Source organism: Pseudomonas sp. S09G 359 (assembly GCF_002843605.1).
GTDB lineage: Bacteria > Pseudomonadota > Gammaproteobacteria > Pseudomonadales > Pseudomonadaceae > Aquipseudomonas.
The window spans coordinates 4080148-4306671 of record NZ_CP025263.1 but is presented as its reverse complement, the minus strand read 5'-3'; the positions used below and the strand labels follow the sequence as shown (position 1 = coordinate 4306671).

At 60.9% G+C, this 226524-nt stretch carries 212 protein-coding genes, 1 tRNA gene and 8 pseudogenes (2 of these 221 cut by a window edge); 125 read left to right on the top strand and 96 right to left on the bottom strand.

All coding sequences use genetic code 11. From position 1 onward, the window contains the following. Positions 1–148 (top strand): annotated as a pseudogene (locus CXQ82_RS19550) (RHS repeat-associated core domain-containing protein) (it extends 4520 nt beyond the left edge of the window). Next, the gene (locus CXQ82_RS19545; RefSeq protein ID WP_101271864.1) at positions 145–459 is read left to right on the top strand and encodes a contact-dependent growth inhibition system immunity protein; all 315 of its coding nucleotides are present in this window, start codon (positions 145–147) and stop codon (positions 457–459) included. The pseudogene CXQ82_RS19550 and the gene CXQ82_RS19545 overlap by 4 nt, the downstream one beginning before the upstream one ends. 345 nt (positions 460–804) lie before the next feature. Here CXQ82_RS19545 and phnX read toward each other — a convergent pair whose 3' ends face one another. Next, positions 805–1632 carry a phosphonoacetaldehyde hydrolase gene (gene phnX, locus CXQ82_RS19535; protein ID WP_101271862.1) on the bottom strand — a complete coding sequence of 276 codons (828 nt, stop codon included), beginning with the start codon at positions 1630–1632 and terminating at the stop codon, positions 805–807. Positions 1633–1660: 28 nt separating this feature from the next. Further along, positions 1661–2770, bottom strand: a complete 1110-nt coding sequence (locus CXQ82_RS19530; protein WP_101271861.1) for a 2-aminoethylphosphonate--pyruvate transaminase — start codon at positions 2768–2770, stop codon at positions 1661–1663. A 113-nt stretch (positions 2771–2883) separates the two neighbouring features. Here CXQ82_RS19530 and CXQ82_RS19525 point away from each other — a divergent pair, with 113 nt between their 5' ends. After that, positions 2884–3738, top strand: a complete 855-nt coding sequence (locus CXQ82_RS19525) for a LysR substrate-binding domain-containing protein (RefSeq protein WP_101271860.1) — start codon at positions 2884–2886, stop codon at positions 3736–3738. On the opposite strand, the gene CXQ82_RS19520 is transcribed toward CXQ82_RS19525, so the two are convergent. Further along, positions 3714–4604, bottom strand: coding sequence for a LysR substrate-binding domain-containing protein (locus tag CXQ82_RS19520; RefSeq protein ID WP_101271859.1), 891 nt, complete (start codon positions 4602–4604; stop codon positions 3714–3716). The genes CXQ82_RS19525 and CXQ82_RS19520 overlap by 25 nt on opposite strands. A 256-nt stretch (positions 4605–4860) precedes the next feature. Between CXQ82_RS19520 and CXQ82_RS19515 the strand changes: the two genes are divergently transcribed. Beyond that, positions 4861–6186, top strand: a complete 1326-nt coding sequence (locus CXQ82_RS19515; RefSeq protein WP_101271858.1) for an MFS transporter — start codon at positions 4861–4863, stop codon at positions 6184–6186. A gap of 109 nt (positions 6187–6295) precedes the next feature. Further along, entirely contained in the window at positions 6296–7003 is a 708-nt protein-coding gene (locus CXQ82_RS19510) for a YebC/PmpR family DNA-binding transcriptional regulator (RefSeq protein WP_027606258.1), read from the top strand. A gap of 123 nt (positions 7004–7126) precedes the next feature. Here the strand turns inward: CXQ82_RS19510 and CXQ82_RS19505 are convergent, their stop codons facing one another. Further along, complete coding sequence (locus tag CXQ82_RS19505) at positions 7127–8425, bottom strand: protein kinase (RefSeq protein ID WP_101271857.1); 1299 nt, start codon at positions 8423–8425, stop codon at positions 7127–7129. Between the two features lie 54 nt (positions 8426–8479). Further along, a complete protein-coding gene (gene zapE / locus CXQ82_RS19500) occupies positions 8480–9562 on the bottom strand; it encodes a cell division protein ZapE (RefSeq protein ID WP_371917367.1) in 1083 nt (360 codons plus the stop codon). 221 nt (positions 9563–9783) lie between these two features. Between zapE and CXQ82_RS19495 the strand changes: the two genes are divergently transcribed. The 8 genes from CXQ82_RS19495 to CXQ82_RS19460 all read left to right on the top strand — a co-directional run bounded on the left by CXQ82_RS19495 (position 9784) and on the right by CXQ82_RS19460 (position 16559). After that, the gene (locus CXQ82_RS19495; protein WP_101271855.1) at positions 9784–10047 is read left to right on the top strand and encodes a hypothetical protein; all 264 of its coding nucleotides are present in this window, start codon (positions 9784–9786) and stop codon (positions 10045–10047) included. A gap of 104 nt (positions 10048–10151) precedes the next feature. Beyond that, positions 10152–10676: a spore coat U domain-containing protein gene (locus tag CXQ82_RS19490; RefSeq protein WP_101271854.1), complete on the top strand. Its 525-nt coding sequence runs from the start codon at positions 10152–10154 to the stop codon at positions 10674–10676. Positions 10677–10777: 101 nt separating this feature from the next. Beyond that, positions 10778–11302, top strand: coding sequence for a spore coat U domain-containing protein (locus CXQ82_RS19485; protein WP_101271853.1), 525 nt, complete (start codon positions 10778–10780; stop codon positions 11300–11302). A gap of 19 nt (positions 11303–11321) precedes the next feature. Continuing rightward, the gene (locus CXQ82_RS19480; RefSeq protein ID WP_101271852.1) at positions 11322–11858 is read left to right on the top strand and encodes a spore coat U domain-containing protein; all 537 of its coding nucleotides are present in this window, start codon (positions 11322–11324) and stop codon (positions 11856–11858) included. A 5-nt stretch (positions 11859–11863) separates the two neighbouring features. After that, positions 11864–12364: a spore coat U domain-containing protein gene (locus CXQ82_RS19475; RefSeq protein ID WP_101271851.1), complete on the top strand. Its 501-nt coding sequence runs from the start codon at positions 11864–11866 to the stop codon at positions 12362–12364. A 78-nt stretch (positions 12365–12442) separates the two neighbouring features. Further along, positions 12443–13189 (top strand): molecular chaperone, encoded by a 747-nt coding sequence (locus CXQ82_RS19470; protein WP_241088941.1) that lies wholly within the window; start codon positions 12443–12445, stop codon positions 13187–13189. Between the two features lie 72 nt (positions 13190–13261). Then, the gene (locus CXQ82_RS19465; RefSeq protein WP_101271849.1) at positions 13262–15571 is read left to right on the top strand and encodes a fimbria/pilus outer membrane usher protein; all 2310 of its coding nucleotides are present in this window, start codon (positions 13262–13264) and stop codon (positions 15569–15571) included. A gap of 22 nt (positions 15572–15593) precedes the next feature. Then, a complete protein-coding gene (locus tag CXQ82_RS19460) occupies positions 15594–16559 on the top strand; it encodes a spore coat U domain-containing protein (protein ID WP_101273832.1) in 966 nt (321 codons plus the stop codon). Here CXQ82_RS19460 and CXQ82_RS19455 read toward each other — a convergent pair. Then, positions 16556–17293 (bottom strand): anti-sigma factor, encoded by a 738-nt coding sequence (locus CXQ82_RS19455; RefSeq protein WP_101271848.1) that lies wholly within the window; start codon positions 17291–17293, stop codon positions 16556–16558. The genes CXQ82_RS19460 and CXQ82_RS19455 overlap by 4 nt on opposite strands. Beyond that, positions 17290–17796 (bottom strand): RNA polymerase sigma factor, encoded by a 507-nt coding sequence (locus tag CXQ82_RS19450; RefSeq protein ID WP_101271847.1) that lies wholly within the window; start codon positions 17794–17796, stop codon positions 17290–17292. The genes CXQ82_RS19455 and CXQ82_RS19450 overlap by 4 nt, the downstream gene beginning before the upstream one ends. Positions 17797–17962: 166 nt before the next feature. Between CXQ82_RS19450 and CXQ82_RS19445 the strand changes: the two genes are divergently transcribed. Together CXQ82_RS19445 and CXQ82_RS19440 are read left to right on the top strand one after the other, a co-directional pair. Then, positions 17963–19045 (top strand): catalase family peroxidase, encoded by a 1083-nt coding sequence (locus tag CXQ82_RS19445; protein WP_101271846.1) that lies wholly within the window; start codon positions 17963–17965, stop codon positions 19043–19045. Beyond that, positions 19042–19581 (top strand): cytochrome b, encoded by a 540-nt coding sequence (locus CXQ82_RS19440; protein ID WP_101271845.1) that lies wholly within the window; start codon positions 19042–19044, stop codon positions 19579–19581. The genes CXQ82_RS19445 and CXQ82_RS19440 overlap by 4 nt, the downstream gene beginning before the upstream one ends. A 196-nt stretch (positions 19582–19777) precedes the next feature. On the opposite strand, the gene CXQ82_RS19435 is transcribed toward CXQ82_RS19440, so the two are convergent. Beyond that, positions 19778–20929 (bottom strand): M14-type cytosolic carboxypeptidase, encoded by a 1152-nt coding sequence (locus CXQ82_RS19435; RefSeq protein WP_101271844.1) that lies wholly within the window; start codon positions 20927–20929, stop codon positions 19778–19780. Positions 20930–21396: 467 nt separating this feature from the next. Further along, positions 21397–21747: a DUF6124 family protein gene (locus CXQ82_RS19430; protein ID WP_101271843.1), complete on the bottom strand. Its 351-nt coding sequence runs from the start codon at positions 21745–21747 to the stop codon at positions 21397–21399. Between the two features lie 130 nt (positions 21748–21877). Between CXQ82_RS19430 and CXQ82_RS19425 the strand changes: the two genes are divergently transcribed. Next, the gene (locus tag CXQ82_RS19425; RefSeq protein ID WP_101271842.1) at positions 21878–22513 is read left to right on the top strand and encodes a LexA family transcriptional regulator; all 636 of its coding nucleotides are present in this window, start codon (positions 21878–21880) and stop codon (positions 22511–22513) included. Here CXQ82_RS19425 and CXQ82_RS19420 read toward each other — a convergent pair. Genes CXQ82_RS19420 through CXQ82_RS19405 form a run of 4 tightly spaced genes read right to left on the bottom strand, consistent with a single transcriptional unit; the run spans position 22510 to position 28037 of the window. Then, positions 22510–24435: an acetyl/propionyl/methylcrotonyl-CoA carboxylase subunit alpha gene (locus CXQ82_RS19420; protein ID WP_101271841.1), complete on the bottom strand. Its 1926-nt coding sequence runs from the start codon at positions 24433–24435 to the stop codon at positions 22510–22512. The genes CXQ82_RS19425 and CXQ82_RS19420 overlap by 4 nt on opposite strands. After that, positions 24432–25238, bottom strand: a complete 807-nt coding sequence (locus tag CXQ82_RS19415) for a gamma-carboxygeranoyl-CoA hydratase (protein ID WP_101271840.1) — start codon at positions 25236–25238, stop codon at positions 24432–24434. Before CXQ82_RS19415 ends, CXQ82_RS19420 begins: the two co-directional genes overlap by 4 nt. 15 nt (positions 25239–25253) lie before the next feature. Beyond that, positions 25254–26861 carry a carboxyl transferase domain-containing protein gene (locus CXQ82_RS19410; protein WP_101271839.1) on the bottom strand — a complete coding sequence of 536 codons (1608 nt, stop codon included), beginning with the start codon at positions 26859–26861 and terminating at the stop codon, positions 25254–25256. A 12-nt stretch (positions 26862–26873) separates the two neighbouring features. After that, on the bottom strand, positions 26874–28037 hold the full coding sequence (locus tag CXQ82_RS19405) for an isovaleryl-CoA dehydrogenase (protein WP_101271838.1): 1164 nt from the start codon (positions 28035–28037) through the stop codon (positions 26874–26876). Between the two features lie 150 nt (positions 28038–28187). Between CXQ82_RS19405 and CXQ82_RS19400 the strand changes: the two genes are divergently transcribed. After that, complete coding sequence (locus CXQ82_RS19400; RefSeq protein WP_101271837.1) at positions 28188–29825, top strand: AMP-binding protein; 1638 nt, start codon at positions 28188–28190, stop codon at positions 29823–29825. Between the two features lie 659 nt (positions 29826–30484). On the opposite strand, the gene CXQ82_RS19395 is transcribed toward CXQ82_RS19400, so the two are convergent. From CXQ82_RS19395 to CXQ82_RS19385, 3 genes are all read right to left on the bottom strand, one after another. Further along, on the bottom strand, positions 30485–31399 hold the full coding sequence (locus CXQ82_RS19395; RefSeq protein WP_101271836.1) for a hydroxymethylglutaryl-CoA lyase: 915 nt from the start codon (positions 31397–31399) through the stop codon (positions 30485–30487). A 16-nt stretch (positions 31400–31415) separates the two neighbouring features. Then, on the bottom strand, positions 31416–31808 hold the full coding sequence (locus CXQ82_RS19390; RefSeq protein WP_101271835.1) for a MerR family DNA-binding transcriptional regulator: 393 nt from the start codon (positions 31806–31808) through the stop codon (positions 31416–31418). Positions 31809–32300: 492 nt separating this feature from the next. Then, positions 32301–33236 carry a LysR family transcriptional regulator gene (locus tag CXQ82_RS19385; RefSeq protein WP_101271834.1) on the bottom strand — a complete coding sequence of 312 codons (936 nt, stop codon included), beginning with the start codon at positions 33234–33236 and terminating at the stop codon, positions 32301–32303. Positions 33237–33387: 151 nt separating this feature from the next. Between CXQ82_RS19385 and CXQ82_RS19380 the strand changes: the two genes are divergently transcribed. Then, positions 33388–34617, top strand: a complete 1230-nt coding sequence (locus CXQ82_RS19380) for an acyl-CoA dehydrogenase (RefSeq protein WP_021492800.1) — start codon at positions 33388–33390, stop codon at positions 34615–34617. Between the two features lie 146 nt (positions 34618–34763). Here CXQ82_RS19380 and CXQ82_RS19375 read toward each other — a convergent pair whose 3' ends face one another. After that, entirely contained in the window at positions 34764–36095 is a 1332-nt protein-coding gene (locus CXQ82_RS19375; RefSeq protein WP_101271833.1) for a substrate-binding domain-containing protein, read from the bottom strand. A gap of 198 nt (positions 36096–36293) precedes the next feature. Further along, the gene (xthA, locus tag CXQ82_RS19370) at positions 36294–37106 is read right to left on the bottom strand and encodes an exodeoxyribonuclease III (protein WP_101271832.1); all 813 of its coding nucleotides are present in this window, start codon (positions 37104–37106) and stop codon (positions 36294–36296) included. A gap of 169 nt (positions 37107–37275) precedes the next feature. Between xthA and CXQ82_RS19365 the strand changes: the two genes are divergently transcribed. From CXQ82_RS19365 to CXQ82_RS19335, 7 genes are all read left to right on the top strand, one after another. Next, entirely contained in the window at positions 37276–37926 is a 651-nt protein-coding gene (locus tag CXQ82_RS19365) for an N-acetyltransferase (RefSeq protein ID WP_101271831.1), read from the top strand. 64 nt (positions 37927–37990) lie between these two features. Then, on the top strand, positions 37991–39718 hold the full coding sequence (locus CXQ82_RS19360) for an autotransporter assembly complex family protein (RefSeq protein WP_101271830.1): 1728 nt from the start codon (positions 37991–37993) through the stop codon (positions 39716–39718). Continuing rightward, positions 39718–43389 carry a translocation/assembly module TamB domain-containing protein gene (locus CXQ82_RS19355; protein WP_101271829.1) on the top strand — a complete coding sequence of 1224 codons (3672 nt, stop codon included), beginning with the start codon at positions 39718–39720 and terminating at the stop codon, positions 43387–43389. Before CXQ82_RS19360 ends, CXQ82_RS19355 begins: the two co-directional genes overlap by 1 nt. A 218-nt stretch (positions 43390–43607) precedes the next feature. Continuing rightward, positions 43608–44081: a MarR family winged helix-turn-helix transcriptional regulator gene (locus CXQ82_RS19350; RefSeq protein WP_101271828.1), complete on the top strand. Its 474-nt coding sequence runs from the start codon at positions 43608–43610 to the stop codon at positions 44079–44081. Continuing rightward, positions 44078–45529 (top strand): efflux transporter outer membrane subunit, encoded by a 1452-nt coding sequence (locus tag CXQ82_RS19345; RefSeq protein WP_101271827.1) that lies wholly within the window; start codon positions 44078–44080, stop codon positions 45527–45529. Before CXQ82_RS19350 ends, CXQ82_RS19345 begins: the two co-directional genes overlap by 4 nt. A gap of 15 nt (positions 45530–45544) precedes the next feature. Continuing rightward, positions 45545–46744 (top strand): efflux RND transporter periplasmic adaptor subunit, encoded by a 1200-nt coding sequence (locus CXQ82_RS19340; RefSeq protein WP_101271826.1) that lies wholly within the window; start codon positions 45545–45547, stop codon positions 46742–46744. Next, complete coding sequence (locus tag CXQ82_RS19335) at positions 46744–48273, top strand: DHA2 family efflux MFS transporter permease subunit (protein ID WP_101271825.1); 1530 nt, start codon at positions 46744–46746, stop codon at positions 48271–48273. Before CXQ82_RS19340 ends, CXQ82_RS19335 begins: the two co-directional genes overlap by 1 nt. 136 nt (positions 48274–48409) lie before the next feature. On the opposite strand, the pseudogene CXQ82_RS19330 reads toward CXQ82_RS19335, so the two are convergent. The 3 genes and pseudogenes from CXQ82_RS19330 to CXQ82_RS19320 all read right to left on the bottom strand — a co-directional run. Next, positions 48410–48678, bottom strand: a pseudogene (locus CXQ82_RS19330) (UDP-2,3-diacylglucosamine diphosphatase); the annotation flags it as partial. 182 nt (positions 48679–48860) lie between these two features. Continuing rightward, the gene (gene lpxH, locus CXQ82_RS19325; protein WP_101271824.1) at positions 48861–49610 is read right to left on the bottom strand and encodes a UDP-2,3-diacylglucosamine diphosphatase; all 750 of its coding nucleotides are present in this window, start codon (positions 49608–49610) and stop codon (positions 48861–48863) included. After that, complete coding sequence (locus tag CXQ82_RS19320; RefSeq protein WP_101271823.1) at positions 49607–50110, bottom strand: peptidylprolyl isomerase; 504 nt, start codon at positions 50108–50110, stop codon at positions 49607–49609. Before CXQ82_RS19320 ends, lpxH begins: the two co-directional genes overlap by 4 nt. A gap of 259 nt (positions 50111–50369) precedes the next feature. Here CXQ82_RS19320 and CXQ82_RS19315 point away from each other — a divergent pair, with 259 nt between their 5' ends. Together CXQ82_RS19315 and cysS are read left to right on the top strand one after the other, a co-directional pair. Next, positions 50370–52070 carry a glutamine--tRNA ligase/YqeY domain fusion protein gene (locus CXQ82_RS19315; protein ID WP_101271822.1) on the top strand — a complete coding sequence of 567 codons (1701 nt, stop codon included), beginning with the start codon at positions 50370–50372 and terminating at the stop codon, positions 52068–52070. Positions 52071–52091: 21 nt separating this feature from the next. Then, complete coding sequence (gene cysS / locus CXQ82_RS19310; protein WP_101271821.1) at positions 52092–53480, top strand: cysteine--tRNA ligase; 1389 nt, start codon at positions 52092–52094, stop codon at positions 53478–53480. A 1643-nt stretch (positions 53481–55123) separates the two neighbouring features. Here cysS and CXQ82_RS19300 read toward each other — a convergent pair. Beyond that, a complete protein-coding gene (locus CXQ82_RS19300) occupies positions 55124–55642 on the bottom strand; it encodes a dihydrofolate reductase (RefSeq protein ID WP_101271819.1) in 519 nt (172 codons plus the stop codon). A gap of 24 nt (positions 55643–55666) precedes the next feature. Then, a complete protein-coding gene (locus CXQ82_RS19295) occupies positions 55667–56263 on the bottom strand; it encodes a dihydrofolate reductase family protein (RefSeq protein WP_101271818.1) in 597 nt (198 codons plus the stop codon). 186 nt (positions 56264–56449) lie between these two features. Between CXQ82_RS19295 and lepB the strand changes: the two genes are divergently transcribed. Further along, positions 56450–57118: a signal peptidase I gene (gene lepB / locus CXQ82_RS19290; RefSeq protein WP_101271817.1), complete on the top strand. Its 669-nt coding sequence runs from the start codon at positions 56450–56452 to the stop codon at positions 57116–57118. Positions 57119–57133: 15 nt separating this feature from the next. Here lepB and CXQ82_RS19285 read toward each other — a convergent pair whose 3' ends face one another. The 7 genes from CXQ82_RS19285 to CXQ82_RS19250 form a co-directional block, all read right to left on the bottom strand. Then, positions 57134–57472, bottom strand: coding sequence for a Na+/H+ antiporter subunit G (locus CXQ82_RS19285; RefSeq protein ID WP_028616866.1), 339 nt, complete (start codon positions 57470–57472; stop codon positions 57134–57136). Continuing rightward, positions 57469–57747 carry a K+/H+ antiporter subunit F gene (locus CXQ82_RS19280; protein WP_003211751.1) on the bottom strand — a complete coding sequence of 93 codons (279 nt, stop codon included), beginning with the start codon at positions 57745–57747 and terminating at the stop codon, positions 57469–57471. The genes CXQ82_RS19285 and CXQ82_RS19280 overlap by 4 nt, the downstream gene beginning before the upstream one ends. Then, entirely contained in the window at positions 57744–58232 is a 489-nt protein-coding gene (locus CXQ82_RS19275) for a Na+/H+ antiporter subunit E (RefSeq protein WP_101271816.1), read from the bottom strand. The genes CXQ82_RS19280 and CXQ82_RS19275 overlap by 4 nt, the downstream gene beginning before the upstream one ends. Continuing rightward, positions 58229–59911 carry a monovalent cation/H+ antiporter subunit D gene (locus CXQ82_RS19270; RefSeq protein ID WP_101271815.1) on the bottom strand — a complete coding sequence of 561 codons (1683 nt, stop codon included), beginning with the start codon at positions 59909–59911 and terminating at the stop codon, positions 58229–58231. The genes CXQ82_RS19275 and CXQ82_RS19270 overlap by 4 nt, the downstream gene beginning before the upstream one ends. Then, positions 59908–60252, bottom strand: coding sequence for a Na+/H+ antiporter subunit C (locus CXQ82_RS19265; protein ID WP_003192163.1), 345 nt, complete (start codon positions 60250–60252; stop codon positions 59908–59910). The genes CXQ82_RS19270 and CXQ82_RS19265 overlap by 4 nt, the downstream gene beginning before the upstream one ends. Continuing rightward, complete coding sequence (locus CXQ82_RS19260) at positions 60252–63173, bottom strand: monovalent cation/H+ antiporter subunit A (RefSeq protein ID WP_101271813.1); 2922 nt, start codon at positions 63171–63173, stop codon at positions 60252–60254. Before CXQ82_RS19260 ends, CXQ82_RS19265 begins: the two co-directional genes overlap by 1 nt. A gap of 244 nt (positions 63174–63417) precedes the next feature. Beyond that, positions 63418–64347, bottom strand: coding sequence for a DMT family transporter (locus tag CXQ82_RS19250; RefSeq protein ID WP_101271809.1), 930 nt, complete (start codon positions 64345–64347; stop codon positions 63418–63420). Between the two features lie 92 nt (positions 64348–64439). Here CXQ82_RS19250 and CXQ82_RS19245 point away from each other — a divergent pair, with 92 nt between their 5' ends. From CXQ82_RS19245 to CXQ82_RS19195, 11 genes are all read left to right on the top strand, one after another. Further along, on the top strand, positions 64440–65003 hold the full coding sequence (locus CXQ82_RS19245) for a helix-turn-helix domain-containing protein (RefSeq protein ID WP_101271807.1): 564 nt from the start codon (positions 64440–64442) through the stop codon (positions 65001–65003). 154 nt (positions 65004–65157) lie between these two features. After that, positions 65158–66354, top strand: a complete 1197-nt coding sequence (locus CXQ82_RS19240) for an SfnB family sulfur acquisition oxidoreductase (RefSeq protein WP_101271805.1) — start codon at positions 65158–65160, stop codon at positions 66352–66354. A 12-nt stretch (positions 66355–66366) separates the two neighbouring features. Further along, on the top strand, positions 66367–66693 hold the full coding sequence (locus CXQ82_RS19235) for an acyl-CoA dehydrogenase (protein WP_101271803.1): 327 nt from the start codon (positions 66367–66369) through the stop codon (positions 66691–66693). Beyond that, positions 66693–68126 carry an LLM class flavin-dependent oxidoreductase gene (locus CXQ82_RS19230; RefSeq protein ID WP_101271801.1) on the top strand — a complete coding sequence of 478 codons (1434 nt, stop codon included), beginning with the start codon at positions 66693–66695 and terminating at the stop codon, positions 68124–68126. Before CXQ82_RS19235 ends, CXQ82_RS19230 begins: the two co-directional genes overlap by 1 nt. A 528-nt stretch (positions 68127–68654) precedes the next feature. Next, positions 68655–69551 (top strand): AMP-binding protein, encoded by an 897-nt coding sequence (locus CXQ82_RS19225; protein WP_101271799.1) that lies wholly within the window; start codon positions 68655–68657, stop codon positions 69549–69551. After that, a complete protein-coding gene (locus tag CXQ82_RS19220; protein WP_101271797.1) occupies positions 69548–70318 on the top strand; it encodes an ABC transporter ATP-binding protein in 771 nt (256 codons plus the stop codon). The genes CXQ82_RS19225 and CXQ82_RS19220 overlap by 4 nt, the downstream gene beginning before the upstream one ends. Then, a complete protein-coding gene (locus CXQ82_RS19215; protein ID WP_101271794.1) occupies positions 70318–71199 on the top strand; it encodes a branched-chain amino acid ABC transporter permease in 882 nt (293 codons plus the stop codon). The genes CXQ82_RS19220 and CXQ82_RS19215 overlap by 1 nt, the downstream gene beginning before the upstream one ends. Before the next feature lie 4 nt (positions 71200–71203). Then, positions 71204–72253 (top strand): branched-chain amino acid ABC transporter permease, encoded by a 1050-nt coding sequence (locus tag CXQ82_RS19210; RefSeq protein WP_101271792.1) that lies wholly within the window; start codon positions 71204–71206, stop codon positions 72251–72253. A 21-nt stretch (positions 72254–72274) separates the two neighbouring features. Then, the gene (locus tag CXQ82_RS19205) at positions 72275–73615 is read left to right on the top strand and encodes an ABC transporter substrate-binding protein (protein WP_101271790.1); all 1341 of its coding nucleotides are present in this window, start codon (positions 72275–72277) and stop codon (positions 73613–73615) included. A 3-nt stretch (positions 73616–73618) separates the two neighbouring features. Beyond that, positions 73619–74386: an ABC transporter ATP-binding protein gene (locus tag CXQ82_RS19200; protein ID WP_101271788.1), complete on the top strand. Its 768-nt coding sequence runs from the start codon at positions 73619–73621 to the stop codon at positions 74384–74386. Positions 74387–74398: 12 nt separating this feature from the next. After that, positions 74399–75793 (top strand): FAD/NAD(P)-binding protein, encoded by a 1395-nt coding sequence (locus CXQ82_RS19195; RefSeq protein ID WP_101271786.1) that lies wholly within the window; start codon positions 74399–74401, stop codon positions 75791–75793. Between the two features lie 102 nt (positions 75794–75895). Here the strand turns inward: CXQ82_RS19195 and CXQ82_RS19190 are convergent, their stop codons facing one another. From CXQ82_RS19190 to CXQ82_RS19175, 4 genes are read right to left on the bottom strand one after another with little or no spacing between them, the layout of a single operon-like run. Then, a complete protein-coding gene (locus tag CXQ82_RS19190; RefSeq protein WP_101271784.1) occupies positions 75896–77137 on the bottom strand; it encodes an efflux RND transporter periplasmic adaptor subunit in 1242 nt (413 codons plus the stop codon). After that, positions 77127–78605, bottom strand: a complete 1479-nt coding sequence (locus tag CXQ82_RS19185; RefSeq protein ID WP_101271782.1) for a TolC family protein — start codon at positions 78603–78605, stop codon at positions 77127–77129. The genes CXQ82_RS19190 and CXQ82_RS19185 overlap by 11 nt, the downstream gene beginning before the upstream one ends. Further along, the gene (locus CXQ82_RS19180) at positions 78598–79797 is read right to left on the bottom strand and encodes an ABC transporter permease (protein WP_101271780.1); all 1200 of its coding nucleotides are present in this window, start codon (positions 79795–79797) and stop codon (positions 78598–78600) included. Before CXQ82_RS19180 ends, CXQ82_RS19185 begins: the two co-directional genes overlap by 8 nt. Beyond that, positions 79794–80501, bottom strand: a complete 708-nt coding sequence (locus CXQ82_RS19175) for an ABC transporter ATP-binding protein (protein ID WP_101271778.1) — start codon at positions 80499–80501, stop codon at positions 79794–79796. Before CXQ82_RS19175 ends, CXQ82_RS19180 begins: the two co-directional genes overlap by 4 nt. 356 nt (positions 80502–80857) lie before the next feature. On the opposite strand from CXQ82_RS19175, the gene CXQ82_RS19170 reads away from it, so the two are divergent. Beyond that, complete coding sequence (locus tag CXQ82_RS19170; RefSeq protein WP_101271776.1) at positions 80858–81616, top strand: TetR/AcrR family transcriptional regulator; 759 nt, start codon at positions 80858–80860, stop codon at positions 81614–81616. Between the two features lie 146 nt (positions 81617–81762). Here the strand turns inward: CXQ82_RS19170 and CXQ82_RS19165 are convergent, their stop codons facing one another. Next, a complete protein-coding gene (locus CXQ82_RS19165) occupies positions 81763–82824 on the bottom strand; it encodes an FUSC family protein (RefSeq protein WP_101271774.1) in 1062 nt (353 codons plus the stop codon). 152 nt (positions 82825–82976) lie between these two features. After that, complete coding sequence (locus tag CXQ82_RS19160; RefSeq protein ID WP_101271772.1) at positions 82977–84593, bottom strand: NADP-dependent glyceraldehyde-3-phosphate dehydrogenase; 1617 nt, start codon at positions 84591–84593, stop codon at positions 82977–82979. 138 nt (positions 84594–84731) lie between these two features. Here CXQ82_RS19160 and CXQ82_RS19155 point away from each other — a divergent pair, with 138 nt between their 5' ends. From CXQ82_RS19155 to CXQ82_RS19110, 10 genes are all read left to right on the top strand, one after another. Continuing rightward, positions 84732–85592: a Dyp-type peroxidase gene (locus CXQ82_RS19155; protein ID WP_101271770.1), complete on the top strand. Its 861-nt coding sequence runs from the start codon at positions 84732–84734 to the stop codon at positions 85590–85592. A gap of 254 nt (positions 85593–85846) precedes the next feature. Next, the gene (locus CXQ82_RS19150) at positions 85847–86119 is read left to right on the top strand and encodes a DUF2282 domain-containing protein (protein ID WP_101271768.1); all 273 of its coding nucleotides are present in this window, start codon (positions 85847–85849) and stop codon (positions 86117–86119) included. Next, a complete protein-coding gene (locus CXQ82_RS19145) occupies positions 86116–86529 on the top strand; it encodes a DoxX family protein (protein WP_101271766.1) in 414 nt (137 codons plus the stop codon). The genes CXQ82_RS19150 and CXQ82_RS19145 overlap by 4 nt, the downstream gene beginning before the upstream one ends. Before the next feature lie 12 nt (positions 86530–86541). Next, a complete protein-coding gene (locus tag CXQ82_RS19140; RefSeq protein ID WP_101271764.1) occupies positions 86542–87315 on the top strand; it encodes an alpha/beta fold hydrolase in 774 nt (257 codons plus the stop codon). A gap of 27 nt (positions 87316–87342) precedes the next feature. Continuing rightward, entirely contained in the window at positions 87343–87615 is a 273-nt protein-coding gene (locus CXQ82_RS19135; protein ID WP_101271761.1) for a hypothetical protein, read from the top strand. A gap of 54 nt (positions 87616–87669) precedes the next feature. Then, entirely contained in the window at positions 87670–88494 is an 825-nt protein-coding gene (locus CXQ82_RS19130; protein ID WP_101271759.1) for a DUF692 domain-containing protein, read from the top strand. Then, a complete protein-coding gene (locus CXQ82_RS19125; protein ID WP_101271757.1) occupies positions 88491–89240 on the top strand; it encodes a DNA-binding domain-containing protein in 750 nt (249 codons plus the stop codon). The genes CXQ82_RS19130 and CXQ82_RS19125 overlap by 4 nt, the downstream gene beginning before the upstream one ends. Beyond that, complete coding sequence (locus tag CXQ82_RS19120) at positions 89233–89685, top strand: alpha/beta fold hydrolase (protein WP_101271755.1); 453 nt, start codon at positions 89233–89235, stop codon at positions 89683–89685. The genes CXQ82_RS19125 and CXQ82_RS19120 overlap by 8 nt, the downstream gene beginning before the upstream one ends. An 87-nt stretch (positions 89686–89772) precedes the next feature. Next, the gene (locus CXQ82_RS19115) at positions 89773–91137 is read left to right on the top strand and encodes an MFS transporter (protein ID WP_101271753.1); all 1365 of its coding nucleotides are present in this window, start codon (positions 89773–89775) and stop codon (positions 91135–91137) included. A 66-nt stretch (positions 91138–91203) separates the two neighbouring features. Further along, positions 91204–92337: an MFS transporter gene (locus tag CXQ82_RS19110; RefSeq protein WP_101271751.1), complete on the top strand. Its 1134-nt coding sequence runs from the start codon at positions 91204–91206 to the stop codon at positions 92335–92337. A gap of 1 nt (position 92338) precedes the next feature. Here CXQ82_RS19110 and CXQ82_RS19105 read toward each other — a convergent pair whose 3' ends face one another. Then, entirely contained in the window at positions 92339–92860 is a 522-nt protein-coding gene (locus CXQ82_RS19105) for a DUF3087 family protein (RefSeq protein WP_101271749.1), read from the bottom strand. A 113-nt stretch (positions 92861–92973) separates the two neighbouring features. Between CXQ82_RS19105 and CXQ82_RS19100 the strand changes: the two genes are divergently transcribed. Both CXQ82_RS19100 and CXQ82_RS19095 read left to right on the top strand, forming a co-directional pair. After that, entirely contained in the window at positions 92974–93153 is a 180-nt protein-coding gene (locus CXQ82_RS19100; RefSeq protein WP_101271747.1) for a hypothetical protein, read from the top strand. A gap of 12 nt (positions 93154–93165) precedes the next feature. Further along, the gene (locus CXQ82_RS19095; protein WP_101271745.1) at positions 93166–93363 is read left to right on the top strand and encodes a DUF6021 family protein; all 198 of its coding nucleotides are present in this window, start codon (positions 93166–93168) and stop codon (positions 93361–93363) included. A gap of 31 nt (positions 93364–93394) precedes the next feature. On the opposite strand, the gene CXQ82_RS19090 is transcribed toward CXQ82_RS19095, so the two are convergent. Further along, entirely contained in the window at positions 93395–93631 is a 237-nt protein-coding gene (locus tag CXQ82_RS19090; protein ID WP_101271743.1) for a DUF6555 family protein, read from the bottom strand. 120 nt (positions 93632–93751) lie between these two features. Here CXQ82_RS19090 and CXQ82_RS19085 point away from each other — a divergent pair, with 120 nt between their 5' ends. Together CXQ82_RS19085 and CXQ82_RS19080 are read left to right on the top strand one after the other, a co-directional pair. Beyond that, positions 93752–94579: an arylamine N-acetyltransferase gene (locus CXQ82_RS19085; protein WP_101271741.1), complete on the top strand. Its 828-nt coding sequence runs from the start codon at positions 93752–93754 to the stop codon at positions 94577–94579. A 133-nt stretch (positions 94580–94712) separates the two neighbouring features. Further along, a complete protein-coding gene (locus tag CXQ82_RS19080) occupies positions 94713–95465 on the top strand; it encodes an outer membrane beta-barrel protein (RefSeq protein ID WP_101271739.1) in 753 nt (250 codons plus the stop codon). Positions 95466–97092: 1627 nt separating this feature from the next. Here the strand turns inward: CXQ82_RS19080 and nuoN are convergent. The 22 genes from nuoN to CXQ82_RS18970 form a co-directional block, all read right to left on the bottom strand. After that, complete coding sequence (gene nuoN / locus CXQ82_RS19075) at positions 97093–98556, bottom strand: NADH-quinone oxidoreductase subunit NuoN (RefSeq protein ID WP_101271737.1); 1464 nt, start codon at positions 98554–98556, stop codon at positions 97093–97095. A gap of 7 nt (positions 98557–98563) precedes the next feature. Next, positions 98564–100096, bottom strand: coding sequence for an NADH-quinone oxidoreductase subunit M (gene nuoM / locus CXQ82_RS19070; RefSeq protein WP_003232072.1), 1533 nt, complete (start codon positions 100094–100096; stop codon positions 98564–98566). A gap of 40 nt (positions 100097–100136) precedes the next feature. Next, positions 100137–101990 carry an NADH-quinone oxidoreductase subunit L gene (gene nuoL, locus CXQ82_RS19065; protein ID WP_101271735.1) on the bottom strand — a complete coding sequence of 618 codons (1854 nt, stop codon included), beginning with the start codon at positions 101988–101990 and terminating at the stop codon, positions 100137–100139. Further along, positions 101987–102295: an NADH-quinone oxidoreductase subunit NuoK gene (gene nuoK, locus CXQ82_RS19060; protein ID WP_003174727.1), complete on the bottom strand. Its 309-nt coding sequence runs from the start codon at positions 102293–102295 to the stop codon at positions 101987–101989. The genes nuoL and nuoK overlap by 4 nt, the downstream gene beginning before the upstream one ends. A gap of 2 nt (positions 102296–102297) precedes the next feature. After that, positions 102298–102801, bottom strand: coding sequence for an NADH-quinone oxidoreductase subunit J (gene nuoJ / locus CXQ82_RS19055; RefSeq protein WP_057721781.1), 504 nt, complete (start codon positions 102799–102801; stop codon positions 102298–102300). A gap of 9 nt (positions 102802–102810) precedes the next feature. After that, positions 102811–103359: an NADH-quinone oxidoreductase subunit NuoI gene (gene nuoI / locus CXQ82_RS19050; RefSeq protein WP_003174725.1), complete on the bottom strand. Its 549-nt coding sequence runs from the start codon at positions 103357–103359 to the stop codon at positions 102811–102813. Between the two features lie 11 nt (positions 103360–103370). Next, positions 103371–104378 carry an NADH-quinone oxidoreductase subunit NuoH gene (nuoH, locus tag CXQ82_RS19045; RefSeq protein WP_017137518.1) on the bottom strand — a complete coding sequence of 336 codons (1008 nt, stop codon included), beginning with the start codon at positions 104376–104378 and terminating at the stop codon, positions 103371–103373. Beyond that, entirely contained in the window at positions 104375–107089 is a 2715-nt protein-coding gene (gene nuoG / locus CXQ82_RS19040) for an NADH-quinone oxidoreductase subunit NuoG (RefSeq protein ID WP_101271733.1), read from the bottom strand. The genes nuoH and nuoG overlap by 4 nt, the downstream gene beginning before the upstream one ends. 135 nt (positions 107090–107224) lie before the next feature. Further along, positions 107225–108580, bottom strand: coding sequence for an NADH-quinone oxidoreductase subunit NuoF (gene nuoF, locus CXQ82_RS19035; RefSeq protein WP_101271731.1), 1356 nt, complete (start codon positions 108578–108580; stop codon positions 107225–107227). Continuing rightward, the gene (gene nuoE / locus CXQ82_RS19030) at positions 108577–109074 is read right to left on the bottom strand and encodes an NADH-quinone oxidoreductase subunit NuoE (protein ID WP_003174721.1); all 498 of its coding nucleotides are present in this window, start codon (positions 109072–109074) and stop codon (positions 108577–108579) included. Before nuoE ends, nuoF begins: the two co-directional genes overlap by 4 nt. A 2-nt stretch (positions 109075–109076) precedes the next feature. After that, the gene (gene nuoC, locus CXQ82_RS19025; protein ID WP_101271729.1) at positions 109077–110861 is read right to left on the bottom strand and encodes an NADH-quinone oxidoreductase subunit C/D; all 1785 of its coding nucleotides are present in this window, start codon (positions 110859–110861) and stop codon (positions 109077–109079) included. 72 nt (positions 110862–110933) lie between these two features. Then, the gene (locus CXQ82_RS19020; protein WP_003174719.1) at positions 110934–111608 is read right to left on the bottom strand and encodes an NADH-quinone oxidoreductase subunit B family protein; all 675 of its coding nucleotides are present in this window, start codon (positions 111606–111608) and stop codon (positions 110934–110936) included. A gap of 10 nt (positions 111609–111618) precedes the next feature. Next, on the bottom strand, positions 111619–112032 hold the full coding sequence (locus CXQ82_RS19015) for an NADH-quinone oxidoreductase subunit A (protein WP_003219575.1): 414 nt from the start codon (positions 112030–112032) through the stop codon (positions 111619–111621). Positions 112033–113072: 1040 nt separating this feature from the next. After that, on the bottom strand, positions 113073–114398 hold the full coding sequence (gene aceA / locus CXQ82_RS19010; protein WP_025858968.1) for an isocitrate lyase: 1326 nt from the start codon (positions 114396–114398) through the stop codon (positions 113073–113075). A 494-nt stretch (positions 114399–114892) separates the two neighbouring features. After that, entirely contained in the window at positions 114893–115630 is a 738-nt protein-coding gene (locus CXQ82_RS19005; protein ID WP_101271727.1) for a secretin N-terminal domain-containing protein, read from the bottom strand. Positions 115631–115848: 218 nt separating this feature from the next. Beyond that, the gene (locus tag CXQ82_RS19000) at positions 115849–116271 is read right to left on the bottom strand and encodes a GNAT family N-acetyltransferase (protein WP_101271725.1); all 423 of its coding nucleotides are present in this window, start codon (positions 116269–116271) and stop codon (positions 115849–115851) included. After that, the gene (locus CXQ82_RS18995; protein ID WP_101271723.1) at positions 116264–117430 is read right to left on the bottom strand and encodes a cupin domain-containing protein; all 1167 of its coding nucleotides are present in this window, start codon (positions 117428–117430) and stop codon (positions 116264–116266) included. Before CXQ82_RS18995 ends, CXQ82_RS19000 begins: the two co-directional genes overlap by 8 nt. Before the next feature lie 84 nt (positions 117431–117514). Beyond that, positions 117515–118885, bottom strand: a complete 1371-nt coding sequence (gene purB, locus CXQ82_RS18990) for an adenylosuccinate lyase (RefSeq protein ID WP_101271721.1) — start codon at positions 118883–118885, stop codon at positions 117515–117517. Between the two features lie 124 nt (positions 118886–119009). Continuing rightward, positions 119010–119633 (bottom strand): high frequency lysogenization protein HflD, encoded by a 624-nt coding sequence (gene hflD / locus CXQ82_RS18985; protein ID WP_101271719.1) that lies wholly within the window; start codon positions 119631–119633, stop codon positions 119010–119012. Then, positions 119630–120754, bottom strand: coding sequence for a tRNA 2-thiouridine(34) synthase MnmA (gene mnmA, locus CXQ82_RS18980; protein ID WP_101271716.1), 1125 nt, complete (start codon positions 120752–120754; stop codon positions 119630–119632). The genes hflD and mnmA overlap by 4 nt, the downstream gene beginning before the upstream one ends. Before the next feature lie 59 nt (positions 120755–120813). After that, positions 120814–121260: an NUDIX hydrolase gene (locus CXQ82_RS18975; RefSeq protein ID WP_101271714.1), complete on the bottom strand. Its 447-nt coding sequence runs from the start codon at positions 121258–121260 to the stop codon at positions 120814–120816. A 225-nt stretch (positions 121261–121485) separates the two neighbouring features. Then, positions 121486–123711 (bottom strand): NADP-dependent isocitrate dehydrogenase, encoded by a 2226-nt coding sequence (locus tag CXQ82_RS18970; RefSeq protein ID WP_101271712.1) that lies wholly within the window; start codon positions 123709–123711, stop codon positions 121486–121488. A 494-nt stretch (positions 123712–124205) separates the two neighbouring features. Here CXQ82_RS18970 and icd point away from each other — a divergent pair, with 494 nt between their 5' ends. After that, on the top strand, positions 124206–125462 hold the full coding sequence (icd, locus tag CXQ82_RS18965; protein WP_101271710.1) for an NADP-dependent isocitrate dehydrogenase: 1257 nt from the start codon (positions 124206–124208) through the stop codon (positions 125460–125462). 72 nt (positions 125463–125534) lie between these two features. Here the strand turns inward: icd and cspD are convergent, their stop codons facing one another. Further along, complete coding sequence (gene cspD, locus CXQ82_RS18960) at positions 125535–125801, bottom strand: cold shock domain-containing protein CspD (protein WP_101273831.1); 267 nt, start codon at positions 125799–125801, stop codon at positions 125535–125537. Between the two features lie 225 nt (positions 125802–126026). On the opposite strand from cspD, the gene clpS reads away from it, so the two are divergent. Both clpS and clpA read left to right on the top strand, forming a co-directional pair. Then, the gene (gene clpS, locus CXQ82_RS18955) at positions 126027–126395 is read left to right on the top strand and encodes an ATP-dependent Clp protease adapter ClpS (RefSeq protein WP_101271708.1); all 369 of its coding nucleotides are present in this window, start codon (positions 126027–126029) and stop codon (positions 126393–126395) included. Between the two features lie 29 nt (positions 126396–126424). Then, the gene (gene clpA / locus CXQ82_RS18950) at positions 126425–128695 is read left to right on the top strand and encodes an ATP-dependent Clp protease ATP-binding subunit ClpA (RefSeq protein ID WP_101271706.1); all 2271 of its coding nucleotides are present in this window, start codon (positions 126425–126427) and stop codon (positions 128693–128695) included. A gap of 599 nt (positions 128696–129294) precedes the next feature. On the opposite strand, the gene infA is transcribed toward clpA, so the two are convergent. The 3 genes from infA to aat form a co-directional block, all read right to left on the bottom strand. Beyond that, positions 129295–129513 (bottom strand): translation initiation factor IF-1, encoded by a 219-nt coding sequence (infA, locus tag CXQ82_RS18945; RefSeq protein ID WP_002553999.1) that lies wholly within the window; start codon positions 129511–129513, stop codon positions 129295–129297. Positions 129514–129613: 100 nt separating this feature from the next. Beyond that, complete coding sequence (locus CXQ82_RS18940) at positions 129614–130321, bottom strand: arginyltransferase (RefSeq protein WP_101271704.1); 708 nt, start codon at positions 130319–130321, stop codon at positions 129614–129616. Positions 130322–130376: 55 nt separating this feature from the next. Continuing rightward, positions 130377–131057 (bottom strand): leucyl/phenylalanyl-tRNA--protein transferase, encoded by a 681-nt coding sequence (gene aat, locus CXQ82_RS18935; protein WP_101271702.1) that lies wholly within the window; start codon positions 131055–131057, stop codon positions 130377–130379. Positions 131058–131553: 496 nt separating this feature from the next. Here aat and CXQ82_RS18930 point away from each other — a divergent pair, with 496 nt between their 5' ends. The 9 genes and pseudogenes from CXQ82_RS18930 to CXQ82_RS32005 form a co-directional block, all read left to right on the top strand. Next, positions 131554–133962 carry a DNA translocase FtsK gene (locus CXQ82_RS18930; protein ID WP_101271700.1) on the top strand — a complete coding sequence of 803 codons (2409 nt, stop codon included), beginning with the start codon at positions 131554–131556 and terminating at the stop codon, positions 133960–133962. A 53-nt stretch (positions 133963–134015) separates the two neighbouring features. Then, a complete protein-coding gene (gene lolA, locus CXQ82_RS18925) occupies positions 134016–134639 on the top strand; it encodes an outer membrane lipoprotein chaperone LolA (protein WP_016975527.1) in 624 nt (207 codons plus the stop codon). A gap of 27 nt (positions 134640–134666) precedes the next feature. Then, the gene (locus CXQ82_RS18920) at positions 134667–135989 is read left to right on the top strand and encodes a replication-associated recombination protein A (protein WP_101271698.1); all 1323 of its coding nucleotides are present in this window, start codon (positions 134667–134669) and stop codon (positions 135987–135989) included. Next, on the top strand, positions 135989–136363 hold the full coding sequence (crcB, locus tag CXQ82_RS18915; RefSeq protein WP_101271696.1) for a fluoride efflux transporter CrcB: 375 nt from the start codon (positions 135989–135991) through the stop codon (positions 136361–136363). Before CXQ82_RS18920 ends, crcB begins: the two co-directional genes overlap by 1 nt. A gap of 16 nt (positions 136364–136379) precedes the next feature. After that, positions 136380–137660 carry a serine--tRNA ligase gene (serS, locus tag CXQ82_RS18910; protein WP_101271694.1) on the top strand — a complete coding sequence of 427 codons (1281 nt, stop codon included), beginning with the start codon at positions 136380–136382 and terminating at the stop codon, positions 137658–137660. Continuing rightward, positions 137661–139055 (top strand): siroheme synthase CysG, encoded by a 1395-nt coding sequence (cysG, locus tag CXQ82_RS18905; RefSeq protein WP_101271692.1) that lies wholly within the window; start codon positions 137661–137663, stop codon positions 139053–139055. A 284-nt stretch (positions 139056–139339) separates the two neighbouring features. Then, a pseudogene (locus tag CXQ82_RS32015) lies at positions 139340–139429 on the top strand (hypothetical protein); the annotation flags it as partial. 284 nt (positions 139430–139713) lie between these two features. Then, a pseudogene (locus CXQ82_RS32010) lies at positions 139714–139803 on the top strand (hypothetical protein); the annotation flags it as partial. Positions 139804–140087: 284 nt separating this feature from the next. Then, positions 140088–140177, top strand: a pseudogene (locus CXQ82_RS32005) (hypothetical protein); the annotation flags it as partial. Between the two features lie 146 nt (positions 140178–140323). Here the strand turns inward: CXQ82_RS32005 and CXQ82_RS18885 are convergent. The 6 genes from CXQ82_RS18885 to tusD all read right to left on the bottom strand — a co-directional run bounded on the left by CXQ82_RS18885 (position 140324) and on the right by tusD (position 143766). Continuing rightward, positions 140324–141325 (bottom strand): glutathione S-transferase family protein, encoded by a 1002-nt coding sequence (locus CXQ82_RS18885; protein WP_101271684.1) that lies wholly within the window; start codon positions 141323–141325, stop codon positions 140324–140326. A gap of 88 nt (positions 141326–141413) precedes the next feature. Further along, positions 141414–142415, bottom strand: coding sequence for a glycosyl transferase family protein (locus CXQ82_RS18880; protein ID WP_101271682.1), 1002 nt, complete (start codon positions 142413–142415; stop codon positions 141414–141416). Then, positions 142412–142747, bottom strand: coding sequence for a TusE/DsrC/DsvC family sulfur relay protein (locus CXQ82_RS18875; RefSeq protein ID WP_101271680.1), 336 nt, complete (start codon positions 142745–142747; stop codon positions 142412–142414). Before CXQ82_RS18875 ends, CXQ82_RS18880 begins: the two co-directional genes overlap by 4 nt. After that, positions 142744–143022 (bottom strand): sulfurtransferase complex subunit TusB, encoded by a 279-nt coding sequence (tusB, locus tag CXQ82_RS18870; protein ID WP_101271677.1) that lies wholly within the window; start codon positions 143020–143022, stop codon positions 142744–142746. The genes CXQ82_RS18875 and tusB overlap by 4 nt, the downstream gene beginning before the upstream one ends. Further along, positions 143022–143372, bottom strand: coding sequence for a sulfurtransferase complex subunit TusC (gene tusC / locus CXQ82_RS18865; RefSeq protein WP_101271675.1), 351 nt, complete (start codon positions 143370–143372; stop codon positions 143022–143024). The genes tusB and tusC overlap by 1 nt, the downstream gene beginning before the upstream one ends. 1 nt (position 143373) lies before the next feature. Next, positions 143374–143766, bottom strand: coding sequence for a sulfurtransferase complex subunit TusD (gene tusD, locus CXQ82_RS18860; protein WP_101271673.1), 393 nt, complete (start codon positions 143764–143766; stop codon positions 143374–143376). Between the two features lie 157 nt (positions 143767–143923). Here tusD and CXQ82_RS18855 point away from each other — a divergent pair, with 157 nt between their 5' ends. Continuing rightward, positions 143924–145087 (top strand): CaiB/BaiF CoA-transferase family protein, encoded by a 1164-nt coding sequence (locus tag CXQ82_RS18855; RefSeq protein ID WP_101271671.1) that lies wholly within the window; start codon positions 143924–143926, stop codon positions 145085–145087. A 20-nt stretch (positions 145088–145107) separates the two neighbouring features. Here CXQ82_RS18855 and CXQ82_RS18850 read toward each other — a convergent pair whose 3' ends face one another. Both CXQ82_RS18850 and CXQ82_RS18845 read right to left on the bottom strand, forming a co-directional pair. Further along, positions 145108–145602 carry a SprT family zinc-dependent metalloprotease gene (locus CXQ82_RS18850; RefSeq protein WP_010209629.1) on the bottom strand — a complete coding sequence of 165 codons (495 nt, stop codon included), beginning with the start codon at positions 145600–145602 and terminating at the stop codon, positions 145108–145110. Between the two features lie 128 nt (positions 145603–145730). Then, positions 145731–146333: a Yip1 family protein gene (locus CXQ82_RS18845; RefSeq protein WP_101271669.1), complete on the bottom strand. Its 603-nt coding sequence runs from the start codon at positions 146331–146333 to the stop codon at positions 145731–145733. Between the two features lie 364 nt (positions 146334–146697). Between CXQ82_RS18845 and ttcA the strand changes: the two genes are divergently transcribed. Continuing rightward, positions 146698–147522: a tRNA 2-thiocytidine(32) synthetase TtcA gene (gene ttcA, locus CXQ82_RS18840; protein WP_101271667.1), complete on the top strand. Its 825-nt coding sequence runs from the start codon at positions 146698–146700 to the stop codon at positions 147520–147522. A gap of 67 nt (positions 147523–147589) precedes the next feature. Further along, positions 147590–148261, top strand: a complete 672-nt coding sequence (locus CXQ82_RS18835) for a DNA-3-methyladenine glycosylase I (RefSeq protein WP_101271664.1) — start codon at positions 147590–147592, stop codon at positions 148259–148261. A gap of 228 nt (positions 148262–148489) precedes the next feature. Here the strand turns inward: CXQ82_RS18835 and CXQ82_RS18825 are convergent, their stop codons facing one another. From CXQ82_RS18825 to arsC, 3 genes are read right to left on the bottom strand one after another with little or no spacing between them, the layout of a single operon-like run. Continuing rightward, positions 148490–148894: a DUF2069 domain-containing protein gene (locus tag CXQ82_RS18825; RefSeq protein ID WP_101271660.1), complete on the bottom strand. Its 405-nt coding sequence runs from the start codon at positions 148892–148894 to the stop codon at positions 148490–148492. Continuing rightward, positions 148878–149492 carry an NAD(P)H:quinone oxidoreductase gene (gene wrbA, locus CXQ82_RS18820; RefSeq protein WP_101271658.1) on the bottom strand — a complete coding sequence of 205 codons (615 nt, stop codon included), beginning with the start codon at positions 149490–149492 and terminating at the stop codon, positions 148878–148880. Before wrbA ends, CXQ82_RS18825 begins: the two co-directional genes overlap by 17 nt. After that, positions 149489–149842: an arsenate reductase (glutaredoxin) gene (arsC, locus tag CXQ82_RS18815; protein ID WP_101271656.1), complete on the bottom strand. Its 354-nt coding sequence runs from the start codon at positions 149840–149842 to the stop codon at positions 149489–149491. The genes wrbA and arsC overlap by 4 nt, the downstream gene beginning before the upstream one ends. Positions 149843–149957: 115 nt before the next feature. Here arsC and CXQ82_RS18810 point away from each other — a divergent pair, with 115 nt between their 5' ends. After that, entirely contained in the window at positions 149958–150419 is a 462-nt protein-coding gene (locus CXQ82_RS18810) for a TlpA disulfide reductase family protein (RefSeq protein ID WP_101271653.1), read from the top strand. Between the two features lie 155 nt (positions 150420–150574). Here the strand turns inward: CXQ82_RS18810 and CXQ82_RS18805 are convergent, their stop codons facing one another. From CXQ82_RS18805 to CXQ82_RS18790, 4 genes are all read right to left on the bottom strand, one after another. Further along, on the bottom strand, positions 150575–150979 hold the full coding sequence (locus CXQ82_RS18805) for an META domain-containing protein (RefSeq protein ID WP_101271651.1): 405 nt from the start codon (positions 150977–150979) through the stop codon (positions 150575–150577). Continuing rightward, positions 150976–151416, bottom strand: coding sequence for a hypothetical protein (locus CXQ82_RS18800; RefSeq protein WP_101271649.1), 441 nt, complete (start codon positions 151414–151416; stop codon positions 150976–150978). The genes CXQ82_RS18805 and CXQ82_RS18800 overlap by 4 nt, the downstream gene beginning before the upstream one ends. A gap of 71 nt (positions 151417–151487) precedes the next feature. After that, entirely contained in the window at positions 151488–152477 is a 990-nt protein-coding gene (locus CXQ82_RS18795) for a 2-hydroxyacid dehydrogenase (protein WP_101271647.1), read from the bottom strand. 157 nt (positions 152478–152634) lie between these two features. Next, positions 152635–155388, bottom strand: coding sequence for a response regulator (locus tag CXQ82_RS18790; protein WP_101271645.1), 2754 nt, complete (start codon positions 155386–155388; stop codon positions 152635–152637). Positions 155389–155594: 206 nt separating this feature from the next. Here CXQ82_RS18790 and CXQ82_RS18785 point away from each other — a divergent pair, with 206 nt between their 5' ends. Beyond that, a complete protein-coding gene (locus tag CXQ82_RS18785; protein ID WP_101271643.1) occupies positions 155595–156323 on the top strand; it encodes a response regulator transcription factor in 729 nt (242 codons plus the stop codon). After that, entirely contained in the window at positions 156310–157680 is a 1371-nt protein-coding gene (locus tag CXQ82_RS18780; protein ID WP_101271641.1) for a sensor histidine kinase, read from the top strand. The genes CXQ82_RS18785 and CXQ82_RS18780 overlap by 14 nt, the downstream gene beginning before the upstream one ends. Before the next feature lie 3 nt (positions 157681–157683). Here the strand turns inward: CXQ82_RS18780 and CXQ82_RS18775 are convergent, their stop codons facing one another. Continuing rightward, positions 157684–158199: a DUF2062 domain-containing protein gene (locus CXQ82_RS18775; protein ID WP_101271639.1), complete on the bottom strand. Its 516-nt coding sequence runs from the start codon at positions 158197–158199 to the stop codon at positions 157684–157686. 135 nt (positions 158200–158334) lie between these two features. Between CXQ82_RS18775 and CXQ82_RS18770 the strand changes: the two genes are divergently transcribed. From CXQ82_RS18770 to murB, 8 genes are all read left to right on the top strand, one after another. Beyond that, on the top strand, positions 158335–160560 hold the full coding sequence (locus CXQ82_RS18770; RefSeq protein WP_101271637.1) for a DNA internalization-related competence protein ComEC/Rec2: 2226 nt from the start codon (positions 158335–158337) through the stop codon (positions 160558–160560). A gap of 76 nt (positions 160561–160636) precedes the next feature. After that, complete coding sequence (locus CXQ82_RS18765) at positions 160637–161272, top strand: MotA/TolQ/ExbB proton channel family protein (protein ID WP_048728452.1); 636 nt, start codon at positions 160637–160639, stop codon at positions 161270–161272. Continuing rightward, complete coding sequence (locus CXQ82_RS18760) at positions 161269–161697, top strand: biopolymer transporter ExbD (RefSeq protein ID WP_101271635.1); 429 nt, start codon at positions 161269–161271, stop codon at positions 161695–161697. The genes CXQ82_RS18765 and CXQ82_RS18760 overlap by 4 nt, the downstream gene beginning before the upstream one ends. Further along, positions 161697–162707 carry a tetraacyldisaccharide 4'-kinase gene (lpxK, locus tag CXQ82_RS18755; protein ID WP_101271633.1) on the top strand — a complete coding sequence of 337 codons (1011 nt, stop codon included), beginning with the start codon at positions 161697–161699 and terminating at the stop codon, positions 162705–162707. The genes CXQ82_RS18760 and lpxK overlap by 1 nt, the downstream gene beginning before the upstream one ends. A gap of 23 nt (positions 162708–162730) precedes the next feature. Next, the gene (locus CXQ82_RS18750) at positions 162731–162916 is read left to right on the top strand and encodes a Trm112 family protein (protein ID WP_003174668.1); all 186 of its coding nucleotides are present in this window, start codon (positions 162731–162733) and stop codon (positions 162914–162916) included. After that, positions 162913–163677: a 3-deoxy-manno-octulosonate cytidylyltransferase gene (gene kdsB / locus CXQ82_RS18745; RefSeq protein ID WP_101271631.1), complete on the top strand. Its 765-nt coding sequence runs from the start codon at positions 162913–162915 to the stop codon at positions 163675–163677. The genes CXQ82_RS18750 and kdsB overlap by 4 nt, the downstream gene beginning before the upstream one ends. Beyond that, complete coding sequence (locus tag CXQ82_RS18740) at positions 163677–164141, top strand: low molecular weight protein-tyrosine-phosphatase (protein ID WP_101273830.1); 465 nt, start codon at positions 163677–163679, stop codon at positions 164139–164141. The genes kdsB and CXQ82_RS18740 overlap by 1 nt, the downstream gene beginning before the upstream one ends. Further along, positions 164138–165157, top strand: coding sequence for a UDP-N-acetylmuramate dehydrogenase (murB, locus tag CXQ82_RS18735; protein ID WP_101271629.1), 1020 nt, complete (start codon positions 164138–164140; stop codon positions 165155–165157). Before CXQ82_RS18740 ends, murB begins: the two co-directional genes overlap by 4 nt. 76 nt (positions 165158–165233) lie before the next feature. Here the strand turns inward: murB and CXQ82_RS18730 are convergent, their stop codons facing one another. Then, entirely contained in the window at positions 165234–165905 is a 672-nt protein-coding gene (locus CXQ82_RS18730; RefSeq protein ID WP_003174664.1) for a Bax inhibitor-1/YccA family protein, read from the bottom strand. Positions 165906–166057: 152 nt separating this feature from the next. On the opposite strand from CXQ82_RS18730, the gene CXQ82_RS18725 reads away from it, so the two are divergent. After that, a tRNA-Ser gene (locus CXQ82_RS18725) sits at positions 166058–166148 on the top strand. Positions 166149–166276: 128 nt separating this feature from the next. Here CXQ82_RS18725 and CXQ82_RS18720 read toward each other — a convergent pair. Next, positions 166277–167079 (bottom strand): annotated as a pseudogene (locus CXQ82_RS18720) (tyrosine-type recombinase/integrase); the annotation flags it as partial. 222 nt (positions 167080–167301) lie between these two features. Further along, positions 167302–167502 (bottom strand): hypothetical protein, encoded by a 201-nt coding sequence (locus tag CXQ82_RS18715; RefSeq protein ID WP_101271626.1) that lies wholly within the window; start codon positions 167500–167502, stop codon positions 167302–167304. Between the two features lie 244 nt (positions 167503–167746). Between CXQ82_RS18715 and CXQ82_RS18710 the strand changes: the two genes are divergently transcribed. After that, a complete protein-coding gene (locus tag CXQ82_RS18710; RefSeq protein WP_101271624.1) occupies positions 167747–168139 on the top strand; it encodes a hypothetical protein in 393 nt (130 codons plus the stop codon). Positions 168140–168215: 76 nt separating this feature from the next. Here the strand turns inward: CXQ82_RS18710 and CXQ82_RS32000 are convergent, their stop codons facing one another. Then, positions 168216–168608: a hypothetical protein gene (locus CXQ82_RS32000; RefSeq protein WP_371917325.1), complete on the bottom strand. Its 393-nt coding sequence runs from the start codon at positions 168606–168608 to the stop codon at positions 168216–168218. 97 nt (positions 168609–168705) lie between these two features. Beyond that, positions 168706–169866 (bottom strand): annotated as a pseudogene (locus tag CXQ82_RS18705) (DNA cytosine methyltransferase); the annotation flags it as partial. A gap of 86 nt (positions 169867–169952) precedes the next feature. On the opposite strand from CXQ82_RS18705, the gene CXQ82_RS18700 reads away from it, so the two are divergent. Together CXQ82_RS18700 and CXQ82_RS18695 are read left to right on the top strand one after the other, a co-directional pair. Continuing rightward, entirely contained in the window at positions 169953–170567 is a 615-nt protein-coding gene (locus tag CXQ82_RS18700; RefSeq protein WP_101271622.1) for a hypothetical protein, read from the top strand. 445 nt (positions 170568–171012) lie between these two features. Beyond that, on the top strand, positions 171013–171582 hold the full coding sequence (locus tag CXQ82_RS18695; protein ID WP_218274436.1) for a DUF4145 domain-containing protein: 570 nt from the start codon (positions 171013–171015) through the stop codon (positions 171580–171582). A 104-nt stretch (positions 171583–171686) separates the two neighbouring features. Here CXQ82_RS18695 and CXQ82_RS18690 read toward each other — a convergent pair whose 3' ends face one another. Together CXQ82_RS18690 and CXQ82_RS18680 are read right to left on the bottom strand one after the other, a co-directional pair. Beyond that, complete coding sequence (locus tag CXQ82_RS18690; RefSeq protein ID WP_371917324.1) at positions 171687–171905, bottom strand: hypothetical protein; 219 nt, start codon at positions 171903–171905, stop codon at positions 171687–171689. Positions 171906–172191: 286 nt separating this feature from the next. Next, positions 172192–174012 carry a hypothetical protein gene (locus tag CXQ82_RS18680; RefSeq protein ID WP_101271620.1) on the bottom strand — a complete coding sequence of 607 codons (1821 nt, stop codon included), beginning with the start codon at positions 174010–174012 and terminating at the stop codon, positions 172192–172194. Between the two features lie 286 nt (positions 174013–174298). On the opposite strand from CXQ82_RS18680, the gene CXQ82_RS31310 reads away from it, so the two are divergent. The 6 genes and pseudogenes from CXQ82_RS31310 to CXQ82_RS18645 all read left to right on the top strand — a co-directional run bounded on the left by CXQ82_RS31310 (position 174299) and on the right by CXQ82_RS18645 (position 178380). Beyond that, the gene (locus tag CXQ82_RS31310; protein ID WP_157832202.1) at positions 174299–174571 is read left to right on the top strand and encodes a phage holin family protein; all 273 of its coding nucleotides are present in this window, start codon (positions 174299–174301) and stop codon (positions 174569–174571) included. Continuing rightward, positions 174469–174900, top strand: a pseudogene (locus CXQ82_RS18670) (phage tail tape measure protein); the annotation flags it as partial. The gene CXQ82_RS31310 and the pseudogene CXQ82_RS18670, both read left to right, overlap by 103 nt. 147 nt (positions 174901–175047) lie before the next feature. After that, positions 175048–175278, top strand: a complete 231-nt coding sequence (locus CXQ82_RS18665) for a hypothetical protein (protein WP_101271618.1) — start codon at positions 175048–175050, stop codon at positions 175276–175278. A 134-nt stretch (positions 175279–175412) separates the two neighbouring features. Continuing rightward, positions 175413–176459, top strand: a complete 1047-nt coding sequence (locus CXQ82_RS18660) for a GGDEF domain-containing protein (protein WP_101271615.1) — start codon at positions 175413–175415, stop codon at positions 176457–176459. Between the two features lie 266 nt (positions 176460–176725). Then, the gene (locus CXQ82_RS18655) at positions 176726–176974 is read left to right on the top strand and encodes a CsbD family protein (RefSeq protein ID WP_101271613.1); all 249 of its coding nucleotides are present in this window, start codon (positions 176726–176728) and stop codon (positions 176972–176974) included. Positions 176975–177390: 416 nt separating this feature from the next. Next, a complete protein-coding gene (locus CXQ82_RS18645; protein WP_101271611.1) occupies positions 177391–178380 on the top strand; it encodes a tetratricopeptide repeat protein in 990 nt (329 codons plus the stop codon). Between the two features lie 10 nt (positions 178381–178390). Here the strand turns inward: CXQ82_RS18645 and CXQ82_RS18640 are convergent, their stop codons facing one another. After that, complete coding sequence (locus CXQ82_RS18640) at positions 178391–179740, bottom strand: MFS transporter (RefSeq protein ID WP_101271608.1); 1350 nt, start codon at positions 179738–179740, stop codon at positions 178391–178393. A gap of 144 nt (positions 179741–179884) precedes the next feature. After that, positions 179885–180826, bottom strand: coding sequence for a DMT family transporter (locus CXQ82_RS18635; RefSeq protein ID WP_101271606.1), 942 nt, complete (start codon positions 180824–180826; stop codon positions 179885–179887). A 354-nt stretch (positions 180827–181180) separates the two neighbouring features. Between CXQ82_RS18635 and CXQ82_RS18630 the strand changes: the two genes are divergently transcribed. The 4 genes from CXQ82_RS18630 (at position 181181) to CXQ82_RS18610 (ending at position 183982) form a co-directional block, all read left to right on the top strand. Further along, positions 181181–181549 (top strand): hypothetical protein, encoded by a 369-nt coding sequence (locus CXQ82_RS18630; protein WP_101271604.1) that lies wholly within the window; start codon positions 181181–181183, stop codon positions 181547–181549. 501 nt (positions 181550–182050) lie between these two features. Further along, positions 182051–182764 (top strand): hypothetical protein, encoded by a 714-nt coding sequence (locus CXQ82_RS18620; protein WP_371917366.1) that lies wholly within the window; start codon positions 182051–182053, stop codon positions 182762–182764. A gap of 134 nt (positions 182765–182898) precedes the next feature. Beyond that, positions 182899–183156: a hypothetical protein gene (locus CXQ82_RS18615; RefSeq protein WP_101271598.1), complete on the top strand. Its 258-nt coding sequence runs from the start codon at positions 182899–182901 to the stop codon at positions 183154–183156. Between the two features lie 322 nt (positions 183157–183478). Continuing rightward, complete coding sequence (locus CXQ82_RS18610) at positions 183479–183982, top strand: hypothetical protein (protein ID WP_177409918.1); 504 nt, start codon at positions 183479–183481, stop codon at positions 183980–183982. A 50-nt stretch (positions 183983–184032) separates the two neighbouring features. Here the strand turns inward: CXQ82_RS18610 and CXQ82_RS18605 are convergent, their stop codons facing one another. Both CXQ82_RS18605 and CXQ82_RS31470 read right to left on the bottom strand, forming a co-directional pair. Then, positions 184033–184659 (bottom strand): helix-turn-helix domain-containing protein, encoded by a 627-nt coding sequence (locus tag CXQ82_RS18605; RefSeq protein ID WP_101271596.1) that lies wholly within the window; start codon positions 184657–184659, stop codon positions 184033–184035. 5 nt (positions 184660–184664) lie between these two features. Then, a complete protein-coding gene (locus CXQ82_RS31470; protein ID WP_164444973.1) occupies positions 184665–184823 on the bottom strand; it encodes a hypothetical protein in 159 nt (52 codons plus the stop codon). 240 nt (positions 184824–185063) lie between these two features. On the opposite strand from CXQ82_RS31470, the gene CXQ82_RS18600 reads away from it, so the two are divergent. The 3 genes from CXQ82_RS18600 (at position 185064) to CXQ82_RS18590 (ending at position 188961) form a co-directional block, all read left to right on the top strand. Next, positions 185064–187175, top strand: a complete 2112-nt coding sequence (locus CXQ82_RS18600) for a TonB-dependent receptor domain-containing protein (RefSeq protein WP_101271594.1) — start codon at positions 185064–185066, stop codon at positions 187173–187175. Between the two features lie 314 nt (positions 187176–187489). Next, positions 187490–188032, top strand: a complete 543-nt coding sequence (locus CXQ82_RS18595) for a sigma-70 family RNA polymerase sigma factor (RefSeq protein WP_101271592.1) — start codon at positions 187490–187492, stop codon at positions 188030–188032. Next, a complete protein-coding gene (locus tag CXQ82_RS18590) occupies positions 188029–188961 on the top strand; it encodes a FecR family protein (RefSeq protein ID WP_101271590.1) in 933 nt (310 codons plus the stop codon). Before CXQ82_RS18595 ends, CXQ82_RS18590 begins: the two co-directional genes overlap by 4 nt. Here CXQ82_RS18590 and CXQ82_RS18585 read toward each other — a convergent pair. Further along, the gene (locus CXQ82_RS18585; protein ID WP_101271588.1) at positions 188958–190775 is read right to left on the bottom strand and encodes a sigma-54-dependent Fis family transcriptional regulator; all 1818 of its coding nucleotides are present in this window, start codon (positions 190773–190775) and stop codon (positions 188958–188960) included. The two genes, CXQ82_RS18590 and CXQ82_RS18585, sit on opposite strands and share 4 nt — an antisense overlap. Before the next feature lie 366 nt (positions 190776–191141). On the opposite strand from CXQ82_RS18585, the gene CXQ82_RS18580 reads away from it, so the two are divergent. The 6 genes from CXQ82_RS18580 to CXQ82_RS18555 are packed head-to-tail and all read left to right on the top strand — an operon-like array spanning position 191142 to position 197065. Beyond that, positions 191142–192236, top strand: coding sequence for an ABC transporter ATP-binding protein (locus CXQ82_RS18580; protein ID WP_101271585.1), 1095 nt, complete (start codon positions 191142–191144; stop codon positions 192234–192236). Then, entirely contained in the window at positions 192236–193333 is a 1098-nt protein-coding gene (locus CXQ82_RS18575) for an ABC transporter ATP-binding protein (protein ID WP_101271583.1), read from the top strand. The genes CXQ82_RS18580 and CXQ82_RS18575 overlap by 1 nt, the downstream gene beginning before the upstream one ends. After that, positions 193330–194196 (top strand): carbohydrate ABC transporter permease, encoded by an 867-nt coding sequence (locus tag CXQ82_RS18570; protein ID WP_017527241.1) that lies wholly within the window; start codon positions 193330–193332, stop codon positions 194194–194196. The genes CXQ82_RS18575 and CXQ82_RS18570 overlap by 4 nt, the downstream gene beginning before the upstream one ends. A 10-nt stretch (positions 194197–194206) precedes the next feature. Beyond that, positions 194207–195007 (top strand): carbohydrate ABC transporter permease, encoded by an 801-nt coding sequence (locus tag CXQ82_RS18565; RefSeq protein ID WP_003174634.1) that lies wholly within the window; start codon positions 194207–194209, stop codon positions 195005–195007. A gap of 10 nt (positions 195008–195017) precedes the next feature. Then, positions 195018–195290, top strand: a complete 273-nt coding sequence (locus CXQ82_RS18560; protein WP_003232363.1) for a DUF2160 domain-containing protein — start codon at positions 195018–195020, stop codon at positions 195288–195290. Between the two features lie 32 nt (positions 195291–195322). Then, the gene (locus tag CXQ82_RS18555) at positions 195323–197065 is read left to right on the top strand and encodes an ABC transporter substrate-binding protein (RefSeq protein WP_101271581.1); all 1743 of its coding nucleotides are present in this window, start codon (positions 195323–195325) and stop codon (positions 197063–197065) included. Positions 197066–197514: 449 nt separating this feature from the next. On the opposite strand, the gene CXQ82_RS18550 is transcribed toward CXQ82_RS18555, so the two are convergent. Beyond that, positions 197515–197943 (bottom strand): hypothetical protein, encoded by a 429-nt coding sequence (locus CXQ82_RS18550; RefSeq protein ID WP_101271579.1) that lies wholly within the window; start codon positions 197941–197943, stop codon positions 197515–197517. Between the two features lie 164 nt (positions 197944–198107). Between CXQ82_RS18550 and CXQ82_RS18545 the strand changes: the two genes are divergently transcribed. After that, a complete protein-coding gene (locus CXQ82_RS18545; RefSeq protein WP_101271576.1) occupies positions 198108–199121 on the top strand; it encodes an ABC transporter substrate-binding protein in 1014 nt (337 codons plus the stop codon). 142 nt (positions 199122–199263) lie between these two features. Here CXQ82_RS18545 and CXQ82_RS18540 read toward each other — a convergent pair whose 3' ends face one another. Continuing rightward, positions 199264–200160: a LysR substrate-binding domain-containing protein gene (locus CXQ82_RS18540; RefSeq protein ID WP_101271574.1), complete on the bottom strand. Its 897-nt coding sequence runs from the start codon at positions 200158–200160 to the stop codon at positions 199264–199266. A 172-nt stretch (positions 200161–200332) separates the two neighbouring features. On the opposite strand from CXQ82_RS18540, the gene CXQ82_RS18535 reads away from it, so the two are divergent. The 7 genes from CXQ82_RS18535 (at position 200333) to CXQ82_RS18505 (ending at position 207132) form a co-directional block, all read left to right on the top strand. Beyond that, entirely contained in the window at positions 200333–201280 is a 948-nt protein-coding gene (locus CXQ82_RS18535; protein WP_101273828.1) for a branched-chain amino acid ABC transporter permease, read from the top strand. Then, positions 201277–202362, top strand: coding sequence for an ABC transporter ATP-binding protein (locus tag CXQ82_RS18530; protein ID WP_101271572.1), 1086 nt, complete (start codon positions 201277–201279; stop codon positions 202360–202362). Before CXQ82_RS18535 ends, CXQ82_RS18530 begins: the two co-directional genes overlap by 4 nt. Then, complete coding sequence (locus tag CXQ82_RS18525; protein WP_101271570.1) at positions 202359–203132, top strand: ABC transporter ATP-binding protein; 774 nt, start codon at positions 202359–202361, stop codon at positions 203130–203132. Before CXQ82_RS18530 ends, CXQ82_RS18525 begins: the two co-directional genes overlap by 4 nt. After that, entirely contained in the window at positions 203125–203841 is a 717-nt protein-coding gene (locus CXQ82_RS18520; RefSeq protein ID WP_101271568.1) for an ABC transporter ATP-binding protein, read from the top strand. The genes CXQ82_RS18525 and CXQ82_RS18520 overlap by 8 nt, the downstream gene beginning before the upstream one ends. Before the next feature lie 71 nt (positions 203842–203912). After that, on the top strand, positions 203913–205052 hold the full coding sequence (locus CXQ82_RS18515) for a branched-chain amino acid ABC transporter substrate-binding protein (RefSeq protein WP_101271566.1): 1140 nt from the start codon (positions 203913–203915) through the stop codon (positions 205050–205052). 369 nt (positions 205053–205421) lie between these two features. After that, positions 205422–205904 (top strand): L-2-amino-thiazoline-4-carboxylic acid hydrolase, encoded by a 483-nt coding sequence (locus tag CXQ82_RS18510; protein WP_101271564.1) that lies wholly within the window; start codon positions 205422–205424, stop codon positions 205902–205904. Next, positions 205897–207132 carry a Zn-dependent hydrolase gene (locus CXQ82_RS18505; RefSeq protein ID WP_101271562.1) on the top strand — a complete coding sequence of 412 codons (1236 nt, stop codon included), beginning with the start codon at positions 205897–205899 and terminating at the stop codon, positions 207130–207132. Before CXQ82_RS18510 ends, CXQ82_RS18505 begins: the two co-directional genes overlap by 8 nt. A 146-nt stretch (positions 207133–207278) precedes the next feature. Here the strand turns inward: CXQ82_RS18505 and CXQ82_RS18500 are convergent, their stop codons facing one another. Further along, positions 207279–208067: a helix-turn-helix domain-containing protein gene (locus CXQ82_RS18500; protein ID WP_101271560.1), complete on the bottom strand. Its 789-nt coding sequence runs from the start codon at positions 208065–208067 to the stop codon at positions 207279–207281. A gap of 85 nt (positions 208068–208152) precedes the next feature. On the opposite strand from CXQ82_RS18500, the gene CXQ82_RS18495 reads away from it, so the two are divergent. The 14 genes from CXQ82_RS18495 to CXQ82_RS18430 all read left to right on the top strand — a co-directional run bounded on the left by CXQ82_RS18495 (position 208153) and on the right by CXQ82_RS18430 (position 225503). After that, positions 208153–209151, top strand: a complete 999-nt coding sequence (locus tag CXQ82_RS18495; protein WP_012724877.1) for a bile acid:sodium symporter family protein — start codon at positions 208153–208155, stop codon at positions 209149–209151. Between the two features lie 148 nt (positions 209152–209299). Continuing rightward, positions 209300–210484, top strand: coding sequence for a sugar transporter (locus CXQ82_RS18490; protein ID WP_101271558.1), 1185 nt, complete (start codon positions 209300–209302; stop codon positions 210482–210484). Positions 210485–210588: 104 nt separating this feature from the next. Next, positions 210589–213330 (top strand): type VI secretion system Vgr family protein, encoded by a 2742-nt coding sequence (locus CXQ82_RS18485; protein WP_101271556.1) that lies wholly within the window; start codon positions 210589–210591, stop codon positions 213328–213330. Positions 213331–213332: 2 nt separating this feature from the next. Then, the gene (locus CXQ82_RS18480; RefSeq protein ID WP_101271554.1) at positions 213333–213713 is read left to right on the top strand and encodes a hypothetical protein; all 381 of its coding nucleotides are present in this window, start codon (positions 213333–213335) and stop codon (positions 213711–213713) included. 37 nt (positions 213714–213750) lie between these two features. After that, the gene (locus tag CXQ82_RS18475) at positions 213751–214524 is read left to right on the top strand and encodes a hypothetical protein (protein ID WP_101271552.1); all 774 of its coding nucleotides are present in this window, start codon (positions 213751–213753) and stop codon (positions 214522–214524) included. Positions 214525–214575: 51 nt separating this feature from the next. After that, positions 214576–216672 carry a lipase family protein gene (locus CXQ82_RS18470; protein WP_101271549.1) on the top strand — a complete coding sequence of 699 codons (2097 nt, stop codon included), beginning with the start codon at positions 214576–214578 and terminating at the stop codon, positions 216670–216672. A 143-nt stretch (positions 216673–216815) separates the two neighbouring features. Further along, positions 216816–217595: a hypothetical protein gene (locus CXQ82_RS31465; RefSeq protein ID WP_177409917.1), complete on the top strand. Its 780-nt coding sequence runs from the start codon at positions 216816–216818 to the stop codon at positions 217593–217595. Further along, positions 217592–218410, top strand: coding sequence for a hypothetical protein (locus CXQ82_RS18460; protein ID WP_101271547.1), 819 nt, complete (start codon positions 217592–217594; stop codon positions 218408–218410). Before CXQ82_RS31465 ends, CXQ82_RS18460 begins: the two co-directional genes overlap by 4 nt. Positions 218411–218590: 180 nt before the next feature. Beyond that, positions 218591–218875, top strand: coding sequence for a YceK/YidQ family lipoprotein (locus CXQ82_RS18455; protein WP_157832178.1), 285 nt, complete (start codon positions 218591–218593; stop codon positions 218873–218875). Positions 218876–218977: 102 nt separating this feature from the next. Then, positions 218978–219271: a PAAR domain-containing protein gene (locus CXQ82_RS18450; RefSeq protein ID WP_371917365.1), complete on the top strand. Its 294-nt coding sequence runs from the start codon at positions 218978–218980 to the stop codon at positions 219269–219271. Positions 219272–219354: 83 nt separating this feature from the next. Next, complete coding sequence (locus CXQ82_RS18445) at positions 219355–220434, top strand: hypothetical protein (RefSeq protein ID WP_256581816.1); 1080 nt, start codon at positions 219355–219357, stop codon at positions 220432–220434. 260 nt (positions 220435–220694) lie between these two features. After that, positions 220695–223751 (top strand): ImcF-related family protein, encoded by a 3057-nt coding sequence (locus CXQ82_RS18440; RefSeq protein ID WP_256581944.1) that lies wholly within the window; start codon positions 220695–220697, stop codon positions 223749–223751. A 163-nt stretch (positions 223752–223914) separates the two neighbouring features. Next, positions 223915–224610: a hypothetical protein gene (locus CXQ82_RS18435; RefSeq protein ID WP_101271539.1), complete on the top strand. Its 696-nt coding sequence runs from the start codon at positions 223915–223917 to the stop codon at positions 224608–224610. After that, entirely contained in the window at positions 224607–225503 is an 897-nt protein-coding gene (locus CXQ82_RS18430; protein WP_101271537.1) for a hypothetical protein, read from the top strand. Before CXQ82_RS18435 ends, CXQ82_RS18430 begins: the two co-directional genes overlap by 4 nt. Before the next feature lie 6 nt (positions 225504–225509). On the opposite strand, the gene CXQ82_RS18425 is transcribed toward CXQ82_RS18430, so the two are convergent. Further along, a protein-coding gene (locus CXQ82_RS18425; protein ID WP_101271535.1) for an NAD(P)/FAD-dependent oxidoreductase crosses the window boundary here: on the bottom strand, positions 225510–226524 show its 3' portion. It continues 185 nt past the right edge of the window; 1015 of the gene's 1200 nt are visible here — the last part of the coding sequence; the start codon falls outside the window, past its right edge — the gene reads right to left on this strand; it ends in the stop codon at positions 225510–225512.

Sequence of the window (226524 nt, the reverse complement as noted above, 5' to 3'; positions counted from 1 at the left end):
TATTGAAAGAACCTCAGAGCCTATGGGCACAAGCTGGAGGCGAGGAGCGCCTTCAACAGTTCCAGGTAGAAACATTTACCTTATTATTCGCAGAGACAAAAATATGTCCAATGGTTACAGAATTCATACTGGATTCCCGAGCCCATGAATCAAGACTACCCCGAGTTACAGCAGTTTTTAGCTGGATATTTTAACCCAGACTGGGTTGATGACCACGCCATCGCAGATGACGTGATTGATTTCTTTATTTCCGAAACCTCGGCAGAAACGCTTGCAAAGGTACAGAAAGAGCTTGAAAAATTGATATTAACTGACAAGGCAGAGCAAGAACTTCAGGAGTATTTATTCACTGAAATAGGCTGCGGCTACTATTACCCCAATGAATGGCAAGACGGGAAAACATGGCTGAGACACATAGCCTCGACTTTAATGAAAGCGCAACAGCAATCAGAGTTATGACAACAGTAGACAAACGGGCGCTTCCACTTATCTCACTCATACGCCTCAACCCTGTGGCGAGCGAGCTTGCTCGCGTTGGGCGGCGAAGCGGCCCCAATTGGGACAGCGCGGTGTTTCAGTCAGATTCGCGGCGCCAAGTTTGGGGCTGCTCCGCAGCCCAACGCGAGCAAGCTCGCTCGCCACAATAAGCATGGTCACTACAACAAGCATGCTCACTACAACAAGCATGCTCACTACAACAAGCATGCTCACTGCAACAAGCATGCTCACTACAACAAGCATGGTCACCACAACAAGCATGCTCACCCACGGCAAATGGGTGAGCAGCCGATCAAACTACCGCTTTTAGTAAGTCTGCGGCATTTCCCCGCGCGCCAATCGCCCGTTGATATCCGCAATCACCGCCGGCAAGTCGTTGATGGTGTCGATCAGGTAATGTGGGCGCGAGCCTTTGAACAGCGCTTCTATGCGTTTGCGTTCGCTGGCCAATGTCGCTGCATCCAAGGCGCGAAATTGCTCGTAGGTCAGCCCCAGCGCATTGCCGGAGCAGGTCAGGGCCACGGTCCACATGCCGGCGCGGCGGCCTTCGAGGATGCCGGGGACGGTGTCGTCGACCTTGACGCAGGCCGCCACGTCGTCGATGCCGAGTGCGATCACGTTGGCCAGGGCCTGGGCCGGCCATGGGCGGCCGTTGGGGACCTCGTCGGTGGCCACCACGTGGTCGGCGATGTAGCCGTTGGTGGCGGCCAGGGCGACGACCTTGTCCATGACTTGCTTGGGGTAGCCGGAGCAGGAGCCGATCTTGATGCCCTGTACGCGCAGGCGGGCAATGGTGTCGAGGGCGCCAGGGATCAGCGCCGAGTGCTCGGCGATTTTCTCGATTTGCAGCGGCATGAAGCGCTGGTAGATGGCGGTTACGTCGTCGTCGGTGGGCGTGCGGCCAAATGCCTTGCGGTAGCGTTCGGCGACCTGCGGTTGGTCGCAGAGGGTGCGGATATGGTCCCATTTGCCCATGCCCATCGGGCCACGGGCTTCTTCGATGGAGACTTGCACATCGAACTCGGCGAAGGCCTCGACAAAAATCTGCGTGGGCGCGAAAGAGCCGAAGTCGACCACGGTGCCGGCCCAATCGAGGATGACGGCCTGGAGGGTGTTGGGGTTTTGATAGTTCATGGTGCAGATCCTGTGGGTAATGGGGGAATCAGATGTCCAACACTTCCATTTCTTGCAGCACCTCGGCGATTGCCTTGACCGCTGCTTGCATGCCGGCTGCGTCGACGTGGCCGATGCAGCCCACGCGAAAGGTTTCCACCTGGGTCAATTTGCCTGGATACAGAATGAAACCCTTGGCCTTGACCCGTTCGTAGAAGTCCTTGAACTGGTAGCGCGGGCCTCTCGGGGCGTGGAAGGTCACGATGATGGGGGCCTGGATCGCCGCCGGCAGGAAGCTGCGCAGACCCAGTGCTGCCATGCCGTCGAGCAGCGCCTGGCAGTTGTCGGCGTAACGTTGATGGCGCGCGGGCAGGCCGCCTTCTTCGCTGTATTGCAGCAGCGCTTCGTGCAGGGCCGCGACCACGTGGGTCGGCGGGGTAAAGCGCCATTGGCCGGTCTTGGCCATGTAGCTGTGCTGGTCGAACAGGTCCATCGCCAGGGAGTGGCAGTTGCCTTGGGCAGCGGCCAGCGCTTGTTTGTCGGCGAACACGAAGCCCATGCCCGGCACGCCTTCCAGGCACTTGCCCGAGGCGGCGATCAACGCGTCGAAGGGCACCTCGCGCGCATCGATGGGCAGCGCGCCGAAGGAACTCATGGCGTCGATGATCAGCCGTTTGCCGTGGTTTTTAACCACCTGGGCGATCTCCGGCAGCGGGTTGAGAATGCCAGTGCTGGTTTCGCAGTGGATCAGCGCTACATGGCTGATGGCGGTGTCAGCCTGCAGCAGGCGGTCGACGTCGGCGGCGGTGGTGGGCTCGTCCTCGGCGGTTTCAAAGGTGCTGGAATCGCGGCCGAGCACTGCGCAGATCTTCGCCAGGCGCTTGCCATAGGCGCCGTTGATCAGCACCAATACCTTGCCGTTGCGCGGCACCAGGGTACCGATGGCGGCTTCGACGGCGAAGGTGCCGCTGCCTTGCAGGGGGACGCAGTGGTGGCTGTCGGCGCCGTTGAGGATGGCCAGCAGTTGCTCGCAGACGCTGGCGGTGAGTTGATTGAAACGGTCATCCCATGAACCCCAATCCACCATCATTGCCTGACGGGTGCGGGCAGAGGTGGTCAGGGGGCCAGGGGTCAGCAGGATCGGCGCGGCAGTGCTCATCTCAAGTCCTCGCAAGGTATCGGGGGTTGAAGCTACGGCGCCTAAATTGCAGTTTGGCTTGTTATCAATCAAATTGTTTGTTGTTATGCGAGCTATCAGTGAGGCCGATAGCTATGAACTTGTTCCAATTGCGTGCATTCGACGCCGTGGCCCGTGAGGGCAGCTTTACCCGTGCCGCGGCGCGGTTATTCATCAGCCAGCCGGCGGTCACCGGGCATATCAAGGCCCTGGAGGAGTACTACCAGATTCCCTTGCTACGCCGTACGGCGCGCCGGGTTGAGTTGACGGAGGAGGGCGCTCGCCTGGCGGCCATCACCCGCGCGATCTTCGGCCTGGTGGACGAGGCGCAGACCATGTTGGAGGCCAACCGGCAACTGCTGACCGGGCGTCTGGAAGTCGCGGCCGACGGCCCGCACCTGGTGATGCCGATGATCGCCAGCCTGCGTGAGCGCTATCCCGGAATTACGGTAAACCTGCGTTTGGGTAATGCTCAGGAAACCCTGGCCGCGCTGCTGTCCGAGCATGCGGATGTGGCGGTGCTGACCGAAGTCGAGCCACGCAGCGGCCTGCACCTGCAGCCGCTGGGCGAATCGCGGATCTGCGCGCTGGTGCCGGCCGCGCATGCCTGGGCGACGCAGCCCGAGGGCATCCAGCTCAAGCAGTTGAACGACGTGATTATGGTGTTGCGCGAACCCAGTTCGATCACCCGGCGCACCTTTGATGACGCCTGCCAGGCGGCTCACGTGCTGCCCAAGGTGTTGCTGGAGTTGGACAGCCGTGAGGCGGTGGCCGAGGCCGTGGCTGCGCAACTGGGTGTTGGGGTGGTGTCGTCGATGGAGGTCAGCCCGGACCCGCGCGTGCGCGCTGTGCCGATCCAGGGCGATGGTTTGTTGAACCGGCATATGCTCGGTTGCATGGAACGGCGCCGTTCACTGCGCTTGATTCAAGCCTTCTTCGAGTTGGCGTGAAGGCTGTCGCGCACGATCTGCAAAAACGTCGCCACCACACGGCGCGAGCTTTGCTCCTTGAGGCACACCAGAGTTTCCTTCATGCGCTGGGTGCAATCGCGGATCGGCATCGCGTACACCCGTGAGTCGGCGCCGAATTCCGCTGCCGATACCACCCCCACGCCAATCCCCACCACCACCGCTTCACGTGCGGCTTCGCGACCTTCCACCTGGATCGCCGGGCGAATGCGCAGGCCGGCCTGGCTCATTTCCTGTTCCAGGGTCTGACGGGTGACCGAGCCGGTTTCTCGCAACACCAGCGGCGTGTCGTCCAGGTCGGCGAGGCAGATGGAGTCGCGCCCCGCCCAGGGGTGGTTGCGCGCGACAAACGCCAGTAACTGGTCGTCCGGCAGGGGCAGCGACAGCAGCCGTTCATCGTCTACGTCGCGGCCCAGCAAGGCCAGGTCGGCCTGATAGTTGTACAGGCGAAACAACGACTCGTCGGTATTACCGGTTTCGATCTTCACGCTGATGCCCGGGTACAGCTGGCAAAAGCGCGCGATTTGCGGCAGTACGTGCACCGGGGCGTCCACGGCGAGGGTGAGGGTGCCGGTCAGGAGTGCGCGGGAGTCTTGCAGCAATTCCTCGGCTTCGGCCTCGATCACAAACAGGCGTTGGGTGATGGCCAGCAGCCGCTCACCCAGATCGGTGAGGCGCACCGCGCGTTTGTTGCGATGAAACAACAACACGCCGAAGCGCTCTTCGAGTTTGCGCACTTGGTCGGAAATGGCCGGCTGCGTGAGAAACAGGCGCTCTGCGGCGTGGGTGAAGCTGCCATGGACGGCCACGGCGTGGAAGGCTTTGAGTTGGGCGTGGGACACGGACATCGCAAATCCTCTTACAAGCTGAGCTTATAGGTGAAATACGATAAATCGATTTTACCTATTAGTCAGCCATTGCTTTGATACCGCTCAACCGCCGAAGGTTGAGTCCTACAACCTCGGTGGCCATGGGCTCGGGAAACCCGACTCATCTGACCAATGCCGCGCGCACCACGGCTCGGCATTGCAGTGCTCAACCATAAAAAGAACAGGCATTTGCTTCTCGATTCTGCCGGCACACTCACCTGAGGTCAGAACCACCATGAATATCCCTATGGGTAGCATCAAGCGTTGGCGCGTGCAGATTTTCGCCATCACCTGGCTGGCGTACGCCGCGTTCTATTTCACCCGCAAAGCGTTTTCGGTGGCCAAGCTCGGCATCGTCGATGACCCGAGTTTCCCCCTCGACAAAATGATGATGGCCAACCTCGATGGTATCTACCTGGCCGCGTATGCGCTGGGGCAGTTCACCTGGGGCATGCTGGCCGACCGCTTCGGGCCGCGGGTGGTGGTGTTGGGCGGGTTGCTGATTTCCGCCGCCGCCGCCCTGGTGATGGGTACTTTTGCGACTTTGCCGATCTTTATCAGTTGCATGCTGATTCAGGGGTTGGCGCAATCTACCGGCTGGTCGGGGCTGTGCAAGAACCTCGGCAGTTTCTTCCCGGCGCAGCAGCGCGGGCGCGTGCTGGGGCTGTGGAGTTCGTGCTATGCGTTCGGCGGCCTGGTGGCATCGCCCTTTGCCGGGTGGTGGGCCTATACGTTGATCGGCACGTGGCACGCGGCGTTTATTTCGAGTGCGGCGGTGGTCGCATTGGTGGCGCTGTTGTTCTTTATCTTCCAGCGCAACACCCCGCAGGATGTGGGCTTGCCGGCGGTTGAGCCCGAGCCGCTGCTGACCGCCGAGGAAGCCGCTTCCGAACAGCGCATCAGCGTACTGGAACCGCTGCGCGCGATCCTGCGCAACCGCACGGTGCTGACCCTGGGGCTGGCGTACTTTCTGCTGAAACCGGCGCGCTACGCGATCCTGTTGTGGGGGCCGGTGATCGTGTACGAGCAGATGCCCTCGGTGGGCAAGGTGGGCGCGGCCATCGTGCCCACGGCCTTCGAACTGGCCGGTTTGCTGGGGCCGGTGCTGATCGGCCTGGCATCCGACAAGCTGTTCGGCGCCCGGCGCATGCCCGCCTGTGTACTCAGCCTGTTGGCGCTGACGATTTCCCTGGCGTTCTTCATGGGCGCGCTGCACACCGGCAGTGTGGTGCTGGTGATGGCTTTGCTGTTTGTGATGGGCCTGACCCTGTACGGGCCGGACTCGATGATCAGCAGCACCGCCGCCATCGACTTCGGCACCGCCAAGGCCGGCGCTACCGCCGCAGGCTTTGTGAACGGCTGCGGTTCAGTGGGTGCTATCCTCGGCGGCTTGCTGCCGGGTTACTTCGATACCGTCACGGTGTTTGTCGTGTTTGCCGGCGCCGCGCTGTTTTCCTCACTGGTGCTGATGCCCTACTGGAACGCCAGGCCCGCCGTGCTGGCCCAGGTCGGCGACTTTGTGCCGGACCGCAGCGTTGCAATCAAACCCTTGCGCAGCTGAGACGCCTGGCCGGTTTTTTGGTGGATTAGAGTGTTTTTGCGCTATAAACTCTGCCCCCAAAGCGCCGGCCAGTAGACGTTTGGGCGCGATGGAAAGAAGAGAGTGAGTCATGGGCGCACAGTGGAAAGTCAAACATAAAGAAGCGGCATCCAATGCCAAGGGCAAGATCTTCGGCAAGCTGGTGAAAGAAATCACCATCGCCGCCCGCAACGGCGCCGACACCGCCACCAACGCCCACCTGCGTCTGGTGGTGGAGCAGGCCAAAAAGGCCTCGATGCCCAAGGAAACCCTGGAGCGCGCGATCAAGAAGGGCGCCGGTCTGCTCGGTGAAACCGTGCAATACCACCGCGTGACCTACGAGGGCTTCGCCCCGCACCAGGTGCCGCTGATCGTCGAGTGCGTGACCGACAATATCAACCGTACCGTGGCAGAAATCCGCGTGGCATTCCGCAAGGGCCAACTGGGCGCTTCCGGCTCCGTGGCCTGGGACTTCAACCACGTGGGCCTGATCGAAGCGTCGCCGGATACCCCGGATGCTGACGCGGAAATGGCCGCCATTGAAGCCGGCGCGCAGGATTTTGAAGACGGTGAAGAAGAAGGCACTACCCTGTTCATCACCGAAACCACCGACCTCGATGCCGTGCAGAAAGCGCTGCCGGAGCAGGGCTTTACCGTGCTGTCGGCCAAGCTCGGTTACATCTCGAAGAACCCGGTGAGTGGTTTGACCGACGAGCAGATGGCGGAAGTCGAAGCCTTCCTTGAAGGCCTGGACAACCATGATGACGTGCAGGATATGTTTGTCGGCCTGGCTGGCTGATCTACAACTGAAGAAATGCAGTTAAAAATGTGGGAGGGGGCTTGCTCCCGATAGCGGTGGGCCAGTTACTTAAAGTATTGACTGATCCACTGTCATCGGGGGCAAGCCCCCTCCCACATTTGTTTAGTGGCGTTGAAAGGATTGCAGCAGGGCTTCGATATCGTCGAAGCTCGGTCGCGCCAATACATCGGGCTGACAGCACTGTTGCTGCAGTGCCACTAGCGTTTCGTCACTCACTTCAACCCGCTCCAGCAACTCTCCCAGCAACACCCCGAACGCACGCACTTCAATGCGCTGCAGCGCCCTGGTTTCCAAGGTGTCTGCCGTGGCATGAAACGACGCCGCGCCAAAATCTCCGAGCAAACAATCGCCCGCCGTGTTCCACAGAATGTTGTGGCCGTAGAGGTCGCCATGGGTGATGCCATGCCGGTGCAGGTGTGCCGCTACGGAGGCGATGCCCCGTGCCATGCGCAGTGCCACGGCCAGGCTGAACCGGGTGTCCGGCGCATAGATATCCCGCGTGCACGACGCCAGGCTCGGTAGGGCGGCGAGGTTACGGTAGCTTGGATCAATCAAGTCCATTACCAGCGCGGCCTGGTCCTCGGGATGGCCAACCACGCGACCCTGTACCGCTATCAGGTTGGGGTGCAGCCCGGCGGCGATGCAGGCCTGCATTTCGTGCAGCGGGGAACCGTCACTGGTGATGGTGCCTTTATACAGTTTGACCGCCACCGGCAACGCCTGCGGTTTCCAAAGCGCCTTGCGGATAACGCCCGAGGCGCCTTCCCCGAGCACTTCGGCCAGCGCCAACTCGGCCCAGGGGATATCCGGCGTGGCGTCTTGGGCCGTCAGCGCCACCGCCATTTCCACCGGGTTGCCGGCGTAGGCCAGCCAGGTCAGGCTCGGCAGCGCCAGCAGCCACTCTGGCAAGTGGGTGAGGCAGTTGGAGGCGATGCGCAGCAGTTCCAGGTTTTGACAGTTGGCCAGGCTTTGCGGCAACTGCGTCAACTGATTGCCGGCCAGCATCAGCTTTTGCAGCAGCGGTCGCTCGCCCAGCGCGTCGGGCAATTGGCTGATGCGGTTATCGGTGAGGATCAGCCAGCGCAGCAGCGGCGGCAGCGCGGCGGCGGGCACGTGGCTGATCTGGTTGGCCTTGAAGCCGATCATGCTCAACTTTGCGCACTGGCCCAGGCAGGCCGGCAGTTGCGTAAAGGCGTTGTCCGAGCAGAACAGTACGCGCAGGTGCGGCAGGCGGTACAGGTCATCGGGCAGGCTGCTCAGGGCATTACCGCTGAGGTTGAGGATCTCCAGGGAGTCGGCCAGTTCGAAGATTTCCCGGGGGAACTCGGTGAGCCCGCAGGCCAGGTCCAGGCGCGTGATACCGACCAATTGGCCGGCCTTGAGTTGGGCGAGGGTATGCATGAAAGGGCGCGATCACTCGAAAAAGGGGCGTGGGCAAAGGAGCGTTAATGGCGCTCATGATACCGGTTCAAGTACCTGCTGCTGCAATTGGTTCAGGCGGCTGGCGGTGCGCGCCAGGTCTATGGCCTGGCCGGCGAGGGATTCAGCCAGCGGGCGTTCACCGATCAGGGTCAGGTGCTTGTCCTGGTCGTAAAGCACGTCCACCAGGTTGATAAATCGCTGCTGCACGGCGATCGGGCACTCCCCCAGGTGAGGCAGGCCGTCGATGATCCAGTGGTCGAAATCCTCGCACAGCAGCAGATAGTCCATCACTGCCGTGGGTTGTTCGCACAGATCATTGAAGGTAAAAGCGATGGCGCGGCCCTGGTGCCAGCGGGCCTGCAGCTGGCGAGTGCCGACCGGCAACGTGATAGCCGTGCAATCGGCCGCCGGTAAATCGAATGCCGCGCGCTGGGCCGCGCTGCCGGGCCAGATGAACTGCCCTTGGGTAAAGCGCTGCTGGCCATGGTTCTGCGGCAGGCCGCGGTAATCCTGCGGCGCGTTGACTTCCATGACATCCATGCGCGCGCCGATCAGCTCGATCACTGGCTTGAAACGCTGGTGATACAGCGGGTTCGGCAGCAGGCCCTCGGGCGGGTAATTGGACGTCACCAGCACCAGTATGCCGCGTGCGAACAACGCCTTGAACAGGCGGGTGATCAGCATCGCGTCGCCAATATCGTGCACGTGGAATTCGTCGAAACACAGCACGCGGCAGCCTTCGAGCAGCTCATCCAGGGTGACGGCAAGGGCGTCATGCTGCTGGCGATGGCGAAACATGCCCTGGTGCAGGCGGGCAAAAAAGTCGTGGAAATGCACGCGCTGCTTCTGCGCCAGGGGCAGGGCCTGGAAAAACCCGTCCAGCAGCCAGCTTTTACCGCGCCCCACCGCGCCGTGCAGGTACAAGCTGCGTGGCGATTGCCCTGGGGCCGCTTGCTCCAGAGCACCGGCCATCTGTGCCATGCGTTCGATCACCTGCTGCTGGCTGGGGCTCAGGGTGTAACCCTGGCGTTGTGCCTTGTGCTGGAAATAGGTGTGCACGTGGTTGGAGGCAAGCGAGACAGGCTTACCGAACAAACGGCGCAGGGCAGGGGGGATGACAGCCAATGGCGAAGATTCCGTTACGTGAAGGGCGCTATTTTGCAGGGGGGCGCGCCAATTTAACTAATACAAAATGTGCCGGCCAGCAATCTCAAAAGCAGATGGATCGCAGGCACAGGCGCCGTGTGTCGGCTGGCGCTGAAAATCGATGCAGGCATATAGCCATCTCCTATATCCTCGGCGGCGTTTCTTCCCTCGTGATTTCTTCCAGGTCTTTTATGTTCGTCATTCGTCGCCTCCTGTTGGCATTGGGCGCCTCGTGCCTGTGGATCAACGCTGCCCAGGCCGTGGCAGGCAGCGGGCAGATCGAGGCGCGACTGGTGATCACCGCCGGCTGTGAAGTGACCCAAGACGCTGTCGATGGCCGTCCGGCCGTGCATTGCAGCACCGCCCCTGAAGCCCCGACGCAGTTTACCGTCAGCACCGACCAGGGCACCCTGGAAGACGGCAGCCCTCGCACCCTCGTTACCCTGAACTGGTAAGAAAAGTACTGCAATCTGACAGTCGTATTTCTGACAAGACTGGCAGCTTTGTCCTGCGCTGCTAACCTGACCTGGGTAAGCCATTCCTCAAAAGGATTGAGGTTGTGAATGGATCTTTGGTTTTAGCCCTGTTGAGCACGCTCTGCAGCGCGCAGGTATTGGCCGCACAACTCCAGGTGGAGGTGCGGGTCAATGTGATGCGCGGCTGCCAGTTGGTCGGTCTGACCCGCGAAGCGGGGATCGAGCAATTGGGTGTGCTCGATTTTGGTGGCACTGCCCGTCTCGACGACCGCGCCGGCCCGCTGAGCGCGGCGTTGACCAGCACTCGCCAGCCGCGCCTGGAATGCAACCCCGACACCCCCTACCAAGTGCGCATCGACGGCGGCCTGCATGGCGGCATCGGTGAGGTGCGCTACCTGGCAGGCGACGCGCACAGTTCCCCAATCCCCTATCGACTGTACCGTGATCCCGCGCGGCGGGTGGCGCTGCCTGTCAATGAAGCGGTGAGCGGTACCGTGCCCGACACCGGCTCGGTAGAGCTGCCGCTGTATGCGCGCATTGAGCCGCTGGCCCAGATTCCCTCAGTGAGCCGCTACACCGATGTGGTGAAGGTGACGGTCAGTTGGTAACGATTTTTGCGCAGTGACTGCCGGGTGGACCTGGCAGGTAAAGGAATGTCGCCTGTGGCTGGGCGGCCAATCGGTTTTATCCTGATGGAAGTAGGATCGGTATGAAGCATTTCACCTGCACAGCACTATTGCTCAGCCCCCTGCTATTTGTCGCCGGGGACGCCGAAGCGCTGATCACCGGCAGCATCCAGGCGCGGCTGGTGATTTTGCCGGCCTGCCAAGTGAGTTCCGGGGGCGCTGAGATGCCCGCCAACCTCGGCCAGCTGGATTTCGGCAACCAGGCCCCGACCTGGACCCGCCCGCTCAACGCCAACGTCGAAGGCAGCGGCGGGGCGTTGCAAGTCAACTGCAACAGTTCGGTGCGCGGGTTCACGGTGACCATCGACGGTGGCGTCAACGGTGACGGCACCACCCGGCGCCTGAGCAACGGCCGCCAGACCATTCCCTACCGACTCACGGCCGATGCCGCCGGCACCGACAGCTACCGCATCGGCCAACAACGCAACTTCGCCGTCAGCCCCGGAACCCAAGGCCCGATCCCGGTCTACGGCGCCGTGGTGGCGAATACCAGCGCACTTCCGGCAGGCATTTACCGCGACATCCTGACGGTGACGTTGGATTGGTAACTCAATAGAGGAAAGCATCATGCAATCACGTGTTTTGCGTCTCGCTATACCCTTGCTGGGGATGACCCTGGCCGCCGGTGCGCACGCCGCCACCACGGTTACCGGGCAGATCAGCTCCACGCTGACCCTGACCAGCAGTTGCCTGGTTAACGGGGGTGCCGGCACCACCAACCTTAACTTCGGTAGCCTGAACTTCGGCACCACCGACAGCCTGTTCACCCAGGCGGGTACCCAATTGGTGGCGGCCGGCGGCGGGGCGGTGTCGATCCAGTGTTCGGCCGGCACGACCCCTACCGTGACGGTCCAGGGCGGCCTGCATGATGGTCAGTCCACGGGCGGCACCCGCGCGTTGTACGACGGCGTGGCCAACTTCGTGCCCTACGACCTCTACACCGACTCGGGCTACAACAACATCCTCGCGAGCAACGGCGTGATCAACCTGGCGGCCAGCACGGGGGCGGCACAGACCATCAACCTGTGGGGCAAGGCGGTGGGTAAACCGGCCCTGCCGGCGGGGACCTACACGGACACCATCTCTGTGCAATTGACCTTCTAAGTGCAATGGCCCGGCATGCATGCGCTGTCGTACTGCTGGCCTGTGCGAGCAGCTTGCCGCTGCCGCTGGCGGCCGTCACCAGCGCGACGTTCCAGGTCAGCGCCAGCATTATTGCCGGCTGCCTGGTTGTCGGCGGTGGCAGCAACTACGGCAACCTCAACTACGGCAGCTATGCGGCGTTGTCCACCAGCACGGTGTCGACGGCCTTGACCAGTGGCGTGGTGGTGCAATGCACGCCGGGGGTGACCCTGAGCATGAGCATCAACGGTGGGCAGAACAACGTCAGCGGCCGCCACCTCAAGCTCAACAGCGGCACGGCCACGGTGGCCTACCAGTTATTCAGCGACGCAGGCCTGAGCCAGGCCATCGGGATCAGCCAGAGCGTGAATGTGGCCTACAGCAATGCGAACAACATCACGCTGCCGATCTACGGCCGGGTGGTGTTGCCGGGGAACCAGCCGGCGGGCAGCTACAGCGATGTGCTGCAGGTGCAGCTGACCTTTTAGGGGCGTTTGAATTGAAGTCTTTTTCAATCTAAGGAGCAGAGTTTGCCTAGATGTTTAACCCAGTCCATACGTCAAGGAGTGCTGGCCGTGGCCCTGTTCGGGGCGAGCCAGGTACAGGCGGCCAGCTCGGTGTTGATCTGGCCGATCGACCCGGTGCTGGAGGCCGATCAACAAGCCAGCGCACTGTGGTTGGAAAACCGTGGCAATGAAACCGCCAACCTGCAGATCCGCGTGTTCGCCTGGCGCCAGAACGGCTTCGACGACCAATACCAGAACCAGCGCGACGTGATCGGCAGCCCGCCCGTGGCACGTATTGAGCCCGGCCAGAAACAGCTGGTGCGCCTGACCCGCACCAAGGAGGTGCCGCCGGGCCAGGAAATGGCCTACCGCATCATCATCGATGAGATCCCCGTACCCAAGCCGGCGGGGGCCGAAGACGGCAAGACGGCGGCGTCGATCCAGTTCCAGATGCGCTATTCGGTGCCGCTGTTTGCCTACGGCGCCGGGCTGTGGAGCAAGGCCGACCTGAGCCGCCCGCGCGACCCCAAGGGCGCCGGCGTGCCGGACTTGAGCTGGCGCAAGGTGGTCGAGGGCGGGCGCGCCTTTATCGAGATCCGCAACCAGGGCGCGGTGCATGCGCGCCTGACTGACGTCGCCGTGAAGCAAGGTGGCCAAAGCCGGCCGGTGACCGAGGGCCTGATGGGTTACGTGCTACCGGGCGCAACCATGCGCTGGCCAGTGGCGGAGCCCCTGGCCAGCGGCCAGGAGCTGCTGCTTAAAGTCAACGGTGCGCCGACGGTACAAAGCGTTAAGCCGGGTCAGTAAAAAACGGCTTGGTAAAGACAAGGAGTGAGCTGAGTGTTGGCTCGTCGTATCCGTACATTGCGATGGATCGCCATGGGGTGTTGTTGTCTGGTGCTGATTCCGCAGGTCGGTGCCGGTGAGTTGCCGCCACCGCCCACTAGCCTTGAGGCAATGCCTGATGCGCAGTTGTACCTGCAATTGCTGGTCAACCAGATGGACACCGGCAAGGTCGTCGTGGTGGAGCAACGGGCGGGCCAGCTGTACATGCCTGCGTCCGATCTGCAGGCCATCGGCATGAAGCTGCCGGCGTCGGTTACCGCTGAAGTGGCCCTGGACCAATTGCCCGGGCTGCACAGCGAATACGACAGCCAGGGCCAGCGCCTGCTGCTGAACGTGCCGCCCGATTGGCTGCCCGCGCAGTTCCTCGGTAACCGCCAGGCGTACCCGCGTACCGAGGCGCTGACCAGCTTCGGCGCGATGCTCAACTACGACCTGTACCTGAACGACACCGACGATTCCGGCACCTACCTGGCGGCCTGGAACGAGGTGCGGCTGTTCGATACCTGGGGCACCTTGTCCAACACCGGGCAATACCGTCGCAGCTTCGGCGCAAATGCCGGCGCTGGGCTGAGCGACGGTTACCTGCGCTACGACACCGCCTGGCGCTACTCCGACGATGAAAGCCTGCTGACCTACGAGGCCGGTGATCTGGTCAGCGGCGCCTTGCCTTGGAGCAATTCGGTGCGCCTGGGGGGCGTGCAACTGTCGCGGGATTTTGGCGTGCGCCCGGACCTGGTGACCTACCCCTTGCCGCAGTTTGCCGGCGAAGCAGCGGTGCCGTCCTCGGTGGACCTGTTTATCAACGGCTTCAAGTCGTCCAGCGACAACGTGCAGCCGGGGCCCTACACCCTCACCAATATCCCGTTTATCAACGGCGCGGGGGAGGCGGTGGTGGTGACCACCGATGCCCTTGGCCGGCAGGTGTCCACCACCGTGCCGTTCTATGTCACCAGCAGTTTGTTGCAAAAGGGCTTGTCGGATTTTTCGGTGGCCGCCGGTACCCTGCGTCGCGAATATGGTCAGCAGGATTTCCGCTATGGCCAGGGCGTTACTTCGGGCAGTCTGCGTTACGGCGTGAGCGATACGTTCACCCTGGAAAGCCACGCCGAAGCCTCCAGTGAACTGACCCTGGGCGGCGTGGGCGGCAACGTGCGGCTGGGTTCGTTCGGTGTGCTCAACAGTGCGTTCAGCCAGAGCCGTTTCGATGGGCGCCAAGGCCAGCAGGTCAGCCTCGGCTATCAGTACAGCAGCCAGCGTTACAGCCTGTCTTACCAGCGGCTGGAACGGCACGAGCAATACGCCGACCTCACGCTGATCGACTCGCCCTACATCAGCCTGAGCAAGCGCAGCGAGCAAGTCACCGCCAGCCTCAACCTCGACAGTTGGGGTAGCCTGGGCGCCGGTTATTTCGATATCCGCGCCGCCGATGATTCGCGCACGCGCTTGTTGAACCTGACCTGGAACCGCCCGCTGTGGGGCAACAGCAGTTTTTACCTGTCGGCCAACCGTGAGATCGGAGACAGCAATTGGGCGGTGCAGGCCCAGGTGGTGATCCCCTTCGACCTCGACGGCAGCCTGAGCATGAGTGTCGAACGCAGCACCACCGGTGAAAGCCGCCAGCGCGTCAATTTCAGCCGGGCAGTGCCAGGCCCGGGGGGCGTGGGCTACAACCTTGGCTACGCCCACGGCCAGGGCGCGGATTATCGCCAGGCCGACCTGACTTGGCGCTTGCAGTCGGTGCAATTGCAGGCTGGCGTCTATGGCAGCAGCGACGCCGAAACCCGTTGGGCGGATGCCAGCGGTTCGTTGGTGTGGATGGACAAGCATGTGTTTGCGGCCAACCGCATTAACGATGCGTTTGTGGTCGTCAGCACCGACGGCTACCCCAAGGTTCCGGTGCGCTATGAAAACCAGTGGGTCGGCGACACCGACGAGAGCGGCCGCCTATTGGTGCCGTGGGCCAGCGGCTATTACCGCGGCAAGTATGAAATCGATCCACTGAATCTGCCGGCCAACGTGCTCAGCCCGACGGTGGAGCAGCGCGTGGCGGTGCGGCGGGGCAGTGGCTATCTGCTGGAGTTTGCGCTGGCCAGAATCAACGCTGCCAGCATTGAATTGGTGGATGAACACAATGCGCCACTGCCACTGGGGGCCAACGTGCTGCATGAGCAGAGCGGCGCGGTGGCAGTGGTGGGCTGGGATGGCCTGGTGTACCTGGACACTCTGGCGCCGCAGAACACCCTGCGCGTGACGTTGGGCGGCGGCGCCAGTTGCCAGGTGCAGTTTGCGCTGCCGGCGTCCAGTGAGCAGGTGCCGTTGATTGGCCCGTTGGTATGTCGATAGGCACAGGAGGTGTCGGGTGAAAATGCGGGGAGTGTTGGCGGGTGTCGTGTTGAGCGGGTTGGCGTCCCAGGCCCAGGCGTTATGTTCGGTGGTGGCGACCACGGCCGCCGGGTTCGGGCCGGTCAGTTCGATCCTCACCAATACGACGGTGCAATCCACCTCGACCACCAACGCCGGGTTGCGGTGCACCGGCTCGCTGCTTTCCTTGTTGACGACCAATGATCATTTCTACGCAACGGTCACGTCGTCTACCGCCGGTATGGTGGGCCCCACTGGTGATGTCATCAGCTATAACCTCTACGCGACCAACAATACGGGCGCGGCCTACCTGATAAACCGGGGCGCGCCCTACGATTTTGCCCGCAACGGCATTATTGACCTGCTGGGCCTGCTGGGTGGCTCCACGCCCAAGACGGTGCCGATCTACCTGGGGACCATCACCGGCGGCAACGTCGCGGCTGGGATCTACACGGAAACCCTGAGCATCTACTGGGACTGGAACTACTGTTCCGGCATCGGGGCGCTGGGCATTTGCCTTGGGCGTGACGCCAATACCGGCACGGCGACGCTGACGGTGAACATGACGGTCACCAACGACTGCACGGTGACGGCGCCGAACATCAGCTTTGGCGGCGCCCCCGTGGTGAGCGCCTTTGGCACGGTCAACCAGACCATCAATATCTCTTGTACCAAGGGCAGCACCTACACGGTGGGCCTGGATCCGGGCAAGCACGCCAGCGGCGGGCGGCGGCAGATGATGTCGGGGACCAACTTCCTCGCCTACGACATCTTCAAGAGTGCCGGTACCACCGTGTGGGGCAGTGTGGGCGCCGCCCGCCGCGACAGCACCACCGCCGAGGTCAACCCCGGTAAAGGCCTGGGCAGCGGCGCCCAGGGATTCAACTACAACGCCAAGGTCTACACCGACCAGCCCACGCCGCCGGCCGGTGTCTACATCGACAATGTGATCCTGGACGTCGGCTTCTAGAACTTCAGCAACCGCGGGGCCGGCTGGTCTGCCGGGCTGACCACCGCATAGTTGTAGCCGGCGCCGGACCAGTATTGCGCCTGCAACCCGTCGGCGCTGCGGCTGCCAGGGGGCAGGAAGCCGTTTTCCGGACCCGGCGGGCGGATATAGAAGCTGATGCGCCGCCCTTGGGCGTCTTCATACAGCACCATGGCGGCGGCGCCTTGCTCGGTGGTAAGCAGGCGCCCACTCACCGGGGTGAAACCCGAGGCGCTCAAGTCCGGCAGGCGGTGGGCCCTGTTGAAGTAGCGATCAAGCCAGGCCTGCATCGTGCCGCCGCCCTGGGTTTTGTAGTCGGCGGGCATGATGCCGTCCTGGGCAAATAGGCGGAACGCTTGCATTGCATCGGCCATCGGCTGGATTTGCGCCTGGGTGGCCTCGCGCGCGTGCCAGCCGCCGAGGCCGCCGAGGCTGACGGCCACTAGCAGCACTGCCGCCGTTGCCAAGTGGCGGCGCGCCCGATGTTTGACGCGCTGGCGAATCAGCGCCGGGTCCAGGTCCGGGTTGGCCGGCTGTTGCAGGGCACCGCCCAGCGCGGCGCGCAGCAGTTGCGCGTCCTGCTGCCAGGCGTGGACCTGGGCCGCGACGTCGGGGTGCGCCGCCAAGTAGGTTTCAAGCACACGGCGATCGCTCTCCAGGAGCTGGTGATCGACGTAGGCATGCAAATCGCGTTCGCTGGGGGGCAGGCTGATCATTTGAGTATCCGCAGGGAAGGGCTGGCGATTTCGCCATCGCTGAGTTGACGCAGGGCCTGGCGCGCCCGGGACAGGCGCGACATCACGGTGCCGAGGGGCACCTGCAGAATCTCGGCCACCTCCTTGTAGCTCAGGCCTTCCACCGACACCCACAGCAGCAGGGCGCGCTGCTCGGTGTTCAGCTTGTCGAAGGCGTGCAGGGTCGACTGGGCGATCACCGTGCGTTCGACCGACGGTTGCGCATCGTCGCGGCCGGTAAAGAATTCCAGCATGCGCGCATACCGCCGGCTGCGGCGGTGGGCATCGAGAAACTGGCGGTAGAGGATCGAGAACAGCCAGGCGCGTACATCGCCTTCGATGCGTTTGTCGGCCCAGCGGGTGATCGCTCGCTCCAGGGTCGACTGCACCAGGTCGTCGGCGCTGCTGGCGTTACGGGTCAGGGACACGGCAAAGCGCCGCAGCCTGGGGATGAGTTCACGTAACTGTTCGTCGAGTTCATGCATGGGAGTCTGGCTGGTCACTACGCTGGGACTAGAGAGACGTCCGGCGTTGAAGGTTATTCCCCGTCCTGGAAAATAAATACAGGCGCAGGGAATAGAGGGTATCGGCGTTCGTCTTAATGCTCCGACCTTATGTTTCACCCCCGGCCTCTGGCCTTGGAGTCTGTTCATGGTAGATCACTCATCACCGCCCCGTCCTCCGTTGAGCACTGCGAGCCTGATCGCGCGACTCGCGGGGATTGGTGCCGTGGTTGCCGTTGTTGCCGGGGCGTTTGCCTACGTCAACGGCACCCTCGACCCACAACGCTTGCGTCCGAAAACCCTGGTCAATGCCCTGGAAACCAATAACGGCGTGCACCCGGGTTTCCGCCGTAACCACGCCAAGGGCGTGTGCGTGGCCGGGTACTTCGAGAGCACTGCCGAGGCGCGCGCCTACTCCAGCGCCCAGGTATTCAGCGAGGCCAGGACTCCCGTGATCGGCCGCTTGGCCTTGCCCAGCGGCAATCCTTACGCGCCGGACAGCAGTGTGCCGATCCGCAGTTTTGCCGTGCAATTCAGCCAGGCCAATGGCCAGCAATGGCGCACCGGGATGAACAGCATGCCAGTGTTCCCGGTGGGCACGCCCGAGGCGTTCTACCAGATGCTCAAGGCCGGTGCGCCAGACCCGGCCACCGGCAAGCCGAACCCCGCCAATATGCCCGCGTTTTTCGCCGCCCATCCGGAGACGGCGGCGTTTCTGGCGTGGGTCAAGACCGCCAAGCCTTCGGCCAGCTATGCGACCGAAACCTATAACGGCATCAACGCGTTTTACCTGGTGGGCGCCGATGGCAAGCGCCAGGCCGTGCGCTGGGGCGTGGTGCCGCAGAGCCAGGATGGCCCCGGTGAGAGCGCCCCGGCGGGCAACGATTTTCTCGAGAAAGACCTGGTGCAACGCCTGGCCGCAGGGCCTGTGCGCTGGCAGTTGAACATGACCCTGGCCAACCCCGGCGACCCGCTGGACGACGCCAGTAAGACCTGGACCGGCGAGCACAAGGTGCTTAACGCCGGCACCCTGGTTCTGCAAAGCAGCCAGCCACAGGCAGACGGTGATTGCCGCGATATCAACTTCGACCCGCTGGTGTTGCCAAGCGGCATCGAAGCCTCCAATGACCCCTTGCTGGCCGCGCGGTCGGCCGCCTACGCCAGCTCGTACCTGCGCCGGGCCGGTGAAGTCAGCCCGTTGCACAGTGCCCCTCAGGAGTCGAAGCCATGAAAGCTAAACCGCGGTTTTTCGCGCCCCTGGCGCGCCTGCTGCACTGGCTGATGGCGCTGATGGTCATCGCCATGCTGTTTATTGGCGCGGGCCTGGCGGCATCGGTTTCCGAACGGCACGAGTGGTTGATTCACCTGCACAAGCCACTGGGTATCGCGATTCTGGCGCTGGTGATCGTGCGGTTGGTGGTGCGTTTCTCTACGCGCCAGCCGCCGCTGCCCGCCGACTTGCCACTGTGGCAAGTGCTGGCGGCCAAGGCGTCTCATCTGGTGCTGTATGCCTTGATGCTGGTGTTGCCGCTGCTGGGCTGGGCGATGATTTCAGCGGCGGGCGACCCGGTGATGCTCAGCAGCTCGCTGCAGTTACCGGCCCTGGTCGGGGCGAACGCCCCACTGTTTGCAGTGTTGCGCAAGGCCCATGGGTTTCTGGCTTACCTGCTGTTTCTGACCGTGTTGTTGCACCTGGCAGCGGCGTTGTTCCATGGGCTGATTCGGCGGGATGGTGTGCTGCAGAGCATGACGGGTAGCAAAGACTGATCCATTTGGTTGGTGAGGGCTTATGTGGATAGCGGGGTTATTGTGGCGAGCGGGCTTGCCCGCGTTGGGCTGCGAAGCAGCCCTAAAACCTGACGACGCGGTGTGTCAGGTATGAGGGTGGCGCCTGTCATGGGGCCGCTTCGCGGCCCAACGCGGGCAAGCCCGCTCGCCACAACAAGCCCCCTAACAGCCGGCGTTAGCGCAGCACCGTGACGATATCGGCCACGGTGCTCAACACATCCTTGCCCAGTTGCATCGAACGTGTGCCCGACCAGCCGGTGTGCGGGTTGGGCGCGTCGTCGTTGTCCTTGAACGGCATCTCCAGGGTCAGGGACAGGCAGTCGTACTTCTCGCCCACCGCGTTGCAGGCCAGGGTCATGTTGGCTTCGCCCGGTAGATCGCGGGTGTAGCCGTGGACGGTCTGGAAGTCGCGGGTCAGGGCACTCAAGTGCTGGCGGAAGTGTTTTTCCAGCGCTTCGATACGTGGCGTGTAGCCTGGGTTGCCCTCACAAGCGGCGGCAAACACGTAGGGGATCTCTTCGTCCCCGTGGATATCCAGGAACAGGTCGACGCCGTATTTTTCCATCTGCTGCTGCACGAACAGCACTTCAGGGCTGTTCTCCTGGCTGGCGCTCTGCCAGGCGCGGTTGAGGTCCTGGCCCATGGCATTGGTGCGCAAGTGGCCGTGGAAGGCGCCGTCCGGGTTCATATTGGGCACCAGGTACAGATCGGCGACCGCCAGCAGTTTTTTCAGCTCGGCATCGCCGTCCTGCTGCAGGCGCTCGATGATGCCTTCCATAAACCATTCGGCCATGTGCTCACCGGGGTGCTGCTGGGCGATGATCCACACGTTACGTCGGCCTGCGCCGCCTTTGCCACGGCGCAGTAGCTGGATATCACGGCCTTCGACACTTTTACCAGTGGCCAGCAGCTGTGTGCCGGCGCGGTTCAGGGCCTGGTCGATCAGCCAGTCGTGGCGCTCACGGCTGTAGGGTTCGAAGTAGGCAAACCAGGCGTGTTTCTCGCGGGTTTCGAGGCTGATGTGCAGCGTCTCGCCGTCAAACCGCGTGGGCACGCGAAACCAGTTGATATGGTCGTAGGACGCCACCGCGTTGTAGCCGCTCCAGGCGTGTTTGTAGGACGACTCGCCGGCGTTGCTCAGACGGAAGGTGTGGGTGTGCCCCACGTGCATACCTTCGGCCTTGAAGTGGAACCATTGGAAATGTTGGCTGCGGGTATCTGGGTTGATCGCCAGCAGCAACTGAAAGGCATCGCTGGCGTCGAGCACCTGGATATTGCCACTGTCGAAGTCGGTGCTGATCCTGATGGAGGTCAAGGCCACGGTCATAGTCTGGTTGCCTGAATATGAGTGTTGTGGCGGCTATCTTACACAGGAGTCTGGTAAAGGCTGGATGCAAAATTGTTGCAGGGAAGGGAGGGGGCGTCGTCCGTGACGCCGCCGCAGCTTAGAATCTATGAGATTGATTCTCAAGCGCTATTTCGTAGAGATCTGGGCTAGAGCGTTCGACTGGCTTTCTTTTGGCGATAGTCTTTTGCTACCATGCGCGGCATCGAGCAACACACAGTCTTCATTAGCCTGAAGCCATGCCAGGGAAACTGGCAAAAAAAAGACCCGGCCAAAGAGCCGGGTCAAAAACCGTGATTAGCCTGATGAGGAGATATTCCAAGAGTCCGACCTAAGGTCCCTTGGTCTATCGACTGATCTCGCGATCAGCTAGGTCCAATAATAATCATTATCATTTGCAAGTCAAACGTTTTTATCCCTGAGATAGAAATATTTTTCGTTCGCGCCTGTCACACGTTTGCCTGAGCCTCTGGCACTTGCAACGATCGCTCTACCATGGCCTTCGCCATATCAATCAAATACACCACTGAAAACGCCAGGTCGCGGTGATTGCCTTGATGGCTGCTCGCCGATTCATAGGCCGTGGCTGCCGCACTGCGCAGCAGGTCCGAGGCATGCACCAGGGCTTCCTCCTGGCTGATGCCTGGTTTGATGGCAAACAGCACGCCGTTCGGGTCTGGCGCCGACAGGTGTTCCTTCAGGTAAAAATCCAATGCGCGCTGGGCAGCACCGCTGCTGCGCAGGCCTTGCAAGTCATCGTTTTCGGGGTGGTCCGGCAGGAGGTGCGGGCTCGTTGTCATAAGGGCGGTACTCTGGTGGGAAGGGCAAAACCTTATGTTCGATAATAGTACGTATTGTATTTATGTCTCTTTATTGATTACTACAAACTGTTTATTGTCGTGAAAAATCCACCCCGTATTGTCAGGCCCCATGGATAACTGGATAGCGTTGGTCAAGGCCAACATGAAAGACCGCAAGGTCACGCAGGATGAGTTGGCTGAACGCTTGGGCATGTCCCAGGGCGGCGTTGGCCATTGGCTCAACAAACGGCGGGTGCCGAGCCTTGCCGACATGAACCGGGTGCTCGCAGAACTGGGCCTGGGCTACCTGGAAGTGGCGCTGGAGATACGCGAGCGGGAGGAGGAGGTGCCTGGCGTGGAAACACACTACAACCCGTATTTCCGCTACCCGGTCAGCGACTGGAAAGGTGCCTGCGAACTGCGCGAGGAGCGTGCCACCTATCGCGCCGCGCGCTTTGAGCTGACGGATTACCACGCCGAGGGCGAAGCCTTCTGGCTGCCGGTGACCGGCGACGCGATGACCGCCCCCAGCGGCCTGAGTATCAGCGCCGGCATGCTGATCCTGGTGGACCCGGCCAAGGCTGCCGAACCCGGCAAGCTGGTGGTCGCGCAGTGGGCCGACCACCCCCACGCGACCTTCCGCCAGTTGCTGGAGGAGAGCGGCCAACTGTACCTGGTGCCGCTCAACCCCACTTACCCCAAGCAGCTGTTCACCGACGCCTGCCGCATCCTGGGCGTGGTCGTGCAGGCCACGGCAAAGTTCTAGCTTGCCGTTTCGAGTTCGACCAGCGCGCACCCTTCGGCAACCATTTCGCCTTCCTGGCAGAACAGCGCCTTGACCACCCCGGCGTGGGGCGCTCGGATGCTGTGTTCCATCTTCATTGCCTCCAGCACCACCAATTGCGTGCCGGCCTCCACGGTTTGGCCCACGTCCACCAGCACCCGCACGATGCTGCCATTCATCGGCGCCGTCAGGCCGCCCTGATGCGACTGGTTGGCCCCCACGGCCGCAATCGGATCGAACAGGCTGACCCCCTGCACCTCGCCGTCCCAGCGCAGAAACAGCGTGCCGCCATTGCGCACAGCCAGATGGGCGCGGCGCACACCCGCGCATTCAATCAGCAACTGCTCACCTTGCAGCTTCGGCGCATCGGGTGCCAGCGTGACCAGCCGATCCTGCCCCGCGCAGCTCAAATGCAGCGAGACTTCGGCAGGCAGCCCGGCACGAAACCCGCGCACGTCAGCCCAAGGCCCTTCACCCACCGGCAAGCTCTGCATGAGCGCGGCCCCCGCCGCCTGCCAGAACGCCTCGCTCAGCGCGCCAGGCACCGGCAGCAACTCATCCTGATAACGTGGAATAAATCCGGTATCCAGCTCCGCCGCCGCAAACGCCGGATGCCCGATAATGCGCCGCAAAAAGCCCAGGTTGGTCTTGAGCCCGCCTACGGCAAACTCATCCAGCATGCTCAACAAGCGCAGGCGCGCCTGCTCACGGTCCTCGCCCCAGGCGATCAGCTTGCCGAGCATCGGGTCGTAAAACGGTGAAACACTGTCGCCTTGTTCCACACCGCTGTCCACGCGCCGCCCCGGGCCGGGTGCGGATTCGCGGTACAGCGCCAGGTGCCCGGTAGCCGGCAGGAAATCATTGGCCGGGTCTTCCGCGTACAGGCGCACTTCAATCGCATGGCCGATCAGCGGCACCTGGTCCTGGGTGATCGGCAGCGCTTCGCCTTGGGCCACGCGGATCTGCCAGGCCACCAGGTCCAGGCCGGTAATTGCTTCGGTGACCGGGTGTTCAACCTGCAGGCGTGTATTCATCTCCATAAAGAAGAATTCGCCGCGCGCATCGAGCAAAAACTCCACGGTGCCTGCGCCGACATAACCGATGGCCTGGGCCGCTCGCACGGCGGCCTCGCCCATGGCTTTGCGCTGCTCGGCGCTCAGGCCGGGGGCGGGGGCTTCTTCCACGACTTTCTGATGGCGACGCTGGATCGAGCAGTCGCGCTCATTAAGGTACAAGCAGTGCCCGTGCTGGTCGGCAAACACCTGGATCTCAACATGGCGTGGCTTGAGCAGGTATTTCTCCACCAGCATCTGGCTGTTGCCGAATGAGGACAGCGCCTCACGCTGCGCCGAGGCCAGGGCTTCGGCGAGTTGGTCGACGTGCTCGACCACCTTCATGCCCTTGCCGCCACCCCCGGCCGTGGCCTTGAGCAGCACCGGGTAGCCGATACGCTCGCAGGCGTCGCGGAAAGTGTCCAGGTCCTGGGCTTCGCCGTGGTAACCCGGCACCAGCGGCACGCCGGCCTTCTCCATCAGCGCCTTGGCGGCCGATTTGCTGCCCATGGCGTCGATGGCCGAGGCGGGCGGGCCGAGGAAGATCAAGCCGGCGGCTTCAATGGCGCGGGCAAAGTTGGCGTTTTCCGACAGGAAGCCATAACCCGGATGGATGGCCTGGGCGCCGCTGGCCTGGGCGGCGGAGATCAGTTTGTCGATTTGCAGGTAGCTTTCGCTGGCCTTGCTGCCGCCCAGGTCGACACGGATGTCGGCTTCACGGCTGTGTCGCGCATCGCGGTCGATGGCGCTGTGCACGGCCACGGTGGTCATCCCCATGGCCTTGGCGGTACGCATGACCCGGCAGGCAATTTCGCCACGGTTAGCCACCAGGATAGTGGTCAGTGTGCTCATGGGCGTGGCTCCTGTGGCTGCCAGCCTGGCGCGCGTTTTTGCAGGAACGCGCGCAAGCCTTCCTGGCCCTCGGGGCTGACGCGGATGCGCGCAATGGCATTTTCGCAATAGCGGCGCAGGGCGGGGGTGAGGGCGCCGTTGCCCACTTCACGCAGCAGGTCCTTGCTGGCGCGCATGGCGGCCGGGCTGTTTTGCAGCAGGTTGGCGACCCACTGTTCGACCTGTTGATCCAGCTCGCTGGACGGGTAGCTTTCTGCCAAGAGGCCGATATCCCGCGCGCGCTGGCCGCCAAATCGTTCGGCGGTCAGGGCATAGCGCCGCGCCGCACGTTCGCCGATGGCTTGCACCACGAACGGGCTGATCACCGCCGGGGCCAGGCCGATGCGTACTTCCGACAGGCAGAACTGCGCATCATCGGCGCCGATGGCCATGTCACAGCAACTGATCAAGCCCAGTGCACCGCCGTAGGCCGCGCCTTGCACCACGGCCAGGGTCGGGATCTTCAGTTTGGCCAGGTTGTACATCAGCTCGGCCAGTTCGCGGGCGTCGTCCAGGTTGGTGTGGTAATCCAGCTCGGCCGATTGCTGCATCCAGGCCAGGTCGGCGCCGGCGCTGAAGTGTTTGCCGCGCCCGCGCAGGACTAGAAAGCGCAGGCTGGGATCACCTTGCACGTGGTCGAGGGCGATGATCAGTTCGCGGATCATCTCGGCGTTGAACGCGTTGTTCTTGGCTTCACGACTGAGCCACAGCGTGGCGAAACCACGGCTGTCGGTGATCAGTTCGAGGGTGTTGAAATCGCTCATGGGATACAGCTCCATTTACATGCGGAACACGCCGAAGCGGCTCGGCTCGATGGGCGCGTTCAGCGCAGCCGACAAGGCCAGGGCCAGCACGTCGCGGGTTTGCAGCGGGTCGATCACGCCGTCATCCCACAGGCGCGCGCTGGAATAGTAGGGGTGGCCCTGGGTTTCATACTGGTCGAGGATGGGCTGCTTGATCGCGGCTTCCTCCTCGGCGCTGAAGCCATTGCCGGCACGTTCGGCCTGCTCGCGCTTGACCTGCACCAGCACGCCCGCGGCCTGTTCGGCACCCATCACGCCGATGCGGGCGTTGGGCCACATCCACAGGAAACGTGGGTCGTAGGCGCGGCCGCACATGCCGTAGTTACCGGCGCCAAAGCTGCCGCCGATGATCACGGTGAATTTCGGCACCTTGGCGCAGGCCACTGCCGTGACCAGCTTCGCGCCATGCTTGGCGATGCCGCCAGCCTCGTACTTTTGCCCGACCATAAACCCGGTGATGTTCTGCAGGAACAGCAGGGGAATCCCGCGCTGGCAGGCCAGTTCGATAAAGTGCGCGCCTTTTTGTGCGGCTTCGGCGAACAGAATCCCGTTGTTGGCCAGAATCGCAATCGGGTAGCCGTGCAGGTGCGCAAACCCACACACCAAAGTGGTGCCGAACAGCGCCTTGAACTCATCGAACACCGAGCCGTCCACCAGCCGCGCGATCACTTCGCGCACATCGAACGGCTGCTTGGCATCGGCGGGGATTACCCCGTAAAGCTCTTCGCTGCTGTACAGCGGCGCTACGGGCGTGCGTTGCAGCAAGTCGCCCTGTTTGCGCCAGTTGAGGTTGGCCACACTGCGCCGGGCCAGGGCCAGGGCGTGTTCGTCGTTGTCGGCATAGTGGTCGGCCACGCCGGAAACCTTGCAGTGCACGTCGGCGCCGCCGAGGTCTTCGGCGCTCACCACCTCGCCGGTAGCGGCCTTCACCAGCGGCGGCCCGGCGAGGAAAATAGTCGCTTGCTGGCGCACCATGATCGCTTCGTCAGCCATGGCCGGCACATAGGCGCCACCGGCGGTGCACGAGCCCATCACCACCGCGATCTGCGGGATGCCCTGGGCACTCATGTTGGCCTGGTTGAAGAAGATCCGCCCGAAGTGCTCGCGGTCGGGGAACACTTCGTCCTGACGCGGCAGGTTGGCGCCGCCGGAGTCCACCAGGTAGATGCACGGCAGGCGGTTCTGCTCGGCGATGGTCTGGGCGCGCAGGTGTTTTTTAACGGTGAGCGGATAGTAGGAGCCACCTTTCACCGTGGCATCGTTGGCGACGATCATGCATTCCACGCCTTCCACCCGGCCAATCCCGGCAATCACCCCGGCGGCGGGTACGTCTTCGCCATACACCTGATGGGCGGCCAGTTGGCTGAGTTCCAGGAAGGGTGAGCCCGGATCGAGCAGGCGATTGATGCGCTCGCGCGGCAGCAGTTTGCCACGTGAGGTGTGGCGCTCCTGGGCCTTGGCGCCGCCGCCTTGTTGCACGTGCGCGAGCAGGCTGTGCAGGGCGTCGACCTGTTGGCGCATCGCCGCGCTGTTGGCGGCAAATTCCGCCGAGCGTGGGTTGAGCAGGGTGTGCAGGGTGGCCATGGGCTCGCTCCTTCAGCGGGTTTCGTTGAAGAGTTCGCGACCGATCAGCATCCGGCGAATCTCACTGGTGCCGGCGCCGATTTCGTACAGCTTGGCGTCACGCAGCAGGCGCCCGGCGGGGAATTCATTGATATAGCCGTTGCCGCCGAGAATCTGGATCGCGTCCAGGGCCATTTGGGTGGCGCGTTCGGCGCTGTAGAGGATCACCCCGGCGGCGTCCTTGCGCGTGGTCTCGCCACGCTCGCAGGCCTGGGCCACCGCATAGAGGTAGGCGCGGCTGGCGTTGAGCTGTGTGTACATGTCGGCGACCTTGCCCTGGATCAGCTGGAATTCGCCGATGCTCTGGCCGAACTGCTTGCGGTCGTGGATGTAGGGCACGATCAGGTCCATGCAGGCTTGCATGATCCCGGTAGGGCCGCCGGAAAGCACCACGCGTTCGTAGTCGAGGCCGCTCATCAGCACTTTGACGCCGCCGTTGAGCACGCCGAGGATATTTTCCTCGGGCACTTCCACGTCATCGAAAAACAGCTCGCAGGTGTTGGAGCCGCGCATGCCCAGCTTGTCGAACTTGCTGCTGCGGCTGAAGCCTTTCCAGTCGCGCTCGACGATGAACGCGGTGATGCCGTGGGCGCCTTTTTCCACGTCGGTCTTGGCGTAGATCACGTAGGTGTTGGCGTCGGGGCCGTTGGTGATCCAGGTTTTGCTGCCGTTGAGCACGTAGCAGTCGCCGCGTTTGTCGGCGCGCAGCTTCATTGAGACCACGTCGGAGCCGGCGTTCGGCTCGCTCATGGCGAGAGCGCCGACGTGTTCGCCGCTGATGAGTTTGGGCAGGTACTTGAGCTTCTGCTCGTGGTTGCCGTTGCGGTTGATCTGGTTCACGCACAGGTTGGAATGGGCGCCGTAGGACAGCGCCACCGAGGCCGAGCCGCGGCTGATTTCTTCCATGGCCACCACGTGCGCCAGGTAGCCCAGGCCGGCGCCGCCATATTCTTCCGCCACGGTGATGCCCAACAGGCCCATGTCACCGAACTTGCGCCACAGGTCGGCGGGGAACAGGTTGTCGCTGTCGATCTGGGCCGCGCGGGGCGCGATCTCCTTGGCCACGAAGGACTGCACCTGGTCGCGCAGCATGTCGATGGTTTCACCGAGGGCGAAGTTCAGGGACGGGTAACTCATGGACAGGCACCTTAATGTGAGCTTTGTTGTTGTGTGGTTGGCACGCCAGGGAAGGGCACTCACCTTTACGTTAACGTAAACTTGCGTTGCGGCGCTGTCAATCGTAGTTTACGTTTACGTCAACCTACAAAAAAGACAACAGGGGTCGTTATGGATCAACCGAATCAGAGCTACAGCCGTGGCGCTCAGGACAAGCCTTTGCTGGCCACGACCATTGGCCACGCTTTCGACAACACGGTTGCGCTATACCCGGACGGCGAAGCCCTGGTGGTGCGCCACCAGCAGCGGCGCTATACCTGGCGGCAACTGGCCGAGGCGGTTGATCTGCACGCCCGGGCGTTCCTGGCCCTGGGCATGCAAACCGGCGACCGCTTGGGGATCTGGGCACCCAACTGCGCCGAGTGGTGCATCAGCCAGGTCGCCAGCGCCAAGATTGGCGTGATCCTGGTCAATATCAACCCGGCGTATCGCAGCAGTGAGCTGGAGTATGTGCTCAAGCAATCCGGCTGCCAGTGGCTGGTGTGCGCCGGGTCGTTCAAGACCTCGGATTACCACGCCATGTTGCAGGAGCTGCAACCCGACCTGCGCGGCATGATCAGCCTCGACCCCAGCCCGCCCACGGGATTCCTGCCCTGGGCGCAGCTGGCGGCGCTCGGCGCAGGCGTCCCGGCCGAGCAATTGCACAGCCGTCAGGCCAGCCTGCATTTCGATCAAGCCGTGAACATCCAGTACACCTCCGGCACCACCGGCTTCCCCAAGGGTGCCACCCTCAGCCACCACAACATTCTCAATAACGGTTACATGGTCGGCGAAAGCCTGGGCCTGACCGCGCAGGACCGCCTGGTGATCCCGGTGCCGCTCTATCACTGCTTCGGCATGGTGATGGGCAACCTGGGCTGCATCACCCATGGCACCACCATGATCTACCCGAATGACGGTTTCGACGCGCTGCTGACCCTCGCCACCGTCGCCGAAGAGCGCGCCACCGGCCTGTATGGCGTGCCCACCATGTTTATCGCCATGCTCGATCACCCACGCCGAGGCGAGTTCGAACTGGCCACCTTGCGCACCGGTATCATGGCCGGCGCCACGTGCCCTATCGAGGTGATGCGCCGGGTCATCAGCGAGATGCACATGGGCGAGGTGCAGATCGCCTACGGCATGACCGAAACCAGCCCGGTGTCCTTGCAAACCGGCGCCGATGACGACCTGGAACGCCGGGTAACTACCGTCGGCCGCACCCAGCCGCAGCTGGAAAACAAAATCATCGACGTCGATGGCAATACGCTTGCGCGCGGTGAAATTGGCGAGTTGTGCACCCGAGGCTACAGCGTGATGCTCGGCTACTGGAACAACCCCGAAGGCACCCGCGAGGCCATCGACGACGCAGGCTGGATGCACACCGGCGACCTGGCGAGCATGGATGAACACGGCTACGTGAGCATCGCCGGGCGCAACAAGGACATGATCATTCGCGGTGGCGAAAACGTGTACCCGCGCGAGCTGGAGGAATTTTTCTTCACCCACCCGGCGGTGGCCGATGTGCAGATCATCGGCATCCCGGATGCGCGTTACGGTGAAGAGATCGTCGCCTGGGTCAAGTTCCACCCCGGCCATGTGGCCAACGCGCTGGAACTGCAAACCTGGTGCAAGGGCCGCATTGCACATTTCAAGACACCCAAGCACTTCAAATTCGTCGACGAGTTTCCAATGACGGTGACGGGCAAGATCCAAAAATTCCGCATGCGCGAGATATCTATCGAGGAGCTGCGAACGCATTCCAACTAACCATACAAAACCAATGTGGGAGCGGGCTTGCTCGCGAAGGCGGTGGTTCATTCAGCATTTCAGTGGCTGATACACCGCATTCGCGAGCAAGCCCGCTCCCACCTTTTTGCTCGCGTTGAGTCAATAGAAAGCACAAAGGGGACCCGAGGGTCCCCTTTAATTTGTCGTTGCGTGCTCTTTTTTATTATTGAGGGGCGGCCTGTTGTTGTTTTTGGCAGCCGTGACCCTTTACCGCTGTTTTGGCGACCCCCATTCGGGGTCAAGAGCAAACGTATTTTTTTGAGCGCTGATCTGCTTCTTCGTATCGATCCAACCAGTGGGTAGCTACCTGAGGTAGTTTTATTTTTCTCTAACCGGTTGCGGGTTGCGGCACGCCGTACCCTGCGAAGCACATCTTCTCCAAAAAAATCTGTTAGCTGCGTCTCTGCCGTGTTGTTTTTGTTATGTCAGAGTCGTTTCGTCTTATTTTTATTAGGTTTGGTGCTTTTTATTCTTGTTATGCCATAGAGATAGCAGAAGCCGTGCCAACTTTTAAAAATCGTTAAAAATCAATAAGTTGGTTTTTTAGTAGGCAAAGGCCTACGGCAAATACGACAAAATATGTTCCCGTGTTACTCGATGTGTAGGCCTGCGGTAACACATTGTCACGGCTACGCTACTCAACCGGCGTTACGCGCCTTGGCCACGCGTGAGCCTGTGGGGCGGCCCAGGACGTGGCTGATGTGTTGGCCGGCGCGTATCAAGGCGTCCAAGTCGATACCGGTGTTGATCCCCAGGCCATTGAGCAGGTACACCACATCCTCGGTGGCGACGTTACCGCTGGCGCCCTTGGCATAAGGGCAGCCGCCGAGGCCCGCGATAGAGCTGTCGAACACACTGATACCCTCGAGCAGGCTGGCATAGATATTCGCAATCGCCTGGCCGTAGGTGTCGTGGAAGTGCCCCGCCAGCTTATCCCGTGGCACTTGCGCGCCAACCACCTCAAACAGTCGCCGCGTAGCGCCCGCCGTGCCGGTGCCGATGGTGTCGCCCAGGGACACTTCATAGCAGCCCATGGCATACAACTCGCGGGCAACGGCTGCGACCTGTGCCGGGGCGATCTCACCTTCGTAAGGGCAACCCAGCACACACGACACATAACCGCGCACGCTGATGCCGTGCTGTCGGGCCGCGGCCATGAGCGGCGCGAAGCGTTCCAGGCTTTCGCTGATGGAGCAGTTGATATTGCGCTGCGAAAACGCCTCGGACGCCGCCGCAAACACCGCGACTTCCTTCACTCCCGCCGCCAGCGCGTCTTCAAACCCGCGCAGGTTCGGTGCCAGGGCGCCGTAAGTCACGCCGGATTTGCGCCTGATCTGCGCAAACACCTCGGCCGAACCGGCCATCTGCGGTACCCACTTGGGCGAGACAAAACTGCCGACTTCGATATAGCTCAAGCCCGCTGCGCTGAGGGCGTCCACCAGTTGCACCTTGTCGGCCACGCTGATGGGGTGGGCTTCGTTCTGCAAACCGTCGCGCGGGCCGACTTCCACCAAGCGTACGTGTGTGGGGAGTGGCTTGGAGGCAAGAGACATGGCAGCTACCTTCTGATTAGTGGCCAACCTGGCCCATGGTTTCGGCCAGGGCCTGGGTGCAGCGCTCTTCGGCGGTGTCCAGTTCCAGCTTCATCTGTTCGATATCCAGCAATTGCTGCTCCAACTGCTCGCGGCGCTCGGCGATCTTGGCGAGCATGCTGTTGAGCTGGATGTGGTTGCCGCTGCTGGGGTCGTAGAGTTCGATGAGTTCACGGCATTCGGCCAGGGAGAAGCCGATGCGCTTGCCGCGCAGGATCAGCTTGAGGCTGACCTTGTCGCGGGCCGAGTAAATGCGCTCCTGGCCCCGGCGTTCGGGGGCCAGCAGGCCTTGTTCTTCATAGAAGCGAATGGCGCGGGTGGTGATGTCCAGCTCGCGGGCGAGGTCGGAAATGCTGTAGGTGGTGCTCATGGGGGCGCTCAAGAAGGTCTTGGCGCTAGGCTAGTGTCAGGTTGACGTAAACGTCAAGCTAATCGCAATGGTAGAGGCGTGCCCATGGTGAGCGGGCTTGCTGTGGCTGGGGAGATTGCTGTGGTGAGTGGGCTTGCTTTGGCTGGGGAGATTGCTGTGGTGAGTGGGCTTGCTGTGGCTGGGGAGATTGCTGTGGTGAGTGGGCTTGCTGTGGCTGGGGAGATTGCTGTGGTGAGTGGGCTTTTTGTGGCGAGGGAGCTTGCTCCCGTTGGGCTGCGAAGCGGCCCCAAAAGATGGGCCTGCTGCGCGGGCCAACGCGGGCAAGCCCGCTCGCCACAAAGAGCCTGCTGGCCACAAAAAACTGTGGCTACAAAAGCCTGCTGGCCACAAAAAGCTGTGGCTACAAAAGCCTGTTGACCACAAAAGCCTGTGGGCTACAAAAAATCCCTTTTGCTACAAAAGGCCTGCTTGTCGGAGGGCAAGTTGCCAGCCTCAGGCTTGTTTGCCGTCCAGCTTCTTCTCATGGGCCGTGACCTGCTGGCACAGTTCGATCATCTGCTCACGCATCCAGCGGTTGGCCGGGTCCTGGTCGGTGCTTTCATGCCAGTACAGGTGGGTTTCCACCGGTGGCACATCGTTCACCGGCAGCACGAACCAGTGCAGTTCGTGGCGGCGGGCGAAGCGTTCGGGCACGGTCATGACCATGTCGGTTTGCTGCAGCACTTGCGAAGCCATCAGGTAATGCTGGGAACGCAGGGCGATCTTGCGCTGGATGCCCATCTTGCCCAGGGCCAGGTCGACGTGGCCCAGGCCGTTGCGGCGGCTGGAGATGTGGATATGGGTCAGCGACAGATAATCATCCAGGCTCAGCTTGTCCTTGGCCGCCATCGGGTGGCCCTTGCGCATGGCGCACACGTAGCGGTCTTCCATCAGCTTGACGTGACGCACCTGCGGGTCGGTGTTGAGCGGCGCGTCCACGGCAAAATCCAGGCGCCCGGCCGCCAGTTCCTTGGTGGTCTCACGGCGTTTGGACAGAAAGCTTTCAATCACCACGGTGGGCGCCAGGCGGCGCAGGCGCTGGAACAGCAGCGGCAGGATCACCGCCTCGGTGAGGTCGGTCATGCTGATGCGGTAAGTCTTGGCCGCTTGCTGCGGGTTGAAGATACGACTTTCCTGCACCGACACACGCAGCAACGACAGCGCATTGCGCACCGGGCCGATGATGTTCTGTGCCATCGGCGTGGGCACCATGCCTTGGGCGGTACGTACGAACAGCGGGTCGTTGAAGGTCTCGCGCAAGCGTGCCAGGGCGTTGGATACCGCCGGCTGAGTGATGCCGACAATCTGCCCGGCGCGGGTCAGGTTGGCTTCGGTGTAGATCGCGTCAAAGACGATAAAGAGGTTGAGGTCGACCTTGCTCAGATTCATTTCGTTGCGCTCTTATTGTTAGGTGCTCATACGCCGATCATATATCGGTGATGAATGTTAATACACGCCGAGAATAGGCTAGGTAAATTATCAACGCTGTTCTAGCATCGATTGCATGACCTAAACAACCTCTCAAAGAAGGGAGCTGCTCATGGATTTCGCCTATTCGCCCAAGGTTCAGGAACTGCGTGAACGCGTCACTGCGTTCATGGATGCTTACGTTTACCCGGCCGAGCCGGTGTTCGAACGCCAGGTCAGCGAAGGCGACCGCTGGCAGCCCACCGCCATCATGGAAGAGTTGAAGGCCAAGGCTAAGGCCGAAGGCCTGTGGAACCTGTTCCTGCCGGAATCCGAGCTGGGTGCCGGCCTGACCAACCTTGAGTACGCGCCGCTGGCCGAAATCATGGGCCGCTCGCTGTTGGGCCCGGAGCCGTTCAACTGCTCCGCCCCCGACACTGGCAACATGGAAGTGCTGGTGCGCTACGCCAACGAAGAGCAGAAACAGCGCTGGCTGGAACCGCTGCTGCGCGGCGAGATCCGTTCGGCGTTCGCCATGACCGAACCCGACGTGGCGTCCTCCGACGCCACCAACATGGCCGCCCGCGCCGAACGCCAGGGCGACGAGTGGGTGATCAACGGCAAGAAATGGTGGACCTCCGGCGCCTGCGACCCGCGCTGCAAGATCCTGATCTTCATGGGCCTGAGCAACCCGGATGCGCCGCGCCACCAGCAGCACTCGATGATCCTGGTGCCGGTGGACACGCCCGGGGTAAAAATCGTGCGCCCGCTGCCGGTGTTCGGCTACGACGACGCGCCCCACGGCCACGCCGAAGTGCTGTTCGACAACGTACGTGTGCCGTATGAAAACGTACTGCTTGGTGAGGGTCGCGGTTTCGAGATTGCCCAGGGTCGCCTTGGCCCAGGCCGTATCCACCACTGCATGCGCTCCATCGGCATGGCCGAGCGTGCGCTGGAACTGATGTGCAAACGCTCCGTCAGCCGTACCGCGTTCGGTAAACCCTTGGCACGTTTGGGCGGCAATATCGACAAGATCGCCGATTCACGCATGGAAATCGACATGGCTCGCCTGCTGACCTTGAAGGCGGCGTACATGATGGACACCGTGGGTAACAAAGTGGCGAAAAGCGAAATCGCCCAGATCAAGGTAGTGGCGCCGAACGTGGCACTGAAGGTGATCGACCGCGCGATCCAGATTCACGGCGGCGCGGGGGTTTCCAACGACTTCCCGCTGGCCTACATGTACGCCATGCAACGCACCCTGCGCCTGGCCGATGGCCCGGACGAAGTGCACCGCGCGGCGATCGGCAAGTTTGAGATTGGCAAGTATGTGCCTAAAGAGTTGATGCGCGGCGGGCAGTGAGACCGAGGCGCCTGCATTCGCGAGCAAGCCCGCTCCCACACTTGACCGCATTTCTCAAGTAGGAATGCAGTCTAATGTGGGAGGGGCGGTGCGACGATTCGACTTGCCCCCGATGAGGCCAGTAAAAACACCCCAAACCTCAGGGCTCAATACACCCAAACCTCCACCCGCCGATTCTTGATCCTGCCCTCATCCGCGGCATTCGTCGCCACCGGCATCTGCGCGCCGAACCCACGAATATCCCTCAGCACCACGCTGTTCTTGACCAACTCCCGGCGCACCGCCATCGCCCTCAGCTTCGACAGCAGCGCCGCCCGTTGCGGGTCGTCCTTGGCGTCGCCAAACCCCACCAGCGTCACCTGCTTATCCAGCTTGTCGTGGTTTTTCAGGTACGCCACCACCCGCTGCAGATCCTGGCGGGCCTTGTTGTCGAGGCTGGCGCTGCCTTCTTCGAAACGAAAATTTACCGTCAGGCGCTGGGCGTCACGGGCGATGGCTTGGTAGTCATCAGGCATCGACGGGCGTGGCTGTACCGCGATTGCCTGCACCTGCTGGGCGATAAAGCCGTTGGCGGCGACAATCGCCTGGCCCTTGCTGCTCTGGGTAAAGTCCACCAGCGCCTTGGCCCATGGATTGTGTGCCGACGGCGGCAGGTAAAAAAACAGTCGGCGCGACAGCGGGTAATCCTCGGTGGCAATCAGGCTGTTGAGCGGTAGCATCGGTTGCGAGTCGCCATCGACAATCGCCACCGCCTTGGCCTGGCGGACATACGGCAGGCCGATAAAGCCGATGCCCTGGGGGTCCTGGCTCACGGCGTCGGACAGCTCCTCGCTGGATTCGAAACGCTTGGCGGACGCAGCAAGCGGCTTGCCGCGCAGGCGCAGCACCAGTTCCTTGAAGGTGTCGTAGGTGCCGGATTGATCATCCCGGGCATACAAATGGATGGCCCCGCCGATGCCACCGAGTGCCTCCCAGGTGCTGACGTCGCCATTGAAGATCTGCGCCAGTTGTTCGGTGTTCAACGTATTCAACGGGTTTTGTGGGTTGAGGATGATTGCCAGGCCGTCGATGGCGATCACCTGCTCGGCCTCGGGGCTTTTCAGGTCGCCGAGGGGCTCGAGGTCGACCAGTTCAGTGTCCTTGATCGGGCGGGAAGACGCGGCGAGATCGGCGCTGGCTTTTTTCAGCGCGGTAAAACCGGTGCTGGAACCATGGGCGGCCACCTCGATAGTCACCGTTTTGCCTTGTCGTGTTTTGCCGACCACGTGTTGTTCGTTGGCCCCTGCGGCCGGCTCACTGTGCACGGCCTGTAGCCCCTGTTGCTCCATCAGTCCCTTGACCAACGCTGGCCCGAGTGCCGCGCCGATGGTATTGGAGCCCTGGATGCGCAATGCAGGACCTTGATCGGGAACGGGCAGGGGGGCGGCCACAGCGGGGAGGGCGATCACGCAACACAGGAATAGAACGCGCAGCATCATGCCGGCACCTTCTCAAGACAAAGGGAGTGCCGCGAGACTAAGACAGGCAGGTTGCATAAATATGACTGGCACGCCGCAAGGCTTAATGTGGGAGGGGGCTTGCTCCCGATAGCAGTGTGTCAGTGACTGATACGCTAACTGACCCACCGCTATCGGGGGCAAGCCCCCTCCCACATTTGATCCGGTTAAATCCGAGGATCAGCTCAGTTCAAGCCAGATCGGCGCATGGTCCGAGGGCTTCTCCAAACCGCGCAAATCGTAATCCACGCCGGCATCCTTGACCCGCGACAACAGGCCATTGGAGGCCATGATCACGTCAATCCGCAGGCCGCGCTTGGGCTCATCTTCAAAGCCACGGCTGCGGTAGTCGAACCAGCTGAAACGGTCGGCCACATCCGGGTTCAGGTGCCGGAAGCTGTCCACCAGGCCCCAGTTCTTGAGGCGTTCCATCCACTCACGCTCTTCGGGCAGGAAGCTGCACTTGCCGGTTTTCAGCCAGCGTTTGGCGTTGTCGGCGCCGATGCCGATATCGCAGTCCTGCGGGGAAATATTCACGTCGCCCATCACCACCAGGGCCTGGTCATTGCTGAACTGGCTTTCCAGCAGTTGCTGCAGGTCTTCGTAGAAACGTTTCTTGGCCGGGAACTTGGTCGGGTGGTCACGGCTTTCGCCCTGGGGGAAGTAGCCATTCATGATGGTGACCGGGTTGCCGTGTTCATCGGCGAAGGTGCCCCAGATAAAACGGCGCTGGGCATCTTCTTCATCGCTGGCAAAGCCCTTGTGCACACTCAAGGCTTCCTTGCGCGAGAGCAGGGCCACGCCGTAATGGCCTTTTTGCCCGTGGTAATAAACGTGATAGCCCAAGGCCTGTACTTCGGCCAGGGGGAACTGGTCATCGTGAACCTTGGTTTCCTGCAGGCCGATCACGTCGGGTTGATGCTTTTCGATCAGCGCCGCCAACTGATGAGGGCGGGCGCGCAGCCCGTTGATATTGAAAGACACGATTTTCATGGTCGGCAGTCCAGTCTTGGCAAAAGGGCGATGCTAGCCGACAAGTAGGGCGGGGGCCAGCGTGGCGGTAGGACAGATGCGCTGCTAATGTCTGGGAACGACTGCTGCTGCGTAGGTTCGTACCCATAAGAACGCCATCTTTTGAGTGGCGCCCAGGGAGATTGACTGTATGCCTGAAACTTCGACTGCCGTGGCCGAAATCCGCCTGCTTAACAGCGGCTATTCCCGCGAAGCCCGTTCCTTGTTGTACCAGGCCTATCGGCATGAGCCGACGTTCGCCTACATCTTCGAAGCGGAGCGTGCGGGGTATGAGCAACGGGTGCGGGCCACCGTGCGCGAATTGGTCAAACAGCACTTTTTCCAGAAGCTGCCTGCCATCGGTTTGTTCGTGAATGACCGGCTGATCGGCATCGCGCTGATCGCGCCACCGCAACGGCGCCTGGGGATTACCGAAAGTTGGGCCTGGCAACTGCGCATGTGGCTGAGCACCGGTGTGCGCGGTACGCGGCGTTATCTGGATTACCACCACGCGGTGCTGGCCTGCCTGCCGAGCGAGTCGGTGCACGTGTTGCCACTGCTGGGTATTCACCCGCAGTTCCAGGGCAAGCACTACGGGGAACAGTTGCTGGAGGCGGTGCATAACTGGTGCGCCGAAGACCCGCATTCGTCCGGTGTGGTGCTGGATACGGGTAACTCACGTTACCTGGAATTTTATAAGCGCCAGGGTTATGAGGAGATCGGTGAGGTTGCGGTAGGACCTATTTTGGAACATGTTTTTTTCCATCCCAATCCACAGGTCTTACATGCAGTAACGACTTAACTCAGAATTTTTCAGAATCTTCTGAGTTCTAAGTTTCTCCCCAGCTCGTGTAGCATCCGCGCTTATGAAGTTTCCAGGAAGATTTACCAGCGGCTTGATTCTGCTGTTCACAAGCTGCGGCGCATTCGCGCAAAGCGAATTGGACGTGCGGATCAAGCCCTCAAACGACGCGTTGAAAGCCAACATCGAAGGCTATATCGGCGGGGTGGGCGATCGTGATGAAGAAGCCTTGCTGCGCTTCAGCCGTGGCGCTGAAGAACAGGCGCGCAAGGCGGCCCAGGCGCTGGGCTACTATCAGCCACAGATCGAGAGTGATGTGAAGGGCGGCAAGAACCCGCGCCTGATCCTCACCATCGACCCCGGCGAACCGGTGCATTTGCGCAACGTGACCATCCGGGTCGACGGCGAGGCCGCGAACCTCAAGGCATTTCGTGTGCCCGCCAGCGACGACCTCAAATCCGGCGCCGTGCTCAACCACGGCCATTACGAAGACGCCAAGCGTCTGATCCAGAACCAGGCTTCGCGCTACGGCTTTTTCAGCGGGCGTTTTATCAATCAAAAACTGGCGGTAGACCCGCAGGCCGGCGTGGCCGATATCGAACTTATCTACGACAGCGGCCCGCGGTACAGCTTGGGCAAGGTCAGTTTCGCCGGCGATACGCCGTTTGATGAAGAGCTGCTGCAACGCATGGTGCCGTTTAAAAGTGGCGCCCCATACGATTCCGAGCTGATCGCCGAGCTCAACCAGAACCTGCAAGCCAGCGGCTTTTTCGAAGGCGTGCGCGTAGACGCCGCGCCGGCCGCTTCCACGAATGACGTGATCCCGGTAGCGGTCAATCTGGAAACCCGCAAGCCTCGCACCATGGGCCTGGGCCTGGGTTTTTCCACTGACGTCGGCCCACGGGGCAAGGCCAATTGGGCGCGCCACTGGGTCAACCCCCAAGGCCATAGCTATGGCTGGGAAGCCGAACTGTCGGCGCCCCGCCAAAACGTCGGCCTGTGGTACGACATTCCGCTGGACCCGCCGCTCACTGACAAGCTGCGTTTTGCCGGCGGCTACCAGAATGAAGAGCTGGCCGGCACCGACACCCTGAGTAAATTGCTCACCGTCGGCCCGGAATGGCACAGCAAGTTGCCCAGTGGCTGGACCCGCGTGACCTCATTGAAATACCAGCGCGAAGAATATCGCCTGGGCAACGACTCGGGCCTCAGCAACCTGGTGATGCCGGGTGTCAGTTACTCCTACCTGCGCAGCGATAACCGTATCGACCCGCACAACGGTTATCGCCTGCAATTCGACACCAAGGTGGCCAAAGAGGGGTTGGGCTCCGACACTAACCTGCTGTACGGCACGGCCATGGTCAAAGGCCTGACTACCCTGTGGGACAACCACCGTTTCCTGGCCCGGGCCCAGGTCGGCGGCAGTGCCACCAATGGCTACAAATCGGTGCCGCCGTCGCTGCGCTTCTTTGCCGGTGGTGACCAGAGTGTGCGCGGCTACGAGTACCAGACGCTGTCACCGGAGAACGACCGTGGCGACCGCATCGGTGGCCGCTACATGGTGGCCCTGAGCGCCGAGTATCAATATTCCATCGCCGAAAAATGGCGGATCGCGACCTTTATCGACCAGGGCAACTCCTTCAACACCCTGGAATTGCCCAGCCTGAAAACCGGCGTCGGCGTCGGCATCCGTTGGGTCTCGCCAGTCGGGCCGATCCGCTTGGACCTGGCCCATGCCCTGGAAGACCCGGGCGGCATTCGATTGCACTTTTCCATGGGGCCTGAGCTGTGATGCGTGGTGTAAAAATTGCGGGGCTGGCCGTATCTGGCATTCTCGCCGTGCTGTTGCTGGCCCTGTGGGCGCTGCTCGGTAGCCAGGCGGGCAGCCGCTGGGCGTTGGGGCGTGTACCGGGGCTGAGCGTAGAAAATTTCCAGGGCCATTTGGGTGGCCGGTGGAGCGCCGATCATCTGCTGTGGCAGCAGGACAGCAGCCGCGTCGAACTCAAGGCGCCGATGTTCGATTGGTCGCCGGCGTGCCTGCTGCGCATGACCTTGTGTATCAATCAGCTGGACGTGGAGCAGGTCAGCCTGCAATTCCCGCCCGGCACCGAAGACAGCAGCGGCCCCATCGCACTGCCGGACTTGAAATTGCCGGTTGCCATCCAGTTGGGCGACGTTCGCGTCGGCAGCCTGCTGTTTAACGGCAGCGAGGAACTCAAGGGCCTGCAACTGGCGGCGCACTGGACGGCCGCCGGGATGCAGATCGACTCGGTGCACCTGCAACGCGATGACCTGGTGCTGGACCTCGCCGGCCTGCTGCAGCCCAACGGCGACTGGCCATTAAGCGCCAGCGGCAATCTGAGCCTGCCTTACGCGCCGGGTGGCGCGCCTTGGACGGTGGCATTGAAGATTGATGGCGACTTGCTTAAGACCCTCACGCTCGATGCCGACAGCAGTGGCTATCTGCCGGCGAAGCTCAAGGGTGAGTTACAACCGCTGGCGGAAAACCTGCCGGCCCAGTTGCACATCACCGCAGACGGCTTCAAACCCAGCGCCGATCTGCCTGACACCCTACAACTCAATCAACTCGACCTGACCGCCAAGGGCGACCTGAAAAGCGGTTACCAACTGCTGGGCAAGGCCGTGCTGCCGGCGGAAAAAGGCCCGGTGGATTTGCTGCTGCAAGGCAAGGTCGACGCCAAGGGCGCGCAGATCGCCGGCCTGGATCTGACGGCGGGTGACAAGCAGAGCCTCAAGCTCAGTGCCCAGCTGGATTGGCAGCAGGGCTTCAGCGCCGATGCGAAGATCGATTGGCTGGACTTTCCCTGGCATCGCCTCTACCCGCTGATTGACGAGCCACAGGTGGTATTGCATACATTCAATGGTGAGGTTTCTTACAAGGACGGCAACTACCTCGGCAACCTCAAGGCCGACCTCGACGGCCCCGCCGGCAAGTTCAATCTGGTCACGCCGTTCAGCGGTAATCTCCAGCAAGTGTTTCTGCCCGAGCTGAAACTGACCGCCGGTCAAGGCAAGGCCGAAGGCCACCTGAACCTGCAGTTCGCCGACGGCATCGCCTGGGATACGGCGTTGGACCTGTCGGCGCTGAATCCGGCTTACTGGGTCGCCGAGTTGCCGGGCACGCTGGCCGGGCCGCTGCGCAGCAAGGGCGAGTTCAAGAACGAGCAACTCAAGCTGAATGCCGACCTTGACCTTAAAGGCCGCCTGCGCGGCCAGACCGCCGTGCTGGCGGCCAAGGCCGAAGGCGCGGGCGAGCAATGGACCCTGGCCAACCTGGATATCCGCTTGGGTGATAACCGCATTAACGGCAGCGGTAGCCTGCAACAACGGCTGGCAGGGCAGATTGATATCAAGCTGGCACGCCTGGCCCAGCTGTGGCCGCAGCTGCGTGGGCAGGTCAATGGTCGCCTCGACGTGGCCGGCAGCCTCCAGGCGCCCCAAGGCAAGCTCGACCTCAAGGGCCAGCAACTGGCGTTTGCCGACAACCGCCTGCAAAGCCTGACCCTCGGCGCCACCCTCGACAGCGCCCAGCGCGCGAAAATCGACCTCAAGGGCAGCGGCATCCAGGCCGGCGAGACCCAGGTCGGCACGCTGACCGCCAGTGCCCAGGGCGATATCAAAAGCCAGAAGGTCCAACTGGACCTGGCCGGGCCCTTGGTCAAGCTGGCCCTGGCCCTGGACGGCAACCTCGATAAGGGTAACTGGCGCGGGCGCCTCGCCAGCGGTGACGTACAGGCCGGTGGCCAGGACTGGAAGCTGCAAGCTCCGGCGAAAATCGAACGCCTGGCCGACGGCAAGCTGACCTTCGCCGCGCACTGCTGGGTGTCCGGCCCGGCCAGCCTGTGCGGTGAAGACCAGCGCCTGATGCCCGAGCCAAAATTGCGTTACCACCTCAAGCAGTTCCCCATCGACAGCCTGGCGGCGTTTTTGCCCAAGGACTTCGCCTGGCAGGGCAAGCTCAACGCCGACGTGCAACTCGATCTGCCCGACAGCGGCCCCAAGGGCGTGGTGTCGGTGGATGCCAGCGGCGGCACCTTGCGCGTCAAGGACAAGGACCAGTGGCTGGATTTCCCCTATGACACCCTCAAGCTGGAAACCACCCTCAACCCCAAGCGTATCGACACCCAGCTGAATTTCCGGGGTGGCAAGCTCGGCGAGTTGGTATTGCAGGCGCAGATCAACCCGTTGCCGAAAAACAAGCCGATCACCGGCAATTTCAGCCTTACCGGCCTCGATCTCGCCGTGGCGCGGCCGTTTGTGCCGATGGTGGAAAAGCTCAACGGCAAGCTCAACGGCAGCGGGCGGATTTCCGGCGGGCTGCTGGCACCGCAGGTCAACGGCAACGTCAACCTGATCGGCGGCGAAATGTCGGGGCCGGAACTGCCCATCAGCCTCGAAGGCCTGAACGTGCAGGCGTTGATCGCCGGCGAAAGCGTGCAGTTGAACGGCGCCTGGCGCAGCGGCAAGGCCGGGCAGGGCAGCCTCAAGGGCCAGATCGACTGGGCCCAGGCGCTGGCGGTGGACCTCAGCCTGCAAGGCGCGCAGTTGCCGGTCACGGTAGAGCCCTACGCCGAGCTGGAAGTGGCGCCGGACCTGAAGATCAGCTTGAAAGACGACAAACTGGCGATTGCCGGCAAAGTGCAGATCCCGCGCGGTGACATCACCGTGCGTGAGCTGCCGCCGTCGACGGTCAAGGTCTCGGATGACACGGTGATCATTGGCAGCCAGACCGAGGAAGGCAAGCCGCCGATGGCGATGGCCATGGATATCGACGTGGTGGTGGGCGAAGACAGGCTCAACTTTTCTGGCTTCGGCCTGACCGCCAAGGTGCAGGGGCATGTGCACATTGGTGACAACCTGGACACCCGTGGCGAGCTGTGGCTCAACGATGGGCGCTACCGAGCCTACGGCCAGCGGCTGGATGTGCGCCGCGCGCGGCTGTTGTTCGCCGGGCCGCTCGACCAGCCCTATCTGGATATCGAAGCGATCCGCAAGACCGACGACGTGATCGCCGGTATCCGCCTGAGCGGCAGCGCCGAGCAGCCCACCACGCAAATCTTCTCCGAGCCGGCCATGAGCCAGGAGCAGGCGCTGTCCTACCTGGTACTGGGGCGCCCGCTGAGCACCACTGGCGAAGACAACAACATGCTCGCCCAAGCCGCCCTCGGGCTGGGCTTGATGGGCAGCGCCGGGGTCACTTCGGACCTGGCCAACAAGCTTGGTATTCAGGACTTCGACCTCGACACCCAGGGCAGCGGCACCACCACGGCGGTGGTGGCCAGCGGCAAGATCACCGAGAAACTCAGCCTGCGTTACGGGGTAGGGGTGTTCGAGCCGGCCAGCACGATTGCCTTGCGCTATTTGCTGAGCAAGAAGGTGTATCTGGAAGTGGCGAGTGGCGTGGCCAGCTCGTTGGATATCTTCTACAAACGCGATTTCTAATGTGGGAGGGGGCTTGCCCCCGATAGCGGTGTGACAGTCACTAATGGGTTGACTGAAGCACTGCTATCGGGGGCAAGCCCCCTCCCACATTTGTCTGCATTCCACCCCGCCTGTCGCGAAACTACCAAGCAAGCTAATTATTCCATTTGACATTCGCTGCCTAAGCAGTAACATCTCGTCATACATTCACTGCCTAGGCAGTAATAAGGTGACTTCCGATGAAACACTTCACCCCCGATAACTTCCACAACTGCCACCTGGGCCTGTTGCTGGGCCGCGCCGCGATTCTCAAAGACAAGATCATCGACACCCATATGGAACCCCACGGCGTTACCGCCGCGCAGTTCAAGGTGTTGATCATCATGGCGCAGTTTGGCGTCGACACCCCGGCGGAGCTGTGCCGCAACCTGTCCCTGGACAGCGGCTCAATGACCCGCATGCTCGACCGGCTTGAGCAAAAAGGCCTGTTGGACCGCAAGCGCTCAGAACTGGACCGCCGCCAAGTGCAGTTGGTGTTGACCGCCGACGGCCAGCGCCTGGCGGACATGCTGCCGCATATCGGCGCCCAGGCGCTGAACCAGTTGGCCGGTGCGTTGGAACCGGGTGAGCTGCAAACCCTGGAAAAGATTCTCAAGAAAATTCTGATAGCTGCCGGTGACCCCATCACCCTGCAGCGGGTAGGTAAAGAATGAACACTCGTGCCCTTAGCCTGGTGCTGGTGGCGATGACGCTGGCCGGTTGCGCCAATTTCAGCGGCCTCGACACGCAAGGCCAGCGCCTCGACGCCAATACCCTGCAAACCGGCAAGTCCTTGAGCGGCGTGACCCTGTCCAACGCCGCCTGGCCTGCCGCCGATTGGTGGAAAAGCCTCGGCGACCCGCAGCTCGACGGGCTGATCCATGAAGCCCTGCAAAACAGCCCCGACATGCAAGTGGCCAGCGCCCGTGCCCACCAGGCCGAGGCTGCTGCCTATGCGGCGAATGCCGCGCGTATGCCAACCGTGGATGCCAGCGCCGGCGTGAGTCGTTCGCGGCTGGCCAAGGACCAGGACCCGCTGGGGCAGGGCGATGCGTACTCCACCGTGCGCAATATCGGCGCCAGCTTCAACTACAACTTCGACCTGTGGGGTGGCCAGCGCGCTGCCTGGGAAGCCGCGTTGGGCCAGGCGCGGGCGGCCGAAGTCGACCAGCAGGCCGCGCGCCTGACCCTCGCCGCCGACGTGGCCAAGGCCTACAGCGACCTGGGCCAGGCCCATATCGTGCGCGACCTGGCCACCGACGACCTCAAGCGTACCCGCCAGATGCTCGACCTGAGCAAGCGCCGGCTGGACTCGGGCATTGACAGCCAATACCAGTACCAACAGACCGAAAGTCTGGAAGCCAGCTCCCAGTCGCAGTTGATCGATGCGCAGAAACAACTGCAGAGCGCCAAGATCGCCCTGGCGGTATTGCTCGGCAAAGGCCCGGACCGTGGCAATGAACTGGCGCGCCCCAACGTGTTGAAACCGGCTGCCGTCGCCGTGCCTTCGGTGTTGCCCGCCGAGTTGCTGGGCCGCCGCCCGGACCTGATCGCCGCGCGCTGGCGCGTCGAGGCCGCGAGTAAAGACATCGCCGCCAGCAAGACGCGCTTCTACCCCAACCTCAACCTGAGCGCGAGCGCCGGGGCCGAGTCGTTGCTGGGGGATGCGATGTTCGGGTCGGCCAGCCGTTTCTTCAATATTGCGCCGACGATTTCGCTGCCGATCTTCGACGGTGGCCGCCTGCGCGCCGACCTCGATGCCCGCGACGCCGACTACGACCTGGCCGTGGCCCAGTACAACAAGACCCTGGTGCAAGCCTTGGGGGATATCGGCAACACCCTTTCACAACTGCGCGAAACCGGGCGGCAGATCCAGGCCCAGCAACATGCCACGGATATTGCCCAGCAGTCTTACGACACCGTGGTTCAGCGTTACGGCTCAGGTATCGGTAATTACCTGGACGTGCTCAGCATCGAGCAGCAATTGCTGCAGGCCCAGCGTCAGCTGGCGACCTTGAATGCGGGGCAAATCGATCTGTCGATTCAATTGATGCAGGCCCTGGGTGGCGGATACCGCGCCGATAGCGTCGCCGCGACCACCCCAGCCACACGCACGGAATAATTTGAGGTATTTGTCATGGCCACTGCCGAAAACACCAACGCAACCGAACAACCCAAAGACAACAACCCGCGCAAACGCAAAGTCATGCTGGTCGGCCTGGCGCTGATCGTCATTCTCGGCGTGGCGGGCGTGTGGGCCTGGCACGAGCTCTACGGGCGCTTTAATGAAAGCACCGACGACGCCTATGTGAACGGCAACGTGGTGGAAATCACGCCGCTGGTCACCGGCACGGTGGTCAGCATCGGCGCCGACGATGGTGATCTGGTCCACGAAGGCCAGGTGTTGGTCAATTTCGACCCGAACGACGCCGCCGTCGGCCTGCAAAGTGCCAAGGCCAACCTGGCCCGCACCGTGCGCCAGGTTCGCGGGCTGTACAGCAATGTCGATGGCATGAAAGCCCAGGTCAATGCACAGAAAGCCGACGTGCAAACTGCCCAGGACAACTTCAACCGTCGCAAGACACTGGCTGCTGGCGGGGCGATTTCCCAGGAAGAACTGTCCCATGCCCGTGACAGCCTGACCGCCGCCAAGAACGCCCTGACCAACCTTGAGCAACAACTCAAGACCACCAACGCGCTGGTGGATGACACCGTGATCAGCTCGCACCCCGACGTGCAAGCCGCTGCCGCGCAACTGCGCCAGGCCTACCTGACCAATGCGCGCAGCACCTTGATTGCGCCGGTCACCGGCTATGTGGCCAAGCGCACCGTGCAACTGGGCCAGCGCGTGCAGCCGGGCACCGCGCTGATGGCGGTGATCCCGTTGAACCAACTGTGGATCGACGCCAACTTCAAGGAAACCCAACTGCGTGACATGCGCATTGGCCAGCCGGTGGACATCGAGTCGGACATCTACGGCAGCGACGTGAAGTACAGCGGCACCGTCGACAGCCTCGGCGCCGGTACCGGCAGCGCGTTTGCCCTGCTGCCGGCGCAGAACGCCACCGGTAACTGGATCAAGATTGTGCAGCGCGTGCCGGTGCGTATCCATATCAATGCCGATGAACTGGCCAAGAACCCGTTGCGCGTGGGCTTGAGCACTGTGGTCAATGTCGACCTGCACGACCAGAGCGGTCCGGTGCTGGCGCAACAGGCACCGCAAAAGGCCTCGTTCACCACCAACGTGTATGAACGCCAATTGGCCGAGGCTGACGCCATGATCACCCAGTTGATCCATGACAACAGCGTCGCCGCTCCCAAGGCTGTGCAACGCTGATGAGCAATAACGCCTCCTTCACGCCACCCAGCCTGTTGATGGCCACTATTGGCCTGTCGCTGGCGACCTTTATGCAGGTGCTCGACACCACCATCGCCAACGTGGCGTTGCCGACCATTTCCGGCAACCTGGGCGTGAGTTCGGAGCAGGGCACCTGGGTGATCACCTCGTTTGCGGTGAGCAACGCCATTGCGTTGCCGCTCACCGGCTGGTTGAGCCGCCGGTTTGGCGAGGTGAAGCTGTTTTTGTGGGCGACCCTGCTGTTTGTGCTGGCGTCGTTCTTGTGCGGCATTTCCACGTCGATGCCCGAACTGATCGGCTTTAGGGTGTTGCAAGGCCTGGTCGCCGGGCCGTTGTACCCAATGACCCAGACCTTGCTGATCGCGGTCTACCCGCCGGCGAGGCGCGGTATGGCGCTGGCGTTGCTGGCGATGGTCACGGTGGTGGCACCGATTGCCGGGCCGATCCTTGGCGGCTGGATCACCGACAGCTACAGCTGGCCGTGGATCTTCTTTATCAACGTGCCCATCGGTATTTTCGCGGTAATGGTGGTGCGTTCGCAGCTGAAGAAACGCCCGGTGGTCACCAGTTACCAGCCGATGGACTACGTGGGGCTGCTTAGTCTGATCGTGGGTGTGGGCGCCTTGCAGATCATCCTCGACAAGGGCAATGACCTGGACTGGTTCGAATCCAACTTCATCATCGTTGGCGCGGCGATTTCGGTGATTGCCTTGGCGGTGTTCATTATCTGGGAAATGACCGACAAACACCCGGTGGTCAACCTGCGGCTGTTCGCCTATCGCAATTTCCGTATCGGCACCATTGTGTTGATCCTGGGTTACGCAGGCTTCTTCGGCATCAACCTGATCCTGCCGCAATGGCTGCAAACCCAGATGGGCTACACCGCTACCTGGGCCGGTTTGGCGGTGGCGCCGATCGGCATTCTGCCGGTATTGATGTCGCCGTTTGTCGGCAAGTACGCGCACAAGTTCGACCTGCGGCTGCTGGCGGGCCTGGCATTCCTGGCGATCGGCCTGAGTTGCTTCATGCGTGCCGGCTTCACCAATGAGGTGGACTTCCAGCACATTGCCCTGGTGCAACTGTTCATGGGTATCGGCGTGGCGCTGTTCTTTATGCCGACCTTGAGCATCCTGATGTCCGACCTGCCGCCGCACCAGATCGCCGATGGCGCTGGCCTGGCGACCTTTCTGCGGACCTTGGGCGGCAGCTTCGCGGCCTCGCTGACCACCTGGATCTGGATTCGCCGCGCGGACCAGCACCATGCGTACATGAGCGAGAACATGACCACCTACGACTCGGCCACCCGCGACGCGCTGCAGGCGCTGGGCGGGGCAGGGCACAAGGCGTATGCGCAGTTGGACCAGATCCTCACCAGCCAGGCCTACATGATGTCCACCGTGGATTACTTCACGCTGCTGGGGTGGATGTTCATGGGGTTGATGTTGCTGGTGTGGCTGGCCAAGCCACCGTTCGGCGCGAAGGCGGGGCCGGAGGCCTCCGGCCACTGACGGGCAAAGGTTGGAATGCAATTCAATGTGGGAGGGGGCTTGCCCCCGATAGCGGTGGGTCAGCCAAAAATATGCTGACTGATCCACAGCCATCGGGGGCAAGCCCCCTCCCACAGTTGATATGTGTTGTCAGGTCTTAAGCGCCAGGCAACGCCAACTGCGGGTTCACAAAATCGAACGCCGCCAACTGAAACCCTTGCTCATCCACCTGCAAGGCCCAACCCTGCTTGTCCCAATCCCCCAGCACAATGCGCTTGGCCGCCTGGTCGCCGATCTGCAGCTTGTGGATCGCCGGGCGGTGCGTATGGCCATGCACCAGGGTGCGCACGCCGAATTGCTGCATCACCCGCGGCACTTCCTCGGGGTTACATCAACAATGTCGTTGGCTTTCATGCGTACCTGGGCGCCACCGTTCGGCGCGAAGGCGGGGCCGGAGGCCTCCGGCCACTGACGGGCAAAGGTTGGAATGCAATTCAATGTGGGAGGGGGCTTGCCCCCGATAGCGGTGGGTCAGCCAGAAATATGCTGACTGATCCACAGCCATCGGGGGCAAGCCCCCTCCCACAGTTGATATGTGTTGTCAGGTCTTAAGCGCCAGGCAACGCCAACTGCGGGTTCACAAAATCGAACGCCGCCAACTGAAACCCTTGCTCATCCACCTGCAAAGCCCAACCCTGCTTGTCCCAATCCCCCAGCACAATGCGCTTGGCCGCCTGGTCGCCGATCTGCAGCTTGTGGATCGCCGGGCGGTGCGTATGGCCATGCACCAGGGTGCGCACGCCGAATTGCTGCATCACCCGCGGCACTTCCTCGGGTGTTACATCAACAATGTCGTTGGCTTTCATACGTACCTGGGCGCTGCTTTCGCTGCGCAGCTTGCGCGCCAGTTTGTGGCGGGTGCGCAACGGCAGGTGACGCAGGATAAACAGCACAATCGGGTTGCGCAGGATGCGCCGCAGCTTCATATAGCCAAGGTCGCGGGTGCACAGGCTGTCGCCGTGCATCAATAGCACGGGCTCGCCATGCAGTTGCACGACACTCGGGTCCTTGAGCAAGGTGGCGCCTGCAGCTTTGCAGAAGGCCTTGCCGATCAGGAAATCGCGGTTGCCATGCATGATGAAAATCGGGGTGCCGCTGTCGCTCAGCTCGCGCAGCGCCTCGCCAATGGAGCGCTGGAACGGCGTCATCCCATCGTCGCCAATCCAGGCTTCAAAGAAGTCCCCCAGAATGTACAACGCCTGGGCGCCTTGGGCGCGGCCGTGGAGCAGATCCAGAAACGCCCGGGTAATGTCCGGGCGCTCCTCTTCCAGATGCAAATCTGAAATCAGCAATATCACCCAACGATCTCGGCTTTCTCGACGATCACGTCTTCTGCTGGTACGTCCTGGTGACCGGCCTTGGAGGTAGTCGCCACGCCTTTGATCTTGTCAACGACGTCCTGGCCTTCGGTGACTTTACCGAATACCGCGTAGCCCCAGCCCTGCACGTTCTTGCCGCTGTGGTTGAGGAAGGCGTTGTCGGCCACGTTGATGAAGAACTGCGCGGAGGCCGAATGCGGCTCCATGGTACGGGCCATGGCGACGGTGTACTTGTCGTTGGAAAGGCCGTTGTCCGCTTCGTTCTGGATGCTTGGGCGCTTGTCTTTCTTTTCTTTCATGCCAGGCTCGAAACCGCCGCCCTGGACCATGAAGTTGCCGATAACACGGTGGAAAACGGTGTTTTCGTAGTGGCCAGCGTTCACGTACTCGATGAAGTTGGCGACGGTGATCGGCGCTTTTTCGGCGTTCAGCTCGATGACGATGTCACCGTGGTTGGTGGTCAGTTTGACTTGAGTCATGTTCACTACTCTTTTCAGGGAATTCGTGGGTTTGGACGCCTGGGCGCCTTACCGGTTTGGCCAAATCGCGGCCAAGGCGCGCAGTTTAGCGTGCCCGGCAGGAATTTCGAGGTGGTTTTTCACTGCCGGAGTCTTAAAGCAGCAATTAAAGCAGCAGTTTTTGGTCCTGGCCTGTCAGTGTCTTGACTGCTTCGGCTATTATGAGCCCTTTGTTTTATCTGGCCCCACCCGGCCACGAACCTGTCTGTTCAAGGATCCTATGAGCAAGCCCACTGTCGACCCTACCTCGAATTCCAAGGCCGGACCTGCCGTCCCGGTCAATTTCCTGCGCCCGATCATCCAGGCGGACCTGGATTCGGGCAAGCACACGCAGATCGTCACCCGCTTCCCGCCAGAGCCCAACGGCTACCTGCACATCGGTCACGCCAAGTCGATCTGTGTGAACTTCGGCCTGGCCCAGGAGTTCGGTGGCGTCACGCACCTGCGTTTCGACGACACCAATCCGGCCAAGGAAGACCAGGAATACATCGACGCCATCGAAAGCGACATCAAGTGGCTGGGCTTCGAATGGTCCGGTGAAGTGCGCTATGCGTCCAAGTATTTCGACCAGTTGTTCGACTGGGCCGTCGAGCTGATCAAGGCCGGCAAGGCCTATGTGGACGACCTGAGCCCGGAACAGGCCAAGGAATACCGTGGCACCCTGACCGAGCCGGGCAAGAACAGCCCGTTCCGCGACCGTTCGGTGGAAGAGAACCTCGACTGGTTCGCCCGCATGCGCGCCGGTGAGTTCCCGGACGGCGCCCGCGTGCTGCGCGCCAAGATCGACATGGCCTCGCCGAACATGAACCTGCGCGACCCGATCATGTACCGCATCCGCCACGCCCATCACCACCAGACCGGCGACAAGTGGTGCATCTACCCCAACTACGACTTCACCCACGGTCAGTCGGACGCCATCGAAGGCATCACCCACTCCATCTGCACCCTGGAGTTCGAAAGCCATCGCCCGCTGTACGAATGGTTCCTCGACAGCCTGCCGGTACCGGCGCACCCGCGTCAGTACGAATTCAGCCGTCTGAACCTGAACTACACCATCACCAGCAAGCGCAAGCTCAAGCAACTGGTGGACGAAAAGCACGTGCATGGCTGGGATGACCCGCGCATGTCCACGCTGTCGGGCTTCCGCCGTCGCGGCTACACCCCGGCGTCGATCCGCAACTTCTGCGACATGGTCGGCACCAACCGTTCCGACGGCGTGGTCGACTTCGGCATGCTCGAATTCAGCATCCGCCAGGACCTCGACGCCAACGCCCCGCGCGCCATGTGCGTGCTGCGTCCGTTGAAAGTGGTGATCACCAACTACCCGGAAGACAAGGTCGACAACCTCGAGTTGCCGCGCCATCCGCAAAACGAAGCACTTGGCGTGCGCAAGCTGCCGTTCGCGCGTGAAATCTACATCGACCGCGATGACTTCATGGAAGAGCCGCCAAAAGGCTACAAGCGCCTGGAACCTAATGGCGAAGTGCGCCTGCGCGGCAGCTACGTGATCCGCGCCGACGAAGCGATCAAGGACGCCGATGGCAACATCGTTGAACTGCGTTGCTCCTACGACCCGGAAACTCTTGGCAAGAACCCTGAAGGCCGTAAGGTCAAAGGCGTGATCCACTGGGTGCCAGCCGCTGCCAGCATCGAGTGCGAAGTGCGTTTGTACGATCGCCTGTTCCGCTCGCCGAATCCTGAGAAGGCCGAAGACAGCGCGAGCTTCCTCGACAACATCAACCCTGACTCCCTGCAAGTGCTCACTGGTTGTCGTGCCGAGCCATCGCTTGGCGACGCACAGCCGGAAGACCGTTTCCAGTTCGAGCGCGAAGGTTACTTCTGCGCGGATATCAAGGACTCGAAACCAGGTCGGCCGGTATTCAACCGCACCGTGACCTTGCGTGATTCGTGGGGCCAGTGATTCAGTCTTAAGGGAAACATCGTGCTAACGATTTACAACACGCTCAGCAAGACCAAAGAAGTCTTCAAGCCGCTGGATGGCAACAAGGTGCGCATGTACGTGTGCGGCATGACCGTGTACGACTACTGCCACATCGGCCACGGCCGCAGCATGGTTGCCTTCGACCTGGTGACCCGCTGGTTGCGTTTCAGTGGCTATGACTTGACCTATGTGCGCAACATCACCGACATCGACGACAAGATCATCAACCGCGCCAACGAAAACGGCGAGTCGTTTGACGCGCTGACCGAGCGCATGATTGCCGCGATGCACGAGGATGAGGCACGCCTCAACATCCTCAAGCCGGACATGGAGCCGCGCGCCACGGACCACATCCCTGGCATGCACGCGATGATCCAGACCCTGATCGACAAGGGTTACGCCTACGCTCCGGGCAATGGCGACGTGTACTACCGCGTCGCCAAGTTCATGGGCTACGGCAAGCTGTCACGAAAAAAGATCGAAGACCTGCGCATCGGCGCGCGTATCGAAGTCGACGAAGCCAAGCAGGACCCGCTGGATTTCGTGCTGTGGAAGGCGACCAAGCCCGGCGAGCCGAGCTGGGAGTCGCCATGGGGCGCGGGCCGTCCGGGCTGGCACATCGAATGCTCGGTGATGTCCACCTGCTGCCTGGGTGAGACTTTCGACATTCATGGCGGCGGCAGCGACCTTGAATTCCCGCACCACGAGAACGAGATCGCCCAAAGCGAAGCGGCCACCGGCAAGACCTACGCCAACGCCTGGATGCACTGCGGCATGATCCGCATCAATGGCGAGAAGATGTCCAAGTCCTTGAACAACTTCTTCACCATCCGCGACGTGCTGGAAAAGTATCACCCGGAGGTTGTGCGTTACCTGTTGGTGTCGAGCCACTACCGCAGTGCCATCAACTACTCGGAAGACAACCTCAAGGACGCCAAGGGCGCCCTGGAGCGTTTCTACCACGCATTGAAAGGCTTGCCTGCAGTAGCGCCGGCTGGCGGCGAAGCGTTCGTGGCACGGTTTACCGAAGTGATGAACGACGACTTTGGCACACCGGAAGCGTGCGCGGTGCTGTTCGAGATGGTGCGCGAGATCAACCGCCTGCGCGAGAGCGATCTCGACGCGGCGGCTGGGCTTGCTGCGCGCCTGAAAGAACTGGCCAGCGTGCTGGGCGTGTTGCAGATGGAAGCCGATGACTTCCTGCAAGCCGGTGCCGAAGGGCGTGTGGATGCGGAGCAAGTGGATGCGCTGATCCAGGCGCGTCTGGCGGCGCGTGCCAATAAAGACTGGGCGGAGTCCGACCGTATCCGTGACCAACTGACCGCGATGGGTGTGGTGTTGGAAGACGGGAAGGGTGGGACAACGTGGCGGTTGGCTGATCAGGCTTGATCGGTAGACGCTGAATCAAAAACGCCCCGACTGGTTCGGGGCGTTTTTTTTTGCGTCGGGTACGCAAGGGATTTATCGGGGTCCCCAATCCAAATGTGGGAGCGGGCTTGCTCGCGAATGCGGTGTGCCAGTCACCGAAAATGCTGACGGATACACCGCAATCGCAGGCAAGCCAGCTCCCACATTTTTCACCGTGCCCGCTTTACGAATTCTTAGGTTTCAGATTTGTCTGTGAACTGGATAGGCACACGGCATGCCCGAAGGCATCCTGCACACAGCCGCCATAACATCTGCAGCCCCCAATCCAAATGTGGGAGCGGGCTTGCTCGCGAATGCGGAGTGTCAGTCACCGAAAATGCTCACGGATACACCCAAGCTCCCACATTTTTATCGTGCCCGCTTTACGAATTCTTCGGTTTCAGATTTGTCTGTGAACTGGCTAGGCACCCGGCATGCCCGAAGGCATCCTGCACACAACCGCCATAACATCTGCAGCCCCCAATCCAAATGTGGGAGCGGGCTTGCTCGCGAATGCGGAGTGCCAGTCACCGAAAATACTGACTGATACACCGTCTTCGCAGGCAAGCCAGCTCCCACATTTTTCACCGTGCCCGCTTTACGAATTCTTCGGTTTCAGATTTGTCTGTGAACTGTCTAGGCACCCGGCATGCCCGAAGGCATCCTGCACACAACCGCCATAACATCTGCAGCCCCCAATCCAAATGTGGGAGCTGGCTTGCCTGCGAAGGCGGAGTGTCAGTCACCAAAAGTACTGACTGATACACCGCCTTCGCAGGCAAGCTAGCTCCCACATTTTTCACCGTGCCCGCTTTACGAATTCTTAGGTTTCAGATTTATCTGTGAACTGGATAGGCACCCGGCATGCCCTAAGGCATCCCCCGCACAGCCGCCATAACATCTGCAGTCCCCAATCCAAATGTGGGAGCTGGCTTGCCTGCGATTGCGGAGTGCCAGTCACCAAAAATGCTGACGGATACACCGCAATCGCAGGCAAGCCAGCTCCCACATTTTTCACCGTGCCCACTTTGCGAATTCTTCGGTTTCAGATTTGTCTGTGAACTGGCTAGGCACCCAGCATGCGCGAAGGCATCCCCCGCACAGCCGCCATAACATCTGCAGTCCCCAATCCAAATGTGGGAGCGGGCTTGCTCGCGAATGCGGTGTGCCAGTCACCGAAAATACTGACTGATACAGCGCCTTCGCAGGCAAGCCCGCTCCCACATTTTTCACCGTGCCCGCTTTACGAATTCTTCGGTTTCCACCCGGCATGCCCTAAGGCATCCCCCGCACAGCCGCCATAACATCTGCAGTCCCCAATCCAAATGTGGGAGCTGGCTTGCCTGCGATGGCGGAGTGCCAGTCACCGAAAATACTGACTGATACACCGCCTTCGCAGGCAAGCCAGCTCCCACATTTTTCACCGTGCCCGCTTTACGAATTCTTCGGTTTCCACCCGGCATGCCCTAAGGCATCCCCCGCACAGCCGCCATAACATCTGCAGCCCCCAATCCAAATGTGGGAGCGGGCTTGCTCGCGAATGCGGTGTGCCAGTCACCGAAAATACTGACTGATACACCGCCTTCGCAGGCAAGCCAGCTCCCACATTTTTTACCGTGCCCGGTTCATTCCGTCGCGGGTCTACGCCTCATGTAATCCACCCATTCGTACTCAAGTCCTTCGTGCTGTCGGACGCCATGGCGGCATACCTCGACGAACTCATCCTCAAAACTCGGAAACCTGGCTTCACCCTCATGTTCATCGTTGAACAGGGTCAGGTACAGCCTGTCCACCCGGTGAATCACTTGGTCATACAGCTCTGGGCCGCCACCGATGTGGATTTCGTCGGGGTTGTAGAGGGCGGCGCGTTCAAGTGCTGCTGCTAAAGACCGGCAGACGATAGCTTGCTGGTGCTCATAGTCGGGGTTTCTGGACAGCACGATATTGGGTCGATCCGACAGCGGCCGTCCGCTGAGCGCAATGACCGACTCGAAGGTTTTTCGGCCCATGATGACGGGCTTCCCGATGGTCTTGGCCGCGAATCTACGCAGATCATCCGGCACCATTCGCAACAGCCCGCCGGCTTTGCCGATGGAGCGGTTATGGCGTCCTATACCTGCGACCAATGCGAGGGGTGGGTTCATGATCTGTTCCTTCAGAGAAATGAATCAGGCCAATAGGGCGGGGTTACTCGCCTGAAGGCCGTGAAAGGCGCGAGCGCCTGCCATCACTTGATATCGACTCTGCACAAAACCATTGTCTGACACGTACGTACCCACATGACGCAACTCATGCTCACTGCCAACCGGGTTGAACAGTGGGATACCTTGCCCCAGCAACACCGGGATACGCGTAATGATCAGCTCATTGACCAGGCCCGCTGCAAGAAACGCCTGGATCGTCTGGCCGCCGTCGAGGTAAAGATGCTGCATGCCGCGCTTGGCTAACGTTGCCACCAGCTTGGTTACGTCTCCTGCCATGACCTCGACCTTGCCCTCCAGATGTGCAGGGATCTGCAGATGCTGATGGGAAAGCGCAATGACCGGCGTACCCTCGTAGGGCCACTCGGGGAAGGACAGGACTTTCTTCAGGGTTTTGCTGCCCATCACCAGCGCATCGACCGTGGCGATGAAGCTTTCATAGGTCACGCCGTTCAACTCCGCCGTTTCGTACTCTGGACGGTGCAACCACTCGATATCACCGTCCGGGCGGGCAATAAAGCCGTCGATGCTGGCTGCGATAAACACGGAACATCTGATATCCATGGCGAAAACTCCTTTTAGTGCGCGTGGACTTAGCGGCCTGCGGCTGACGACAGGCTGAAGGCTAATGTTAATTTAATCCGCGAGTGCAACAACCGAGCGTATACCTGATGCCCGTCAGTTAAGACGTCAAAGGGTAAACAGTACTGATGTCAGTGTTTACACCCACTTTTTGTATGGCGAGGATGTATGCGAAGTTGGTTGATCCGTTACCGTTACGCAATCATTTTCTGGTTGTGCTTCGGCGTTTTTCGTACCTCCCTGGCCGACTGGAACCCCATTCCCTCTGGCTCCATGCGCCCGACCTTGCTCGAGGGCGATGTGGTGCTAGTGAACCGGGTGGCCTACGACCTCAAGCTGCCGCTCACTGACATCTCCCTGGCCAAGCTCGATAACCCCCAACGCGGTGATGTGGTGACGTTTTCGTCGCCCAAGGACGGCATGCGCCTGATCAAGCGCATCGTCGGCATTCCCGGTGACACCCTGGAGATGAGAGACGAGGTGTTGTGGGTCAACGGTGTGCCTGCAACCTACAGCGACGCGCAGGATATCAGCGAGCCGATCGTGCCTGGCCATGCGGTCCCAGGCATCAAGCTGACCGAACAGGCGGCCAACAGCCAGCGCACGGTGCAGTTCATGCCGACAGTGCGGGCGTTGCGCAATTTCGGCCCGGTTACCGTACCGGCCGACAACTACTTTATGTTGGGCGACAACCGTGACAACAGCGATGACTCCAGATACATCGGTTTTGTGCCGCGCCGGTTATTGATCGGGCATGCCCATCATGTGCTGGCGTCGGCGGAAATCCTCGATCACTGGATGCCGCGTTTGCGCAGGTTCGGCGCGCCGATCTTGTAATAGGTTCCAGAGCTGTCAGCGGCGGCTGCTGACCTCAGCCGGCACGTCATCACCGGCCATGCGCTTGCGGAACAACGCCGTGCGCGCCAGCAGCAAGGTGGTCACCGGCACGGTGATCGACAGCAAAATCGGAATCAGCCAGCCGTGCAGCACCGGCCCGGATTTGAGCACCGAAAAATAGATGATCGACGCCAGTGCCACGCACCACGCGCCCAGGGTCGAGGCGAGTGCCGGTGGGTGCATGCGCTGGAAGAAGTCCTTCATGCGCAGTAAGCCGATCGCGCCAATCAAGGCAAACACGCTGCTCAATACCAGCAGCACCGCGACGACGATTTCCATCCATAACGGCATCATTCAATCACCTCCCCACGCAGCAGGAATTTGGCCAGGGCAAACGAGCCGACGAAGCCGAACAGCGCGATCAGCAGCGCCGCTTCGAAGTAGGTGTCACTGGCATAGCGAATGCCCAGCACCAGCATCATCAGCATTGCCAGGATGTACAGGTAGTCCAGCGCCAGTACCCGGTCCTGGGCCGACGGGCCCTTGAACAGGCGCACCAGGGTCAGCACCATCGCCAGCGAGAACAGGAACAGGCTGAACAGGATCGCATTGGAGAGCAGGGCGCTCATTCGAAGATCTCCATCAGGGGCCGCTCGTAGGCGTGTTTGAACGCTTGGATAAACAGCGCTTCGTCATCCAGGTCGAAGACGTGCAACAGCAGGATGCTGCGGTCCAGGGCCAGTTCTGACCAGACGGTGCCGGGCGTCACGCTGGTGATCATCGCCAGCACGGCCAGGCCATTGGCGTCGCGCAGGTCCAGCGGGATCTTGATAAAGCGCGAGCGCGGTGGGCGTGAGCCACAGGTGAGTACACCCCAGGCCACCTGCAGGTTGGAAACAATCACGTCGCGGCCGACCCGGAAAAACAGGCGGATGATCACGCCGGGGCGGCGGATACGGATCGGCAGCGGGCGCAGCGGCGCCATCAGCAGCGGCGCGAGAAAGCCCAGCAGCGCGCCCAGCAACAGGTTGCCGGGGCTGACCGACAGGTTCAACACCAGCCACAACACCCACAACGCCAGGGATAACCACGGGGCGGGGAACAGGCGCTTCATGGTTGCACCTCCAGCGCGGCTGCCTGGGCTTCGGGGCTCAGCACCGGGCGCGTGGCCATCACGGCCATCACATAGCGCTCCGGGTTGTTCAGGCTCTCGGCGGCGGCCTGGGTGTAGCGCATCAGTGGTTCGGCCTTGAACGTCAGGGCGATGCTCAGGCCGAGCAGGAAGAAGATCGGTATGCACTCATAGCGACGCAGCAGCGGCGAAGGGCGTTCCTCCGGGGTCCAGAAACGCTGGATGCCCAAGCGCGCAAAGGCGATCAACGAGGCCAGGCCGGACAGGATCAACAGCGCCACCAGGCCCCAGGCAGCGGGGCGGATCGGTTCGTCGACACTTACACCCAGCCCCAGTGGATTGACCAGCGCGCTCAACAGGCTGAGCTTGCCGATAAACCCGGACAGCGGCGGCATGCCGATAATCAGCAGCGCACAGGCGATAAAGCTCAAGCCCAGGAAGGCCATGGTCCAGGGGATCACCTGGCCAACCACGGCCTGCTGCTCATCATCCAGGTTCACGCCGGGGCGCGGGTGCAAAGACTCCATCGCTTTAGGCAACGCATCGATTTCCTCATCCAGCGGCAGGTCATTGGCCGAACGCGAGCGCTCGATCAGCTCGGCCAGCAGGAACAGCGCGCTCAACGCCAGGGTGGAACTGACCAGGTAGAACAGCGCCCCGGCCGTCAGGCTCGGTTGGGCAAAACCTACCGCCGACAGCAGGATCCCGGCCGAGACCAGGATGCTCAAGCTCGCCATGCGCTCCAGCCGCTGCGCTGCCACCATCGCCAGCCCGGCACAGATGATGGTCGCCATGCCGCCATACACCAGCCAGTCGCCGCCAAACAGCGCCGAGGCGCCGGCCTGGCCGGAAAACAGCAGCGTCCACAAGCGCAGCACGGTGTACACGCCAACCTTGGTCATGATCGCAAACATGGCCGCCACCGGCGCGCTCGCCGAGGAGTAGGCGGGCGCCAGCCAGAAGTTCAGCGGCCACATGCCGGCCTTGGCCAGGAACGCCACCGCCAGGATTGCTGCACCGGCGTGCAACAACCCGCGATCGGCCTCTGGCACCAGCGGGATTTTCAGCGCCAGGTCGGCGAAATTCAGTGTACCGGTGACCCCGTAGATCATCGCCGCGCCAATTAGGAACAACGACGACGCCAGCAGGTTTATCGCGATGTAATGCAGCCCCGAGGACACCCGTGCTCGGCCGGAGCCGTGCAGCATCAAACCGTAGGACGCCGCCAGCAGCACCTCGAAGAATACGAACAGGTTGAACAGGTCGGCGGTCAGGAACGCGCCGTACAGGCCCATCATCTGGATCTGGAACAAGGCGTGGAAGCTGGTGCCGGCGCGGTCCCAGCGGGCCATGGCGAACAGCAGAGCACTGACGCCGATGATCCCGGTGAGCACCAGCATTAACGCCGACAGTTGGTCCACCACCAGCACAATGCCGAACGGCACCTGCCAGTTGCCGGGAAGGTATACGCCAATCGAGCCGGGGCCGCCTTTTTGCGTCCAGTACAACAGCAGGATCGCGATGCCCAGGCCGACGACGCTGGAGAACAGATTGATTTTGGCTTTCAGCGGGCGGCGTTTTTCGCCAAGCATCAGCATCAGCGCGGCGGTCAGCAGCGGCAACAGGATCGGCGCGACGATCAGTTGATTCATCCACGTCATTCCTTGGGCTCCCGGCCGTCCACATGGTCGGTGCCGGTCAGGCCCCGCGAGGCCAGCAACACCACCAGGAACAACGCGGTCATGGCGAAGCTGATGACGATGGCCGTGAGCACCAGCGCCTGGGGCAGCGGGTCGGTGTAGTTGAGCAGGTCTTGCGGCACGCCGTCCTTGATGATCGGCTCCTTGCCGATGAACAGGCTGCCCATGCTGAAAATGAACAGGTTGACCCCATACGACAGCAGGCACAGGCCCATCACCACCTGGAATGTCCGTGGCCGCAGGATCAACCAGACGCCGGAGGCCGCGAGGACCCCAATGGCAATTGCGATGACTTCTTCCATCAGGCGGCTCCTTCCGTTGCGGCAACTACTTTGGCCTGGTTGCTCGGTTTATGCGCGCGCACGGACTGGTGGCCGAGGGCGGTGAGCATCAGCAGGGTCGAGCCGACGACCATGGCGTACACGCCGACGTCGAAGAACAACGCACTGGCGATATGGATATCGCCCAGCACGGGCAGGCTCAAATGCCAGGTGTGGGTGGTCAGGAACGGGTACCCGGCAAACAGCGCGCCGAGCCCGGTGAGGGTGGCCGAGAACAGCCCGAAGCCCATCCAGCGCATCGGCCGCAAACTCATTTGCGCCTCGACCCACTGGGTGCCGGCGACCATGTATTGCAGGATGAACGCCACCGACATCACCAGCCCTGCGACAAAACCGCCGCCGGGTTGGTTGTGGCCGCGCATGAACAGGTAGAACGACACCACCAGCGCAATCGGCAGCAGCAGGCGTACCAGCACCGCCGGCACCATCATGAAGCCCAGGGCGGTGTCGCTGGCCTGGCGCGGGTTGACCAGGTCGGTGGCCACGTCCGGCGCCAATTGGCGCTGTTGCGCCGGTAGCTGCATGCTTTCCTTGGACGGGCGGAAGCGTCGCAGCAGCGCGTACACGGTCAGCGCCACGGCGCCGAGCACGGTGATTTCGCCGAGGGTGTCGAAGCCACGGAAGTCCACCAGCATCACGTTCACCACATTGCTGCCGCCACCTTCGGGCAGGGCGCGGCTCAGGTAGAACGAGGAAATATCGTTGGGGGTCTGGCGCGTCAGCATCGCGTAGGACAACAGCGCCATGCCGCCGCCCACCACGGTAGAGAGCAGGAAGTCACGCAGGCGTCGAATGCGGGCCTTGCGCAGCGAACTCGGCAGTGGCGAGACTTCTTCGATCCGCCGTGGCAGCCAGCGCAGGCCCAGCAGGATCAGCACGGTGGTCACCACTTCCACCACCAGTTGCGTGAGCGCAAGGTCAGGCGCCGAGAACCATACGAAGGTGATGCAGGTCATCAGGCCGCACACGCTGACCATGGTCAGGGCCGCCAGCCGGTGGTACTTGGCCTGCCAGGCGGCGCCGAGGGCACAGCCTATCGCCAGCAGCCACAGGGTGACGAACACGATGGAACCCGGGATCTTCGGCCGGTCGCCCCAACTGAGGCCGCTGTTGAGCATCGGGATCAAACCGGCGATCACCGCCGCCAGCACCAGCAGGAACAGCTGGGTCTGCAGGCGTTTGGTGCTGATGCGTTTTTCGATCTTGCGCACCCCGCGCATCATCACCACCAGGCAGCGCTCGAAGCCGCGCTTGCCGTTGAAGTAGCTGATCAGCGGCGGGTACTTGAAGCGGCCGATCTTGAGTTGCTTGCGCAGCACCAGGTACAGCACCACGCCACCGGACATGGCCACCAGGCTCATGATCATCGGCGCGTTCCAGCCGTGCCAGATCGCCAGGCTGTACTCCGGCAGCACGCCACCCACCACCGGCAGGGCGGCGGCGGCGAGGATCGAACCGACCACCTGGGCGGGGAAGATGCCTACCAGCAGGCAGGTGAATACCAGCAATTCCACCGGCGCGCGCATCCAGCGTGGTGGTTCGTGAGGGGTATGGGGCAGGTCTTTTGCCGGCGGGCCGAAAAACACATCGACGGTAAAGCGCAGGGCATAAGCCACGCTGAAGGTACCGGCGACGGTGGCGATCACCGGCAAGGCGATTTCCACCCACTTTGTCGCCGAGATAAATACGGTTTCGGCGAAGAACATTTCCTTGGACAGGAAACCATTGAGCAGCGGCACCCCGGCCATCGACGCACTGGCCACCATCGCCAGGGTCGCGGTAAACGGGATCAGGCGCACCAGGCCACTGAGCTTGCGGATATCCCGCGTGCCGCTTTCGTGGTCGATGATGCCCGCCGCCATGAACAGCGAGGCCTTGAAGGTGGCGTGGTTGAGAATGTGGAACACCGCCGCGACGGCGGCCAGCGGGCTGTTGAGGCCGAGCAGCAGGGTGATCAGCCCGAGGTGGCTGATGGTGGAATAGGCCAGCAGGCCCTTGAGGTCATTCTGGAACATGGCGCAGTAGGCGCCGAGGAGGAGGGTGAGGGCGCCGGCGCCGCCGACGATCCAGAACCATTCTTCGCTGCCGGACAGCGACGGCCACAGGCGGGCCAGCAGGAACACGCCGGCCTTCACCATCGTTGCCGAGTGCAGGTAGGCCGAAACCGGCGTGGGCGCGGCCATCGCGTGGGGCAGCCAGAAGTGGAACGGGAACTGTGCGCTTTTGCTCAAGGCGCCGATCAGCACCAACGCCAGCATCACCGGGTATAACGCATGGGCGCGGATCTGCTCACCCGCCGCCAGCACCAGGTCGAGGTCATAACTGCCGACGATATGCCCCAGCAGCATCACGCCTGCGAGCAGGCACAAGCCGCCCGCGCCGGTAACCATCAGCGCCATATAGGCGCCGCGCCGTGCATCGGCGCGGTGGTGCCAGTAGCCGATCAACAGGAACGAGAACAGGCTGGTCAGTTCCCAGAAGAACACGATCTGGATCAGGTTGCCGGAGATCACCAGCCCGAGCATGGCGCCCATGAACGCCAGGAAAAACGCGAAGAAGCGCGGCACCGGATCGTCCGGCGACATGTAATAGCGCGCGTACAACGCCACCAGCGTGCCGATGCCCAGCACCAGCATCGAGAACAGCCAGGCAAACCCGTCCATGCGCAACACGAAGTTCAGCCCGAGGCTGGGCAACCACATGAATTCTTGGTGGATCACGCCACCGTGGGCGATCTGGGGGTAGAGCAGGGCGACTTGAATGCTGCCGACCAGGGCCACAAGGCCGGCCAGCAGGGATTCGGTGTTACGTGCATTGTGCGGCAGCAAGGCCGCCAGACAGCTGCCAATGAACGGCAGAAGCAGTAGAACTATCAGGGACATAGGCTTCTAATCTGCGGGAGTTTGGGATGCATCATACGTGCCGCTTTCACGATCACCAAACGGCAAGATGTGGCAGGATCCTACAAGGTAGGACGAAACCGCTGATTTAGCCTTGTTTCCAGACGCCAACTTACAAGCGTGGGAGCGGGCTTGCTCGCGAAAGCGGTGGGTCAGCCGACACCAATGTTGAATGCCAGCACGCATTCGCGAGCAAGCCCGCTCCCACAGTTGACCGAGTCGAGGCTTAGCCCTGTCGCTCTTGCTCCAGCTCCGCTTCCAACGCCAGCGCCTTCTGCCCCTTGGTCTTCATCTCACTCACAATCACTGCCGCCACAATCAACGCTGCCCCCAGCATCGCAATCGGCGGGAAACGCTCCCCGGCAATCCGCCCCACCACGCCTGCCCACACCGGCTCACCGGCATAAATCAAGGTGGCGCGGGTTGGTGAAACACTCTGTTGCGCCCAGTTCATTGCCACCTGGATCACTGCGCTGGTCAAACCCAGGCCCACCGCGCTAAACAGCAGCAACCACGAGAACCCCGGCAGCGCCTCGCCCATCGGCACCACCATCAGGAATGACAGCAACGACGCCGTGGCCAGTTGCACCACGGTCACCCGGCGCACATCTACCTGGCCGGCGAACGCACTGATCAGGATGATTTCCGCGGCAATCGCCACGGCGCCGATCAGGGTGGCGATTTCGCCGGCGCTGAAGTTCAACGACGCGCCGGCAGGGCCCGTCAACAGCATCAACCCGGCAAACGCCAGCATGATGCCAATGCTCGGCATCAAGCCTGGGCGGCGGCCGAGCACCAGCCACTGCAATAAGGGCACGAACGGCACATACAATGCGGTGATGAACGCCGACTGGCTGCTGAGGATCGTTTGCAGGCCGATGGTCTGCAAGCCGTAGCCGAACATGATCGCCACGCCGATAAACACCCCGGCCTTCAACTCGAACAGGGTCAGGTCGCGCAGGGTGCGCAAGGAAAAGAAACCCACCACGATGGCCGCAGCCGCAAATCGCAGGCCCACGAAAAACATCGGCCCGCTGACCGTCATCGCGTGTTGCACGAGCAAAAAGGTACCGCCCCAGATCATGGTAATGAACACCAGGATGCATTCGGCTTTACTGAAACGGTTGAAACGGCGGGAGGTGTTCGCGGTGGTCATGGCGGCTCGGTCTTGCAAGGGAAAGGTACGGACCGCACAATGCGCCGCACGCTGGGCAGTATACTGCGCACACCCACCCATTGAGCAATATAGTGCACAAAGAAAATCCACAACGGGCCTCGGTCCTGCAGCACGTCAGCCAAAACGTCCGTCGCCTGCGCCATGCCGCCGACTTGAGCCAGACCGCGCTCTCGGAAAAATCCGGCGTCAGCCGGCGCATGCTGGTGGCCATCGAGGCGGGTGAGAAGAACGTCAGCCTGTCCACCCTGGACCGCGTTGCCGAAGCGTTGGACGTGGCCTTCAGCGACCTGATCCAGGCCCCGGATGCGCCCGACCACAGCCGCATCAACGAGCTGGCCTGGGCCGGCGATATCCCTGGCAGCAAGGCGGTGCTGCTGGCCAAGGCCACCGCGCGGCGCGAGGTCGAGTTGTGGGAGATGCAGCTGGAGCCGGGTGATCGCTACAGCCCCGACCCCGACCCGGACGGCTGGAGCGTGCAGCTGTTTGTATTCGAAGGTTGCCTCACGCTGCTGGTAGGCGATGAAGAAAAGCGCGTCGCCGCCGGCGAGTTCTATATGTTCGCCAGCCGTCATGTGCACGGCTACCGCAACGACGGCGAGGTGGCTGTACGCTTCGTGCGCAACGTGGTGATCTAACTGTCTGCCAGGCAACAGTGGATGCACACTTTGCTGGTTTGAGCTGCGGCTCGGCGCCATGAATCACCAGCAAACGCCTGATTTTATTCACGATTAAATTCAGGCACGACTCCTGCAAACACTCCAGTATCCCCTCGGAGCCTGGAGTCGGCCCATGTCAGCCCACCCTCAACACCCTGCCCATATCATCCGCTCGGACGCCGAAGCCATCGAGGTGGCCACCCGCCTGGCCGCGCGCTTTGCCGTCGACGCCAGCGTGCGCGACCGCGAGCGCCGCCTGCCGGTGGCCGAACTTGACGAGTTTTCGGCCAGCGGGTTGTGGGGCATCACCATTCCCAAGGCCTACGGCGGCGCCGAAGTGTCCTATGTGACGGTGGCCGAGGTGATCAAGTTGATCTCCGCCGCCGACCCGTCGTTGGGGCAGATTCCGCAGAACCACCTTGGCGTGGTCGACATCCTGCTGCAAACCGCCAGCGAGGAACAAAAGCGCCACTACTTCGGCAAGGTCCTGGCGGGTTACCGCTTCGGTAATGCTTTCTCCGAGGCCAAAAGCAAAAACGCCGGCACCTTTGATACGCAGATCCGCTTCCACGCTGACAGCGCGCAAATCAACGGCGAGAAGTTCTACTGCACCGGCGCGCTGTTCGCCCACATCGTGCCCACCGTCGGCAACAACGAACACGGCCAGGCCTTTATTGCCTTTGTTGAACGCGACGCCCCGGGCCTCAGTGTGGTCGACAGTTGGGACGGTTTCGGCCAGCGCACCACTGCCAGCGGCGGCGTGACCCTCGACGGTGTGAGCGTGCCGCGCAGTGCTGTGATTCCCGCTCACCAGGCCTTCGACCAACCCACCGCCAACGGCCCGATCTCGCAGATCATCCAGGCGGCCGTCGACACCGGCATTGCCCTCGGCGCCTTGGAGCAAGCCAAGATTCATGCGCGCCAGGCGCGGCCGTGGATCGACAGCCAACAGGATCATGGCTGGCAGGACCCGTTCACCATCGCCGCCATCGGCGACCTGCAGTGGCGCGTGCACGGCACCGAAGCGATTCTCGCCAAGGCTGGCCGTGCGGTCGACCTGGCGCTGGCTGAGCCAAGCGAAGACACCGTCGCCAATGCCTCGCTGGTGGTCGCCCAGGCCAAAGTGTTGTCCGCCGAAACCGCGTTGCTCGCCAGCAGCAAACTGTTTGAATTGGCCGGCACCCGCTCGGTTACCGGCAAACACAACCTCGACCGCTTCTGGCGCAACGCGCGCACCCACACCCTGCACGACCCGGCCCGCTGGAAATACCACTTGATCGGCAACTTCGTGCTCAACGGCGTGAAGCCGGCACGCCACGCCTGGAACTGAGGAGACTTGACCATGACCGCCCTGAATCAGGCCCGCCAACTGCTGGAAAGCACCCGGCGGCATGTCGCGAAAAGCGACGACCCCTACGTGATCAGCCGCTTCGGCGATTGGCAGATCCGCGTCGATGTGGCCGCCGCCCTGCTGGAACGCGCCGACACCCATCCCAGCCCGGTCGCGATCACCGAAGCGCAGATTGCCGCCGCCGAAGCCTTGCTCTTTGCCAGCAACACCGAATTTGAACTCACCGGACAACGCACTGCATTGCCGCCGACGCTCGATGACCCCCTGCGCTGGAAATACCAGGTCGTCGGCAACTACCACCTCAACGGAGTGCTTTGATGTCCCGTGAAATCCGCTTGAATGCCTTCGACATGAACTGTGTCGGCCACCAATCCCCCGGCCTGTGGGCGCACCCGCGTGACCGTTCGTGGCAGTACAAGGACCTGGAATACTGGACCGACCTCGCCAAGATCCTGGAGCGCGGCAAGTTCGACGGCCTGTTTATCGCTGACGTGCTGGGCATCTATGACGTGTACAACGGCAACGGCGACGCAGCGATCCGCCAGGCCACCCAAGTGCCGGTCAACGATCCGCTGTCGCTGATCGCGCCGATGGCGCTGGTCACCGAGCACTTGGGTTTCGGCCTGACCGCTTCGTTGTCGTTCGAACACCCGTACCCGTTTGCGCGCAGGCTTTCCACCCTTGATCACCTGACCAAGGGCCGCATCGGCTGGAACATCGTCACCTCCTATCTGGAAAGCGGCGCCAAGAACCTCGGCCAGAAAGCCCAGACCGAACACGACGCACGCTACGACTATGCCGAGGAATACTTGGAGGTTTGCTACAAACTCTGGGAAGGCAGCTGGGAGGAGGGCGCCGTGCTGCGGGACCGCGAGCGCCGAATTTTCAGCGACCCGAGCAAGATTCACGAGATTCGCCACGTCGGCAAACATTTCCAGGTGCCGGGCATTCACCTGTGCGAGCCGTCACCGCAGCGCACGCCAGTGCTCTACCAGGCCGGTGCGTCCAGCCGTGGCAAGCAGTTTGCCGCCGAGCAGGCCGAATGCGTGTTTGTGGCGGCGCCGTCCAAGGTGCTGCTGAAAAAGACCGTCGCCGACATCCGCCGCCGCGCGGCCGAAGCCGGGCGCGATCCGAAGAAAATCCTGATCTTCAACTTGCAGACGGTGATCGTCGGTGAAACCGATGCCAAGGCCAAAGCCAAGTTTGACGAATACAAAGCCTACGTCAGCTACGAGGGCGCGATGGCGCTGATCTCCGGCTGGACGGGCATCGATTTCAGCCAGTTCAAACCGGATGAACCGCTCAAGCATGTGCACACCAATGCCATTCAATCGGCGGTGGAAGCCTTCTCCACGGCAGACCCGAACAAGGTCTGGACCCCGAATGAGCTGGCCGACTGGGTGGGGATCGGCGGGTTCGGCCCACTGTTTGTCGGCGGCCCGGAAACCGTTGCCGACCTGTTGCAGGAATGGGTCGAGGAGACCGACGTGGACGGCTTCAACCTGGCCTACGCGTTGACCCACGAAACCTTCATCGACGCCGTGGACCTGCTGGTGCCGGAGTTGCAGAAGCGTGGCGTGTACAAGACCGAATACGCCCAGGGCACGTTGCGCGAGAAGCTGTTTGGCGACGGCGCACGGTTGGGCGCGAACCACCCCGGCGCCAGCTACCGCGACCTATCTACCCTGCACAAAACCAATGTGGGAGGGGGCTTGCCCCCGATAGCGGTGGGTCAATCAAAGGTGTTCTAACTGAGCCACCGCCATCGGGGGCAAGCCCCCTCCCACATTTGCCCCGTGTTGTCATGAATATCCCAGCCAGCGGACCACCGCACGCTTAACACCCAATAGGAGCATTACCCTATGAGCGTGCACGCACTCAAACGCGACCTGTCTGCCCTACACCAAACCAATGTGGGAGGGGGCTTGCCCCCGATAGCGGTGGGTCAATCAAAGGTGTTCTAACTGAACCACCACCATCGGGGGCAAGCCCCCTCCCACATTTGCCCCGTGTTGTCATGAATATTCCGGCCAGCGGACCACCGCACGCTTAACCCCCCAATAGGAGCATTACCCTATGAGCGTGCACGACCTATCTGCCCTGCACAAAACCAATGTGGGAGGGGGCTTGCCCCCGATAGCGGTGGGTCAATCAAAGGTGTTCTAACTGAACCACCACCATCGGGGGCAAGCCCCCTCCCACATTTGCCCCGTGTTGTCATGAATATCCCGGCCAGCGGACCACCGCACGCTTAATACCCCAATAGGAGCATTACCCCTATGAGCGTGCACGAACTCAAACGCCCGCTGGCCCTGGAATGGCCCGCCGAGGCACTCGACAACCTGCCCAAGGCCCAGGAGCAACTGCACCACTGGGCGCAGATCACCCCGCTGCACATCGCGCTGCGCCACAAGCGCCAGGGCCAGTGGCATGCCTGGCGTTGGATCGACGTGTTGCGCGATGTCGAGCGGCTGGCCGATGGCTTGCGCCAGCAGGGCTTCGGCGAGCAATCGCGGCTGGCGCTCAGCGGCGTGTTCGAGCCAAGCCTGTTATTGCTGGCATTGGCTGCCCAGGCGCTGGGCGGGCAGGTGCTCACGCTGGCCGACAGCCTCGAACCTGCGGCGTTGCAACAACAGCTGTGGCGTATTCGCCCGAGCCACGTGTACGTGCAAGGCCGTCAGCCGCAGTGGGATTTCACCCAGCGGTTGGACTTTGCCCACTTACTCGGCCCGGTAGACCCGGCGCAGCACCTGCATCGCTGGTGGCAACCGAGCGGCGAAACGCTGTTGTGGAGCGAGGAGGGCACCCAGTGGCAAGGCGGTCTGGCGGTGGTGCTGGAGCAGTGGCTGACCAGCGGCCATGGCCTGGCCTTCCCGGAAAACCTGGCGTCGGCGCGGCGTGATCGCAGTGAAGTTGCGCCCACCGGCCTGTTGCTGTCGCCCGAGCGTTTGCAGCACTTGGCCGACGATATCGAAAGTCGCCTGGCGCCCCACGGTACCTGGCGCCGGCGCTTGTGTGAGTGGGCAATTGCCCGCCCGCACAACGGCCTGGGCCGCTTGCTGAAAAATCGCGTGCGCAAACTGCTGGGCTTCCAGCGCCTGGCCTATATCTGGCAGCCGCTCAAATCCACTGCCGAGCCGAATTGGCTGGCCGAATTCAAACGGGATATTGCATGAGCCAAGCAATTCTCCAAGTGCGCGACATCTCGCTGTCGTTCAAAGGGGTCAAGGCCATCAATGCCTTGTCCTTCGACGTGCAGCGCGGCGAAATCTGCGCGCTGATCGGCCCCAATGGTGCCGGTAAAAGTTCGCTGCTCAATGTGCTCAACGGTGTGTATCGCTTCGACGCAGGCGAGATTGTGTTCGAGCAACAGCATTTCCAGCGTATCGACCCCTTGGGGGCTGCGCGTAGAGGCATTGGCCGCACCTTCCAGAACAACGCGCTGTTCAAGAAGATGAGCGTGCTCGACAACCTGCTCACCGGCCTGTCGCGGCATTCGCGCAGCAGTTTTATCGAACAGGCCCTGGGCCTGCCCCGGGCGCGGCGGGAAGCCGAGGCGTTCCGCTTGCGCGGCCAGGCCATTCTCGAATTCCTCGAGCTGCAGGCCCATCGTGATGTGTTGGTGGGCAACCTGTCCTACGGCCTGCAAAAGCGCGTGGAACTTGGCCGCGCGCTGATCGCCGGGCCCAGCCTGTTGCTGCTCGACGAACCCATGGCCGGCATGAACGCCGAGGAAAAACACGACATGGCGCGCTTCGTCGCCGATGTAAACCGCGACCTGGGCACCACCGTGGTGTTGATCGAACACGATATGGGCGTGGTCATGGGCCTGTCCGACCATGTGGTGGTGCTCGACTACGGGCGCAAGGTCGGCGATGGCACGCCCGCCGAGGTGCAAGCCAACCCCGAGGTGATCGCCGCCTACCTGGGAGTCGCACACTGATGACCTTTTTCTTCGAAACCCTGCTCGGCGGCCTGCTCGCCGGCACCATGTACTCGCTGGTCGCCATTGGCTTCGTGCTGATCTACAAGGCCAGCGGCGTGTTCAACTTTGCCCAGGGGTCGATGCTGCTGTTTGCCGCGCTGACCTTCGTCAGCCTGCATGACCAGGGCGTGCCCTTTGCCCTGGCGTTGCTGCTGACGGTGCTGGTGCTGATCGTCGGCGCGCTGCTGATCGAGCGCCTGGTGCTGCGGCCCTTGGTCAACCGTTCGCAGATCACCCTGTTCATGGCCACCCTCGGGCTGTCGTTCATTATTGAAGGCCTGGCCCAAGGCTTGATGGGCTCGCAGGTGCGCGCCCTGGACCTGGGCATCGACGACGTGCCGCTGTTTGTCGGGCCGCTGATGCTCAGCCAGTTCGACCTGATCGCGGCTGCCGTGGCGGTGGTGCTGGTGACGGTGCTGGCGCTGCTGTTCAACAAGACCCGCATCGGCGTGTCGTTGCGGGCGGTGGCGGATGACACCACGGCGGCGCTGTCCATCGGTATCAACCTCAACCGCATCTGGCAGATCGTCTGGGCGGTGGCCGGCGTGGTCGGGCTGGTGGCGGGCCTGTTGTGGGGCGCGCGCCAAGGGGTGCAGTTTTCACTCTCGCTGGTGGTGCTCAAGGCCTTGCCGGTGTTGATCATCGGCGGCTTCACCTCGATTGGCGGGGCGATTGTCGGCGGGCTGATTGTGGGCGCGGCGGAGAACCTCGCCGAGGTGTATATCGGCCCGTTGATCGGCGGTGGCATCACGCCGTGGTTTGCCTACGTACTGGCCCTGGCCTTCCTGTATATCCGTCCCGCCGGCCTGTTCGGCGAGCGCGCCATCGAGCGAGTCTGAAACCATGTCGATCCCTGTTGCTGAACAAACCGCGCCGTTGCTGCTGACCCAACGGCGTCTGCCCTGGGGCCTGCTCGGCCTGCTGGCGTTGGCCTTTATCGTGGTGCCGCTGTGGGGCAATGACTATTGGCTGAATGCGATCCTGATCCCGTTCCTGGTGCTGTCCCTGGCCGGGTTGGGCCTGAACCTGTTGACCGGCTACACCGGGCAAACCTCAGTCGGCGCGGCGGGGTTCATGGCCGTGGGCGCGTTTGCCAGCTATGGTTTTCTGTTGCGCCTGCCGGAGCTGGGCTTGCCGCTGGCATTGCTTGGCGGCGGTGTGATCAGCGCGGGGGTGGGCTTGCTGTTCGGCCTGCCCAGCTCGCGGATCAAGGGCTTCTACCTGATGGTCACCACCCTGGCGGCGCAGTTTTTCCTCGAGTGGGTGTTCGTCAAATTCCCCTGGTTCTACAACTACGGTTCGTCCGGCACCATTTCCGCGCCAAAGCTGGCGCTGTTCGGCCATGACCTCAACACGCCGTTGGGTCGCTACCTGCTGACGCTGGTGACGGTGCTGCTGTTGACCTGGGCCGCCGTCAACCTGGTGCGCAGCCAGGTCGGGCGCAACTGGATGGCGATCCGCGACATGGACACCGCCGCTGCCGTAGTCGGCATCCCGGTGGTGCGCTACAAGCGCCTGGCGTTTGCGGTCAGTTCGTTCTACCTAGGGATTGCCGGCGCGCTGTGGGCCTTCGCCTACCTGGGCACGGCCAGTGCCAGCAGCTTCGATATCAACCGCTCATTCCAGATCCTGTTCATCATCATTATCGGCGGCATGGGCAGCATCGCCGGCAACTTCGTCGGCGCGGCCTTTATCAGCTTACTGCCGATTCTGCTCAGCCATGCCGGACAAGCGCTGTTTGGTGGCGCGGTGGATGCGGGGCAGTTGCAGAACCTGCAGAAAATTATCTTCGGCGTGTTGATCATCGTGTTCCTGATCAAGGAACCCGAGGGGTTGATTCGCCTGTTGCACACCCTGCGCGACCGTCTGCGGCAGTGGCCGCTGCGTTTCTAACCTTCCTTCAAGAGAATACCCATGCGTGCATTCATCAAACGTTCCCTGGTCGGCACCGCCTTTGCGCTGGCGACCCTGGCCGGTGCTGTGCCCCAGGCCGTCGCCTCGGCGGACCAGCAATTCTTTCCCCTGGCCACTTACCGCGTCGGCGCCTACGCCTCCAGCGGCGTGCAGGTGTGGGCCGGGATGATCGACTACCTGCGTTATATCAACGAGGTCGAAGGCGGCATCAACGGCGTGAAGCTGGTATGGCAGGAATGCGAAACCGAGTGGACGGCGGAGAAGGGCATCGAGTGCTACGAGCGCTTCAAGAATGGCCTGGATGGCGCGCCGGTCGCGGTGTACCAGCCCAACGGCGCACCGGCGGCGTATGCCCTTAGCGAGCGCGCCGAGGTCGACAAGATCCCGCTGATCACCCTCGGCTATGGGCGCACCGAAGCCACCGACGGCACGGTGTTCCCTTACAATTTTCCGGTCATGCTGACCTTCTACAGCGAAGCCTCGACCCTGGTGAACTACATCGCCCAGCGCGAAGGCGGCTTCGACAAACTCAAGGGCAAGAAGATCGCCACGGTCTACCACGACTCGGCCTACGGGCGTGAAACCCTCGGCCCGCTGAAGCTGCTGGCGGAGAAATACGGCTTTGAAAATATTCAGATTCCGGTCGCCGACCCAGGCAACGAGCAATCGGCGCAGTGGCGTCAGGTGCGCCAGGCCAACCCGGACTGGGTGTTCCTGCGCACCTGGGGCGTGTCGACCCCGGTCGCGGTGAAAACCGCCGCGCGTTTCGGCTTCCCGGTGGACCACATCATCGGCGATATCTGGGCCAGTTCCAGCGAGGACGTGTTGCCCGCCGGCGCCGCTGCCAAGGGTTACCTGGCATTGACACCGTACCCGGCGGGCAGCGATTTCGAGATCCACAAACGCCTCAAGCAATACATCCTCGACAAGGGCCACAGCGACCTCAAGGACCTGAAAAACTTTGGCAGCGTCTACTACAACTCCGGCCTGGTAAACGCCGCCGTCGCGGTGGAAGCGATCCGCACCGCCCAGGCCAAGTTCGGCAAACGCCCGCTCAATGGCGAGGAAGGCCGCTGGGGCCTGGAACACCTGAATATCGATGACACGCGCTTGAAGGCCATGGGGTATCTGGGGCTGATGCAGAACCTCAAGCTGTCGTGCCGCGATCACGAAGGCGGCGGCTCGGCGCGGGTACAGCAATGGGATGGCGCCAACTGGGCACTGGTCAGCGACTGGATCGCCGCCGACCGCGCGCTGCTGCGCCCGCTGATCGATGAAAAATCTGCCGCTTTCGCCAAGGAAAAAGGCCTCACACCGCGCACCTGCACCGGGGATGAATAAGCCATGAGCCACGCTGCCAGTGAACCTGCGAGCCCGTCGCTGCTGACGGTCAACGATATTGAAGTGATCTACGACGGCGCGATCCTCGCCGTGGCCGGGGTGTCGCTGCAGGTGCCCAAGGGCGCCATCGTCGCCTTGCTCGGGGCGAATGGCGCCGGCAAGAGCACCACGCTCAAGGCCATTTCCGGGCTGGTGCGCGCCGAGCGGGCCGAGGTCAGTCGTGGCGTAATCGAGTACGCAGGCGCCAACCTGGCCGGCATCGACCCCAGCCAGCGCGTGCGCCAGGGCATGGTGCATGTGCTGGAAGGCCGCCATGTGTTCGGCCAGCTCACGGTGGAAGACAACCTGCGCAGCGGCGGCTTCGTGCGGCGCCTGAGCCGCAAGGCCATGGCCGAAGACCTGGAACGCATCTACACCTGGTTCCCGCGGCTCAAGACCAAGCGCCACACCCGTGCCGGGCTTACCTCCGGTGGCGAGCAGCAAATGGTCGCCATTGGCCGGGCGTTGATGACCCGTCCTACGTTGGTACTGCTCGACGAGCCATCCATGGGTTTGGCGCCTATGATCGTGCAGGAGATTTTCGCGATCATCGCCCAGCTCAACCGCGAACAGCAGGTGAGCTTCCTGATCGCCGAGCAGAACATCAACGTCGCGCTCACCTATGCGTCGCACGGCTACGTGCTGGATACTGGGCGCGTGGCCTTGAGCGGCAGCGCCGCTGAACTGCTGGCGCGGGGCGATTTGCATGATATTTATCTGGGTAAACAGTAAAGGCGAATGTGCATGACTGAAACCATCCGCAACGCTGATGTCTTGATCATCGGCGGCGGCCTGAGCGGCACCATGCTGGCCGTGCAACTGCTGCGCCTGCCTGGCCAGCGGCACATCCTGGTGATCGAGCCGCGCGCTGAACTCGGCCGGGGCGAGGCTTACAGCGCTGTCGAGCTGGGTCACACCCTGAACGGCAATGCGGCGCGCATGAGTGTCGACCCGGACAATGCCGATGACCTGACCCAATGGCTCACCGACTACATCGGCGCCGGTGGCTGGCCGCAGGCGCACGAGCAGCCGGTGCCGATCAGCGAACTGTTCCCGCCGCGCGGGATTTTCGGTTTGTACGCGCAGCAGCGCCTGGCTGAAGCCAAGGCGGTGTCGGCGTCCACCGTCGAGCATATTCGTGCCGAAGTGGTCGACCTGCAGGTCGATGCCGACACGACCCTGCTGACCCTCGATAACGGCCAGCAACTGCGCGGCGCCCATGCGGTGCTGGCGACCGGCATGTTCCCGGCGGCGCGCACGCCACAGACCGAATCCAGCGGCTTGAATGCCGCCGCCGTCGACCCGTGGGACGTGCGCGCGATGACCCGGATCGACGCGCAATCGACGGTGCTGATCATTGGCTCCGGGCTGACCATGGTCGACGCCGTGGTGTCGCTGGAACAGGCCGGGCATCGCGGGCCGATCGAGATCTTTTCCCGCCATGGGCTGTTGCCCCACGTGCGCCGCCAACCGCCGAGCTGGGAGGATTTTCTCGGCGCCGACCCCGCCCTGCGCAGCCCTCGGCAGTTGTTGCGTGAAGTACGTCGCCAATGCCGCATCGCACTGGAGCAAGGCATTGATTGGCAGGCGCCGCTGGACACGGTGCGAGCGCATATCGGCCGGTTGTGGAGCCAGGCCAGCGAGGGCGAAAAACGCCAGTTCGTGCGCCATATAAGGCCGTGGTGGGAAAGCCATCACCACCGTTCGCCGCCGCTGAGTGCGCAATTGGTGGCGCGCTTGCAGGCAGCGGGGCGGTTGCGGATTCACGCCGCGTCGTTCAAGGGCTTGGCGCCGGCGGAGGAGGGCGTGGCGATTCGCTTGCGCTATCGCGGTGAGCCGGCGATTACGCAGGTGTCGGGCGCGGCGCTGATCAACTCCAGTGGCATCGAATACGACTGGCGCCGTGTGGCCCGGCCGTTGCCGCGGCAGTTGCTTAAGCGTGGGCTGATCCAGCCCGGGCCGTTGGCGTTGGGGATTGCGGCGGATGCGTCGGGTGCAGTGCTGGATGCTGTGGGTGAGGTCAGCGGGCGGCTGTTCGCCATGGGCCCGCCGTTGCGCGGGGTGTGGTGGGAGAGCACGGCGGTGACCGATGTGGCGTTGCAAGCCAAGGCGCTGGCGTTAAAACTAACAAACATCTAAATGTGGGAGGGGGCTTGCCCCCGATAGCGAAGTGTCAGTTTGCACATCTGTGTCTGATACACCGCTATCGGGGGCAAGCCCGCTCCCACACTTGATCCTCATTTACTTTGAGATTTTCACAAACCCGGGTTTTAGCCCAAACACCTCCACCCCCTGCGGCGTCGATTGCCCGGTTTTCACCTTCACGCGCTCGACCGGCTGATCCATCGCTGGCCGATACTCGACCGTCAGGTCCGGGCCGATCGCCTCGCTCGGCACCACCATCGCCTGCGCATTGTTGTAGGTGACGACGGTCAACCGCGCGCTCATCCCCAGCCGCACCCGCTGCAACTGTTGCGGCGTCAGTTTGGGAATCGACAGGGTCACCGCAAATTGCGCGCTGCCCTGGCTGTCGCTGGCAATCGCCAAGCCGCTGACCACACTCACCGAGCCACTGAGCCGTTCCCCCTCAAAACCATCGCCCATCACTTCCACCGCTTGGCCCTGGTGCAGGCGGTTGATGTCCAGCTCCGAGACTTTGGCGACGATTTTCAGCCGTTCGATATTGGCCAGGCCGAACAGTACCTGGCCTTGGCTGACCTTGCTGCCGGCCTGTATCGGGCCATTGTTGTTGCCGCCCTGGGATAAGGTGTTACCGGGTGCAGGCACCACAATGCCGGAGAACGGCGCCTTGACTTCCTGGCCCTCCAGCAGGCTGTGCAGGGCGTCGTATTTCACCGTGGCGTTGGTCAGTTCCATATCGGCAATCTGGCGGTATTCGCCTTTGCCTTGATCCAGTGCCTGTTGCAGCTCACTACGCGCAGAGGCGAGGTCGAGTTGTTGCTGCTGGACCTGCTGCTTGAGGTCGTCCAGCTCATTGCGCGGGATGATGCCGCGCTGGAACAGGTTTTCGCTTTCGGTCAGCTTGCGCTGGGTATTGCCGGCGGTCATTTCGGCGGTGCGCAGGCTACGGCGGGCGCGGCTGACAGTGGCGCCGCTGTCCCAGTCCTGCATCTCCTGCACGGTGCGCCGGGCCTTGAGCTGGGCGGCGAGGGAATCGCGCAATTGCACTTCGAGGGTGGCCGGGTCCATGCGCAACAGCACCTGGCCGGCCTCGACCCGTTGACCCTGTTCCACCAGGTTGGCCTGGACATTGCCATCAAACGGCGCGGTGAGGATAAGGGTGCTGTCGGGTTCGATCTTGCCCACCAGGCCGATCTGATGCACCAGCGGGTCGGTTTTCACCGCCAGCCACTGTTCGGAGGCGCTGGCGGGGCCTTCGGCAGGGCTGCGCAAGGCCAGCCCCGCGCCGGCCACCAGCACCATCAACACAGCGCCCAGCAGGCGTTTCTGATTAGTAGTCATTGAGGGCGATTTCCCAACTTTCCAGCGTCATGCCCAGGGTCAAGTCAAGCTGGGTCTGGGCGTTCAAATAAGCGATCAGTGCATTCAGTTGCGCGTTCTCGGCATTGCGCAGGTCGGTCTCGAAGCTCAGCACCTGGAAGTTGCTGGAGCGCCCGGCGCTGAGTTTTTCCCGCTCGATCTCGATCTTGCGCCGCGACAATTCCACCGCGCGCTGGGAGATTTCATATTGGCGCCAGCGGGTACCGAGGTCGCGCACCACATCGTTGACGCTGCGCTCCAGGGCCTGGCGGGCGTCGGTGATGCGGATCTGCTGATCTTCCACATCCACCCGTGCACGCACTTCGGCCTGGCGCGTGCTGATGTCACCGATGGGGATTTGCACCTGTACCCCGGCGTAGCTGTCCCAGCTGCGGTTGTTACTGCTGCCGGCGTCATTGTTGTAGTTGTCGCGGACCTGGTTGGCACCGGCGACCAAGTCCACCTGCCAGCGCCCGGAGTCTTTGGCGATCACCAGGTTGAGGTCGGCCTGCTGGCTGCCGAGCAGGGCCGCCAGGTATTCCGGTTGCTGGTTCTGCGCCAGGTTGAAGGCCTGGCGCTTGTCGATCTGCATAGGCTTGGCCTCCAGGGCTTCGGTGGCACGAATCGGGGTGGACAGGTCCAGGGCCAGCAGGCGCAACAGGGCCAGGCGGCTGGTGTCCAGTTGGTTTTGCGCTTCTTCCACACCCAGTTGCTGGGTGGCGATATCGGCTTCGGTCTGGACGATTTCGAACTCGGCCATGCGCCCGGCGCTGATCAAGGCCTTGTTGACCTCCAGCAGCGTGCCGGAGCGTTTGAGCGCGTCCTGCACGATGCTCAGTTGTTCCTGGGCGCGCAGCAATTCGCGGTAGGTGGCGATGATCTGGCTGATGGTCTGCGCCACGGTGGCCTTGAGGTTCAGGCGGTTGGCCTGCTCCGACAGGCGTGACAGGCGCAGCGGCGCGGTGGTGGCGTCCCAGCCGGCGCCGCGCAGCAATGGTTGGATGATCGCCAGGTCGAGGCCGTCACTGCGGTAGCGGCCGGCGCGGTCGGCGTTGTTCAGTTGCTGGGTCCAGGCCATGCTCAGGCGGGTGCCGTACTCGCCGAGCAAGCTGGTGGCCGGCGCCACGTTGGCATTGCGCGCACTATCGGCGGAGCCCCGGGTGCTGCGGTAGTAGCTGTTGAGGGTGAGCTTGGGGTTGAACACATCCTCGGCAACGCGCAGGTCGAACTTCTGCGCCACCCGTTGCAGGTACGCGCTGCGGATGGCCGGGTTGTTGCGCAGGCCCAGGTACACGGCGTCGCCGAGGGTCATGGTGGTGGCCTGGGCATTCAGCGACACGCCCCGGTCATAGCCGCTGCGGGTGGTACTGGGGGCCGACGGCTTGATGACCACGTCGGCGGCCATGCCCGGCAAGCTGATCAACGCGAGCAGCCATAGCCATTTACTCATCGCGCAAGGCCTCTACCGGCTGCAGCCGCGACGCCGAGATCGCCGGGTAAATGCCGAAGAACAAGCCCACCAGCAATGTACTGCCCACCCCAAGGGGCAGGGCGGCGACCGCCAATGCAAACGCCCAGCCCGACAGCCACGCATACAGCCAGGCGGCAGTCATGCCCAGCACTGCGCCGCAGGCCGCACCCACCGCCGTGAGGGTCACGGCTTCCAGCAGGAACAGGTTGCGGATATCGCGTTGGCGCGCGCCCAGGGCCATGCGAATGCCGATCTCGCGACGGCGCTCCGACACATTCATCAGCATCACGTTCATCACCCCCACGCCGCCACCCACCAGCGAAATCGCGCCCAGCGCCAACAGCAGGTAGGCGAAGGTACGGCTCTGACGGGTCATGCCATCGATCATTTGCTGGGGCACGGTGATGTCCACGGTGTGATCGGTCAGTTGGCGTTGCAGTGCGAGCGCGGCATCCCGTGCGATGAGCTCCATGTCCTGCCCCGGGGCGGCGCGGATGATCACGTTGCCGATCTGCGGGCTGGCGAAGACCCGGCGCATGCCTTCGGCGGGGATAAACAGCGATTCATTGGCCTGCACCGGCATCAGCATCGCCCGTGGCTGGCGTTGCAGGATGCCCACCACCAGGAACAGGTAATCGTTGATACGCACGCGCTCGCCGAGTTTCAGCGGGTCGCCCGGTGCGCCCAGGGCCTGGGCCAACTGGGCGCCGATCACGGCATAGGTTTCATTGGCGTCGAAGCTCGACAGGAAGCGGCCTTCCTGCACGACCAGGCGCATCGCGGCCTGCAGGCCCGGGGTGCTGCCGGCGTAATTGGCATTGGCCGTGCGGCCATGGAACACAATGGGCCCGCTGAACAGCGTGAGCGCGCCGATATGCGCAATACCCGGCACCGCCTGGCGCACGGCGTCGAGGTCGAGGCGGGTGGGCATCGGCACGTTATTGTTGCCTTTGGAGGGGAACTGGGCGACCAGGGTGTCGGTGCCCATGTCCTTGAAAATCATCGCCGCATCCACTGCTGCGTTGTGGCCGATATTGATCAGCGCAACCACCGACGAGCTGCCGATCACGATACCCAACAGGGCCAGGATCGAGCGCTTGCCCAGGGTGCGCAGGCTCACGAACGCTTCATGCAGCAGCTGGCTGAGGCTTTGTTCTACCCGCACGGTCATAGGTGCCCGACCTCTTGCACCACGCCATTGCGCACCAGGATCTTGCGTTCCAGGCGCGCGGCGATGTGCGGGTCGTGGGTGACGATGATCAGCGTCACCTGTTGCTCGCGGTTCAAGGCCAGGAGCAGGTCCATGATGTCCTGGGCGGTGCTGCTGTCGAGGTTGCCGGTGGGCTCGTCGGCCAGGATCACCGAAGGGTTGCCGACCAATGCTCGGGCAATCGCTACACGTTGGCGCTGGCCGCCGGAGAGGTCGGCGGGGCGGTGGTGGGCGCGTTCGGCCAGGCCCACCTGTTCGAGCATGCGTAACGCCTGCTCTACCGATTCGTGGCGCGACACGCCGCGATAACTCAGGGGCAGGGCCACGTTGTCGAGGGCACTGAGACGCGGCAGCAAGTTGAAGCTCTGGAATACAAAACCGATCTGTCTGTTGCGGATCGCAGCCAGTTCGTCGGGGCTGGCCTTGAAAATATTGTGGCCGGCAAAGTGGTATTCGCCGCAGTTGGGCAAATCCAGCAGGCCAAGGATATTCAGCAGGGTACTTTTGCCGGAGCCGGAGGCGCCGAGAATGCCGCAGCTGTCGCCGGGGGCGATCGACAGGCACACGTCATTGAGAATGGTCAGCGCTTGCCCGGCCAACTGATAGCGTTTGCCGATGCCTTGCAGGGAGATCAAGCCAGGGTGCGCGGGGGTGTCTGTCATCATGACTACGCCTTCAGTCTCGACGCTGCCGTGCTGCCCCGGTAAAGCCTTGTAACAAGTTCGGGAGCTGCCTGGAACGCGTCACGGACTGGTTTTATTTCTTGTTTTTAAAATATTGTTTGAATACTAACTGTGTTCTGCGCGCTTCGCCAGCCACGGACATAGAGCGGTTTTACCCTTTGAAATGGGTTTTTCGGCAGCTGGGCAGGCTGCCAAAAGACCCTTTGGCACACCTCGGCGAGCCCGCAGGCAAAGGCTTTCGATCATATGGCGGTGTGTCACTACTTGCTTTCGACCGACGGCCCCGGTATAAAAAATCAAATTATTTTTTAAAACAATATTTCCCCCGTGGAACTTCTATGGTCGCGAAGAAACTCAGCGCTCCAAACATCACCAAGACTCGATTGCTGGATGCGACAGAGGCTCTCTTCATCAAGTACGGCTATGACGCCGTTCTGCTGCGGCAGATTACCGAGCGTGCCCAGGTCAACCTGGCTGCGGTGAACTACCACTTCGGGGACAAGGATTCCCTGATGAAAACCCTGCTGATGCAGCGCCTGGAGCCGCTCAACGAGCAGCGCCTGGAATTGCTCGCGCGGTGCGAAGCCGAGGCCGATGGCCCACTCGACTGCGACACCCTGCTCGGCGTGCTGTTTGCGCCGGCCATGGGCCTGGAGCGCAGCGATCCGGCGAGCAGCAGCGGGGAAGGGCGCTCGTTCATCCGTTTCCTGGGGCGGGTCTACAGCGATACGTCGCCGTTTATCCAGGAATACCTCAAGGTGCATTACCAGCCGGTGTTCCAGCGTTTCTTCGAAGCGTTTGCCCTGGCGCTGCCGGAACTGCCGCGCAATGAGCTGGGCGTGCGCCTGCAATTTGCCCTCAAGGCGATTTCCGGGGTCATGGCGGGCACCGAGTTGCGCCTGCTGATGAACTCCATGAGCCTGGGCCGCCCGGCCACGGACGCCGAAGTCATGGCCAAGCTGATCACCCTGGTATCGGCGGCGATCCGCGTGCCGCAGCAAAGCCCGGAAGCCGAGCACGCGTTGGCCAAAGTGTTGGATACCCAGCGGGCTATTCGCGAGCAGGCCGCAGCACCCGCGGCCAAGGCTTCGCGATAAACAAAATACCCGGCAAAAAAAAGCCCGCTGGGGCGGCGGGCTTGATGTGCAACATTTGTAACGGATGAGGCTTCACCCTACGTCTCGGGATGTGAATAAAACGTGAAAAATTTGTAAGAAAAAGTGCGAGTTGCTCACAGCGTTGTTTAGATTTTCCAGTGCCCGGCACTTTTGGCCAGGCGTTGGCGCATTCCATCCACGTTTGCCGCCAGTTGCACCGTCAACAACCGATACCCGTCCAACGCGCTGTACACCGGCGCATCCAGCGCCGGCTCGCCGTCCGCGATGTGGCTGGATCGCTGCAACCGCTCCGTCACCCCCGACTTCAACGCCCGCGCCATCCCCACCAGCTGCACCCGGATCTGCCGATGTTCGGCTTTCAACATCACCTGCATTCGCGCCATCGCTTGCTGATCTCTAGGGTCCGGCCGAGTGTTGCCGAGAATCTCCAGGGTGCTGATGCACATCCGCAGATGGCGCTGGATAGCGTCCAGTTCAGTCATGGAAATCCGCACCTCCTTGGACACCGACGGCATCAGCGAGCGCAGTTGCAGCATCGCCGCATTCAAGCGGTTGAGCAGCTTCACGTGCTCATCGTCAGTCACCGACTGGCCGTTGATGATGCGGCTGTAGATCTGCGCGCAATCACGCAACGCGCTGGCCAGGTTGTAGCGCCACGAATACACGGCATACAGCGGCAGGGCGAAGGAGAACGCCAATGCCAGCACAATGCCGATGAGGATATCAACGGTGCGCCACAAACCATCCGAGATCGGGTTGTCACCGTGGCCCGCCACGATAAACACCGTGATCGCCGACAGCAGCGCGATGTAACCACCCTTGCCGATGGCGTGGTAGGAAAAGAACCCACACACCACCGACATCAGCAGGTAGGTCAACAGCGGCTGGCCGAAGTAGGCCTGTTGCACCACCAGCAACAGACCGACGCTGGCGCCGATCAAGGTGCCATAGGCGCGCTCCACGGCTTTTTTGCCGATGTTGCCATGGTGCTGCAAACCGCCGATCACGATCAGCATGGTCACCGATGCCCACTCACCGTGGGGCAGGTTGATGCCGGTGGTGAGCAGGATCGTCGCCAGCAAGCCGATGGACACGCGCACGGCGTGGATCAGCTTGGCATGACGATAGCGGCGGTACGGGTCGAGCAAGGGGCGCAACAGGCGCCGGGCGAAGAGGGGCAGGTTCATCGGTATTAAAGGGATCTCGTTAGTCAGGGTGGACTCAGTCTGAATGGTGGGAGCGGGCTTGCTCGCGAATGCGGCGTGTCAGTCGATACACTTTTGACTGATCCACCGCATTCGCGAGCAAGCCCGCTCCCACATTTTTCAGCGGCGCGGCTTTAGAAAATGTAGTCAGTGGTCAAGAAGCTCGAGTCGCGGTTGCGCAGGATGTCGCTGACCAGCGCCTTGTTGCTGTCCTGGAACTTGGTGGCCACCAGCGTACGGATCGAAAACACGCGCAGCGCGTCATGCACCGACAGCGTGCCCTCGGCGGAGTTCTTGCGCCCGTTGAAGGGGAAGGTGTCCGGCCCGCGCTGGCATTGGGCGTTGATATTGATGCGGCCGACCTGGTTGGCGAAGGTGTCCACCAGGCGCCCGACTTCCACCGCATTGGTGCCGAAGATACTCAGTTGCTGGCCGAAGTCCGAGTCCAGCACATAGTCGATCACGGTGTTGAGGTCGCGATACGGCACGATCGGCACCACCGGGCCGAACTGTTCCTCGTGGTACACGCGCATCTGCGGGTTCACCGGGTACAGCACCGCCGGGTAAAAGAACGAACCACGATGGGTTCCGCCATTGGTATTCACCACCTGGGCACCGTGTTCGGCGGCGTCTGCCACCAGTGCGTTGAGGTAGTCGACCTTGCCGACTTCCGGCAGCGGCGTCAGCGCCACCCCGTCTTCCCACGGCATGCCCGGTTTCAGCGTGGCCAGCTTGGCGTTGAATTTCTCGATGAAACTGGCCACCACGTCTTCATGCACAAACAGGATTTTCAGCGCGGTGCAGCGTTGGCCGTTGAACGACAGGGCGCCGGTGACCGCCTCGCTGACGGCGTTGTCCAGGTCCACTTCGGGCAGCACGATGCCGGGGTTTTTCGCGTCCAGGCCCAAGGCGGCACGCAAGCGGTGCGGCTTGGGGTGCAGCTTTTTCAGGTCGCTGGCGGCCTTGTTGGTGCCGATAAACGCGAAGATATCGATCTTGCCGCTGGCCATCAGCGCGCTGACGGTTTCGCGGCCGCTGCCGTAGATCACGTTGATCACCCCGGCCGGGAAGCTGTCGCGGAAGGCCTCCAGCAACGGGCGGATGAGCAGCACGCCAAGCTTGGCCGGCTTGAATACCACGGTGTTGCCCATGATCAATGCCGGGATCAGCGTGGTGAAGGTTTCGTTCAGCGGGTAGTTGTAAGGCCCCATGCACAGGGCCACGCCCAGGGGTACGCGGCGGATCTGGCCGAGGGTGTCCTGTTCCAGCTCGAAGCGGCTGCTGCGACGGTCGAGTTCCTTGAGGGCATTAATGGTGTCGGTGATGTAGTCGCAGGTGCGGTCGAACTCTTTTTGCGAATCCTTGAGGTTCTTGCCGATCTCCCACATCAGCAGCTTGACCACCGCATCGCGTTGTTCGCGCATGCGGCGCAAAAACGCTTCGACGTGCTGGATCCGGTCTGCCACGCGCATCGTCGGCCATTCGCCCTGGCCACGGTCGTAGGCACGCACGGCGGCGTCCAGGGCGGTGAGGGCGGTGTCGGCGTCCAGCAGCGGCGTGCTGCCGATATGCACGCGTTCGTCACCCAATTGCACCGGGCTGAGCACCTGGGCCAGGGGGCCATTCCATAGGTGCAACTGGCCATCGACCAGGTAATCGCGCTGTTCAATGGGCGCCCCCAGGCGGAATTGCTCGGGAATCTCGGCAACGGAAGCGGGAAACAGCTGGGCGAGCAGGTTACTGGTGGTCATGTTGCTACCCCTGGAATAGTTGCAAAACATGACTAGAGAGTCACCCAACAACGGGCTCTATGGCAAGGCTTGCGCGCTTTCTTGTACGCACCGCGGTGTGCGCCGGGTAAACTGCGCGCCTTTCTTGAAGGAGTTCACATGAGTCAGTACCAGCCAGGCATTCTTGCCGCACCGGTGCCTTTGCAGGCACGCCATCTGTTTTTTGCCCTCGATGCCCTGGACGCCGTGCCCGCTGCGCTGGACGCACTGGTGCAGTTGACAGACTCGGCGGCCGTGGTCGGTTTTGGTGAGCCGCTGGTAAAGGCACTGGGCTCAGCGATTGAAGGCTTGCGCGCGTTTCCGGCCGTCAGCGGCCCCGGTGCGCACAACCCGTCCACCCAGCAAGCCCTGTGGGTGTGGCTGCATGGTGAGGATCGCGGCGAACTGCTGTTGCGCAGCCGCACGTTTGAAAAAGCCCTGGCGCCGGCGTTTCGCCTGGTGCAGATGACCGAAGGCTTCCGCTTCAAGACCGGTTTTGACCTTACCGACTACGAAGACGGCACCGAGAACCCCCACGACGACGCTGCCGTTGAAGCCGCCCTGACCGACAGCGGCGCCAGCTTCGCGGCGATCCAGCAATGGCAGCATGACCTGGATGGCTTTGCTGCATTGCCCGCCGTCGAGCGCGACCACATCATCGGCCGCCGCCATGGCGACAACGAAGAGCTGGACGACGCCCCTGCATCCGCCCACACCAAACGCACCGCCCAGGAGAGCTTCACCCCGGAAGCTTTCGTGGTACGCCGCTCCATGCCGTGGGCTGAGAATGGCCAGGCGGGGTTGATGTTCCTCGCGTTCGGCCATTCCTTCGATGCGTTTGAAGCGCAACTGCGGCGCATGAGCGGGTTGGAAGATGGGATTGTCGATGGCCTGTACCGCATCAGCACGCCGTTGACCGGTGGCTACTACTGGTGCCCGCCGATCAAGGACGGACGCCTGGACCTCAACGCGCTGCGCTAGATCACCCCACCGAGCACGCAGCGTGTGCTCGGTATCGCCGCGCTCGCGTGCGTCTTCACTGACCTGGCGCCAGGCTTCCCGCCTGGCGCTGAGTGGTTGACTGTGTATCCCACTGTATCCCCGCACCCTCCTGATACACCGGCATGACGTTCTGGCGTGTTGGCGACACAGAGCGGATACACGCCTGGCTTTAACTCTGCGTACCAGCTGGCGCCAACGCGCCCTGGCCACTCAGTCAAGCCAGGAGATACCCCATGAAGCGTCCTTACGCAGCCCTCGCGGCCACCCTTGCCCTGTCCCTCAGCGCCTTTGCCGCAGTGGCCCATGCCGATGAGCCCAAGCCCCAGGAAAAATGCTTCGGCGTGGCCCTGGCCGGCGCCAACGACTGCGCCGCCGGCAAAGGCACCTCGTGCGCCGCCACATCCACCAGTGACTACCAGGGCAACGCCTGGGTGCTGGTGGACAAAGGCACCTGCACCCAGATCAAGACCCCCAAAGGCTACGGCAGCCTGACGGAGCAGCCGTGATCCCGCGCCTGCTCCCCCAGGCGCTGCTGTTGCTGGTCGCTCGCGTGGGGATCGCGGCGGTGTTCTTTCTCTCGGGCCGCACCAAGGTCAGCGGTTTTCTCGAACTCAAGCCGTCGACCTACACGCTGTTCCGCTCGGAGTACGCCTTGCCGCTGATCCCGCCGGATTGGGCCGCGCACCTGGCGACGTACGCCGAGCACCTGTTCCCGTTGCTGCTGGTGCTCGGCCTGCTGACCCGCCCGGCCGCCGCCGCACTGCTGGGCATGACCCTGGTGATCGAGGTGTTTGTGTACCCCGACGCCTGGCCAGTGCACCTGACCTGGGTGGGCCTGTTGCTGCCGCTGCTGGCGTATGGCGGCGGGGCCTGGTCACTGGACCGCGTGTTGTTGCGTAAACCTCTACAACCTTGATGGAGTTTTCCTATGCGTATGCTTTCTTCCCTGGCCATTGCCATGGCCTTGACCGTTCCTGCAGTTGCCCAAGCGGCTGACACAGCACCTCAATTCAGCGGCCCGGGCACCGGCAAAAGTGTGGTGATCGTGCCCGGTTCGTTTGTCGACGGCTCCGGCTGGCGTGTGGTGCACGACATCCTGATTCACAAGGGCTACAAGGTCACCGTGGTGCACCAGGGCCACGAAAGCCTGGCCGCCGATGTGGCCGAGGCCCGCGAAGTGCTCGAGCAGCAAGTCGGCCCGGTGGTGCTGGTGGGGCACAGTTCCGGCGGCGGGGTGATCTCGATTGCCGGCGACCGCGACAAGGTCAAGGCGCTGGTATACGTGTCGGCGCTGCAGCCGGAAGTGGGCGAAAACATGGCCCAGTTGATCGGCTCCATGCCGTCGCCCAGCGATGACATCAAGCCGAGCCGCGACGGCCATCTGTTCTTCGATCGCACCAAGTTCAATGCCGATTTTGCCGCCGATCTGACCACCAACCGCACCGACTTCATGGCCGCCTCCCAGGTACCGGCCACCGCCGCGCTGTTCGGCGGCACCGTGTGGGCCGCGGCCTGGCACAAAAAACCCACCTACGCCGTGGTGTCCACCGAAGACCGGGCCCTGAGCCCCGACCTGCAACGCTGGATGTACCGCCGCGCCGGTTCCAAGGTCAGCGAAATCAAGGCCAGCCACTCGGTGTACATCTCCCAGCCTGAAGCTGTGGCGAAGGTCATCGAAGACGCGGCTTCCGTCATCAAATAACGCACCCCCCAACCCGGAGAAATACCCATGAATACAGCACTCAAATCCCGCTTGAGCCTCGCCGCTGCTGCCGCACTGGTTGCCCTCGCATCGGCGTCGTTCACCACCGCTGCCAGCGCCGCCGACCAGCAGGAAAAACTCGGCCGTTGCTACGGCGTCAACACCTGCAAGGGCACCAGCCTGTGCGCCACCGCCAAGAACGACTGCAAGGGCCTCAACAGCTGCAAGGGCGAAGGCGTGATCGTCAAGACCCCTGCCGAATGCCTCAAGGCCGGCGGCACCCTGACTGAACCGAAGTAAGCCACCCGGCGGGCCCGGCCTGGGCTCGCCACTGTTTCGTTGCGGAGAGCCACCATGTCGACATCCACCACGCACTTTTCCGGCTACGGCCTGGGGCTGCGCAAGGAGCATTACGGCGACTTCCTGGAAACCTCGGTGCCCGTGGATTTTGTCGAAGTGATCTCCGAAAACTTTATGGTCGCAGGCGGCCAGCCACGGCATATCCTGCGCCAGGTGCGCGAGCGGCATCCGGTGGCGCTGCATGGGGTGTCGATGTCCATCGGCACCGCCGAAGGCCTCGATGTGGATTACCTGCGGCGCCTCAAGGCGCTGGTGGATGAGATAGAGCCGCTGTTCGTTTCCGACCACCTGAGCTGGTCACGCAGCGCCGGTTTCAACGCCCACGATTTACTCCCCGTGCCCTACACCGACGAAGCCCTCGACGTGGTGTGCGCCAATATCCATCAGGCGCAGGAGGCACTCGGTCGCACGCTGCTGTTGGAAAACCCGTCGAGCTACCTGGCCTTTGCGGGCGCGAGCATGAGCGAGTGGGAGTTTATCGCCGCCATGGCCAGGCGCACTGGCTGTGAACTGCTGCTGGACGTCAACAATGTGTTCGTCAGTGCAAGCAATCACGGTTTTGATGCGCAGGCGTTTCTCGACGCAATTCCCGCTGAGCGCGTGCGCCAGGTGCACCTGGCCGGCCATAGCCAGGGCCGTGGAGTGTTGATCGACAGCCATGACAGCCCGGTGTGCAGCGGGGTTTGGGCGCTGTATGCGCAGGTCATCGCCAAGCTGGGGCCGGTGGCGACCATGATCGAGCGCGACGATGACATCCCACCGCTGGGCGAGCTGCTCCAGGAGTTGTCGATGGCGCGGGCCTTGGGGGCGCAACGATGAAACTGGGCGAACTGCAGCAGACCTTTCGCAGCTGGTTGGTCAGTGCATCGGATCAGTCCGCACGCTTGCTGGGCGATAACCGCGCGGGCCTGGCGGTGTACCAGAACAACTACCGCGCGCAGCTGGTAGGGTGCCTGGAGCAGGCGTTTCCACATTTGCGTCGCTGGCTTGGGGAAGACGCCTTCCTGGCAGCCAGCATCCGCCACATCGACCGCTACCCGCCCCAGGCCTGGACCCTGGATGTTTACCCCGAGGACTTTTACCGGACGTTGACGGCGCAATTTCCACATAACCCGGACGTGCATGAGTTGGCCTGGATCGAGTGGGCGTTGACTGAAGCCTTCGTCGCGGCCGACGCCTCGCCGGTGTCGCTGGCCGCCCTGGCCAACGTCGATTGGGACGCAGCGGTGTTGCGCCTGACCCCATCGTTGCGTGCACGCGCCTTGACCACCAATGCCGAGGCCCTGTGGTCGGCACTCTGGCAGGAGGGGCCACTCCCCGAAGCACAGATGCTCGATGCAGCGGGCGGCGTGTTGGTCTGGCGGCGCCACTTCACCTCGCGTTTGCGCCCGGTGGATAGCCTGGAGTTGCAGGCGTTGCTGCAGGTGCAGGCCAACGGTGGTTTTACCGACCTGTGCGAATTCCTGGTGGAGCGCCTCGGCGAAGACGCCGGTGTGACCCAGGCTGGTGAATACCTGGCCGGTTGGCTGGGCAGTGAATTGATTGTGGAGGTGAGCCATGGTTGATCGTCGAGGTTTTTTGCTGCTGGCAACGGTGGTGTTGGCCGCGCCGGCGTTTGCCGTGCAGCAGGTGAGCACTGATGAACGGGATATCCGTTTTGAGGCCACGGGGCCGGAGGAGGGCCACGCAATCATCCTGCTGGCGGCGGACGTCAACGTATTTGCAGAAGTGACAGCCCCGCTGGCCACCCAGGGTTTTCGCGTGATTGTGCCGTACCTGCGCACGGCGGATGACGCGGTACTCGGCCAGGATGTGCTGGAGCTGATGAACGCCCTGCACATCCCCGAGGCGGTGTTGGCCGGCGTGGAGGTGGGCGCGCGGGTGGCAGCGCGGGCGGCCGGCTTGAAGCCGAGCCGGTGTGTGGGGCTGGTCACGCTGAACGCTGCGCCCCAGGCCGGGTTCGCCGAGGCGGTGGGGGTGATGGCGCGGACGGGGCAGTGGCGAACATGAAAATTCTGACAGCGACGTAATCGACAACTGAAAAATTCTCCAGCTCCCCGTAATCTAGACGCCTCTACCCCCTGCGCTGGATCGTTCATGTCTTCTGTTGCCGATGGGCTGCCCCTCAATAAACGCCTGCCGGCTGTGATCGCGATCTCCTTGGGGATCGGCATGGCGACGCTGGATACGGCCATCGTCAACACTGCACTGCCGACCCTGGCCGAGGGGATCGGGACCGATTCGGCCTCGGTGATCTGGGTGGTCAACGCTTATCAGCTGGCGATTATCGCCACGGTGCTGCCGTTTGCGTCGCTCAGTGATGTGCTGGGGCATCGCCGGGTGTACCTCGGCGGGTTGCTGGTGTTTATTCTGTCGTCGCTGTTTTGCGGATTAGCCGGTTCGTTGCTGACACTGACTGTCGCGCGGGTAGTGCAGGGGCTGGGGGCGGCGGCGATCATGAGCGTGAATACCGCGCTGTTGCGGCATATCTACCCATCGAAGATGCTCGGGCGAGGTCTGGGTTACAACTCGCTGGTGGTGGGGCTGGCGTTTACCCTGGGGCCCACTGCGGCATCGGCGATTCTGTCGGTGGCGACCTGGCATTGGCTGTACCTGATCAATGTGCCGTTGGGCTTGCTGGCCCTGGCATTGGGCGTGCGCTCGTTGCCAACCCTGCCGATGACCGGGCATGCCTTTGACCGCCTGGCCGCGGTGCTGTGTGCCGGGCTGTTCGCCTTGCTGGTGCTGGGCCTGGGCACGGCGGTGCACGGTGCCCAGGGCGCGCTGACTATGGGCCTGGTCGCCGTGGCGCTGGTGTGCGGCGCCTTGCTGCTGCGGCGTCAGGCCGGGCACCCGGCGCCGATGCTGGCCCTGGACCTGTTCAAACGGCCGGTGTTTGCCTTGTCGTCCCTCACCGCGATCTGCGCGTTCAGTGCACAGGGCCTGGCGTTTGTGTCGCTGCCGTTTCTGTTGCAGGCAGTGTTGGGGCATAGCCAGGTGGAAACCGGTTTTCTGATGACGCCGTGGCCGGCGGTGGTGGCGGTGATGGCGTTGGTCGCGGGGCGCCTGGCCGACCGCGTGTCCCTTGGCCTGTTATGCGGCATCGGCCTGTTGATGCTCGGCCTGGGGATGGGCGCGCTGGCAACCTTGGGCAGTGGCGCATCAGCCTTTGATATCGGCTGGCGCATGGCGTTGTGCGGTGCGGGTTTCGGCTTTTTCCAATCGCCCAACCTCAAGGCGATCATGACCAGTGCACCGTTGGCCCGCAGCGGCGGCGCCAGTGGCATCGTGGCGATTTCACGCTTGCTGGGGCAAACGCTGGGGGCGTCGTTGGTGGCGTTCTGTTTCCATCTGTCGTTGGGCAACGGCCCGCACTATGCGCTGTGGCTGGGCTGCGTGTTTGCGTTGGTGGGCAGCGTGGCCAGCGGGCTGCGTCTATTGCCCTATAAACACAGGGTTTAGCGCTTGTAAAACACCGGGCCGGAACGCTACCGTGGCGACCTGAGTATTTCGGGATGTTTCAGATTTATGTCCAGCCTGGCCCTCCGTACTGCTGATACCCACTCCCGCCGCGCCGCGCTGACCCTTGCTTTGTGCCTGCCCAGTGACGTGTTGCTCTACCTGTTGCTGCCGATGGAGTCCGAGGCCTTCGGCATCACCCTGGCCCAGGCCGGGGTGTTGCTGGCTGCAAACCGCCTGGTGCGGATTTTCGGTTACCGCCATGTGTTGAATTTCTACGCGCGCAACGGTGATCGGCTGACCTGCATGATCGCCGCCGGTGCCGCCACGGTCTGTGCGCTGGGCAATTCGATGCTGTCGGGCTTCGCCGCACTGCTGGGGCTGCGGCTGATCTGGGGCCTGTGTTTTGCCGCGTTGAACCTGTCGACCCAAGTACTGGCCACCTCGGAACCCACCGGTGCGGCGCGCCGGGCCGGGCGTTCGCGGGCCTTGATTGCCTGGGGGCCGATGCTGGCGTTGCCGTTGGGTGGCTGGCTGACGTTATGGGCGGGGCCGCGTCCGATTTTTCTGATTCTAGCCGGGTGTTGCCTGGTGGGCCTGTGGGTGGCGCGCGGTTTGCCAGGCGTCGGCCATGATTTGCACAGCACTCCGGGGCGTCGCTTCAAGTGGCCCAACAGCGTGGCGTTGTGGTCGTTTATCGAAGGCGTGGCGCTGGACGGGCTGTTTATTTTCGGCCTGTCGATCCAGGCGCAAAAGTTGCTGGGCGGCAATGCGGTGCTGATCGCCGGCGGCTTGATGGCGCTGCGGTATGTGTCGGAAATGCTCCTGAGCCCCTTGGGCGGCCGCGCGGCCCAGCGCTTTGGCGCTACGTCGATGCTGCTGCTGTTTTCGTTCCTGAGTGCCCTGGCCTTGACTGCATTCGGCAGCTATTGGGTGGTGGTCGGCGCGGCGGCAGTACTGGTGCTGCGCGCGCTGCAACTGCCGCTGGTGACCACCCTGGTCGCCGAGCGAAACCCCGGCTCCATGCGCGTATCAGCATTGGCCTCGAATGCCGTGTGGCGCGATATCGGCGCCGGCCTCGGCCCTCTGCTGGCGGGCCTGTTGCTGCCGATTGCCTCGGCGCCGTGGGTGTTTGGCGTGGCCGGTGCGGCCATTGCCGTGAGCGCGGTATTCTGCTGGCGCGCAAACACGGTAACGGACTGACTCACGGGTTTTTCAAGGTCTGCAGCCAGGCGGGGTCGAAGCGGGTTTGCTCGGTGTCGATCCCCATGGCCTGCATCTTCGCCAGGTGTGCCTGGATTTCCGCCTCCAACTGCGCCTGGCTGCTGGAGTTGGCATCCAGCGCGTGCATCTGCGTCAGCCCCAGGTGGTAGAAACGCAGGGCCTTGATTGCAGTTGGGTCATTGGCCTGCACCTGTGCGGTGACGGTGTGCATCACATTGGTCACGCTCATCAGGCTGCGCTTGAGCTGCCAGCCGTACACCGCCGCCGCCAGCCAGGGCTGGCTCCAGAACGGGCCGCGGACCAGCGCCAGGGTGATCAGCACCCCGGCAAATACACCGCCGACATTGAAGCGCAGATTATCACCGCCGGGCTCGCCGAACAGCATCACCGCCAGGCTCGACAGCAGCATCGCCAGGGCCAGGAACACCACGGCCACGATCAGCGTGCTGCGGCGGGTCTGCTGGCGGTAGGTGGCGGGGTCGCAAGGTTTGAGCTCGAACATCCGGGGCATTTCTCCAGAAGGGGTCGGCATCATCTCACGCTTGGGCAAACAAGTTGAACGATGGCGCACGGCGGTTTCTCTAAACCTGTGTAGACCCATTGAGGTGACCCATCATGCCCGAATACAAACAGCCACCCCCCGGTACACCCGACCCCGATCGCACCCCCGGCGAAGAAGAGCGCGACAACGATGCGTTGCGCCCCAACGACCCGAAAGAGCGTGACGAAAACGACGATGTAGAGCGCGTCGAGGAAGATCTCGAAAACCTCCACGACAAGGCTCGCCCGCTGTAACAGGAGACTGTGATGAACAAGCGCCCAGACGGCCCGCCCTCCAACGAGCAGGCCCGCGACAAGGATGAGTTGGGTTTCGACCCGGACTCGCCGGATGTGTCCGACCCGCAGGTCGACCCCATCGGCGCGGCCATCGCTCCGCTGGACGAGAAGAAAGACCCGGCGAAAAAAAAGCCGCCCTACGATCCGTTGGGCGACTTGAAAACGTAAAACCAGCCCCGCCATTGAGCGGGGCTTTTTATCACTTGGGTGGTGTCCAGCTGACTTCGGTAATCCCGTATTTCTCGGCCCACGGGCGCGTGGTTTTCTTCACTTGCTCATGGCCCACACGGCCGATACGACTGACGTGGGCAATGTCGGCATCCACGGCCGCCCAGTGCCAGGCTTCGGCGTTATTCATGATTTCTGCGCGCACCACAAATGACTTTGGCTGGCCGTGCAGTTGATAGTGGATGGTGTAGATTTTTGCGGTACTCATGTTGCCTCCCTGTCTTGTTATAGATGGATAGGAATGCGTTCAAAAAGGTTCATTCAAAATGACAATCTGCACGTCGGCGCGGCATAGTGACGCCTTCGCCCCGCGCCCAAGGATTGCGCCATGTCCGCTCTGACCCACAGCCGCCTGTACCTGCAACGCCTGGGCTACGACACCCCGCCGGCGCCGACCTTGCAGACGCTGCACGACCTGCAGCTGCGCCATGTGTGCACCTTTGCCTTTGAAAGCCTGTCGACCTTGCTGCGCCTGCCGGTGCCGATCGACTTGCCCAGTGTCGAGCAAAAAGTACTGTTCGATGGGCGCGGTGGTTATTGCTATGAGTTGAACCAGCTGTTCCTCGCGCTGTTGCAGGAACTGGGTTTCGACGCGCGTGGCATCACTGGCCGGGTGGTGATGGGCGGGCCGGCGGATGCACACACCGCGCGTACCCACCGCTTGAGCCTGGTGACCCTGGATGGGGTGCGCTACATCAGCGACGTCGGCTTCGGCGGCATGGTGCCCAGCAGCCCGTTGCAACTGGACACCGAGGCGGTGCAGGCCACCGCGCACGAACCGTATCGCCTGAGCTTTGACGGGCAGGGCAGCTACACGCTGTGGGCCAAGGTCGGCGAAGAGTGGCGGGGCTTGTATGTGTTCGACCTGCACGTGCAGGCCGATATCGACTACGAAATCGGCAACTGGTATGTCTCCACACACCCGCAATCGCCGTTCCTGGGCCAGTTGAAAGTCGCCCGCCTGGCCGCAGGAAAGCGCCATACCCTGAACAACGCCAGCTATGCGGTGCACTACCTGGACAGGCCCAGCGAGAAACGCACGCTCAACAGCGCCGATGAGTTGCTGGGGCTGCTCAGCGAAACCTTCGGGATTCATCTACCGCAGGATGCGCGACTGCGTGCGAGCCTTGATGGCCTGGTACTGGCTACGCCGTGAAAGTATTGATATAGAGCGGTCGCTGAACCGTTTTACCTCCCGGTCCGAGCAAATTAATTCGAACCTTTTTCGCCCAGATGGGTTCGAAGCGGTTCCTGAATAATTTGCTCACCAGACAAGGAGATGTAAAACGATGTCCAAGCTATTCGGAAAATTCCTCAAGAACTCCTCGGTATTGGCGCTGGTCGCTGCGCCTGCCGTGGGGTTCGCTGCACCGTCCACTGATCCGATTTCCACCTTCGGGATTCAGGGCAGCTACAACGACTTCAAATTCGAAGGCGGTAGCGAAAGCGACAAGAGCCACATGCCCGAAGCGGGCCTTTTCTACAACTTCGGAAACAAGCTCACCGCCGAATCCGGCTTTATCTACCAGGCCGGTATCGAAGCCAAGTACGGCGAAAAGAGTGACGACAAACTCAAGGAAGGCCAGGCCGACCTGGATCTGGGCTGGCGAGCCGCGCTGGATGCGCGCAATTTTGTCGACGTGATCGTGGGCGGTGGCTACAGCTGGACGCGCTACGAGCCGGACATCAACGACCTCGGCGTGAAGCTCACCACCAAATCGCCGTTCGCCAAGGCGGCCCTGGGCTACAACCACCAGTTCGACGATATGACCCTGCGCCTCGAAGCTGGCGCCCGTCGCACCATCGACGGCCGCACCAAGCTCAAGGTGGATGACTTTGGCAGCGACACCGTGGACCTCAAGGACCGCACCAACCCCTACGCTGAAGTCAGCCTGCTGATGAACCAGAAGGGTGACCTGCCGGTGGTCGCGGGCCTGTACTACACCCGCACCGAATATAAGCTCGACGGCGACTCCGACGTGGCCGACAACACCCGGCTCAAACGCAACGAGTACGGGTTCAAGGTCGGTATCGCGTTCTAAACCCAAACCCCGGAACGTGGGTGGCCAACGCCCACGTTCAAGTGCCCGCATCAACCGCCTTTTATTAAGTAAGCAACAACTCAGATAAGCACGCTTTTGTGGCGAGCGGGCTTGCCCGCGTTGGGCTGCGCAGCGGCCCCCGTAAAGCCAGCGCGTTACTCCAGGAAGACCTCAGTATCAGGTTTTAGGGCCGCTTCGCGACCCAACGCGGGCAAGCCCGCTCGCCACAAGCGGTAGGTTGCTGGTCAGAGGTGTATCAACCCCCTAAACGAAATGCCCAGTACCGCGTGCTGCACCAGGTATTTTATTAAGTAGGCAAAAACTCAGATAAGCCCGCTTTTGTGGCGAGCGGGCTTGCCCGCGTTGGGCTGCGCAGCGGCCCCAGTAAAGCCAGCGCGTTACTCCAGGAAGATCTCACTATCAGGTTTTAGGGCCGCTTCGCGACCCAACGCGGGCAAGCCCGCTCGCCACAACAAGCCCGCTCGCCAGAAGAGGTAGGTTGCTGGTCAGAGGTGTATCAACCCCCTAAACGAAATGCCCAGTACTGCGTGCTGCACCAGGTATTTTATTAAGTAAGCAACAACTCAGATAAGCGCGCTTTTGTGGCGAGCGGGCTTGCCCGCGTTGGGCTGCGCAGCGGCCCCAGTAAAGCCAGCGCGTTACTCCAAGAAGATCTCTGTATCAGGTTTTAGGGCCGCTTCGCGACCCAACGCGGGCAAGCCCGCTCGCCACAACAAGCCCGCTCGCCAGAAGAGGTAGGTTGCTGGTCAGAGGTGTATCAACCCCCTAAACGAAATGCCCAGTACCGCGTGCTGCACCAGGTATTTTATTAAGTAAGCAACAACTCAGATAAGCGCGCTTTTGTGGCGAGCGGGCTTGCCCGCGTTGGGCTGCGCAGCGGCCCCCGTAAAGCCAGCGCGTTACTCCAAGAAGATCTCTGTATCAGGTTTTAGGGCCGCTTCGCGACCCAACGCGGGCAAGCCCGCTCGCCACAACAAGCCCGCTCGCCACAAGCGGTAGGTTGCTGGTCAGAGGTGTACCAACTCCCCTAAACGAGATGCCCAGTACTGCGTGCTGCACCAGGTATTTTATTAAGTAAGCAAAAACTCAGATAAGCCCGCTTTTGTGGCGAGCGGGCTTGCCCGCGTTGGGCTGCGCAGCGGCCCCCGTGAAGCAACCGCGTTACTCCAGGAAGATCTCTGTATCAGGTTTTAGGGCCGCTTCGCGACCCAACGCGGGCAAGCCCGCTCGCCACAACAAGCCCGCTCGCCAGAAGAGGTAGGTTGCTGCTCAGAGGTGTATCAACCCCCTAAACGAAACGCCCAGTGCTGCGTGCTGCACCAGGTATTTTAGTAAGTAAGCAAAAACTCAGATAAGCACGCTTTTGTGGCGAGCGGGCTTGCCCGCGTTGGGCTGCGCAGCGGCCCCAGTAAAGCCAGCGCGTTACTCCAGGAAGATCTCTCTATCAGGTTTTAGGGCCGCTTCGCGACCCAACGCGGGCAAGCCCGCTCGCCACAACAAGCCCGCTCGCCACAAGCGGTAGGTTGCTGGTCAGAGGTGTAGCAACCCCATAAACGCAAAACGGCGCCCGAGGGCGCCGTTTTGTTTGCTGCATCGTGCTAAGCGATCAAACGCCCAGTACCGCGTGCTGCACCAGGGTGAGCAACGGTTGTGGGTATACGCCCAGGAAGAAGGCGAGCAGGGCGATGGCCAGCAGCATGACGCCACCGGCTTTCTGTTCCCAGTGCAGTTCGGCGTCTACGCGGCGCAGGTTTGGTTCGATCAGGTACAGGGTGACCATCACGCGCAGGTAGTAGAACACGCCGATGGCGCTGCCCAGTACCAGGGACGCAACCAACCACCACTCGTGGGCTTCAACACCGGTAGCGACAATGTAGAACTTGCCGATAAAGCCAGCGGTCAGCGGGATACCAGCCAGGGACAGCATCATCACGGTGAGTACGGCGGTCAGGTACGGACGGCGCCAGAACAGGCCGCGGTATTCGTACAGGGCGTCGGCGTCACGGCCTTTGAACGGCGAGGACATCAGCGTGATCACGCCGAACGCGCCGAGGCTGGTGATGACGTAGGTGACCAGGTACACGCCCATGGCTTCCACGGCCAGGCCCTTGCTCGCCACCAGGGCGATCAGCAGGTAGCCGAAGTGGGCGATGGAGGAGTAACCCAGCAGACGCTTGAGGTTGTTCTGGGTCAGGGCCAGCAGGTTACCGAACAGGATCGACGCGATGGCGATCACGGTCAGTACGTTGCTCAGCACGCCGGTGTTGGCAGCAGGCGAGATCTGGAACAGACGCACCATCACCGCAAACACGGCAACCTTGGACGCCGTGGCCAGGAACGCGGCCACCGGCGCCGGGGCGCCTTCGTACACGTCCGGGGTCCACAGGTGGAACGGCACCAGGGACAGCTTGAACGCCAGGCCGATCAGCATCATGGCCAGGCCCAGTTGGGCAATTGGCGCAGGCATGCTGGTGGCGGCCAGGGCGTGGCCGATACCGGTGAAGCTCAGGCTGCCGGCTTCTGCGTAGAGCAGGGCCATACCGAACAACAGGAACGCGGAACCGGCGGCCGACAGCACCATGTACTTGATGCCGGCTTCCAGGGAGCGCTTGTTGAAGAAGGCGTAGGCCACCAGGCCGTAGGTCGGGATCGACAGCAGTTCCAGGCCGATGAACAGGCCCGCAAGGTGCTGCGCGCTGACCAGCACGATGCCACCGGCCGCAGCCAGCAGGATCAGCAGGTACAGCTCTTCGCGGTTGCCTGGGTAGCCGGTGCCGCCTTCGCCGAGGTAGGCGTGGGCGAGGGTGACGCAGGCCAGGGTCGCCACCAGGATCAGGGCGATGTACAGCAGCGCGAAGTCATCGACCATCATCAGCGGCGTGACCGCCAGTGGCGCGACCTTGAGGGCCGGGATGATCGACAGCAGGGCCAGGTTAAGACCGGCACACGACAGCAGGAACGTTTGCGAGTGATTGCGGCGCCAGGCGATCGCCAGCATCACCACCACGATGGTGAGGCTGGTGATCAGCAGCGGCGCAAGCGCGATAAAGTGTTGGATCGTGAATTCCATAGCGCTCTTACCGGGCCGAAGCGAGTTGAGAGAAGGCGGTGCCGAACCACTGCTGCACGCCATGCATCGTTGCGGCAGAAGTGTCCAGGAACGGTTGCGGGTACACGCCGATGTAGATCAGCAATACCGCAAGGCCGAGCACCATGATCAGTTCGCGAGCATCCATCCCTTGCAGGACGGTGTCGGACTTGGCCGGGCCGAAGTAGGCGCGGTGGATCATGATCAGCGAGTAGACCGAACCGAACACCAGGCCGGAAGTAGCAATGGCGCTGATCCACGGGGTTTGCACGAAGGCACCCATCAGGATCAGGAACTCGCCGATAAAGTTACCGGTACCCGGCAAGCCCAGGGACGCGGCGGCGAAGAACAGGCTGATCGCCGGCAGGTACGCAATGCGCGACCACACGCCACCCATTTCACGCATATCACGGGTGTGCAGGCGCTCGTACAGCTGACCACTGAGGATAAACAGCGCAGCGGCCGACACACCGTGAGCCAACATCTGGATGACCGCGCCTTGCAACGCCAGCTGGCTGCCGGAGTAGATGCCGATCAGTACGAAACCCATGTGGGAAACGGACGAGAAGGCAATCAGACGCTTGATGTCGGTTTGTGCGAATGCCAGGAATGCACCGTAGAAAATCCCGATCAGACCCAGGGTCATGGCAATCGGCGCAAACTCGGCCGAGGCATTCGGGAACAGCGGCAGGGCGAAACGCAGCAGGCCATACGCCGCAGTCTTCAAGAGGATACCGGCCAGGTCCACGGAACCGGCAGTCGGCGCCTGGGCGTGAGCGTCAGGCAACCAGGAGTGGAACGGCACCACCGGCAGCTTCACCGCGAAGGCGATGAAGAAGCCGAGCATCAGGATGTACTCGGTGGTCAGCGACATCTTGGTTTTCAACAGGTCGGCGTAGTTGAAGGTAATCACGCCTGTGCTGTTGAAGTTGACCAGTACCAGACCCAGGATCGCCACCAACATGATCAGGCCGGAAGCCTGGGTGAAGATGAAGAACTTGGTCGCCGCGTAGATCCGGGTTTTCTTGCCGTCCGAAGAACTGTGACCCCAGAGCGCGATGAGGAAGTACATCGGCACCAGCATCATTTCCCAGAAGAAGAAGAACATGAACAGGTCGAGGGCGAGGAACACGCCGACTACGCCGCCCAGGATCCACATCAGGTTCAGGTGGAAGAAGCCCACGTGACGCTGGATCTCTTTCCAGGAGCAGAGTACCGAGAGGATACCCAGCAGGCCGGTCAACAGGATCATCAACAGCGACAGGCCGTCGAGGGCCAGGTGCACGTTGATGCCGAAGCGCTGGATCCACACGTGCTTGAACTCAAGCGCGAAGGTTGGATCGACACCCGGTGCCGGAGCGAATGAATAGTCACCGTGGGCCCACAGCCAGAGGCCGAGCGCGAGTTCCAGGGACATGGTCAGCAACGCAATCCAGCGGGGGAGGGTGGCGCCGAAGCGTTCACCCATCCAGCAGAGCAGGCCGCCGATAAAGGGGATCAGGATTAGCCAGGGCAGAATCATGACGGGCTCGTTTCCTTTCGCAAGTTCGCAAAGTTCATAGTCATACCGCCACCACCACGATGGCGCCGATCACCAGCACGGCACCGAGGGCCATGGAAGCTGCATACCAACGCAGTTGGCCAGTCTCGCTGCGGCTCAGGGCGGTGTGACCGGCCTTGGCGGCACGCGGGATCAAACCGATGGTCTGGTCGAGCGGGTCTTTACGTAGTACATGGCTGATGGCGAGGTACGGCTTGACGAACAGTTTGTCGTAGATCCAGTCGAAGCCCCAGGCGGCGAACCACCAGGCCGACAGGAAGCGGCCGATGCCACTGTTGGCAACTGCCGTGACGAAGCGACGCTTGCCGAGGAACAGCAGCGCGGCCAGCAGGATACCGGCCAGGGCGATGGCACCCGAGGCGATTTCCAGGCTGTGCTTGGCGGCGCCACCGGCATGGCCGGCGCTTTCCGGCAGTACACCGGCCAGTGGCGGGGTGATCATGGCGCCGATGAAGGTCGACAGGATGATCAGCACCGACAATGGCAGCCAGTGGGAGATGCCATGGCCTGCGTGTGCTTCGGTCTTGGCTTCACCGTGGAAGGTGATGAAGATCAGGCGGAAGGTGTACAGCGAGGTCATGAACGCACCGACCAGGCCGGCGTAGAGCAGGCCCTGGTTACCGCTGGCAAAGGCTTCCCAGAGGATTTCGTCCTTCGAGTAGAAACCGGCGGTCACCAGCGGCAGGGCGGCCAGGGCGGCACCACCGACGATGAAGCTGGCGTAGGCCAGCGGCAGTTTCTTCCACAGGCCGCCCATCTTGAAGATGTTCTGCTCGTGGTGGCAGGCAACGATCACCGCACCGGAGGCAAGGAACAGCAGGGCCTTGAAGAAGGCGTGGGTCATCAGGTGGAAGATCGCCGCGTCCCAGGCACCCACGCCCAGGGCCAGGAACATGTAGCCGATCTGGCTCATGGTCGAGTAGGCGAGGATACGCTTGATGTCGGTCTGCACCAGCGCGGCGAAGCCGGCCAGTACCAGGGTCACGCCGCCGACCAGGCCCACCAGGTGCAGGATTTCCGGCGCCAGGGTGAACAGGCCGTGGGTACGGGCGATCAGGTAGACACCGGCGGTTACCATGGTTGCCGCGTGAATCAGTGCGGAAACCGGGGTAGGGCCGGCCATTGCGTCCGCCAGCCAGGTTTGCAGCGGCAGTTGCGCGGATTTACCCACGGCGCCGCCCAGCAGCATCAGGGTCGCCAGGGTGATCCAGAAGTCGCCGACCTGGAATTTCTGCGGTGCCAGCACCAGCAGTTCCTGGATATTCAGCGTGCCCACCTGTTGGAACAGGATGAACAGGCCGATGGCCATGAACACGTCGCCGATCCGGGTAACGATAAAGGCCTTGAGTGCCGCGTTACCGTTATTGCGGTTGCTATAGTAGAAACCGATCAGCAGGTACGAGCACAGGCCCACGCCTTCCCAGCCGAAGTACAGGAACAACAGGTTATCGCCCAGCACCAGGAACAGCATGCTGGCGATAAACAGGTTGGTGTACGAGAAGAAGCGCGAGTAGCCCGCTTCACCGCGCATGTACCAGGACGCGAACAGGTGGATCAGGAAGCCTACACCCACCACCACGCCCAGCATGGTGATCGACAGGCCGTCGACGTAGAGGGCGAAGTTGGGCTTGAAGCCCTCCACCGACATCCACTGCCACAGCACCAGGGTGTAGTGGCCGCCTTCCGGAGGCGCCACGTTGAATTGCCAGATGACGTAGGCGGCAACGATGGCCGACAGGCCAATGGAGCCCACACCGATCAGCGCCGAGAGGTTTTCCGACCAGCGCCCGCGAGAGAACGACAGCAGCAGGAAACCGATCAGGGGAAATACGAAAGTCAGAAAGATCATGTTCATCCGCGCATCTCACTGGCAGCGTCGATATCAAGCGTGTGGAAGCGACGGTACAGCTGCAGCAGGATCGCCAGGCCAATACTGGCCTCGGCGGCTGCCAGGCTGATCACCAGGATGAACATGACTTGTCCATCCGGCTGGCCCCAACGTGCGCCCGCTACGATGAACGCCAGTGCGGCAGCGTTCATCATGATTTCCAGGCTCATCAACACGAACAGAATGTTACGGCGAACCATCAGGCCGACCAGGCCAAGGCAGAACAGGATGCCGGCGACCGCCAGACCATGCTCCAAAGGGATAGCAGGCATCGTCATTGCTCCTTGGCTTCGTTGCGGCCCAAGTGGAAGGCAGTGATGGCTGCAGCGAGCAGCAGCATCGAAGCCAGTTCGACCACCAGCAGGTACGGGCCGAACAGGCTGATGCCCACGGCTTTGGCGTCTACGGTGGTGTGGCCGATGGCCTGGCCGCTCTGGTGAGCGAACAGCACATACAGCAGTTCACCCAGCAGCAGGGCTGCGAGGACAACCGGGCCGAGCCAGATGCCGGGCTTGAGCCAGACGCGTTCCTGGGCGACCGAAGCCGGCCCGAGGTTGAGCATCATCACCACAAACACGAACAGCACCATGATGGCGCCGGCGTAGGCGATCACTTCCAGTACACCGGCGAACGGTGCGCCGAGTGCGAAGAAGGTCATGGCCACGGCGATCAGCGAAATGATCAGGTAGAGCAGGGCGTGCACGGGGTTGGTGTTGGTGATCACGCGAAGCGTGGACACCACTGCAATACCCGACGCGAAATAGAAAGCGAATTCCATCTTTCTTCCTTAAGGCAGCAAGCTCTTCACGTTGATCGGCTCGGCTTCGTTTTGTGCGGCGCCTTTCGGCTTACCGGCAACGGCCATACCTGCAACACGATAGAAGTTGTAATCAGGGTTTTTACCGGGACCAGAGATCAGCAGATCTTCTTTCTCGTACACCAGGTCCTGACGTTTGAACTCGGCCATCTCGAAATCCGGTGTGAGCTGGATTGCGGTGGTCGGGCAAGCTTCCTCGCAGAGGCCACAGAAAATGCAGCGCGAGAAGTTGATGCGGAAGAAGTCCGGGTACCAGCGACCGTCTTCGGTTTCAGCTTTCTGCAGGGAGATGCAACCCACCGGGCACGCCACAGCGCACAGGTTGCAGGCTACGCAACGCTCTTCGCCATCGGGGTCGCGGGTCAGCACGATGCGGCCGCGATAGCGCGGCGGCAGGTACACCGCTTCTTCCGGGTATTGCAAGGTGTCGCGTTTGCGGAAGCCGTGACCGAACACCATCACCAGGCTTCGCAACTGGGTACCGGTACCCTTAACGATGTCGCCAATATATTTGAACATGGGTCAAATCCTCACTGAACCGCGCCCGCTGGCGTGTTCAACAACACAACGGCAGCAGTCACCAGCAAATTGATCAGGGTCAGCGGCAGGCAGAAACGCCAGCTGAAATCCATCACCTGGTCGTATCGTGGACGCGGAATGGAAGCGCGCAGCAGGATAAACAACATGATGAAGAACGCGGTCTTCAGGAAGAACCAGAAGAACGCCAACTGCGGCAGGATGCCGAATGGACCGTGCCAGCCGCCGAAGAACAGCGTGACCAGCAGGGCCGAGATCAAGATGATGCCGATGTACTCACCGACGAAGAACATGCCCCATTTCATGCCGGCGTATTCGATGTGGTAACCGTCGGCCAGTTCCTGTTCCGCTTCCGGCTGGTCGAAGGGGTGACGGTGAGTCACGGCCACGCCAGCGATGAAGAAGGTACAGAAGCCAAAGAACTGCGGAATGATGAACCACAGGTTCTGCGCCTGGTACTCAACGATGTCGCGCATGTTGAACGAGCCGACCTGCACCACGATGCCCATCAGCGCGAGGCCCATGAACACTTCGTAGGACACGGTCTGGGCCGAAGCCCGCAAGCTGCCGAGCAGGGCGAACTTGTTGTTACTCGACCAACCGGCGAACAGCACCGCATACACCGACAGGCCGGCCATGGCGAAGAAGAACAGCAAGCCGATGTTCAGGTCCGCCACGCCCCAGGTCGGGGTGATCGGGATGATCGCGAAGGCGATCAGCAAGGCGCTCATGGCCACGACCGGTGCCAGGGTGAAGATCACCTTGTCGGCAAACGGCGGGGTCCAGTCTTCCTTGAAGAACATTTTCAGCATGTCGGCAGCGATCTGGAACATACCAAACGGGCCAACGCGGTTCGGACCGTAACGGTCTTGCCACCAGCCCAGCAGGCGACGTTCGACGAAGCTGAGCAGGGCGCCCGCGACGACCACGGCCAACAGGATCACGATGGCCTTGACCACCGAGATGATCACGTCGATCACTTCAGGAGTGAACCAAGTCATTGCGCTGCCTCCTGCAGACCGTCAACGGTTTTGCCAAAGATCGCAGGCGGAATGCCGGCAAGGCCTTTGGGCAGTGCAACCAGGCCAGCACCCAACTCATCGTTGATGCGCAGCGGCAGGCGCAGGGTCTGGCCGGCCACGTTGAGGCTGAGCAGGGCACCGTCGTTGACGCCCAGGCGGTCGGCTTCTGACTTGGCCACGGACACGTAGGCTTCGGGAATGCGGCTTTGCACCGGCGCGGCCTTGGAAGAGTTTTCTTCGCTGCCGAACAGGTGGAAGAACGGCACAACCTGCCAGGTACCCTGGGCCGGGTTGAACGGACGCGGTACGGCAGCGAACCAGTTCAGCGAATCACCGGTGCTTTCGATCAGGCGCGTGCCCGGGTCGCCAGCACGGATGTGACCACCGACTTCGTCCTGGAACTTGTTCCAGGCCTGTGGCGAGTTCCAGCCCGGTGACCAGGCGAACGGCACCTGCTGACGCGGTTCAACCGAACCCGAGTAACCTTCCATGGAGAAGGCAAACGCGGTGTCGTTGTCTTGCGGAGTACGCGGTTCGTGCACGCTGATGTCGGCGCGCATGGCGGTACGACCGGAGTAGCGCAGCGGTTCACGGGCCAGTTTCATGCCCTTGATACGGAACGCGGCGGACGGTGCAGCGTCGACGATGCGTGCCAGCTGCGGCGCGCTTGCGGCGGTGGCGGCGGTCACGTGGTCGAGCTGGGTCCAGTCGATCGGCTGGTTCAGCAGGGTAGCGCGCAGGGCATGCAGCCAGCGCCAGCCTTCGTGAACCAGGATGCTGGCGTCCATGTACTTCGGATCGAACACCTGGAAGAAGCGCTGGGCGCGGCCTTCCTGGCTGACCAGGGTACCGTCGCCTTCGGCGAAGCTCGCGGCCGGCAGCACCAACTGGGCACGGTCGCTGGTGGCGGTCTTCTGGTGGTCGGCGACGATCAGCACTTTGGCGGCGTTCAGCGCAGCGTCAACCTTGGCGGCATCGGTGCGGGTGTACAGGTCGTTTTCCAGCACCACGATGGCGTCGGCGTTGCCGTCGATCACCGCTTGCAGGCCAGCGTCCAGGGACTCGCCACCGAGCATGGCCAGGCCGAGGCTGTTGGCTTCCGGCACAACCAGGCTGATGGAGCCATTCTTGTCGCGCAGCTTCAAGGCCTTGGCGATGTTGGCAGCCGCTTCGATCAGCGCCTTGGAACCCAGCGAGGTACCGGCAATGATCAACGGGCGCTTGGCAGCCAGCAGGGCGTCGGCGATGCGCTGGGCCAGTTCCACGGCTTCAGCGTCCAGGCCTTCAACGGCAGGCGCGCTGGCGTCGAGGGCGTGGGCCACGGCGAAACCGATGCGGGCCAGGTCGTCGGGCGCAGCGTGCACGCATTCTTCGGCGATGTCGTCGAGCTTGGTTTCAGCGATGCTTGCGATAAACAGCGGGTTCAGCGCGTGCTGGCCGATGTTTTTCACCGCGGCGTCGAGCCACGGCTGTACGCGCATGGCGTCGGCCATTTCTTCGGCCTTGCCCTTGACCGACTGGCGCAGGGACAGGGCCACGCGGGCAGCGGTTTGGGTCAGGTCTTCACCGAGCACGAAGATCGCATCGTGGTCTTCGATGTCGCGCATGTTTGGTACCGGCAGCGGGCTGTCGTTCAGCACTTGCAGGACCAGGCGGATGCGCTCCAGCTCACCGGCTTCGATACCGCAGTAGAAGTGCTCGGCGCCGACCAGCTCGCGCAATGCGAAGTTGCTTTCGAGGCTGGCGCGCGGCGAACCGATACCGACGATATTGCGCCCGCGCAGCAGGTCGGCGGCTTTATCCAGCGCCTCATCCAGGCTCAGCTTGGCGCCATCGGCCAGCAACGGCTGGCGTGGGCGGTCCTTGCGGTTGACGTAGCCATAGCCGAAACGGCCACGGTCGCACAGGAAGTACTGGTTTACCGAACCGTTGAAGCGGTTTTCGATACGACGCAGTTCACCGTAGCGCTCGCCCGGGGAGATGTTGCAACCGCTCGAGCAGCCATGGCAGATGCTCGGGGCGAATTGCATGTCCCACTTACGGTTGTAGCGCTCGGAGTGAGTCTTGTCGGTGAACACACCGGTCGGGCAGACCTCGGTGAGGTTGCCGGAGAACTCGCTTTCGAGCACGCCATCTTCAACGCGACCGAAGTACACGTTGTCGTGGGCGCCGAACACGCCGAGGTCGGTGCCGCCGGCGTAGTCCTTATAGAAGCGTACGCAGCGATAACAGGCGATGCAGCGGTTCATTTCGTGGGAAATGAACGGGCCGAGGTCCTGGTTCTGGTGGGTACGCTTGGTGAAGCGATAACGGCGCTCGTTGTGGCCGGTCATCACCGTCATGTCTTGCAAGTGGCAGTGACCGCCTTCCTCACAGACCGGGCAGTCGTGGGGGTGGTTGGTCATCAGCCATTCGACGACACTGGCGCGGAACGCCTTGGATTCTTCATCTTCGATGGAGATCCAGGTGTTGTCGGTGGCTGGGGTCATGCACGACATGACGATACGACCACGGGTGTCGTTCTCGTCGGTGTATTGCTTGACCGCACACTGGCGACAGGCACCGACGCTACCAAGCGCGGGGTGCCAGCAGAAATACGGGATGTCGAGGCCTAGTGACAGACATGCCTGTAACAGGTTGTCCGCCCCATCGACTTCGAGCGCTTTGCCGTCTACGTGGATAGTGGCCATGGTTCAAAGTTCTTCGTTGGCCCGTTGTCAGCGGGCGTGGCTAATGGAATCTTGTTATTCATGGGCATCAACACAGCCTTTACGGCGTCAGCCCATGAGCAGTTGAAGGGCACGGACCCTTCACCTGTTTAAGCGTTACGCGCCGACTACGATCGGCCTTGCCAGAGGCGGGACGGCGGCGCTGGTAGGCGCGATGCCGGCTTCGAACTCCGAGCGGAAGTATTTGATGGCACTGCCCAATGGCTCCACGGCGCCCGGTGCGTGAGCACAGAAGGTCTTGCCTGGGCCGAGGAAGCCGACCAGGCCCAGCAGGGTTTCGATATCACCCTCGCGGCCTTCGCCGTTTTCCAACGCCATCAGCAGCTTCACGCTCCACGGCAAACCGTCGCGGCACGGGGTGCAGAAACCGCACGATTCACGGGCAAAGAACTGCTCCATGTTGCGCAGCAACGAGACCATGTTCACGGTGTTGTCCACCGCCATCGCCAGGCCGGTACCCATCCGGGTGCCCACCTTGCCGATGCCGCCGGCATACATCTGTGCGTCGAGGTGCTCGGGCAGCAGGAAGCCGGTACCGGCGCCGCCTGGCTGCCAGGCTTTCAAGGTGTAGCCGTCGCGCATGCCGCCGGCGTAGTCCTCGAACAGCTCGCGCGCGGTCACGCCGAATGGCAGCTCCCACAGGCCAGGGTTCTTGACCTTGCCGGAGAAGCCCATGAGCTTGGTGCCCATGTCTTCGCTGCCTTCACGGGCCAACGATTTGTACCAGTCCACGCCGTCGGCGATGATCGCCGGCACGTTGCACAGGGTTTCGACGTTGTTCACGCAGGTCGGCTTGCCCCACACGCCCACGGCGGCAGGGAAGGGCGGCTTGGAGCGCGGGTTGGCGCGGCGGCCTTCGAGGGAGTTGATCAGCGCGGTTTCTTCACCGCAGATGTAACGCCCGGCGCCGGTGTGCACGAACAGTTCGAAATCAAAACCGGAACCGAGGATGTTCTTGCCCAGCAGGCCAGCAGCCTTGGCTTCTGCCACGGCACGGTTGAGGTGCTTGGCGGCGGTGGTGTATTCGCCACGCAGGAAGATGTAGCCACGGTAGGTTTTCAGCGCGCGGGCGCTGATCAGCATGCCTTCGATCAGCAGATGGGGCAGTTGCTCCATCAGCATGCGGTCTTTCCAGGTGTTCGGCTCCATTTCATCCGCGTTGCACAGCAGGTAGCGGATGTTGATGGATTCGTCCTTGGGCATCAGGCCCCACTTCACACCCGTGGGGAAGCCTGCACCGCCGCGGCCTTTGAGGCCGGCGTCTTTGACGGTCTGGACGATATCGTCCTGGGCCATCTCGGCGAAGGCTTTGCGTGCCGCCGCGTAACCGTTCTTGGCCTGGTACTCGTCGAGCCATACCGGCTCGGCATCGTCACGCAGGCGCCAGGTCAACGGGTGGGTCTCGGGCGAACGCTTGATCAGGTTGGCCGGGCCGAAAGATGTAAGGGTCATGGGTAGCCCTCGAGCAATTGGGTGACGCCAGCGGGCTGCACGTCACCGAATGTGTCGTCGTCGATCATCAACGCCGGCGCCTTGTCGCAGTTGCCCAGGCAGCACACCGGCAGCAGCGTGAAGCGGCCGTCCGGGGTGGTCTGGCCGAGGCCGATGCCCAGCTTGTTCTGGATCTCGCTGACCACGGATTCGTGGCCACCGATGTAGCAGACCATGCTGTCGCACACGCGAATGATGTGGCGGCCCACCGGCTGGCGGAAGATCTGGCTGTAGAACGTGGCCACGCCTTCAACGTCGCTGGCAGGGATGCCGAGGATCTCGCCGATGGCGTAGAGGGCGCCGTCCGGCACCCAGCCACGTTCCTTCTGAACGATCTTCAAGGCTTCGATCGACGCCGCGCGCGGGTCTTCGTAGTGATGCAGCTCGTGCTCGATGGCCGAGCGCTCGGTTTCACTGAGGGTGAAACGGTCTGTCTGGATAAGCGTGCTGTTCATGCTTAGCGGTCCACGTCGGCCATAACGAAATCGATACTACCCAGGTACGCAATCAAGTCCGCGACCATCTCGCCTTTGATCACCGAAGGGATCTGCTGCAAGTGCGGGAAGCTTGGGGTGCGAATCCGGGTGCGGTAGCTCATGGTGCCGCCATCGCTCGTCAGGTAATAACTGTTGATACCCTTGGTCGCTTCGATCATCTGGAAGGATTCGTTGGCCGGCATGACCGGGCCCCACGAAACCTGCAGGAAGTGCGTGATCAGGGTTTCGATGTGCTGCAGCGTGCGTTCTTTCGGCGGCGGCGTGGTCAGCGGGTGGTCCGCCTTGTACGGGCCGGCCGGCATGTTGCGCATGCACTGCTCGATGATCTTCAGGCTCTGGCGCATTTCTTCGACGCGCACGATGCAACGGTCGTAGGCATCGCCATTGGCCGCCAGCGGCACTTCGAACTCGAAGTTCTCGTAGCCGGAGTACGGGCGGGCTTTACGCAGGTCGAAGTCGCAACCGGTGGAACGCAGGCCGGCACCGGTGACGCCCCATTCCAGGGCCTCTTTGGTGTTGTACTGGGCAACGCCGATGGTCCGACCCTTGAGGATGCTGTTGTCCAGCGCGGCTTTCTGGTACTCGTCCAGACGCTTGGGCATCCAGTCGATGAATTCCTTGACCAGGCGCTCCCAGCCGTTCGGCAGGTCGTGCGCCACGCCGCCGATGCGATACCAGGCCGGGTGCAAGCGGAAACCGGTGATGGCTTCGATGACCTTGTAGGCGCGCTGACGGTCGGTGAAGGTAAAGAACACCGGGGTCATGGCGCCCACGTCCTGGATATAGGTACCCAGGAACAGCAGGTGGCTGGTGATCCGGAAGAATTCGGCCATCATGATGCGGATGGTGTCGACGCGGTCCGGTACCTTGATGCCGGCCAGCTTCTCGACCGAGAGCACGTACGGCAGGTTGTTCATCACGCCGCCGAGGTAGTCGATACGGTCGGTGTACGGGATGAAGCTGTGCCAGGACTGACGCTCGGCCATTTTTTCGGCACCACGGTGGTGGTAGCCGATGTCCGGTACGCAGTCGACGATTTCTTCGCCGTCCAGCTGCAGGATGATGCGGAAAGCACCGTGGGCCGAAGGGTGGTTCGGGCCCAGGTTGAGGAACATGTAGTCCTCGTTGGTGCCGGAACGCTTCATGCCCCAGTCTTCCGGACGGAAGCGTGCGGCCTCTTCTTCAAGCTGCTGCTTGGCGAGGTTGAGGCTGAACGGGTCGAATTCGGTGGCGCGGGCAGGGAAGTCCTTGCGCAGCGGGTGACCTTCCCAGGTCGGCGGCATCATGATGCGCGTCAGGTGCGGGTGGCCCGGGAAGTCGATCCCGAACATGTCCCAGACTTCACGCTCGTACCAGCTGGCGTTCGGCCAGATACCGGTTACGGTCGGGACGCTCAAGTCGCTCTCCGAGAGGGCGACCTTGATCATCACGTCGCTGTTACGTTCCAGCGACATCAGGTGGTAGAACACGGTGAAATCGGCACCGCTCGGCAGCCCCTGACGCTTGGTGCGCAGACGCTCGTCCACGCCATGCAGGTCATAGAGCATGACGTACGGCTTGGGCAGGTTACGCAGGAAAGTCAGGACTTCGACGAGCTTGGCGCGCGCCACCCACAGCACCGGCATGCCGGTGCGTGTGGCCTGGGCGGTGAAGGCGTCAGGGCCAAAACGGTTATTGAGTTCGACGACCACATCCTGGTCGTCTGCCTTATAAGGCGGGATGTACAGAGCGCTGCCTGTAGTCATGGTTTTTTATCGCTTTCGGTCAACGTAAAGAATGAAGCCAGGTTTTCGTTCTATAAAAGAAGCGGGGCTGGATCAGACTTCGTCGGGGCTGCGCAGGTTGGTGACTGCGATTCGCTGTTCGCGGCGCTGTTCCTTTTGCGACGGCATCTCGGCGCGGTACACGCCTTGATCGCCGACGACCCAGGACAGCGGGCGACGCTCCTTGCCAATCGATTCCTGCAACAGCATCAAGCCTTGCAGGAATGCTTCTGGGCGGGGCGGGCAGCCAGGCACGTAGACATCCACGGGCAGGAACTTGTCCACCCCCTGGACTACGGAGTAGATGTCGTACATGCCACCGGAGTTGGCGCACGAACCCATGGAGATAACCCACTTCGGTTCGAGCATTTGCTCGTAGAGACGCTGAATGATCGGCGCCATCTTGATAAAGCAGGTTCCGGCGATAACCATGAAATCCGCCTGGCGCGGTGATGCCCGGATAACTTCGGCGCCAAAGCGCGCGATGTCATGGGGCGCCGTGAAGGCGGTGGTCATTTCCACGTAGCAGCACGAAAGACCGAAGTTGTACGGCCACAGGGAGTTTTTACGCCCCCAGTTGACCGCGCCACTCAGCACGTCTTCGAGCTTGCCCATGTAGATGTTTTTGTGGACTTGGTCTTCTAACGGGTCGGAAACGGTTTCCCGTTCGCCGATGGGGTACTGCTCGTTAGGAGCATCCGGGTCGATCCTGGTGAGATTGTATTGCATCGCCAAAGCCTCATTGTTTCAGCTTCGCTTGCCGCTTACGACGAGCTTCCGGAGCCCAATCAAGGGCGCCCACTCGGAATAGGTAGACAAGACCTGCCAACAGAATTGCTATGAAAACGAGAGCTTCGACGAATCCGGTCCAGCCGCTTTCGCGGACGGACACAGACCAGGCAAAGAGAAAGAGGGCTTCGATATCGAAGATCACGAACAGCATCGCGACCAGATAGAATTTGGCTGAGAGCCGCAAGCGGGCGCCACCTGTAGGTAGCATGCCGGACTCGAACGGTTCGTTTTTGCTGCGGCCCCAGGCTTTTGACCCGAGGAGGCTGGAGACGCCGAGCATGAAGGCGCAGAGGCCGACAACACCGAGGAGGAAAATGGCAAAGCCCCAGTTGTGGGCCATGAGTCCTGTCGCTTCGGTCATGCTGGAAATCCTTAACAGAGAGCAAAGGTCTCTGAGCTCGAAAAAGTAACGATGCAGTGACGATATGTCGCACTGCAATCAATCGCGGTGATTTTATGGCTAAACACCGGGCAAGTAAAATTCCTATAGCGAAATTATTTGGCGGAATAAGGACATAGTGCACCTTCTTGGGGCTGCAACCCTTGTGTGGCGGGCATTAGCGGGCTTTTGAACAATTAAGTTTTGTTTGACCTGTAACGAAGTTTTCATGCTCTAAATGATAATGAATATTGTTTGCATGAGGTTTAAGCGAATGTTTCTCGTATGGCGGGGGAAGTTGCCGTTACTTGCATGATTAGCGCTTAGTTGCTGGAACGGATCTTTTAACCGATTTGAATCGGGTGAATACCGCTCTGGATCAATGTTTTGCCCGAAATTTTCAGGCTGGGCATATTTCCAATGTGGAAGGGGGCTTGCCCCCGATGGGGTTGGATCAGTCACAGAGGTACTGACTGACACGCCGCCATCGGGGGCAAGCCCCCTCCCACATTTAGCCCGCAATGAGTCAGTAGGCTTTGTGCAGGCAACATTGGGTGGATACCGTTCTGGATGAATGTTTTGCGCAATATTTTCGGGCTGGGCATATTTCCAATGTGGGAGGGGGCTTGCCCCCGATGGGGGTGGATCAGTCACAGAGGTACTGACTAACACGCCGCCATCGGGGGCAAGCCCCCTCCCACATTTAGCCCACAGTGAGTCAGTAGGCTTTGTGCTGGCAACATTGGGTGGATACCGCTCTGGATCAATATTTTGCGCGAAATTTTCAGGCTGGGCATATTTCCAATGTGGGAGGGGGCTTGCCCCCGATGGGGGTGGATCAGTCACAGAAGTACTAACTGACACGCCGCCATCGGGAGCAAGCCCCCTCCCACATTTAACCCGCAGTGGATCAATAGGATTTTCTCCAGGCAAAAAAACGCCCCGAACCAGTCGGGGCGTGATTGTTGTGCGGCACTGCGGTTAGGTCTTCCTTGGGGCCGCAGTGGCCGTGTACGCGGTGCTTAGTGGAACTGCTCTTCTTCGGTCGAACCGGTCAGCGCGGTCACGGACGAGGTGCCGCCCTGGATCACGGTGGTCATGTCGTCGAAGTAGCCGGTGCCTACTTCCTGCTGGTGCGCCACAAAGGTGTAGCCCTTGGCGGCGTCAGCGAATTCCTGCTCTTGCAGCTTCACGTAGGCGGTCATGTCGTTGCGGGCGTAGTCGTGCGCCAGGTTGAACATGCTGTGCCACATGTTGTGAATGCCAGCCAGGGTGATGAACTGGTGCTTGTAGCCCATGGCCGACAGTTCGCGCTGGAACTTGGCGATGGTCGCGTCGTCCAGGTTCTTCTTCCAGTTGAAAGAAGGCGAGCAGTTGTAGGACAGCAGCTGGTCCGGGTATTCCTTTTTGATCGCTTCGGCGAAACGACGGGCTTCGTCCAGGTCCGGCTTGGCGGTTTCGCACCAGATCAGGTCGGCATAGGGGGCGTAGGCCAGGCCACGGGCGATTGCCTGGTCGAGGCCGGCGCGTACTTTGTAGAAGCCTTCCTGGGTGCGCTCGCCGGTCACGAATGGCTGGTCGTATGGATCGCAGTCCGAGGTCAGCAAGTCGGCGGCGTTGGCGTCGGTACGGGCCAGGATGATGGTCGGGGTGCCGGCAACGTCAGCGGCCAAGCGGGCAGCGGTCAGCTTTTGTACGGCTTCCTGGGTAGGCACGAGTACCTTGCCGCCCATGTGGCCGCATTTCTTCACCGACGCCAGTTGGTCTTCGAAGTGCACGCCGGCAGCGCCAGCCTCGATCATGCTCTTCATCAGCTCGTAGGCGTTCAGTACGCCGCCGAAACCGGCTTCAGCATCCGCCACGATCGGTGCGAAGTAGTCGATGTAGCCTTCATCGCCCGGGCCTTTACCGGCTTTCCACTGGATCTGGTCGGCACGACGGAACGAGTTGTTGATGCGCTTGACCACGGTTGGAACCGAGTCCACCGGGTACAGCGATTGGTCGGGGTACATGGATTCAGCGGAGTTGTTGTCCGCTGCCACTTGCCAGCCGGACAGGTAGATCGCCTGGATACCGGCTTTTACCTGTTGCACTGCCTGGCCGCCAGTGAGGGCGCCCATGCAGTTGACGAAATCTTTGTCGGGACGGAAGGACGGCTTGGCGCCCTGGGTAACCAGGTTCCACAGCTTCTCGGCGCCGAGTTTTGCGAAGGTGTGCTCGGGTTGCACCGAGCCACGCAGGCGGACGACGTCAGCAGCGGAATAAGCGCGGGTCACGCCTTTCCAGCGTGGGTTTTCAGCCCAGTCTTTTTCAAGGGCTGCAATTTGCTGTTCGCGTGTCAGTGCCATGGGGAAAAACCTCGTCGCATAGGTCTAGGTGGAAAATTCCATTTGCCAGCCACGTAATCAGTGCGTGGTTATGGCTGCTCGCTGACCAGAAGCTTAGGCGGTCAAGTCAGGCTTGGCGGGGAAGGCGACGGGATGAACGATTGGCTCAAGGGGGAGTTGAGCAGGTAAGGGCGAACTGCGAACAGTCTTCGGGCGTCGTGGGCCTTTGTACGATCCATCAGCGTGTTGCCGGGTTACCTGGTTAGCTTCCGTCCCTCGGGACAACTTCGTTCCAGTCGCAACCTCGTCAAACACGCCTTGTGGGCGGTACAGACACGAATCGGCTCAGGTGGGTAACTTAGAGCGGCGATCCGAAGGCCCTTGCCAGGGCCCCTGATTAGCGGGAGCGAGGCCATCATGCCCATGCTTGTTTGGATCGTCAAATGTTTTGTAGTGCTTTTTTTCGAGCACTACATCTTTAGTCTAAGACGACTCATCAGTCAGTTTTTGGTGCTTCAGTTCAAGGTGTCGACCTTGACCCGCAAAGTCAGGTCATCACGGCCTTGAGTAGAGTAGCTGCGGGTTGTAGAGGATTTGTCGGCCTGGGTCTCGCGATTGATGCCGGCCAGGGGGATCCATTCGCCCAGGCGCCCGCTGACGGTTGTGTCGGTGCTTTGCACGTTCACTACATCGGGACGTTCCTGGCTCATGCGGTCACGGTTGGTACTGATTGCCAGGTGGACGGTCTCGCCGGTGACGCTGGCGGTCACGTAGAAACCCTGGGTGACGTTGCGATACTGGGTCTGGTTTTGCGGGCGGCCGTACGCGTCAGGCTGGGTGGTGGTCAGCGGCACGCTCTGACCTACCTGGATCAGCGCGGGCACACCTTCGCTGGCCTGGATCTGCTGGACGCCGCCGTCACGGCTGGCGGTGCCGTAGCTGATGATGCGGGTTTGGCTGTTCGTGGTGTTTTGCTGGTTGTTTTCATTGGTGTCGACAGTGATCAGCAGGCGCTTGGCGGGTGTGTCCAGTTGCGCGAGGAGGGCGCGCAGGTCCTGGATCTTGCCAGGCTCGGCGTTAACGATAAGCTGGTTGCCATAGGCGCTCACGGTGCCGTCCTTGCCGATGAAATTCTGCGCCACGGGCAACAGGTCGGCGCTGGTGCGATTGCTCAGGTTGACGACTTCCGTGTCGGCGATTGCCGATGCGCTGGCGGTCAGGAGGAGGGCGGTGAGCAGGGTGCGTAGGGACATGTCCGTTATCTCTGCGAGTCATTTAGGCGTGATAGTGCCAGTTTGTCGGCCTGGCGGGGTGCAAGTTGAATCCTAGACAGCAAAATGCCCTGGCATGGCAGGGCATTTTGGGTGTTGCTGAAATAGCCGTCAGGGGCAAGCCCCCTCCCACATTTTGACCTTGTGTGCGGTCAGTGTGGGAGCGGGCTTGCTCGCGAAGGGCGCGACTCGGTCTGGAATCAGCCCTCGCGCACCATATCCACATGCGGAATCCCGACTTCCAGGAACTCATCGCTGACGATCTTGAAGCCCAGTCGCTCGTAGAATGGCGCCGCATACACCTGCGCACTGAGGAACTGCTTGGCCTGGCCGCGTTGCTCGGCCACGCCAATCACCGCTTCCATCAGCTTGTCGCCGACCTTCAGGCCACGCCAGTCCTTGAGTACCGACACGCGGCCGATCTCACCGCTAGGCAGCAGGCGCGCCGTGCCAATCGGAAAGTCGCCTTCGAATGCGAGGAAATGCACGGCATCTGCGTCGTCTGCGTCCCACTCAAGCTCTGGTGGGACCGATTGTTCAGCGATAAATACCGCTTCACGAATGCGCCGAATCTCGGCGATATCCTTTTGCCAGTCCGCGACACTTACGTGAATCTTATTCATCGGCAAACCCCAGGCTCCCTTGCTTGACCAGTTCGCACAGCAGGTCGCGACCGTCTTCGTCCGCGAGCCACACGCCGAGGTTCTCGGCGTGCAGGGAATCGGCGGCGCACACCAGTTTCAGCAGTTCGCGCAGCTTGCCCGGCAGGTAACGGCTCTGGCCGCTGGCGAACAGCAGCACGTCGTCGTCGACTTCGGACCACGCCAGGCGGGCGCTCGGGTTGCGCACCAGAATCGCGCCGTCTTGCAGGTGGCTGATAAAGTCCTGCTCGTCCAGTTCTTCGCCGGCCACCAGTTCTGGGTAGCGTGGCTCGGTCATGAACTGGCCGAACCAGGTCAGCAACATGCGCTCGTCGCTCATGTGCTCGGCCAGCAGGCTCTTGAGGCGGTCGAGGGCGTCGCTCTGGATCTGGTGCGGGTCGCTGACCGGTTGTGCGTCGGCGTCGGTGTAGCGTTCTTCGTCGGTCAGGTACTGGCTGAGGAAGTCGGTGAAGTGGGTCAGCACTTCAGCGGCGCTCGGTGCACGGAAACCGACCGAGTAGGTCATGCAATCATCTTCGGCAATGCCGAAGTGCGCCAGGCGCGGCGGCAGGTAGAGCATGTCGCCCGGTTCCAGTACCCATTCGGCGCTTTCTTCGAATTCAGCGAGGATGCGCAGGTCCGCGTGTTGCAGCAGCGGGCTTTCGGAGTTGCACATCTGGCCGATCTTCCAGTTGCGCTTGCCTTGGGCTTGCAGCAGGAACACATCGTAGTTGTCGAAGTGCGGACCGACGCTGCCACCTGGCGCGGCGAAGCTGATCATCACATCGTCGATGCGCCAGCTTGGCAGGAAGCGGAACTGCTCCAGCAGCTCGGCCACTTCCGGCACGAACTGGTCGACCGCCTGCACCAGCAGGGTCCACTCGCGCTCGGGCAGGGTGCTGAAGGTGTCTTCGGCGAACGGGCCGCGGCGCAGTTCCCATGGGCGTTCGCCGTGCTCGATCACCAGGCGCGATTCGACTTCTTCTTCCAGGGCCAGGCCTGCGAGTTCGTCGGCGTCGATCGGGCTTTCGAAATCAGGGATGGCCTGACGGATCAGCAGGGGTTTTTTCTGCCAGTAGTCGCGCAGGAATTCCCGTGCCGTGATGCCGCCCAGAAGTTGAAGAGGGATATCAGGATTCATGTGTAACCTATTGAAAAAAAGCACTTTTCAGACTGGAATAAAAACGCCCGGCGCTGCCGGGCGTCTCAAGAGGGCTTGCGCTAATCAGATGCGCTTGGCTTGGGCCACCGCGTTGCCGATGTAGTTGGCCGGGGTGAGCAGTTTCAGCTCGGCCTTGGCAGCGGCTGGCATATCCAGGCCGTCGATGAAAGTTTGCAGTGCGTCGGAGGTGATCCCCTTGCCGCGCGTCAATTCTTTCAGCTTCTCGTAGGGGTTTTCGATGTTGTAGCGGCGCATCACGGTCTGGATCGGCTCGGCCAGGACTTCCCAGCATGCGTCCAGGTCAGCGGCGATTTTCTGCTCGTTGAGTTCCAGTTTGCTGATGCCTTTAAGGCTGGCTTCGTACGCGATCACGCTGTGAGCGAAGCCCACGCCGAGGTTACGCAGTACGGTGGAGTCGGTCAGGTCGCGCTGCCAGCGGGAGATCGGCAACTTGCTGGCCAGGTGCTGGAACAGCGCGTTGGCGATGCCGAGGTTGCCTTCGGAGTTTTCGAAGTCGATCGGGTTGACCTTGTGCGGCATGGTCGACGAACCGATTTCACCGGCAATGGTGCGCTGCTTGAAGTAGCCCAGGGAGATGTAGCCCCAGATATCGCGATCGAAGTCGATCAGGATGGTGTTGAAGCGCGCAATGGCGTCGAACAGTTCGGCGATGTAGTCGTGCGGTTCGATCTGCGTGGTGTACGGGTTGAAGCCCAGGCCCAACTCGTCTTCGATGAAGGCGCGCGCGTTGGCTTCCCAGTCGATTTCCGGGTAGGCAGAGAGGTGGGCGTTGTAGTTGCCCACGGCGCCGTTGATCTTGCCCAGCAGCGGGACGGCGGCGACTTGAGCGATCTGGCGCTCCAGGCGGTACACCACGTTGGCCAGTTCTTTACCCAGGGTGGTCGGCGAAGCCGGCTGGCCGTGGGTACGCGACAGCATCGGCACGTCGGCGAAGCGGATGGCCAGTTCGCGGATCGCTTCAGCGGTCTGGCGCATCAGTGGCAGCATCACGTCATCACGGCCTTCGCGCAGCATCAGGGCGTGGGACAGGTTGTTGATGTCCTCGCTGGTGCAGGCAAAGTGGATGAACTCGCTGACCTGGGCCAGTTCCGGCAGCTTGGCCGCTTGCTCTTTGAGCAGGTACTCAATGGCTTTGACGTCGTGGTTGGTGGTGCGCTCGATCTCTTTCACACGCTCGGCGTGCTCCAGGGAGAAGTTTTCCGCCAGGGTGTTCAATACAGCGTTGGCTTCGGCGGAAAACGCCGGCACTTCGCTGATGGCGGGGTGAGCGGCCAGGCGCTGGAGCCAGCGCACTTCAACCAGTACACGAGCACGGATCAGGCCGTATTCGCTGAAAATAGGGCGCAGGGCCTGGGTTTTGCCGGCGTAGCGGCCGTCTACAGGGGAAACCGCAGTGAGCGAAGAGAGCTGCATGGGGTGTTCTCGGACAGTCGGGCAACGAAATGGGGCGCGTATCATACATGAAAAAATCCGCCGGTCCGTTGCCAACTGACCGGCGTATTACGCGTGAGGCGATAAAAAAGCGGGTTGCTGCGACTTATTCGTTGCGCATCAACGGGTAAAGCTCTTTGAGCAATTTGCGCCGGCTGATCACCAGCTGCCAGCGATGGCCGCCCAACTGCCGCCACAACCGCGCCGAACGAATACCGGCCAGGAGCAAGGCGCGGATTTTCGAGGCGTTGTTCGGTTGCTGCAGGTTGCGCATGTCGCCGTGCACCTGGATGCGCTGGCGCAAGGTGCTCAAGGTGTCCTGGTACAGCGCGCCACAGGCGGCGACCACGTTTTCGTGGGCCGGGCCGAAGTGTTCAACCTGGGACTGAATTTGCGGCAGGCGCTTGCCGATGATTTCCAGCATGTCGTCGCGCTTGGCCAATTGGCGCTCAAGGCCGAGCATCGACAGGGCATACCGCAGCGGTTCGCGCTGCAAGGTGCTCGGGTCGCGTTCCAGGGCGCCGATCAATGCGCGGTAACCTTCACGCAAGGCAATATCGTCGCCACCGTACACTTCCAGGGTGTCCTTGGGGTCACGGATCAGCAGGCTGCCGAGCATGCAGGTCAGGCCCGCTTCCGTGACCTGGCCAGTCTTGGCGATCTTGTCCACCAGCACCGCGGCAAGGAAAACCCCGCCTAGTGCCGTCAACTGCTCCTGGGTCGGGCTCATGCCGGGTTGCTCCAGGGCTCGGCGACTTCAATCACGCCGCCGCCCAGGCAGATCTCGCCGTCATAGAACACCACGGACTGGCCGGGCGTGACCGCGCGCTGCGGGTCGTCGAAGGTGGCGCGGTAGCCGCTGGCGGTTTTTTCCAGGGTGCAGGGCTGGTCGCCCTGGCGATAGCGCACTTTGGCGGTCAGGCGGCGCGGGGTGCTCAGGTCGATCGGGTTGACCCAATAGATCTCCGAAGCCAGCAGCGCGCCAGAGAACAGCAGCGGGTGTTCGTTGCCCTGGCCGACGATCAGCACGTTGTGTTCCAGATCCTTCACCAGCACGTACCACGGCTCTTCGCCGGCGTCTTTCAAACCGCCGATCCCCAGGCCCTGGCGCTGGCCAATGGTGTGGTACATCAGGCCGTGGTGGCGGCCGATCACTTCACCGTCGGTGGTTTTGATCTCGCCCGGTTGCGCCGGCAAGTATTGCTTGAGGAAGTCGCTGAAACGGCGCTCGCCAATAAAGCAGATCCCGGTGGAATCCTTCTTCTTGGCAGTGGCCAGGCCGTGTTTCTCGGCGATTCGGCGTACTTCGGGTTTTTCCAGCTCGCCCACCGGGAACAGGGTCTTGGCGATCTGTTCGCCGCCGACGGCGTGCAGGAAGTAGCTCTGGTCCTTGTTCGGGTCCAGGCCCTTGAGCAGCTCGGTGCGACCGTCGATATCGCGACGGCGCACGTAGTGGCCAGTAGCAATCAGGTCGGCACCGAGGATCATCGCGTAGTCGAGGAACGCCTTGAACTTGATTTCGCGGTTACACAGGATGTCCGGGTTCGGCGTGCGGCCGGCCTTGTATTCGGCCAGGAAGTGCTCGAACACGTTGTCCCAGTATTCGGCAGCAAAGTTGGCAGTGTGCAGTTTGATGCCAATTTTGTCGCAGACGGCCTGGGCGTCTGCCAGGTCGTCCATGGCGGTGCAATATTCCGTTCCATCGTCTTCTTCCCAGTTCTTCATGAACAGGCCTTCCACCTCATAACCCTGCTCCATGAGCAGAACGGCGGAAACGGAAGAATCCACGCCGCCGGACATGCCGACGATGACGCGCTTCTTTTGTGTGTCAGAAGGGGCTGGATCACGCATAGGGTTTCAACGGGTGTCTTGAAAAAGGACGCGATTCTATCAGGCTCAAGCCTTCAAGGCTAAAGAGAAGGGCGGATCAATTCGAGACTGTGCCTGTGGCCGGCCAGATAATCATCGATGCAGCGGATGATCAGCTCGCTGCGCCAGTCACTGCGCAAGGCCATCAGCTCGTCACGGGTGAGCCAGCGGGCACGCACGATGCCTTCGTCCAGCTGATAGTCCGGATGGTGCTGCAGGGCTTTGGCGATGAAGCAGACGCGCTGGTAGGTCACGCCATTGCTGGGGGCGGTGTACAGGTAGATGCCGACAATGCCAGTGGCTTCGACGTCCCAGCCGGTTTCTTCGAGGGTTTCGCGCACGGCGGCGTCGGTCAGGGTTTCGTTCGGGTCCAAGTGGCCGGCGGGCTGATTGAGCACGGCGCGACCGCCTTTGAGTTCCTCAACCATCAGGAAGCGGCCGTTGTCTTCGACGATGGTGGCGACGGTAATGTGGGGTTGCCAGGTCATGAATGCCTCTGGATTCAAGATGCGCTGCAGTCCTGGAACAGGATAACAGTCAGTGTGGGAGGGGGCTTGCCCCCGATGCGGGAGTGTCAGTTTATATAGCTGTGCCTGACCCACCGCCATCGGGGGCAAGCCCCTCCCACATTTTGATTGGGTTTTTTCAATTAAATCGGGGGCATAAACAGAAACCCCGGCACGGGGCCGGGGCTTCTTTGCATCCTTACAACCTTACTTCAACTTGGCAATGGCCGCATTGAGGGTGTTGCTTGGGCGCATGGCTTTGCTGGTCAGCTCCGGGTTCGGCGCGTAGTAGCCGCCGATGTCCACTGGCTTGCCCTGTACGGCGTTCAGCTCGGCAACGATGGTTGCCTCGTTGTCGCTCAGGGTCTTGGCCAGTTCGCCGAACTGCGCTTGCAGTGCAGTGTCTTCGGTCTGGGCGGCCAGGGCTTGAGCCCAGTACAGCGCCAGGTAGAAGTGGCTGCCGCGGTTGTCGATGTTGCCGACTTTGCGCGATGGCGACTTGTTGTTGTCGAGGAACTGGCCGGTGGCCTGGTCCAGGGTCTTGGACAGTACCAGGGCTTTCGGGTTGTTGTTATTAACACCCAAATGCTCAAGGGAAGCGGCCAGGGCCAGGAATTCGCCCAGGGAGTCCCAGCGCAGGAAGTTCTCTTCAACCAGTTGCTGCACGTGTTTCGGCGCCGAACCGCCGGCGCCGGTTTCGAACAGGCCACCGCCGTTCATCAGCGGCACGATCGACAGCATCTTGGCGCTGGTGCCCAGTTCCATGATCGGGAACAGGTCGGTCAGGTAGTCGCGCAGTACGTTACCGGTCACCGAGATGGTGTCCAGGCCCTTGCGGGTGCGCTCCAGGGTGAACTTCATCGCGTCGACCGGCGACATGATGCGGATGTCCAGGCCTTCGGTGTTGTGGTCTTTCAGGTAAGCCTGAACTTTCTCGACCACGACGCCATCGTGCGCACGCTGAGGGTCCAGCCAGAAAATGGCCGGGGTGTCGCTGGCGCGGGCACGGTTGACGGCCAGTTTGACCCAATCCTGGATCGGCGCGTCTTTGGTCTGGCACATGCGGAAGATGTCGCCGGCTTCGACTTTCTGTTCCATCAGCAGGTTGCCCTTGCTGTCGGTGACGCGGACTACGCCGTCAGCCTTGATCTGGAAGGTCTTGTCGTGGGAACCGTACTCTTCGGCTTTCTTTGCCATCAGGCCAACGTTTGGCACGCTGCCCATGGTGGTTGGGTCGAAAGCGCCATTGGCCTTGCAGTCTTCGATGACCGCTTGGTAGATGGTGGCGTAGCAGCGATCCGGGATCACGGCCTTGGTGTCGTGCAGCTGGCCGTCGGTGCCCCACATTTTGCCGGAGTCACGGATCATGGCCGGCATCGAGGCGTCGACGATGACGTCGCTCGGCACGTGCAGGTTGGTGATGCCTTTGTCGGAGTTAACCATCGCCAGGGAAGGGCGAGCGGCGTAGACCGCCTGAATGTCAGCTTCGATCTGTGCTTGTTGCTCGGCAGGCAGGGCCTTGATGCGCGCGTACAGGTCGCCGATGCCGTTGTTCAGGTTGAAGCCGATCTGCTCCAGCACGGTGGCGTGCTTGGCCAGGGCGTCTTTATAGAACTCGGCAACGATCTGGCCGAACATGATCGGGTCGGAGACCTTCATCATGGTGGCTTTCAGGTGCACCGACAGCAGCACTCCTTGTTTCTTGGCATCTTCGATTTCAGCGGCGATGAAGCTGCGCAGGGCGTTTTTGCTCAGCACGGCGGTGTCGATGATTTCGCCGGCCTGAACCGAGGTCTTTTCTTTCAGCACGGTGGCGCTGCCGTCTTGAGCGATAAGCTCAATTTTGACAGCGTCAGCCGCTTCGATCTGTACGGCTTTTTCGCTGCCGTAGAAGTCGCCATTGCTCATGTGAGCGATGTGGGACTTGGAGTCGGCAGCCCACGCGCCCATTTTGTGCGGGTGCTTGCGAGCGTAGTTCTTGACCGACAGCGGCGCGCGGCGGTCGGAGTTGCCTTCGCGCAGTACCGGGTTTACGGCGCTGCCCTTGACCTTGTCGTAACGTGCACGGGTTTCTTTTTCCGCGTCGGTGGTTACGGTTTCCGGGTAGTCCGGCAGGGCGTAGCCCTGGGCCTGCAGTTCCTTGATCGCGGCTTGCAGCTGCGGGGTCGAGGCACTGATGTTAGGCAGCTTGATGATGTTGGCTTCAGGCGTAACGGCCAGGTCGCCCAGTTCGGCGAGGTGGTCCGGGATAGCCTTGGCGCCCAGTTGCTCGGGGAAGCTTGCGAGGATGCGCCCGGCGAGGGAAATATCGCGGGTTTCCACGGCAATATCAGCGGAAGCGGTGAAGGCCTCTACGATAGGCAGCAATGAATAGGTGGCGAGGGCTGGGGCTTCGTCGGTGAAGGTGTAGATGATCTTCGAGCGGGTGGGCATATTCGGATTAACTCTCTTCTTTGCTGAAAGCGTGCGCAGAAACTCGAGATGCGCCGGGTGGAGCGCGTTCGTTCAAAGTCATCCATGAGCGAAATGTCGAGGTTTCTTCGCGGTGATGTTGGGTTGCATCAGTCGAGCGTCAAGCGGGTGGACTATTGTTTAGTCCGGCTTTTCTGGCGGAGGGCACTGTTATAGAGCGGTCGGCCGGCGTGACTCTTTGGTCAGCGGCGGCATTATACATAGGTCGCTATGCTTACGCCGAGCCTTCATACAAAAGGTGTGTCGTCCATTGGTCTAAAGGTCGCAGGTAGGGTGGCTACGCCTAAAGTCGCACGATGTGCTCAAGATTGGCGCTTTTCCCTTTGCTTTCAGGCTTGTAGGCGACAAATTATGCTGTTTTCGATGCAAATGAGCATGGCGTGAGGTTTCAGTCGCCATTTATCTGGAGTAGGCTCGAACGCAGCCAGATGTTCAATCCATAGATGGAGTTCAGCATGGGATACAAGAAGATTCAGGTTCCGGCAGTCGGCGACAAAATCACCGTCAATGCAGACCATTCTCTCAATGTTCCTGACCAACCGATCATCCCCTACATCGAAGGTGACGGTATTGGCGTCGACATCAGCCCGGTGATGATCAAGGTGGTCGACGCGGCTGTTGAAAAGGCTTACGGCGGCAAGCGCAAAATCTCGTGGATGGAGGTTTACGCCGGCGAGAAGGCGACTCAAGTCTACGATCAGGACACCTGGCTGCCCCAGGAAACCCTGGATGCGGTCAAGGATTACGTGGTGTCCATCAAGGGCCCGCTGACCACTCCGGTCGGCGGCGGCATTCGTTCGCTGAACGTGGCCCTGCGTCAGCAACTCGACCTGTATGTGTGCCTGCGGCCAGTGCGCTGGTTCGAAGGCGTGCCCAGCCCGGTGAAAAAGCCTGGCGATGTCGACATGACCATCTTCCGTGAAAACTCCGAAGACATTTATGCCGGGATCGAGTGGAAAGCCGGCTCGCCGGAAGCGATCAAAGTGATCAAGTTCCTCAAGGAAGAAATGGGTGTTACCAAGATCCGTTTTGACCAGGATTGCGGGATTGGCGTGAAGCCGGTTTCCAAGGAGGGCACCAAGCGCCTGGCGCGCAAGGCCCTGCAATACGTAGTGGATAACGATCGCGACTCGCTGACCATCGTGCACAAAGGCAACATCATGAAGTTCACCGAGGGTGCCTTCAAGGAATGGGCCTACGAAGTGGCGGCTGAAGAGTTCGGTGCGACCCTGCTCGACGGCGGCCCGTGGATGCAGTTCAAGAACCCGAAGACCGGCAAGAATGTAGTGGTCAAGGACGCCATTGTCGATGCGATGCTCCAGCAAATCCTGTTGCGTCCGGCCGAGTATGACGTGATCGCTACCCTCAACCTCAATGGTGACTACCTGTCCGACGCCCTGGCGGCGGAGGTGGGCGGTATTGGTATCGCGCCGGGTGCCAACCTGTCCGACACCGTGGCCATGTTCGAGGCAACCCACGGCACTGCGCCTAAATACGCAGGCAAGGACCAGGTCAACCCGGGTTCATTGATCCTGTCGGCGGAAATGATGCTGCGTCACATGGGTTGGGTCGAGGCTGCGGACCTGATCATCAAGGGCACGAATGGGGCCATTTCGGCGAAGACAGTGACCTATGACTTCGAGCGCTTGATGGACGGTGCGAAGCTGGTGTCGTCGTCCGGCTTTGGCGATGCGTTGATTTCGCATATGTAACATAAAAAACGGCCACGCCAACATTGTTGGCGTGGCCGTTTTCATTTCGCAAGCTGCACGCTCGGCGGCGAATCAAGCCGTTTGTTTACTTTCTTTAGGAGCATGTGCTGCAGCTGCTTCTTCTTTGGCGGTGTCGATATTCACGGCGTGTATCCCCTTTGGACCTTGCATGATGTCAAAGGTGACCGTTTGTCCTGCCTTCAGCGTTTTGTAACCTTCCATGATAATCGCTGAATAGTGCGCAAAAAGGTCCTCGGATTTACCCTCTTCGTTAACAAAACCATATCCCTTGGCGTTGTTGAACCATTTGACCTTGCCACTGATCTTGACGCCAGACATACCCATATCCCTCTGCACCAGACTCCATCACTGGAGTATCATCCAGTTTATCCGTCCTAACCCGAATAAATTAAGGTTGACTGCGCGGACCTTTTTTACCCACTGTGGGTTCTATTGGTTGTAACACCGATTCGCCGATAGTCAAGGCAACCAGTCGGTCAGAGTTGAAATTCTGACAGGTCGCCCCCATCACCGTATTTGAACCACTGACGAACCATTCTTTCCATGCATGCAAACAGCCAGATTCGACTAACATTCAATCAGGATCGACCGGATCACGAACACGATGACGACGGTTCTGCAGGCATTGCTGTTCAGGAGGCCAAGCCTGCTTTACAGGCGCCGCCGATGTACAAGGTGGTTTTGTTCAATGATGACTACACACCGATGGATTTCGTGGTCGAAGTGCTCGAGGTGTTTTTTAACCTGAACCGCGAGTTGGCGACCAAGGTAATGCTGGCCGTTCACACAGAAGGACGGGCAGTATGTGGAGTGTTTACCCGCGACATCGCCGAGACAAAGGCCATGCAGGTCAACCAGTACGCCAGGGAAAGCCAGCATCCGCTACTCTGTGAAATCGAGAAGGACGGTTAACGCCGACCACTTGGGTATGAGGTGAAGCTATGTTAAACCGCGAGCTCGAAGTCACCCTCAATCTTGCCTTCAAGGAGGCCCGTTCGAAGCGTCATGAATTCATGACCGTCGAACACCTGCTGCTGGCACTTTTGGATAACGAAGCTGCCGCCACCGTTCTACGTGCGTGCGGCGCCAACCTCGACAAACTCAAGCATGACCTGCAGGAGTTTATCGACTCCACCACGCCACTGATCCCCGTGCATGACGAGGACCGCGAAACCCAGCCAACCCTGGGCTTCCAGCGGGTGTTGCAGCGTGCTGTTTTCCACGTACAGAGCTCCGGCAAGCGTGAAGTCACAGGTGCCAACGTGCTTGTGGCGATCTTCAGCGAACAGGAAAGCCAGGCAGTGTTTCTGCTTAAGCAGCAGAGCGTTGCCCGTATCGATGTGGTCAATTACATCGCCCACGGTATCTCCAAAGTGCCGGGGCACGGCGATCATTCCGAGGGGGAGCAGGATATGCAGGATGAAGAGGGCGGTGAGTCTTCTTCCTCGGGCAATCCACTGGATGCCTACGCCAGCAACCTCAATGAACTGGCGCGCCAGGGGCGGATCGATCCGCTGGTGGGGCGTGAGCTTGAGGTTGAGCGCGTAGCGCAGATCCTCGCGCGTCGTCGCAAGAACAACCCGTTGCTGGTGGGTGAGGCAGGCGTGGGTAAAACCGCGATTGCCGAAGGCCTGGCCAAGCGCATCGTCGACAACCAGGTGCCTGACCTGCTGGCCAGCAGCGTCGTCTATTCCCTTGACCTGGGCGCCTTGCTCGCCGGGACCAAGTACCGTGGCGATTTCGAGAAGCGCTTCAAGGCGTTGCTCGGCGAGCTGAAAAAACGCCCGCAAGCCATTCTGTTTATCGATGAAATCCACACCATCATTGGTGCCGGTGCGGCATCCGGTGGGGTGATGGATGCCTCCAACCTGCTCAAGCCGTTGCTGTCGTCGGGTGATATCCGCTGCATCGGCTCGACCACGTTCCAGGAATTTCGCGGCATCTTTGAAAAAGACCGTGCCCTGGCGCGCCGTTTCCAGAAAGTCGACGTGTCGGAGCCTTCGGTTGAAGACACCATCGGCATCCTGCGCGGGCTCAAGGGGCGCTTCGAGGCGCACCACGGCATCGAGTACACCGATGAGGCCCTGCGTTCCGCTGCTGAGCTGGCGTCGCGCTACATCAATGATCGGCACATGCCGGACAAGGCCATCGACGTAATCGACGAGGCGGGTGCCTATCAGCGCCTGCAGCCCGTCGAGAAGCGTGTGAAGCGCATCGACGTGCCACAAGTCGAAGATATCGTGGCGAAGATCGCGCGGATTCCGCCTAAGCACGTCAACAGCTCCGACAAGGAGCTGCTGCGTAACCTTGAACGTGACCTCAAGCTGACCGTGTTCGGCCAGGATGCGGCCATCGACGCGCTGTCCACCGCAATCAAGCTGTCCCGTGCAGGCCTCAAATCGCCGGATAAACCCGTCGGTTCGTTCCTGTTCGCAGGGCCTACCGGCGTCGGCAAGACCGAAGCGGCGCGGCAGTTGGCCAAGGCGATGGGCATTGAGCTGGTGCGTTTCGACATGTCCGAGTACATGGAGCGTCACACCGTGTCGCGCCTGATCGGTGCGCCGCCGGGTTATGTTGGTTTCGACCAGGGCGGTCTGTTGACCGAGGCGATCACCAAGCAGCCGCATTGCGTGTTGCTGCTCGATGAAATCGAGAAGGCCCACCCGGAAGTCTTCAACCTGCTGCTGCAGGTGATGGACCACGGGACCCTGACCGACAACAACGGGCGCAAGGCGGATTTCCGCAATGTAATCGTGATCATGACTACCAACGCAGGCGCCGAAACGGCTGCGCGGGCCTCGATCGGCTTCAGCCATCAGGATCACTCTTCCGATGCAATGGAAGTGATCAAGAAGAGCTTTACGCCGGAGTTCCGCAACCGCCTGGACACCATTATCCAGTTTGGTCGCCTCAGCCATGAGGTCATCAAAAGTGTGGTGGACAAGTTCCTTACCGAGCTTCAGGCGCAGTTGGAAGACAAGCGCGTACAGCTGGAAGTAACCGATGCGGCACGCAGCTGGCTGGCCGAAGGTGGCTACGATGCGGCAATGGGCGCACGCCCGATGGCGCGTCTGATCCAGGACAAGATCAAGCGGCCACTGGCCGAAGAGATCCTGTTTGGCGAACTGTCCGACCATGGTGGCGTGGTGCACATCGACCTGAAGGATGGCGAGCTGACCTTCGATTTCGAAACCACCGCCGAAATGGCTTGATCGTTTACTGCAACAAAGCAAAAGGCGCCGAAAGGCGCCTTTTTGCTGGCTCGCCGAAGCGCCCCAAATCAAATGTAAAAGTAGACACTTTGCCCCTTGTGGCGAGCGGGCTTGCCCGCGTTGGGCTGCGCAGCAGCCCCAAACCCAAGCGCTGAGTTCTTTCATGAAAAAACTCAGTGTCTTACTAGGGGGTCGCTGCGCAACCCAACGCGGGCAAGCCCGCTCGCCACAACAGCGGCTTGGTCACAGATTTTGTGTTCGGCGGAAATTGTGTATACACAAATTTAAAAGCAAACACTTCCCCGCCCCCTGTGGCGAGCGGGCTTGCCCGCGTTGGGCTGCGCAGCAGCCCCAAACCCAAGCGCTGAGTTCTTTCATGAAAAAACTCAGTGCCTTTACTGGGGGCCGCTGCGCTGCCCAGCGCGGGCAAGCCCGCTCGCCACAACGGCGGCTTGGTTACAGATTTTGCGTTCAGCGGAAATTGTGTAGATACCTATGCCGCCATCGGGGGCAAGCCCCCTCCCACATTGTTTTGCGCTGCTGGATAAATAGCGCACACAAAAACGCCCGGCATAACCGGGCGTTTTGTATTGACTTGCTTAACGAGCGCGGTAAGTGATGCGCCCTTTGCTCAAGTCATAGGGCGTCAGCTCGACGCGCACTTTGTCACCGGTAAGAATACGAATGTAGTTCTTGCGCATCTTGCCGGAGATATGCGCGGTTACGACGTGCCCATTTTCCAACTCCACACGAAACATGGTGTTGGGCAGGGTGTCGACGACAGTGCCTTCCATTTCGAAGCTGTCTTCTTTCGACATGCAGTAAAGCCCTCGGTATCCAGTGAATGGCCCGGTGCAACTGCGCCAGGCAAAAGCGGCGTGCATTGTGCCCGAAAAAGGGTGTTTAAGCCAAGGGGTTCTAGTTAAGCGTGACCCATCTTTGATTAATCAGCAGTTCAATGGGCCGATATTGGGTCTTGTAGCTCATCTTTTTGCAGTTTTTGATCCAGTACCCGAGGTACACCGCCTCGAGTTCCTGGCGCATGGCTTCGCCAATTTGCCAGAGGATGGCGAAGCGCCCCAGGCTGCGGCGCTCTTCGGCCGGTTCGTAGAAGGTATACACCGCGGATAGGCCATTAGGCAGCAGATCGGTCACGGCAACGGCCACCAGGCGGCCGTCGAGGCGAAACTCGTAAAAGCGTGAGAACGGCAGGTCACGCACCAGAAAGGTGGAAAACTGGTCGCGACTGGGCGGGAACATATCGCCGTCGGCATGGCGTTGTTCGATATAGCGTTGGTAAAGGTCGAAGTATTCTTCGCTGAACTTGGGTTTGGCCGGCGTTACCGTGAGGTCGGCGTTGCGCTTGAGAATGCGCTTCTGGTTGCGGTCCGGTAGGAACTGCGCCACGGGGATGCGTGCCGGGACGCAAGCATTGCAGTTTTGGCAGTGTGGCCGGTACAGATGATCGCCGCTGCGCCGAAAACCCATTTCCGAGAGATCGGCATACACATGCACGTCCATTGGCTGGCTGGGGTCGAGGAACAGCGTGGTGGCCTGCTCGTCGGGCAGATAGCTGCAAGAGTGGGGTTGAGTGGCATAAAACTTCAAGCGCGCCAACTCGGTCATGATCAACCCTCGGATAAGCTTTGAAATAAGTGTAAGCCAGGTGCGCGAAAGTCGCCTAGGAAACCCACGGTCCAGCGTTGGGTTGGTCCAGATGCTCGTGCAGGAAACCCGCGAATTCGCTGCGCGGGATGGCGCGGGCGCCCAGGCTGTGCAGGTGATCGTTGGGCATCTGGCAGTCGATCAGTACGAAGCCCCAGGCCTGCAATTGTCGGGTCAGCGTGGCGAAGCCGAATTTGGAGGCGTTGTCGGCGCGACTGAACATGGATTCGCCAAAAAACAGTTGGCCCATCGCCAGGCCGTACAGGCCGCCCACCAGCTCGCCGCTGTCCCACACCTCTACCGAGTGGGCATAGCCGCGCTTGTGCAGCTCCAGGTAAGCGCTTTGTATGCCTTCGGTGATCCAGGTGCCATCGGCATAGGCGCGGGGCGCGGCGCAGGCCTGGATGACCGCAGCAAAGTCCTGGTCGAAGGTCACCGTGTAGCGCTGCTGGCGCAACAGCTTGCCCAGGCTGCGGGATACATGCAGTTCGTCCGGGAAGATCACTGTGCGCGGGTCGGGTGACCACCAGAGGATCGGCTGGCCTTCCGAGAACCAGGGGAAGCAGCCATGCCGGTAGGCGCGGATCAGACGTTCGGCAGACAAATCGCCGCCGGCGGCGAGCAGGCCATTGGGCTCGCGCATGGCCTTGGCCAGCGGCGGAAAGTTCAGGGTGTCGCGTTGTAACCAGGTCAGCATGGCATCCAGGCTTACAGAAGGGGAGGGGAGTGGCAGGAATGTCGCCTGCCCCAAGGGGTTGATTATTGTCGACGCAGCGCTCTGGGGCCAGCCCGAATCGGCTATTGGCGGCTATTAGCGTGAGTGGGTGTTTCTGCAACTCTACGCCTGAGGCGTGGTCGTAATCGGGTCCAGCCGATGCAGGCCATTTGCCAAGCTTGCCTGGATTGGTAAAAACAGCTCATAAGCCTTTGTCAGCAAAGACAATGCATGCTCAAATTGAACATCTTGTGACACACAATTGGCTATGCTGCTGGATGAGCGCCGAGTGGTGTGGCGCCGGGCACACAAACCCGTACAATGCGGCCATTGTGGCGTTATCGCCATTTCACCCAGCAATCGCCCGGTGTTAAAAGTAGATCCAACGACGCTCGTTCATTTTTCAGCTGCTCGGATTGGGCAGTATTTACAGTTATTCAACAGATGGACGCGCTAAAGGCGCAGGAAAAGACCCGTTTTGAAGAAATCCGCCGCAACACCTAAAGCAGCAGTCGTGCCGGCCTGGCGCCAGCACCTGCACTACCGACTCAAGGAAGGTGCGCTGATCGCGATCGGCGCGCTGTGCCTGTTCCTGATGATGGCCTTGCTCACCTATGGCAAGGACGATCCGGGCTGGAGCCATAACAGCAAGATCGACGACGTGCAGAACTTCGGCGGGCCTGCCGGTTCCTACAGCGCCGACATCCTGTTTATGGTGCTGGGTTACTTCGCCTATATTTTCCCGTTGCTGTTGGCAATCAAGACCTGGCAGATCTTCCGTCAGCGCCATGAGCCGTGGCAGTGGAGCGGCTGGCTGTTTTCGTGGCGGCTGATCGGCCTGGTGTTCCTGGTATTGTCCGGCGCGGCGCTGGCGCATATCCATTTTCATGCACCCACCGGCCTGCCGGCGGGCGCTGGCGGGGCGCTGGGTGAAAGCCTGGGCGACCTGGCGCGCAAGACCCTGAATATCCAGGGCAGCACGCTGATGTTTATCGCATTGTTCCTGTTCGGCCTCACGGTATTCACCGACCTGTCGTGGTTCAAGGTGATGGACGTGACCGGCAAGATCACCCTCGACCTGCTCGAACTGTTCCAGGGCGCCGCCAACCGCTGGTGGGCGGCGCGGGTCGATCGCAAGCGCATGGTCGCCCAGTTGCGCGAGGTCGATACCCGCGTCAACGAAGTGGTCGCGCCGAGCACGCCGGATCGACGCGAGCAGGCCAAGGTCAAGGAGCGCCTGATCGAACGCGAGCAGGCGCTGAGCAAGCACATGTCGGACCGCGAGAAGCAGGTGCCGCCGGTGATTGCCCCGGCGCCGCCGAAGCCAGCCGAGCCGAGCCATCGCGTGCAGAAAGAGAAGCAGGCGCCGCTGTTTGTCGACAGCGCCGTCGAAGGCACCTTGCCGCCGATCTCGATCCTCGACCCGGCGGAAAAGAAACAACTCAACTATTCGCCGGAATCCCTGGCGGCCGTCGGGCACCTGCTCGAAATCAAGCTCAAGGAATTCGGCGTCGAAGTGTCGGTGGACTCGATCCACCCCGGCCCGGTAATTACCCGTTACGAAATCCAGCCGGCCGCCGGCGTCAAGGTCAGCCGCATTTCCAACCTGGCCAAAGACCTGGCGCGCTCCCTGGCCGTGACCAGCGTGCGTGTGGTGGAAGTGATTCCGGGCAAGACCACCGTAGGTATCGAGATTCCCAACGAAGACCGCCAGATCGTGCGCTTCTCCGAGGTATTGTCGACGCCGGAATACGACAACTTCAAATCCCCGGTCACCCTCGCCCTGGGCCATGACATCGGCGGCAAGCCGGTGATCACCGACCTGGCAAAAATGCCGCACCTGCTGGTGGCCGGTACCACCGGTTCCGGTAAGTCGGTGGGTGTGAACGCGATGATCCTGTCGATCCTGTTCAAGTCCGGCCCGGATGACGCCAAGCTGATCATGATCGACCCGAAGATGTTGGAATTGTCGATCTACGAAGGCATTCCGCACTTGCTGTGCCCGGTGGTCACCGACATGAAGGACGCCGCCAACGCCTTGCGCTGGAGCGTCGCCGAGATGGAGCGCCGCTACAAGCTGATGGCGAAAATGGGCGTGCGTAACCTGTCGGGCTTCAACGCCAAGGTCAAGGAAGCCCAGGACGCCGGCACGCCGCTGACCGACCCGCTGTACAAGCGCGAAAGCATTCACGACGAAGCGCCGTTGCTGACCAAACTGCCGACCATCGTAGTGGTGGTCGACGAATTCGCCGACATGATGATGATCGTCGGCAAGAAGGTTGAAGAGCTGATCGCACGTATCGCGCAGAAAGCGCGTGCTGCCGGCATCCACTTGATTCTCGCTACCCAGCGTCCGTCGGTGGACGTGATTACCGGCCTGATCAAGGCCAACATTCCGACGCGGATGGCGTTCCAGGTGTCGAGCAAGATCGACTCGCGGACCATCATCGACCAGGGCGGCGCCGAGCAACTGCTGGGCCACGGCGACATGCTCTACATGCCGCCGGGCACCAGCCTGCCGATCCGGGTGCATGGCGCGTTTGTTTCCGATGATGAAGTGCACCGTGTGGTGGAAGCCTGGAAACTGCGCGGCGCGCCGGAATACAACGACGACATTCTCGCCGGCGTCGAGGAAGCGGGCAGTGGTTTCGACGGTGGCAGCAGCGGTGGCGACGACGACGCCGAGACCGACGCGCTGTACGACGAAGCCGTCGCCTTCGTACTCGAAAGCCGCCGCGCCTCGATCTCTGCCGTACAGCGCAAGCTGAAAATTGGCTACAACCGCGCCGCCCGCATGATCGAAGCCATGGAAAATGCTGGCGTCGTGACCGCAATGAACACCAACGGCTCGCGCGAAGTCATCGCCCCCGGGCAGATGCGCGACTGATCACGCGCCGCGTGGCAACACGTGGCGCGCCCTAACACTCAATGAGGACTCCCATGCGCCTTATCCGCATGCTGTTGTTGCCGGCACTGGCCCTGACCGCTGTTTCGGCTCACGCTGACCCGGCCTCCGTTGCCAGCCTGAAAAACCTGTTGGACAAATCCCAGACCCTGACGGCGCGCTTCTCCCAGCTGACCCTGGACGCCGGCGGCACCCAGTTGCAGGAAACCGCCGGTGAAATGGCGGTGCAGCGCCCGGGGTTGTTCTACTGGCACACCGAAGGCAAGGCCGAGCAGACCATCGTTTCCGATGGGCAGAAGGTCACCCTGTGGGACCCGGACCTGGAGCAGGCGACCATCAAGAAGCTCGACCCGCGCCTGAACCAGACTCCGGCGCTGTTGCTGTCGGGCGATGTGTCGAAAATCAACGACAGCTTCGACATCACCTCCAAGCAAACCAGCAACGTGATCGAGTTCACCCTCAAGCCCAAATCCAAGGACACGCTGTTTGACACCTTGTCCCTGTCCTTCGGCAACGGCGTGATCAATAACATGCGCCTGGTCGACAGCGTTGGCCAACGCACCGATATCCTGTTCTCCGGGGTCAAGGCCAACCAGCCGGTACCCGCGTCCAAGTTCAAGTTCGACATCCCCAAGGGTGCCGACGTGATCCAGGAATAAACTGCCCAGAGGTTTCAAACGCTGCCCATGGATCTGTTTCGAAGTGACCCGATTGCCCAGCCCCTGGCCGCGCGCTTGCGCTCGACCAACCTGGATGAATACGTCGGTCAGGAACACCTGCTCGCTCGCGGCAAGCCTTTGCGCGAAGCCCTGGAGCAGGGCGCGCTGCACTCGATGATTTTCTGGGGGCCGCCGGGGGTGGGTAAAACCACCCTTGCGCGGTTGCTGGCGAAAGTCTCGGACGCGCATTTCGAAACGGTGTCGGCGGTGCTGGCGGGGGTCAAGGAGATCCGCCAGGCGGTGGAGGTCGCCAAGCAGCAGGCCGGGCAATACGGCAAGCGCACCATCCTGTTTGTTGACGAAGTGCATCGCTTCAACAAGTCGCAGCAAGATGCGTTCCTGCCGTATGTCGAAGACGGCACGCTGATTTTTATTGGTGCCACCACCGAAAACCCGTCGTTTGAACTCAACAACGCCTTGCTCTCGCGGGCGCGGGTGTATGTGCTCAAGAGCCTCGACGAGGCCGCGATGCAAAAGTTGCTGCACCGCGCGTTGAGCGAAGACAAGGGCCTCGGCAAGCGCCAACTGAGCGTCAGCGACGAAGGTTTCAAAATTTTGCTGACGGCTGCCGACGGCGATGGCCGGCGCTTCCTCAACCTGCTGGAAAACGCTTCGGACCTCGCCGAAGACGGCAGCGAGATTGGCGTCGACCTGCTGCAAAGCCTGCTTGGCGATACGCGCCGGCGTTTCGACAAGGGCGGCGAAGCCTTCTACGACCAGATTTCCGCACTGCACAAATCGGTACGCGGCTCCAACCCGGACGGCGCGCTGTACTGGTTTGCGCGGATGATCGACGGCGGCTGCGACCCGCTGTACCTGGCGCGCCGCGTGGTGCGCATGGCCAGCGAAGACATCGGCAACGCCGACCCGCGCGCCCTGAGCCTGTGCCTCGCCGCCTGGGACGTGCAAGAGCGCCTTGGCAGCCCGGAAGGCGAGTTGGCGGTTGCCCAGGCAATCACCTACCTGGCCTGCGCGCCGAAAAGCAATGCGGTGTACATGGGTTTCAAGTCGGCCCTGCGTGCGGCGGCCGAATACGGCTCCCTCGAAGTGCCGCTGCACCTGCGCAATGCGCCAACCAAGTTGATGAAACAGTTGGGCTACGGCGACGAATACCGCTACGCCCACGATGAGCCGGACGCCTATGCCGCCGGCGAAGATTACTTCCCCGATGAGCTTGAGCCCTTGCCGCTCTATCAGCCGGTGCCGCGTGGCCTGGAGCTGAAGATCGGTGAAAAGCTCAATCACCTCGCCCAGCTTGACCGCCTCAGCCCGAAACAGCGGAGAAAGTAGTGCTCAAGACAATTCTTGCCGTGTCCGCAGCCGGCATCGCTGGTACATTATTGCGTTTCGCCACCGGTACGTGGGTCGGCGCCAATTGGCCGAAGCATTTTTATGCGGCGACCCTGGCGGTCAACCTGGTGGGCTGTTTGATTATCGGGCTGCTGTACGGCTGGTTCCTGCTGCGCCCGGAAGTGCCGATTGAAATTCGCGCCGGCTTGATTGTCGGCTTTGTAGGCGGTCTGACGACCTTTTCATCCTTTTCACTGGATACGCTGCGCCTGCTGGAAAGCGGGCAAGCCCTCGTCGCCTTCGGGTACCTGGGCATCAGCGTGTTCGGCGGGCTGCTCGCCACCTGGGCTGGCCTGTCCTTGACCAAACTTTGATAAACGAGAGACCGACATGCTCGATTCCAAACTGTTACGTAGCAACCTTCAGGACGTAGCGGACCGCCTGGCATCCCGTGGCTTTGCCTTGGATGTTGCGCGCATCGAAGCGCTGGAAGAACAGCGCAAGACCGTCCAGACCCGCACCGAAGCACTGCAGGCTGAGCGTAATGCGCGTTCCAAATCCATCGGTCAGGCCAAGCAGCGCGGCGAAGACATCGCGCCGCTGATGGCGGATGTCGAGCGCATGGGCACCGAGCTGTCCGAGGGTAAAGTCGAGCTGGACAAGATCCAGACTGAACTGGATTCGATCCTGCTGGGCATCCCTAACGTGCCGCACGAATCGGTGCCGATTGGCGCTGACGAAGACGGCAACGTTGAAGTGCGCCGCTGGGGCACGCCGAAAGCCTTTGATTTCGAGATCAAGGACCACGTTGCCCTGGGCGAATTGACCGGCGGCCTGGATTTTGAAACCGCGGCGAAAATGTCCGGCGCGCGTTTCGCCTTGCTGCGTGGCCCGATTGCACGCATGCACCGCGCCCTGGCGCAGTTCATGATCAACCTGCACACCGCCGAGCACGGCTACGAGGAGGCTTACACCCCGTACCTGGTTCAAGCCCCGGCGCTGATGGGCACCAGCCAACTGCCGAAGTTCGAAGAAGACCTGTTCAAGATCAGCCGCGACGGCGAAGCCGATCTGTACCTGATCCCGACTGCCGAAGTGTCGCTGACCAACATCGTCTCCGGCGAGATTTTCGACGCCAAGCAGTTGCCACTGAAGTTCGTCGCCCACAGCCCGTGCTTCCGTAGCGAAGCCGGTGCGTCGGGCCGTGACACTCGCGGTATGATCCGCCAGCACCAGTTCGACAAAGTCGAGATGGTCCAGGTGGTCGAGCCGTCGACCTCCATGGAAGCCCTGGAAGGCCTGACTGCCAACGCTGAGCGCGTCCTGCAACTGCTGGAGCTGCCGTACCGCGTACTGGCGCTGTGCACCGGCGACATGGGTTTCAGCGCCGTGAAAACCTACGACCTTGAAGTGTGGGTGCCGAGCCAGGACAAATACCGCGAAATTTCGTCGTGCTCCAACTGCGGTGATTTCCAGGCCCGTCGCATGCAGGCGCGTTTCCGCAACCCGGAAACCGGCAAGCCGGAGCTGGTGCACACCCTCAACGGCTCCGGTCTGGCTGTAGGCCGGACCCTGGTGGCGGTGCTGGAAAACTACCAGCAGGCTGACGGTTCTATCCGTGTGCCTGAGGTGCTCAAGCCGTACATGGGCGGCGTTGAGGTCATCGGCTAAATGGAATTTCTGCCGCTGTTTCATAACCTGCGCGGCAGTCGTGTGTTGGTCGTCGGTGGTGGGGAGATTGCCTTGCGCAAGTCCCGGCTGCTGGCCGACGCCGGTGCGTTGCTGCGGGTGGTTGCTCCCCAGATCGAAGACCAGCTGCGTGAGCTGGTGCTGGGCAGTGGCGGGGAATTGATTTTGCGCGGTTATCAGGAGGCTGACCTCGACGGTTGCGTCCTGATCATCGCCGCAACGGATGACGAGCCACTGAACGCGCAAGTGTCCAGTGATGCCAAGCGTCGTTGCGTACCGGTCAATGTGGTGGATGCGCCGGCCTTGTGCAGCGTGATCTTCCCGGCCATTGTCGACCGCTCACCGTTGGTGATTGCGGTGTCCAGTGGCGGCGATGCGCCGGTGCTGGCGCGCTTGATCCGCGCCAAGCTGGAAACCTGGATTCCGTCCACCTATGGCCAATTGGCTGGGTTGGCGGCGCGTTTTCGTGCCCAGGTCAAAGGCCTGTACCCGGATGTGCAGCAACGTCGTGCGTTTTGGGAAGAGGTTTTCCAGGGGCCGATTGCTGACCGCCAGTTGGCCGGGCAGGGCGATGAAGCCGAGCGCCTGCTGATCGAAAAGGTCAACGGCGCGCCGCCGTATGCGCCGGGCGAGGTTTACCTGGTGGGCGCGGGCCCCGGTGATCCGGACCTGCTGACCTTCCGCGCCTTGCGCCTGATGCAGCAAGCCGACGTGGTGCTGTACGACCGCCTGGTGGCGCCGGCGATCCTGGAATTGTGCCGTCGCGATGCCGAGCGCGTGTATGTCGGCAAGCGTCGCGCCGAGCATGCCGTGCCGCAGGACCAGATCAACCAGCAATTGGTTGATCTGGCCAAGCAGGGCAAGCGCGTGCTGCGCCTTAAGGGCGGCGATCCGTTCATCTTTGGCCGCGGTGGCGAAGAGATCGAGGAGCTGGCGGCCCATGGCATCCCGTTCCAGGTGGTGCCGGGGATCACGGCGGCCAGCGGTTGCGCGGCGTATGCCGGCATTCCACTGACCCATCGTGACTACGCGCAGTCGGTACGCTTTATCACCGGGCATTTGAAGGACGGGACTTCGGACCTGCCCTGGCATGACCTGGTGGGGCCCTCGCAGACGCTGGTGTTCTACATGGGCTTGATTGGCTTGCCGATCATCTGTGAGCAACTGATCAAGCACGGACGCGCGGCGGATACCCCGGCGGCGTTGATCCAGCAGGGCACCACGGCCAATCAGCGTGTATTCACCGGCACCCTGGCGGACTTGCCACGCATGGTGGCGGAGCATGAAGTGCATGCGCCGACGCTGGTGATTGTCGGTGAGGTGGTGGTGCTGCGCGAGAAGCTGAAGTGGTTTGAAGGCGCTCAGTCCCAAGTCTGACCAGTATTCCTGTGGCGAGCGGGCTTGCCCGCGTTGGGCTGCGAAGCAGCCCTAAAAACTGACACCCTGTTTACTCAGGTACAGCGCGGTGTTTTGGCTGGGGCCGCTGCGCGGCCCAACGCGGGCAAGCCCGCTCGCCACAGAGCTTATTGGGTAACGAGTACCGATTTTTCGCTCAGTTTGTCGCGATCATGCTCACCATCAAACCCCGGCCGCGCCCGGCCACTGATACATCTCCTTTAGCCAGTTCGACAGGTTCGGATAATCCGCAATCCTGCGCAGGTTTGGCGGACTTGCCACGCATGGTGGCGGAGCATGAAGTGCACGCGCCGACGCTGGTGATTGTGGGTGAGGGTGCTCAGTCCCAAGTCTGACCAGTATTCCTGTGGCGAGCGGGCTTGCCCGCGTTGGGCTGCGAAGCAGCCCTGAAAACTGACACCCTGTTTACTCAGGTACAGCGCGGTGTTTTGGCTGGGGCCGCTGCGCGGCCCAACGCGGGCAAGCCCGCTCGCCACAGAGCTTATTGGGTAACGAGTACCGATTTTCCGCTCAGTTTGTTGCGATCATGCTCACCATCAAACCCCGGCCACGCCCGGCCACTGATACATCTCCTTTAGCCAGTTCGACAGGTTCGGATAATTCGCAATCCTGCGCAGGTTTGGCGGACTTGCCACGCATGGTGGCGGAGCATGAAGTGCACGCGCCGACGCTGGTGATTGTGGGTGAGGGTGCTCAGTCCCAAGTCTGACCAGTATTCCTGTGGCGAGCGGGCTTGCCCGCGTTGGGCTGCGAAGCAGCCCTAAAAACTGACACCCTGTTTACTCAGGTACAGCGCGGTGTTTTGGCTGGGGCCGCTGCGCGGCCCAACGCGGGCAAGCCCGCTCGCCACAGAGCTTATTGGGTAACGAGTACCGATTTTTCGCTCAGTTTGTCGCGATCATGCTCACCATCAAACCCCGGCCGCGCCCGGCCACTGATACATCTCCTTTAGCCAGTTCGACAGGTTCGGATAATCCGCAATCCTGCGCAGGTTTGGCGGACTTGCCACGCATGGTGGCGGAGCATGAAGTGCACGCGCCGACGCTGGTGATTGTGGGTGAGGGCGCTCAGTCCCAAGTCTGACCAGTACTCCTGTGGCGAGCGGGCTTGCCCGCGTTGGACTGCGAAGCAGCCCTAAAAACTGACACCCTGTTTACTCAGGTACAGCGCGGTGTTTTGGCTGGGGCCGCTGCGCGGCCCAACGCGGGCAAGCCCGCTCGCCACAGAGCTCATTGGGTAACGAGTACCGATTTTCCGCTCAGTTTGTCGCGATCATGCTCACCATCAAACCCCAGCAACGGCCCCTTCGGCACAATCCCCGTCGGATTGATCGTCCGATGGCTGGCATAGTAATGCCCCTTGATATGCTCAAAATCCACCGTCTCGGCCACGCCCGGCCACTGATACATCTCCTTTAGCCAGTTCGACAGGTTCGGATAATCCGCAATCCTGCGCAGGTTGCATTTGAAGTGGCTGTAATACACCGCATCAAATCGAATCAACGTGGTGAACAGGCGCACGTCGGCTTCAGTCAGGTATTCGCCCGCCAGGTAGCGATGGTCGCTCAGGTGTTGTTCCAGGTGGTCCAGTTCGGCAAACACATCATCAAATGCGCTTTCGTAGGCACCCTGCGAAGTGGCAAAGCCTGCGCGGTAGACGCCGTTGTTCACGGCGGGGTAAATGCGTTCGTTCAGCGCGTCGATAGTCGGGCGCAGCGCTTCGGGGTAGAAATCCAGCGTATTGCCGGTCAGTTCGTTGAACGCGCTGTTGAACATACGGATGATCTCCGCCGATTCATTGCTGACGATGCGCTTCAGCTTTTTGTCCCACAGCACCGGCACGGTGACGCGCCCGGTGTAGTCGGCGGTATCGGCGGTGTAGCGCTGGTGCATGAAGGCGAAGTCGTCGAGTTTGTCGCCGGTAGAGCCGTGGGCTTTGTCGAAGGTCCAGCCGTTTTCGAGCATCAGCCAACTGACCACGGACACGTCGATCAGGCTTTCCAGGCCTTTGAGCTTGCGCAGGATCAAGGTGCGGTGGGCCCAGGGGCAGGCGAGGGAGACGTAGAGGTGATAGCGACCGGCCTCGGCCTTGAAGCCGCCTTCGCCACTGGGGCCAGGTTGGCCATCGGCGGTCACCCAGTGACGGCGTTGCGCCTGTTCGCGCTGGAAAGCGCCATCTGCGCTACTTTCGTACCACTGGTCTTTCCAGTGTCCTTCGATCAGCAAACCCATGACTGGCTCCTTGGCTAATAAGCGTTGGAGTCCAGTCTAAAGGGATGAGTTCGAACTAAAAGCGCAAAGTCCGGGCGTAAATGATCGATTAAATCGATTTGTCCCGTGCGTCCCAGTATTGTTGGGCCAATTCGAAGGCCTGTTCACGTGGGTGGCCGAGGCCGCGCAAGGCCAGGGCCATGGTGGCGATCAGGGCCAGTTGCGGGTAGCTGTCTTCGACCTCGCCACGCCACAGTGCCTTCAAATGCTCGGGCTCCAGGGCTGCCGGCTTGACGTGGCGCTGGGCGGAGAGGGCAGGCCACTCTTCGTCCCAGCTCTCGCCGCCGGTGGTGCCATACAAGTGGCTGAGCGTATCGGGGTTGATTTCGACTTCGCCGCCGTCGCCCTTGACCACAATCACGTTATCGCCGAGCAAGCCGCTGGCGTCGCGGTGCACGCCCTGGTAACCGGGATGGAAAATGCTCTGCAGGCCACAACGTGCACTCAGCGGGTTGAGCAGGCGCGCCAGGGAATGGATCGGCGAGCGCAGGCCGAGGGTGTTGCGCAGGTCGATCATGCGTTGCAGTTGCGGCGCCCAGTCGCCCAGCGGGATAAACGCCAGGTTGCCTTGCTCGAAGGCGGCCTCGACCTGCTGCCAGTTACGGCACAACGGAATCTGCAGGCCCGCGAGCAACTGCTCGGTGTACAAGCGCCCGGCCGTGTGTGCGCCGCCGCCATGCATAAGGATGCGCACGCCGTTCTGCGCCAGGCATTTGACCGCCAGCAGGTACCACGGCAGGTGGCGTTTCTTGCCGGCGTAGGTCGGCCAGTCGATGTCCACGTTGAGTGCCGGGGCGTCGAGGCGCTCGCGCACGGCTTCGGTGAAGCCGGCGAGTTCTTCCGGGCTTTCTTCCTTGTGGCGCAGCAGCATCAAGAACGCACCGAGCTGGGTGTCTTCGACTTTTTCGTCGAGCAACATGCCCATGGCTTCGCGGGCTTCCTCGCGGGTGAGGTTGCGCGCGCCGCGCTTGCCTTTGCCCAGGATGCGCACGAACTGCGCAAACGGGTGCTCGGCAGGGGTTTCAAGGGTCAGCGGGGCAAAGTCGGTCATAAGCAATTCGTCGGCCTGGGCAGGCCCGCCAGCTTGGCGGCGAGTTTGGCGGGAGTGCCATTGAACAGGTGGTTGAGGTGCAGGCTGTTGCCCTTTTCCGCGCCCAGCTTCAAGGCGGTGTACTTGATCAGCGGGCGCGTGGCGGGGGACAGCTGGTACTCGGCATAAAAAGCGCGCAGCAATTCGAGGATTTCCCAGTGGGCCGGGGTCAGTTCCACGGATTCGGCTGCGGCCAGGGCGTTGGCCACGTCGACGGACCAGTCATTCAAGTCGGCCAGGTAGCCGTCCTTGTCCAGTTCGAGGGTGCGTTCGCCTACGGTCAGGGTGTTCATAGCCAGGTGTTGACCTTGTCGTAGTCGATCGACAATTGCACAAAACCTGGGTAATCCACGCTGTCGGCCCAGTCGGGCAGCGGCAGGTTGCGCGCCTGCATGTCTTCGGCCAGCACAAGCACCCTCACGCCCTTGGTGTGCAGGGCCGGGCTGTGCAGCCCGTAGGCGCCGTCGCCGCAGAGCAGAATCGCGTCTTTGCTGGCGCATACCCGCAGGCAGCTGTCGAGTCGGCTATCGGCAAAGGGCGAGTGAGATACCACATGTAAAGTCGACATCAGAGGGTCATCACCTGGTCGTAACGGTCAATCAGTTGGGAGATTTCGTCGTTGCTCAACGGTTGCGCATCGCTGGGAGGCGTCATGCCTCGGGCGGCCAGGCTGTGGCGGCAGGCGAACACGTCGTCGACGCCGAACAGGCCCAACGCCTGCAGGTTGGCGCTGAGGTCTTTTTGCTGCACGGCCTTGGCGTTTTGGTGCGGCGCCAGTTGGAACACGCCGTCGTCCATGAACAACAAGCCAATCGGCAGATCAAACGCGCCGCCGGCCAGCACGATATCCAGCGCTTCGCGCGCGCTCGGCCCGGACCACGGTGCCTGGCGGCTGATCACCAATAAGGATTTGGACATGTCACGGCCCTCCAAAACAGATCAGGCGGTCGGCGGCCTGGGCCGCGTCGTGCAATTGCCCGAGGCCCGACAGCGCCCACGGCGCCTCCAGGTTGACCGCGCTGCGCTGATAGCGCGTGGCTTCCTCGGTATTGAGCACGCCACGGCGCAAGGCCGCGGCGATGCACACCACGCCGTCGAGCTGATGCTGGCTGACAAGCTCGCGCCATTGGCGGGCAATGTCCTGCTCGTCCTGGGGCGCGACAATGTTGTTGGCGGCGCTGTAGACGCCGTCCTGATAGAAAAACAGCCGCACAATCTCATGCCCGCCCGCCAACGCCGCCCTGGCGAACAGCAGGGCGCGGCGCGATGAGGGTGCATGGGCGGCGGAAAACACAGCAATTGCAAACTTCATGGAACACTCTGCAAGCAAACGTGGGCCAATGATAAAGCCGCCTGCGCGAAAAAGCCCGCCGTGATCAAAACGGTCACAGTTGGTGACTGTTCCGGCGATTGCCGACGGGCGCCAGGCTGCCTAGTCTGTGGGTATTCGGAACGGAAATGGAGTCTCCATGTCAGGTCCCTTGGCGTCCCTTAAAGTGCTGGATTTTTCCACCCTGCTGCCTGGCCCCTTTGCCTCCCTGATGCTGGCCGACATGGGCGCCGAGGTGCTACGTATCGAGTCGCCTACGCGCATGGACCTGCTGCGCGTGCTGCCGCCCCACGATCACGGCACGTCGGCGAGCCATGCCTACCTCAATCGTAACAAGCGCAGCCTGGCGCTGGACCTCAAGCAGGCCGAGGCGCTGGAGATCGTGCGTGAGTTGGTCAAGGACTACGACATTGTGCTGGAGCAGTTCCGACCCGGGGTGATGGAGCGCCTGGGGCTGGGGTATGAGGCGTTGAAGGCGATCAACCCGCGGCTGATTTATGTGTCGATTACCGGTTACGGCCAGACCGGCCCCTATAAGGACCGCGCCGGGCACGATATCAATTATCTGGCGCTGGCCGGTGTGGCCAGCTACACCGGGCGCCGCGACACCGGCCCGTTGCCTTTGGGCGTGCAGGTGGCGGATGTCGGCGGTGGGTCGCTGTATGCCGTGGTGGGGTTGCTGGCGGCGGTCATCGCGCGGCAACAGAGCGGGGTGGGGCAGTACCTGGATGTGAGCATGACCGACTGTTCGTTCAGCCTGAATGCGATGGCCGGCGCGGGCTACCTGGCCTGCGGGGTGGAACCGGAGTGGGAAAGCCATGTGCTGAACGGCGGCAGTTTCTACGATTATTACCGCTCGCGGGATGGGCGCTGGATGTCGGTCGGCAGCTTGGAACCGGCGTTTATGCAACGGTTGTGCGCGGCGCTGGGGCGGCCGGAGTTGGCGGCGCTGGGCCTGGGTCCAGCCCTCAAGCAGGCGCTGCAGGTCGAGTTTGAAAAGCGCAGCTTTGAGGAACTGTGTGCACTGTTTGCCGGGGTGGATGCATGCGTGGAGCCGGTGTTGCATTTGAGCGAGGCGCTGCAGCACCCGCAGTTGAAGGCGCGGGAGGTGGTCAGCCAGGTGCCCAGGGGCGATGGTTCGACCCAGGCGCAGATAGCGTGCCCGCTGAAATTTTCAGAGGGGTTGCCGGCGCCTCGGCATATTGGTGTGGCGGTGGGGGCGCACAGTGATGAAGTGTTGGGGGAGTTAGGGTTGAGCCCGCAGCGAATCATCGAGCTGCGGCAGGCCAAGGTGATTGGGTGACTGGTCTGGCGATGAGGCCATTATTCCACCCGGGTTTCCCCGGTAAACACCAAGGTCTGCCGGCACCGCCGACACAAATACCTTCGTCCCTGAGCCACCATGCCATGCCGCTGTGACGAAAACGGAAAGTCGCTATCGGCACATGGGCAACGGTAGATATAACGGGTCACCTGGCGCCGCTTGACCTCATAGGTATGGCAACGGTCCGGCGGCAGTTCATAGACCCCGCGCATGATCAGTTGCCATTCCTCGCCATGGGGCTGGATGCGCTCGCCAAACAATTGGTGGGCAATCAGGTGCGCCACTTCGTGGGCCACGGTCTGTTTGAGGAAATGTTGGCTGTTTTCACGGTAAAGCTGTGGGTTGAAACGCAGCAGGTTTTCGTGCAAATGCGCGACACCGGCCTTCTGGCCCCGCAGCTTGAGGCTGACCTGCGGGCGTTTAAAGCTTCGTTTGAAAAAGGATTCGGCTTGTAGGAAACAATCTTCGACGCGGGTATTGAGTTGCTCGGGCATGCTGTACATATCTCCAGAGGCGCCCAGTATGCCGCAAAGCTGGGTGTTTCCGAATCTGTCAGGCGCCGAATGGTCATGCATAACGCACAAAGCCACCTTGCGGTGGCTTTGCCTTGGGCGTTATCGACTCAGTTTGTGTAGATCGGACCAACACCCAGGCCCCAGACGATCACGGTAAACGCCATGATTGCCACCAATACCACCAGGCCCACGGCCAGCACCGAGCTGGAAAACAGGAAACCCTCGTCCGGGTCGATGTTCATGAAGGTCGGCAGCCCCACGTAAAGCAGGTACACCGTGTAGCAAATCGCTGCGGTGCCCACCACCATGCCTAGCCACATATGCGGGTACAGCGCCGCCAGCCCGCCGACAAACAGCGGCGTCGCGGTATAGGTGGCAAAGGCCACGCAGCGCGCCATGCTGGGGTTGGCGTCGTAGGTGCGGGCCATCCAGTGAATGAACGCGCCCATGACCGCCACGCCGCCGAGCATGGCCGCGTACGACATGATGGTCATCCATAGGGCGCTTTCCTGGGTCAGCATCACCGGCGCGCGGTTGCCGATGACCCAGCCGACCTGGGTGGTGCCGATAAAGGCGGACACGGCGGGGATCGCCGCGAGAATCAAGGTATGAGTGAGGTACATGTGGCTGATGCTTTCTTCTTTATCGCCACGGATTTCCCGCCATTCCTGGTCGGGATGGGTAAAAAGCCCCACGACGTGATGGATCATGCCAGTCACTCCTGTCGTAATTACCATCGCCCCCCATCGGAGCGCCCACGGGCCAAATGGCCGCAAAGGTCTGGATATATGTGCGACCTCAAGTCGCAGTATAGGAAGGGATGACCGGAAAAACTGTAGGGCTTTAGAGCGAATTGCACTGTAAACATTGGCGCTAATCGCGGTGAGGTCTGTCAGGCAAGGCGCGATTGGAAATGTGCGAGCGGGCTTGCTCGCGAAAGCGTCGTGTCAGTTGATACATTCATCACAGGTACAGCGCTTTCGCGAGCAAGCCCGCTCCCACATTGGATCTCGGCCAGTCTTAGCGATAAAATACCCGGCTTTTCGTCACACACCTCCAGCGGATCCAAGCGCCATGGGCACTCTTACGGTCAACCAGAACAAACTGCAAAAACGCCTGCGCCGCCTGGCCGGTGAAGCGGTCGCCGATTTCAACATGATCGAGGACGGCGACAAGGTCATGGTCTGCCTCTCGGGCGGCAAAGACAGCTACACCATGCTCGACGTGCTGTTGCACCTGCAAAAGGTCGCGCCGATCAAATTCGAGATCGTCGCCGTCAACATGGACCAGAAGCAGCCGGGTTTCCCCGAGCATGTGCTGCCGGCCTACCTCAAAGAGCTGGGTGTCGATTACCACATCGTCGAAAAAGACACCTACTCGGTGGTCAAGGAACTGGTTCCGGAAGGCAAGACCACCTGCTCGCTGTGCTCACGCCTGCGCCGTGGCACGCTCTACACCTTTGCCGATGAGATCGGCGCAACCAAGATGGCCCTGGGGCATCACCGCGACGATATCGTCGAGACGTTCTTCCTCAATATGTTCTTCAACGGCTCGCTCAAGGCCATGCCGCCCAAGCTGCGTGCCGATGACGGGCGCAACGTGGTGATCCGCCCGCTGGCGTATTGCAACGAGAAGGACATCCAGGCCTACTCCGACCTCAAGCAGTTCCCGATCATCCCCTGCAACCTGTGTGGCTCCCAGGAAAACCTGCAGCGCCAGGTGGTCAAGGAGATGCTGGTGGACTGGGAGCGCAAGACCCCGGGCCGTACCGAAAGCATCTTCCGCAGCCTGCAGAACGTGCAGCCGTCGCAATTGGCCGACCGCAACCTGTTCGACTTCACCAGCCTGAAAATCGATGAGAGCGCCGCTTCGCGCTTCGTCAATGTTGTGAACCTCTAAGCGATTCCAACGCTCTGACACACGGCGCTTGCGGGCGCCGTTTTCAATTCAATTGCCAGGAGAGGGCATGCGCGATTACAAGTGGCTGCACGAATATTGTCTGAACCGCTTCGGTTCAGCTGCCGAGCTGGAAGCCCATCTGCCGGCCGCCAAGACCCCGGCGCAACTGCGCAAGATCAGTGATGATCGCTACTTGTCGACCCTGGCGCTGCGGGTGTTTCGTGCCGGGCTGAAACACAGTGTGGTGGATGCCAAGTGGCCAGCGTTCGAGCAGGTGTTCTTCGGTTTCGACCCGGAAAAGGTGGTGCTGATGGGCGCTGAGCACCTGGAGCGCCTGATGCAGGACACGCGCATCATTCGTCACCTGGGCAAGCTCAAGAGCGTGCCGCGCAACGCGCAGATGATCCTCGATATCGCGCAGGAAAAGGGCAGTTTCGGCGCATTTATCGCCGACTGGCCGGTGACCGATATCGTCGGGCTGTGGAAATACCTGAGCAAGCACGGCCACCAGTTGGGCGGGCTGTCGGCGCCACGCTTTTTGCGCATGGTCGGCAAGGACACTTTTGTGCCGAGTTATGACGTGGTAGCCGCCTTGAACGCGCAGAAGATCGTCGACAAGGCGCCCACCAGCCTGCGCGACCTGGCGACGGTGCAGGGCGCGTTCAATCAATGGCACGCCGAGAGCGGGCGGCCGATGTGTCAGCTGTCGATGATGTTGGCGTACACGGTCAACCACTGATTAGTGTTTATGGGTGACAGAGCTTGGTTTGGTGACAGCGCTGTTGTGGCGAACGGGCGTGTTGTGGCGAGCGGGCTTGCCCGCGTTGGGCTGCGCAGCGGCCCCAAGATCTTTGGGAGCGCTGCGCACTCCAACGCGGGCAAGCCCGCTCGCCACAACAAGCCCACTTGCCACAACAAGCCCGCCCACTTGCCATAACAAGCCCACTTGCCGCGAAGGCCTTGTAGATTATTCAGCCAAGCGCCGATTGAGCTGATGCCGCCAGCGCACATACAGCAGCGCCGTACAAAACACTGCCAGGCTCGCGAGCATCTCAAGTACCCCGAACCACTGGCGGTTCGGGTCGTACGCGGCCAGCGCGCCCTTGATGAAATACAGGTTTACCACAAAGCACATCCACGAATGCCCGCGCGCGCTGCCCAGCAGCATCCCCGGTGCGAGCACCAGCAGCGGCACCAGTTCGATCAACAGGATCACCCACGGGCGCGCGCCGTGCAGGTCGGCCACGAACAGGTAGTAAGCGCACAGCAGCCCCACCAGAGCGAAAAACGCCAGCAGGCTCAAGGCACGTGCGACCTTGACCCGGGGTTCCAGCCACGCCTGGGGCGGCAGGACTTTAGGCTTTTTGGCCACGGCCGTTCTCCAGCAGCGTGGCGGTGCTGGCCAGGCGCAGGCCCAACGCGCGGCACAGGGTGATTTCATGCTGGTCAAGCATGCGCTTGCCGTCCGGCCCGGAATGGTGGCTGGCGCCATACGGCGTGCCGCCGCCCTGGGTGTCGAGCAGGGCCTGTTCGCTGTAGGGCAGACCGGTGATCAGCATGCCGTGGTGCAGCAGCGGCAGCAGCATCGACATCAGGGTGGTCTCCTGGCCGCCGTGCAGGCTGGCGGTAGAGGTAAATACCCCGGCCGGCTTGCCGACGAGGGCACCGGTAAGCCACAGGTTGCTGGTGCCATCGAGGAAGTACTTGAGCGGCGCGGCCATATTGCCGAACCGCGTCGGGCTGCCGAGGGCCAGGCCCGAACAATGCTTCAAGTCATCCAGGCTGGCGTACAGCGCGCCTTCGTCGGGAATGCTCGGGGCCACCGCTTCGCATTCGGTGGAAATCGCCGGCACGGTGCGCAAACGCGCCTCCATGCCGCCTTGCTCGATACCCCGGGCAATCTGCCGGGCCATTTCGCTCACCGAGCCATTGCGGCTGTAATACAACACCAGCACGTAAGGGGTGGTCACGGCAAAATCTCCAGCACGTTTTCCGGCGGGCGGCCAATGACGGCTTTATCGGCGGTTTCCAGGATCGGGCGTTCCATCAACTTCGGGTGTGCGGCGATGGCGGCGATCAGGTGGGCTTCGCTCAAGGTGGCGTCGGCCAGGTTGAGGGTCTTGTATTCGTCTTCGCCAGTGCGCAACAGTTGGCGCGCGCTGATGCCGAGTTTGGTCAGCAGGGCCTTGATTTGCGCCGCGTTCAGCGGGGTTTCCAGGTAGCGCACCACGGTGGGAGCGAGGCCGCGAGCTTCGAGCAGTTCGAGCGCACCGCGGGATTTCGAGCAGCGCGGGTTGTGATAAAGCGTCAGATCGGTCATGTGCGGGTCGCATCTTGCGTAAGGTGGCGGGTATTCTACCCACGCTGCACCCTGTCCTTAAACCGTTAGAGGCGATAGGTCGCAGCCAACGTTCATTTTTGCGAAGGAATACCCCATGACAAGGCGACTGATCGGTGCATTGGCGATCATCACAACCCTGCTGCTCAGCGGCTGCGGTAATGATTACGGCGTAGACCAGAACGGCCAGAAAGTCGCGGCCGAACGCCTCGACAAGCAGTGGCTGGTGGTCAACTACTGGGCCGAATGGTGTGGCCCCTGCCGCACGGAAATCCCCGAGCTCAACGCCTTGGCAGAGCAACTGAAAGGGCAGGGCGTGGGGGTGTTCGGGGTCAACTTCGACAACGTGCAGGGCGAGGAACTCAAAACCGCCAGCGACAAGCTGGGGATCAAGTTCACGGTGCTGGCGCAGAACCCGGATGGCATCTTCGATATTCCGCGCAGCGAGGCATTGCCGGTGACCTACATCATTGATGACAAGGGCAAGGTGCGGGAACAGTTGATGGGTGAGCAGACGGCGGAAGGGGTGTTGGCCAAGCTCAAGGCCCTGCGCGGTTAAAGCAACAACTCATAACAAATGTGGGAGGGGCGGTGCGACGATTCGACTTGCTCCCGATGGTGGTGTGTCAGCCAACAATTTACTAGCTGACACACCGCTATCGGGGGCAAGCCCCCTCCCACATTTAGATCGCGCAAGTCGCTGGATCGGCGGGATCAGCCTTCTTCCAGCCACAAGCGGATCGGCGCGCCTTCAGCCGGCCAGAAGCGGGTCTGCGCGATCGGCGAGATATCCCAGCGTTGCACGCCTTGCAGGGCCTGGAAGAAGCGGTGTTCCTGCTCCATCAGGGCCTCAGCGCAGAGCTTGCGGGTGCTGCCGATCTTGCCGAAGCTGAGCGAGTCGCCATCCAGGGTGTAGGGTGCAAACCAGTGGTTGCAACCGCCACTGCCATAGGCGCGACCATCGGCGCCAAGGGTGACGGTCAGGTGCGCGTAATCCATCAGCGGCCGCTCACCAATCCATTCCACCACGTAGCTGTGATCCTGTTTGAGCTTGACCGCATCGCCGGCGCAGCCCGTCAGGGCCACACCGAAGGCGGCTAGCAGAAGCAGGCGTTTCATTGCGCGGCCTTCTGACATTTCGGGCAGCGGTGTTTGTCACCTTCGCTGGCCCAGCCCAATTCCTTGATACGCGCGTTGGCGGCCGGCTGCAGCGGCTCTTTGGTCAGTTTGGTTTCCACCGCGAATTCAAACTCCAGCACGCTGTCGCAGCTGTCGCAGTTGACCTTCCAGGTGTGAATCTCCAACTCGCCGAATTTCGGCCCCTGGGCCATGGCGACCCATTGGCCCGCCGGGCGGATGGAGTAGCGTGCGTCACCTTCGACGGTGAGGCGCATCGACAGGGTTTTACTGCCACGCAGGGTTACGATCAGCACGTCGCCGTGCTTGATCGAACCACCGTTGCCGGTGACCTGGTAACGGCCCGGCACCAGGGCGCGGCATTCGATCAGGGTGTGTTGCGGGCTCAGCAAGCTGAAGCGGAAATCGTGTTCGGCCATGGATCCTCCAAATAGGCGCGGCATCCTATCACGGGTGCCGGCTCATCATGAGCCTGGTATGTGACCGCTGATCATCCTTCGACCCGGTTCTGCGCCCGGCCCTCGGCCCACGCCGCGATGTTCGCCAGGGTAGTGCCGGCAATCGCCGCCAGGGCCTCGCGGGTGAGGAACGCCTGGTGCGCGGTGATGATCACGTTGGGGAAGGTCAGCAGGCGCGCGAGCACATCGTCCTGCAGGGGCAGGTCGGAACGGTCTTCGAAAAACAGCTGGGCCTCTTCTTCATACACATCCAGCCCCAGGTAGCCGAGTTGGCCGTCCTTGAGGGCGTCGATCAGCGCTGGCGTGTCGACCAGGCCGCCACGGCCGGTATTGATCAGCATCGCGCCGGGTTGCATGTGGGCGAGGGAGCTGGCGTTGATCAGGTGCTGGCTGTCGGCAGTCAGCGGGCAATGCAGGCTGATGATCTGCGCTTGGGCGAGCAGCTCCGGCAGGCTCACGTACCGTGCGCCGAGTGCCTGGACCTGCGGGTTGGGGAAGGGGTCGTAGGCCAGCAGCTGGCAACCGAACCCGGCCATGATCTTGGCGAACGTGGCGCCAATCTGCCCGGTGCCGACCACGCCGACGGTCTTGCCCACCAGGTCGAAACCGGTGAGGCCATGCAGGCTGAAATCGCCATCGCGAGTGCGGTTGTAGGCACGGTGCAGGCGGCGGTTGAGGGCGAGGATCAGCGCCACCGCGTGTTCGGCCACGGCGTGGGGCGAATAGGCGGGTACGCGCACGATGGTCAGGCCCAGGCGCTTGGCGGCGGCCAGGTCGACATGGTTGTAGCCGGCCGAGCGCAGGGCGATCAGCCGGGTGCCGCCCCGGGCCAGGTGTTCCAGCACCGGGGCGCTGAGGTCGTCGTTGATAAAGGCGCAGACCACTTCGTGGTGTTCGGCCAGGGCCACGGTGTCGAGGTTCAGCCGGGCGGGTTGGAATTGCAGCTCCAGGCCCGGCGGCAGCGGCTCGCCGAGGAAGCTGTCGCGGTCGTAGGTTTGGCTGCTGAAAAGAATCACGCGCATAAAAACGCTCCCTGCAAATTGTCCGTTGGCGACGCTGATCAACTGTGGGAGGGGGCTGGCCCTCGATAGCGGTGTATCAGTCGAACTCTGTGTGACTGACCGACCGTAATCGGGGGCAAGCCCCCTCCCACATAGAGCGGTCCTCATTGACGGGTGGTCAGACGCTGATCCGCGCCTCACTGGCCAGCCGGGCGATGGCCATGTCCAGTTCGTCCAGCGCGTGCATGGCCTTGGCGTCGTCCTGCTTGAGCAGGGTTTCGGCACGGTGGCAGGCGGCGCGCAGTTGCGGTACGCCACAGTAGCGGGTGGCGCCATGCAGGCGGTGGACGCGCTCGATCAGCGCGTTATTGTCGCGGGCATCGCGGGCAAGGTTGATGGCCAGGCGGTCGGCATCCAGGGACGCCAGCAGCATGGCCAGCATGTCAGCGGCCAGGTCAGCCTTGCCGGCGGCCAGGCGCAGGCCTTCCTCATGGTCCAGCACCAGCAGTTGCACGCCTGGGCCCGTGCCCTCGGCGCCGCGCTCCGGCCCCTGGTTGCGCAGGGCCAGGCCGGTCCATTTCAATACCACCTGGGCCAATTGCCGCTCGCTGATGGGTTTGGTCAGGTAATCGTCCATGCCGCTTTGCAGCAGGGCGCGTTTTTCGTTGGCCATGGCATGCGCGGTCAGGGCGACCACCGGCAACGGCGTGCCGTGGCGCTCGCTTTCCCACTGGCGGATCGCTTCGGTGCTCTGGCGGCCGTCCATGCCGGGCATTTGCACGTCCATCAGCACCAGGTCGAAGGTGTCTTGTTTCACCGCGTCGACCGCCGCGTAACCACTTTCCACGGCGCGCACCCGTGCGCCCATGTCTTCCAGCAGGGTCTGTACCAGCAGCAGGTTTGCCGGGTTGTCATCCACACACAGCACGCGCGGTGCGCGGCTCGACAGCGGTTCGCCCGGGTCACTGCGTGACGGTCGTGGGCTGATCAGGTCCGACAGCGCGCGGCGTAGCTTGCGGGTGCAGGCCGGTTTGGCCTGCAACTGGCTGTTGGGGTTGGGCACCGACTGGTTGAACAGCATCTGTTCGGTGGTAGGGCACAGCACCAGCACCTTGCAGCCCAGGTGTTCGAGGTCCCACAGGTGCTGGTTGAGGCGCTCGGGCGGAATGTCGTTGGCGGTGACGCCGAGTACCGCGAGGTCAATGGCCAGGTCAGTCTGATGGGCGCTGGTGATGCCGTTGGTCAGGCTTTCCAAGGTGTTGAACGGGGTGACTTCCAGCCCGCAGTCTTCCAGCTGATGTTGCAGGGCCTGGCGCGCCAGTTCGTGGTTTTCCAGTAGCGCCACGCGATGGCCCAATAATGGCGCGCAGGGCAGGTCTTCGACATCATCACGGGTCTTGGGCAGGTTGAGGCTGATCCAGAACTCCGAGCCTTCGCCGGGCGTGCTGTCGACGCCGATTTCGCCGCCCATCTGCTCGATCAGCCGCTTGGAAATCACCAGGCCCAGGCCAGTGCCGCCGGGCTGGCGCGACAGCGAATTGTCCGCCTGGCTGAACGCCTGGAACAGCGCGCGCACATCCTGGCTGGACAGGCCGATGCCGGTGTCCTGCACGCTGATGCGCAGTTGCACGCTGTCTTCCTGCTCGTCTTCGATCATCGCGCGGGCGACGATGGTGCCTTCGCGGGTGAACTTGATCGCGTTGCTGATCAGGTTGGTGAGGATCTGCTTGAGGCGCAGCGGGTCACCCACCAGCGCCAGCGGGGTGTCGCGGTAGACCAGGCTCACCAGCTCCAGCTGCTTGGCATGGGCGGCGGGGGCCAGAATCGTCAGGGTGTCTTGCAGCAGGTCGCGCAGGTTGAAGGGGATGCTGTCGAGCACCAGCTTGCCGGCCTCGATCTTCGAGAAGTCGAGGATTTCGTTGATGATGCCCAGCAGGTTGTCGGCGGATTTCTCGATGGTGCCCAGGTAGTCCAGCTGGCGCGGGGTCAGCTCGCTTTTTTGCAGCAGGTGGGTAAAACCAAGGATGCCGTTGAGCGGCGTGCGGATTTCGTGGCTCATGTTGGCCAGGAACTCGGACTTGATGCGGCTGGCCTCCAGGGCCTCTTTGCGCGCCAGGTCCAGTTCGATGTTCTGGATCTCGATGGTTTCCAGGTTCTGGCGCACGTCTTCGGTGGCCTGTTCGATGCTGTGTTGCAGTTCTTCCTGGGCGTTCTGCAGGGTTTCGGCCATGCGGTTGATGCCCGAGGCGAGTTGGTCCAACTCCTGGCTGCCCAAGGCGGGCAGGCGCGTTTCCAGGTTGCCGTCCTTGAGCTGGGCCACGGCTTGCTTGATCAGGCCAATCGGTGAATTGATGGTGCGGCTGATGCGCAGGGCCAGGGCGGCGGTGCAGATCAGGCCGATGGCAATCAGCAGCAGGCTGGCGAACAGGCTGCGGTAGCCGCGCAGTAACATGCCGTTATGCGACAGCTCCACCTCGACCCAGCCCAGCAGGCGGTCGGCTTCATCGGGGATGAGGTCGCCGGCCAGGTTGCGATGGCGGCCAAATACCGGCAGCAGATAACGCGTGGCGTCATTGCCGGTGCGTTGCAGCAAGTGCGAGCTGTTGCCGATGGGCGCCAGGTTGAGCATGGTCGGGCCGGCGTGGGCCAGGGGCGTGCGGTCCGGGCCGAGGAACGATACGGCGCGTACGTCCTGTTGCTCCAGCGACTGGGTGGCGATGCGTTCCAGCAGGTCGGTGTTGCGCGCGCTCAGCGCAGGGGCCACCAGTGGCGCCAACTGCTCGGCAATCATTTCGCCGCGTTGCAGCAATTGGCTCTGCAGTTCCGACAGCTGCATCCAGGTGAAGTAGCCCCCCAACAAGCAGGCCATCAGGCTGGTCGGTAATAAGGTCAGCAACAGTACGCGGCCTTTTATCCCCATTCTTCTAAGCACGCCACTCTCCTGCTACCACAGTGTTATCGATGATTGGCGCGGGCATCCGGCCCGCACCACCTGCGCAGTGTAGCCATTTGCGCGGCGTGGAATCTTGCAAAATTAGTGACATGCCGCAATCTCCGGGCCATTTGCCGTCGGGTGGCGATTGCCTGGGGCGGGGTAATCTTGAATAATCGCGCATTGAGAATGACTTGCAGACGCTAATGAATCCCGCAGTAGTTGGCCAACCCAGTATCCTGACCATCGAAGATGACCCTGTGCTGGGCGCCTATGTCCAAGAGCACCTGGGGCGCAGTGGCTTTCAGGTCACCTGGTGCCAGAACGGCCAGCAAGGCCTGCAGATAGCTCGCGAGCGGGCATTCGACGTGGTGCTGATGGACATCCTGCTGCCGGGGCTGGATGGCTTGTCGATCCTCACGCATCTGCGCCAGAGCCATTCGATCCCGGTGATCCTGATGTCGGCCCTGGGTGCAGAAGCCGATCGCGTCAGCGGCTTTCGCCTGGGCGCCGACGACTACCTGCCCAAGCCGTTCAGCATGATCGAGCTGCGGGTGCGCATCGAGGCCATCCTGCGCCGCGTGGCCCTGGACCGTCGCCCCTTGCCCAGCCTGGCACCGGTGCGCGACGACGCACGCACCCTGCGGTTTGACGATGAACTCTGCGACGTGTTTCACCAGGAAAACTGGGCCGGCTTGACGCGCAGCGAATACCGCCTGTTGGAAACCCTGCATCGCAACAGCGAAGAAGTCCTCAGCAAAGCCTTCCTTTACCAGCATGTGCTGCAACGTGGCTACGCGCCCCATGACCGCAGCCTCGACATGCACATCAGCCAGATCCGCCGTAAGCTCAAGGCCATCGGCTACAACGAGCGCCAGGTGCGTACGGTGTGGGGCAAGGGCTATGTGCTGAGCGGTCACGATGACGGGCTTTAAGGCCGCGCTGAAACGCCTGCCGGGCAAGCACTCGTTATTCTGGAAACTCGCCTGCCTGCTGATCGCCTTCTGTTTGCTGATGATCTGGCTCAGTTGGTCCTGGGGCCGCTACATGGAGGAGCAGAACGCCTACCTGGCCGACGAGTCCCGTGAGGTGCTCAAAGGCTACGCGGCCGGCGCCGAGCTGGCGTGGACGACTCAGGGCCGGGCTGGGGTGGACGCGTGGTTGCAACTGATGGCCAAGCATGAGCCCACCTGGGTCGGTGTAATCGGCAGTGACTTGCAATCCCTCAGCAGCACGCCGCTGACTGACAAGGAAAGCCAGCGCCTGACCTTCCTGCGGGGGCTCGACTGGCCGGTGAGCCGGCATGTAAAAGGCCTGCCGTGGCTGAAAATCCCGTTTCCCATGGACCCTGGCGCCGGCTCGCTGGTGATCGAATTGCCGCAGCGCTTTATGCCGGGGCGCTATCAACTGGTGTGGCGGGTGGTGACCAATGGCGTGATCCCCGGCCTGTTTACCCTATTGCTGTGTATCGGGTTGTATCGGTTGCTGATCATGCCCCTCAACCAACTGCGTGAGCAGGCCAATGCCTGGCGCGCCGACCAGTTGCATACGCGGCTGTCCGTGGCTGCCACCAGTCGCCAGGATGAGTTGGGCGAGCTGGGGCGCGCGTTCGACCATATGTCCGAGCGTTTGCAGGGGACGGTGGTGGTACAGCAGCAATTGCTGCGGGATATGTCGCACGAGCTGCGCACGCCGTTGAGCCGTTTACAGGTGGCCTGTGACAGTGAACAAGACCTGACGCAGTTGCGCGAGCGGCTCGGCCGCGAGATCGGCGCCATGCAGCGCCTGGTGGAAGACAGCTTGCAACTGGCCTGGCTGGACACCGAGCGGGCGCCGTTGCCCCAGGAAGACATCCAGGTTCAGGCGCTGTGGGACATGCTGCGCGAAAATGCCTGCTTTGAAAGCGATTGGCCGGCGTCGCGCCTGCCGTGCCTGTTGGGCGCCGAGTGCTGGGTGCGCGGCAACCTGAATACCCTGGCTCAAGCGTTGGAAAATATCCTGCGCAACGCGATACGGCATTCGCCGCCGGACGGTGTGGTGTGCCTGGACGGCTGGCGTGATGGTGATTACTGGCACCTGTGGCTGCAGGACCAGGGCGGGGGGATTGCCGAGGAAGACCTGGAGCGGATCTTTGCGCCGTTTACCCGCCTGGACGGTTCACGGCCCGGCGACGGTGGCTTCGGCCTGGGTTTGAGCATCGCCCGCAACGCCGTGCGGCGTCAGCAGGGCAGCCTGTGGGCGCAGAACGTTGGTGCAGGCCTGCGCGTGCATGTGCGCCTGCGGGCCTGCTGACCGTCAACCGCGACGCTGCTTGCGTTTTTTCCACTGATGCGCAACCCACCAGCGCCAGTAAAGCATGGTCAGGCAATAGGCCAGTGCGCCCAACACCAGCCCCAATACCACCGAGCCCAGCAGGAACGGCTGCCACAGGGTGCTCAACTGCCCGCTGATCCATTCCCAGGTCAGGTCGTGTGGCAGGTGGCGGGCGGGCACGTTCATCAGCCAGGCACCGGTCATGTAGGTGCAGATAAACACCACCGGCATGGTGATCGGGTTGGTCAGCCACACGAGGCTGACCGCGATGGGCATATTGCCGCGCACGCCTATCGCCAGGACTGCCGCCAACAGCATCTGCAACGGAATCGGAATAAATGCCGCGAACAGGCCCACGGCCATGGCCCGAGCCACCGAGTGCCGGTTCAGGTGCCAGAGGTTCGGGTCATGCAATAACGTGCCGAGAAACTGTAATGACTTGTGTTCCCTGATACTGGTGGGATCGGGCATGTACCGTTTGAATAAGCGCCGGGGCATAAGGGGTCCAGGTCAGTTCGAGGGACAAGTATGCGCGCATTCTATAAACAGAAAATTCAGACTTTGTGACAAAACATCATAGGGCGTACCGCACACCCGACTAAGACTGAGTGGATCACTTGAAAAGGATGATTCATGAAGACAGGGATGTTCGCGCTTGCACTGGGGCTGCTGGCCCTGCGTTGGCTGCCGGTATTGCCGTCTGTCGGGTGGTTGCTGGTGCTGTTGGTAGTGGCGCTGATGCTGTTGCCGTTTCGCACCTACCCACTGGCGTTTTTCCTGCTGGGGCTGAGCTGGGCCTGCATCAGCGCGCAGTGGGCCCTGGATGATCGCCTGCGGCCGGCGCTGGACGGCCAGACACGCTGGGTGGAAGGGCGGGTAACCGGGTTGCCGCAACGCACCGGCGACGGGGTGCGTTTTGAATTGACCGACAGCCACGCGCGCAGGGCGCAACTGCCCAAACGCATTCGCGTGTCCTGGCGTAGCGGGCCGGACGTGCGCAGCGGCGAACGCTGGCGCTTGGCAATCACCCTCAAGCAGCCCGCCGGCCTGCTCAATTTCCATGGGTTCGATCAGGAAGCCTGGCTGCTGGCCCAGCGCATCGGTGCCACCGGCTCGGTGAAGGACGGCCAGCGCCTGGCGCCCGCGCGCAATGCCTGGCGCGACGCTGTTCGCCAGCGCCTGATGGCCGTGAATGGCCAAGGTCGCGAGGCGGGCTTGGCGGCACTCGTATTGGGCGACGGTTCCGGATTGGCCGCCGAAGATTGGCAGGTATTGCAGGACACCGGCACCGTGCACCTGCTGGTGATTTCCGGTCAGCACATCGGCTTGCTGGCGGGGCTGGTCTACGCGCTGGTCGCGGGGCTTGCGCGGTATGGTTGCTGGCCACGAACCTGGCCGTGGCTGCCGTGGGCGTGTGGCCTGGCGTTCGTCGCCGCGCTGGGCTACGGCTTGCTGGCGGGGTTTGGCGTGCCGGTGCAGCGTGCCTGCGTGATGGTCGGCCTGGTGCTGCTGTGGCGTGTGCGCTTTCGTCATTTGGGTATCTGGTGGCCGTTGCTGCTGGCGCTCAATGCCGTGCTGATCCTGGAGCCCTTGGCCAGCCTGCAGCCGGGCTTCTGGTTGTCCTTTGCGGCGGTGGCGGTGCTGATCCTGGCGTTTGCCGGGCGGCTGGGGGCGTGGAGCGTGTGGCAGGCGTGGACTCGGCCGCAAGGGTTGATCGCCATTGGGCTGTTTCCAATGTTGCTGGTGCTGGGGTTGCCCATCAGCCTGAGTGCGCCGCTGGCCAATCTGGTTGCGGTGCCATGGATCAGCTTGGTGGTATTGCCGCTGGCGTTGCTGGGGGTCGCAGCGCTGCCGTTGCCGTTGGTAGGGGAAGGTTTGTTGTGGCTGGCTGGCGGTGCGCTGGACGGCCTGTTCAAGGCGCTGGCATGGCTAGCCGGGCATTTGCCCGCCTGGGTTCCCGCCGAAGTACCGTTGGGGTATTGGGCGGTGAGCTTGCTGGGGGCGGTGCTGCTACTGCTGCCCAAAGGCGTGCCGTTGCGCTGGTTGGGCTTGCCTATTTTGCTACTGGCGGTGTTCCCCCCGCGCACGCTGGTGCCCCACGGGCAGGTGGACGTGGTGCAGTTGGATGTCGGCCAGGGGCAGGCGGTGATTCTGCGCACGCGCCATCACACCCTGCTGTACGACGCGGGCGCGCGCTCGGGGGCGTTCGACCTCGGCGCGCGGGTGGTGCTGCCGTCATTGCGCAAGCTTGGAGTGGGGGCGTTGGACATGCTGTTGCTCAGCCATGCCGATGCCGATCACGCCGGCGGTGCGGCGGCAATTGCCAAAGGGTTGCCGATCAAGCGCGTGGTGGGCGGGGAGACCGAGGGCCTGCCAGGGTTTCTCGATACACAAGCCTGCGTCAGCGGTGAGCAATGGGAGTGGGACGGCGTGTCATTCGAGCTATGGCAATGGCCTGGCGCGACTAACGGTAATTCCAAGTCCTGTGTCTTGCAGGTGCAAGCCAATGGTGAGCGCCTTTTGCTGACCGGCGATATCGATCGCGCCGCCGAGCTGGCCCTGCTTGCCTCGCCGCTGGCGGTGCCGACCGATTGGCTGCAAGCCCCTCACCATGGCAGCCACAGTTCTTCTTCCTGGGCGTTTCTACAGCGGCTGGCACCCAAGTCGGTGTTGATATCGCGGGGGCGTGGCAACGCGTTCGGCCATCCCCATCCGCAGGTGATGGCGCGCTATCAGGCATTGGCCAGCCAAGTCTACGACAGCGCCGAGCAGGGCGCCGTGCGGGTGCAACTGGGCACGTTTGCACCACCGGTTGTTGCGCGCAGTCAACGCAGGTTCTGGCGCGAACGGTTACCGTAGCCACGGGGATGGCCGACGAGCCCCGTCGGCGAACCTATATGGTAAAGTGGCGCACTTTTTCGAGGGGACATTCACTGTGTGGGAATTGGTCAAATCCGGCGGCTGGATGATGTTGCCGATCATCATGAGCTCCATCGCCGCACTCGGCATCGTTGCCGAACGCCTGTGGACCCTGCGCGCCAGTCGCGTTACCCCTGAGCATCTGCTGGGGCAGGTCTGGGGCTGGATCAAGAACAAGCAGCTGGACAAACAAAAGCTCAAGGAACTGCGGGCCGACTCGCCGCTGGGTGAAATCCTCGCCGCCGGCCTGGCCAACTCCAAGCATGGTCGCGAGATCATGAAAGAATGCATTGAAGAGGCCGCCGCCCGGGTAATCCATGAGCTGGAGCGCTATATCAACGCCCTCGGCACCATCGCCGCCATGGCGCCGTTGCTTGGGCTGCTGGGCACGGTGCTGGGCATGATCGATATTTTCAGCTCGTTCATGGGCTCGGGCATGACCACCAACGCCGCCGTGCTGGCTGGGGGTATTTCCAAAGCGCTGATCACCACGGCTGCGGGCCTGATGGTCGGTATTCCCTCGGTGTTCTTCCACCGTTTCCTGCAACGGCGCATCGATGAGCTGGTGGTGGGCATGGAGCAGGAGGCCATCAAGTTGGTGGAAGTGGTACAGGGCGACCGTGACGTGGACCTGGTCGAGGGCAAAGCGTGAAATTTCGCCGCAAGCAACGGGAAAATGTCGATATCAACCTCGCGTCGCTGATCGACGTGGTGTTTATCCTGCTGCTGTTTTTTGTCGTCACCACCACGTTTACTCGGCAGACCGAGCTGCGTGTAGACCTGCCGGAGGCCGTGAGCGGTTCCCCGGCCGAAGACCAGCAAGTCAAGCAATTGGATATTGCCATCAGCGCCGACGGGGTGTATTCGGTGAATAACCAGTTGCTGGAGAAAAACGACCTCAACAGCCTGATGGACGCGCTGCAGAAAGAATCCGGCGGCGATACCAAGATGCCACTGTCGATCAGCGCTGACGGCAAGACCCAGCATCAAGCCGTGATCACCGCAATGGATGCCGCCGGCAAGCTCGGTTTCAGCCATCTGCGCATGACCACCGTCGAGGCAGCGAGCCAACCCTGATGGCCATGTCTGATCGTTTGCTCAAGGCCTGGTACGAGGGGCATCCAGCGCTCCTGCTGTTGCGGCCTTTGGAGTCGCTGTACCGTCGGGTGGTGCAGGGCAAGCGTGCGCGTTTCGTGGCGGGCGAGGGCGAGATTTATCAGGCGCCGGTGCCCGTGGTGGTGGTCGGTAATATCACCGTGGGCGGCACCGGCAAGACGCCGCTGATCCTGTGGTTGATCGAGCACTGTCGGCGCAGCGGGTTGCGCGTCGGTGTGGTCAGTCGCGGGTATGGGGCCAAGCCTCCACAGTTGCCGTGGCGGGTCGAGGCCGATCAAAGCGCCGCGGTCGCGGGTGATGAACCCTTGTTGATCGTGCAGCGCTGCGGCGTGCCGCTGATGATCGACCCCGACCGCAGTCGCGCGGTCAAGGCGTTGCTGGCCAGTGAACCCCTCGACCTGATCCTCTCCGACGACGGCTTGCAGCATTACCGCCTTGCCCGTGACCTGGAGCTTGTGCTGATTGATGCCGCCCGTGGCCTGGGCAATCGCCGTTGCCTGCCGGCCGGGCCGCTGCGTGAGCCGGTGGAGCGTCTGCACAGCGTCGATGCGCTGCTTTATAACGGCGCAGCGGCTGATCGTGAGGATGGCTTTGCCTTTCGCCTGCAACCGTCTGCACTGGTCAATTTGCACACCGGCGAGCGCCAGCCGGTCGATTACTTTCCCGCTGGCCAGCGGGTGCATGCGGTCGCCGGCATCGGCAACCCGCAACGTTTCTTCAATACCCTTGAAACGCTACACTGGCAGCCAATACACCATGCTTTTGCCGACCACGCGCCGTACAGCGCCGAGGTCTTGAATTTTACGCCGGCATTGCCGCTGGTCATGACCGAGAAGGACGCGGTGAAGTGCCGCGCCTTTGCCCAGGCCGACTGGTGGTACCTTGCGGTGGATGCCGTGCCGTCGCCGGCGTTCATCGCCTGGTTCGACACGCAGTTGATGCGTCTGCTGCCCGCCCGACTCTTGCCTTAAACGTTGCTATCCAGGAAACACTCATGGACACCAAATTGCTCGACATCCTCGCTTGCCCGATCTGCAAAGGCCCGCTCAAGCTCAGCGCCGACAAAACCGAGCTGATCAGCAAAGGCGCAGGCCTGGCTTACCCGATCCGTGATGGCATCCCGGTGATGCTGGAAAGCGAAGCCCGCACCCTGACCACCGATGAGCGCCTGGATAAATGACTACAGCCTTTACCGTTGTCATTCCGTCCCGCTATGCCTCGACACGCCTGCCGGGCAAGCCGCTGCAATTGATCGGCAGCAAGCCGATGATTCAGCTGGTGTGGGAACAGGCCTGCAAAAGCAGCGCCCAGCGCGTGGTGGTGGCCACCGATGATCCGCGTATCATCGAGGCCTGCAAAGGCTTCGGCGCTGAAGCCGTACTGACCCGCGAAGACCATAATTCCGGCACTGACCGCCTGGCCGAAGTGGCCACCCAGCTTGGCCTGGCGCCCGACGCCATCGTGGTCAACGTGCAGGGTGACGAACCGCTGATCCCGCCAAGCGTGATCGACCAGGTGGCCGCCAACCTCGCGGCCCATGGTGAAGCGCGCATGGCCACGCTGGCCGAACCAATCGAAGACATCGACACCCTGTTCAACCCGAACGTGGTCAAGGTGGTCAGCGACATCAATGGCCTGGCGCTGACCTTCAGCCGCTCGACCTTGCCCTGGGCGCGCGATGCCTTCGCCAAAAGCCGCGACGTATTGCCGGAAGGCGTACCGTACCGCCGCCATATCGGCATCTACGCCTACCGCGCCGGCTTCCTGCATGACTTCGTCAGCTGGGGCCCGTGCTGGCTGGAAAACACCGAATCCCTGGAGCAACTGCGTGCCCTGTGGCATGGCGTGCGCATCCACGTGGGCGATGCCCTGGAAGCTCCGCCGGCGGGCGTCGACACCCAGGAAGACCTCGAGCGCGTCCGCCGCCTGCTGGGGGCGTGATGGAGGTTCTGTTTGTCTGCCTGGGCAATATCTGCCGCTCGCCCACGGCCGAAGGTGTGCTGCGCCATAAATTGCGCGAAGCAGGCTTGGCGGGGCGGGTAGACGTGGCGTCTGCCGGAACCGGTGACTGGCATGTCGGCAACCCGCCGGACCAGCGCAGCCAGCGTGCAGCGTTGGTGCGCGGTTACGATCTGTCGGCCCAGCGTGCCCAGCAGGTCAGCCGTGCCGACTTTGCGCGCTATGACCTGATCCTGGCCATGGACCACAGCAACCTGCGCAACCTCAAGGCCCTGCAACCGGGCCAGGGCAAGGCCGAGCTGGACCTGTTCCTGCGCCGCTTCGATGCTGAAGTGTACGAAGTACCCGACCCTTACTACGAAGGCGAACAAGGCTTTGAGCGGGTCCTGGACCTGATCGAGCGGGCCTGTGATTTATTGGTGATCGAATTGAAGGGGCGGTTATGACCTTGCAGGTGCTCTCGCAGGTATCGCTCAAGCCATTCAACAGCTTTGGCATCGACGTGCGCGCGCAACTGTTCGCCGAAGCCCACAGCGACGACGATGTGCGCGCGGCCTTGGCCTACGCCGCCGCTGAAGACCTGCCGCTGCTGGTGATCGGTGGCGGCAGCAACCTGTTGCTGACCCAGGATGTGCCGGCGCTGGTCCTGCGTATGGCCACCCAAGGCATCCGGCTGCTGCACGATGACGGCGTGCAGGTGGTGGTTGAGGCTGAAGCGGGCGAGGCCTGGCATCCGTTTGTACTGTGGACCTTGGCGCAGGGCTTCTGCGGCCTGGAGAACCTCAGCCTGATCCCCGGCACCGTCGGCGCTGCCCCCATGCAGAACATCGGCGCCTACGGAGTGGAGATCAAGGATGTATTCGCCGGGCTGACCGCGTTGGATCGCCATACCGGTGAGTTGCGCGACTTCAGCCTGGAGGAGTGCAACTTCGCCTACCGTGACAGCCTGTTCAAACACGAAACCGGGCGCTGGCTGATCCTGCGGGTGCGCTTTGCCCTGAGCCGTGCCAGCCATCTCAAGCTCGACTACGGCCCGGTGCAACAGCGCCTGGCCGGGCAGGGGATCACCGAGGCCACGCCGAGTGATGTGAGCCGGGCCATCTGCAGCATTCGTCGCGAAAAACTGCCAGACCCGGCCGAGCTGGGTAATGCCGGTAGCTTCTTCAAGAACCCGCTGGTATCCCAGGCGCTGGCCGCTGAGCTGCAAGGCCTGTATCCGGATCTGGTGGCCTACCCCCAGGCCGACGGGCAAATGAAACTCGCTGCCGGCTGGCTGATCGACAAGGCTGGCTGGAAGGGCTTTCGTGAAGGCGACGCCGGTGTGCACAAGCTGCAGGCGCTGGTGCTGGTCAACTATGGCGGCGCCACAGGGCATCAGATTGCTGACCTGGCCCAGCGTATCCAACGGGATATCGCCGAGCGCTTCAAGGTTGACCTGGAGATGGAACCCAACCAGTACTGATGCCCTGGCGTTAATCATGTGCAAATAAAAATGCCCCGTATCTTTCGATACGGGGCATTTTTTATACCGCTATGAATCAGTCGTCGCGGCTCATGATGCCGAAGATCTGCAACAGGCTGATAAACAGGTTGTAGATCGACACATACAGGCTGACGGTCGCCATGATGTAGTTACGCTCACCGCCGTGGATGATCGCGCTGGTCTGGAACAGGATGCACACCGAGGAAAACAGCACGAAGCCCGCGCTGATCGCCAGTTGCAGGCCGCTGATCTGGAAGAACATGCCTGCGACCACAGCCGCCAGCAACACGAAGAAACCAGCGGTAATGAAGCCGCCCAGGAAGCTCATGTCCTTGCGGGTGATCAGCACGTAGGCCGACAGACCACCAAACACCAGTGCGGTCATGGCAAACGCCGAGCTGACCACTTCCGCACCGCCGGCCATGCCGAGGTAACGGTTGAGGATCGGGCCGAGGATAAAGCCCATGAAACCGGTCAAGGCAAACGCCGACACCAGGCCCCAGGCCGAGTCACGCAGCTTGTTGGTCAGGAAGAACAGGCCATAGAAGCCGATCAGCACGACAAAGATATTCGGGTAGCCGACGCGCATCTGCTGGGCCACGAACGCCATTACACCGCTGAAGGCGAGGGTAAGGGCGAGCAAGCCATAGGTGTTGCGCAACACGCGGCTGACTTCAAGCTGCTCAGCCTGTGCGTTGCCATTCACTGCGTAATTCTGTTCGCGCATGGCGACACTCCTTCGGTTTCGAAACATTCAGTCGCAAGGATCATAACAGACGCTCTGTAACAAGCGATGGCGAGAGTTTGACAGTGTGTTTCATTCGGGTATTATGGCGCCCGCTGAGACGGGATGAGCTACTATAATCCTGTGATGCATAAGGGAAATTGGCAGAGTGGTTGAATGCACCGGTCTTGAAAACCGGCGGACGTTAATAGCGTCTCCAGGGTTCGAATCCCTGGTTTCCCGCCAAGATTCAAACAAAAGCCCCGCGATTGCGGGGCTTTTGTGTTTCTGGCCTCCGGAGATGCTTTTAGTTAAGCGCCTGATCGTTTCCGCATCATTTCGGGCGGTTTCCGCAACTCTTTCAAATTTTGGAGTCATCGGGTGGGCTTCACGATCTCCCCGACCCGTCGATAAACAGTCTCGGTTATCCGCTTGTCCGTGTGCCCCAGCAGTCGACTTGCATCCCCCAGATCAAGGATCTCGCTGGCGGCTTTCGGGCGAATATCACGGAACTGGAAGTGCCGAATACTGGCTGCTAATACCCCGTCGCCTTTCTCTTTGGCCGTAGCGATGGCCTTGTCGCGCGCGTCGTCGAATCGAAGGCGAAGCATGTGTTTGGTCACCTGCCGGCCATCCTCAGTGATGATCAGGTAGGGATTCCGAACGCCGCGTGTGCGTCTCTGCTCTATCAGCCTTGCAACCAGGGCCCCCATGTCATTGAGTACGCCCGCAGGGTTCAGAAGTATGCGCAGCTTCTTGGATGTTTTGCCCTGGTACACCAGCAGGAACTCGTTAACGGCGTCAGCCTATCGCATGGACAGCGTGTCGGCCGGTCGCTGGGCGGTGAGGTAGGCTAGTCCATCGCGTCACGTAGTTCTGAGGCGGCGACGCCGTACACCGCGCTCCAGATTTCCTCGGGCGCATAAAAGTCTCGCGGTGCCTCTTTGTTTTTGCGCACGCCGGCGGCAGTGTTGTTCTCGGTTAACCCCCATTCCCGCGCGATGTTGTAGATGTGCGAGAGCAGGGAGATCTCACGGTTGGCTCGAACCTCGGCGGTGCGGCCGTCTCTATACTGGGCGATGATCTGCGGCGTTACCGCGTCGATGGGCGCATCGCAGAAGGCTTTGCGCAGCTGCTTCAAGCTCAGCATGTTGTCGCTCTGCGTCTTTGGTGCCTTCACATCACAGCTGCGATGAGTTGCGCCGCAATAGCGGGCAAGATTCTCGTCTGCGCCGAAAAAACGGCCTTCAGTGGAAACCCAGCCGGTTACCGTTGCAAGCTGGCTGCCTCAGGAGCGTCGAACGTGATGATTGGCTTTTGTGCAGGCATGACTTCGTCCTTGCCGCTATAGCGGCTGACATTGAAGGGGGGGAAGGCGAGGTAAAACGTAGGAGTGATGCTACTTCCAGAGCACGTCGAGTTCTGAAATCTGTTGCTGCAACTGCTCTATGAGTTCAAACCAAGAATCGAAACCATTTGATTCGTTCTGCACCAAGAACAGGTAATAACCACCAGTTTCACCTGCGCGATCATCTTGAATTTCTATCGTCCAACCGGCGTATTCGCCAGTTAAAACCGTTCCAGTGCGGATGATCTGCATGTGTTGGTCTGAATCCAGTGAAGGCCTGAAGAGGCAATGGTACTTTTTTACATCAGCTTGGGAGAGGTTGGTATCACGGCATACTCCCTTACCACCAGATCATGGGCACTCACAATCGTCATGCCGATATTTGCATTGTCAGTTTCTTCATCCCCTGACATAAATTCAGCACTTTTTGGCGCATTGATTTAGGCAGATGAGGCCATGCCGTTGGCTCCTCCTGATTGGTCAGGGAATTAACTGAATGGACATGGAAAATGGCGCTCCGAGGTTATTGAAACGCTACCGGTACTTGATACTACTGTTGATGGTTGCCGCATCGCTGGTGAGCGCGACTGTAAGGTTCGTGGGGGACTGGAGAAACTTCTGGACCGTGCTCATGCTGCAAGCCTGGTTTGGTCAAGCTGTGTTCGCTTATCTTCTTGGCGGCTGGGTTGCAATCGGGCCTGGAGGGCTCGCCAAAGACGCTTCGCCTACATGGAGGGCAGTTTTGGCCGGTTTTGCGTTTGCAGTTTATCTAGTCGGCTTTGGAATCAATGGCTATCCGAAGAAAGACTCTGCCTACGACAGGCGGCCCTCCGACTGGACCATGCCTATTCGAGAAGAGATTGGACGATCTTCAGAAAAAACTAGATAGCACTGCTTTATTGTTAGGTAGGGAGAGTCCTTGCCGAGCCATGCCCGAGCTGTGGAGTGGGGAGTTCAGAGTTGTTTCAGGATCCGCCGGCCGATCCAGTGAACCACGGTGACGCCTTGCTGTTGCCGATCGCCTTGTAGCGAGGCCCGTCTGGGCATTCGCTGGCTGGCATGCCGCGCCAAGGGATCAGGGTGTAGTCGTCTGCCATGCCCTGGAGGCGCTCGCACTCATGGGGAATAACGCGGCGGACGGATGAACCAACCTGAGCTGATGGCATTCCTTGACCTGCTTTGCCGCCGCCACCGCTCAAGGCTCCAGCGATTCCGCCGTCACCATCTTCGTATCGCAATTCGGCGCGTGAGTACTCGGCGAATGCAGCCACAATCGGCTGATCTCGCCCGGTGCCGTCCTCACTGCCGTCGAACCCTTCAGCTTTCAGCGTGTGGGTGATGTCGCCGGTGATGCACACTGCCACCTGGCGCCGGCATTGGCATGGCTGCCTTAGTGATTCATGGCGCGCAGCGTGGGGGCGATCTCTCCTGCGTCGACGCCGTGATCCTCGCAGGAGAAAGCCAGCATTGCATTTTCCTGGCCGTTGTTCCTGCCCAGGGCAAAGGCAAGCTTATCGCTGACACCTGGGTCTTGGGTGCCATGTACTACTAGCAGTCCCGACTCGGCATCTTCGTTGGTTGCACTGCCGGCGGCTTTTCCATTGGCGTTTAATATGCCTGCGATCAAATGCCCGGCCTGGGCCTGGTTGTCGTCAGCACCGCAAGTACCAACACCGTTCGCTGTCAGCGCGGCTACTGGTTTGTCCTGAACAAAGAACGTCTCGCTGTCCAGGTCGTTGCGGCCCTCATGGTGGGTTAGAGTGCCGGACTTCTCGATAGAGCCTGACATACGACCGGCGCCGAAGGCCGGGATACAGCCGAACATCGATACGGCTGGCCCGAAGTCGCCTTCGCAGCTCGGGCAGCCATAGGCACCTAATTGCTCGGGGAAGACGTACTCACATCCGTCTCTGCACTGGAGCGCAGGGCCGAAAGGAGCTGTTCCGGTAACGTCCTGCCCCTGGCCCCGGCTCGACGCAGAATCCCGGCGCACGCCTTCAGTACCTCGGCGTTATCGAACCCGTCTCAAGCACTTGCGACAACGAACACACGACGGCGTCGTTGGGCCAGGCCGAAATATTGGGTGTTCAGGACCCGCCACGCGATTGTTCTTTTGGGTCCATACACACAACCAGCGTCCTGCCATTTCTTCCCTGGAGGCTGTAGCTCGCAGCCTTCCCCAGCAAGCGCGCCAAGAAAGTATCCGAAGGCGTTCCCTTTGTCGCTGAGGACGCCGGGGACGTTCTCCCAGACGATAACGCTGGCGGGGTTTCGCTGGCCGGCGCGAACATAGTCAAATGCATCTGCAAGCTCCACGTATTTGATGGCTAGTGCGCCGCGTTGGTCGGTAACGCCTTCGCGCATGCCGGCGAACGAGAAGGCCTGGCATGGGGTTCCGCCGATCAGCACGTCCGGGGCCGGGATCTTGCCAGCCAGTACCATGGCGGCCAGCTTGGTCATGTCGCCGTGGTTCGGTACGTCGGAGTAGTGGTGCGCCAGGACTGTCGAAGGGGACGGCTCAATTTCGGCGAATCAGGCGGCTCGCATGCCTAGCGGATGCCAAGCTTGTGTAGCAGCTTCGATGCACGAGCAGATCGAACCGTAGATAATTCCCATGCGGAATCCTCGCCTACTGGCGTGATTGATCGAATTGAGGTATTTGTGTTCGCTCCGGAAATGGACCGGAGAAAGGAGAAGCAAGGATGGGGCAGAACAGCAAAGTAAAACGTGACGCACGAAAGAAGAAAGAAAAAAAACAGCAACTTCGTCCTAAGGCCGTTCACCAACCGGCAATTAGTTTTGCTGACGTTATGATGGGGAGCGGAGTTTTATTTGATACTCTCGATACGCCCTCCGATATTAATCAACATGTAATTGAGTTTTGCCGCTCGATTAGCTCAGAAGCCCCTTTTTTCATTGATTCTGAGCCAGAGCCATGGAGTCGAGCTGGATGCTGTGATCTAAACGTTGCGGAGTATGCAAGGTTGAACGGCGGTCGCATAGTTTGCGGCTATAGAATTTGGTATAATGGGTCTTTTTATATCGAAGCAGAAAGACACGCCATTTGGACGGATGGTACTAGCTTTCGAGACGTCTCATTTATAGAAGACGGTACGGTAAGAGTATTGTTTTTGCCTGACTTGTTGGAAAAGCAGCAGGATCTTGCTATGAATTTATTGAAGATACGAAAAACGTTTGATGAACGGTACGAACCATTAGTTAAATATCATAGAAGTATGGATCGACCAGCCCCAACTGTCAGCGCCGAGGTGGCGTGGTCGATTTCCCCAACGTACGAGCAGTTCAGCGCGTTCTGAATTCAACTTTTCATTTCTCGATAATTTTGTGGTAATCCAGCAAGCATATTTGAAGTGGATCAAGCGGTTGCCGGAGTTTCTTGCTTTGGCGAGCGCTTCAAAACTTCACGGCCGGCGTTTTGGTAGTTTTGATCGGTTTGTCCTTAGAGTGCACTAGCACAGACTTGGCCCTGATCTGCATGTCGCGGTACATCAGGGGCTTTCGATCCAGCTTAATGAAGTGCTCGGCTTACTGGTCGTGATCAGCCAGTATGACGCCAGATTTTCCGTAGGCGATGACGCGGCGGCCGATTTCGGCGGGTATTTAGTAGTTCTGCCTAACGTATTCGCAGTTGTGGCTCATGGATTATCTCCAGTTAGGTGCGGCTATCAATTGTCAATAGTGTAAATTTGATTACTGTCGTTTTTCTTGGTACAAAGATGATTCATGTTTAGGGGACGCATTATGGCGGAAAACTGGCAATGCCCATTTTGTGGGAATAATTCAACGCTAACTAACCAGAATGTTACAGTTTCTGGTTATAATTTTGATGATAATAATAAGTTCGATGGGCCACTTAGGATTGTTACTAGATCGATTGTTTGCCCCAATCCCGATTGTCGGGAGGTCGCTATAAACTCCACGTTCGGTCGATGCGTGAGTGAGGGCGGGAGTTTCAAGCTTGGTAAAGTTTTTGAGGAGTGGCTACTTAGACCTTCTAGTTTGGCTTTGGTTTTTCCCGATTATGTGCCTGCGCCCATCCGTCAAGATTATGAGGAGGCTTGTAAGATAAGGAACTTAAGCCCTAAAGCATCAGCAACGCTTTCTCGTAGATGTCTTCAGGGCATAATAAGAGATTTTAAAGGCATCGTTAAGAAGCGTCTTGTTGATGAAATCGATGCGCTTAGGGATGAGGTGGACCCGGATACTTGGGCTGCAATTGACGCAGTCCGGCAGATCGGAAATATTGGGGCTCATATGGAGAAAGATATCAACGAGATTATTGATGTCGAACCGCCGAGGCCCAGCTCCTGATCGAGCTGATCGAGACTCTAATTAAAGACTGGTATATTGCTCGATATAAAAGACAGCAGCATCTAGCGAGAATAGTTGCCGCTGCAGAAGGCAAAAAGTGATTTCTAAAATGAAAGTCTAATTTCGTCGTCGGGCTCAGATGGATCCTCGGCAAGTAACTTAAGCCCCATCGCTCGTATGATTTGCGACACCTTTTCAGTGACAACAAAAGGTGTCGTGACACACTTGAGCATCTGTGGCGCCGTTTCGAAGTCGGCGGCGATCAAGTTGCGTAGCAGATTTTGAAATACTTCATGCTGGTTGTTGAAGCGGTGCTGCTTCATCAGGCGCTTGAGGTCGGCTTGAACGCGCCTGTCACCTCAATGGTAAATTTCTCGACGCCCAGTGCAGCGTTCTTCTGGTTGCCGATACGCTTTATGAGGTCACGCTGATCACTGCGACCACCCTTCGATGTTGATCTTCTTAGCGAAGGTAAAACGAGAGAGCTGGCTAGGGCAGGTGCTGCTTGGATTGACTGTGCTGTAAACCTTCTGCGAGTTGCAGCATAATGTTCTCATGAGTAAAGGCCGCTGATCAGCTCAGCCTTTACTCGAGTATTTGGATTTGTACTTAGAGTGATATCGAGCTTAAATTTAGAGATAAAGCGCGGCTGATTCTTTTTTTTATAATTCCTTTAGATTTTTTTTCTTCTCCATTTAATAGGTTAATAACCTCTTTTATCCAGTTTCTTTCACTTGCAAGTGTCGATGATAGCTGGCCAGATGAATATCTTTTCACAAGGCCTTTACTTATATGGATCCAGTTGTTCGCTGGTGATCCCATCCACTCTTGCACGAAGTCGCTAGGATCAATGCTTGACAGGATATCGATATCTGAATACTCGCTAAACTCCCCATTTTTGTAGCTTATTTTTTCAGCAAATGTAATGCCGTCAGACGATACTAATTTGAGAAGTGATTTGGCAGCTTCGGGATAGTGCTGCTTTGTGGCGCGATCTTGAGTTTCTCGAATGTAATCACTTACTCTTGTGAAGTGCTGTTTGTAGCTTTCCTCGACCCAATAACCGAATCCGTCGAAACTATCGCGCATAATGTCTTCGAATAAACTATAGTTCACTTTGAACGGTTCTACCTTGCTCGATGAAAGGAGATCGTCCATGTATTTTTTGCAGTCAACCTCGATTTGATCAAAGCTCCTGGGTAATAAGCCCATTTCTGAGAGTAAAAATCTAAGTGAAAACAGGTGCCGGATTTCTCCTGGAATTTCTATTTCTCTTGCGTCGAATTGTTGTATGAGTTTTGCCGCTGCATCACTTGACTCGGCTTCGCTCAATTCATCGAACTTCATAAAAACCAACCAAGCAGGTAGGTCCGCTGCCTTAGTGAAGTACAAACTTTGATCCAGCGATTCATGAATGCTTTTTTCCGAATAAATGCCCTTTATAAGTAAATTTATAAGTGTTTCATCATTCAGTATTCGGTTTCCCATATCAACATCCTTATACTTTTCGGACGCAGTATATATGGGTGGTGGCTTTTCACTTGTGTTTCTGCTTACTGCTCTTTGGTGTTTGGAGATTGTATCTTCTCGATCTGTCAGGTCGGACTCATATAGCCGTCCGGACCTTACTTCCAAGCTTAGCGCCAGAAAAAAACCACTAAGTTCTGTTATGGCTTTTTCGTTTTCTTTGTGTGTTGGGCCTAATAGTTCTAGCAGTCTGGTTAGATCGTCTAGAGAATGTTTGAGGATGCGGAGAGAATAAGTTTCAGACTGCGTAAAAACGTCTAGAATAACAGATTTTATTTTTTTGATTGTCGCCGCTGTATCTGAGCTCTTGATTTTGCTTGCGAATTCATCAAAGGCTTCAGATGTTTGAGGAGTAATAGAAATTGTTTGACCGAAGACTTTTTCTTTTATGTCTTTAAGTGTTTCTGTTATTTTTTTGTCGTGCGCAAGTACAATCACCCTGCATTGGTGGTGTTCAATATATTTATTGAACACCCCTAATAGGTCGTTGGTTTCTATTCTGCTTCGTTCGAGGTCATCGAATACAATTATTTTATCGTTTTTAACTTGCTCTCGTATAAAGGCGTTTGCCACGCCGGAGACGAGTCCTCCAATATTGATCGACCCTGCGCCTGCGCCATTGCTAGAGCTGGCAATATTCTTGGCGGCGGATTGTAGTGGAAACATTTTTGCATATACAGAGGAATAAATTTCCTCTGTGGTCTGTGCGCCAAATAAGCTGATATAATGAAATTCATCAGTTTTTAATATATCTTTTACTTGGCGCGTTTTTCCTGAACCCCAGTCGCCTGTTACCAGCACGCCATATCCAGGGTTTGTAAGCGTCTTGTAGTAGTCTAGGTATACCTTTAAATGAGAAGGCTTTTTTAGCTCATTATCTAAAGCGGTTTTATGATCATTCATCCGTCGACTTCCATGCTCTATATGGTGGTGCTATCGTGACTTTAATCTACCTTTTATGAGCAGAGGAAAAAACACTTTTCCGCGCGGAATAGATCTGTTTTGATAGCAGCGTGGATTGCTGTGAACGCAGCGAGACGCCTTCAAAATCCGGCCACTGAGCCGGTTTTTTTGTTCCTATCTTCAGCCCGGCCATTGAGCAGGGCTTTTTTGTTTACGACCCCACGCCTGTCTCCTTGCCTAAAGCGGACTCTAGCGACGTGGAGGCTGACCTATTTGAGGACTTAAGATGAACTCCGAGCATCAGGCACTGACCGATGTACCTCTGTGGTTGTTAGTCCTGCTGAGCCTCGCGGGTTTGTCGGGAGAAATGCTTCGTGCATCCGGCAGCGACCTTGGCCTACGCCAAATCCTCCAGCGAGTGGCGTTACGCTTTCTTGCATCTGGTCTGATGGGTGTCAGGGCCAGGCGGGCAGTTTTGAAGCGGCTGACATGGCGCGCTGGTTTCCTGACCTTTTGGCAAAAATGGGCAACATCGGCATTACCGGCATGGATGCGGTAACGCAACTGGGCTCAATGCTTCAGATGCAAATGAAGACCGCCGGCGGTGCCGACGAAGCGGCCAACAACCTCAAGAACTGCATGGAGAAAATCGGTTCTGGCGATACGGTCAAGGCTTACGAGGATGCGGGGATTGACTACCAAGGGTCGATGAATACAAACCTGCAGAACGGTAAATCAACCCTGGAATCCAGCTATGAGCTGGTACAGAAGTACATTGCGGCTACTGCGAAGATCAGTAAGGAGACTGACCCCGAGAAAGCCAAAGCCATGATTGCCTCCCTGGAACAGGCTTTGCGTACCGGGGATCTGTTCGCGGATATGCAGGTTACCCGGCAATGATGAACGGCGTTATTGAATCGATGGGCGCATCGTCAAAGGTAGAACGAAGCAGCTTCAGTTCAGCCATGTTGCATTATGTGTGCGCTTTCATAGAGGGGAGAGGTATCGTTGCCACCTCAGATAGGGAGGTGCGATATGGTCGTGCACGGAGTTGAATACAAGTTTTTTACCGCCTCAGATGTGACAAAGGGGCATGATGGCTTGGGGATTGAGTGCTGGCGCGGCAATGACATGATCTTTGAGATATTCAGAAATGACGAAACGCTGCGTTTTGAGGTGACCCTCTTCGAGCAGGATGTCCCTCTAGAGTTGCTTGAGTACGCCATCCCAACTGCTCGCGAAAGCCTGGGTGAGTTTGCGCCGTAACCTCTCTTTGCCGGTATAGCGTCTGCGCGGCCATCTACCTAAAGACAATCAGATGTAAGCCGATGACCTAGATACAAATCCAATGCTGGCCCGCTCCGTCGGGCAGCGATGCGTGATCTTAATGAGGCTTCCTCATGAACACCCTGACGCCGAGCGATCATGCGCAACTGTTCCGTGAAACCACCGCGCAGTTCTGGGCGCATATCGTGCCGATTGTGCAGCTCGGCTTTTGCATTCACTTTGTATTTATCTTCATCTTTAGCGTGATGCACGTACCTTCCCTTGCGGTGAGTAATGTATTGAGCGTCCTGGTTTATGCGGCCTGCCTGAAGGCTATTCGCGCAGGACGCTACAGCCTCACCGGCATAATGATGAGTGTAGAAATTATTCTGCACGCGTTACTGGCCACTTGGGTGCTGGGGTGGGACAGCAACTTTTATTTTTACCTTTACTGTTTAATCCCCATTATTGCGTTCAGTTTTCAGGATGCGCTCTTACCGCGATTGTTGTTCTATCTGGCTATCCTGGCCGTGTCCGTGGGTGGATTCGCCTTGCGTAAATACCTTGGTATCAACTCTGGCGTGGCGCCACAATGGCTTGAGATATTTGGCATCGTAAATGTGTTGGCTGCCCTTGGCGTACTGCTGCATTGCACCGCTTTGTCTGTACGTTTTACGCGTTCAATGCAAGCAAAGCTGTTCCACACCGCCAATCGCGATAGCCTGACCAATCTATATACGCGGCGCCGGGTAATGCACGAGGTGCTGCAGTTAGCCGAGTCGGGATCATCAACGATCATCCTGCTGGATATCGATCACTTCAAACAGATTAATGACCGTTTGGGCCATGAGCAGGGCGACTTGATCCTCCAGCGAGTGGCTGAAGCCATCAGCAGTAATGTGCGGGCCACCGATGTGGCTTCACGCTGGGGGGGCGAAGAGTTTCTGGTGCTGATGCCTTCGACACCCGCACATGCCGCAAAGGCTGTGGCGGATCGAATCCTGTTGCGGATTCGCGAATGGGTAGGTCAGTCGAATGACACCCCACTCACTGTCACGGCCACCCTGGCCGTGAGCGAAATCCACAGCGGCGAAAGCTTTGAAAGCGCTCTCATTCGCGCGGATCAGGCGTTATATCAAGGCAAACATCAGGGGCGTAACCAGGTGATTTTAGCGGGTTGAGTACGCAACGTTATTCGCTGCGAGTGTTGTGCGGTTCATGACGGATCAACGGTGTGATCAGCAAGTACATGGGGTAATGCTGAGGGCTTCTGCTTATCGTCAACTGGGGCCGTTTTCCTGCAGTTTTCAACTCAATGATAGATGGCTGCCTATGAGCCTCATCAACTTTGAACTAATCATAACGCCCGTCCACCTAACGTTGTGCAGGTTACTTCAAGCCCGGGTTTTTCTGGGTTACTCACTCACACACGAAGGTTTGGTGAATCATGAAGAGCGAACAGGTAGAAGGCGTCGTAGAAAAGGTTGCCGGCAAAGCGCAGAGCGCAGTCGGTAAACTGTTTGGTGATTCGAAGCTGGAAGCTGAAGGTGCCGGGCGCCAAGCTGCTGGTCAGTTGACGCAAACCTATGGCGATGCGCTGGACAGCGTATCTGCGTTCGTTAAAGAAAAGCCAGTGGCCGCAATCGCGATTGGGGCAGTTGCTCTGCTGGTTCTAGACCGTCTCTTTCGCCGCTGAACGGGGAGGGGGAAAAGTCAGTAGCTTTTCCCGAATCCTGTCCTCGTACTCTCTATGACGCCCTGTCTGGAAAGTGCGAGGGCCATTGTTTGCCTTAGTCGAGCTGATCGCAGTTGTTGTATATCGACATCTTCCAATCGTCGACACTGACGTAGAAGTGGCCAGCATGAATCTCATCCCACGATTCATGACCCACCTTACTCATGACGCTTCGACCGAAAATCGCCTCCCTGAGCATCTGGGATACCGCTCTTGCGGAGAGCTCAGCCGCCGCGTTTTTGCTAACGCGACCTGCCCGGGATGAACGATTTGCCACTCTGGGCTCTATCCGCCTTTGCTCTGCGTCCATATCCGGATCATCATCTGGCAGAGATCGAATCAACTTCCGTCATTGCTCACCCCCCAAAAGGACTGCCATGCGCCTCCACGGACTGAAAGCCCTGCTCCCTCTGCCCTTGCTCTTCACCGTGCTATCCGCCGCAGCCACGCCCCTGCCGAGTGACAAAGCCGAAAGCCTGTACCAAGCGAGCAAATACCAGGCGTCGATCGAGGAGGCCGATCGCGTGCTTGAAGTGCACGCAACAGACACCGAGACCTTGAATGTCAAGGCGCTGGCAGTATCAGCCCTGGGCAATGACCGCGAGGCGATACGGCTGGTCACCCAGGCGCTTCAAGTGGCGGGCAAGGATGGCCAGGCAACGGTTCTTCAGCAGGCAAAATACTGGAACAACCTCGGCTATTTCAACGAGCGGCGACGCAATCCCGAGGAAGCGCTGGGCTATTACGAAAAGTCCTTGAAAATGCGCATTTCGGAAGTCGGCGAAGATGACCTGCAAACCGCCGATAGCTACAACAACCTGGGTACTTCGTTGGGCCGATTGGGCCGCTATGACGAGGCCTTCGTTAATCTGCGCAAAAACCTCGAGCTGAGAATGCGCCTGCTGGGTGACAGAGACCCTTCGGTTGCCGTCGCGCTCAACAACCTTGGCCGTGTCTACGACCTTCAGAAAAACTATGCGACCGCGCTGTCGTTCTACCAAAAGGCACTGGATATCGACATGGCCGCTTTTGGCCCCGCGCATCCGACCGTCGCCATTCGCTGGAACAACATCGGCGAGCTTTATCGCAGCCTGGGGCAATACGACAAGGCCGAAGTCTTGATGACTCAGGCACTCAAGAGTGACATCGCAACGTTCGGCGAACAGCACCCTAAAGTGCTGCTGCGTTATTACAACCTGGGGGAGATTTACGAGGCCGAAGGCGACACCGCTAAAGCGCGTGTCGCCTATACCAAAGCCGTTCAAATTGCTCGGCAGGTTGACCCCGACGACGTTGGGCAGATCGATTACATCGAGCAAAAACTGCAGGCGCTGGGGGCTGAGTCAAGCAGCGCAAAACACGGCTGAAACGCCGGGGTTATGGATGCTCCAACACGCGGCCTGAGGTGCTTATGCCGTTCTCGTCGGCGCCCACAGCATGCAACGAAATCCTCGACGTCTCCGGCAGCGCCAGCCCACCCGCCAACGCCAGCAACGCCACCGCAATCAGGTAAAACGCCGGTGACAGGTTGCTGCCCGTGGTGCTGATCAACCACGTTGCCATCAACGGTGCGGTGCCGCCGAAGATCGTATAGGCCATGTTGTAAGTGATCGCCGAGGCGGTGTACCGCGTGCGGGTCGGGAAGGTCTCCGAGAGCAACGCCGCCGTGACCACCCCACACAACACCGCGCCCACCGCCAATAGCATCACGCCGACAATCGACGCTGCGAACGAACCGGAACTGGCCATCAGGAACGACGGGTACACCACTACCATCAACAACACGCACGCCGTCATCACCGTGACCCGACGGCCGACTCGATCCGAATACAGCCCGGCCAGCGGGCAAATCGCTGCGGCGAAAATCAATGCGATCAGCGACACCAGCAACGCCACCGCGCGGCTCAACCCACCCGCTACTTGCAGGTACGTCGCGAAGTAGGTTGTGAACATATAAAACGACAGTGCTGTCAGCGACACAAAAGCGCCCAGGCAGCAGATTGCTGCACCATGGTTGCGCAAGGTTTCCTTGAGGGGCGAGTGGGCGACCGCGTGCTCTTGTTTCACGGCCTGGAAGGCTGGCGTCTCGTCCAGCTTCCAGCGCAGGTAAAGGCCCACCAGGCCCAGCGGCGCAGCGATCAGGAACGGCAGGCGCCAGCCCCAGCTGCCCATTGCCTCGGCGGACAGCGACGCTTCCAGCGCGTACGCCACCACCGCGGCGGCGGCGAAGGCGGAGAACGTCGACACCGGTACGAAGCTGCCGTACCAGGCGCGTTTGTCACTGGGCGCGTGCTCCATCAGGTACGCGCAGGCACCGGCGTATTCGCCGCCGGCAGAGAAGCCCTGGGCGCAGCGGATCAGCGATAACAGAATCGGTGCCGTTACGCCGATGGCGGCGTAGGTGGGGAGCAGGCCGATCAGCGTGGTGGCGCCGGCCATCAGCAGGATCGTCATGGCCAGGGTGCGTTTGCGACCGATGCGGTCGCCGAGCATGCCGAAGAAAATGCCACCCAGGGGTCGGAAGGCGAAGGCTACGGCGAATACGGCGAAGGTTTTCAGCAGGGCGGCGCTGGCGTCGCCACTGGGGAAAAACTGTTGGGCGATGGTGGTGGCGAGGAAACCGTAGACGGCGAAGTCAAACCACTCGACGAAGTTACCGATGCCGGCGGCGATGATGACCTTTCGCAATGTTTGGGGGCTGACCTGTGCGGTGGATGGGCTCGTCATGGGGGAAGGCCTCGGGAGGGGTAGGGGATGCTTGATTATCGGAGGAGGGCGCTGGGCGACAGGGTTCAAAAGAGTCGCCCGCGTAGTCAGTAACGACTGGATGGGAGGGGAAGAAGCAGGAATTGAGCCAGGTGAAGCGTGGTTTTATTGCGCTCGAGCAGACTTGCGATAAGTCAGCAGCACAATTCCCGTCACCACGATGACGCCGCCCACTATCTGCCCGGCGCTGAGGAGTTGATCGAGCACGATCCAGCCCAGCAGCAAGGTCACCAGTGGCTCAATGTTCATCACCGGCGCATTTCGCGGCATATCCAGGCGCGGTGCCGAAATGAACAGCACGATAAAACCGGTGCCGTAGAGCACGACCAGCGTGGCGAGTGCCAGCCAGCCGGTCGTGGTTGCCGGCAGGTTCAGGCCATCGGTAAGGGCGCCGCTCAAGCCGGCGAGGTTGACGCTGCTGAACACGATGAAGATGGTCAGCAGGCTGCGCACGGACCCGCGCACCTGCGACAACTTATGGTCGGTGATCCACAGCGCGCAGGCGAATACAAAGGCGGCGCAGAAGGCGAGGGTGACGCCGAGCAGCCATTGCGGGCCGATGCTGCTGTTGCTGGCCAGGCGGCCGGGTACGTCCAGCACAAACACCAGGCCGACCAGAATCAGGCCCATCAACAGGGCGGTGCGCGCCGTGGGACGCGGGCCGCCCAAGGCCCAGGTGAGCAGTGCCAGCAAGATCGGGAACACGTTGGCCACCAACAGTGCCAGCGCGACCGGAACGCGGGCGACGGCGGAGTAGAGGCACAGGCTTTGGGTGGCGATGAGCAGGCCCAGCAACAGTTGCCAGCGCCAGGCACCGGGCGGCAGGCGCAGACGTTGGCGTTGCCATAGCACCAAAACGGTGAGTACCAACAAGGTGCCACCTGAGCGCATCAGGATAGCCAGTAGCACACCGGCGCCATCATCGAAGGCGACGCGAGCGGCGATGTGGTTGCCTGCGAAGGCGCAGCCCATGCACAGCAGAATCAACACGGCGATGTGGCGAGAGAACAGGGCGGGGGTGGTTTGAGTGGCGGCAGGGGCAGTCATGGCGTGAGCTCGGGCGGTGAGTGCCATCATCGAGGAGGGCAATTTATTTTTATGTTGTCGTACAACATGCTGGTGAGATTTGTAGCGTGTTTGGGCTGAAGGGGCAAGCAAGTGCGCCCGAATAATCTTTGATGGAGAGGGTTTTAAAGGAGAATTTATTGATGGATCGTCCGGGGTGAATAGTTGTGACTCGGTCGATAAAAGTTAAGAGGTCGTATGACTTGCCCGGCAATCCAATTCCTTGGTTAATCCGCAGACACGGCTTTTCGAAGCCACCAACGCGTTCCCGCAGTTGGGCCGGCGAGGTGTCAAACGGTGCGCTACGCTTTGTGCTCAGCAGCGCAAGGACGGCTTATGGAAATCACGATTCATCGAAAGAACGGTTTTTTCGAAAATGCCTACGGCCGGAGTATCCCACTCGCCATTCTCTTTGACGGTACGGTTGTAGGTCACCTGGCAACTGGCGAGACCTTGCCCCTGAGTCTTCCAGACGTTTGCGGTACGTTGCAGGTCGGCCTGCTTGACTCCAGGTATGCGCCTAGCACCGGGCGACAGTCTGATGCGTTCCTTTCGATCAGCAAGGCGCTTGAAGTGTCCCCGGGCGAAGCCGTTCAGGCTTTTTCAGTGAGGACTCGGGGGTGGGTTTTTTTTGATGTGGTGGGTTTGGCGTATTTGCCGCTGTTTAGCCGCCGGGTATTAGCCCTCACGCCTGAGCGTGGCTGACGACAACCGCTTGAAGGGGAGGTGGCAGTGGATGGATTTTCCAGCAGCAGGCAATACCTTACAGCCGCCACAACCGTAGCTGACTTGGAAGGCAGTGATTCACCCCCTCAACAAAAAAGCTGAGCCACCGAAAGCAGGCAAATCATCTGGACAAAAATCTGAGCTCGAATGGGATGTTTCATCGCCGCGACCCTCGTGTACAGCTGCAGGTGAGTGTGCAGCGGGCGATGTAAGCGATTGCACAGGAACGTAAAACCGCGCTTGATCGTCAACAACACTCGCAGCTGTTGTATTGAGTATAGGCCGTTAAACGAATTTTTCACGATTGCCGCCGATTCAAGTGCGCTGCAGGCGCTGCTTACAACTATCTGCCGGGCCCATTGCACTTTTTTTCATTTATCCAATCTATGTTTGTCCCAGCCCCGCCGATTCCCCGCGTGGGCCAAATAACCAGATCGGGTGCCGATGGATCGCACGTTAGGTTTATTCAAGCTTCGTCCGATGGGCCAGCCAATGCTGCTGGCGGTCGTCTTAATGCTGTGTGTCGGCGGTTGCACCCAGCAGCAGGGGCAGGACATTGCCAAGCAGTTCAGCAATGGCAAACCCGATGAGTTCTTCCAGACCAGCGTCGATCGCATGGCGACCCTGGGCATGCGCGACAACTTGCAAAGCCTGTATTTGCTGATGAACAAACTCTATCTACGTAACCCCAACCAATGGCGCCAGTCGGGTTATCCAGATGCGGTGACGGCTGCGCGGGAAATTCGCCAAGCCATTGAGCAGCGTCGATCCCTGCCTGCGCTTGGCGATCGGCGTGACCTGGCGGCGTTGAGTTACTCGCTCAGCCCGGAGTTCAAGGGCGACCGCGTCGGCGCATTTATCTACGCCATCGGCAGCATGCTGGTGACCGCGCACGGGGGCCGTACCGAGTTCTACATGACCGACTCGATCAACCCAGAGTTCGTCAGCAATGCCGCGCGCAATATCGAGAAGGCCACCTGGTTGCTCAGCAAGCGCCAGGATGCGAATGGTGTGTTGCTGTTGTTTTCCAATGAGATTTCGGAGGAGGGCAGCAACCTCAGTTTCGCCGTCGAGTTCGGCAAGATCGTTGCGCGCCTCGACCTGTTGACCCAGATGCTGGATGAGCGGTACCGGCGTATCGGGCTCAATTATGCGCAAAGCCTGCTGCTGATGAATTTCCTGCCGGTGCAGTAGCGGTAGCGATGTCAGGCGGTCGGTGTGCTGTTTCTGTTTCTTGCGTAGGAAGCGGCCTAAGTTGCATTTCGACGCTTGAAACACCTCTCTGTGCGCAATAGCCTCGGACTTTTCCGGAAAAATGAGGCCCTACCTTGGGTAAGCGAAAAACGCTGTGGCCGACAGATCGCGAAATACGCCTGCGGTTTATCCTCTTCGCCGTCATCGATGCGGCGAGTGTCCAGGGCGTTCCCGCCGAGCTGTTATTACCTGCGCACAAGCTGTTGCGTGAGTCACCGACAGAGGCGCAGTTGCTGGATGCCCTGCGTGGCATTCTTGGCGCTGACGAAATGTACGGGTTCAGTTTTTTCCCGGGGTCAGAGGCGCAGGAGTTTATGCTGACGCTGGAGTAGACCGCCAAGTGCCTGGCGTATTCGTCCTGCCATTGCGCAAATAACCAACTGGGCCGCTTTCGTTAGATCGTTTATTTCCTTCCGATTGGACGGCATTCCAGGATCGAATATCCATTGCGTCTATTCTCGGTATTAAGCAGATAGGCGTAACGCAATAACGTCTATTTCGTAACCATCGCATCCGGCGCGGCTGTGTTGATCGACTAAGCTAGTTTGCCAACATCCATTCCTGCTGCTCTGCCGCCGTCTTGCGCGGCTGCCTGGCGTCTTTAGAATCGGCGCCAGAACTTAGCCATTTCCTGTCGATTACGGAGTTTCGAACATGATGAATGCAATGCAGATGCCGATGAACACCGCCATGCCAATGATGCCGATGATGGGCATGCCGATGATGATGGCCACCATGAAATGCGAAATGGCCGACGACGCCATGATGTGCACCATGAAACCCGCGGCCGGTATGGACATGGCTCAGTTCAAGACCAACGCCGAAATGATGGCGATGATGATGAACTGCGGCATGCCGATGATGATGCAGTGCGCCAACATGTCGATGATGTGCATGTCGGCTGAGGCCATGGCGATGATGTCGGGCATGAACATGCAGATGATGCCGATGATGGGCATGCAGATGCCGATGATGAAGTGCGTGATGGAGTGCACGATGCAGGCGGATGGCATGCAGTGCAAAATGATGCCGATGCCAGGCATGAGCATGGCCATGATGACCAACTGCTGCATGCTGATGAACAAAATGATGAACGACTGCGCCATGCCGATGATGATGAGCTGCAACGGCATGCCGATGATGTGCTGCACCTGCTGACAGGTCCCGCGCAATAAAAAACGCCCCGATGATTCGGGGCGTTTTGCATTTCAGTCGAGGCGTTCGGGGTAGGTGATCACCAGAAAGGCCACCGCCTCGCTGTCCGCCGGGTTGCGGTAGCGGTGGGGCTGGTCGGCGTAGAACAGAATCGAGTCACCGGTGGAGAGCAGGTAGCGCTCCTCGTTGACACTGACCTCCAGGACACCCTGGGCCACCACTAGGTTTTCCTGGATGCCGGGGCCATGGCCTGCGGAAACTTCCTCGCCCAGTGCGCGCAGGCGGATCTCGTAGAATTCGGATTGGCGCGCGGTATCGTAGGGAAACAACGCACGGCTGATAAACGCGCCATCGGCACTCACCAGGCGCTTGCTCTGTTGCGCCGGCAGCACCTCCACCCCTTCAAATGCGCGATCCTCCAGGAACGCCGCCACCGACACCTTCAAGCCTTTGGCAATCTTGCACAGCACCTTGATCGACGGCACGCTGCGCCCGGACTCGATCTGCGCCAGCATCGCACGGCTCACACCGCAGGCGCGCGCGAGGCCATCGAGTGAAAGGTGGCGCTTACTGCGCAGGCGTTGCAGGTTGTGCGCGACGCACAAGCCGATCACGTCATCGTCGGTATTGGGTTTGGGCAGCGGGTCGGGCGGTTCCGGGAGCACGTGTAGAAAGTTCATCGGCGTTACGCCCGGCGGGTATCGCTGGACAGAGCAGCCTGGGCGGCAAACACCGCAAGCCCGGCACGCGCCGCGTACATCGCCCACATCAGCTCGGCCGCAGCACGTGCCTGGCGGCGTTTGCGGTGGAGCGTGAAGTCGATGACGGTGGCGGATGTTTGCATGGTGGCGCTCTCATGGGTGTTCAGTGGCTCTACAGTAATGCGTGGCGGTTATTTCTTTAAATACTGAGTTTGCATGTGGTCATGCGATTTTGGACTTAGCAAAATCAATTCGGTCCGACGCTGTTGTGGGAAGGGTCTGGTCCGTTAATAAGGAGTGACCCGGCGAGCGTGCCTGTCTTCCCATCACTGTTCGCGTGCCAGGCCGGCCTGGCACGCCCCCGAATTCGAAGGACCCACCCCATGCTGCTGCGCCATCCTCCATTCCTGTTTGCCGCCCTGACGTTAAGCTCACTGGTGCATGCCGAAGACCTGCAATTGGCGCCGGTCGAAGTCACCACCAGCGAAGCCAGCGCCGGCGAAGTGGCCCAGGCACAGCTCCAGAGCGTCCCCGGCGCCAGCAATTTCATCGACATGAGCAGCGTGCAGCAGGGGCGGGTGAGCAGCAACGAAGACGTGTTCAAGTACCAGGCCGGGGTGTACGCCAAGGCGGCGAATAATGAAGGGGTGAAACTCTCGATTCGCGGTTCGGGCCTGAACCGCAGCCCGGGTTCCCATGCCTCCGGGCTGTATGAAATGTTCGACGGCCTGCCGCTCACCGGCCCCGGCGGCACGCCTTACGAACTCAAGGATCCGTTGTGGCAAAGCCGTGTCGAGGTGTTGCGCGGCGCCAACGGCTTTGATCAGGGCGCGCTGGCCCTGGGCGGTTCGGTCAACTACGTGACGCATACCGGCTTTGATGCGCCTAAGCTGCAACTGCGCTATGAAACGGGCAGCCGCGGTTATGCCCAGCGCGAGATCAGCTCGGGCCAGGTGCTGGGCGATGCAGACTACTACATCAGCCTCACCGACTCGCAATCCGACGGTTATCAGCGCCAGAGCGCCGCCACCGGCAAAGGCGTGGCGGCCAACTTCGGCTACCGCTTCAACCCGGACCTGGAAACCCGTTTTTACTTCCGTTACCGAGAAACCACCAACGACACCCCCGGCAAGCTCACCCGCGCGCAGATCAGCCACGACCCGCGTGCCGCCAACAGCCTCAACGCCGCCCGCGACTCCAAGCGCCTGCAACCGGGCTCCACCTGGATCGCCAACAAAACCACCTTGCAGCTGGACGACAGTTCGCGCCTTGAAGTCGGGCTGGCCTATCACGATTACCCGATGGACCTGCGCGAAGGCACCAACCGTCTCAAGGTGGCTTACACCGACATCAGCAGCAGCCTGAATTACATCCGCCAGGACACGCTGTTCGGCCACGACAGTAAAACCACGCTCGGCCTGCGCACCACCCAGGCGATGCCCAACAATGGCGCGTCGGAATATGTACGCACGCCTGCCGGCAATACCGCCACCTATGCACCCGGCACCAAGACCCGCGACTACAGCTACTTGGGCTCCGACACCGTGCTGCATATCGGCAACGACCTGGAACTGGTGCCGGATCTGTGGCTGACCACCGGCCTGGCCGCGATCTACACCCGCCGCGAAACCCAGGTGACCTACCCCGAAGGCCAGGCGCCGCTTAGCCAGCACGACTGGGACTACGCGCCACGCATCGGCCTACGCTACGACTTCAACCCGCAATTGCAGGTGTACGGCAACCTGAGCCGCTCGGTCGAGCCGCCGCACGCGTGGTCGATGATCTGGGGTTCCAACAAGTACTTCACCAGCGGCGCGGCGACAGGCCTGGCGCGTGAAGGCGTGAGCCTGAAAAACCAGACCGCCACCACCCTGGAAATCGGCGGCCGCGGCGAGGCATGGCTCGGCCAGTGGGACCTGGCGCTGTACCGCTCCGAAGTGCGCCACGAATTGCTCACCGTGGAAACCCAAGCGCAGACCTCGACCAGCAATGCCATCGTCGCTGAATCGAATGCCAGCCCCACCGTGCACCAAGGCGTGGAACTGAGCCTGCTCAGCCCGCTGTGGGACGGCGCCGGCAACGGCAAGCTCGCCTTGCGCCAGGCCTACACCTTCAGCGACTTCCATTACCGCGACGACGACCGTTTCGGTGACAACACCTTGCCGGGCATCCCCAAGCACTACTACCAAGCGCAACTGCGCTACAGCCACCCGACGGGCCTCTACACCAGCCTCAACACCGAGTATTCGTCACGTGTGGCGGTGGACTATGCCAACTCCTACTACGCCGCGTCCTACACCACCCTCGGCGCAACCTTTGGTTACGACGCGCCAAAACAGGACTGGCAAGCCTGGGTCGACCTGCGCAACCTCACCAACCGCCGCTACGCTAACACCGTGACCCCGGTCTACGACGACAAGGGCCTGGACGCGGCGCGCTCGACCCCGGCGGATGGGCGGGGCATCTACACGGGTGTGTCGTGGAGCTGGCGCTGAGGGCACACTGGCTCCCAAACGCAAGCGGCTTTTTTGGGGAAAGCGGATTTTTTTGGGGAAAGTGGCTTTTTTTGGGGAGAGTGGCTTTTTTGTGGCGAGCGGGCTTGCCCGCGTTGGGCTGCGCAGCAGCCCCAAAACCAGGCACTGATGAGGGCCTGGCACACTGCATTTCGCCATACTGGGGCCGCTTCGCAGCCCAACGCGGGCAAGCCCGCTCGCCACAAGGGCAATCGTGGAAGGCCCTTGCCCCCGAATCGATTTACTGGCATTGTTCGCGCAATTGGTAATATTTCCCATTTGAGAAGTTTTTGCGCATGCATGATATTCCGGCCGCGCTGGGCGATTCAGTCCGTCAACAGACCCTTACGGCGATGTATAGCGAGCACCACGGCTGGTTGCACAACTGGCTGCGCAAAAAACTCGGCTGTTCCCAACATGCCGCCGACCTGGCCCACGACGCGTTTATCCGCGTCCTGATGTTGGCCGAGCCGCAACATATCAAGGAGCCCCGGGCATTTCTGGCGACCACGGCGGGGCGCCTGTTGATCGATGGCGCCCGCCGTCGACGCATCGAAAAGGCCTACATGGAAGCGCTGGTGATCCAGTCCGAAGACGCCGGCATGCCCGACCCCGCCGCGATCCATGTGGCGCTGCAAGCCCTGGAACGCATCGCCGAGATGCTCGCCGGCCTGCCGGCCAAAGCCCGTGAAGCCTTCCTGCTGAGCCGCCTCGACGGGCTGACCTACAGCGAAATCGCCACCCGCCTGGACGTGTCTTCCAGCAGTGTCAAAAACTATATTTCCAGCGCGCTGGTGCATTGCTACCACAGCTTGCATGGGGCTGATCCGCTGGCATGAACTCCGAACAGATCATCCAGCAAGCGGCGAATTGGCTGACACGCCTGCACGACGAAGACGTCAGCGACGCCGAGCGCCGTGCCTTCAACGCCTGGTGCCAGGCCGACCCGCGTCACGCCGTGGCCATCGAGCGCATGCGTTCGCTGTGGGGCAGCCTCGACACCTTGCCCGCGCAACCGGCACGCATCGCCCTGAACCGCGCGTTTGCCCCGCAACGCTCGCGCACCGTGCCGGTGGTGGGGGTACTCGGTGTGTTGCTGTGTGGCTGGCTGGGGTTGTCGCAGTTGCCCGTGTGGATGGCCGACCAACGCACCGGCGTCGGTGAACGCCGCCAGGTCGCCCTCGAAGACGGCAGCCAATTGCAGCTCAACAGCAACTCGGCGGTGGACGTGAAATTCGACGGCCACCAGCGTGTTATCGAGTTGCTGCAAGGCGAGCTGTGGGTGGAGGTGGCCAAGGATGCGCAACGGCCGTTCGTGGTGCGCACCGATCAAGGCACCGCCACCGCCTTGGGCACGCGCTATATGGTCAAACGTGCGGCGGACGGCACCACGCTGGTGACGGTGATCGAGTCCACGGTGGCCGTTAAAGGCGACAACGAGGCCGGGGTCAAGGTGACGGCCGGCCAGCGCTCGATCCTCGCGCATGGCCATGCCACACCTGCGCAGGCCACGGGCAATTCCGACCCGGATGCGTGGACGCGCGGCCTGCTCAAAGTCGATGACCAACCCCTGAGCGAGGTGCTGCAAACCCTGGCCAGCTATCGCCACGGCCTGGTGCGCTTCGACCCCCAGGCCCTGCAAAACCTGCGGGTGTCCGGTGTATTCAAACTCGATGACACGGCGGCGGCGCTGGCGACCCTGGCGGATAACCTGCCGATTCAGGTGGAGTACTTCACCGACTTGCTGGTGGTGGTCAAGCCGCGCTAGGTTTCGTTCTGGCGCAGGCGCTTGTAGAGGGTATTGCGGCTCACCCCCAGCTCCCGCGCCAGGTGGGAAATATTCCCGCCGGCCGCTTTCAGACGCTGAGTCAGGTCGATGCTGTCGTCCAGATACTCGCTGGCGGGCAAGGGTGGCGCCACGTTCAGATCCACAAAGAAATCATCCGGCAGATGCTCTGCGCGGATCGGTTGTTCCTCGGCCATCGCCAGGGCCACCTGCAACACACTGCTGACCTGACGCAAATTGCCCGGCCACGGGTGCTGCTCGAACAGCGCCAGCACCTCGGCGCTCAGCCCGGCCCATTGGGTCGGCTCGCGGTGCTGCTGCCACAGTTGCTGGAACAGCGCCTGCTTGTCGGTCCGCTCGCGCAACGGCGGCAGTTCGAGCGTCAGGCCGCCGATGCGGTAGTAAAGGTCCTCACGAAAACGCCCGGCCTGCACCAGCTCGCGCAGCGCCCGGTTGGTGGCCGAAATAATCCGCAAATCCACCGGGAATAACTCGCTGCTGCCTACCGGCTGCACGCAACGCTCCTGCAACACACGCAATAGTCGCGCCTGGGTTGGCAGGGGCATATCACCGATTTCATCGAGAAACAGCGTGCCTTTATCCGCCTTGCGGATCAGGCCGATGCTGCCTTTCTGATTGGCGCCGGTGAACGCGCCTTTTTCGTAGCCGAACAGTTCCGATTCCACCAGCTCAGCGGGAATCGCCGCACAGTTCACCGCGATAAATGCCTGCCGGCTTCGGGAACTGGCGCTGTGCAGGGCTTTGACGAACACCTCCTTGCCCACGCCGGTTTCGCCATGAATCAACAGCGGGATGTCCTTTTCCAGCAAACGTTCGGCCTGGCGCACGGCTTTTTCCACGCGAACATCGCCAAAGTGCAAGGTCGTCAGGCCAATCGCGGCTGGTTTTGGCGCGACCGGCTCGCTGAATACGCGCGCCTGCACCGGCATCTGTTTCGGCCGTTTGAGCAAGCACTGGAAGCGATTACGTCCTGCCGCCTGCAGTGAAAAGGGCAGCCCTTCGGGTTGGTTGAGCAACTCCAGCAGCGAGACCTTGAACAAACTGTCGATCATCACCCGCGACAAACTGATGCCCAGCAGGTTGTCGGCGCGGCGGTTGGCCGAGAGCACCTGGCCGCTGTCGTCAAAAATCAGCAGGCCGGCCCATTGGCTGTCGAGGTTGCTCAGGCCGGTGTTGAAGGTCAGTTGGAAGTGCTCACCGCGAAACAGGTTGAGGATCAGCCGGTTCTCCACGGTCTGGCTCATCATCTTGACCATGCCCAGGGTGTGGGAGGGCGGCAGGTAGCTGTCGCTGGACACATCCAGCACGGCGATGATCTCGCGCTGGGCATCGAAGATCGGTGCCGCGGAGCCGGTCATGAAACGGTTGGCCTTGAGAAAATGTTCGTCATGTTCGATGTGCACCGCCTGGGCACAGGCCAGCGCGGTGCCGATGGCATTGGTGCCGCTGGCGCGCTCCATCCAGCTGGCGCCGGCGCTGAAACCCCGGGCCAGCTTGGGGTCGATAAAGCGCTGGGTGCCCCAACTGGTCAGCACCTGGCCCTGGTTGTCGGCCAGCATGATCAGGCAGTTGGAATTGCTCAGGATGTTTTCGTAGTAGGGCAGCACTTCCTGATGGGTGGTCTGCACCAGGGAATGCTGGCTTTCCAGCAACTGGCTGATGCCCTCGGCCGGCAGTTGGTCGAAGCTGGGCGTGCTCTGGTGGTCCAGGCCAAAGGCGCGGCAGCGGCGCCAGGATTCCTGGATAAGGGTGTCGTGAGCCAAGGGTTCGGCCATAGGGTGACCTGCGTTTTTATTGTTATTGGGTCTTGCACAATCTACCTGAAGAAATCGGTTCAACATGTGGGAGCGGGCTTGCTCGCGAATGCGCTGGACCAGTCGACATAGGTATTGACTGACCCGGCGCATTCGCGAGCAAGCCCGCTCCCACATTTGCCCTGTGTTGATCATCAGAGTGTTGTTCAGAACTGTTCATTGTCAACCCCCGGATTGTTCAGTTGTTCAGCCCGGCCAGTTCATTTGTGTTCACTCCTGAACATCGCGTTTAGTCCATTTCCTTGTGGATCAAGCACCTGCCGCTTTTGGCACGAAACTCGCTCTGTCGACTGGCCAGATTCATTCCAATAATAAAAAGGTCGTGTCATGTCATTGACCCTGGAAAATGTCTCCCGCGTCGTCGAAGGCCAAACCTGGATCGACGATGCCAACCTGCGGTTCGAAGCCGGTTCCTTCAACGTGTTGCTCGGCCGTACGCTCTCCGGCAAGACCAGCCTGATGCGCCTCATGGCCGGTCTGGACAAGCCCGACAGCGGCCGCATCCTGATGAACGGCGTGGATGTCACCCACAAACCGGTGCGCCTGCGCAACGTGTCGATGGTGTATCAGCAGTTCATCAACTACCCCACCATGACGGTGTTCGAGAACATCGCCTCGCCGTTGCGCCAGGCCGGTGTGTCCAACGAGGTGATCCAGAGCAAGGTGCTGGAAACCGCGAGGATGCTGCGCATCGAGAAATTCCTTCAGCGTCACCCGCTGGAGCTGTCCGGCGGCCAGCAGCAGCGCACGGCCATGGCGCGGGCGCTGGTCAAGGATGCCGAGCTGATCCTGTTCGATGAGCCTTTGGTAAACCTGGACTACAAACTGCGCGAAGAGCTGCGTCAGGAAATGCGCGAGCTGTTCAAGGCGCGCCATACCATCGCCATCTACGCGACCACCGAACCCAACGAGGCTTTGGCCCTGGGCGGCACCACCACCATCCTTCACGAAGGCCGGGTGATCCAGAGCGGCAAGGCCGCCGAGGTGTATCACCAGCCGCAGACGGTGCTGGCCGCCGAGCTGTTTTCCGAGCCGCCGATCAACCTGATGCCGGGGCGTATCAGCGGCAACGAAGTGAGCTTCGCCAACTTTGTGCACTTCCCGCTGAACGTCGACCTGCGCCCGATTGGCGAGGGCGAATTCCGTTTTGGCGTGCGCCCCAGTCATATCAGCCTGGTGCCGAGCAACGACGATGACCTGGAGCTGGCGGTGACGGTGGAAGTCGCCGAGATCAGCGGCTCGGAAACCTTCCTGCATGTGCGCAGCGAGCACTTCCTGTTGGTGCTGCACCTGCCGGGGGTGCATGAGTACGACGTCGATGCGCCGATCCGCGTGTATATCCCCACCCATAAACTGTTTGTGTTCGATGGCCAGGGCCGGTTGGTCCAGGCTCCCGGGCGCCGCGTCGCGAGGGTTGCCTGATGGCCGAGATCCATTTGCAGAACCTGGCGCATAGCTACAGCCCTACGCCGAGCGGTCCTGAAGACTATGCGATTCGGGAAATGAACCACGTGTGGGAGCAGGGCGGTGCCTACGCCTTGCTCGGCCCGTCCGGCTGCGGCAAATCGACCTTGCTCAATATCATCTCCGGCCTGCTCAGCCCGTCTGAGGGCCAGGTGCTGTTCGACAGCAAAGTGGTGAATGACCTCACACCGGAAAAACGCAACATCGCCCAGGTGTTTCAGTTCCCGGTGGTGTACGACACCATGACGGTGTTCGACAACCTGGCTTTCCCGCTGCGAAACCAGGGCATGGCCGAGGCGAAAATTCACAGCAAGGTGCAGGAAATTGCCGAGGTTCTTGACCTGCAAAACCTGCTGAGCAAAAAGGCCCGCAACCTTACCGCCGATGAAAAACAGAAGGTCTCCATGGGCCGTGGGCTGGTGCGTGATGACGTGTCGGCGATCCTCTTTGATGAGCCGCTGACGGTGATCGACCCGCACCTCAAGTGGAAGCTGCGGCGCAAGCTCAAGCAGATCCATGAGCAGTTCAATATCACCATGGTCTACGTCACCCACGACCAGCTGGAAGCCTCCACCTTCGCCGACAAGATCGCGGTGATGTACGGCGGGCAGATCGTGCAGTTCGGTACGCCGCGGGACCTGTTCGAGCGGCCGAGCCATACCTTTGTCGGCTATTTCATTGGCAGCCCTGGGATGAATCTGATCGAGGTGCAGGCCGAGGCCGGTGGCGTGTGCTTTGCCGGTACGCATCTGCCGCTGCCCGAGGCCTTGCAGCAACGCATCGCCAACACGGACTACAAAAAACTGCAGGTGGGTATTCGCCCGGAATTTATCCACGTGTGGGACGAGTACAACCCCGACGCGCTGCAAGCCGATGTCGTGCATGTCGAAGACCTTGGCACCTACAAGATCATGACCCTGAGCCTGGACGGCGCCACCCTGAAAGTGCGCCTGGCCGAAGACAAACCGGTGCCGGAGGGCAAGGCCTGCATCAGCTTCCCCGCGCAATGGCTGATGCTCTACGCCGACGATTACCTGCTGGAGGTGCAGCCATGAACAAGGTGCAGAACAACAAGGCCTGGTGGCTGGTGTTGCCGGTGTTCCTGCTGGTGGCGTTCAGCGCGGTGATCCCGATGATGACGGTGGTCAACTACTCGGTGCAGGACATTTTCGACCAGTCCAGCCGCTACTTTGTCGGCGCCGACTGGTACAAGCAGGTGCTGCTCGACCCGCGCCTGCATGATTCGTTGCTGCGCCAGTTCATCTATTCGGCCTGCGTGCTGCTGATCGAAATCCCCTTGGGCATCGCCATCGCCCTGACCATGCCGACCAAGGGCCGTTGGTCGTCGCTGGTGCTGATCGTGCTGGCGATTCCGCTGCTGATCCCCTGGAACGTAGTGGGCACCATCTGGCAGATTTTCGGCCGCGCCGATATTGGCTTGCTGGGCTACAGCCTTAACGCATTGGGCATCAGCTACAACTATGCGGCCAACACCATGGACGCCTGGGTCACTGTGCTGGTGATGGACGTGTGGCACTGGACCTCACTGGTGGCGCTGCTGTGCTACTCCGGCCTGCGCGCCATCCCGGATGTGTACTACCAGGCCGCGCGGATTGATCGCGCATCGGCCTGGGCGGTGTTCCGACATATCCAGCTGCCCAAGATGAAAAGCGTGCTGCTGATCGCGGTAATGCTGCGCTTTATGGACAGCTTCATGATCTACACCGAGCCCTTCGTACTGACCGGCGGCGGGCCAGGTAACGCCACCACGTTCTTGAGTCAGACCTTGACCCAGATGGCCGTAGGCCAATTCGACCTGGGCCCGGCAGCGGCGTTCTCGCTGGTGTATTTCCTGATCATCCTGTTGGTGTCCTGGCTGTTCTACACCGCCATGACCCACTCCGACGCCAACCGCTGAGGCCGCCAACATGAGCAAGCGCAAGGTTATTCCGCTGCTGATCTACATCCTGTTCCTGCTGGTGCCGATCTACTGGCTGCTGAACATGTCCTTTAAGAGCAACACCGAAATCCTCGGCGGGCTGACGCTGTTTCCGCAGGATTTCACCCTGGCCAACTACAAGGTGATCTTCACCGACCCGAGCTGGTACACCGGTTACCTCAACTCGCTGTACTACGTGAGCCTGAACACGGTGATCTCCCTGAGCGTGGCGCTGCCGGCGGCCTACGCGTTTTCACGCTACCGTTTCCTCGGCGACAAGCACCTGTTTTTCTGGCTGCTGACCAACCGCATGGCGCCGCCGGCAGTGTTCTTGCTGCCGTTTTTCCAGCTGTATTCGTCCATCGGGCTGTTTGATACCCACATCGCCGTGGCCCTGGCCCACTGCCTGTTCAACGTGCCGTTGGCGGTGTGGATCCTGGAAGGTTTCATGTCCGGGGTGCCCAAGGAAATCGACGAAACCGCCTACATCGACGGCTATAGTTTTCCCAAGTTTTTCGTGAAGATTTTTATCCCGTTGATCGGCTCCGGCATCGGCGTAACGGCGTTTTTCTGCTTTATGTTTTCCTGGGTCGAGCTGCTGCTGGCGCGCACCCTGACCTCGGTCAACGCCAAGCCGATTGCGGCGGTGATGACGCGCACGGTGTCGGCATCGGGTATTGACTGGGGCGTACTGGCGGCGGCGGGGGTGTTGACTATCCTGCCAGGCATGCTGGTGATCTGGTTTGTTCGTAACCACGTGGCCAAGGGCTTTGCCCTGGGCCGGGTCTGAGGAGTCGATGATGGAATGGATGGCCTGGACCACCCCCACAGCCCTGTTCTTTGGCGGCATCGCGCTGATTCTGGCGGGCATGACCACCTGGGAACTGCGGTCGCCGAGCATCCCTCGGCGTGGCTTTTTACCGATCAGCACCACCCGTGGTGATCGCCTGTTTATCGGTCTTCTCGGCAGCGCCTACCTGCATTTGCTGGTCATCGGCGTTACCGACTGGAGCATCTGGGTGGCGTCCGCGCTGTCCCTGGTATGGCTGTTGAGTGTGATGCGTTGGGGCTAGTGCCCTTGTGAACAAACAATCAGGAGGTCTCTATGTTGAATAAAAACAATAAGCTGCGACATAGCATTTCATTGGCCGCCGTATTGGCCCTCAGCGGTTTGAGTGCCTCGGCCTGGGCCGATGCGTATGAAGATGCCGCGAAAAAATGGATCGGCAGCGAGTTCAAACCATCCACCCTCACGGCCGAGCAGCAGCTTGAGGAACTCAAGTGGTTTATCAAGGCGTCGGAACCGTTCCGTGGGATGAAGATCAACGTGGTGTCGGAAACCCTCACCACCCATGAGTACGAGTCCAAGGTGCTGGCCAAGGCCTTCAGTGAAATCACCGGGATCAAGCTGACCCACGACCTGCTGCAAGAAGGCGACGTGGTGGAAAAGCTGCAAACCCAGATGCAGTCCGACAAGAATATCTATGACGGCTGGGTCAACGATTCCGACTTGATCGGTACGCATTTTCGCTATGGCAAGACCGAATCCATCACCGACCTGATGGCCAACGAAGGCAAGGCCTTCACCTCGCCGACCCTGGATATCAAGGACTTTATCGGTATCTCCTTCACTACCGCGCCGGACGGCAAGATCTACCAGTTGCCCGACCAGCAGTTCGCCAACCTCTACTGGTTCCGCGCCGACTGGTTCGAGCGTCCGGAGCTGAAAGCCAAGTTCAAGGAAAAGTACGGCTATGAGCTCGGCGTGCCGGTGAACTGGTCGGCCTATGAAGACATCGCCAAATTCTTCAGCGAAGACGTCAAGGAAATCGACGGCAAGCGCATCTACGGGCACATGGACTACGGCAAAAAAGACCCATCCCTGGGCTGGCGCTTCACCGATGCCTGGTTCTCCATGGCCGGCGGCGGTGACAAAGGCCTGCCCAACGGGTTGCCGGTGGACGAGTGGGGCATTCGCGTGGAGGACTGCCACCCGGTGGGCTCCAGCGTCACCCGTGGCGGCGACACCAACGGCCCGGCCGCCGTATTCGCCACACAGAAATATGTGGACTGGATGAAAGCCTACGCGCCACCGGAAGCGGCGGGTATGACCTTCTCCGAATCCGGCCCGGTGCCGTCCCAAGGCAACATCGCCCAGCAGATCTTCTGGTACACCGCCTTTACCGCCGACATGGTCAAGCCGGGCCTGCCTGTGGTGAATGCCGACGGCACGCCGAAATGGCGCATGGCGCCGTCACCTGTAGGGCCTTACTGGGAAAAGGGTATGAAGAAGGGCTATCAGGACGTAGGCTCCTGGACCTTCCTCAAGTCGACGCCTGAGAAACAGAAACTCGCGGCCTGGCTCTACGCGCAGTTTGTGACCTCGAAAACCGTGTCGCTGAAGAAAACCATTGTGGGCCTGACGCCGATTCGTGAGTCGGATATCAACTCACAGGCCATGACCGACATGGCGCCCAAACTCGGTGGCCTGGTGGAGTTCTACCGCAGCCCGGCGCGCACCGAATGGTCGCCGACCGGCACCAACGTGCCGGACTACCCACGCCTGGCGCAACTGTGGTGGAGCAACATCGCCGCCGCCGCCAGCGGCGAGAAAACCCCGCAACAGGCCCTCGACAACCTGGCCAAGGAGCAGGACGCGATCATGACGCGCCTGGAGCGCTCCAAGGTGCAACCGGTATGCGGCCCGAAAATGAACCCCGAACGTGACGCGCAATACTGGTTCGACCAGCCGGGCGCGCCTAAACCGAAACTGGCGAACGAGAAGCCGAAAGGCGAAACCGTGAACTACAACGACCTGCTCAAGCAGTGGGAGGCGGCGCGTAAGTAACAGCGGGGGTGTAGAGGAGGACAGAACGGCACGCTAGCGTGCCGTTTTGCTTTTGTGACCTGCACGCTTTTGTGCAAAACGGACTTGTCTGGCAAATGGGCTTTGTGGCAAGCAGGCATGTGTGGCAAATGAGCTTTGTGGCAAGCAGGCATGTGTGGCAAATGAGCTTTTGTGGCAAGCAGGCATGTGTGGCAAATGAGCTTTTGTGGCAAGCAGGCATGTGTGGCAAATGAGCTTTTGTGTTAAGCAGGCATGTGTGGCGAGCGGGCTTGCCCGCGTTAGGCTGCGAAGCAGCCCCAAAACCAAGCGCTGCGGTCTTTCAGGAAAATCTCAGCGCCTTTACTGGGGCTGCTGCGCAGCCCAACGCGGGCAAGCCCGCTCGCCACAAAAGCCGACCTGCCACAAAAGCCTGTCTGCCACGCAAGCCCGCTTGGCACAATAGGCTCGCGCTACGCTGCCTGCGGCTGAACCTGCAGTTCGCCGTTCACGTCCTTGACCAACCCACTGGCCAAAAACAGCGGTGCCAGGCGTTTGTGCAGTTGCGGTTCGACAAATTCCTTCACGGTTTCCAGCCCAAGCACACCACTGAGCGGCAGTTCCGCCTTGGTGTAGGACAGCCACGCCTTCTTCAGCGCCATCAACACATCGCTGCCCGCCGTGGTGGCGAAGCGGCGGTGGGTCGGTTTGCCGTCGAAGGTGAAGCTGTGCTGAAACTCATAACCGCTTTCGTCGCCGCCGCTGGCGGTGCAGCGAATGCAGGTGCACGGGCCGTCGCCGAAGGCGCTGCGCAGGTAGGTGTTGAAATCCACCACGGGTTTGAGTGACAGGCGCTTATCCACCTCGAACAGGTCCCCGGTCATTTTATCGTCAGTGTTCAACGTCCATTTCCTCGCAGTGTGTGGCTGTTTTACAAAGCGCGGCACGATACCAGTCGCGCGCAGGTTTGGGGATTATTTGCATAACAATAGATCCCGATATTCTTTTGCTGTCTTAAAAACCGCCGCTACGCTCCATCACCTTCCCGAAAACGCGGCAGATCCCCATGACTTTCAAGCGTTCCTCCCTGACTCTTTTGGCTGCGTCCCTGGCCGCCGCCAGTGCCTTGCTCAGCCCCGGCGCCCACGCCGAAGGCAAGATCAGCATCGCCCAGCAATTCGGCATCGGCTACCTGATCCTCGATGTGGTGCGCGACCAGCACCTGATCGAAAAACATGGCAAGGAGCAGGGGCTGGATATTCAGGTGGAATGGAACAGCATTTCCGGCGCCACCGCCATGAACGAATCGTTGCTGGCCGGTGCCCTGGATGTGGTCTCGGCCGGTGTGCCGCCCATGCTCACGCTGTGGGACCGCACCAAGGGCAAGCAGAACGTCAAGGCCATCGCTTCCCTCGGCTCGATGCCCAACTACCTGCTGACCAACAACCCCAAGGTCAAGACCCTGCAGGACTTCACCGACAAAGACCGCATCGCCGTGCCCGCCGCCGGCGTGGGCTTCCAGTCGCGCACCTTGCAGATCGAAACCGCCAAGCAGTTCGGCGACGCCAACTACAAGAAGTTTGACGATATCTCCATCAGCCTGGCCCACCCCGACGCCACGGCGGCGCTGATTGCCGGTGGTTCGGAGATCAACTCGCACTTCTCCAGCCCGCCATTCCAGTACCAGGAACTGTTGAATCCCAACGTGCACAAGGTGCTCAGTTCCTACGACATCCTCGGCGGGCAGGCGACGTTCAACGTGTTGTACACCACGCAGAAATTCCACGACGAAAACCCTAAGACCTACAAAGCCTTCTATGCCGCGCTGGCTGAAGCCGAGAAGATCATCAAGGCCGACAAACCCGCAGCGGCCAAGGCCTATATCCGCGTAGAGCAGTCGAAGTTGCCGTTGGACCTGGTGGAGAAAATCGTCCAGGACCCGGAAATCGACTTCACCATCGTGCCCCAGCGCACCTATATCTACGCGGAGAAATTGCAGGAACTGGGCGTGCTGAAAAACAAGGCGGCCAGCTGGAAGGATTACTTCTTCGAAGAGGCCCATGCTGGCAACGGCAGCTGACCTGTAAACCCAATCAAATGTGGGAGGGGGCTTGCCCCCGATAGCGGTGGGCCAGATACACATCTATTGACTGACACACTGCCATCGGGGGCAAGCCCCCTCCCACATTTGGATCTCCACAATTATGGGATTCGCTGTGGGCTCAGCTCTCAATCAAGCTGCGCTTGATCCAGTCATACAAGTCATTACCCTCGCTCGACAATTCACTGTTGGCCCGCCGGCACAGGTAGTACTGGCGGCCATCATCGACCTGCAGATCAAACAGCTTCACCAACTCCCCGCTGGCCACATGGGGTGCCACCAGCGGCTCGCGCAGCAAGGCGCAGCCCAGGCCGGTGAGGGTGGCGGTGAGCGCCAGTTGGCCATCTTCCAGCAACAAACCATTCAGCGCCGTGGCGTCGACCTCGGCGGCCTCGAACCATTGGCCCCATGTGCCGCGTTCTTCGTCGTGCAGCAGCGGTAATTCGCTCAGGGCCTGGGGCGTGTCGATGGGGCCGTGTTGCGCCAGGAAGGCGCGGCTGCAGTAGGGCGTCACCGCGCCGCAGATCAATGGCTCGCTGTGATAACCCGGCCAGTGCCCGGTGCCGAAGCGGATCGACAGGTCGGCCGCATCGCTGGGGTAGCTGCGGTGGTTGGCGTAGGTCACGTTGATGTCGAGTGCCGGGTGGTCCTTCAGAAAATTCGCCAGGCGCGGGATAAACAGGTTGATGCCGAACAGCGGGATCAGGCTGATGGTGACCTGGCGCGTGGCGCTTTTCTCACGCACGTGCTCCGTGGCGCTGCGCAACACCGCAAAGGCCGAGCGGATCGCGCGGTAGTACTCACGGCCTTCATCGGTCAGCACCAGGTTGCGGCCCTGACGCAAGGTCAGCGGCTGCTGTAAAAAATCTTCCAACAAGTGCAGTTGATGGCTGATCGCCGAGGCCGACACGTCCAGCTCGCGCGCGGCGGCATTCACCCCGCCATGGCGCGCAAAGGCTTCGAACGTGCGCACGGCACGCAGGGGAGGGTCATTGGCTAACTGTTCTAATTTATTCATGTGTTGAATTAAATACCAAGTCATCACCCAAATAAAGAGCCATAAGTGCCGTAATAACGGCATAAATAGCCTGCTTTCGCTTTGATATAACCATATGACTTTCTGATATTTGATAAAAACAGAATAGATGCTTAGTGTGCCGCCCCTGTACGCACTGAGGTTTATGGTCCTGATGGATGGCTTTATCCAACAACTGCTCAACGGTTTGATGACGGGCAGTCTCTACGCGCTGGTGGCCCTGGGTTACACCATGGTCTACGGCATTTTGCGCATCATCAACTTTGCCCATGGCGATGTGTTGATGGTCGGCGCGCTGGTGGGGCTGTCGGTGATTCGCCTGGTGCAGGCCACGTGGCCGGCACTGCCGCCGGTGCTGGTGTTGCTGCTTGCGACGCTGGTGGCCATGGCGTTTTGTGCGGTGCTGGCGGTGGTGATCGAGCGTGTGGCTTATCGTCGGCTGCGTCACGCCCCGCGCCTGGCGCCGTTGATCAGTGGGATCGGCGTGTCACTGCTGCTGCAGACCCTGGCCATGCTGGTGTGGACCCGCAACCCGCAAATGTTCCCGCAACTGCTGCCCCTGGAACCGATTGAAGTGCTGGCGGGCGCCTCGGCACATCCGGCGATCACCAATGCAACGGCGCTGACCACCATCGCCATCGCGCTGGCGGTGATGGCCGCGCTGCTGGTGCTGGTGGAGCGCACGCGCTTCGGCCGCGCCATGCGCGCCGTGGCGGAAAACCCCCAGGTGGCCAGCCTGATGGGCATCAACCCGAACCGCATTATCGTCATCACCTTTGCCATCGGCGGCGCCTTGGCGGCACTGGCCGGGGTGATGATGGCCAGCAACTATGGCAGCGCGCATTTCTACATGGGCTTTCTGCCCGGCATCAAGGCCTTCACCGCGGCGGTGCTCGGCGGTATCGGCAACCTCAAGGGCGCGATGCTCGGCGGCTTGCTGCTGGGGCTGATCGAGGCCCTGGGCACCGGCTACCTGGGCGCCGCCACCAACGGCGTGTTTGGCAGCAATTACCAGGATGTGTTCGCCTTTATCGTGCTGATTGCGGTGCTGGTGTTCCGGCCATCGGGGCTGCTGGGCGAACGTTTGGCGACCCGCGCATGATCCATTCACTTACGCCCAATAAACGCGCCACCCTGGGCCTGCTGCTGTTCGCCGTGGCGCTGGTGCTGGCGCCGTGGATCGTCGGGCACGCTGGTGGCAACACCTGGGTGCGCACCCTGGATTTTGCCCTGCTGTACATCATGCTCGCCCTTGGCCTGAACATCGTGGTCGGCTACGCCGGGCTGCTGGACATGGGCTTTATCGCGTTCTACGCGGTGGGCGCCTACCTGGCCGCGTTGCTGTCTTCGCCGCATTTGTTGCAACAATTTCCGGCCCTGTTGGCGTTGCTGCCGGCGGGCATGCACACGTCGATCTGGTTGATCCTGCCGCTCGGTGCATTGCTCGCCGCCGGTTGTGGTGTGGTGCTGGGCGCGCCAACCCTGCGCCTGCGCGGCGACTACCTGGCCATCGTGACCCTGGGGTTTGGCGAGATCATTCGCATCCTGCTGCGCAACCTTGATCGTCCGGTGAATATTACCAATGGCCCCAAGGGGATTTCCCAGGTCGATCCGGTCAGCCTGCTGGGCGTGAACCTCGGCCGTAGCCAAGAGCTGTTTGGCCTGCGCCTGCCGTCGGTGTACCTCTATTACTACCTGTTTGCCGCGCTGGTGGTGCTGATCCTGTTCGCCTGCATTCGCCTGGAGCGTTCGCGCATCGGCCGCGCCTGGGTGGCCATCCGCGAAGACGAAGACGCAGCCCAGGCCATGGGCGTGAATACCGTGCGCCTGAAGTTGCTGGCGTTTGCGATTGGCGCCGCGTTCGGCGGTGTGAGCGGCGTGCTGTTCGCGTCGTTCCAGGGCTTTGTTTCGCCGGAATCCTTCACCCTCAACGAATCCATCGCGGTGCTGGCGATGGTGGTGCTGGGCGGCATGGGCCATATCCCTGGGGTGATTCTTGGCTGCGTGCTGCTGGCGGCGTTGCCCGAAGCGTTGCGCGCGAGCATGGGGCCGTTGCAGCAGGCGCTGTTCGGCCAGGTGCTGGTGGACCCGGAAATCATCCGCCAGCTGTTCTATGGCCTGGCGCTGATCCTGGCGATGCTCTACCGACCGGCCGGGCTGTGGCCCAAAGGAGTGGCACGATGAACGCACCGCTGTTGCAGATTGATTCGGTCAATAAACACTTCGGCGGCGTGGCGGCGCTGACGGACGTGAGCCTCAGCATCCAGCCCGGAGAAATCTACGGGCTGATCGGGCCCAATGGCGCAGGCAAGACCACCTTCTTTAACGTGATGACCGGCCTCTACACCCCGGACTCCGGACGCTTCCAGCTCGATGGCCGCGAGTACCAGCCGACCAGCGTGCACCAGGTGGCCGCCGCCGGCATCGCGCGCACGTTCCAGAATATCCGCCTGTTCAATGCCATGAGCGCCTTGGAAAACGTCATGGTCGGGCGCCATGTGCGCACCCGCAATGGCTTGTGGGCCGCCTTGAGCCGCCATCGCCGGGCCCGCGACGAAGAGGCCCAAACCCGCGCCCATGCCCATCGCCTGTTGGCATATGTGGGCCTGGCCGGGTTTGCCGAATACCGCGCCGACAGCTTGAGCTACGGCCACCAGCGCCGCCTGGAAATCGCCCGTGCCTTGGCCACCGAGCCGCGCCTGCTGGCCCTGGATGAGCCGGCGGCGGGCATGAATGCCAGTGAAAAAGTGCAACTGCGCGGCCTGCTGGAAAAAATCCGCGACGACGGCCACACCCTGCTGCTGATCGAACACGACGTGAAGCTGGTGATGGGCGTGTGCGACCGCATCAGCGTGCTCGATTACGGCCAGGTGATTGCCGTGGGGCCGCCAGCCGAGGTACGGCAGCATCCGGCGGTGATCCAGGCCTATCTGGGAGCCAGTGCCCATGTCTGAACCGTTGTTGAAGGTCGACGCTTTACAGGTGCGCTACGGCGCCATCGAAGCGGTCAAGTCCCTGGACCTGCATATCGATGAAGGCGAGCGCGTCACGCTGATCGGGGCCAATGGTGCCGGCAAGACGTCGAGCCTCAAGGCCCTGACCGGGCTGCTGCCGGCAGCCGGCGGTGAGATCCGCTTTGCCGGGCAATCGGTGCGAGGCCAGGCGCCGGACCAACTGCTGCGCCAAGGCATTGCCATGGTGCCGGAAGGGCGCGGGATTTTTGCGCGCATGAGCGTGCTCGAGAACCTCCAGGCCGGGGCTTTTCTGCGCCGCGATAACGCGCAGGTACAACGTGAAATGCGCCAGCTGTTCGAGCACTTTCCGCGCCTGGAAGAGCGCCTGCAGCAGTCCGCCGGCCTGCTCTCCGGCGGCGAGCAACAGATGCTCGCCCTGGCCCGTGCGCTGTTGTCGCGCCCGCGTTTGCTGATCCTCGATGAGCCGTCCATGGGGCTGGCGCCGATCATGGTGGAGAAGATCTTCCAGGTGATCGACGACGTGTGTCGCCAGGGCATGACCCTGTTGCTGGTGGAACAGAACGCGCGGCTGGCGCTGCAGGTGACTGACCGGGCTTACGTGATGGACACCGGGCGCATCAGCCTCAGCGGCCCGTCCCAGGATTTGCTTGAACACCCTGAGGTGCGCAGTGCGTATCTCGGCGAATAAATAACTGTACCCATGACGCTACCGGACGCCCGGCGTGTTCCGACCCGCCCGACAATTAGCAGGAAACACTGATGAAGACTTTGAAGACAACCGCATTGATCGGCCTGGCCCTCAGCAGCCTGGCGAGCGCCGTGGCCCAGGCCGACCAGACCGTGCTGATTGGCCTCGCCGGCCCGCTGACCGGCCCCTCGGCACGTATCGGCAAGGACCTGGAAAACGGCGCGCAACTGGCCATCGACCAGGCCAACGCCAAGCACCCGAAAATCAACGGTGAAACCGTGACCTTCAAGCTGGTTTCCGAAGACGACCAGTCCGACCCACGCACCGCCGTCACCGTCGCCCAGCGTTTGGTGGATGAAGGCGTGGTCGGCGTGGTCGGCCACTGGAATACCGGCACCAGCATTCCGGCGGCGCGGGTCTACCATGACGCCGGTATTGCCCAGGTGGCGCCGGTGGCCACCGGGCATGCCTACACCCAGCAGGGGTTCGACACCAGTTTCCGCATCATGGGCCATGACGACGATGGCGGCCAGGTGGCCGGCGCTTATGCGTTGAACGCCTTGAAAGCCCAGCGCATCGCCGTGATCGATGACCGCACCGCGTTCGGCCAGGGCCTGGCGGACCAGTTCGTCAAATCCATCGAAGCCGGGGGCGCCAAAGTGGTTGCCCGCGAATACGTGGACGACAAGACCATCGACTTCAGCGCGGTACTCACCAATATCCGTGGCCAGAACCCCGACCTGATCTTCTTCGGCGGTGTGGATGCCCAGGCCGCGCCGCTGGCACGGCGCATCAAGCAGTTGGGGATCAAGGCGCCGTTGATGGGCGCTGGTGGATTTGTCAGCCAGACCTTCCTGCAACTGGCGCAGAACGAAGGCGAGGGCGTGATCGCCCTGGAGCCGGGGCTGGCGGTTGCGCAGATGCCGGGTGGCAAGGCGTTCGAACAGGCCTATAAAGAACGTTACAAGACCAATATCGAACTGCATGCGCCGTTTGCCTATGACGGCGTCGGCGTGCTGGTGGCGGCCATCGAAAAGGCCGACTCCGTAGACCCGCAAAAGTACCTGCCGGTGCTGCGCGCCATTAGTTACCCAGGCGTGACCGGGACCATTGCGTTTGATGCCGAGGGTAACTTGAAGAAACCGTCGTTCACCGTTTACCAGGTCAAGGCCAATCAATGGCAGCCGGTGAGCGTGGCGGGTGGTAAGTGAGCTTGTAGGGTGAACGGGCCTGTTCTGATGAGTGGGCCGTCGTGGCGAGCTGGCTGTTGTGGCGAGCGGGCTTGCCCGCGTTGGGCTGCGAAGCGGCCCTAAAACCTGACACCCGGTTTTGCCTGGATGAATGCGGTGCCTGTGTTGGGGCCGCTTCGCAGCCCAACGCGGGCAAGCCCGCTCGCCACAAAAGCCTGCTGCCATAGCAAGCCTGGTTGCCACAACAGCCTGCTTGCCATAGCAAGCCTGGTTGCCACAACAGCCTGCTGCCATAGCAAGCCTGGTTGTAACAACAAGCCCGCTGCCATAACAAGTGGGCTGGCCAGTGAGATGTTTTTATAGGTTCTGTGGAGCTGATGGAGGCACACAATGAGCAAACTGGAAGGTGAACTGGGCATTCTTGCCCGGCGGCGTATCGAAGCCGAAATCATCAAACCGATCTACGAGATCTTGAAGCGCGAACAGGGCAAGGACTTTGCCGCTGCCGTGATCGGCGAAGCCGTGGGCAATGCGGCGATCCAGGCCGGCAAGCATTTTGCCGCGCTGGAAGAACAGGGCGCCGACCTCAAGAGTTTTGTCGAACTGCAAGTGCTGTGGGAACAGGACGACGCGCTCAAGGTCGAGGTCATCGCCAGCGATGCCGAGCACTACGACTACGACGTCAAGCGCTGCCGCTACGCCGAGATGTACCACGAGATGGGCCTGGGCGAGATTGGCCACTTACTCTCCTGCGCGCGCGATGAGCTGTTTATCGTCGGCTACAACCCGGATATCGAACTGACCCGCACCCAGACCATCATGGGCGGCGACCACCGCTGTGATTTCCGCTATCGGGCCAAACCCCATGAGTAACCTGGCACGGGTCAACGGCGCGCGGCTGTGGGACTCGCTGATGGAAATGGCGCAGATCGGCGCCACCGAAAAGGGCGGCGTGTCGCGCCTGGCGCTCACCGACGAAGACCGCCGCGGTCGCGACCTGTTTGTGCAGTGGTGCGAGGCGGCCGGTTGCAGCATCCGGGTTGACGCCATGGGCAATATCTTCGCGCGCCGCGCCGGTCGCCAGGACCACCTGGCCCCGGTACTCACCGGCTCCCATGGCGACTCGCAACCCTTCGGCGGCAAGTACGACGGCATCTATGGTGTGCTCGCCGGTGTCGAAGTGCTGCGCACCCTCAACGACCTGGGCATCGAAACCGAGCGGCCCATCGAAGTGGTCAACTGGACCAACGAAGAAGGCTCGCGTTTTGCCCCGGCGATGATTGCTTCCGGCGTCTATGCCGGTGTGTTCGACCTGGAGTACGGCCTGTCCCGCGCGGACAAAACCGGCGTGACCATCGGCCAGGCGTTGCAGCAGATCGGCTATGCCGGCCGCGAACCGGTGGGCGGCCAGGCTGTGCATGCGGCCTTTGAGTTGCATATCGAGCAAGGCCCGATCCTGGAGGCCCAAGGCATCACCATCGGCGTGGTCACCGGCGCTCAGGGCCAGCGTTGGTACGAAGTGGAATTGAGCGGCCGCAGCGCCCACGCCGGCACCACGCCGATGGACCATCGCCTGGATGCACTGCTGGGTTTTGCGCGGGTGGTCGAGGCTGTGAACGGGCTGGGCCTGGAGCAGGGCGCCGAAGGCCGGGCGACGGTAGGCATGGCGAATATCTTCCCCAACTCGCGCAATGTGGTGCCGGGGCGGGTGTTTTTCAGCGTCGAGTTCCGCCACCCGGACGAAGCGGTGCTGGCGCGCCAGGACCAGCAGTTGCGCGACGCCGTGGCCCGCATCGCCGCGGGCATCGGCCTACAGCACAGCGTGAAGCAGATCTTCCAGTACGCGCCGATTGCCTTCGACGCTGACTGCGTGGACGTGGTGCGCGCAGCGGCCGAGGCATTGGGCTACAGCCACCGGTCGATGATTTCCGGTGCCGGGCATGACGCCTGCTACCTGAACCAGGTGGCGCCGACCGCGATGATCTTTGTGCCGTGTGTGGATGGGCTCAGCCATAACGAGGCGGAAGAAATTTCTCCCGAATGGTCGACGGCGGGGGCGGATGTGCTGCTCCAGGCGATCTTGGCCAAGGCCCAACTCTAAAGAAACACACAGTTGAAATGTGGGAGGGGGCTTGCCCCCGATAGCGGTGGGTCAGATACAAATGTGTTGACTGGCACACTGCTATCGGGGGGCAAGTCGAATCGTCGAACCGCCCCTCCCACATTGGATCTTCATGGGCTGTGAGGTCAGCGAAAGAACTCACCCGGCGTCGCATCAAACTGCTGACGAAACGCATTGATAAACGCCGACGTCGATTCATACCCGCACCCCAACGCCACATCCGTGACCCGCTCGCCTTGCTCCAGGGCGGGCAGCGCGGTGAGCAGGCGCAGGCGCTGGCGCCAGGCGCGGAAGGTCAGCCCGGTGTCGCTGAGGAATAAGCGGCTGAGGGTCTTTTCGCTGACGCCGAGCTTGTGGCTCCACTGCCCCAGAGTGGTCTGCTGCTCCGGGTGCAGGTTCAGGCTGCGGTAGATCTGGCGCAAGCGCGGGTCGTGGGGCAGGGGCAGCATCAGATCCACCTGCGGCGCCGCCGCCAATTGGTCCAGCACCACTTGGGCCAGCCTGCCGTCCGGCCCATCCTCGGCGTATTCCACCGGCAGCTCGCTGAAACTGCGGATCAACTCGCGCAACAAATTGCTCACCTCCAGCACATGGCAGTGCTCGGCCGCCCAGGCGGTCACACTGCAATCGAGGTACAGGCTACGCATCTCGGTGTGGGGCGAGCTGTACACCCGGTGCGGCATGCCTGCCGGAATCCACACCGCGCGCTGGGGCGGTGCGACGAAGCGGCCGACGCTGGTCTGGATCTCCAGCACCCCGGAAATCGCGTAGGACAATTGCACCCACGGGTGGCTGTGCCGGCGGGTCAGCGCGCGGTTGGGCAGTGATTCGGTGCGCCCATACACCGGGCGTGGCAAGCTGGAAAGCCCGGGCACACTGCGGCGGACGGTCTTGTCATGTCCTTTAGGCGGCATTTAATGGCTCATTGGCGTTAGTCGGTAATAAGCCGTTACGTTAGAGTCGCGACGATGCTCTTGGCAACCCCTGGAAGATTTGCTTATGACCCGCCCGCGTTTTCTGCCCGACAACTTCACCCTCACCCTGATTGCCACGGTGATCCTCGCCTCCCTGCTGCCCGCCAGCGGCCAGACCGCCGTGGCGTTTGGCTGGGTGACCAACCTGGCCATCGCGCTGCTGTTTTTCCTGCACGGCGCCAAGCTGTCGCGCCAGGCCATCGTCGCCGGGGCGGGCCACTGGCGCCTGCACCTGCTGGTGTTCAGCCTGACCTTTGTGCTGTTTCCGCTGCTGGGCCTGGCGCTCAAGCCGGTGCTGTCGCCGTTGATCGGCAAAGACCTGTACATGGGCATGCTCTACCTCTGCGCGTTGCCGGCTACGGTGCAGTCGGCGATTGCCTTCACGTCGCTGGCGCGCGGCAACATTCCGGCGGCCATTTGCAGCGCGGCGGCGTCCAGCCTGTTCGGGATCTTCCTCACGCCGTTGCTGGTGACCCTGCTGCTCAATGTGCACGGTGAAGGCGGCTCCACCGTTGATGCGATCCTGAAAATCAGCGTGCAACTGCTGCTGCCGTTTATCGCTGGGCAAATCGCCCGTCGCTGGATCGGCGAGTGGGTTGGGCGCAACAAATCCTGGCTGAAATTTGTCGACCAGGGCTCGATTTTGCTGGTGGTGTACGGCGCCTTCAGCGAAGCGGTCAACGAAGGCATCTGGCATCAGATCCCGCTGTGGGAATTGGGCGGTCTGGTCGTCGCCTGCTGCGTGTTGCTGGCCCTGGTGCTGGTGGCGTCCACCGTACTGGGCAAGGCGTTCGGTTTTAACCAGGAAGACCGCATCACCATCTTGTTCTGCGGCTCGAAGAAAAGCCTGGCCACCGGCGTGCCAATGGCTCAGGTGTTGTTCGCGGGGGCGACCATGGGGGTGCTGATCCTGCCGTTGATGCTGTTTCACCAGATCCAGCTGATGGTCTGTGCTGCGCTGGCGCAACGCTATGCAAAACGCCCGGAAAGCATTCCAGAGTTGATGGGGCAGGTAGATCCGTAATCCATCGTTCGCTCAGGGTGTGCGACAAATACGCGCAGGCGTTGTGTAGGATCAGCGTCAACAGCTCGGCGAGAAACCTATAGAATGCAGGGCAGCGGCGCTTGTCCTTGGCGGCCGTTTGATCACCGTCAGAGTACCGCGCCCTTAAATGAGCATTTCAGCCGCAACGCCCCAAGCCAACTGGCAACCGGTCATCGCCCTCGCGTTGGCCGCCTTTGTGTTCAACACCACCGAATTTGTGCCGGTCGGGCTGCTCAGCGCCATCGGTGCCAGCTTCGACATGCCCATCGCCAGTGTCGGCCTGATGCTCACCATTTATGCGTGGATCGTATCGCTGACCTCGCTGCCGGTGATGCTGCTGACCCGTAACGTCGAGCGGCGCAAGTTGCTGATCGTGCTGTTCGGGCTGTTTATCGCCAGCCATGTCCTGTCCAGCATCGCCACCAGCTTCGGCATCCTGATGCTCAGTCGCGTCGGCATTGCGCTCTCCCATGCGCTGTTCTGGTCGATCACCGCCTCCCTGGCAGTGCGCCTGGCGCCGGAAGGCAAGCAGGTGCAAGCCCTCGGCCTGCTGGCCACCGGCACTTCCCTGGCGATGGTCTTGGGCATCCCCCTTGGCCGCCTGCTCGGCGAAGCCATGGGCTGGCGCACCACGTTCCTGGTGATTGGCGCCTTCGCGGCGGCCCTGGTGTTCTGGCTGGGGCGTACCTTGCCGCTGCTGCCAAGCCAGAACTCCGGCTCGTTGCGCAGCCTGCCGCTGCTGTTCAAGCGTCCGGCGCTGGTGGCGCTGTATGTGCTCACCGCGCTCACGGTGACCGCGCAATTCACCGCCTACAGCTACATCGAACCCTTCGTCGAAGGCGTCGCCGGCATGAGCGGCAGCGCGGTGACCCTGATCCTGCTGGTGTTCGGCGGCGCAGGCATCATCGGCTCGCTGCTGTTCAGCCTGGTGCACCGTTTCAATCCGCACCTGTTTGTGGTCGGCGCGGTGTTCATCCTGGCCGCGTGCCTGGCGCTGATGCTGCCGTTGAGTGGCGCTGAGTCCTACCTGGTGATCTTGAGCGTGTTCTGGGGCATGGCGATCATGGGCTTCGGCCTGGCCATGCAATCCAAGGTGCTGGTGCTGGCCCCGGACGCCACCGACGTGGCCATGGCCATGTTCTCCGGCATCTACAACATCGGCATCGGCGGCGGCGCCCTGATGGGCAGCTGGGTCGGCAGCCACTTCGGCTTCGCCTGGATCGGCGCGGCGGGCGGCTTGCTCGCGGCGGTCGCGTTGATCGGGTATTGCCTGGCGATTCGCAAGTTTGGAACGGGTGTGGTGCCTGGCTGAAAACTTGATCAGGAAGTGCCTGTCTTGTAAAGTCGACTCTTCCTACATTAATCACCGATAACAAATCTTTACTCTCTGGACTCTTGCGTCCAGGAGTAAAGGGAATGGCTTCCAGCGTACTGCCCAGCGTTTTTTTTGATCACAGCCGACATACCCTGAGTGTCTACCAGGTCCAGGCCCGGCTTGATGTCCTGGCCTTCAAAGGCCAAGAAAACCTAAGCAAGCCCTACACCTACACCATAGAGTTCACCAGCACCGAGCGTGACCTGGCCGCCGACACCTTGCTTGGCCAGGACGCCAGTTTCAGCCTGCGCGCCGCCCTGCAAAAACAAAGCTCGTTTCTGGCGCCAAGCCCCGAGGAAATCAAGCCGCTGCGCACCCTGTATGGTGTGATCACCGGATTCAAGCGCGACTCCGGCTCCAATGACCAGGCCTGTTATGCCGTCACGTTGCGGCCGCGCTTGGCGTTACTGGAGCGCGGTCAGCAGTACCGCATCTACCAGCACCAATCGGTGCCGGAAATCGTCGAAAGCATCCTGCGCAGCCGCCACGGCTTCCTCGGCCAGCACTTCCTGTTCAGCTTGAAACGCGACTACCCCCGGCGCGAACAGGTGATGCAATACGGCGAAAGCGACCTGGCTTTTATCGACCGCCTGCTGGCCGACGTAGGGATTTGGTACCGCTTCACCAGCGACGACCGCCTGGGTATCGACGTGGTCGAATTCTGCGACGATCAACGCCTCTACCAGTTCGACATCGAGCTGCCTTTTCGCCCGCAATCCGGGCTCGGCAGCAGTGGCCAGGACGGGGTGTGGCAACTGCAATCGAGCCACGCGGTAGTCGAAAAGCACGTGCATATTCGCGCCTACCAACATCGCGATGCCGGCGCCTACCTGAGCGGCGAGATCGACCAGACTCGCGGCGCAACCACCACCTACGGCGAGGCCTACCACTACGCCGAACCCTACAGCGCCCTGGGCGATCGCCTCGATCAAGACGAACGCCTGCTAAGCGAAAGCGGTTACTTCTACGCGCGCCTTAGGCATGAGCGCTACCTAAACGGGCAGACCCAACTCAGCGGTATCAGCAGCAGTGCCATCTTGGCGCCGGGGCAGGTGCTCAACGTGTCTGGCGCTGCGCCCGAGGCTTTCACACCCGGCGCGGTGATCACCGGGCTGACCACCACGGCGGCGCGCGACAGCAGTTTCATCGCGACTTTCGAAGCGATGCCCTATTCAGAAAGCGTGTGCTTTCGTCCAAAACTGCAGCCAAAACCACAAATCGCCGGCACCGTCCCGGCTCGCGTCACCAGCCCGAAGGCTCACGACCCTTACGCCGAAATCGACATAGAAGGCCGCTACCGAGTCAACTTCCTCTTCGACCGCGACACCTGGAAACCCGGCCAGGAAAGCGTCTGGCTACGCCTGGCTCGACCTTACGCAGGTGACACCCACGGCCTGCATCTACCACTGATAGCTGGCACCGAGGTGGCCATTGCCTTCGAGCAAGGCGACCCCGACCGCCCCTACATCGCCCATGCCCTGCATGACAGCCAGCACGTCGACCACGTGACCTTGCGCAACTACAAACGCAACGTGTTGCGCACGCCTGCGAACAACAAACTGCGCATGGATGACACGCGTGGGCAAGAGCATATCAAGCTCAGTACGGAACACAGCGGCAAGAGCCAGCTGAATCTGGGGCATCTGGTGGATGCCGAGCGCAATAAACGTGGAGAGGGCTTTGAGCTGCGTACCGATGGTTGGGGGGCGATTCGGGGGGGCAGGGGGGTGTTTATCAGTGCCGATGAGCAGGTTAAGGCTGGCAATGAGCAGCTCGATATGGAAGCCGCCATTCAGCAGTTGCAAGGCGCGCTATCACTGGCGCGCTCCCTGGCTCAGGCAGCGCGTAAAGCCGAAGTTAAGCCTGGCGATCTCGATAGCCAGCTGGATTTGCTTGAGGCCCTCACGGGGTTGGCGCAACCGGGAGCACTGCTGCATGCCCCGGCGGGTATCGGCGTACTCAGCCCTAAAGCCATATGCCTGTCTTCCGGCACAGAAAGCGTCGGCATCATGGCCGCCCATAACGCAGACATCGGTGCCGGGCGCGACATCACCGCAACCGCCGAGGGAGGTGTCAGCGTCTTGGCGCAAAGTGCCGACCTGCAACTCAAGGCGGCGCACGGCAAGGTCGAACTGCAGGCTCTGGCCAGCGACGTCCACGTTCAAGCAAAGGCCGACATCAAGATCGAAAGCGTCGATGGCTGTATTCAGATCAGTGCCCCGCAAGAGTTGGTACTTAACTGTGGCGGTGCCTACATCCGCTTGAAGGACGGCGACATAGAGCTCGGGGCGCCTGGCAACATCTACCTTAAAGCCACTGATGTGCAAAAGTTCGGCAGTACCCGGCTAGATACGCCCACGCCTGAGTTGCCGGCGGGATATGCCGCTGGCTATATGCTGAAAGATGCAGCCCAGGCGCCATTACCGTTCACCCACTATCGGATCACCACCGACCAGGGTGACGTATTCAACGGCGTGACGGACAAGGACGGCCTCACCATGAGTGTCCATACCTTGGTTCCGGGAGGGTTGAAAGTAGAGCTGCCGCAGTCTGAGCGGTGGATCAGCTTTTCCGCTCCCGCCGGAATGAACTACGCAGGCATTCAGTGCACCGCGACCATGGACGATGGGACGGTTCTAAAAGGCGAGTTTGATCATGAGAATAAAGCGAAGTTTTATTCTTTTACGGGTGATGCTTGCGTCAACTTTGAAGTGGAAGACCTAGGTCGGAAGGAGAGTGTGCCCAGTGGTGCGCAGGCTCTTTTTAAACAGTTAGCGGAGTGAATATGATTATATTAAAGATGTTTTTTTTGCTTGGTCTTCCTTTTGTTTTATTTGTGGCGTCTGTGGGGGTGAATTTTTACATTGTGTTGTTCGATCTCGACAGATTTTTAGAGTGCTTTAAGAAAAGCACCATTATCAGTTCATATGCGAGCGTGTGGGGCAGAGGGTCATTTTATGCGCGCTATACATTGGTGTATATCGTAATAGGTAGTGTGATGTTCCCTAATAAGCATATGCGGAATGGCACACTGGACCCTGAAGAGATGGCGCGTTGTCCTGTAGAGATAAAATACCGCATGGCACTGTCTTTTTATTTATTGCTGAGTGCGGCTGTATGCTTTTCTTTTACGGCTTTATTGTTGATTTTTATGAAAAATTTCTAAGTTTTGACATTTTTATTGATCTTTCGAGGTGAACAATATGGACGTTTTTTATCGGGACTATCTGGCGCAAAAAGATCACGCAATTGATGACGAAACGCTAAAGCAAGCACTCGTATCACTTGAGGGGACGGCGCTCAAGTTTTCTGCAGACGCTATCAGTGATGCGGCGCAGCGTGAGAATTACAATCGCAACGTCAGGCGGGTCAAGGAGGCGGTGCTGGAGCAAGTTAAGAGCGGAAAGGTCACGGTCAAAGAGGCGGCGCAGTTTTGTTACGAGGCGCGCAATAACATCATGGCTGAAGTCCGTGCGAGAACATCACCGCAGGGTTTGGCGATTGCCGAAGCGAGGAAAAAAATTCCTCTTGGTCTTGCGGAAATGTTAGATGAAAAAGCCACTAAAAAGTTTGGCGGGACGTTTGTTGAGCTTGATGTAAAACAGAAAAACCTGATGTATTACGAAATCGTAGAGTCTTCAGCCAGGCCCAGCGTGAGATTCAACACGATGAATAAAGTGTTGAGGGTTTCAGGCAAGGTTTTGGTGGTCGTTACCATTGCGTATGCAACCTATGACATTGCCACTGCTGAGAACAAACCGAAAGCGGCGATCAAGCAGGGCGTCATTGTGGGCAGTGGGGTGGTCGGAACAGCGTTGGCAGGTGCAGCCGTGTCGGCCGTGTGCGGCCCCGGTGCACCGTTTTGTGCCATTGGTTTGATGTTGGGCGCGGGGATTGCGTCGGGGTGGGGGGCTTCGTTAGTGACCGAGTCTCTTGATGATGAGCTCGAAGAGTTTCTCAAGTGGGGCGTCGGCTAGACCGAACTGGACCCCGCAGACGCTCAGCAACTATCACGTTTAAGGACTGACATGAACGATCCCTACCACCGCACCGATACGCTCAACCCCCGTAAAGACTTTATTGTCGGCAAACAGAAACAGCATTGGGTCGAATTCCAATTGCTGGACGAGCAGGGCGAGCCGCTGGCGAATATCCCTTATCGCGCGGTTAACGACGCCACGCGTGCGGCGTGTGCCCCAGAGTGCGCTGGCCACAGTGATGCCCACGGCGTGATCCGCCTGGAGGGCCTGCACCCGCTGGCAGTGACCTTGTTGTTGTCGGCGAATCCACTGGCCGAGGTACTTAAAAACCGACGCTTGCGTGCGCAGCGTGCTGAATTGCCGGTGTCGTCGCCGTTGCAGCCCTACCGCTATGACCCGCCGCCAAAGGGTTTCTCGCCCGTAGAGAAGCAGGCCTTGGCGGACGGGTACCGTTATCACTATCTGCGTATCGGGCAGTTGTGCGATCAAACGCCGGACTTCGATCCGCCCCTGGCAGACCCGCGCCAACTCCCTGCGTTCCACTTTCCGGACAAGACATTCAGTGGTTTTACGCTAGGTTTCGAGGTGCTGAATCGACGGCATGTGCTGGAAGTCTGTCCCTTCCGAGCCTGGTCGTTGATCCTGCACCATCAACCTGAATACAGCATGGCCAACGCCTATAACCTCGGGTTGATGGCCAACCTCTCCTACAGCACTGTCGCCCAGGCTGTGTTGAAGCAACGCCCTGGCACTGACCCCAGTACCGTCGCAGGCTCGGTGGATGAGTTCTTTTTCCGCCAGTGCCTGGACCTGTCGCGCACGCCGATCATGATCGACGGCAAGGGCACATGCCTGCCGGCGCTGGTGGTCGATGTGCCTTTTGACCAGCGCTACACCACAGCGGTGATGCTCGATTCGCTGACCGCCGAGCGCCCGCCGGCGGGGTCCGGGATACCGCTGTTCACCATCGAAAACACCCAGCTGTTCTATTGCATCAACCAAACTCAGGTACTCGTGGCCTGGCGCGGGACCCAGGAGTTCAAAGACTGGCTGACCGACGCGCTGTACCGTCCGATGGCGGCCGATGGCAGTGGGTGTGATTTGAAGACGGCGTGCACGCCGCTGACGGAGGTTGGCAGTGTGCATTACGGGTTTTTGCAGGCGTTTGAGGTTGCTAAGGTTTTGTTTCCTCAACGCTTTGATGACATTCAGAAGGCGCTACTCGATAAAGAGTTGTTTATCTGCGGCCATAGCTTGGGAGGTGCGCTGGCACTGATTCACTCCGCCGAACTGAAAGATCGTACCCCACAGCTCTACACCTACGGAATGCCCCGCACCTTCACTGAAAAAGCGCTGGCACGCCTAAACGCGGTAACCCACTTTCGCCATGTAAACGACGCAGACATGATCACCAGCGTACCGCCCGAGGCCGAGTTGGATAACTGGCTGTACAAGGCCCTTGGCCCATTGGGCGGTAGCCTGGGCTACGTCTGGTCGGTGGGTGAATTGATGGCGGGCAAGTTGGTGAGCTTTGGCGATCCCTACTGGCATCACGGCCAGATCGCGATGTTTTACCGTGCCGACCAGCATATGGAGTCCAAGGACACCCGCTACTCTGCCGCGCAACGAAAAGAAGCCGAGGGCCACTTCTATCGAAGCACTATTCTCAAACGTCTGCCGCACAGCACGCGCATCTACCTGGTGCCCAGCCTGAACGATGAGCTGAGCCGCTTCGCCGAGGAAGACCAGAAGGCCCTGATTCGCGCATTGAATCAGCAAAACCTGGCGCGCTTTTTTCCATCTCACACCAATCCCGAGCGCAGTAACCATCGCAGCGACCCGAGGGATCACTCGATGGTCGACGCCTACCTGCCTTTTTTACATAACCAACTGCTGGAACTCAGCGATCCCGAACGCCCACTGGAACGCAAGGCGCAACGGGCGAAGTTCGAACAGCAGATGCACACGCTCGGGGTTCCCGAAGCAGAAAGGCATCGCAACGAACAGTTCCTTGCCCTGCAGCGGTTGTTACCCATGGCGTTGCGTACCACCCGGGGAATGGAAGGTGGCCCTGAGGCACTGGAGCGTTTCAGTCGTGAGCGTGAATTCGGCGTGTTGATCGAGATTACCCAGGCGCGCGCCTGATCAACTGGATTGCCATGGCCCAATTCACATAAGTAGCCACAGAGGAAGACTAAAACCATGAACACTTCAAACCAACTGTCGCCCGCACGCACTCACACTCGAATTTGCCGCTGCACTGCTAACCATCATCGAGGCCATAGCCTATGAACGTTCGTTTAATTCGTGCGAGCGGCGTTGCATTACTGCTGTTCAGCCTCAACGGCTGCGCCCAGAACCAAACCTTTTCACCTGCACCGGGCGGCGAGGAGGTCAGCATCACGGTAAAGGTCCCACAAAATCTTGCGGCGGACCCAATGCGGGTGATGTATCGCTCGGAAAAATGCCCTATCAAACGCTCCGGAGCAAACTGGAGCACCTATGAAGAGGACGGTTACTTGTCCACTACGGTCTTGCCGCAACAGCAAGGGCGGAGTGATATGTATGAAGTGAAACTGCCCATTAACGGCGCAGGCAAATGCCAGTGGCAACTGAGCAATGTGACCTTTGGTGTCACCTATAACAACACGACCCACTTCGGGGAGAATGTGAGAGGCGGGCCAGGGGGAGGGATTATTGTGATGTTCGATCAGCGCCTGCCGCAACAGCGTTCAGCTTTTCAGCCACCGATAGAAGTTAACGGTGATGTACTGATTAGGAAGGACTACTACCCTTGGATTAACGAGCAGTTTATTGGCAAGCATGAAAAGGTCGCTTGGCTCGTCGGCGCGGGTGAAATCTATTTATATTACCGTGCCCCAAGAGCCCGACAGGTGGTATTCGAACCCTTACTATATGCCGACCACGTCGTTTATTCGGTAGGACCGAAGGTTCATAAAAAGGGTAATCGCAACCAGTACACGTACTCCGATGGTAGTGTTGTGATGGGTGGCAGTGACCCAAGCTTCAAGAAACTTCAAGCCATCCGCCTGGGACAACCACAATGATTGCTTTATGGATGATCCCCACGTCCTTACCTGAACGCAGACAACCCGTTACCCAAACATGCGGCGTGCTCTTGCTGCTGTTCAGCCTCAACGGTTGCGCCCAGAACCAGACTTTTACACCGGCACCGGACGGCGGGCAGGTCAGCATCACTGTAAAGGTCCCGCAGAACCTCGCGGCGGAACCCATGCGGGTGATGTACCGCTCGGAGAAGTGTCCCATCAAACGCTCTGGGCCAGACTGGAGCACCTATGAAGAGGATGGTTACCTATCCATCACAGTTCATCCGCTACAGCAGGGGCAGAGTGATCTTTATGAAGCGAAATTACCTATTAACGGCTCAGGCACATGCCAATGGCGACTGAGTAATGTGACCTTTGGTGTTACGTACGCTAGCACAACACACTTTGGAGAAAATGTTAAAGCTGGTTCTGGGGGGGGAGTGATTGTGATGTTCGATCAGCGCCTGCCACAGAGGCGTTCTGTATTTCAGCCAACGATAGAAGTGAGCGGCGATGTCTTGATCAAGGGGGATTACTACCCTTGGATAACCGAGCAGTTTATTGGCGGACATGAACTGCTTGCATGGATCGTCGGTGAAGGTGAAATGTATTCGTATTATCGCGCTTTAAGTGCTAAGAGGGTGACGTTCGAGCCCGTACTGCACGCCGACTACGTCGTTTATTCGGTGGAGTCTAAGGTGCAGAAAGTGGGCAACTACCCACTAATCACCTATCCCGATGGCAGTACCGCTGCAACTGGACACAAGCCAAAATTTAAGAAGCTTCAAACCATCCGCCTGGGGCAATCACAATGATTGCTTTACGGAGGGTCCCCTCGTCTTTACAGGAACACATACCGCTCGTTATCCAAAGTGCGAAATAGCGATAAAGCTCGTAATACCTATGTGTAGGAAATTTCGAAGCTAGATCTTGGCATCGTCGCGGGCGTTATTTAGTCGCGCGCTAAAAATAGATTTCAGTGTGGAGGTGTTGGAGTGATTAATTCTAAGTGCGGCCTATTAGGGCTTGTTTTTACTGTGCTCACAGGCTGTGGTTCATTGGGTGCGGCAATTATGAATGGGCCACTTTGTCCCTATCAGGGTGTTCATCTGGATTTTAATGCGATAACCGATTGGCAGACAATTTTGATTACAAAAGGTTTTATTATTCCATTAGCTATCATTGATCTCCCTTTATCTTTCGTCGTTGACACGTTTTCTCTTGGGGCCGCTCTCGAAGCAGATAACGGAAATGCCCATTGCCCGCGAGACTATTCGTAGCGATCAGAGCCGGGTAATTGGAAGTACTGCCGCTTTTATTGGTTGTTGGTCGAGATCATTGCTCTTATAGAGAGCGATCCTTTTGTTTGTGCCTGTCTTTCAATGGGCAAGTTATTGGGAGTAAATAAAATGTTTCAGGGGTTTGTACTGTTGGGTGACAAAACCACCCATGGCGGAGAAGTAACGTCTGCCTCTTCCACAACCTTCGTCAATGGCAAGCCAGTAGCTTTGGTCGGCGACGAAGTGCATTGCCCGTTACCAGGGCATGGCGTTAACCGGATTGTCGAAGGTTGCCCGGGCTGGTCCGAGGGCAACCGGGCGATGGTGGTCAATGGCTGTCACTGTGAATGTGGTTGCCAGGTCATTTCCAGTGCTCCCGATTGTGGGGTGGGCTAGCCATGGGCTGGGATCGGCAGGCACCCGAGGTAGTAGACGTTCCAGATCCGCCAATGTTGGGTCGATGGTTGTTGGCGGCGGTCATGGCGGTACTGGTCTGCGTGCTGCTGTTTTTACTGCATGTTTCCGAACGGATACCGCTGCTGCTTACGCTCAATATCTGGGCGCTTTCCGGTTCGCCATTGCTGGTCTGGGTTCTGGCGTTCGGCGCGCGTGCCTATACCCATGGGTGCGCGCTGAGTCGTTTTCAATTCTTGGAAGAAGAGGCGCAAGTTGCCCAGCAATCCTGGCAGCGTTGGGCGCAGCGTTATCTTGCCGTGTCTGCCGGTTGTGTAGTGCTGCCTGATCAAGTGTCTGCGAGCGTATTGACTTCGCCCGGCTTTGACGTGCTTTCCCGAACAGGGCAAGCACGGCGTATTGCCGATTTGCCGACGGAGACGGAGAGGGCACGTGCCGGTTTGCAGATTTTGATCGCGGCATTGGTACCTGCACTGCAAGCGTTGCCCATGGAGCAGGCGTTACGGGTCACGCTACTGAGTGACGTTCACCCCAACGAATACGATGCTTTACGTAATGCCTGGCAACAAACCTGGACCCTCAAGGTGGACCGGCCGTTGCCTGCAACGCTCAACTTGGCGGGCGAGTTATCGTGCCGGTGGGTCGACGAAACGTTGAAGGCCGCCAGCGCTAGCGTCGAGTTGATTCTGGTACTGCAGGTGCACGGCAAGGATTCGTACTCCGACGGGCTTGCCGCCCTATTGCTATGCCCGGACAGCCTGGCAAGCGTCCTGGGATTACCTATCGCCGCTGGCTTGTTACGTCCAATGCCATTGAGCGTCGACGCGTTGGACAGCGAGTTGCCGTTATTCCTGCAGACCCAACCCAGCGCCTGCCGGGCAACCGGCCTATTGGCCGACACCATTTGTTGGAAGCCACTTACCGGAAAAATGCTGGCTGTCGCTGGTACCCAAGGGGCGGCACTCAGCGCGGAAAAACAGTGGTTTCAGGAAAGTTTTTGCGGGCTCTCGGGGCCACTCGGTCACTGGCTGGTGATTGCGCTTGGCGTGGAAATGGTGCGGCATCAGCGCCAGCCTTTGTTGGTGTTGACGCGAGAGCAAACGCAGCACTGGATCAGCACGGTTACTACAGGAGAGTTGGCATGAAGGTATGGAGTCATTCATGGCGCCGCGCGGGAGCAGCGATTTGGATCCTTACGTTGACAGCTGCACTGGGTTGGGCGATCTGGCGGTATGGCGACCAGATCGGGCTGGCTGAGAACCAGCCTAAGCTGTTGGCTTTTTTGCTGATCATCACCCTCGTAATGGCAGGCAATCTGGCGCCACGGTTATTGGCGCAGCTCAAACGTCAAAACCACCGCGAGCAGGGGCGGATGGATAAGGTCTATGCCCCCGCAGATGCTCAAATGCGCTCGCCTCGTCAGCCGATTGTGGTGCTCTCTGAGCTACGCAACCACCTAAGCAAAACCCACGGCCCCCTCTGGCGCCGCAAAGTCCTTCTGTTCCTCGTCATCGGCGAACCCGCCGAAATCAATGCCATCGCCCCCACCCTGGCTGATCAGCATTGGTTAGAAGGCCAAGGCACTGTCTTGCTATGGGGCGGTAGCATCCAGGCTTCGGTGGATGAGTCATTCCTCAAGCAGTGGCGTGGCCTGAGCCGTGGGCGTGCACTGGACGGCGTTGTCTGGGCACTCAACACAACCCAGGCCGCCGATGATGCCGCCTTGGGCGCTGGCCTGTACCAGTTGCAACGTCTGGCTCGTGGTCTGTATTGGCAGTTGCCGCTCCACCTCTGGCAGGTCTGTAACAGCCCATGGTCGCAAGACAGCCGTAGAGCACAGCCGGTGGGCTGCCTGTTGCCCGCGCGTTTCTCGGCGAAGGCGTTGGAAAGTGCGCTGGCTGGCCTGGTTGAGCCTCTGCGCCGCGAGGGTTTGGCGCAGATCAATACAGTGATGCAGCATGATTTTTTGCTGCGCCTGTCCCGGGATTTACAGGGCGAGGGTATTGCCCGTTGGCGTCATACGCTGGCGCCATTGTTCGGTAGTTTTACCGTTGGCGTGCCGTTGCGTGGGGTGTGGTTCGGCCTGCCGATAAAGCCCAGTCAGCGCGAGTCAGACCATTACTGGCCGGTTACGCCGGTATGGAACGGCGTACTCGGTGCCAGCCCCTACAACCGTCGATTGGGCTGGAACGTACCACGCGTTGGCTATGCATTGGTGCTGGGACTGGCGCTGTTCTGGACGTCAGGATTACTGCTGTCGTTTGCCAGTAATCGTGCACAGATCGCCCACGTGCAGACCACATTGGCGGCGTTGCAGGCGTCGGCCAGCCACAATGAACAACTGCTCGCACTCACCGACCTGGTACGCGAACTGGGCCGCCTCGACTACCGCGCCGAATACGGCGCGCCCTGGTACCAGCGCTTCGGCCTGAATCAGAACCAGGACCTGCTCGATATCGTCTGGCCACATTACGTCGACGCCAATAACCGCTTGATCCGCGACCCGGTCGCCGCCCAGTTGCAACGCCAACTCGACGCATTGATCAGCTTGCCACCCGGCAGCGAGCAACGTGTAGTACGTGCCGAGGAGGCCCACGCGCAACTCAAGGCCTACCTGATGATGGCCCGCCCACAAAAAGCCGACGCAACGTTTCTGATCAACACCAAACCGCTGCGCGACGGCCTATCACCGAACCTGTGGCAGTTCTACAGCGAACACCTGGCGGCGCACCCAGCCTGGGCCATCACGCCCGATCCGGTGCTGGTCGCCCAGGCTCGGCGGGTGCTGCTCAGCCAATTAGGCCAACGCAACGCCGAAACCACGCTGTACCAGCAGCTCCTCGACACCGCCGCGCATCAATACCCTGAGCTGTACATGCACACCATGCTCGGCGATACCGATGCCCAGGCCCTGTTCTACACCGACGCCAGCGTGCCTGGCGTGTTCACCCGCCAGGCCTGGGAAGGCCAGATACGCCAAGCCATCGACGAGATCGCCGAGGCCCGTCGTGAAGAAATCGACTGGGTACTCAGCGACAACCAGGCCGACATCGCCACCGAGCTGACACCAGATGAACTCCGCGAACGCCTCACCGAACGCTACTTTCAGGATTACGCCAGTGCCTGGCTGAGCTTCCTCAACAGCCTGCGCTGGCAACAGGCCCGCAGCCTTGACGAAGTCATCGACCAGTTGACGTTGATGAGCGATGTACGCCAATCGCCACTGATCGCGTTGATGAACACCGTGGCCTATCAAGGCCAGGCCGGTGCTCGCACTCAAGCCCTGGCCGACTCGCTGGTGAAGTCCGCACAAAAGCTGATCGGGCAGGATAATGCCCCAGTGATCGACCAGATGGCCCAGATCCCAAGCAGCCCACTGGACGCCACCTTCGGCCCGCTATTGGCGTTGCTCGGCAAAGGCCCCGAAGGCAAGACCGGCGCCGATAACCTGAGTCTCCAAGCCTTTTTAACCCGGGTAACCCGCGTACGCCTGAAGTTGCAGCAAGTCAGCACCGCGCCGGACCCACTTGAAATGACCCAGGCACTGGCACAAACCGTGTTCCAAGGCCGCAGCATCGACCTGACCGACACTCAATCCTACGGCAGCCTGATGGCCGCGAGCTTGGGCGCGGAGTGGAGCGGGGCGGCGCAAACGTTGTTCGTGCAACCGCTGGAGCACGCCTGGCAACGGGTGCTGCAACCCTCGGCGGCGGGGATCAACAGCCAGTGGCAACGCTCGATCGTCAACCATTGGAATGATGCCTTTGCCAGCCGTTACCCCTTTGCGGCCACCGCCAGCGACACGTCGCTGCCGATGCTGGGGCAGATGATCCGCGCGGACTCCGGGCGCATCGAGCAGTTTTTACAGCGGCAACTGAGCGGCGTGTTGCGCAAGGAGGGTAACCGTTGGGTGGCCGACCCGCGCCACAGCCAGGGGCTGCGTTTCAACCCGCACTTTCTGACGGCCATCAACCAACTCAGCGACCTCGCCGATGTGCTCTACACCGACGGCGGCATGGGCCTGAGTTTTGAACTGCAAGGCAAGGCCGTGCGTGATGTGGTGCAAACCACCTTCATCCTTAACGGCGATAAACACCACTATTTCAACCAGAAGGAAAGCTGGCAGCGCTTCAACTGGCCGGGGCGTAGCGACTATCCCGGCGCGAGCCTGAGTTGGACCAGCGTGCACACCGGCGAACGGTTGTTCGGCGACTACCCCGGCACTTGGGGCCTGATCCGTCTGTTGGAAAAAGCCCAGCTCACGCCGTTGGATGACGGCGACATCCGTTACCGAATGGTGCTGAAGGCGCCTGACGGCCTGAACCTGACCTGGCACTTGCGCACCGAGCTGGATGCCGGGCCATTGGCGTTGCTCAAATTAAGGGGCTTCAAATTGCCCCAGCAGATATTTGTCGATGACGGTCGCAAGCTTGCGGGTACACGCGGGGTGCCAGGTACTTAATAGGTGGCGACTACCGTTGGTCGCCTTTCATGCTTCAGAATGTTATTAAGTTGACGTCATTTTTCACGCCTTTTAATATCGCCAGCCACTGATGGCAACGTGACATTAATTGTTCGTCTGCTGATACCGACACTGCTCACACCACACCTAAAAGGACTTTCCCGTGGGATTTCGCGCGTTTCGAAATTGTATCGCCCTGATTTTTGTATGCTCCGGCCTGTTCGGCTGTGCGGCCAATATTCAAAAGCCTATCGAACTCGATGCCCAGTTCTGGAGTGACAAGAGCCAGACCATCGGCGTGGCCATGAGCACCTTGCCACCGTCGGAGCTGGTGCTCGGCGGCAACCAGGGCTTGTTGGACCTGGCGATCAACAAGGGCATCAACAGTAAGCTCAGCGATCAGGTCAGCACCTGGAAGCTGCAGGACACCACGTCGATCCCGGATGAAATTGTCGCCAAGCTGGTGGCCAAGGGTTACAAAGCCAAGCGTATCGACGAAGCGGTCGACGTGAAGCTGTTCAAGGAAAACAAATTCCGCGAAGGTTTCTTCGGTCGCGATCTGACGCCGTTGCAAGCCAAGTACGGTGTGGATCGCCTGCTGCTGATTTCCTACACGGCCAGCGGCGCCTACCGTACTTACTACAGCGTGGTACCGACCAGCGTGCCAACCCCGCAAGTCGGCGGTATTGGCCTGGTGGTCGACCTGCATGACAACCACCTGCTGTGGTACAAGCCGTTTGCCGTGACCCAGCCCGCCCAGGGCGAGTGGGACCAGCCCAACTACAGCAACCTGTCGAACGCCTACTACCAGGCCGTGGACAGCAGCCGCCAACTGGTTATCACTCCCTTCGCCCAATGAGGGCGTTGAGTTGCGCCGTGCTGGCCGCCGGCAGCCTGTTGCTTGGTGCATGTGCCCAGCAACGGTTGCCGGAGCCGGGCTTCAACACGCCGTCTGCGCTGTCGTATGTGAATGCCCACGGTGCCAAGGTGCAGGTGCAACTGCCGACTGAAGGCTTTATCACCGCGTCGATGGTGATTGACAGTAAGACCGCGCTCAGCGCCGCGCAGACCACAGACAACGTGACCCGCAACGCGGTGGGCGCCGGTGGCGTGGTGGGCTTGTTGATCGCCAGTGCCATCAACACCCGCACCGGCGTAGGTGCGCTGGAACGCGATGCGCGCCAGAGCGCCGAAAACGACTCGCGGCCGATGGCGGCATTGCTCGCCGAGCAGAACCTCGACGCGATGTTTACCCAGCGCTATCAGCAGACCAGCCTGGCGGCAGGCCTGCCTGCGGCACAAGGGCAGGTCAGCGCGTTGGTGTTGATCGAGCCACGGCTGGTACTCAGCGCCGATCGCGGCAGCTTCGTGCTGGTCAACCGCGTACAGGTGCAGGATATCGCCGGTTCCGTGCTCTACCAGCGGCGTATCGAAGTGGTCGGCCAGCCGTTCCGCAGTTGTGGCGCGCAGTGCATCGACGACGGCCACCTGGAAACGGCCAAGGTCAACGAGCAGCTTGAACGCTGCATCGACGAGTCGATGCGCGTGCTTGCGCAAGACCTGCGCGCCGTCGACAGCCAGGCCGAGGTCGAGCAGACCGTACGCTACGTGCTCGACGGCCGCCGCGTGGTCGAGCGGGGTCGGGTGTTGCCTTCGGCGGGCGTGTACAGCCGTTACCGCAACCTGGATGGCGCGATCAAATCGGTGCCGATGCCGTTTGAAAACGTGGCCGTGCAACGCGTCGCGCCATAACGCAACTCAAGCCACCGGGATCAATGGGTCGGCCGCCGCCAGTGCCAGGCTGCGGTCGGCTGCCGGCGGGTAGATCCACACGGTGTTGATCTGGGTTTTGAGCTCCTTGGCATCCTGGCCCACCCGTTTCAACTGGCGGTCCCAACCTTCGGTGTACACCGCGCCCCAGGCGCCCAGGTCCAGGCAGGTCACGTATTTGGGCTGGCTGTAGGTCATCGGTGCCACGCCGATCAGGTCGGCCGCCACGTTGTTACCGGCGTAGCGGCCCAGGGCAATGGCGTGCTGGCAGGACATGCCGGCGAAGTTGCCCAGGTCGTCGCAGGCGGCGTAGGCCACATCACCGGCGGCGAACACAGCGGCCTGGCCTTTGACCTTGAGGTGACCGTCCACATGCAAGCGACCTTGTGGGTCGCGGGCGCCGCTGACTTGCTCGGTCAACGGGTTGGCACGGAAACCGATGGTCCAGATCACCGTGCTCGACTCGATGCGTTGCCCATCCGCCAGGGTCACGCCGCCGGCATCCACCGAGGCCACTGAGGTGTTGAGTACCCATTCAAGGCCAAGCGCCTGGCTGGCGTCGATGATCGACGGGCGAATGCCATCGCCCATCGATGCGGCGATCTGCGGGCCACGGTCTACCACGATCACGCGGATGTTGGCGTTTTCACCCAATGCCGCTCGCAGCCGCGCCGGCATTTCGGTGGCGGTTTCGATCCCGGTAAACCCGCCGCCGGCGACCACCACGGTGTTGCGCGCGGGGCTGTCGGGTAGCTTTCCAAGAGCCTTGATATGCGCTTCGAGACGCGCGGCGTCTTCGATCTGGTCCACATCGAACACCTGCTCGATGCCGTCCATTTTCGGGCGATTCAAGCGGCTGCCGGCGGCCAGTACCAGGCGGTCGTACTGCAGGGTCGTGGAGGTGCCGGCCGCATTGCGGTAGGTCACCTGCTTGGCGTTTTCGTCAATGCTGTGGGCCGCGCCTTCCACGAAGGTCACGCCCACCGCGTCGAACAATGGGCCG

Bases quoted from the DNA above. Each gene is read 5' to 3' on its own strand.
- nuoM (WP_003232072.1), bottom strand. From the start codon at position 100,096: ATGATTCTGCCCTGGCTAATCCTGATCCCCTTTATCGGCGGCCTGCTC.
- CXQ82_RS18600 (WP_101271594.1), top strand. From the start codon at position 185,064: ATGCTGCTGCGCCATCCTCCATTCCTGTTTGCCGCCCTGACGTTAAGC.
- CXQ82_RS19280 (WP_003211751.1), bottom strand. From the start codon at position 57,747: ATGAGCGCCCTGCTCTCCAATGCGATCCTGTTCAGCCTGTTCCTGTTC.
- CXQ82_RS18595 (WP_101271592.1), top strand. From the start codon at position 187,490: ATGCATGATATTCCGGCCGCGCTGGGCGATTCAGTCCGTCAACAGACC.
- CXQ82_RS18445 (WP_256581816.1), top strand. From the start codon at position 219,355: ATGGCGGTACTGGTCTGCGTGCTGCTGTTTTTACTGCATGTTTCCGAA.
- CXQ82_RS19220 (WP_101271797.1), top strand. From the start codon at position 69,548: ATGAGCCAAGCAATTCTCCAAGTGCGCGACATCTCGCTGTCGTTCAAA.
- CXQ82_RS18740 (WP_101273830.1), top strand. From the start codon at position 163,677: ATGGAGGTTCTGTTTGTCTGCCTGGGCAATATCTGCCGCTCGCCCACG.
- CXQ82_RS18590 (WP_101271590.1), top strand. From the start codon at position 188,029: ATGAACTCCGAACAGATCATCCAGCAAGCGGCGAATTGGCTGACACGC.
- CXQ82_RS19195 (WP_101271786.1), top strand. From the start codon at position 74,399: ATGACTGAAACCATCCGCAACGCTGATGTCTTGATCATCGGCGGCGGC.
- CXQ82_RS19185 (WP_101271782.1), bottom strand. From the start codon at position 78,605: ATGAGTAAATGGCTATGGCTGCTCGCGTTGATCAGCTTGCCGGGCATG.
- CXQ82_RS19120 (WP_101271755.1), top strand. From the start codon at position 89,233: ATGGTTGATCGTCGAGGTTTTTTGCTGCTGGCAACGGTGGTGTTGGCC.
- CXQ82_RS18640 (WP_101271608.1), bottom strand. From the start codon at position 179,740: ATGACGAGCCCATCCACCGCACAGGTCAGCCCCCAAACATTGCGAAAG.
- CXQ82_RS18715 (WP_101271626.1), bottom strand. From the start codon at position 167,502: ATGCAGATCATCCGCACTGGAACGGTTTTAACTGGCGAATACGCCGGT.
- CXQ82_RS18620 (WP_371917366.1), top strand. From the start codon at position 182,051: ATGGGCCAGCCAATGCTGCTGGCGGTCGTCTTAATGCTGTGTGTCGGC.
- CXQ82_RS18680 (WP_101271620.1), bottom strand. From the start codon at position 174,012: ATGAATGATCATAAAACCGCTTTAGATAATGAGCTAAAAAAGCCTTCT.
- mnmA (WP_101271716.1), bottom strand. From the start codon at position 120,754: ATGCGTGATCCAGCCCCTTCTGACACACAAAAGAAGCGCGTCATCGTC.
- CXQ82_RS18630 (WP_101271604.1), top strand. From the start codon at position 181,181: ATGGAAATCACGATTCATCGAAAGAACGGTTTTTTCGAAAATGCCTAC.
- CXQ82_RS18660 (WP_101271615.1), top strand. From the start codon at position 175,413: ATGAACACCCTGACGCCGAGCGATCATGCGCAACTGTTCCGTGAAACC.
- CXQ82_RS18580 (WP_101271585.1), top strand. From the start codon at position 191,142: ATGTCATTGACCCTGGAAAATGTCTCCCGCGTCGTCGAAGGCCAAACC.
- CXQ82_RS31465 (WP_177409917.1), top strand. From the start codon at position 216,816: ATGAACGTTCGTTTAATTCGTGCGAGCGGCGTTGCATTACTGCTGTTC.
- CXQ82_RS18560 (WP_003232363.1), top strand. From the start codon at position 195,018: ATGGAATGGATGGCCTGGACCACCCCCACAGCCCTGTTCTTTGGCGGC.
- CXQ82_RS19405 (WP_101271838.1), bottom strand. From the start codon at position 28,037: ATGAGTTACCCGTCCCTGAACTTCGCCCTCGGTGAAACCATCGACATG.
- CXQ82_RS19440 (WP_101271845.1), top strand. From the start codon at position 19,042: ATGAAAGCTAAACCGCGGTTTTTCGCGCCCCTGGCGCGCCTGCTGCAC.
- CXQ82_RS19090 (WP_101271743.1), bottom strand. From the start codon at position 93,631: ATGAGTACCGCAAAAATCTACACCATCCACTATCAACTGCACGGCCAG.
- CXQ82_RS19210 (WP_101271792.1), top strand. From the start codon at position 71,204: ATGTCGATCCCTGTTGCTGAACAAACCGCGCCGTTGCTGCTGACCCAA.
- CXQ82_RS18810 (WP_101271653.1), top strand. From the start codon at position 149,958: ATGACAAGGCGACTGATCGGTGCATTGGCGATCATCACAACCCTGCTG.
- CXQ82_RS19455 (WP_101271848.1), bottom strand. From the start codon at position 17,293: ATGATCAGCCTGCCCCCCAGCGAACGCGATTTGCATGCCTACGTCGAT.
- CXQ82_RS19300 (WP_101271819.1), bottom strand. From the start codon at position 55,642: ATGAACCCACCCCTCGCATTGGTCGCAGGTATAGGACGCCATAACCGC.
- CXQ82_RS18800 (WP_101271649.1), bottom strand. From the start codon at position 151,416: ATGGCCGAACACGATTTCCGCTTCAGCTTGCTGAGCCCGCAACACACC.
- nuoF (WP_101271731.1), bottom strand. From the start codon at position 108,580: ATGACCCTTACATCTTTCGGCCCGGCCAACCTGATCAAGCGTTCGCCC.
- CXQ82_RS19135 (WP_101271761.1), top strand. From the start codon at position 87,343: ATGAATACAGCACTCAAATCCCGCTTGAGCCTCGCCGCTGCTGCCGCA.
- CXQ82_RS18530 (WP_101271572.1), top strand. From the start codon at position 201,277: ATGATCCATTCACTTACGCCCAATAAACGCGCCACCCTGGGCCTGCTG.
- lolA (WP_016975527.1), top strand. From the start codon at position 134,016: ATGCGCCTTATCCGCATGCTGTTGTTGCCGGCACTGGCCCTGACCGCT.
- CXQ82_RS19385 (WP_101271834.1), bottom strand. From the start codon at position 33,236: ATGAATCTGAGCAAGGTCGACCTCAACCTCTTTATCGTCTTTGACGCG.
- CXQ82_RS18520 (WP_101271568.1), top strand. From the start codon at position 203,125: ATGTCTGAACCGTTGTTGAAGGTCGACGCTTTACAGGTGCGCTACGGC.
- CXQ82_RS18645 (WP_101271611.1), top strand. From the start codon at position 177,391: ATGCGCCTCCACGGACTGAAAGCCCTGCTCCCTCTGCCCTTGCTCTTC.
- CXQ82_RS19175 (WP_101271778.1), bottom strand. From the start codon at position 80,501: ATGATGACAGACACCCCCGCGCACCCTGGCTTGATCTCCCTGCAAGGC.
- CXQ82_RS18500 (WP_101271560.1), bottom strand. From the start codon at position 208,067: ATGCCGCCTAAAGGACATGACAAGACCGTCCGCCGCAGTGTGCCCGGG.
- CXQ82_RS19240 (WP_101271805.1), top strand. From the start codon at position 65,158: ATGTCAGCCCACCCTCAACACCCTGCCCATATCATCCGCTCGGACGCC.
- CXQ82_RS19295 (WP_101271818.1), bottom strand. From the start codon at position 56,263: ATGGATATCAGATGTTCCGTGTTTATCGCAGCCAGCATCGACGGCTTT.
- CXQ82_RS19415 (WP_101271840.1), bottom strand. From the start codon at position 25,238: ATGAGCGATTTCAACACCCTCGAACTGATCACCGACAGCCGTGGTTTC.
- CXQ82_RS19125 (WP_101271757.1), top strand. From the start codon at position 88,491: ATGAAACTGGGCGAACTGCAGCAGACCTTTCGCAGCTGGTTGGTCAGT.
- CXQ82_RS18695 (WP_218274436.1), top strand. From the start codon at position 171,013: ATGGCGGAAAACTGGCAATGCCCATTTTGTGGGAATAATTCAACGCTA.
- CXQ82_RS18970 (WP_101271712.1), bottom strand. From the start codon at position 123,711: ATGCCCACCCGCTCGAAGATCATCTACACCTTCACCGACGAAGCCCCA.
- CXQ82_RS19015 (WP_003219575.1), bottom strand. From the start codon at position 112,032: ATGACCGAAGCGACAGGACTCATGGCCCACAACTGGGGCTTTGCCATT.
- nuoI (WP_003174725.1), bottom strand. From the start codon at position 103,359: ATGTTCAAATATATTGGCGACATCGTTAAGGGTACCGGTACCCAGTTG.
- CXQ82_RS19350 (WP_101271828.1), top strand. From the start codon at position 43,608: ATGAAACACTTCACCCCCGATAACTTCCACAACTGCCACCTGGGCCTG.
- CXQ82_RS18805 (WP_101271651.1), bottom strand. From the start codon at position 150,979: ATGAAACGCCTGCTTCTGCTAGCCGCCTTCGGTGTGGCCCTGACGGGC.
- CXQ82_RS18515 (WP_101271566.1), top strand. From the start codon at position 203,913: ATGAAGACTTTGAAGACAACCGCATTGATCGGCCTGGCCCTCAGCAGC.
- CXQ82_RS19380 (WP_021492800.1), top strand. From the start codon at position 33,388: ATGGATTTCGCCTATTCGCCCAAGGTTCAGGAACTGCGTGAACGCGTC.
- CXQ82_RS19130 (WP_101271759.1), top strand. From the start codon at position 87,670: ATGTCGACATCCACCACGCACTTTTCCGGCTACGGCCTGGGGCTGCGC.
- icd (WP_101271710.1), top strand. From the start codon at position 124,206: ATGGGATACAAGAAGATTCAGGTTCCGGCAGTCGGCGACAAAATCACC.
- CXQ82_RS18440 (WP_256581944.1), top strand. From the start codon at position 220,695: ATGCGCTCGCCTCGTCAGCCGATTGTGGTGCTCTCTGAGCTACGCAAC.
- nuoK (WP_003174727.1), bottom strand. From the start codon at position 102,295: ATGCCTGCTATCCCTTTGGAGCATGGTCTGGCGGTCGCCGGCATCCTG.
- CXQ82_RS19315 (WP_101271822.1), top strand. From the start codon at position 50,370: ATGAGCAAGCCCACTGTCGACCCTACCTCGAATTCCAAGGCCGGACCT.
- CXQ82_RS19150 (WP_101271768.1), top strand. From the start codon at position 85,847: ATGAAGCGTCCTTACGCAGCCCTCGCGGCCACCCTTGCCCTGTCCCTC.
- nuoN (WP_101271737.1), bottom strand. From the start codon at position 98,556: ATGGAATTCACGATCCAACACTTTATCGCGCTTGCGCCGCTGCTGATC.
- CXQ82_RS18545 (WP_101271576.1), top strand. From the start codon at position 198,108: ATGACTTTCAAGCGTTCCTCCCTGACTCTTTTGGCTGCGTCCCTGGCC.
- CXQ82_RS18850 (WP_010209629.1), bottom strand. From the start codon at position 145,602: ATGCCCGAGCAACTCAATACCCGCGTCGAAGATTGTTTCCTACAAGCC.
- CXQ82_RS19425 (WP_101271842.1), top strand. From the start codon at position 21,878: ATGGATAACTGGATAGCGTTGGTCAAGGCCAACATGAAAGACCGCAAG.
- tusD (WP_101271673.1), bottom strand. From the start codon at position 143,766: ATGAAGTTTGCAATTGCTGTGTTTTCCGCCGCCCATGCACCCTCATCG.
- cspD (WP_101273831.1), bottom strand. From the start codon at position 125,801: ATGTCTGGCGTCAAGATCAGTGGCAAGGTCAAATGGTTCAACAACGCC.
- CXQ82_RS31310 (WP_157832202.1), top strand. From the start codon at position 174,299: ATGAACTCCGAGCATCAGGCACTGACCGATGTACCTCTGTGGTTGTTA.
- CXQ82_RS19465 (WP_101271849.1), top strand. From the start codon at position 13,262: ATGGGGTGTTGTTGTCTGGTGCTGATTCCGCAGGTCGGTGCCGGTGAG.
- CXQ82_RS18460 (WP_101271547.1), top strand. From the start codon at position 217,592: ATGATTGCTTTATGGATGATCCCCACGTCCTTACCTGAACGCAGACAA.
- CXQ82_RS19085 (WP_101271741.1), top strand. From the start codon at position 93,752: ATGTCCGCTCTGACCCACAGCCGCCTGTACCTGCAACGCCTGGGCTAC.
- CXQ82_RS18885 (WP_101271684.1), bottom strand. From the start codon at position 141,325: ATGGGTTTGCTGATCGAAGGACACTGGAAAGACCAGTGGTACGAAAGT.
- CXQ82_RS18570 (WP_017527241.1), top strand. From the start codon at position 193,330: ATGAACAAGGTGCAGAACAACAAGGCCTGGTGGCTGGTGTTGCCGGTG.
- CXQ82_RS18605 (WP_101271596.1), bottom strand. From the start codon at position 184,659: ATGAACTTTCTACACGTGCTCCCGGAACCGCCCGACCCGCTGCCCAAA.
- CXQ82_RS18690 (WP_371917324.1), bottom strand. From the start codon at position 171,905: ATGAAGCAGCACCGCTTCAACAACCAGCATGAAGTATTTCAAAATCTG.
- kdsB (WP_101271631.1), top strand. From the start codon at position 162,913: ATGACTACAGCCTTTACCGTTGTCATTCCGTCCCGCTATGCCTCGACA.
- CXQ82_RS18710 (WP_101271624.1), top strand. From the start codon at position 167,747: ATGGACATGGAAAATGGCGCTCCGAGGTTATTGAAACGCTACCGGTAC.
- CXQ82_RS19475 (WP_101271851.1), top strand. From the start codon at position 11,864: ATGGCCCGGCATGCATGCGCTGTCGTACTGCTGGCCTGTGCGAGCAGC.
- murB (WP_101271629.1), top strand. From the start codon at position 164,138: ATGACCTTGCAGGTGCTCTCGCAGGTATCGCTCAAGCCATTCAACAGC.
- CXQ82_RS19020 (WP_003174719.1), bottom strand. From the start codon at position 111,608: ATGCAATACAATCTCACCAGGATCGACCCGGATGCTCCTAACGAGCAG.
- nuoL (WP_101271735.1), bottom strand. From the start codon at position 101,990: ATGAACATGATCTTTCTGACTTTCGTATTTCCCCTGATCGGTTTCCTG.
- CXQ82_RS18770 (WP_101271637.1), top strand. From the start codon at position 158,335: ATGAAGACAGGGATGTTCGCGCTTGCACTGGGGCTGCTGGCCCTGCGT.
- CXQ82_RS19275 (WP_101271816.1), bottom strand. From the start codon at position 58,232: ATGAAGCGCCTGTTCCCCGCCCCGTGGTTATCCCTGGCGTTGTGGGTG.
- CXQ82_RS19270 (WP_101271815.1), bottom strand. From the start codon at position 59,911: ATGACGTGGATGAATCAACTGATCGTCGCGCCGATCCTGTTGCCGCTG.
- CXQ82_RS19215 (WP_101271794.1), top strand. From the start codon at position 70,318: ATGACCTTTTTCTTCGAAACCCTGCTCGGCGGCCTGCTCGCCGGCACC.
- cysG (WP_101271692.1), top strand. From the start codon at position 137,661: ATGGAATTTCTGCCGCTGTTTCATAACCTGCGCGGCAGTCGTGTGTTG.
- CXQ82_RS31470 (WP_164444973.1), bottom strand. From the start codon at position 184,823: ATGCAAACATCCGCCACCGTCATCGACTTCACGCTCCACCGCAAACGC.
- CXQ82_RS19155 (WP_101271770.1), top strand. From the start codon at position 84,732: ATGAGTCAGTACCAGCCAGGCATTCTTGCCGCACCGGTGCCTTTGCAG.
- CXQ82_RS19365 (WP_101271831.1), top strand. From the start codon at position 37,276: ATGCCTGAAACTTCGACTGCCGTGGCCGAAATCCGCCTGCTTAACAGC.
- CXQ82_RS18785 (WP_101271643.1), top strand. From the start codon at position 155,595: ATGAATCCCGCAGTAGTTGGCCAACCCAGTATCCTGACCATCGAAGAT.
- CXQ82_RS19545 (WP_101271864.1), top strand. From the start codon at position 145: ATGAATCAAGACTACCCCGAGTTACAGCAGTTTTTAGCTGGATATTTT.
- CXQ82_RS18450 (WP_371917365.1), top strand. From the start codon at position 218,978: ATGGGCAAGTTATTGGGAGTAAATAAAATGTTTCAGGGGTTTGTACTG.
- CXQ82_RS19340 (WP_101271826.1), top strand. From the start codon at position 45,545: ATGGCCACTGCCGAAAACACCAACGCAACCGAACAACCCAAAGACAAC.
- CXQ82_RS18940 (WP_101271704.1), bottom strand. From the start codon at position 130,321: ATGACCGAGTTGGCGCGCTTGAAGTTTTATGCCACTCAACCCCACTCT.
- purB (WP_101271721.1), bottom strand. From the start codon at position 118,885: ATGCAGCTCTCTTCGCTCACTGCGGTTTCCCCTGTAGACGGCCGCTAC.
- CXQ82_RS18855 (WP_101271671.1), top strand. From the start codon at position 143,924: ATGTCAGGTCCCTTGGCGTCCCTTAAAGTGCTGGATTTTTCCACCCTG.
- CXQ82_RS19530 (WP_101271861.1), bottom strand. From the start codon at position 2,770: ATGAGCACTGCCGCGCCGATCCTGCTGACCCCTGGCCCCCTGACCACC.
- CXQ82_RS18610 (WP_177409918.1), top strand. From the start codon at position 183,479: ATGATGAATGCAATGCAGATGCCGATGAACACCGCCATGCCAATGATG.
- CXQ82_RS19235 (WP_101271803.1), top strand. From the start codon at position 66,367: ATGACCGCCCTGAATCAGGCCCGCCAACTGCTGGAAAGCACCCGGCGG.
- CXQ82_RS18430 (WP_101271537.1), top strand. From the start codon at position 224,607: ATGAGGGCGTTGAGTTGCGCCGTGCTGGCCGCCGGCAGCCTGTTGCTT.
- CXQ82_RS18540 (WP_101271574.1), bottom strand. From the start codon at position 200,160: ATGAATAAATTAGAACAGTTAGCCAATGACCCTCCCCTGCGTGCCGTG.
- CXQ82_RS18880 (WP_101271682.1), bottom strand. From the start codon at position 142,415: ATGACCGACTTTGCCCCGCTGACCCTTGAAACCCCTGCCGAGCACCCG.
- ttcA (WP_101271667.1), top strand. From the start codon at position 146,698: ATGGGCACTCTTACGGTCAACCAGAACAAACTGCAAAAACGCCTGCGC.
- nuoE (WP_003174721.1), bottom strand. From the start codon at position 109,074: ATGAACAGCACGCTTATCCAGACAGACCGTTTCACCCTCAGTGAAACC.
- CXQ82_RS19420 (WP_101271841.1), bottom strand. From the start codon at position 24,435: ATGAGCACACTGACCACTATCCTGGTGGCTAACCGTGGCGAAATTGCC.
- CXQ82_RS19230 (WP_101271801.1), top strand. From the start codon at position 66,693: ATGTCCCGTGAAATCCGCTTGAATGCCTTCGACATGAACTGTGTCGGC.
- CXQ82_RS19180 (WP_101271780.1), bottom strand. From the start codon at position 79,797: ATGACCGTGCGGGTAGAACAAAGCCTCAGCCAGCTGCTGCATGAAGCG.
- CXQ82_RS19510 (WP_027606258.1), top strand. From the start codon at position 6,296: ATGGGCGCACAGTGGAAAGTCAAACATAAAGAAGCGGCATCCAATGCC.
- CXQ82_RS19390 (WP_101271835.1), bottom strand. From the start codon at position 31,808: ATGAGCACCACCTACAGCATTTCCGACCTCGCCCGCGAGCTGGACATC.
- CXQ82_RS19360 (WP_101271830.1), top strand. From the start codon at position 37,991: ATGAAGTTTCCAGGAAGATTTACCAGCGGCTTGATTCTGCTGTTCACA.
- CXQ82_RS19110 (WP_101271751.1), top strand. From the start codon at position 91,204: ATGTCCAGCCTGGCCCTCCGTACTGCTGATACCCACTCCCGCCGCGCC.
- CXQ82_RS19435 (WP_101271844.1), bottom strand. From the start codon at position 20,929: ATGACCGTGGCCTTGACCTCCATCAGGATCAGCACCGACTTCGACAGT.
- clpS (WP_101271708.1), top strand. From the start codon at position 126,027: ATGCATGCAAACAGCCAGATTCGACTAACATTCAATCAGGATCGACCG.
- CXQ82_RS18470 (WP_101271549.1), top strand. From the start codon at position 214,576: ATGAACGATCCCTACCACCGCACCGATACGCTCAACCCCCGTAAAGAC.
- CXQ82_RS19165 (WP_101271774.1), bottom strand. From the start codon at position 82,824: ATGAACCTGCCCCTCTTCGCCCGGCGCCTGTTGCGCCCCTTGCTCGAC.
- CXQ82_RS19430 (WP_101271843.1), bottom strand. From the start codon at position 21,747: ATGACAACGAGCCCGCACCTCCTGCCGGACCACCCCGAAAACGATGAC.
- CXQ82_RS19335 (WP_101271825.1), top strand. From the start codon at position 46,744: ATGAGCAATAACGCCTCCTTCACGCCACCCAGCCTGTTGATGGCCACT.
- CXQ82_RS18835 (WP_101271664.1), top strand. From the start codon at position 147,590: ATGCGCGATTACAAGTGGCTGCACGAATATTGTCTGAACCGCTTCGGT.
- infA (WP_002553999.1), bottom strand. From the start codon at position 129,513: ATGTCGAAAGAAGACAGCTTCGAAATGGAAGGCACTGTCGTCGACACC.
- nuoJ (WP_057721781.1), bottom strand. From the start codon at position 102,801: ATGGAATTCGCTTTCTATTTCGCGTCGGGTATTGCAGTGGTGTCCACG.
- arsC (WP_101271656.1), bottom strand. From the start codon at position 149,842: ATGACCGATCTGACGCTTTATCACAACCCGCGCTGCTCGAAATCCCGC.
- CXQ82_RS19190 (WP_101271784.1), bottom strand. From the start codon at position 77,137: ATGACTACTAATCAGAAACGCCTGCTGGGCGCTGTGTTGATGGTGCTG.
- CXQ82_RS19265 (WP_003192163.1), bottom strand. From the start codon at position 60,252: ATGGAAGAAGTCATCGCAATTGCCATTGGGGTCCTCGCGGCCTCCGGC.
- CXQ82_RS18920 (WP_101271698.1), top strand. From the start codon at position 134,667: ATGGATCTGTTTCGAAGTGACCCGATTGCCCAGCCCCTGGCCGCGCGC.
- CXQ82_RS18505 (WP_101271562.1), top strand. From the start codon at position 205,897: ATGAGTAACCTGGCACGGGTCAACGGCGCGCGGCTGTGGGACTCGCTG.
- CXQ82_RS19395 (WP_101271836.1), bottom strand. From the start codon at position 31,399: ATGTCTCTTGCCTCCAAGCCACTCCCCACACACGTACGCTTGGTGGAA.
- CXQ82_RS18635 (WP_101271606.1), bottom strand. From the start codon at position 180,826: ATGACTGCCCCTGCCGCCACTCAAACCACCCCCGCCCTGTTCTCTCGC.
- CXQ82_RS18565 (WP_003174634.1), top strand. From the start codon at position 194,207: ATGAGCAAGCGCAAGGTTATTCCGCTGCTGATCTACATCCTGTTCCTG.
- CXQ82_RS19520 (WP_101271859.1), bottom strand. From the start codon at position 4,604: ATGTCCGTGTCCCACGCCCAACTCAAAGCCTTCCACGCCGTGGCCGTC.
- CXQ82_RS19205 (WP_101271790.1), top strand. From the start codon at position 72,275: ATGCGTGCATTCATCAAACGTTCCCTGGTCGGCACCGCCTTTGCGCTG.
- xthA (WP_101271832.1), bottom strand. From the start codon at position 37,106: ATGAAAATCGTGTCTTTCAATATCAACGGGCTGCGCGCCCGCCCTCAT.
- CXQ82_RS19225 (WP_101271799.1), top strand. From the start codon at position 68,655: ATGAGCGTGCACGAACTCAAACGCCCGCTGGCCCTGGAATGGCCCGCC.
- CXQ82_RS19320 (WP_101271823.1), bottom strand. From the start codon at position 50,110: ATGACTCAAGTCAAACTGACCACCAACCACGGTGACATCGTCATCGAG.
- CXQ82_RS18485 (WP_101271556.1), top strand. From the start codon at position 210,589: ATGGCTTCCAGCGTACTGCCCAGCGTTTTTTTTGATCACAGCCGACAT.
- lpxK (WP_101271633.1), top strand. From the start codon at position 161,697: ATGGCCATGTCTGATCGTTTGCTCAAGGCCTGGTACGAGGGGCATCCA.
- tusB (WP_101271677.1), bottom strand. From the start codon at position 143,022: ATGTCGACTTTACATGTGGTATCTCACTCGCCCTTTGCCGATAGCCGA.
- hflD (WP_101271719.1), bottom strand. From the start codon at position 119,633: ATGAGCCCGACCCAGGAGCAGTTGACGGCACTAGGCGGGGTTTTCCTT.
- CXQ82_RS18975 (WP_101271714.1), bottom strand. From the start codon at position 121,260: ATGACCTGGCAACCCCACATTACCGTCGCCACCATCGTCGAAGACAAC.
- aceA (WP_025858968.1), bottom strand. From the start codon at position 114,398: ATGGCACTGACACGCGAACAGCAAATTGCAGCCCTTGAAAAAGACTGG.
- CXQ82_RS18535 (WP_101273828.1), top strand. From the start codon at position 200,333: ATGGATGGCTTTATCCAACAACTGCTCAACGGTTTGATGACGGGCAGT.
- CXQ82_RS19100 (WP_101271747.1), top strand. From the start codon at position 92,974: ATGCCCGAATACAAACAGCCACCCCCCGGTACACCCGACCCCGATCGC.
- CXQ82_RS19080 (WP_101271739.1), top strand. From the start codon at position 94,713: ATGTCCAAGCTATTCGGAAAATTCCTCAAGAACTCCTCGGTATTGGCG.
- CXQ82_RS18665 (WP_101271618.1), top strand. From the start codon at position 175,048: ATGGTCGTGCACGGAGTTGAATACAAGTTTTTTACCGCCTCAGATGTG.
- CXQ82_RS19525 (WP_101271860.1), top strand. From the start codon at position 2,884: ATGAACTTGTTCCAATTGCGTGCATTCGACGCCGTGGCCCGTGAGGGC.
- CXQ82_RS18525 (WP_101271570.1), top strand. From the start codon at position 202,359: ATGAACGCACCGCTGTTGCAGATTGATTCGGTCAATAAACACTTCGGC.
- CXQ82_RS18555 (WP_101271581.1), top strand. From the start codon at position 195,323: ATGTTGAATAAAAACAATAAGCTGCGACATAGCATTTCATTGGCCGCC.
- CXQ82_RS19140 (WP_101271764.1), top strand. From the start codon at position 86,542: ATGCGTATGCTTTCTTCCCTGGCCATTGCCATGGCCTTGACCGTTCCT.
- CXQ82_RS19345 (WP_101271827.1), top strand. From the start codon at position 44,078: ATGAACACTCGTGCCCTTAGCCTGGTGCTGGTGGCGATGACGCTGGCC.
- CXQ82_RS18475 (WP_101271552.1), top strand. From the start codon at position 213,751: ATGGACGTTTTTTATCGGGACTATCTGGCGCAAAAAGATCACGCAATT.
- CXQ82_RS19285 (WP_028616866.1), bottom strand. From the start codon at position 57,472: ATGATGCCGTTATGGATGGAAATCGTCGTCGCGGTGCTGCTGGTATTG.
- CXQ82_RS19260 (WP_101271813.1), bottom strand. From the start codon at position 63,173: ATGTCCCTGATAGTTCTACTGCTTCTGCCGTTCATTGGCAGCTGTCTG.
- CXQ82_RS19505 (WP_101271857.1), bottom strand. From the start codon at position 8,425: ATGCATACCCTCGCCCAACTCAAGGCCGGCCAATTGGTCGGTATCACG.
- CXQ82_RS19375 (WP_101271833.1), bottom strand. From the start codon at position 36,095: ATGATGCTGCGCGTTCTATTCCTGTGTTGCGTGATCGCCCTCCCCGCT.
- clpA (WP_101271706.1), top strand. From the start codon at position 126,425: ATGTTAAACCGCGAGCTCGAAGTCACCCTCAATCTTGCCTTCAAGGAG.
- CXQ82_RS19450 (WP_101271847.1), bottom strand. From the start codon at position 17,796: ATGCATGAACTCGACGAACAGTTACGTGAACTCATCCCCAGGCTGCGG.
- CXQ82_RS19480 (WP_101271852.1), top strand. From the start codon at position 11,322: ATGCAATCACGTGTTTTGCGTCTCGCTATACCCTTGCTGGGGATGACC.
- CXQ82_RS18795 (WP_101271647.1), bottom strand. From the start codon at position 152,477: ATGCGCGTGATTCTTTTCAGCAGCCAAACCTACGACCGCGACAGCTTC.
- CXQ82_RS18495 (WP_012724877.1), top strand. From the start codon at position 208,153: ATGACCCGCCCGCGTTTTCTGCCCGACAACTTCACCCTCACCCTGATT.
- CXQ82_RS19095 (WP_101271745.1), top strand. From the start codon at position 93,166: ATGAACAAGCGCCCAGACGGCCCGCCCTCCAACGAGCAGGCCCGCGAC.
- CXQ82_RS19200 (WP_101271788.1), top strand. From the start codon at position 73,619: ATGAGCCACGCTGCCAGTGAACCTGCGAGCCCGTCGCTGCTGACGGTC.
- CXQ82_RS19005 (WP_101271727.1), bottom strand. From the start codon at position 115,630: ATGTCCCTACGCACCCTGCTCACCGCCCTCCTCCTGACCGCCAGCGCA.
- CXQ82_RS19485 (WP_101271853.1), top strand. From the start codon at position 10,778: ATGAAGCATTTCACCTGCACAGCACTATTGCTCAGCCCCCTGCTATTT.
- nuoH (WP_017137518.1), bottom strand. From the start codon at position 104,378: ATGACTTGGTTCACTCCTGAAGTGATCGACGTGATCATCTCGGTGGTC.
- CXQ82_RS19400 (WP_101271837.1), top strand. From the start codon at position 28,188: ATGGATCAACCGAATCAGAGCTACAGCCGTGGCGCTCAGGACAAGCCT.
- CXQ82_RS18700 (WP_101271622.1), top strand. From the start codon at position 169,953: ATGGGGCAGAACAGCAAAGTAAAACGTGACGCACGAAAGAAGAAAGAA.
- CXQ82_RS18750 (WP_003174668.1), top strand. From the start codon at position 162,731: ATGGACACCAAATTGCTCGACATCCTCGCTTGCCCGATCTGCAAAGGC.
- CXQ82_RS19515 (WP_101271858.1), top strand. From the start codon at position 4,861: ATGAATATCCCTATGGGTAGCATCAAGCGTTGGCGCGTGCAGATTTTC.
- CXQ82_RS18775 (WP_101271639.1), bottom strand. From the start codon at position 158,199: ATGCCCCGGCGCTTATTCAAACGGTACATGCCCGATCCCACCAGTATC.
- CXQ82_RS19460 (WP_101273832.1), top strand. From the start codon at position 15,594: ATGCGGGGAGTGTTGGCGGGTGTCGTGTTGAGCGGGTTGGCGTCCCAG.
- CXQ82_RS18575 (WP_101271583.1), top strand. From the start codon at position 192,236: ATGGCCGAGATCCATTTGCAGAACCTGGCGCATAGCTACAGCCCTACG.
- CXQ82_RS19000 (WP_101271725.1), bottom strand. From the start codon at position 116,271: ATGAATAAGATTCACGTAAGTGTCGCGGACTGGCAAAAGGATATCGCC.
- nuoC (WP_101271729.1), bottom strand. From the start codon at position 110,861: ATGACTACAGGCAGCGCTCTGTACATCCCGCCTTATAAGGCAGACGAC.
- nuoG (WP_101271733.1), bottom strand. From the start codon at position 107,089: ATGGCCACTATCCACGTAGACGGCAAAGCGCTCGAAGTCGATGGGGCG.
- CXQ82_RS19160 (WP_101271772.1), bottom strand. From the start codon at position 84,593: ATGACCACCAGTAACCTGCTCGCCCAGCTGTTTCCCGCTTCCGTTGCC.
- CXQ82_RS18995 (WP_101271723.1), bottom strand. From the start codon at position 117,430: ATGAATCCTGATATCCCTCTTCAACTTCTGGGCGGCATCACGGCACGG.
- serS (WP_101271694.1), top strand. From the start codon at position 136,380: ATGCTCGATTCCAAACTGTTACGTAGCAACCTTCAGGACGTAGCGGAC.
- CXQ82_RS18875 (WP_101271680.1), bottom strand. From the start codon at position 142,747: ATGAACACCCTGACCGTAGGCGAACGCACCCTCGAACTGGACAAGGAC.
- lepB (WP_101271817.1), top strand. From the start codon at position 56,450: ATGCGAAGTTGGTTGATCCGTTACCGTTACGCAATCATTTTCTGGTTG.
- CXQ82_RS19495 (WP_101271855.1), top strand. From the start codon at position 9,784: ATGTTCGTCATTCGTCGCCTCCTGTTGGCATTGGGCGCCTCGTGCCTG.
- CXQ82_RS18780 (WP_101271641.1), top strand. From the start codon at position 156,310: ATGACGGGCTTTAAGGCCGCGCTGAAACGCCTGCCGGGCAAGCACTCG.
- CXQ82_RS19410 (WP_101271839.1), bottom strand. From the start codon at position 26,861: ATGGCCACCCTGCACACCCTGCTCAACCCACGCTCGGCGGAATTTGCC.
- tusC (WP_101271675.1), bottom strand. From the start codon at position 143,372: ATGTCCAAATCCTTATTGGTGATCAGCCGCCAGGCACCGTGGTCCGGG.
- CXQ82_RS18655 (WP_101271613.1), top strand. From the start codon at position 176,726: ATGAAGAGCGAACAGGTAGAAGGCGTCGTAGAAAAGGTTGCCGGCAAA.
- CXQ82_RS18510 (WP_101271564.1), top strand. From the start codon at position 205,422: ATGAGCAAACTGGAAGGTGAACTGGGCATTCTTGCCCGGCGGCGTATC.
- CXQ82_RS18490 (WP_101271558.1), top strand. From the start codon at position 209,300: ATGAGCATTTCAGCCGCAACGCCCCAAGCCAACTGGCAACCGGTCATC.
- CXQ82_RS18845 (WP_101271669.1), bottom strand. From the start codon at position 146,333: ATGATCCATCACGTCGTGGGGCTTTTTACCCATCCCGACCAGGAATGG.
- CXQ82_RS18480 (WP_101271554.1), top strand. From the start codon at position 213,333: ATGATTATATTAAAGATGTTTTTTTTGCTTGGTCTTCCTTTTGTTTTA.
- CXQ82_RS19355 (WP_101271829.1), top strand. From the start codon at position 39,718: ATGCGTGGTGTAAAAATTGCGGGGCTGGCCGTATCTGGCATTCTCGCC.
- CXQ82_RS19170 (WP_101271776.1), top strand. From the start codon at position 80,858: ATGGTCGCGAAGAAACTCAGCGCTCCAAACATCACCAAGACTCGATTG.
- CXQ82_RS18585 (WP_101271588.1), bottom strand. From the start codon at position 190,775: ATGGCCGAACCCTTGGCTCACGACACCCTTATCCAGGAATCCTGGCGC.
- CXQ82_RS19250 (WP_101271809.1), bottom strand. From the start codon at position 64,347: ATGACCACCGCGAACACCTCCCGCCGTTTCAACCGTTTCAGTAAAGCC.
- CXQ82_RS19115 (WP_101271753.1), top strand. From the start codon at position 89,773: ATGTCTTCTGTTGCCGATGGGCTGCCCCTCAATAAACGCCTGCCGGCT.
- aat (WP_101271702.1), bottom strand. From the start codon at position 131,057: ATGCTGACCTGGTTACAACGCGACACCCTGAACTTTCCGCCGCTGGCC.
- CXQ82_RS19445 (WP_101271846.1), top strand. From the start codon at position 17,963: ATGGTAGATCACTCATCACCGCCCCGTCCTCCGTTGAGCACTGCGAGC.
- CXQ82_RS18730 (WP_003174664.1), bottom strand. From the start codon at position 165,905: ATGCGCGAACAGAATTACGCAGTGAATGGCAACGCACAGGCTGAGCAG.
- CXQ82_RS19105 (WP_101271749.1), bottom strand. From the start codon at position 92,860: ATGTTCGAGCTCAAACCTTGCGACCCCGCCACCTACCGCCAGCAGACC.
- phnX (WP_101271862.1), bottom strand. From the start codon at position 1,632: ATGAACTATCAAAACCCCAACACCCTCCAGGCCGTCATCCTCGATTGG.